We start from the raw sequence: 218,775 nt of genomic DNA, 5'->3' as shown, positions 1-218,775 counted from the left end.
GTATTTGATAATAAATGCATAAAGCCTCCTTTTCTAAAGTGACCTGATACTACTGTCACTTACGAAAAGAAGGCTTTTACTTTTTAGAAATCCCTAACCTAAAATTCGGGATGACTCATGTTTGTATTTTAAAGAACTACCGGCTGTTCTATAGTTCGGTAACCATACTTTTTAATAGCTAAACCGGGTATAAGTAACACCAAAACCTTTCAGGAGTTAGTGCAAGTATAACAGGTATATTTTTTTCGGTCCTTTTAGTAACTGTAACCCCGGTACCATGTGGTTTACCAGATCAGTAGAAGATGTACTCCAGCAATTTAATGTTAACCCGGCAATCGGGCTTTCGGAGGCAGAAGCAAAGCAAAGACTGGCAACCTATGGCCCCAACAGGCTGAAAGGTAAAAAGAAGAAATCCATTTTAGAGCTTTTCGTGGCGCAACTACAGGACTGGCTGATCTATGTGTTGTTTGCTGCCGTGCTCATTACCCTGTTTATGGGTGAGTACATCGATGCCATCATTATACTGGTGGTGATTATCCTGAATGCAGTGCTCGGTGTTGCGCAGGAAATAAAAGCCGGTAACGCCATTGAAGCCCTTCAGAAAATAGCCTCTCCCAAAGCCCTTGTGCGCCGCGACGGGGTGGTAAAAGAAATAGATTCGGAAGTGGTAGTGCCCGGAGATGTACTTATACTGGATACCGGCCGCTACGTGGCCGCAGACCTGCGCCTGGTGGAGACTGCCAACATGCAGGTAGAGGAATCGGCGCTGACCGGTGAATCGGTGCCGAGCAGTAAAGACGCTGGCTGTATCTTAAACGACCCTCAAACTCCGCTTGGCGACCGGACAAATGCTGCTTTTATGTCTACACTGGTTACCTATGGCCGCGGAGAAGGTATTGCAGTAGCCACCGGCATGCAAACGGAAGTCGGTAAAATTGCCAATATTATCGATACGGAAACGGTAACCGCCACCCCCCTGGAGCTGCGTCTGGACGAACTGGGCAAAACCATCGGGAAACTGGCCATAGGCATTTGCTTACTTATATTCGGGGTTACGATGTGGCAGGGGCGCGACCTGGCGCAAATGTTTCTGCTTTCGGTTTCGCTGGCGGTGGCTTCTATACCGGAGGGGCTTGCTGCTATAGTTGCTATTGTTTTATCTATCGGGGTAACCAACATGTCCCGCAGAAATGCCATTATAAGGCGCCTGCCAGCCGTAGAAACGCTTGGCTCGGTTAACATTATCTGCTCCGATAAAACCGGCACGCTTACCCAAAACAAAATGACTGTGCAGAAATACTTTACCCTGGAAGGGGAAGTAGCGGTTGAACGGGAAAAGCAAAACCAGGCTACCGAAACAGGCAAGCTGTTGGCAAAAGCAATGATACTTTGTTCGGATGCGACGCACGAAAACGGGGAAGGAACCGGCGACCCAACCGAGATAGCTCTCTTGCTGTTAGGTGATGATCTGGGCCTGGACAGGAAAGCCATGCAAGCCAACCATAAACGCATCGGGGAATACGCGTTTGACTCAGAGCGCAAACTGATGTCGACGTTGGTAGAAGAAGAAGGCGAGCTGACGGTGTATACCAAAGGTGCTATTGATAACCTGCTGCGCATTGCTACTCACGTGCTGGAAAATGGCCGACCTGTACCCCTGACTGATCATCATAAAAAGCAATTCAGTGAGATAACAGACCACATGTCGGATGAAGCACTGCGCACGCTGGGGATAGCCTACCGGCCAGTGGATGCAGTAATTGATGCTGCAGAAATGGAAAAGGACCTGATTCTGTTGGGGCTCGTAGGTATGATAGACCCGCCACGCCTGGAAGTAAAATCGTCGGTAGAGCTGGCAAAATGTGCTGGCATTACGTCTGTTATGATCACCGGCGACCACAAGCACACCGCCTTTGCCATTGCGCACATGCTGGGCATAGCCGAAACTATAGACCAGGCCATTACCGGCCAGGAAATCGACGAACTGAACGAAGCAGAATTTGCAGCTAAAATAAATGACTACCGGGTATATGCACGTGTTTCGCCGGAGCATAAAGTAAAGATCGTACGCACACTAAAAGCACATGGCAACATTGTATCGATGACCGGCGATGGCGTAAACGATGCCCCATCGTTAAATGCTGCCGATATAGGAGTGGCCATGGGCATAACAGGTACAGATGTGGCCAAAGGCGCTTCGGATATGATCCTGACGGACGACAACTTTGCAACTATAGTTTCGGCGATAGAGCAGGGGCGCAACATTTACAACAACATAAAAAAGGCGGTCATTTTTCTGCTAACCTGTAACCTGGGCGAGGTGATTGCCATGTTCATTACCTTGCTGCTGGGCTGGGAAGCACCACTTATAGCCACGCAACTGCTCTGGATAAACCTGATGACGGACTCTTTGCCTGCTATAGCCCTGGGTATGGACACCGGTGACCCCGACGTGATGAAAGAAAAACCACGCGACCCGAAAGAAAGCTTTTTTGCAAACGGAGCCGGAGGCAGGGCCATAGCCGGCGGCATACTCATCGGGGGCCTGACCATATTTGCGTTCTGGTACGGCTACTACGAGCACGGCTATACTCCTTTTGATAAAAATGTGCCTGCCGAAGTGCTTAAAAATGCCCGCACCCTGGCGTTTATGACACTTGTAGCCTGCCAGTTGTACTATGCGCTAGCTATGCGCAATGCCGTGAAATCTATCTTCCAGGTCGGTTTATTTTCTAATCTGTACCTGATAGGCGCCATAGCGCTGGGCTTGCTGCTGCAACTGGTCATTATTGGGGTTCCGTTTACGCAACAGGCCTTTAACCTGCACATGTTGGACCGAAATGGCTGGCTGATGGTTTTGGTGCTGGGCGTGGTTCCGCTGCTACTGAATGAGCTTTACAAACTATACCTGCGGCTGCGACAGGCATAAAGCTACCACATCCGGTCTGGTGTAAATGACTGGTAAATTCACTGTTCATCGCCTTTATCCTTTGGCCAACTATAAACTATACTTCTGAAGTCGATCCTTGTATGGGTAATGCCGTATTTACCTGAACAACTATAGCCTGGTAGGGGAGCATAACCTGCCAGCAAGAAACGAATTTATAAACTATAGACCGGCAATCCGGTTAACTTATTCAGACATTAAACAGAAACTTATGGCAACCAGCACGCAAATAGACAACCTGCTAAATACAAAACAAAAGAAGCTTTCCTTTTTTCAGAACCTGATTCTGGTAGCAACCGCCGACGGCTATGTAGACGAAATGGAAAGCGATTTCCTGGTGATGATCGGGGACCAGCTGGGCTTAACGGAAGAAGATACTACCCCAATTGCTGATAACCTGGCGACACTTAGTTTTATAGTTCCGGAAGAAGGTTTGCAGCGCACCATGGAACTACAAACACTGGTGATGATGGTGGTGCAGGACGGCAAAGTTGAAGAACGTGAGTATAACCTATGCCTCGACTATACCCGTCGCATTGGCTATAGCAAAGAAATGCTGGACAACCTTATTGCAGAACTGACCAAAAACGAAGCTTAACCCAACCAACTATAAACTATAGTTTTGAGGCTTAGTTTAAGTTAGAGATCCTGCTCAGCATTTTATCCGGAAACTCGGTTTCAGAAAAAGTGCAGGTGTGGTCCAGGGCTTTAAGCGTCAGGGCGGCGCAGGCGTGCGAGTCGGAAGCGGCGCGGTGGTGCAGGAAACTGATGCGGTGCATGTTACAAAGCGTTTTCAGGTCGTAAGCATTCAGGCCTTTCCAGATGTTGCGCGAAAATTTTAAGCTGCAGGCAAAACGGGCCTGTGGCACCGGCAGGTTATAAGTGGCCATGGTTTTGCGGAGCACACTAAAATCGAAGCTCGCATTATGGGCGATCAGTAGCTGGCCCTCCAGGTATGGTTTAATTTCAGGCCAAAGCTGGTCGAAGGTGGGTTGCTGCGCTACATCGGCTGGTTTTATGCCGTGTACTGCTATATTAAAGTGGTTAAAGTTAGGGTAGTATAAGGGTTTTATCAACCACGACTTTGTTTCTACAATCTGCCTGTCGCGAACTATAGTTATGCCTAATTCACAGGGACTATCGCGTTGGGGCGTGGCGGTTTCAAAATCGAGGGAAACAAAATCCATAAGTAAAAGCGAAGTATAGAGGCTGCAAAGATAACAGCAACGTATAGCATTATCCGGAAAATTATTTCCCGGCTATACGTTGCTGTTTGTATTTAAATTACCGCACATCCTGCATCCAGCGGCGGATGAGCGGTACCAATATGATCAACAGAACCCCAATACCAATAGAGTACATGCCTATTTTGCTGATGATGTCGGCATAATAAGGTAACGAGAGTACAGGGTTATCTACCACATTTTCCGGAACACTCATCAACGCACCTATCTTACCTGCCAGAAACTCACCTATGGCGCTGGCAAAAAACCAGATACCCATCATCATGGCTACAATCTTGGCCGGCGATAATTTTGTAACCATCGAGAGGCCAATAGGAGAGATGCACAGTTCGCCCGAGATAATAAAGAAGTAACCCAGTATAAAGTATGGCAGTGAAATTAACCCTGAATCAGCATTAAGGCAGGCAGCATAAAACACCAGGAAACCAATGCCTAATAAAACGAAGGACAAGCCAAATTTTAACGGAGTGGAGGGCTCCATGCCTTTGCGGCTTAGTGCAGGCCACAACCAGGCAAACGGGAAACTAAGTGCAATTACCCAGGCCGGTGGCAGAAAGTTGTTTACCGCCAGGGCTGGTAACTCAAACCCGGCTACGTGCATATCCACGTTGCGCATGGCAAACAGGTTAAGCGAGCCCGCATTCTGCTCGTAAAACGCCCAGAACAGTGTTGAGAAAATGATAAGGATAAGCGCAGAGAATAGTTTATAACGTGCACCGCCATCGAGCTGCGAAGCAATGTAAAGTATATACCCTAAAGAAAGCGCACCCAGGCCGAACATAATAAAATCCATGATCTCATAGCGATGGAACAGGGCAACTATAGCCGGGATAACCAGCAAGGCGGCAGCGTAAATACCTACTTCGGTAGAAATACCGGCAAATATCGGTTTCCGTAAAGCCTCCGGGTTTGGTGGCAAGCCTTCTTTTAACGATTTTTTACCGATGGCAAACACGATCAGGCCCAGGATCATGAAAATACCGGCCAGACCAAAGCCATAGTGCCAGTTTATCTGTTGGCCCACATACCCGCAAAGCAAACCGCCCAGTGCCGCGCCAATGTTTATACCCATGTAAAAAATGGAAAAGCCACTATCTTTACGTGGGTCATTGTCGGCATAAAGTGTACCTACCAGACTGGAGATATTGGGCTTAAAAAATCCGTTACCACAAATGATAAAAGCCATCCCGTAAAAGAAACTCCAGTCTTCGGGCACAGCCAGCACCAAGTGACCAATACTCATCAGAATACCGCCATACATTACAGCCTTGCGGTAGCCTAAAAAGCGGTCGGCCATAACGCCACCAAACAAAGGCATAGTGTATACCAAGGCTGCATACGAGCCAAGTATAGCGTAGCCTTTGGGCTCATCAAATTTGAGCTGTGTTACCATGTAGGCCAATAGCAGCGCTTTCATGCCGTAAAAAGAGAAACGCTCCCACATTTCGGCAAAGAACAACATGTATAGCTGTTTCGGGTGGCCCTTCGGGGCAGGTGCTTCCGGTATTTTAGGTTCGGTTAAGTCCATAATTGTTGGTAAGGTATAGTAGGAGTTTTATCTAGTTATAGGGTTGCCTTACGCTGTTGCAGCATAAAATAACCCACTAATATAACTATAAATATAGGATACAAAAGCGGCTATAGTTTAAATCAGAAAGGTTGTAGGATGCTGTATCTGCTCCTGAGCCAGCTATAGTTTTGCTTTAGTTTGAAGGTTGGGCGTAATGCAACTATAAACCAGCGGTTTAGAAGATGTAACCAGAGGCAGCCAATTAAGGGGTTGTTGCGTAGGAGCCTACTATACAAGAACCTAACCTGCAACCCCATGACCTTTTACTCCACCAATAAAGAACACCTGCTTTTTGACGCAGCTCGTAATGGCGACCTCGATTACCTGAAACAATGTATTGCCGACGGTGCTGATTTGAGTATAAAAAACGGGAGAGGATTTACGCCGCTGATCATAGCCACGTACGACGAGCAGCTGGAAGCCACGCGTTTATTGTTGGAAGCCGGCGCCGACCCAAACGTGCAGGATGCTGCGGGCAACACAGCCCTGATGGGAGTAAGCTTTAAAGGCTACCCGGAAATTGCAAAATTATTGCTGAAATATGGTGCTGACCTGAATCTGCAGAATGGAAATGGCGGCACTGCGCTGATGTTTGCCACGTTGTTTGGTCGTAACCAACTGGTAAAATTACTGACCGAAGCCGGTGCCGATAAAACGATACGTGATGTTCGCGGCCTGACCGCCCTCGACCTGGCTTACCAGCAAGGCAACGCAGAGGCTATTCCTTTTCTACAGTAAGCTGGGTACAACTATAGATACGCTAAAAAATCTTGCTGAAATTACTTCCAGATAAGGATTAGTGTGCCGGCAAGTATCGTTCCCATGCCCAACAGCAGGCGTGGCGTGAGCGGCTCTTTCAATAAGAAATAGGAAAGCAGTACTGTTATAATAATACCGGCCCGGTCTATAGTTGCCACCACAGACACATCGGCAGTTTTAAGGGCTTTAAAGTATAAGATCCAGTAAACGGCGGTGCAGGCTCCGGCAAGTATAAACCAGGTAAGTGTTTTGTTGTCTATAACTTTAAGGCCTTTGAGGGCGCCGGCATACCAGGCGTTGGCTACTACCATGGCAAACAACACGCCGGTGCGTATTACCAGCGCTACGTGCTCGTCGGCACCGCCCATTCCCATTTTTGCAAATACCATCGCCACACCGCCGGTAAACATTGCTATTAACGCATAACTAAGCCAGGGCTCCATTCGCTTTCAAAACCAGTTTAATCATGTTGCAATGTTACAGCTTGTTTTGTTTCGGGCGGCCATTTACCTGTAAAAAAGTTTTGCCAACTACAGGTTTCCGCGACAGGCTTGTTTTTATGATGAAATTTGGTCTTGTTTTGCTGTGTAACAGGGCAGTAACTATAGCTATGCATCGGCTTTAAATCGTATGTAACACAGGAGGGTAGTTACCATCTGAAAACTATAGTTTACAGGGTATAACTGCCACCAAATCATACGAAATTAAACTTAACTATAATTGTATGGAAAGACTGGTTATAGTAATGGTGCTGGCGCTTTATGGCGTCGGGTACCTGATTTACAAGTTGTACGGCAAAGAAGAGCCAAGTCAGAAATTTTACGACCATTACTGGCTGGAGTAAACGATGCTGACTATAGTTCGTTATTTCTGAAGCACGATCAGGTCGGCAGAGGCGCGGTTCAGGGCAATCGGAATGTTGTTGATGACAGCAGTGCGGATAAGCGTCTGGATGTCGTGCTCGTGCCCGTGCGGGGTTTCCACATCAATAAAGAAAATAACCTTTTGTATCTCGCCCTGCAGGATGCGTGCCGCCAGTAATATGTCGCCTCCGCTTGGCCCGTGCCCGAATGGCTCTACGTTCAGGTCCAGCAGGTTATTTATAAGTTTGGCTGTGTTGGTTGTACCGATCATACTATAGCTTCGTAGCGCTTCCTGGTTCTCCTTTACCCAGTTTAGCAGGTCGGTTTTACGGTTGTCGTGGGCAATCAGGGCTATCGTTTTCATTTCTGATCCGGTGTAAAATTATACATCATTTGCTGTTAACAATGTAGGTAATCCTTTTATCGGGAGCAAGCGTAAAGTGCTAAATCAGGCTTGTGTAATCTGTAACCATACAAGCTTTTGCTGCTATGTAATAGCTAGTGCATTTTAGGATGCTAACATAGGCTGACCGGCCATTTTTATTCCGGAAACCGACAACAGCAGCCCCATGTCTCTCGTATTCGCCACAACAGCTTAATAGTAAATTTATGATATCATATGTATTTCAAGATTGGAAAGCCAACAAGCATAACCTGAAAGGCCGGTTAGTGATGGTGCTTTTCCGGTTAGCCCGCCCTGCTTCTTTAAACAATAAGTTTCTCCGGATTTTGTGGTTACCTTATCTGGCCTTTTATAAAGTGTTTGTAGAATGGTTTCTGTGCATAGAATTGCCACATTGGACCACCGTAGGAGAAGGTTTTTACATCGGGCATGGGCAGGCGTTGGTTATAAACGGGTGCAGCATTATAGGTAAAAACTGTTTTGTGAGGCATTGTACTACGCTTGGTAACATCCGTTACGAAGACGGGACTTTCTCCGACTCACCTATACTTGGCGATAACGTAGAACTGGGCTCCAATGTATGTATTATAGGCGGTGTAAGAATCGGTAACAACGTCCGGATTGGGGCAGGCTCGGTGGTAGTAAAAGATATACCTGACAATTGCGTAGCCGTAGGCAACCCGGCCCGCGTTATCAAAACCTTAACCCCGGTTGCTCCCAAAGTACAGTATCAGCAGGAAGAAGAAGAAGCGCTTGTATAGTTGTTTTCTAAAGGTAACTATAGCTATAACACATTGCTTTACGACTTATCACTTCCTTTGCATGGGTTAGGATAGCCGAAGCTATGACCGGTTATTAACTTATACTTACAAACGTATGACCCTAACTGCCACCAACAGTTAACGATAGATTTGTTTTGTATCAATTGCTGCGCTATAGCTGCAACATACTGGTTTAAAATTATGCCTTAACGATAGGTTGTATTTTATACCCAGAAGTATGTTATTGCTCTAGCGCAGCTCTTTTTTACAGCAAGGCCTAAACTTGCTTACACATTGTTGCTTTTGCTAGTCTCACTTCTGCAGATTCACAGATTATTTCCTTTTGCTTACAAACACATTTTAATCAGGTACAACTATAGTTTGGTTTAAATGAGTTAAGCACATTTTGTTATATCTGTCTGGTTTGGTTCTTCAATCCGGCACAAGTGTGTGCAGTGTTTTTTAAGCTCTATAACAACCCGCACACTTTTAAACTAAGCAGATACTCCGCCTATGGATTGCAATAAATTTAGATCAATTAGGGCTGCCTTGTTTGTATAATTATAATTCGTAAAGCATTGTGTTTTAGGTATGTATGAAAAAATGTAATGCAATTTTGCCTGTTTTTGGTAACCTGCCCGGTTGAAATTGTCGGATAAGAAGAATTTTGTGAAAAAACTAAGTTTAAGTGTTTACCAATTGAATTATTGGTTCTACCTTTATGTATCACAATAGCGCAAACATTCAATTTGTGTAAAAAGGCAGACGGTCTTTGATAGGTATTAAATGTTGAATTATAATTGATTAGCAGGCGTATGATTAAACTTCTAGGTTGTAAACTTTTGTAATAATACAATTTAAAACACTTTAAACACTTTTAAATTTTTCAAAAGCAAAATTGCATTTAAGTGATAGAAGATCTTAGTGTAGTCGAGTAATTTTGCTTCCATTTAACTTTTTTAGCCAAAATGAATCTTAACTTTCGTAATATTTTAACGCCCCTAGTACTAGGTGCAGTGCTGGTTTCTTGTGAGAAAAAAGAACTAGAAGAAGTATCACCAAACCAGGCATTATCTTCAGAAGTTACAAGTTTAGCCACGTCTGGCAACTTACTTTTTAACGAAACATTCGAGAATAGCACCGTTTTTTCAGGTGTATACAAGCAGTTCGGTACAGACCACGCTTTTAATGTAGCAGGCAGCCCGGTACTAAACGGAGCCAAGTCTGGCCGATTTGAACTACGTGATACTGACCCTATTACAAGTGGTGGTACCCGTTCCGAGATCCTTTTCCCGTATCAGAGCAACCTGAACAGATGGTATGTGTTCTCGGTTTACCTGCCTTCATCAGACTGGCAGTATGACAGCAAGCAGGATGTAATTAGCCAGTGGCACCAGGGCGGAGGTAAAAACCCGTCATCTTCTTTAAGAATTAAGCGCGACAGGCTTGTGTACGATGTACGTACAGACCCTTCTAACCCAAAAACTATTGATATGGGTGCTGTAATTAAAGATAAGTGGCAGACATTTGTTGTACACATCAAACACTCGCACAACTCTGACGGTTTAGTTGAGATCTGGCAGAATGGTGTGAAAGTAGTTAACTATGCAGGCGGTAACAGCTACGATTCAAGCTTCGACAAGCCACGCTGGAAACTAGGTATCTATAAGTCTGACTGGAACTACGATGAAACTACAGACACCAAGAAGCGCGTACTTTACTATGACGACATCAAACTTGGTAACGAGAATTCAACTATAGCAGACTTTTCGTATACAGCTACTGCGCCGGCACCTGAACCTGCTCCTGCACCAGAGCCAACGCCTGCACCAGCTCCAGAACCTACTCCGGTAGAAGAGCCGGTAAGCACTACTACAAGCAAAATTGTAAGCTTTACGCTGATAAATGCAGATACTGAAAAGGATATCATGACGATCACGAATGGCGCTACTATTAAGTTAAGTTCGTTACCTACCAAGCGATTAACTGTACGTGCCAATACGTATCCTGCATCTGTTGGAAGTGTGCGTTTTAACTTGAGTGGTGCCAGCAGCAAAAATGGTAATGACAACGCCTTCCCTTATGCATTGTTTGGTGATAACGGTAGCGGTAATTACTACTATGGTACCTGGAGCCCACCAAAAACTGGTACTTATACCCTAAAAGCTACACCTTATTCAGGTAAAGACGCAAGCGGTACTGCAGGTACAGCTCAAACGATACAGTTTACTATAGCCAGATAATTGGTTAGGTAATAACCAAGCATATATAAAAAGGGCAGCTTTAAAAGCTGCCCTTTTTTATTTACCATTATGTAGGTTACCGGGCAGTTGATGGCTATAGTTATATTAGTAAAATCCTATAGTTTAAGTTGCTTTTTAAAAGAGATTTGGTAAGTTTGGGTAAAGCCGATGAGCATTAATAATTAGGTATATAGCTATTAATGCCATATAATATATATTGATTTTAGCATTCTTAGGCTACATGTATGATTTTAATATTTATAAGATAATTATAAAATAGAAGCATCTTATTCAGTGAAACTATAGTATACTTATTTGAAAGGTATTATATATATAAAAAATATAAATATATGTAAAATATGATAATCCTTTCACAAACTATATACAAGGCCATACATCAGTAAATCAATTATTTAAATTAACAAGCTATGAGAAAGGTTTGCCGCTATAAAATTTTTTATCGTGCTGTTAATACCGGATAAGCTACGATTAATAAATACCTACTATTTAATAGTTATTCACCCCATAAACTATAGTTAGTTTACGCTCATTACTACCTCAAAAAACAATAGATAGCACAACGGAAAATAACCTACAGTCTTAAAAAGACTGCACTAGTGAATTCCACCTTTTTGTTGTTCTGTCTACTCCGGTATCTCACCCGTACTTACTGCGCATTTACATTCATTCTTATGCTTTAGGAGGGTTTTACCCAGGAAAGCGAAAGTTGAAATGTGCCGCTACGCATTAAATGTAGTTTAATGCGGTTTCTCCCTTTCAGGAGTTAAAAGATAAAGGTTATACACTTAACCTGTTTGCTATAACAATAACTGTTTGATTATGACAAAGCATTGGCAGAGAGTTTCAGTTATACTTATAGGCGGAGAAATCTTATCTCTTAATCTGATTGTATTTTTCGTTATCTATTATGTTAATGAAAATATTCAGAAGTCGAATATCTGGTTACTTTTCATAGGTTTTATCCTGTTCTGGATTCTGTTCAGTTACTGGCGTAAAGTTTCAGCTATAAATTTCCGGGAAGGATCTCCGCTCTCAAACGTCCTGAGCAAAGCGTATATCATACTAATGTGCTTTGCTACCTTTCTGTATCTATTTCATCCTGCTATAGTTCCGCAAATTAACCTTATAATGGCTACTGTGCTGGGGCTACCGGCTATAGCTATACCTGTTAGTTTTTTAGCCATAACAGCTGTAAACTATATTAAGACCTATGAGCCCGAAAAAAAGCATACCCTTATTGCAGGCGTTGGCAACTTAGCTTTAAATGTAGAAAAGAGCTTGAGCAACAGGGAGATACAAGGGTACATTAAGTGTAAAAACGAAGAATGCCAGGTAGGAAAGGATAAAATAGTAGGGGAGCTGGCTGGAATTTATGATTATCTGAAAAAAAACCCTGTAGATGAGATTGTTATAGCTATACCTGTAAAACCTTCCAAAAAGATCCGCAACATTGTAAAAGCAGCCGACTACTATGGCATACGGGTTAAATACGTACCCGATTACCAGAATTTATTTGGTACCAGCGTTAAAACCAAACGCTATGGCAGCATCGAGACGGTAAATGTCAGGCAACTTCCCCTGGATGGCTCCCTGCCTTCGTCACTTAAAAACGGTTTCGACAAGCTATTCGCATTTATTGCCATAATTTTACTGATGCCGCTTTTCCTGGTGCTGGCTATCCTTATAAAAGCAGATTCTCCGGGACCTGTTTTTTATTGCCCAATCCGGATAGGCAAGGCTGGTAAACCATTTCGGGTAATCAAATTCAGAACCATGTCAGTGAGCGATGACCCGGCGGGCGGTACCATGTCCACGCAGAGCAACGACCCGCGTGTTACAAAAATCGGCAAGCTGCTGCGCGCCTATAGTTTAGATGAGCTGCCGCAGTTCTTTAACGTACTGATCGGGAATATGAGCGTAGTTGGCCCCAGACCCCACAGAAGTTACCTGAACGAGCAGTTACAGAAAAGCGAAGAGAAGTACATGATCAGGCATTATTACAAGCCCGGTATAACAGGTTGGGCACAGGTAAACGGCTGGCGCGGACCCACCGAAACAAAAGAGCAAAAAAGCCAGCGCACCCGCCACGACATCTGGTACATGGAAAACTGGTCTTTCTTACTTGATCTGAAAATTATATTGTTAACCATTTTTAGTAGTAAAACCCGCAAAAACGCTTTTTGATTACCCTTTTAGCGTATACTATACTGGCGCTTTTTACTGATTGGTGTTAATGAATAAAGCCCTCTTCATACTTCTGTTATTTTTTTCGTTCTGTTTTTTTCTGGCGACAAGCCAGAAGCGGGAAACCTATGCCTATCATCAAATACCCAATAACCGTCAGCAGAGCCTGGTAAAGCTATCAGATGACGGCAGGTTACACTATGGTTTATATGCCAACGAAGGGGAAGCCGAAGCAATAAACATGGTGCCAGATTTCTCGTTTGCAGGCTATATGGGTGGAGGTGTCGCATTGCCTGATGTAACCGTTAAAATTACGCTAACACCACTACCCGGAGATAACAAACAGCAGCTTCAGAAGGCTATAGATAGCATAAGCAGTTTGGCGCCTGACAAGCATGGCTTAAGGGGGAAGATTTTACTGAAAGCCGGCAGCTATAGTGTAAACGGTAGCTTAAAAATAAGGGCAGGCGGGGTTATACTTTCAGGAGAAGGGCAGGGGGAGAAAGGAACTATACTCAAGGCTGACAAACCATCCAAACATATTTTTATACTTGTCGGAAATACCCCAGAACCAGCAAAGGTTGCAGAAGAAAGCTATGTTACTATTACGTCTGATTTTGTACCAACCGGTGCCGTAAAGTTTACTATAGAAAATGCTGATAATTACCGGGCAGGGGACACCATTGTGGTGCTAAAAACCCCGACCATGGATTGGATTAAAAAGCTGGATATGGCAAAGTATGGCTGGACGCCGGAAGAATACAGAATACCGCATGAGCGTGTAATAACAGCAGTTAACGACAGGCAGCTAACTATAAATATACCAATCGTAGACCCAATCAGTAAAAGCGAAGGAGGAGCCGTGATTTATAAAGCACTTAATCGCGGCCGAATAAAACAAAGCGGCATCGAAAACCTGAGATTAGTATCTGCTTACAAAAATGATGAGGATGAGGCCCATGCCTGGACAGCCATTAAGTTTCAGAACACCGAAAATTGCTGGGTAAAAAACGTTACTGCGCTATACTTCGGGTTTTCGGCGGTAACTATAGATAAGAGCGCCACCTTTAATACCGTGCAGGATTGCGCCATGCTCGACCCCAAGGCTAAAACAGAGGGCAAACGTAAATATTCATTTAATATACAGTCGGGTAGTTTTAATTTAATACAGAGGTGCTATACCAGGGGAGGGCGCCATGACTTTGTGACCGGACCTAAAGTAACTGGCCCCAATGTGTTTTTAGATTGCTATAGTGCCGATGCGAAATCTGATATAGGGCCACACCACAGGTGGGCGACAGGTACTTTGTTTGATAATGTGGCAGGAAGGGAGTTACGAGTAATAAACAGGAAAAGCAGTGGCACAGGGCACGGCTGGGCAGGCGCACAAACAATGTTCTGGAACAGCACCAGTACATCTGGCAAAGGAATATCCGTGGAAAGCCCACCCGGAAGTATAAACTGGTTAATGGGCGGTGAAAGCAGAAATGTAAGTGGAAATGGCTACAATGAAGGTGTAGGGCAAGCGCTTAAACCCAGAAGCTTATACCTGGCGCAACTACAAGACAGGCTTGGCCCCAGCGCGGTAAAAAATGTAACTATAGCTGCCCAGAGAAAAGGCAACCTGGATGCAGAACTAGTAAAGTGGGCTGGTAAGTAAAAACTATAGTTGCGGCTTTCTTAACCGGGTTTCAATCAGCAACTTCTTCACATGCAGTTTCAGGCACATATAGTAAAACGAAAGGCTTAGGTTCATTTTAAACAGCAGGCTATAGTCTATACTTTTCCCACCGTCTACTTTTTCAGTCAGTATTTTATAAATGCGCCTGTTCTGGAAATAACGGATTGCTTTCTTCAGTCTTTTATCAGTAGTGCTTTGCTGTATGTTCTGTATTGAGCTGGAAAAAGAATATGCAACATCCCGTTCAACTGCTTTTGTCACCATATTTACTGAATCCAGGTAATACGATGTCATGGGTTTGGTGATGCGGAGGTTCTTTTTGCTTTGCCATAAACACCTGATCCAGGTGTCCATATCGCCACCTCTTTTAAACCCTGTTTCCGGGAAACCGCCTGCTATAGTTATAAGCTCCTTTTTCATGGAGATACCGCCGGTCCACATGGGTTGCGGGCCGTTAAAAAAGTCTGTTAACGTAAACTGCTTTATTTTTTCATCTTTATATTTCAGCGAATAGGGATCCGGTTTTCGGCTGTTTCCTTTCACCTTTAGCCAACCCCAGCTCAAAATTTCCACTTCTGCATCTTCCTGAACTATCCGGGCCAGCGTTTCCATTACATCGGGTGTCCATTCATCGTCAGCATCCAGAAAACAAACCCACTTTTTAGTAGCGTGTTGTATGCCGGCATTGCGGGCAGCATAGCCACCGGGGCCGGGTGTGTCGCGCCGGAGCAGTTGAATACGGGAGTCGTCGAATTCCAGAAGTTTTTCAGAAGAGCCGTCCGTAGAGGCATCGTCCACCAGTAAAAGCTCGAAATGAGGATACGTCTGGTTTAGTACCGAAAAAACAGACCGTTCGAGATGCGGAAGCTTATTATGAACCGGAATTATTACAGAAAACTCAGGACGCATTATGCTTTATGATGTAGTGATAGAGCGCTTTATAAAACTATAGCGATGGACTGATTATAGTTAAGGTGCAACCGTTTTCTTCCTTAAAAACTTTATACTTCTGAGGTGTTTGAGGAGTTCAGCTTTCATCATCAGCCAGATTACAAGACTATAGCTTACCCCCAGCAATACCGCACATACCACGTAATGAACACCATAACTATAGGCCACAAACGTAACAACATAGGCTACCACACTTGCGGTTAAGGGCGGGCTAATAGCTGAAATGACATCTGAAAACCGGATACCCAGGAATTTCTTTAAATAAAATTGGGCTATGACCACTTCCAGCACTTTATTGATAACATACGCCGAAGCAGCACCTATAATGCCGTACCAGTAAATGCCGAGTGCTATAGTTGGCAAGTATAAAATGGCCTTTAAAAACTGCATGCGCATCTCCAGGTTGGTTTTGCCCAGTCCTCTTATTAAGGTAGAGTGGCTGTTTACCAGCAAGTGAATCATAACAGAGAAGGCCAGGATCTTTAGAGGAATGACTGCTTCCACCCACTTCAGGCCAAAGTAATTGACCACAAAAGGCTCGCCCAGCACGATGAGGAAAACCATAACAGGATAAACGCAGATGCTGTTATACTTTACTACTTTAAAATACACATTCTTTAGTGTGCTTTTTGAGTCCTGGTTTTGCCCGTAAACCGGAAACATTACCCGGTTTATCATTTTGGTAAGCTGCGTCCGGAAGGTATCTGTCAGCACGAAAGCAAGCGTGTATACCCCAAGGGCAGTGGCACTTAACAATTTTCCTATCAGCAGGTAATCAAAGTTCAGCATCAGTGTTGTTAAAAATTCAGTGCCCATGGTATACACCCCGAAGCTAAACACATCATTAAAAGCCTGCTTATCCCAGCTAAATTTGGGAAGCCATTTGGTCGCATTAAAATATAAAGGCACCGCTATAATGGTAGATGCAACCGAATTGAAAACCAATGCCCAAATACCGGCACCCAGTAAAGCCAAAATAACGGCCGCCACCCCCGCAACTATAGACGAAGCATTATTGATGAAAGCCAGCTTTTTAAAGCTCATCTGTTTCGTGAGCTGTGCCCGGTGCACTAGGTTTATAGGATTAAAAAGCACCCCTAAACCCAGCACTGGAATGATGGTACTAAGTTGTGGTTGTTTGTAAAATTGCGCAGCCAACGGAGCTGCCACAAACGCAATGAGCAGGTAAATAACTACAGACCAGGCAATACCAGCCCAGAAAGCAGTGTGATAGTGCAGTTCGGTCAGGTTCTCTTCTTTTTTTTGAACAAGTGCTGCGCCTATTCCCAGGTCGTTTAGTATTTGTATAAAGCTTATGAAAACGGTAGCCATACCAACCAAGCCAAACTGATCCGGGAAAAGTAAGCGGGCAAGTATAAGTTTTATCACAAAGGCAAATACCCTGCTGATCAGGAGCTGAATGGTGCTCCAGAATAACCCGCTGACTATTTTACCTTTTAACTTTCCGGCTTCCATTTATACTTGCATTTACCACTATCCAACTAAGATTTACGTGGCCAGACCTTAGCGCAACTATAATGCACTTACCACTTAATAAGCTTACCAGCATAATCCTTCATAGTTAGGCAGGCACTCAAGTTCTTTCACTCTAACAAGGTCTATAACGGCATGTTTATCTTTTAAGAGCTCGTTGTGTGGCCCGGCATCAAAGTTCCGGTGGTTTATTACTATCACATCGTTGTTGCGGATGGCGGTTTCCAGGTCATCTGTTATTAGTTCTGATAAGTGTGGCAAACGCTCGTTTATAAAAGCTTTGTTAGCCCCGATCAGTTTTGAGAGCCGCACATTTTCATCGTAGATCGTTACATGATACCCTTTGCCAATTAACGTTTCAGCGAGGTCTACAGATGGGCTATACCTGAGGTCGTCTGTGCCTTCTTTAAAGCTCAGGCCTATAAAACATACATTCCGTTTACCGGTTTTTGCCACCAGTTCGTACGCCATTTTTTTCTGATGTTCGTTGGAGTTATCGATGCAGCCAAGTATAGGCGTCTGTATATAGTTATCGTGGCCCAATGTTACAAAACCTTTCAGGTCTTTGGGCAGGCACGAGCCGCCGTAAGCAAAGCCTGGTTTAAAATAGGCCGGCGAAATATTGAGCCGCGTGTCTTTGCAGAACAGCTCCATTACCTTATGCGAGTCGATGGAAAGGGATTTGCATACATTGCCCACTTCGTTGGCAAAAGCGATTTTAAGGGCATGATAGGAATTGTTTACATACTTGATTACCTCCGCAATTTTAACATCTGTAACCTCAATCGGGGCATCCAGGCAACTATAGATAGATACCACTTTTTGGATTGCTCCGTCGTGGTCGCCGCCAATTACAGTTACCGAAGGGTGGTAATAATCTTTTACGGCTGAGCCCTCCCTTAAAAACTCCGGGTTTGATACCACCGAAAAATGCTCGCCACGTTTCTTGCTTGATTTTTCTTCTATAATCTCCCCAAAGCGCTTGTTTGTGCCCGGCAAAACGGTACTCCTGATCACGACAGTATGGAAATCATCTTTCGATTTAAGCGCTTCTCCGATCTGCTCGGCGGTGTTATAGATAAAAGACAGGTTTAAGTGGCCCTGCGGAGAGGAGGGAGTACCGACACATATTATACTTAGCTCTGAGTTATGAACAGCCTCACAGGCACATAAGGTAGCGGCTATTAAGCCTTTATCGTGCCCCTCTTTTATGATAACATCGATGTCTTTCTCTAATATGGTAGGAATACCTTTGTTAATGAGGTCAACTTTGTGTTCGCTCACATCTACGCCAATTACCTGGTGCCCGTTCTTAGCCAGGCACCCCAGACTTACACACCCTACGTATCCTAAGCCAAAAATTGAGATTACCATATTACTGATAGCTATAGTTGTTTATCTGTTCTTTCATAAATACGTTCATGTCATCCCAGTCATGAAGCAATTGGGTACGCACTGCTGTTTGCACTTGCTCGTCAAAAGGGATACTAACCTGTTGATTTATATAATCGATTGCGTTAGCTTCCGGCAAGTGTTTTAGTATACCAAGGTCCATAAGCAGCTCATTGGCTTTCATTTTTCTGATGCCGCAGTAAATGCTTGGCACACCCAGCATGGCGCCTTCCCGGGCCATGCTATCACCTGACGAAACAACCAGTTTGGAGTAGTAGATAAGAGAATGAATATCGCCAACCGGCTCTTGTAAGATAACCCAGTGGGCAGGAAACCGGTGAGCTATAGTTTTATCTTCCAGTGATAATACAACTTTGGCTTTTGGGTCTATCTCTTTACTGAAACTGCAAACGATCGCATCGTCCTGGTTATAGTAGTTAAACGACTTGTTACTAACCTCCCTGATAAAGACATATTCGTGTGGCTGAAGTCCGTATTGCTGCAGTATAGTTGTGTCAGGTTTAAACCGGGCAGGGCTTAAATAACTCCATTCTTTCAGGCAATTGAAGACAGATGTTTTCCTGGTCTTTTTAACTATAGGCGGGAAAAACAGCTGGTTAGAAAAAGTAGCATTCAGGTCTGTTATCCGGCTTCTTTCAGGGTCATCATAAAATTGGATGATCGGGACGTTGGATAGTTTGCAGGCCAACGCTAATGGGATGCTGCTGGCAGCTACACAAATGTTATACCTGTGCTTTTTTATCAGGTCCAGGAACACCAGGGTACGTTTTATATTTCCATCCCAGAGTATAGACCATTTGGTGCCATTGCTGCTTCCGATAGGTATCGTGTTAAAACCAGCGTATTCCGTTTCTATAATCTTAGGCAGCTTTCCACGTTCCAGGTAACAGATCGTCACATCCCAGTCCTCGTCCAGCAGTTCCTTTGATATGCCTTTGAAGAGGTTTAACTGGGCCGGGTGCTTTATATCGAATAGTATCTTTTTCTTACTTTTCATGTGGTTTACCTTTAGCTAAATGCAGGTGATATAGCTTAAAAAAACTGCCTTGGTGTAAGGCCTTAACCTGGTAAAGTACAAGTATGCTTTAAAATAAAATGCGGAAACTATAACTGGTTTGTATACTTTAGCTGGCTGAAGAAGCGCTGTTTCAGAAATTGGCTTACTATCTTTTCTTCTTCTTTGGTAACCAATGGCCGTGTACTTAACTTCAGTTTTAACCCATGCACTAAAAAAGTAATGGCTTCGTAAAATTTCCGTGACCTGGCTAGTTTAATGGCTTTCAGGATGAACATATATACCGGGTAGCTACGGTTGTGGTAGCTGGCTGCTTCGCGCATGATACCGTGCTTTATGCCGCCTTCGGCTGCCCGGGTCTGGGTAGGGTATAAGTGTAAAACAGGTTGCTCAAAAAACTTTTCGGTTATAAAGCCTTTGTGCCTTGCCATAATATCATCTATGCCATCCCAACCTTTAAAGGGTTTGAGCCCGCCAATAGCCTGCAGGCATTCTTTCCTGTAAAATTTGTTAGGCCCCTGGGTATGCCATTTATGTTTCGACTCCACTATTTTTTTGCCATCCTTTAAGATATAGGTGGCACCACTTGCAATACCTAAGGCTGGAAATGCAGCAAACTTCTGAAGTATAAATCCAAGGTAATCATCCCTGTCAATAACCAGGTCAGCGTCCAGTTTAAGCACTACATCCCAGGTTATTTGTAACCCGGCAGCCTTTTCCAGGCCATAGTTAAAAACGTCGATGATGTTTTTTCCAGTGGCCCGGTCGCTGTTATCCGGTTTCAGGCAGTAGTGTATATAGTTTACCTGAGTGCTGTATTGCTTAACTATAGCCGGAGATGTATCTGTTGAATTATCGTCCACCAGTAGCCACGCTTCGGGCTTGGTACCCTGCTTTAATATAGAAGTTATCGTTCGCTCTATTGAGGCTTCTTCATTTTTAAAAGGAGTTATAATCAACAGTCTCATCTTCTCTAGCCCTTAAACAAGCAAAACCAGCAACTATAGGTGCCTTGCCTTTTATATGTTTTATGCCGATAAACCTGCAAAAAATTAATAATGAAGTTGGTAGGTAGCAGTTGTGGCTATTTCTTCTTCGGATTTTACTTTGTGGTATAGCCCCACTACGTAGCCTGCCATCATACCAAGCGGGTACATAAACTGAACCCTGAAAAGCACATCGACCCAGAACATGCCAAACATAAAAATGAAGATCGTACCCAGGAAAACGCGAAGTATAAGTATGTCTCCTGCATTTTGCTGAACCACTTCGTTTTTAAGCAGGCTTCTGGTAATCCGGATCAGTTTCCAGAAAAGGTAGGATAAAAAGCAGATGCCTAAAAGCCCTGTCTCGGTTATAAAAATATCAACGCTATGGCGTAATTTATAGAAATCATAAAACTGTCCGTCGTAGCCAAGGGGGCTTTTGTTTGCGTTGCCAATACCTGTCCCGAACAGCAATGTACCTTTATCGATAAGCAGGTTAAAACTATAGATGATGGAGTCTATTCTTGATAAGCGCCCGGTGCCCGACTTAGTTGCGGCATACTCCATCAGGTATTCTAAATTAATCTCTTTGCCATAGCCATACCCAAGCATAGCATATATATGGATGAACCCAACCAACATGAGCATTGCCAAGCCCCCCAGAAGCATCAGCCTAGAGAAACTGAACTTGAATATAAAGGCCAGGTACACGAAAATAATGGTGAGCACAAACAACATACCTTTTGCCTCTGACAGGATAGGAGGAACCAGCAATAACAGCGCAAGAACCAGGTAAATGAGCTTTTTCTTATCGAAGAGCTGGACAAGGAAATAAAGCAGGCCTATGCCTACAACCAACGACATTACATTTGATGCAAAGCCACCCATGGTACCTGAGATCATATCATAAAGTAATTGCCGGTCTCCCAGGTTCTGAACGCTGGAGGTGTTTAAGAATTGGTACACAGCCACAGGCACCTGTAACAGCGCTAAACCAGTAAGCCAATACATTTCCTGCTTTAGATTATGCCCCTTAGATGCAATTAGATAGCTTACCAGAAAAAGAGGGAAAAAAGAAAAATAGTACCTTATGCCGGAAACCCAAACAAGATAATGGGCTCTCATAGCTTTTATAATCAGAAATTCGAAGAGGCAGAAAGCGACGACTGCAACTATAGCACCAAGTATAAATTTGTTGTCAGGGTAAATTAACAGCAGCCTGATAAGCATGATAACCTGCAAAGCCTCAATGACCATGATAGCAGTTTTAGGTAATAAGCCCAGGTTCATATCAGCCTTGCCCAGAAAGTTATTACCCGCCACCACCCAGTTTAGTGTTAAGGCCAGCAACAAAATAAAAATGATATAATAGTGGTAGAGCTTCATATGTTAAAATGAAACTACAGCTATAGTTGGAGTTTCAGGAAACCGTTAAGCTGGCAAACAGATCGTTATATTTCTGCATGATCAGGTCTACATGGAAATCTTTTGCCCGCTTTATCTGCTTTTCTTTAGCCATCGGGTTATCCAGGGCATGTTCGATCTGGGCGGCCAGGTCCTCTTCACTTCCGACAGCAGCCAGGTAACCAAACTCGCCGTTGTTTATAATTTCGGGAGGGCCAAAGTCGCAGTTAGTAGATACTATAGTTATGCCTGTGGCTAATGCTTCTACAATAACATTCCCGAAGCCTTCGTAATCAGAGGATAAAACAAAGAGGTCAGCCTTAGCTATCCACGAAACCGGGTTTAGTTGGAAGCCCACCAGTTCGATGTGTTCTTGCAGCCCCAGTTGGTTAATCTCTTGCTGCAGCATCTCTTTTAAAGGTCCGTCGCCAACTATAAGCAATTTAATATTCCTGTTTTTTAGCACCCTGGCCACAGCACGGATAAGCAGCAGGTGGTTTTTGGCTTTTGTTAACCGTGCAACATTTACAAGTACCGGTTGCTGCTTAAAAACCAACCACGGATGATCTATGGTATCATGCATGTGCTGTGAAAGGCTATCTGTATAGGCTGGGTTATAAATTGTATTTATCCGTTTTTCCGGGATCAGGGCTATAGTTGCCAGTCGTTGCGAAAGCCCCTTCGAAACAGCTACTATACTATCAGCAAACCTGTAAAAAAGAGGTATACCTAAAAACGTAACCTTCGAGAAAGAGAGCCTGTTGTTGAGGAAAAGCGACAAGGTGTTGTTCCGCTCCGATATTACAATTTTGGTTCTGGTGCCCGTAAGCAGTTTGCAAACTATAGCAAAAATATTGAGGGGTGGAGAGGCGGTAAAAAGTATATCGAATTTATAGTTCTCCAGTATCGCTTTAAATGATTTATAAAGACTGTTTGCTTTAGTGTTACCAAACGTGATCAGCCTCACTTTCGGGTCAAGTATATCCAGGTATTCGCCTTCTTTTTTGATAAGAATTACACTTATGTCGTGACCGTTATGGGCCAGGTACTCAGCACAATTCAGGATCATACGTTGGATGCCACCCTGGTTTAATCTTCTGAAAAAGAAGGCGATCTTCATTTCATTAAGCTGTTAATGACGCAGGCATTTTGGCTATACTTTCTTTACTAATTTCAGCATACAAGGTATAGCCCAGTGAGGGCAGCGCCATACGAACCGTATTGTTCTTAATAGCTACTACGGTACCCTGGTTATCCATCAATGTTCCGGCCGTAATCCTCACCGAATCATGGATGTTTACATTCGTTTTTTCAAGCTGCACATTTGTGTGCTCGTTCAGGAAGCGTTTGATTGTTTCTATTTCTGCATCTTTAATTACAGCTGGTTTGCCCAGCCAGTTAACCAGGTTAAGTATGCCGTTTACTTTGTATAGTTCCTGTACCTGATTTTGGTGGAGATGCACGAATACATAAGACGTAAACAAAGGTACCTGCACTGTCTTTTTTCTGTCGCTCCAGTTTCTGACAACCCTGTTAAGTGGGCAATAGCTCTCTATTTGCAGTTTTGTAAGTTCTTCGGCTACCTTCTTTTCCCAGCGCGGTTTCGTGTAAACTGCAAACCATTTATCTTCTTGTTCCATATCTGCTTCCTGCTATTTTTAAGAATAAACTATGGCTTCGCCTACCTCAGTCACATACAGTAACCGGGACACTCGTTTTTATGATGATAAATACTAAAATACAGGAATGCCGAGGGTGATGATCGGTTGTAAACCTGATGCTGATGTGTGAAAACGGGTAGTTATATTACATTCTGGCGGCTACATTACGCGCTCTGTAGGTTTTATCCTCATACTTGTTTTCGTAACCATAGCCATAGCCATAGCCAAATTGTCCTTTTACAAAGCCTCTCGATTTTACACCGTTAAACACAATGGCAACATTGCTTAAGCACTTAAACTTGCTGCTCTGTGATAAGCGCTGCACTATATTTTTAGGCGTATGCGCGTGCCGTAAAACCAGGAGCGTTATATCAATATATTCTGAAAGCAGGTATACATCTGATACAAGCTCTACAGGTGGCGTATCTATAATGATGTAATCAAACTCTTTTTCAAGGTAAGTAAAGAAGGTATCCAGCTTTTCAGTAACCATCAGGTCGGTGTGGTCGCCGCTGTTTAAACCTGCAGGCACCAGGTACAGGTTCTTAAATGGCGTGGATTTTACGATCTGTTCGGGGCAGATTTCATCGTTCAGGAAATCTATAATACCTGTCTGCTCTCGTAAATCGAACTGAACGGACGTACTGGGGTTACGCAGGTCAAAATCGAGTAATGCTACTTTTTTGCCTGCCGAGGCCAGGCTATAGGCCAGGTTCGCACTCACAAAGCTTTTACCTTCGCCGGGTATACTCGAGGTAACCATGATCTTCTTTTTGAGGGAAGTGCGCCCGTACAGGCCCATAGTTGCTTTCAGTTGCCTGAACTGCTCAACAACACTGATATCGGTAGGCGCCTGAAATAACCTGCCCTGCTGTGGTTTGCCAGCTGATAGTTCGGCAACTATAGGTGCGTTGGTGCATTGCTCAATCTCAGATCTGAAGAGTAATTTGCTGTTCATCAGCTCTTTGCCTATTACAAACAAAAAGCCCAGCCCAGTAGAAACAGTAACCGCAATAAGGTAAACATACAGCGGAATAGGACTGGATGGCACCGGAGACGATTCTGCCATATCTACGATGCGCACTTCGCCGGCACTAGGTGCATTGGATAAAACAGTTTCCTCCCGTTTCTGCAACAGGAAACTATAGGCTTCATTTTTAATGGCCTGCTGCCTGCTGATCTCTAACAGCTCGCGTTCTTTTTGTGGTATATGTTGTAAAGCAGTGCTATAGGAGTTACTGGTTGAAGACAGATTGGAACGACTGGCCATCAGGTTTGCCCGTTGGTTCTGGATATTTTCCAGGATGCCAGGACGTATGCTTTCAATTTCTTTAGACAGTGAAATAAGGATAGGGTTGTTTTCGCCTATAGTTTTGCTAAGCTGCTGATAGCGTATTTCTGAGTCGTATAGTTTCTGCAACATCTGGGTAAGTACAGGGTCGCTGATACCCAGCGTGGATGGCACAATACCAGCCCGGTTGTTTTTAGAAATAATATAACGCTCTACCATATCCAGCACCGCCAGTTGGGTATTTATCTCCGAAATTTTACGGTCGGTTTCGCCTACATTATTTAAAAACAGCTTACTCTGCGAGCTCAGGTCAACGGCCCCGTTATTGGCTTTATACTTTACCACTTCATTCTCTAAATCAAGCAGCTCTTTTTCTACCAGTTTTATGCGGTTCTCTACAAACTGAAGTGTATTGGCCGCCAGTACGTTCTTCTCCGAAACAGCTAACTGCGTGTATGATTTTATCAGCGTGTTAAGTATGTCTTCGCCGCGTTCCGGTACCTGGTCGCTTAGGGTAAGGTCTACTACCGTAGATAGCCTGCTGGAGGCCTGTATGTTAATTCTGCCAAGAAGCGAGCTGGTTATTTTTTTAGGTGAAACGATGGAAAAGAAGAGGGGATTGCTGGGGCTTTCAACCTGTTGTTTGTTTGCTGTAAACCTCATTTTGCCATAGGGCGTTTTTACCCACTTGTCTAAGACATACTGTTTCCCATTTATAGTTACCCTGCGGGTTGCTTTGTTATAGGTAAAATAAACTTTTCCTACCTCTTCGGCTTTATTGGGGTTCTTTAGTTTTATTCTTATCGGGGTTGTACTGTAAGCCGGAATTGCCTTAAATCTGTCTTCTTCATAAATGGGTGCATACAGCCCTAATTTATCTACAACTTCCCGAACCAGTGCATGCGAATGAATTACATTAATTTCGTTTTCTACAATCTTGTTGGTTGTAAAGGCATCAATCGACTCCGTCATTTTGGCATCATTTACGCCCTTGCGTTCGTCTTTAATTAACAGAGAAGCAGTTACTTCGTAGGTTGGTATTTTATAAAAGTTAAGGTAAGCCCATGCACCAGCCAGGGATAAGATGATCAGACCCAAGAAAAGCGGCCAATAAGGAAAATACCTGTAGGTGATCGCGTTAAAAAAGTTATCCTCAGATCTAGACATAATATTGATCCATTTGCTGTAAATAAATTATCGGGTTAGGCGGTCAATGGCGATAACTATAACTGAAACCCCACTGAAAACTACTGGCAACCACTGTCTTGCTAGTCCTGCGTTCTGAATCTTTGTTTTATTAGGTTCTACGTAAATTATGTCATTTGATTTCAAGTAATAGTAGGGAGATTTAAATATTTCATCCGTTGTTAAGTTAATTCTTCGCAGTTGTTTCTTGCCTTCTTCCTCCCGGATGAGTAATATATTTTCGCGGTTGGCGTATATCGTTAAATCGCCGGCCAGGCCAAGCGCTTCCAGTAACGTGATCTTTTCGTTTGGTATAGTTAGTACCGATGGGCGAAGCACCTCGCCTAAGACCGACACTTTATAGTTTAAATAGCGGATATCGATGCTTGGGCTAACTAAAAGCTTGCTGTTGGTAAGTTCATTCCTTAGTTTTTCGGCGAGGGCTTTTTTGGTTAATCCGGCGGCCTTTATCTTACCCAATAACGGAAACTGTATGTATCCGTCCTGGTCTACCAGATAGCCAGCCGCCTGCGATACTGCATTAGTCGTATTGGAACCGCGCGTTGCGTTAGCAGAGGCATCATTAAATAGTTCGCTGGCTTCAGGACTCAGGCTGTTTACTCTTATACTTAGCAGGTCGTTTTTCTGGATAATCGGTTCCAGGTTCTCTACCTGGTCAGGGAAGTCTGTATTCTTGATGTTATCAAAGTAGATCGCATTTTTTGTGCTGGTACAGGAGGCAGTGCTTAAGAGGAGAAACAATACACATAACAACGTAGCGTAGAAGGGTTTCATAAGCATCAGGTTTAGGGCAAAAGCTGTAAATCAGAATATATAGTATTCTATATTTACAATTAGAATATTTAAAAAATATACCAACAAAATAACAGGTTTTAATTACGACGTATAATTTTGAATAGTTACTTTATGATTGATTTAATTTTTTATTAAATCTGGTAACTGATTGCATTTTTAACCAAGGGGTTAGTTAACACTTATAAGATTGTGTTGAGCTGGCTGACAAGAACTGGGAGACATTGCAAGTACAATGGCGTCGTTTTGAATAAATATCCTGAAACAACCCGTATAAGGAAGCTGCGCTAAAAAAACAACATGTTGCTTCTGTTGTTAACATGCAAACTTGTTAACATTCAAACTGCCTTACACACTGTAAAACCATGAAAAGCATTAAAACATTAGCTATCCTGAATGCACTCTTTTTCCTGATACACCTGGTGCCTTCGCAGTTAACGCAGCTTAAACTGCTCAATAACCAGACAATAGGAGAGGTTTCAGATAAATATCCTACCTTGTTTACGCCGGCAGGTATAACGTTTGCTATATGGGGAGTAATTTACCTAGCTTTAACCGGTTTCTGCCTATACCATGTAGTGCGGGCCTTTAAAGCACCACCTTCCGACGAAGCTAATAAAGACCTGCAACGCATAGGCTATTTGTTTATGCTGAACAACCTTGCAACCGGTGCCTGGACTATTGCCTGGGTATATGAATGGCTACTTGTCTCGGTGTTGCTGATGCTGGTGCAGCTTGTTACGCTACTTCTCATACACCTGAGGTTAGGTATTTATGATACTAGCCGGTCAGCTGCTTCGCGTTGGTTTACACAATTCCCGCTCAGTATTTACTTTGGTTGGATATGCATTGCTACTATAGCCAATATTAGTGCTGCGCTGGTTGGCTTAGGCTGGACCGGCTTCGGAATTTCTCCTGAAGTATGGACTATAGCTATGCTAGCTGTAGCTACGCTGCTCACACTTTTTGTAGTGCTAAACCGCCATAATCCGTTTGTAGGTCTGGTAACCACATGGGCTTTTTACGGCATCATTTTAAAGCACCAGGCCTTAAACTTGCCGGCAAGTATGAATATTATTGCTACTGCCTGGGCTGGCCTTATTATAGTTGCTTTAGCTGTGCTGTTTGTCTTTTACCAGAACGCCGTTAAACCTAAAGAACCAGCATTGCTATAGTTGCGGCCTCCTGTTGGTTATAGCTTAAAACAGATCAAGACCCGTACTTTTGAATAACTGTTTCGAGTGCCTGCATAAACAGGTGCATATGGTAACCGTCGGCCAGGGCGTGGTGCAACCCGATGCTTATCGGTAGAATAACTTTGTCTGCTGTTAACTCTAATTGACCGTAACCAATTTTAGGTACGCCCGGGTCTTCCGGTGTCAGGCTGAAGGCGTGTTCCATACCTTTTAACTTAAACCAGGGCAGGGTGGTCATGTGCAGCAGGTCTACACCTTGGTAGCCATTAAACAGTTTTTTACTTTTTTTAACCTCAGCTGTAATGGCAGCAGCCTCCCTGCAAAAGTCCTCCAGCTTTTCGTGATACGGAAAATGGGTAAAGGCAATATTGTGATCGTCTTTCAGTATAGTTGTGGACAGGTCGAGGCCATCGTATTTTACAACTTGCCCGTTTTCGAGACGCAGCAGGAAGTTTTCTACGTTACGGGCAGCCTGCACTGTGGCATGCATGTACGCCAGCGAAACAGATAACCGGTGTTTTTTGCAATAGTGGTAAAGCGGAGTGATATCGGCTTCGGTGTGTACATTAAAAAATGGCTGCGAAAAGGTACTGAAAAACCGGAAAGTCTCTTCACGTTCCCAGCCGGCTATAGGTATTAATTGTTTGCTGTATTTGGTTGTCATATCTTTTTTTCTGCTGTTAGCCAGCTCTGGCTGCAGAACTATAGTTCAGACAAAAGTAGCGGAATTGTGCGTGCAAACCGGCATCAGTGCATCACAAATCTTGTGATGTCCGGCGGTAACTATAGCTGCAAAGGTTACGGGCTTCCTGCATAATACTATCGATGCGGTGCTGTTTTAAACCTGCCTTCACCAATAGTTGCCTGTTGTCCAGCAACTCCCTGCAAAGCACAAATTCATTATTAAGTAACTGCTGTTTTTCGGCGTGGGTCAGGGTTGTAAGGCAGGTAAGCGGGTAAAGGTCATACGAATTTACAAAGTCTTTTAAGCTGCTCTTAGCCGGAAAATCCCAGCCCATCAGGTGCATGCCCATGCAGGTACCATACCGGATGGCATCGTCTGTAAAACGCGTATTGGTTACCACCCAGCTTTTATGAAAACGAGTGGTAAATTCATTCTCAGCTACCTGCACCTGCTCCACATCTTTAAACCGGGAGTGGATGTACATCGGTATTTTTACATCGCTCTTGGTACCGGCCAGGTTATGAAACTTACACTCGATCATGTGGGTGTTCCCGTCTTTTATAGCCATTACATCGATCTCATGCCGCACGCAATGGCCATCTACAAATACCCCGATTTGTGTGGCATAGCCTTGTGTTTTCAGTATTTCGGCTACAAATTTCTCGAACGGGAAACCGCTTGGGCCCAGCTGCATAATACCCTGTTTTAAACTATAGCGTGCGGCAATTGGCCTGGAAAGCTTTTTTAGAATAGAGAAAGCCTTTCTGTAGATCTTTTTAGTTGAGATGCCCTCATAAAGGCTTGGTTCCAGCGCTGCCAACACGTCCTGTACCATACGCGCGTCGGCTCCGGCCCTGCGTAGTGAAGAGCTTAGTTTACGAATAGAAAATGCTGCTTTCTCGCCGGATGATTTGGTTACTGCCAGCTTTTCGCCAGATTGAGCCATAGTTGGGGCATTAATGGGTGTATACTTTACTGCCGTAAAATCAGCTAGATGCTATAGCTGGCTTTTTATGCTCAAGGTAAGTTTGTTGCGGGTGTTATGCAACTGTATTACGCAAAGGGCTGGTGTTAAGTACATTCTGGCTAGTAACGGGCTCGCTGCATTTGTTAGCTGCTGGCTATAGTGGCAGTAAGATCTTGGGCAGTGTTTTTTGTTTTGCCCAAGTATAAGCGGTAACTTAAAAGTAGTGCCTCAGCAACTGCAAACCCAACTATAAACTTAGTTATCAGTGTGTTTAAGTCGGCATAGGTAATGGCAACCATACCCATAAATGGCAGCAGTATCAGCGCTATATCTAGTTTAGTTAGTAACCCGGATCGTAAAATGGTGGTGGCAAAACTCGCAAAAACCAGCAGCGCAGCTATATTGGTGAGTGTTATACTTACAAATGTCATCAGTATAGTAAAAATGCTAAACCCTATACCCAGCCAGCTATAGTTATCTTGGCCGATAGCATCAGTGGTAACAGGTTGAATAAGGTGCTGGTGGTTGGGCTGAAACAGGAAACTGAATTTGCGGTGCTCCAGGCCAAGCAGTACAAGGTTAAGCCCCAGGAAAAACGTATTTACAAACGGGGTACCCACCCATTGCATAGACACCGTAACGGCAAGGATGGCCACGTTCATGGGTACCAGCATAACAGCGCCCAGTAAACTAAAGCGTTGCGACAGCAGCAATGTGCCGCAAATTACCTGGCTTACCGCCACTACCTGCGCAAAAAGCCCCAGCCCATACTTTGCCAATGATTCTTCCAGCCATGGTGGGCCAATCACTTGCCCGAACTCGCCGTGCGTAAGTTTGCATACACCCGCCGAAAAGAAAATATAGCCCAGGGAAAGGCGAATCAGAATTGTGAGGAGGTCTTTATTTTTCAGCATAGTTTGAGGTAGTATAGGTAATGGGAGCGATGAATAACTGTTAATTAAAAAATATCCTGTCGCTTTTAAAAATTAATTATACTAACCCGCTGATTTTCATGCTTAACTGGCGCTGCATTTATACAATGTTTTATCTATCAGCAGTAAGGTTGCTCTTTTAATAGCCCGCTATACTATAGGTTTTATCTTTATAAAACAGGTTGCTGGGGTTTTGTGTAGGGGGTTGGGTTACAGGCAGTTTTTTGGGTTTGCTGAGCTCATCGAGGTTAATGAAAAGCGCCATGCCCGGTGCGTAGGAATTATAAGTTGGAATAAGGGTAAATGGTTTGCGACCCCAACGGTTACGGTGCGACAGATAAGACAAATGCGAAGACAGGATACCCACGCCTGCGCCTACAAATACATCCGATTGCCAGTGTTTGTTTTTCAGCATCCGGATGGCAGCCACGCTGGCGGCAATACCATAGGCTCCAACTCCATACCATTGGCTATGGTGCCTGAGCTCGGTATGAACGATAGAAGCCGCCAGGAAAGCCTGTGCTGTATGCCCCGATGGCATGGCCTTGTTGTCCTCCCCGTTGGGCCGTTCCAGATTGGTAATTTCTTTCAGCCCGAACACCATAACTGCCATTACTGCTTCGGCTTTCAGGGTAACAAGTGCCGTGTTTATCAGGTCGTTGTTAGACCGTACCTGAGCCAGGTTTACAATAGCTAATTCTACGTAAGGCGCAATCAATAAGGGGTTATCAAGCCAGGTATCGAAATTGGGATACCTTTCCAGTATGTCTTCCCGGGCATCGTAACTGGAGTAAATGCCGTTGTCCCGAACCGTGCTAACGCCGTAGCCAATAAGTATAGCAGGAATAATAGTAGCTCTGAAAAGTTTTGATTTGTAAAAAGGTACTCTGAGCGAATCGGGGCGGGGAGTCTGGTATTTTTTTAGGGAGTCTTGTTGTTGTGCCTGTGCGGGCTGGCCGAACATAAAAATACAAAGCACCAGGCTAAGCCAAAAGTGTAGTATGTTCTTCATAGTTACCTTACATTAGGTCATTTCTAGAAATTATAAGTATAGCAGCAACCAGAGTAATTCAGGGTACTCCGGTACCTGGCGGCGTCTTGTGCGAGGTTTAAATCTAACGGTGTACTATTCATCTACATACGTAACAGGCCTGGTAACAACTCATCAAAAAACCATAAATAGATCACCGTTTACCAATTACTGCTGTACTTATCCGGTTTAAACTATAACTGTAGGGTAGAAAAAATGCAAGCGCGTAACAAAAGAAATAGAGTTGAGGTTAATGCTTAGAGTTTTACATAAATGAGATGAATGGATACTACGAGCATAATTGAATGGGGTGGTTTTCTTATTATTACCTTACTGGTATTTGCTGAGACCGGCTTGCTTGTTGGGTTGGTAGTGCCTGGCGGTGAAACGCTGGTATTTACAGCCGGCCTACTTGTAAGTACAGGTACGCTCTCTGTAGCTGTGCCTGTGTTGCTGATTGTGCTGATTGTGGCAGGTATAGCCGGCGACACGTCGGGTTATTTTATAGGCAGGAAATTCGGGAGCAAGCTTTTTGAGAAAGAGGATACCTGGTATTTTAAAAAGAAGTACCTGCACATGGCCGCCGATTATTTCGAAAAGCACCGTAAAGCAGCCCTTATATTTGGTAAATACCTGCCAATCATCCGCCCGTTCGGCCCTGTGTTTTCAGGCACTACCAACATGCAATTGCCTACGTTTATGTCGCTGACGGTGATAGCCGGAGTGTTGTATATGAGCACGTATGTGCTGGCTGGTTACTTTTTGGGCAACCAGTTCCCGGTTATAAAAGATTACCTGGGCTGGATACTGCCTATCAGTATTGTGCTGGCGCTTATACCTGTCTTTAACCAGATCCGGAAAAGTAAAAAGAACAGCGCTGCACACTAATTGTACGTTCAGCAAACCAAGTCAGATAGTAATTAAGAAGCCGCTCCCAGCAATAGGCAGGAGCGGCTTTTATATGTATAAAGTGCATAACTATAGTTACCTGAAACTATAGTTTATCAGGCTACTTTTTTCCGGTTCTTAAGCCAGTTTTTTATGATACCGATAATGGGCGGTGTAAGCGATAAGGCGATAATACCAAGTATAAGCAGCGTAAAGTTTCTTTTTACGGCCGGGATGTTCCCGAAAATATAGCCTACTGTCATAAAAAAGCCGATCCAGATGACAGCCCCGATAACGTTATAAGACAGGAATCGACGGTAGTTCATTTTACCGATACCAGCTACAAAGGGCGCAAACGTTCGCACTATAGGCATAAAACGTGCATAAATAATGGTACGGCCGCCATACTTTTCATAAAACTTCTGGGTCTCGTCTATGTGTTTGCGGCGCATAAACCAGAAGTCGCGCAGGTAAATCCGGTTCCCGATCTTGGTGCCTGTATAGTAGTTAAAAGAGTCGCCCAGAATAGCGGCAATGCAAAGCAAACCCATCAGCAGCCACAAGTGAAGGCCATACTCCGGCACCGCAGCCATAGCACCAAGCGCAAACAGCAGCGAGTCGCCTGGCAGAAAAGGAGTTACCACCAGGCCGGTTTCACAAAATATGATCAGGAACAGGATCAGGTAAATCCAGTTTCGATATTCATGAACCAACTCTACCAGGTGTTGGTCTATATGCAACACAAAATCAATCAGGTATTGAATAAACTCCATTGTTTTAGTAAAAGGATGAACAAAGTGCCTTAGTAGCTTACCGGCAGGCGTTAGAGCTACTATAGTACAAATTAAATCTTAAATTCTGAGAGATGCTAAAACAAACTGTATTGCTATAGTTGCAACTATAGTCCGGACTGACGTGACATAAACTATAGTGGCCTTTCATCCATGACTATACCTTCCAGCATGTGGGCAAGTATAGGGGCGCATTTTTCGAGGCAGGCAGGGTAGTAGTGGCCATGTTTCCAGGTAGCAGACTTAGGTGATAATCCCCACCAGAACTCTGCCATGGCAATTGGTTGTAGCCTGTGCATAAAAGCATACTGCAGCAGTTTGGGAGCAGCACACTCACCGGCTCCGGCGGGTGGGTTGCTATAGTTGGCCTGCAGAAAAAGCTGACGTAATGGTTTTTCTTTTCCGGCCTTGTTTACAAAACGATATTGGTCGAACAGTTTGCCTTGCAGGGCGATGGAGTTTGTTCTGCGCAGTTCCTGAAGTTGTTCAATTTTGGTGGTATCCTCAGTAATATTATTGGCTTTAAGCTGGCTTATCTCTTTATTTATGCGGCTTAGCTCCTGCATACCTTCACTCAAAAAACCGCCTTCTGCCAGGCCATCAAAAACGGGTGGTACAAAATTAGCATGGTGGTTGCTGCCTGCCAGTTTCCCCGAAAAAGCTGCCAGGTAACCCAGTTCGTTTTGTTGGTTCTTTACTACCAGCACTCCAAACATTTTCCCGATCACTTTTCCATCCTGGTTTTCATTAAGCCCAAAATTATGGTCCAGGTCGGTTAGTTGTGCAAGGTATTTCTGGAGCCCGGTAGCAGCCAGCAGGCTAAGCGGGTGTGGCGTATAGTTAAATGGATAGGTGAACCGTTCGGGTAAACTATAACTTTCGGTTGCTTCGCTGAAAGGGATAAAGCAGGTGAGGGGTTGTAAGGTAGAGGGTAACAAACAGATATTTTCCTGAGAAACAGCGGCTACAATGCCCCTGCAAAGGTAACAGGAAGTAACATCACTTTTTTGTTTTTAATGGAAAAGTATAAAAGGGAAAGTACAGCGCAGGGGAAATTTTAAGGTTGCAATCCAGATAGGCTTAACTATAGCCAGGTGTTAAAACTATGCGGCTTCGGTATAAGGCTCTATGGCTTGCTTTAAAACCTGCGGATGCTGTTTCTGCATACAATCTAAAACTAGCTGCATTAAGGTGTTATCCTCTAATTTTCCGTCGTTCTGCTCCATTAACCGGCTAAAGCAGGCAGGGTCATTCTCACGGATGTACGTAGTAAGCTGGTAATATAAAACCAACGCGTCTTTCTTATTCAAGGCTACATTCAGGTATTTGTAAGCTGCTATTTCCATCTTTCTTTCCCTCTACTGTAATTTTAAAAAGTAGCTTCTGCTTCCGAAACTTAAACTAAACTTTATCAGACTGTTATGTTAAATAAAAGACAAGTAATTCAGGTTAAAGGTTCTATAGTTTAGTAAATTATAAAAATTATTATAAATCTTATTTCGCTTTTATGCTGCATTACGGATATGGCATTGGCGGAAGTAGTTAAGAGGTGAACGTAGGTAATTAGATGCTCCAAACTAAAACTATAGGTCTGCCATTAAACCTTTAGGGGCCATCTTATTAATAATTTACACCCGTTCATGTATCTAACAATAGCGCTATATCGTTAGTAAGCTATACTTTAAAAACGGTACGGCTGTGCTTTTCAATATCGGCAGCATTCAAAAATGTACTAAACAACCTTATTTACGTTTTCATAGTATTGCCCAACGGCCTATAAATATAAAATGCATGCTTAAAACAACGTTTTTGAGTACCTTCTATGTAGTGTTGCTTTGCATCATACTAACCCTGTCCGGTTGCTTTAAAAAGCAGTCTGGCACCGAAGAAACAAACCCTGACACCACAACCCCTGCACAAACCGAAAAAACTGAAGCTTCAGCAAAGGCCCCGGAAACTATAGTTCCGGCAGAAACCAAGGCTCCTGCCAAAGTAAATGTGAACGTATACCTTGAGATCTCGAACGGGATGAAAGGCTTTATGCCAACCCCTGCTGCCGGAAAAGAAGCCACTACCTTCCAGAACAACCTCAACAAACTGCTCTCAGAAGTACAGGATGGACGCTACGTTGCTGAGAAAGGATTTTACCTGGCGAAAGAGGATGCCCAAAGCCGTCCAGTGCTGGATAGCGTGTCGTACAATACCATCAAAAGTTACATCGTTAGCGGGATAAAAGATGATGTACGTGGCACCCCGCTGCCGGCTTTACTGAAAACTGCATTACAAAAATCTATAGAGCAGGGGGCAGTAAGCGTTATCATTTCCGATTTTATACACGGCCCGGACCCGCGCGACCAGGGGCAGTTTATATCACTCGACTCAGACATCCGTAGCAGCCTTCGCGAAGCCGAGTACCAGGGGCTGGCCATTGCTATACTTGCTAATGCATCACCATTCTACGGTACATATCACCCGGCCGTAAAAAAACCGGAACTGAGAAGAACTTTGAACGGCGAGGAAATACCGTATTATATCTGGGTAATCGGAAAGCAGGAGGATGTGCAGGTTGTAACCAACAAAGTGCTGCGTAACCTTCCGGCACAACAGGCATACTTTGGCTTTGAGTACAAGTCTATACCATTTTCGGCCTTGCTCAAGGAAAAGCAATTTAAACCGACCGGTGTCGTTTACTGCAGCAGCCGAAATGCCGATCCGTGTACTTCTGTAAATCTTCAGCCAGAGAAAAAAGAACCTGTGGAGTTTACCATTGGCCTGGATTTGAGCCAACTGCCGCTGTCGATGCAAAGTACAGACTACCTGAAAAAGAACCTGAAAATAAGTAGCACGGGCAGCAGGCCAACTATAGTTTCGGTTACCGCTGCCGACGAAAGTATAAAGTCAACACCAGACCTGGCCAAGTATAGCCATTTTGTGCGCCTGCGGGTACCAGAACTAACTGCCAGTTCCGGAACTATAGCTGTGCAACTGCCACAAGTAACGCCAAACTGGATTACAGCCTGGTCAACAGACAACGACAACAACCCGGCTGTGGCTCCCAAAAAGACATACCAGTTAACCAAGATAATAGACGGCGTTCAGGCACTTTACCGCGACCAGAGCGACTTCGTTTTTAATGCAACCATACAATTTAAAAAAGCAGACTAACACCCATGATACAAAAGTTTTTCTCCGGACTCTACGAGCTGTTTTTAGGCCGGCCGATTCCTGCAAACTTCACCAACGATTACCGTGAAGTGGTTTTCCCAAACACCGGGCTGATGCTGTTTCTGATTACGCTGGGCATCGTTATACTTTACTACTATGTACTGAACCGCGCCATGAGCACTGGCCTGTATAAAACCCAGCACTGGGTCATGTTCCTGATCCTGAACGCCATCATCGCTTTCATCATCCCGATAACGCAGGTAACCGGCAACGAGATCGAGACACACTCTTACACGTATATGTTCGCTTTTGTGAACGTGATATACAGTATCATCCTTTTCTTCGTTTTCTCTATACTACTCAAAAGGGGCTCCGTGCAGGCATGGACAACTCCTATGAAATGGCCTAATAAAAAATAACTATGGCAAAGCTTTTTGTATTCGGAATAGGTGGCACCGGTTCCCGCGTGATCCGTTCGCTGGTCATGCTGATGGCTGCAGGTGTCAAAATTCAGAACTGTGATAAAATAGTACCAATCATTATCGACCCCGACACCCAAAACGGCGACATGAACCGTACCGTGGAGCTGCTCAAAACCTACAAGCACATACATGATGCCCTGGGTAACCGCGACGAAGGTTTCTTCCATACCGATATCAGCACGCTGTCAAGTATAGCCGGCGACGGAACAGCCAAGATCCGTGACAGTTTTGTGTATGATTTTGGTGGCATCAACAAGCCGTTTAAAGACCATGTAGGTTACAACCAGCTCGACATTGAAAGCCAGGCATTGATCGACTTACTGTTTACACCTGAGAACCTGAACAACAGCCTGGATGTAGGTTTCCGCGGTAGCCCGAACGTAGGTAGCGTGGTGCTGAACGAGATCATTGATTCTCCGGAAATGCGCTTTTTCGCGTCCAACTTCCAGGCTGGTGACCGTATCTTTTTTGTGAGCTCGATCTTTGGTGGAACTGGCGCTGCCGGTTTCCCGCTTCTACTTAAGAACTTTAAGGATAGCAGAACAACCTTGCCAAACGCGGCTAGTCTGAACTCAGCGCTGACAGGAGCAATGGTGGTTCTTCCATACTTTTCTCTGGAGCAACCGGCCGCCGGGGTAGAGGCAGATTTTATCGATTCTAATACCTTCACCACGAAGGCAAAAGACGCGCTATCTTACTACCAGAATCACCTGAACGGCGTGAATGCTGTATACTATATGGGTGATACGCCGGATAAACCAATGGAAAACAATCCGGGTCGTGCCAGCCAGAAAAACGACGCACATTTAGTAGAACTGCTGAGCGCTTTAGCTATAGTTGACTTCATGGATTACTCGGATAATGAGCTATCTGGCAACGAAGTATACCACGAGTATGGTTTGCGCGAAGATGTAAGCAACGTGCAGTTCTCGCACCTGGACAGCGAAACAAGAGACCGTATCGCTACACAGTTAATCCGTTTCCATTACTTCGAACGCTATTACGCTACCCACCTGCCGGGCGATGCACAGGCCGCTTATGCCAAAGGTGTAGACCTGACAGGGGCTATCCGTAACGAGCTAGTGTTTAAAGAGCTCAACAAGTTTTTAGCAAACCCGGAATTTGGTTACCAGTCGTGGTTGCGTGAATTGGGCCGCAAAGAGAGAACTTTTGCTGCGCTAAACCTGAACGAAACGGACTTTAACCGCATGGTATCGGATAAGCAGATTGAGACCGGTTTCCTGAACAAAGGAATAAGCCAGGGGGCTTTTGTAAAAGAGCTTAACCGCGCTTCCGAATCCATCTCTGACCGCGACGCTTTCAAGGCAACTATAAAAGCTTTTGAAACCGCTACAGAACGGCTGGTGGAGGAGAAACTGAAGTATAGTTAAGGTTGATAATCTTTAGTGAGACTGTCCCCTTGAGGGGACTGCAGGGGTGTAATCGTGCACGAGGTTTAGCTGCTGATAAATGTCCTCGAATCTTAAGCAGTTGTAAACACCCCTATAATCCCCTCAAGGGGATAGTTCTCTTCTGGATTACAAATCCTAAAGAGCAAAATGATAAAAGATAGCCCTCGCTCGCGTCCCGCGAGTGTGTGTTATCCAGTGGTGTCCCGCCACTTGTACCACAGGTACAAATTAAAGCGGCCAGAGTCCGCCAAATAGCTCACACTCGCGGGACGCGAGCGAGGGCAGGTAATCGTACTTAAAACAAAAAACAAACATGCCGAAAGTTCTTCGTCTACATAAAACCGGATCAAACGTGGAAGGCTGGGCTAAGACCAGCCAGATCACAAGCACCGAGATAAAAGATATAACCGATGGCGCTGGTGGCCGCGCTTTGAAGATTAACGCTTCCATACCAACGCCATTTGCCCGCATGCACCTTTTCGAAACCGCTTTCGAATTTGTGAAACGCGGCGTAGCAGGTAATAGCACCAACACCATTTACCACAAATTTGTAACCCATTTCTGGGATCTGTGGGAACTGCTTTACAATCACCAAAGCTATGCGCAGGCTGGTAACAAGATCATCATCCGCCGCTGGAACAAGCACCAGCAGTTGGGTGCGATGCAGGCCAACCCGAACACGAGCTTGCTGGGTCGCACGCTGGAACTGTTCATGAACGACAGCCGCTTCCAGGGAATCGATGACATTTTCCTGATCTTTTTTGAAACAACAACCCCACGCGGCGACAGGCACATGCAGCTGATTGGCGGTACATCGCCGCTGACATTCCTGTTTGTGGCACCAAACGTGCAGCCGCTTAGTATAAACCGTGCCCAGAATATCGGTACTTACTTCGACCATAATTTTGTATCGCTGGAAGATCGTGAGCAGGATTTCAGGGAGTATGTGCACAAGCTATTTGTATCAAACCCAGCCATGATCCAGGCATTTCCGGCGGTGTATAATTCATTGGACGAGAATTTGCTGCGCAAAATTAATATGGCAGGTGAGGTTGGTCAGGGAGCCATAGCTTCGGAGTACCTGCAACTGGTAGATTTTCAGCAAAACCCGGTACACGTGGGCCACATCAACTTCCTGGTGAAAAAGGATCAGACAGCCGTTATCAGTAGCGATCTGTTCATTCGCCCGACACATACCGGTTTTTCAGGCGAGCGACCAATTGTACTGAAGCCCGAACTACGCTTAGCACCAACTATAAAGTATGTAAACAACCTGGCATGGCCGGTTAATACAGTGGTGGGCTATTACGACGAGAAACCGCTGGAGAACCGTTCACTTCCGGGTGTCGGGTTTAACTATCCATACTTAACGATAAACGACCTGTTACAGGAAACGCTGGTGCAGGTTCCTTACGAAGTAAACACGGATCGTTTCTATAGTGGTACCGTAGTGTACCAGCCGGGTGTAACCGATAAAACTTTTAATTACCTGCTGCCGATCACCAGTTTATACTTCCAGTTTTTCACACCAGAAGACCTGGCCAATCACCTGACCTTCCATATCGATGTGAACCATGTGCGGGTAACACTGAACGTGCCGACGGAAAAAGGAAATGTGGTATACGAGCGCAGCTATTACGACAACCCACTGAACTCAAAAGACGCGAACGGCAACGTGATTCCGGAGAAAGGGCATATCCTGAAATCCAGAATTGGGTTGGGTGTATTTCCGTTCTATAAGTTTACCGACGCGGTGCAGTACAACGACTTTTACAAGGTGATGCTGGTAGATGAAGACATTGATCCGTTGTTGGTGAATAAGAACCATTCGCTCAATTTCTATGCAGGTGGCAAGTTACTGGAAGCTGGTGGTGGTATTATTTCAGCTACTGCACACCGCAGAACCAGGAAGAGTAACAGCAGCGCGGGCAGCACTTACTACGAGATCCGTGGCATACACTTCGATGTAGCGGAGTTTACTCATGCCGGGGTAGATTTTGTGGGCAAGGCACTCATCGTTCCTAAATTTGAAGAGAAACAGCAGGGTATTCATAACTTTACTTTTGCTATTGACTTTGGTACCTCGAACACGCATATCGCCTATACTTCAGGCTCGAACCAGCCGCCGCGCGAGTTTTCCATCACAGCTAACGACCAGCAACTGGTTATGCTCAACAAGCCTTCCGATGATCAGTCGCTAACAGATTACCAGCGTTTCCATAAGCGCGGCTTTGGTAGATTGTTTGCCGTAGAGACTTTGCTGAAGCGCGAATTTATACCGTTGATTATCGGCTCCGGTGGCTCGTTGTATAACTTCCCGACACGTACGGCTACCTGCGAGTCTATTGATTTTGAGAACCAGATCACGAACCTGTTTGGCAATATCAACATAGGTTTCTCCATTAATACCGAAGGCACGCACCAGGACCAGTACAAGCAAACCTACCACACCGACCTGAAGTGGAGCGAAACGCTGACCAATGCCGGCAAGCGCCGCATCGAAGCCTTCTTCACCGAAATCATGCTGCTCATCAAGAACAAGGTAGTACTGAACAACGGCAATGTGGCGAGTACCAAAATAGTATGGTTTGCCCCATTGAGCTTTGATGAATATTCCCGCAACATGTTCCAGAACGTGTGGGATACGGTGTACAACAACGTGTTCAAAAATGGCAGGAATACGGTTTGCATTACTGAGTCAGTGGCTCCGTTCTACTTCCTGTCCAGGACAGGGGCTGTAGTGCCGAGCCAGGACGAGAACCTGATCAACGTGGACATTGGTGGTGGTACAACCGATGTGTTACTGTTCACAAACCGCAGGCCTTCGCATAGTTCGTCGTTCCGTTTTGCCGGCAACGATTTGTGGGGTGATGGTTTTGCTACTGTAAAAACAAGTAAAGACAATGGCCTGCTGCAGTATGGCGTGGACCACGTATTGCGTATTCCGCTAACCGAAGAAGGACGCGAGTATCGCAAATTCCTGGAAACAGCTTTGGATAACCCGGACTTTAACTCAGCGGATATAAGTGCATTGCTGTTTAGTTATGATAAGGAACTGAACTATAGTTCGCAGCTACTGCAGGCGCGTCAGTTAAGACTGATGTTCTACCTACACTTCGGCTCGTTGATGTACCACCTGGCACAACTGGTGCAGCAACTGGATGTAAAAGTGCCACGCTACATTTCGTTTAGCGGTCGCGGTAGTTTATACATTAAGTTGCTGAGTGCAGGCAACAACCTGTCGAATGTGGAGCGCTATGCGAAGGCTATTTTCCAGAAGGTAACAGGGCAGGAGCCGCCGGCAAACTTTAAACTGGTACTGGTAGACAATCCGAAGCAGGTAACGGCCAATGGCGGCGCGATGGCACTGGAAGGCACAGACCTGAACGACTTAACGAACATCCCGATACTAAAACCGACTGGTTCTGCCAACGTAACAGATGCCCTGACGCCAGTAACCAAAACACAGATTACCGGTGAGCTACGCCAGGAAGTTATGGATAATGTAATGAACTGCCTGACCATGTTGCTGGATGATCCGGATATTTCGCCGCTGATGCGCTCGATGGGCGTGGAGGTAGACCCGATGCGTGTGCTGGACTTTATGCGCATGAACCTGCAGGACAGCTATACCATGGTGCTGGAAGATACCGTGCGTGGCCTGACAGACCGGGAGCCGCTACATGAGACCATGTTCTTTATGCCGCTAAAGCAGTCGCTGTACTTGCTATCGAAAGAGTTATATAAGCAGCAGTCTCAGGTAAGCGCTATTTCCTAACAAACAGAAAATCAAACTATAAATCAATCATTCTCAACTATAATCAGGGGTGGTTGATTTTATAGTTTGACAGAGTATACTTTCACAAAGACATTATTTCTTCATCAGAATAAAACTACATTGAAAAATGGTTACAATCGCAATTATAATAAGTTTAGTAGCACTGGTTGGGGCAGGTTTTGCTTTTATCAGGGCCAGCAGCTCACATCATATTTTAGGCAAACGCATAGAAGACCTGAAGGAGCGTGTAAAGTACCTGGAAGCAAACCAGAGCAGGTTACAAAGCTCAGCTAACCGGGGAAATAAACCAGCGCCTGAGCTGGAAGAGACTGGGCGTAGAAACCAGCCTAAACAGGAACAACAGAAGCCTGAGAGACAAGAGCCACGTCAGAAACAAAAAGAGCGACAGCCTCAACAGGAACGGCTACCACAGGAAAGACAGCAACCCGAGCGCCAACAGCAGGAGCGACGTCAGCAGGAAAGACCCCAACAACAAGAAAGGCCGCAACAGCAGCAACAGGATACAAGCCAGCAGGAGCAGCAACAGCGTCGCAAAAAAGAGAACCGCAGACGTAACGAGCCAAGAGACCGATCGGGCAACTCGGAAGAACCTGTTAGCGAACAGCCACTGGCAGCTACAGATGGTATAAATTTCGAAATTGTCGGGAGTCATTTGCTGGATGAACTGGAACAGGAAGCAGGATTTAACCAGCCCACAACTATAGCCGAACAAGCGCCCGAAGTGGTAGCCGATTCAGGTATGCGTTTTGCCATTATCCCGGAAGACGGGGTGATACGCCAGCATCATTTACAGCGCCAGCCCGACTCTGATAGTTACATTGAAGTAGATGTACCAGCCGAAGGCAGTAACACAACGCATTACCGTTTTAACCTGAGTGGTAACCATGCCTTTGTTATTTCGCAGGGGATAGACCGCCTGGAGAATGCCTTTGATTTTGAGAAGCCATCGAACCGCATGGTATCCCGGATAGTGCAGCAACAGGACGGCGTGCTGGCTAAAGTAAACAATGGCTGGAGAATACAGGAGAAAGCCAGAATCGATTTCAGATAACCCGCATACATGGAAGGAATATTTATTTTTGAAGCACTTTTAGTACTTGCTATACTTGGTTACCAGTTTTATGTATACCGGAATAACAAGGTCAAAATTGAGCTTATCAAAAACCTGTTTCCTTCCGAAGAGAAGTTATCTGTTACAGAAACCTTACTAGATCACACCGCACCTATAGTTGCCACTGCACCACAAACTATAGAGCAACTATGGGGGGCACTGCTGGCCGGCAAACCCTTCCGGGAGTTTACACCCTCTAACCCGGCTGTAAAACGCATTGTTGCTGTGGAAAATGACCTGCTGCACATCGAAGCAAAAGGTGGCCCGGTGCCGGCATATACTATAGCCCGCGAGAAGTTCGATAAACTGGTAACCGGCCATAACATTTACCTGGTGCAGGGCGACCCGGATGCGCTGGTAAGTTCGGTTTCGTCGGGTGGGAAAGGTGCTGCAACTATAGACTTGATAGAAGTCCGTAATCCCTCAGAGACGTTTAGCCGGATCATCCGGAACACCAACGAGTACCTGAAGCGCAATAAGGGTGCGGCCGCAGATTTCGATATACTGAAAGATGTATCGGAGCGCTACTCTGAAGCTCTGGATGCAGAAGTGCAGTCAACTATAACTACGCCGCTTTATGTAGGTTTACTGGGCACTTTTTCAGGGGTAATAATTGGTTTGTCGAGTTTGATCTGGTCTGGTTTTACGGCAGATGAAAACGGAGCAGCGGCAGGCTCTTTTATAACCGATCAAAACATTCCATCTTTCCTGTTCGGGGTGATGATCGCGATGGCCGGTAGCTTCTGTGGTTTGCTGCTTACCTTGATCGGGAACCATGCCCTGAAAAATGCCCGAAGTATACGGGACAGGCGACAGAACGATTATTATACTTTCCTGCAAACGCACCTGCTGCCCAAGCTGAACTCCGATATGGCGGCCAGCCTAAGCAACCTGAAGTCGGTGCTCGATTCATTCAATAAAGATTTCCTAGATAAGGTACTTGGCTTCCGGCCTATAGTTGACACACTTACGGAGAACATCAGCACCCAAAAGGAATTCATAGAGAAGCTGGACAAGATCGGTTTTACGCAGATGGCGAACGCTAATCTGCAGGTATTTGATAAGATGAAGGAAAGCGAACAGCTATTTAAAAACTTTATGCAGTACCAGGTGGCATTGAACGAATCGGTGCAGAAAGGAGCAGAACTGACGCATACGATAAGCGATGTGTTGGGCCGTTTAACCAGCCTGCAGGAAGGCTTTGACAAAGTGCCGGGCTACCTGCAAAAGCACGATGAGTCCATTCAACGGCAGGTTAACTTTTTTGGGCAGCACGAGCGCGAATTAAATGACATTGGCTCCCGCATAGAACAGTATTTCGATAAAGCCGCCCTTCGCTTAACCGACCTGATGGAAGCCCGCCTGCAGCACCAGGAACGCGATGCACAGAACGCCTACGAAAAGTGGCAGGAACATTTCCGGAACCTCAACGAAGACAACGTTTACCAGCGCATTCTGGATTATATGCAGCCTTTCGAGAACCTGAATCAGCAGCAAAGCGACCTGAACAGAACACAACAACAACTATCCGGAGAGATACAGCAAACCAACGAACGCCTGCTTCAGAAAATAGAGACCGACATGGCCATACAACAGCAGTTATTACAGCAACTACAGGTACTTAACATGCACATGGCGCGAAGCCTGGAGCCGGGCCCAATTAAAGCGGCACTTGATAAGTTATTTGGTGGCGGCAACAGCAGGAGGTAAGGATGAGCAAGGAGAGCAGAGACTTTTTCTGGCCCAGTTACGTCGACCTGATGACGGTGCTTTTTCTGGTGATGCTGGTGCTTTTTGTACTAAGCTATAAAATGTTCCAGGGCAAGGACCGGGAGAACCGCGAGAACATTGCCCGGCTGCAGGTAGAGGTACAGGAAAAGCGCAAACTAGACGAAATCAAAGCCGCCCTTGCCCGCCTGGATGATAAGTATTTCCAGTACAACGAAAAGTATAAACGACACGAATTATTGGTTGATGTACTGTTCGAGCAAAGCAGCGCTGTAATACCGGAACGCTCCAGGGCACCACTGCGCAGAGCCGGGCAGAACCTGAGCCAGGTCATCAATTCCATAGACGAGAAAGATGTAAAATACCTGATAGTGATAGACGGTCGCGCAGCCAGTTTCCCGGCTGGCGATCCGCGCAATGTTACCCAGCGAGAGTATGCCTTGCAGTTAAGTTACCAGCGGGCGTTGGCCCTGCTCAAGTTCTGGCAAAGTGCCGGCATCAAATTCCCCAAAGACCGGATAGAACTGATTGCTGCAGGTAGTGGTTTTGAAGGAGCCGGCCGTAAAGGCGATATCCGGGATCGTAGGTTCGTGATCCAGATTCTGCCAAAAGTTGGAACGCTCGAAAAGGTTAAATAACCAATTACGCAGGTATAGTTTACTCAATTTTAATGTATTGCTCGTTGCTATACTTTGGCGCTGGCGAAGGTTTACCCGGATTTGCAGCTATAGTTGAGCCTGAAACTGTACTCACATAATAGTCCATCTTTTTATTTTTCCCGAATTGCTTTAATGCTTTCTTAAATAGTCTTTCGTGTTGCGCTTCGGCTTTCATAGCATACCTAAACGACTGGGCAGCCTGGCTGGCATTTTCTTGTTCAGCTATTTTCACAAAATCTGGGTACAACGATTCAGTTTCTGTTTTTCTCCTTCAATCGGACCTTTCAGATTTGCCTGGTTGTTTCTACGCTAACGTCCTCATACACTATTTCACCGGGAGTGCCGCCCAGCGCCTCAATGGCCCGTTTGTGGTTTTGCGCATGTATCGCTTCTGATTTAGAAACTGCCTTGAAAAGCTTAGCAATCTGTTCTTGGTTTTCTTCCGATGCTTTCTGGGCAAACATTTCGTAACGGCGGGTAGCATTCGACTCTGCTTGGTACGCTTTTTCGAGGTTAGTGAGTGTTTGGGTGGCTTGCTGACTATAGCAAACTGAGACAAATGTCATTACCACAGATAAAATTAAAAGTATAGTTTTCATAGCTGCTTATAAATGATGGTCTATATCAGAACAACTATAGTTAAAAGATTACTTACTTAAGTCCTGGATATTAGTTAACAGCTTTACTGAATTGGTAAATAAGGAAAACAGGGTGGCAAAAATGAGGTGTAATTTTATAGCTGTAGCTTAACCGCTATACCATGCATAAGTATAACTTTATACTTACTTTGTGATGTCATCAACGCCGCCATATGTCTGAACTGCTTTTAAAATCTATCCGGGAAAAGGTTACCGCCACAGAAGAGGAGCTTCAGATCTGTAAAAGCTATTTCACACAGAAGAAATTAAAGAAGCGCCAGTTTTTGTTGCAGGAAGGTGAAGTTTGCAGCAGGCTGGCATTTGTAGAGAAAGGTGCGCTATATTCTTACACTACGGATGCAAAAGGCGGGCAGCATGTCATACAGTTTGCATTCGAAGGCTGGTGGATATCCGATATGTATAGTTTCTTTACCCAGGAACCATCTAACCTCAACATCGAGGCCCTGGAAAACAGCGAGGTACTATTGATAGACCAGGAACAGCACTACCAACTGTTAGCTGAATTACCCAAATACGAAACCTACATCCGGATACTTTACCAGAACGCCTACATTGCCCTGCAGCGCCGCGTAGAAAGTACCATAGGCCTTACCGCCGAAGAAAAGTATAACCGCCTGCTGGAGCAATATCCTTTTATACTGCAGCGCATACCGCTAAACTTAATTGCCTCTTACCTGGGTGTAACCCCCGAAACCCTGAGCCGCATCCGCAAGCAGATTTCCCGTTAACTGGCTTGATAAATGTCAAGTCCATTTCTTATCATATGTCATTCCGGTAGCTATAGGTAAGCCGTACCTTTGTATTGTAGCGGATAGGTATAGTTTATACTTGCTGCTACTTTAAACGATTGAAAATAGAACTGAAACTATGCAACGCAAACAGTTCCTTAAAACTATGATTACAGGAGTAGTAGGTATGACAACTTTAGGAGCATTTAACAGGTTTACGGATGGCTTAAATGAGCAGGACCAGCTGATGCCGGTTTTATTCATGGGCCATGGTTCCCCGATGAACGGGATAGAAGATAACGAGTTTAGCCAGTACTGGAAAAAACTGGCCAAAGAGATTCCTACGCCTAAAGCCGTGCTGGTAATTTCGGCGCATTGGCTGAGCAAAGGCACCCGCATTACAGCCATGGATTTCCCCCAGACCATACACGATTTTGGAGGTTTCCCGAAGGAGCTTTTTGCGGTACAATATAACGCACCCGGTAACCCCGAACTGGCAAAAGAAACAGCATCTATCATAAAATCAGTAGATGTGGAAATGGACCACGACTGGGGCCTGGACCACGGCGCCTGGACCATTATCCGGCACATGTACCCCGAAGCCAATATACCGGTTCTGCAGCTAAGTATAGATTACACCAAAGGCCCGCAATACCATTACGACCTGGCCAAGGAGCTTTATAGCCTGCGCAAAAAAGGCGTACTTATTATGGGAAGTGGCAACATGGTACACAACCTGCGCATGGTGGCCTGGGATAAAATGAACGAACCCGAATACGGCTACGACTGGGCCAAACAGATTAACTCAACGTTCAAAGACCTGATCAGTAACGGGCAGCATGACAAGCTGATAAAATATGAGCAACTGGGCAAGGAGGCGCTGTTAGCTATACCAACCCCGGAACATTACTGGCCATTGATGTACACCCTTGGCCTAAAAGGCACGAAAGACGACGTTTCGTTTTTTAACGATAAAGCGGTGGGCGGTTCGCTGACCATGACATCGGTACGGATCGGGTAACTATAAAAAAGAACACTATGCAAACTATAGAAACAAACACACCAGAGCTGCAGCAAGGGTTGGCTTTACAATATTTAGTTAGGCCGGCAAGCGCAGCAACTATACAACCAAAGGCAATTATTTTATTGCACGGCGTTGGCAGCAACGAGCAGGACCTGTTTAGCCTGGCGCAGCTGATGCCGGATGATTTTATAGTGATCTCCCCGCGCGGGCCTTATACCCTGGCTGCTAAACGCTACGCCTGGTACGAGGTAGATTTTGCTACTGGTAAACCGTTGATTAATGCAGCACAGGAAGCACAAATCAGGAATACGATAGCCGATTTTATAGCACAGGTAAAAACTACCTATAAAGTGGATGACGTGTACCTGGGCGGCTTTAGCCAGGGCGCTATCATGAGCTATACGATCGGGCTGCTTTTGCCTGCGGCCGTGGCGGGCATCTTAGCATTTAGCGGCAGGATCTTAAGTGAGATCAGGCCGTTAGTGAAACCGGGAGAGGAGTTACAACAGTTAAACGTATTTATATCGCATGGCACTCAGGATGCTACCTTGCCGGTACAGTATGCCCGTGAAGCAAAAACGTATCTGCAGGAACTGGGAGTGGAGCCAACCTATCACGAGTACCCGGCAGGCCACCAGTTAAACAACCAGATGCTGACAGATATGGTTACCTGGCTGCAGCAAAAATAACGATAGGCGCTAGCCCCAGGGGCATGAAACCCTCCGGGGAACTATAGGTATAGCGGCTACCGTGCAAACTATAGTTTATGCTTGTAAGCTGGGCGATGGTTAACTTAGCCGGCACTCAGTATTTTTACGTTTGATGAAGAAATTAAACCTATAGTTGTATGCTGGATATCGTTATCGAAGCCCGTAAAGCCTCTCTTGCTCCGGGCATGGATGTGCGCCGTATTTTGCCTTTCAGGCTTCGCCGGATGGTAGGCCCGTTTATCTTCATGGACCACGCCGGTCCGGTGCATGCTGCCCCTGCTGCGTCTCATACCATGGATGTACTGCCGCATCCGCATATCGGGCTCTCTACAGTAAGCTATTTGTTTGGCGGCCAGGTTACGCACCGCGACAGCCTGGGTGTGGAGCAGATCATCCGGCCGGGCGAAGTAAATTGGATGACAGCCGGTAGCGGCATAGCCCATTCCGAACGGTTCGAAGACCCTGCAGCCCTGGCCGGAGGCACCCTGGAGATGATACAGACCTGGGTAGCATTACCGGAAAAACAGGAAGAAGCTGCTCCGGCTTTTAACAACTATAAACCCGAACAACTGCCTATCGTTACAGATACCGGCGTCTGGATGCGACTGATTGCGGGAGATGCTTACGGATTACGGAATGAGGTAAAAACGCATTCGCCTATGTTTTATTTGCATGCTGTGCTGGAGCAGGGCGCCAAAATTACTTTACCCACTGAACACACCGAACGAGGAGTTTATGTTGCCAAAGGAACTATAGAAGTTGCTGGTCGGAACTATACTTTAGGACAAATGCTGGTATTTGATAAAAATGCGGAACCGGTTATAGTTGCCAAAGAGCCAACAACCTTAATGCTGTTGGGCGGAGAACCATTGGGAGAACGCTACATCTGGTGGAATTTTGTGTCATCCCGGAAAGAACGCATCGAGCAGGCCAAAGCAGACTGGAAAGAAGGCCGCATACTTTTACCACCCACCGATAACCAGGAATTTGTACCCTTGCCGGAAGATAAATCCAAACCAGCCGGTAACCCGTCGCCACAAGCATTGTCTTAAGCTATAGTTGTAATTCCGCTATAGTTGAAACTGTAACTGCTTGATACATAAAAATCAGAAAAGCCTGCTATTATTAACTATAGCAGGCTTTTCTGTATAAATTGTGCGTAAACTACGACTCTACATTTCCTATTACAGTAAGCTGCTCCAGGGTAGGTACTTTGCTACCGCCTACCGGCTCCAGGGTAACTGCAAAAGCCTGAGCAGCGCCAATGTTCTTCATCTGTTGCATGGTGCCCTTATTTCCCGAAATTTCAATCATACCGGCATCTATAGGCTGTCCGTCTTTCAGGGCCCATAGTTGGTATTGTTTACCGGCAGGAGGTGCAGGTAGTTTAACGACATTTACATATACCTGTTGTTGTTGCGGGTTCCAGTATACTTGCAGGCTCGCATCTGGGTGCGCCTCAACTCCCTTCAGTTTTACGGGCTTAAAAGCTGGGTCCTGAAGGATAGCTAACTTCTGTTCCTGTTGCTGAAGTTGAAACGAGGTATTTTTAAAGTTTTGGGCAAGTAACTCCTGATCGGCTGTTACGGTTGCCAGTTTTTGTTCGGCCTGCTGCCACTTCGTATAGAAATGAAAACTCATCCAGCCCGAAAGTAAAAACAGAACTATACTTGCAGCAAACATCCATCTGTACGGAGATGCAGCTTTATCTTCTTCGTAAAGTAATTGCGTTACATTGTTGTGTGCAGTGTCTGGTTCGCTGGTGTGGGTAGGTATAGATGCATTGATCTGGTCCAGTATCCTGTTTTTAAGTTCAGGTCTGGGCTGTACAGCATGGAGCACTGCGTACTCTTCCATCGCCATACAGGCTTCGTCCAGGGCTTTACGTATTTCAGGAGAGGCAGCAGCCCGGCGCTCCACCTCTTCACGTTCTGCCAACGATAAACCGCCCGCAGCATACAGCTCCAGAACTCCGGATGCTATGTAATCTTCGTTATGCACGGCCTTTAAAAAATCTTGCTAATACTTTTACAGCGCTGCGCGCTCTGGTTTTTACAGTTCCTAATGGTATGTCGTAGGCTTCAGCAATTTCGCTCTGGCTCAGCCCTTCAAAATACATCAGGTCTATGACCTGTTTCTGCTCCGGGTTCAGGTTGTCTACTATATCCCGTACGCCAATATATTCAGGCTTAAACTCGGCTGCCGAAAACCCGGAAACCTGTGGACCTTCAATATCTTCTGTCTTGGTATTTACGCGGTGCTGACGCGAACGGATTGCATCGATAGCCTGGTTCCTGCAGATATTTAACATCCAGGTAAAAAGCCTTCCTTTTGAAGCATCGTAGCTTTCGAATGAGTTCCAGATCTTTACAAATGCTTCCTGCAGCACATCTTCCGCGGTCTCCTCAATCTTCACTATCTGTAGAACAACACCATAAAGCGCCGGGCTGTACATATCATATAGTACAGACACTACAGAAGCATCGCGGGCACGCAGGCGCTCCACTAATTCCTCCTCGCTAAGCTTAAGTATAGGTTGTTGTTGATTCGTCAAGTATATAACCTTTATAACTATAAAACTTACAAAGGCTTACCAAAGATAGTAAATATTTAATACATATTCTGTTAAGCCCGTTCCTGAAATTAAATTGAAACTGCTACAGAAGTAAAAAGTTTAGCGCCAAACTAAAATAACTACACCACCACATGCAGTTTCTGACTTTTAATGATGAAAGATTTAAAAGAAAAGAGCCACCAAAGGCAGCTCTTTTCTATCGGGGTCTATGTAGAATTATTGAATGTCTATGTAACATTATTGACTAATAGCAGCCATCAATTATAGTTACTCGAACAAGGAAACGATTGCGGCAACCTGCTCTTTGGTCAGCGGCTCATCAAAAGCACCGGAAGCTATTTCGGCTGAATATCCGGCACCTAGCTTGGTGATATCGTTTATACCACCCTGTGCTACATTTTCTTCGCCGGCGTAAACCGGTTGTGCACCTGCTGGTACATTGCTGTTGGCACCGGCACCAACTATCCAACCCTGGTTGTTGCGCATGCGCCGGATGTGGGCGGCATGTCGGGCTTCTACAGAGTGTATCTGTAATGCTGCTGTCAGCACTGCGTCGTTGCTGATGAGGTTAGCTGCCTGTCCTTTATAAGCGCGTACGCCTGTGTCTTCAAACGCCTGTGCCAACGTTAAAAAGGTCTGGTAGTTCGTGTTCCAGTCCGGGAAGTTCTTACCGAAATTAAAAGTAGGTTCGCTGATAGGTGTGCCATTCAGGCTTTGTATGGTTGTTTTCAGAATTTCGACGTGGGCTGCTTCGTGCATCTGTATTTTCTGGATGGCACCTCTGGCGGCACCTTCAGGTATAAGCCCCGATGAAGCTAATGCCTGCGTATAGAAATTACGCTCCAGGTATTCTAGTTTCAAGGCAAAGTTCAGCACTTCCAGCACGGTGTTGTTCCCTTGCCCGTAAGCTTTCTGGAAAACAGAAGCCAGGGCAAATGGCACCGCAGCCATAGCTGCTTTTTTACCGATTGTGCCTAAGCCTTTGAAAGCGTTACGGCGTGAGTCTAACCTGTTGTATACTTCCGGGTCAACTTTTTCTATGTCTTCTATTATCTTAAATATGTTCATGGCGAGGCTTATTTAGGTAGGTTATTAGCTGAAATCTTTGTCTTGATAAATGGTGCTGCTGCTGCAAGCACATCCGCTGGCATCATGGCTGGGTCCAGGCCCTGGTTGTTAGCCGAATCGGAGAAAGTGCCATTAGAGATCAGGTCGCGGATTACAGCTGCGTGGCGTGCTTCAACAGAAACGATCTTACCAGCCAGTGTCAGGAAACCGGCGTTCTCCAGCAATTTTCCGGCTCCGTTATAGGCGGCTACGCCCAGGTCTTCAAAAGTGCGGGCTGTAGTTAAGATGCTGTTCTTATCGTTAAAATTGATGCTGCTGAAATTTACTTCCAGGTCGCGGATAGCCGAGGTGCCCAGAGCTGCTTTCAGGAAATCGCGGTGGATTCCTTCGTGTCCTTTAATGTCCTGCATGATTTGTTGCTCTGTCTGGCTGAACAGGCCAAGCGATTTTGCTACCACTTCTGCGTAAAAGGCTGCTTCCAATTGCTCCAGTGCGTAGGCATAGTTCAATATACCTGTATCTCCTTTGCCCAGGTCTACTGCAGTTGGGTCCATTGGCATGTCATCGCCGTCTTCGTCGCAGGAGGTGGTAGCAAACAGAAGGGTAGTAAGTGCTGCCGTAGCCCCTGCATAGCGCATAAACATACGACGCTCCATCGGAGCCTTCAATACGCCTGGTTCTTTCTCGGTGGGTTTGTCTTGTAGTTTTTCCATAATTTTAAATCATAAATTAACGAGATGTGAAATGGCCACAGGTTAATAGTGGTAACTGCAGCGTTGCGAGACCTACGAGGCAATAGTGAGTATTGGATTTAGCAACTATAAAAAAAGTTGTAGCGGTGCGCGTTAAGTACCGAACAGGAGACTACGTACAAAAAAACGCCCACCTGGTAGGGTGGGCGTTTTAGCTTTTAAGCTCTGAGTCTGGTTTCTGTTTCTACTGGTTGGGATTCTTCTCTTTCAGTCAGGGATACTTCAATATCCTGTTTGATATCCTTTGAGGCATCTTTAAATTCCCTGATGCCACGGCCCAGCCCTTTAGCCAGTTCCGGAATGCGCTTGGCACCAAAAAATAAAAGTATAGCCAATACGATCAGTACTATTTCTGTACCGCCCAAACCCCCAAGAAATAATAAAATGTTTGCTGCTACCATAGTTTTATACTTTTAAGTGGACCATACAAACGAGCGGGAGAGAAGATCGGATTTAGGAGACGTGATATTTAAATTATAAAAAGCAGAAAGTATAACCTGAATATGTAAATAAAGAAGCCCGGTTGCTCCGCTGAGTGCTAAACGGAACAACCGGGCATTATCAATTTTATAGTTTACCTACATGCGTAATCTAGAGAAGTTTACCAACCTATACCGTAATCCTCGCCGTGGTTACTGGAGCCACCCCAGAAGCTGTTATGTTTCCAGTCGAAGTAAATGGCATTGATGGGGCCGCTGGTTCTGTCATCAAAACTTAATGTATAACCCATTTTTTTAAGCTCGTTTCTTACGGCCTCCGGAGTGCTGTCGTGCAGTAATATGTGCCCCGGTTTTGGTTTTCGGTCGTCTGTTTTGGTACCACCCAGCGATAGCCATAGTTGGTTTGTGTTTATGTTGGCTGCCTCCGCGGCCTGCTGCACATTCATCCCGAATTCCACTACGTTTAAGAAGAACTGTAACAGGTTTTGATCCTGGGTGTCGCCGCCCTGCACTGCGAACGATAAGTATGGTTTTCCATCTTTTAAAGCCATAGAAGGCGTTAAAGTTACCCGTGGCCGTTTGCCCGGTGCCACCACGTTAAATGGGTTCAGTGTTTCATCCAGCACAAAGCTTTGCATGCGCTGGCTCATGCCAACACCTGTGTTGCCGGCTATAGTTGCCGGTAGCCAGCCACCACTTGGCGTAATCGACACTACCCAGCCTTCTTTGTCAGCTGCCTCAACAGTAGTGGTGCCGCGCCATAGTCTGTCCTGGTATTCTACCTGCGACGAGCCGTTTCGGGTGTCGTGGGTAGGGGCGAAGTTGCGTTTGGTCGTATCCATTTCAAAGCCTCTTTTCTTAAGGAGCTTTAGGTAAGGATTCTTTTTGCCTTCAAACAGGTAAGGATCGCCCGGGCCTATCGTGGGATCGTTCTTGTCGAATTGTATAAGGCTGGCCCTTTGTTTGGCATACGCTTTACTCAGCAGTCCTTTGATCGGTTCCTGGGGAGCAGCGTATGGATCGCCGTAGTAAAAATCACGGTCTGCAAAGCTGAGGTTCATGGCCTGGTATAGCGTATGGATGTATTTTGTACTGTTATATCCCATGCTTTTCAGGTCAAAATTTTCCAGGATGTTTAGTGCCTGCAGCATAACCGGGCCTTGCGTCCATTGCTGTAGTTTGTAAACATCAACGCCTTTGTAAGTTGCTTTTAGCGGTTCTTCCTCAATGGGTTTCCAGTTAGCCAGGTCCTGCATCGTAATCAAACCGCCTTGTTCTTTACTGCCCCGTACAAATTCTTTGGCAATGTCGCCTGTATAAAAGCGATCGTAGGCGGCCATAATTGCATCTTTCCTGTTTTTGCCCTTTTTCAGTGCTTCTCTTTCTGCTTCTACCAGTTTGGTAAGGGTTTGCAACAGGTCTTTCTGCACAAAAATCTCACCTGCTTCCGGGGCTTCGCGTTTTTCGCCGGGGTGCGTCAGGAACACTTTCTTGCTGTAAGGCCATTGCTTTATTAGGTCTTTGTTTTTCTCGATGCTGTTGGCGGTCTGGGCTTCTATGGGGTAACCGGCTGCCATTTCCATAGCGGGTGCCAGTACCTGTTCCAGGCTCAGAGTGCCATAGTTGGCCAGCATGTATAAAAGCCCGCCGGGTGTGCCGGGGGTGGTGGCAGCCAATGGCCCGTTCTCCGGCGGAAAGTTATAGCCTTTGCTTTTAAAGAACTTAGGAGTTGCACCGGTTGGGGCTACACCCATGGCATTTATGGCTATCACTTTTTTAGTTTTCGGGTTGTAAATGAGTGCCTGCGTTTCGCCACCCCAGCTTAACACATCCCACATGGTGCAGGTGGCTGCCAGCATCGCACAGGCCGCATCTACGGCATTTCCACCCTTCTGAAACGTCATGGCGCCAGCTGTAGCAGCTAATGGTTTACCGGTAATAGCCATCCAGTTTTTGCCATGCAGCACAGGCTTCTGGGTTTGCTGTGCCGTTGCAGCCAGTGAAAAAGTGATCAGTATAAATAAAGAAAATAGCTGTTTCATACGCTTCATAGTTTACTACCTAAAGATAGGGAAATCAACCTTAAAATAACAGGTGCTATAGTTGTTGTATGCTATAGTTGTACTCCACTTTTAGTGCCTGTATAGTGTTGAACTATAGTTTGTTACGTTGACTTACGGATAGATCATCAGGAAAATAAAGGCGAACAGGTTTACGAGCAACACCACGCCATACACAATGTTTGTTTTGCCGCTGCTCAGCGAAAGCATGACTGTAAAAACGGATAACCCAAGCAGGATAATGGATTTGATGTCCAGGCCTAAGATGATCTTGAAATCATAGATAATGCAAACGATGGCAACACTTGGAATAGTGAGCCCTATACTTGCCAGCGCAGACCCCAACGACAGGTTTATACTTGTTTGTAGCCGGTTGTTTCTGGCCGCAATAATAGCCGCAATGCCCTCCGGTAACAAAATGATAGATGCGATAATTACGCCAACCAGTGTTTTGGGAAGATGATAGTTTGTAATGATACTTTCGATGGTAGGGGAGAGGGTTTTGGCCAGCAACACCACAATGCCCAGGCAGAGAATGAGAAAAACAAGGCTCATAAAAAATACCCTGTTACTGATGGGCATTGGCGCTGCCGTATCATCATCTTCGTCTTCGGTGGCAGACAGGAAGTAATCGCGGTGCCTTTTGGTTTGCGCAAAAAGGAAGAAACCGTAAATAACCAGGCAGGCAGCAGACGCAAATATCAACTGAGGATTAGAGTAATAGGACCCCGAAACGCTTTCGGTAAACGTAGGAAAAACCAGCGTAAAGCCAACTATAGTAACCAGCGACACCAATGCTATAGTTACCGATGGTTTGGAGAAGTTCTGTTCGTAATGTTTTATGCTTCCTATTAGCAGGCAAAGACCAACTATACCATTCAGGATGAGCATGGTGGCAGAATATACGGTGTCGCGGGCCAGCGAAGCAGCCTCTTTGCCTTCGGTTATCATAAGGGAGATGATGATGGAAACTTCGATAACGGTGATGGAAATGGCCAGGATGATGGTGCCGTAAGGTTCGCCTACTTTTTCGGCAATTATTTCAGAGTAATGCACCGCCGACATTACACTAAAAACAAGCAGGATACTGGCAATTAGCTGGAATATACTGCTGTCGTAAATGAGCCCCGAAAAGTATAGTACCCAGGCCAGTATCGGTATAATTACCGTCCATTGTAACAATGATTTCATAGTGAATTTGCAAGTTGAAGGGAGCAACGTTTCTCTCTGGATTACAGGTACAAGGTATTACCAAAAGATGTTTTACTGTACAGCCCATACGGGAAACAAAAACGTTGTATGCCAGCGAACTAGTTAACGCTGAATGAAAGTATAAGGCTGAGTTTGTGGGGATTTATTGTTACAAGTAGAGTAGTATGCAAACTATAGTTTAAGGAACTTTGACCTTGGTGATACCTAAAGATAGTTACCTCAGATCTTGTTTAGCAGAATCGGTTTTGGTGTTGGCCGGTGTAGGAAGGTTCCAGTGAAAACGCAATGCAAAAATGCGGAGCGTAAAACATAAAACCAGCGCAATAACTGCCACCCAGTCATCAGAAAGCCATTGTTGGTAATTACCCAGCACAACAATTACAGCCCCCATCAACGCAGCAGATGCATAGATCTCTTTTTCCAGAATTACCGGAACGCGGGTAAGCAGCACATCTCTGATTACACCCCCGCCAACAGCTGTAGTTATGCCTAACAGGATAGCCACCTCGCCGTTATGCCCATAAGACAAGGTTTTTTCGGCACCCGTTACAGCAAACAAGGCCAAACCCACGGCATCAAAGAAAAGAACGGGACGCTTCAGCCGCTGCACAATCGGATAAAAGCCTACTGTTAAAGCTGCGGCAACTATAGCTACTACCAGGTATGGCCAGTTGGTTAACCCGGCAGGCGGTATTGCCCCAATGCATAAATCCCGGATAATACCGCCCCCGCAGGCAACTGTAAAGGCAATGGCACAGATCCCAAACAGGTCGAGGTTACGTTTTCTGGCAGCAGTAGCGCCGCTTATAGCAAAAGCAAAAGTACCTGCAAGCTCGAGCAGATAATACAAAGAGTGAAGTTCTTCCATGCTGGCGAACGGTGCTATAGTTTTATAGTTGGCTTATGCTGCATCTGTTTAACAAAAGTTAATGCGCAGGTGCAAAGCAAAAGCAAAGTTGCTATAGTAAAGCAAATAAACATAGGTATGGGTATATTTTTATGTTACAGGCTATACTATACAAACTTACCCTGAAGTGGAAAGGATAAGAAAGTAAGGCAAACTGGTATAACTATAGGTATACCAGCTTGCCTTACTTATGCAGTGCTAATTGAGTTATAGTTGTGCGTGTTGTTTACTCCACGCGCTCGGTTTCCTTAGTTGTTTTTTCACCCAGAAACTCTACCCACGCCTTTTTGATGCACGGATAGTGCTTGGAGGCCTCCACCAGGTTCATAAAGCTCACCAGGTTATCTTCAAAGCGTTTGGCCAGCTTTTCATCTGCTATGCTTCCGCTCGTATCAAATGCCTCATGGGCCGTAGCCAGCGAAAACATATCCGGATATACCCTGGTGCCCAAATGTTCTAACGGAATTCTTAAAGACCAAAGCCCCCGGTTACCCCCGGCCATAGAAGGCGATGCAGACATCAGTAAGGCATGGTGCTGGTGAAAAGGTTGCGGGCGATACCGTGAAACCCAGTCAATCATGTTTTTAATGATACCGGGCATGGAACCATTGTACTCTGGTGATGCAATGATAAAGGCATCGTTTGCCAAAATACGTTTCCTGAATTCTTCAGCCCCTTTAGGGTGATAATTATCTACTTCCAGGTCCTGGTTAAAAGATGGGCAATCAAACTCGACCATGCTGGCAAAATCTACTGTTCCACCATTTTTCTGGATAACCTGTGCGGCAAGTTCTGCTAATTTTGTGTTGAGCGATCCGGTTCTGAGCGATGCCGAAAAAACAAGAAAGCTCGTGTGCCCGTGTTGCGTATTCTTTTGCTGTTCTTCCATAAGGTATCTGCCTAAAGTATAGTTAAACGTGACGTTACTATAGCGATACGAAAACAAGCCGTTGGTAGCCAGTTTAGAAGAGCTAAGGATGCTTAAAACCAACTATAGATTGCCTATAGTTAACCATAGAAGCAGTTAGGAACTATAGCGGAAACACAATTTATATCTTTTAAAATTACAAAAGCCGCATCGGAACGAAGCGGCTCTGTAAAGCATAGGTAGTAATTTTAAAGCGGTTGCGAAGCGTGGTTATCGCATTAAGAATTTAAAGTTATCGATGTTGTTGAGTGCAATACCTGTTCCTCTTATCACTGCCAGTAAAGGACCTTCCACAACATGTACCGGTAATTTTGTTTTCTGGGCCAGTCGTCTGTCCAGTCCGCGCAGCAGTGCCCCGCCGCCTGTTAAGTAAATGCCGGATTGGTGTATGTCGGATGAAAGCTCAGGTGGGGTTAGCTCCAATGTCAGCAAGATCGCTTCTTCTATTTTGGTAATAGATTTATCCAGGCAATAGGCAATATCCTGGTAGGTGACTTTTACCTGCTTCGGCAGGCCGGTCATCAGGTCGCGGCCTTTCACTGCAAAATCCTGAGGTGGGTCTTGCAGCTCGTTTATGGCGGCGCCAACTTCCAGTTTTATCTTTTCTGCGGTACTCTGCCCGATCAGTATATTATGCTCCTTGCGCATAAATTGTATAATGTCGTCGTCAAACGTATCGCCGGCCACGCGCACCGATTGTTCACAAACTATCCCACTAAGGGCAATCACGGCAATTTCTGTAATACCGCTGCCTATGTCGATAACCATGTGCCCGGTAGGTTCCTGTACATCCAGGCCAATACCAATGGCGGCTGCAACAGGCTCATGAATCAGGTAAACTTCCTTTGCCCCGGCAATAACTGCCGAATCCCGGATAGCTCTTTTCTCTACTTCGGTAATACCGGCAGGCACACACACCACCATTCGGTAAGATGGGGAGAAGCCCCGTTTAGCAGGGTTTGCCAGCTTTAGCATGCCCTTGATCATGTGTTCTGCTGCATGGAAATCGGCGATCACACCATTTTTGAGGGGCCTGATGGTGCGTATGTTCTCATGTTCTTTTCCTTCCATCTGTTCTGCCTTACTGCCAACAGCCATCACTTCGCCGGTAGCCCTGTTAAAGGCAACTATAGAAGGCTCGTCCAGAATTATTTTGCCTTCCTGCAGAACCAGGAAATTTGCGGTTCCGATGTCGATAGCAATGCCTTGTGTCAGAAAATTGAAGAAGCCCATGATGTTAAGTAAAAAAGTAAAATGCTGTTCGAGTATGCAGCAAAGTTTGTGATCCTGTTATGGTTGATAAATGGTAAATACAGAGTGTACCTTAATGGCTTTTATTTACCTACCTGGTGGCTGCCAGAGAGCAGGCTAGTATAGGTTTGTTTAAGTAAGGTAGCATCTTACTGGTATTGGGAGAGGCCGTAGTTACGGCTTATCTATTAAAGGCTTTGGGCGCCGAAAGAAAGTTTAGGCAATATCCTGTAAGTTTATCGCAAAGCGTTACATGGTGCGATGCTGCCACAAAACCGGTGATCGGCCTCAGGAAAGAAGTATGTAGCGTAACAGGTGGCAGCAAAACAGTATACAATATTTAAGTAGCAAATGTCGCGATAACAACGTTTAATTGCAACTAAAGAGTTTCCAGAGGAGATTGTAGAGATATTGCTATAGTTAGCAAAGAGGCTAGAAAATTATTGTGCTTAGCGCTTATATATTCCAAAGAGTGATAATTTACATTGTAGCGTATAATTTGGAGAAAAAGGGAAAAGCAATCAGAATGATCGTTTTTCCCTTTCAGTAGACCAAAGATTGAAGTATCGGACCATTTTTACAGGGATATGTTTTATTTAAGGATGCTTATGCATCCCTAACCAAAGTTTCAGATTTAAAAAGTTATTGCTTCACCATCCTTCGGAATGATCATATTATCTTTCATGATTTTTAACTCATCAGCTTTCTGACGTAGCGAATTTCTTGTGATGTGGCACCTATTCAGATTAACTAAACCAGGCTGCTGCCGCTGTCATCATTGCCTGAAGGCCGGTCTTTAATGTTGGGTGGATGACAGGTGCAAACTTAGGTGAATGATTACTGGGTATTGAGTTTAGCTGGTTATTCTTTTTAGCTTCCAGGTATACTATAGGATCTGTTCCGCCAACGAACCAGAATACATACGGTACTTGCCAGTTTCGTCCGAAAATACTGAAGTCTTCGCTAGCAGAAGCCGGCTTGGTTTCGAAAGACTTGTTGCCGAATTGCGCATTAAATGCTGCAGCTACTTTTGCCGTAGCAGCGGCATCGTTCTCTGTAAGCGGGTAACTGACAAGTTCTGTAAATTCAGGATCTCTCGGGGCATTGGACGCGGCACATTCCGCACAGCAAATCCGTCTGACAGCTGACAAAATATGGTCTTTTACATCTTCATTAAAGGTGCGGATATTCAGTTTCAGGGTGGCGTCTTCGGGAATGATATTTTCTTTGGTGCCGGCCTGCAGGGCGCCCACGGTAAGTACAGCATTTTCGATCGGGGCTATTTCGCGTGAAATTATAGTTTGCAGGCGCATAGTAGTAGCCGCCGCCATCACTACCGGGTCTATGGAAGTATGCGGCTGCGAGCCATGCGACCCACGCCCAAAGAGTTTTACGTTCAGACTGTTGCCTGCCGATAGAATGGTGCCGCTCCGATGCCCAACTGTACCGGCTTCGCCCACCATTACGTGCTGCCCCAATATAATATCCGGCTTCGGAAAACGCTCTACCATACCATCGTCTATCATACTTTGTGCGCCACGGCCTACTTCTTCGCCCGGCTGGAAAACAGCCATTAATGTTCCTTTCCATAGTTCCCGGTGCTCTGAAAACAGCCGGGCTGCGCCCATCAGCCAGGTTACATGCATGTCGTGCCCGCATACATGCGACACACCAACTTCTGTTCCTTCTTCGTCTCTGGCTATTTTTGTACTGGCATAAGGTAATCCCGTGTCCTCGGCAACCGGAAGCGCATCCATATCTGCCCGAAGCATGACAACAGGCCCGTCTCCGTTTGGTAGGATGCCGACCACACCGGTTACCCCAACACCTGTAGACACTTCAAACTGGTATCGGGTTAAATAATCAGCAGCTATCTGGGCCGTCCGGAATTCCTCCATAGATAACTCCGGATTTTGGTGAATATCTTTATAAATATCTTCCAGTTCAGGCAGCAGCTTATTTATAAAGCTATCCAGCGTATCATTAAAGGCTTTGATTTGAGGAATCTCCATAACTATAGTTTTAAGTCAGGCTAAAGATTAAACTTCTGGGTATTAAATGGCTTCTTTTGGCTTACCCTTCGGTATTGTTTTAAAAATGGCAACGATGGCTACAACAATCATAAATACATTAAACAGCAGTCCGATGCCGGCAGCAAATCGTATGTTTATGTTATCCGTTCTGCCCAAAAAGAGTTCAGCCAAGGGAGTAACACCTTCCATCTCGCTAAGGCCGTAGTAGATGGCTGCTGAAATGGCCACACCAAAAGCAGCACCCAACGACGAAGCCATTTTATAGATACCCGACGCTGAACCTGCTTTATTACCCGGCACATTACTAAGCGCTGCATCTGTAGATGGAGTTGCGTAAAAGCCGAGGCCTATACCAAATAAGGTAAACCCGATAAAGGAAGCGATGATGTATTGTTGGGCCAACAAAAAGGTAAGGCTAGTGAGTAAAATTCCAACCCCTGTAATAAAGCAGCCATATAACATTGGTTTTCGGGGCCCTAGTTTCTGCAGTAATTTCTCGCCAACACGAATAGTGCTCAGTACGGCTATTAAATAACCAACTGTAATTAAACCCGATTGTAACGAAGAAAGGCCTGCTTCTGCCTGAACCAGTGCCAGCGAAACCAACAACGTACCGGCAGCCCCGTTCAGCAGAAAGTTAGATAAAGTAGCTCCCGAAAATGTTTGGTTGTTAAAAAGCGACAGATCTACAAAACCATTTTCGCTCCTTTTTTCTATCCGTAGAAAGATGATAGTGGCAATGATAAAAACAGCTATGCCAATCAGTACAGCAGGACTTAACCAGCCAAGCCCCGAACCTTGCCCGACCACAATATTAATGGCCAGCATGGCAATGATAAAAGCAATAAGTCCCGGCCAGTCAAAAGCTTTATCTTCTGCAGCACTTGATCTACTTTCCGGTGTTCCTCTAATAAGCAGATAACTTATAATAGCGACAACTATAGACATAACAAAGATCCAGCGCCACCCTATAGTTGAGGCAACCAGACCACCAAACAAGGAACAGAGACCAGAACCACCCCAAGAGCCGATAGACCAGAAGCTAAGTGCCCGCTGGCGCGCTTTACCATCGTAATAAGCTTTCATCAGGGCCAGGGTCGATGGCATGATACAGGCTGCGGAAAGCCCCTGCAATATTCGTCCGGTTAATAGAAATACAGCGGTGCCCGAAGGGGAGATTATAATCAGGAAAGATCCGATAACACTAAGCAGCAACCCAACATACGTCAGTTTTACCCTGCCCAGCCGGTCTGCTAATCCACCGGCTACAACTATAAAAATTCCGGAGAACAGCGCGGTGATACTTACAGCAAGATTGTTCAGCTCATGGCTGATGTTCAGGTCTTGCTGCATTACGGGCGCAATGTTCAGGGTTGTTTGAGCAAAGAGCCAGAATGTGATAACAGCCAGAACTATACCTAAAATAAGCATGTCCGTGCCCTGGTAACTGGCAGTAGTAGGCTGTGTTTGGTTTAGAGAAGCCATCGCATGTTATCATTTGTAGTTTAAACGTATTTGGCTTCAAAAAAATAATGATAAGGGAAACTAAATTGCTTGTGCAACTCCACCCGTCCTGTTTCCTTATTGGTCTTTTCTCCCAGGAATGCCACCCACGCCTTTTTGATGCACGGATAATGTTTGGAAGCTTCGACCAGGTTCATAAAGCTAAGCAGGTTGTCTTCAAAGCGTTCTGCCAGTTTTTCATCTGCTATACTTCCGCCCGCATCAAATGCCTCATAGGCCGTAGCCAGCGAAAACGTATCCGGATAAATTCTGGTACCAAAATAAGTTTCCTGAATTCTTCAGCCCCTTCGGGGTGATAGTCGTTTACTTCCAGATGAAAATACTTTTCTAACTATAGATTAAAAGGTTATTGCACAACTCCGATCTGTTTCATCATTGCCAGGTTATCCCAGAACAGGTGTTCTTCTACTATTTTGCCGCCATCCCATTTTGCTACGGTACACATACGAAGTTTAAATTTCTTTCCGGTCGGAGGTATGGTTTTGCCATCCGGCATTTTCATGGGCTTAGTAAAAGTTCCTTCCATTTCTCCTACAACCGTGGTCCAGTCGCCGGTACCAAAACTGATGGGGTGTTCTTTTATTTTGGTATCAGGTGCAAAGGCGAACAAGGGCGTAAGCATGTCGATGTGTTCTGGATATAAGCCTTCTGTAATAGTGCCATCAGGATAAAAAACCTTAATATTATCGGCATGGCTGATGGCAAAAGAATCCCAATCCTGGTTGTTGTAAAACTGAAAGTCAAGTGAGTCAAATCGTCTGAGTCGCTCTTCAACAAGTTGCTGATCATCAGTTGCCATTTCAGTGTTAGCTTCCCCCTGAGTGGTTGTGGTTTGTTGGTTGGCTTGCTCCCCGTTGCAGGAAAGCAGAAGTAATAAGATGAAGGCGGCCAGAGACCATCTGCCTGTAATTAGTTTTTTCATAGTAATTGGTTTTATGTCATTTGCTTTATAGTTTGGGGTGAAGCGGAGGGATTACCTATAGTTAAGTGTGGAAACTTATGCATATACTTTTACGTGTTTGGCATACAGCAAGGTAGCTTGTTGTGAAAGCTGATAGTGCCGCTCACTGTTGAAGCCGGTAGGAAGTTAAAAGAGGGCTTTGGACTTTAAGTAACCAGTAAGTTTACATAGCGCAGTAAAAGAGATAATACATGTACGAATTATTCTTTCAGAAATTTAACGAGAAAGTACCGCTCACTCCGGAAGAGCAGGAGCAGATAAAAGCGTACCTGACTCCAAAAAAACTGCGCAAAAGACAATACCTCTTGCAGGAGGGAGATGTGTGTAAGTCCATTGCTTTCGTAGAAAAAGGGGCCTTACGCTATTGGCTGCAAGCTTAACCGCAATGCCAGTAAGCCGCATAACTTGTATGAAGGTTTCTTGTCTGAACTGGAAGTAGACCCACGTTACCTGCCCAAGCTAGCGGAGATCATGGAAGAGACCTATTATAAGTTAACCGAAGAAAGCCGAGTAGAAGAAAAGCGATTGAACACGCAGCACACGGAGCTGAAAAAGAAGCTGGATACGCTAGAGAGAAGATATGCTTTTGGAGAAATCGAGAAAAATATGTTTACAAAGTACAGCGCTGAGCTGAAGACTGAGCTCCTAGAAATAGAGCAAAATCTGGAAAAGTGCGTGCCAGCGTTATCGAACCCCAAAGAGTTCATTAAAATGGGCTTGCAAAAAGCAGTAACTATCTCACAATCATGGAGTAAAGCAAATGTGCAAGGCCGCAAACAACTGCAAGCGATGATGTTTCAAGATGGGGTGTATTTTGACCGTGAAATGGAAGGTTATCGAACCACAAGAGTAAATGGCTTTTTCGCCCTTTCCAGCCAGATACAGCAGTTTTTAGTGGAAAAAGAAAAAGGGAAAAGCGATCAAAATCATCACTTTTCCCTTTCAGTAGTCCGTAGGGGAATCGAACCCCTGTTACCAGAATGAAAATCTGGTGTCCTAACCCCTAGACGAACGGACCGTGCAATTGCTGTATTGCGGTGCAAATATAATTGGCTGTTTTAAAAAATGCAAACCCAGTTTCTGATTTTCTGAATGAAAATTTCAGAAGAGCAGCTAAGGATGCAGATAGTAATGTACTTTGGGTTTTAACCTATCTATATTTTAAATCGTTAGTGTACTTTTATAAGTCAATAATTAAACGAACAAAACGATATGTCAAGACAAGTGCATTTTACGAGTGTTAGCCCCGAAGCCTTTAATCAGTTAAGAGATAAGTTGAAACAACTGGGACTGACCCTGCAAGGCAATGAAGGAACTATAAGCGAAAAGGGTGTAAATGCAACGTATAACTATAGCCCGGAACAGCAAAGCTTACAGATAAATGACCTGAATGTTGGTTTTCCGGCGAGTATGATGGTGAATACAGATAGCCTGGTGCAGCGCATGACCCAAATGGTAGAAGAATTTGGCGGAAGAACAGCATCATAAGTTATCTGATAGGCTGGTAAACGCCGTATAAAGATTAATTTGAAAACTTACTAAATAGGAGAAGCATCTTAATAACTATGGAAAACGAGACGAAATCAAACAAAAATAACAATACTAAACCGGAAGCAAAGGAAAGTGAATCTGGAGACAGCATCCTGAAACTATTGCACCCGCACGACATGTCTAAAACGGTGGAGTCGGCGATGCATGTGCTGCAAGGCAAACACGAAAAGCTGCCGGATCTTTTACAGGATATTGGCAACATTATAGTGCGTGCGTCCAGAAAGTTTACTACAACCCAGCTTATACTTGCAGCGGGTGCCCTTACCATTGGAGCCGTATTACTGGCACGTCAAAATATGGATGATGACTTTGAATACTCTGTAGATTAAGCATACAACTATACCTGTTAGGCCCTTGCTTCTAAAGCAAGGGCTTTTTTATTTTCTGCATTTAGGATTTGTGGTATAACATTTGATATTCGCAGTTATATAGTAAAATACTATACTTTTGAATATCATTTTTATCTAACTAAAACTATAAACTCATGAAAAAGACATTATTCCTGTTGCTGGCTTTCTGTATAGTTGGTCTTGCGCAGGCACAGCAGCAGATTTTGCCTCCGATGGTAAATGTAAACGGGGTAGGCGAGGTGCGCGTGCAGCCAGACCAGGTTATACTTACTATGGGCGTTGAGGTACGCGAAAAGACATTGGAACAAGCGCGCAAACAAGCCGACTCTAAAGCTGCAGCCATTATTGCCTACCTTAAAAAGCAGGGGGTAAGCGAAAAAGATATTCAGACATCGTACATGAGTATTTACCCGATCTATAACAGTGGCGAATACGGTAAAGCTACCCCTGACTTTTATACTGCCCAGAAAACTATGACCGTGCTGGTAAAAAAACTTAACAAGTTTGATGACCTAATGTCGGGGCTATATGGTGCAGGGGTAAACCGGGTGGATGGTGTTGCTTTCCAGGTGGCGGATATTGAGAAGTATAAAACACAGGCCCGGAAACTGGCAGTAACCAATGCCAAACAAAAAGCTATTGTTTTAACAAATGAGTTAGGTGCCAAAGTTGGGCGTGTTTATGCAATTAACGAAAATACAACAGGTGGCAGGCCAATGCCTATGTATGCCGAAGCGGCAATGATGAAAACGATGGACAGTGCCGGTGGCGAAGGGCCAACTATAGCTGGTGGCGAAGTTATTATCACATCAAACGTAAGCATCAGCTTTGTGATAGAGAATTAAATTATCAGGCAACTATTATTTCGAACTATAGCTATTTTAAAAAAGGCTTCCTGGTTAGCAGGAAGCCTTTACTTTTTATTACCTCTCGAACCGATTTATCGTTTTAAGTTCGCCGTTATCATCTGTCAGGAAGGAGAGCGGCTGTTGGGGATTCTCCAGAATTTCCTTTTCGCGTATACTCCAGGGCTTTAACATTTCCTCCAGCATGTGCGCATACGCCACCTGGTCCCAGGGGTTAAATACTTCGTTGGTGATGTCATCTATCAGTGTGTCCAGCACCAGTTGTTCATCATCTGGCTTACCTGGCCGTACAAAATAATCCGGAACCACATTAAAAATATAGGCTGCATAAAATACGCGCGCTTTAAACTCCGCAATCTGGATAGGGTGCAGCTGCTGGCCTTCGGTTAGTTTATAAAGCCTGTTAAGTACATTTCCTATGATGCCGTTATCTAGCAGTTTGCAAACTATAACCACAGGGCCAAGTTTGATACTGAAAGCCATCGTTGTCAGTTCATCCTGGTACTCGAAAGGCAGTTCATCTTCGGTTGGGTCGGCCTGAACAATAAACAACGAGCAAGGCAGAAAATCAGAGAAAACCATGGGCACGCGCAACGACTGCAACACCTGGAAAAAAGTCTTGAACCTACCCAGCATCTGCGGGTTTTCGCTCACCGGGTTTTCGGGCATCACGAGCGGGTCTTTTTCCCTGATGAGTTCTGTCACCAGCGAGCCGTAATACATTTTGCCTATCCATTGGAATAGTTTTTTCGGGTCGAGGGACTTTATAGCTTCGTAGCCGCCTGCTGCTGCGGTTTCAATTTCCTGTTCCAGTGGCAGGATATGGTTTGCATTGCAGCTGGTGCAGCAGGGGATAGTAAGCTGGCTGAACGTGGTAATGCTTTTATCGAGCATCAACAGCTCTTTGTTCTGCAGGTTATAGTTGCGCTGCATCCACTCTCCGAAAACAGGCGTGCGTTGCGCGGTAGTTATAGTTGTGCCGCACAAAAAGCAGTGTTCATCCGAAAACTGCATGGTGGCAAATGGGTCGTATAGTTGTAAGTCAGGCATGGGGCTTGTCTCAAAAAAAATGCGCTGCAAAGATACGTAGCTTAACAAAAGAACTTAATACAAAATTGAAAGGATTTGAGGAGGGAAACACGTGTGCAAAGGGAACGACAGAAGTTAGTACCAGAGTGTAAAGCAACAGGCAGCAACATGCACAGATCAAAAAAGCCAATTCAACTATAGACTTGAAAAAGCCCGGGGCTCACTCTTTTGTTCTTTGTCAAAAAATATTTTGGTTTGTAAAAAGGCCTGAAAAGGGGGAGGGAACTATAAAAAGAGTAGCAGCAAGCCTGTAAGCCGGGTTCTGTCGCTACGCCCTAAGGCGCGCGTCTTATCATTTATCCAGGCCTGCACTCGCGCACAGGCTCCATCGACCTACCCACCGACATCGGACGAGCAGCCCTTAGTCCCGCCGAAGCGGAGACGCTGCCGGCCTATTTGGTCTTTCAACTCCTGAGGTTTACCCAGCCGGACTGGTCACCCAGCCGCTGGTGCGCTCTTACCGCACCTTTTCACCCTTACCGGACTAATCAATAATGATTAATTAATAATGAATAATTAGTCATTCATCATTCGTCATTAGTAATTAGCCCGGCGGTTATTTTCTGTGGCACTGGCTGTATCTGTTTCGTCTCCAAAACAGACCCTTCCCGTTAGGAAGCAGGATGCTCTGCGTTGCCCGGACTTTCCTCTCCGAATTTCTTCGCAGCGATAAGACGGCTTGCTGTTTTCTCTTTTATAGTTTACAAAGGTAATGCTTTTTTAGTTTAAGAGTTTAGGAGTTTGTGAGTTAAAGAGTTATTATGATTTTGTCATTTCGAGCAAAGCGGGAGATCTTTGAATCTTAAACCTTTAACTCCAGATTTCTCACAGTGTTAAAAATGACATAAAAGGCTATCTCTTAATATTTTAACTTTCTAACTTTCTAACTTTCTAACTTTCTAACTCATCCCTCTCTAACTCCAAACCTCTTACTTCAACCTTACTAAGGTAGCGCCGTAACCGAATTTCTCTTTTTTGGCGTCTTCAAAGAACTTAATGCCAGGTGTGCGGCTCAGTATTTTCTGTATCTCTTTGCGAAGTACACCGTTGCCTGCCCCGTGTATGAAAACGATCTCGTGCATGTTGGCGGCCATGGCACGGTCCAACGCATCCTGAAAAGTCTCTAACTGTAGTTTCAGCATGGCACTGTTGCTCATGCCGGCGTGGTCTTCAGTCAGTTTTTCTATGTGCAGATCTATTTCATGATCAGGGGCCTGAAGCTTATAGTTGGTTTCTTTCTGTTCCGCTGTTTCAGCTAGTTGTTCCTGTAATTTGCTGGTGTCTATAGTTGTAGGCTTGGTATCTAACTGGAATAGGTAAGCTTCTTTGTTGATGACTGGTGCCGTTTTCTTGCTTTTATAAAAAGAGTTAGCCCTGAACTGCACACGTTTCGTAACTGGCTCGAATAAAGCCGGAGCGCCATTGCGGTGTTGCAGAAACTGTACAACCAAACCCGGCCACTTTTCAAAATCTTTCAGGTGATAATGGGAGATGACACGCGTTGCTTTGGGGGCAAGTTTGTCGTTTTGCAGGCCACGGTATTGGTTGTTGCGCTCTTCGCCGGTAGTAAACAGTATATCGTAATCGGTGTTGTTAACTATAGTTGCCGCCAGCAATTCTTCCGATTGGTGTACCATGGCCAGATAAATGCCTTTTTCGGCTAGCACTGGCGCAGGTGGCTGTTTGCGTGTTGGCGCTTCAATAACGTCATCAGAGCGCATGTACTTGTTTTCTTCGGCGGCAATTACCACAACTTCGCGGCGCGACACCGGAATGGTAAAGTCGTTATCGATTGCCACTTCTACTATATTGTTGTCCAGTATCCTGGTTATAATTCCTTCCTCACGACCAGACATCAGTCGCACGCGGTCTCCTACGTTCATAGTTTCAGTTATTTGTTATTTGTTAAATTATGCCCTCGTCCCGAACGCTTTCGGGATGTGAGGTATTTTGTGGCGTCCCGCCACGTCAAAATACGGGTGTTACTATAGTTAAAACTATAAACTATAGTTTAATGCGGCCTGAGTCCGCTGTTAACTCACAATCGCGGGACGCGAGCGAGGGCATGGGCTTCAGCCTTACCCGCCAACTATAGCAAAGATACGATAGCTTTAGAAGTATAGCGCATGAAATTTAAAGCCATCCTTTCGGTTATATTCCAGCGCAGGGGCAGGTACTTTAACTATACTTAGCACATACAAGGCTGTATTCAGAAATTTGCTGCGGCCTTTAAAGTGCAGCAGGTTCAGGTCAGGGCTTAAATAGTATTGCCGGTGCGCATCAAAACCAGAACTATAGTTTGTCGGCTCATGATTAAAAACAACTTCTTCGGCACCGTAACCTACCGCTATACTTAACCACTTCGGGTACCTGCTTTGCTCTGGCAGAAAATCGCCTACATTTACCGATAACCAATAGGTTTGACCGTTATAATCTTTCAGTGCCTGTTCGGCTAAGCTTTTGCCAAGCACGTTTGGCCGTTCTGCTGCGTAGCGGGTTTTATGGAAACTATACTTGGGCATAATTCTTACCTCGCGCCAGGCCAGTTCCTGCGCAACTATAGCTGCAGAGCCGGCGGTATTTGCCACCAAATCTCCAACCGATGCGCCATAGTCTTTCTGGTAACCGTCAAAAATTTCTACAGGTGTTTGTAACACTACACCTAACAAGCCTCCATAAACTATAGCTTTTTTATCCGGTACGCCGGCCCAGCGCAGCATGTCAATGCCGGCGCGGCTCTGGTGAAAAGCTCCCCAGAAATGCCCGGCCTTATCTACTTGTCGCCATTGTTGGTTATCGTTAAAGAAGTGGAAACCGGTGCGTTCCTGCTCTGCATACCAGGCCTTGTTTAACCCAACCAGCATAGCCGTGTAGCCAACCGTAAAGCCAGCACCTAATACCAGTAACTTCTGCCTGTTAACCTGTCCGGAATCCGGGGTGGCGATAGTTGTAGCTTGTGCAGTGGTGAGTTGCAAGAGCAGGCAAAATAGCAGCAGAAAAGTAGCCAGTTGTTTCAGCATGGGTTAAAGATACGGAACACTGTACAAAATCGGGTATCGTTTATAGTTTATCCTGAATATAAAACTGGCAATACCATTGTAACTGCTTGGTTATAAGGCAGTGTTGCCTCTACTTATAATTCCAAAATATAGTGCAAATTGAATTATAACCTTATCTATAAAAATCCTGTATTAACGGGTGCTGAACGGGCAATAAAGTTAGTGCTTTGCCCTCGTTTCAGGTTCAGAAATCACCAGTTAAGTTTAATTGATAAACCGTGCTGCCGGAAGGGGAGCATCCAAACACCTGTAAATACTTTTACATTCATCTCACCTTATATGAACATAAAAAAAGTACTTGTTGCCAATCGTGGCGAGATTGCCATACGTGTGTTGCGTGCCTGCACCGAATTAGGTATAAAAACGGTAGCCATCTATACTTACGAAGACCGTTACTCGCTGCACCGCTACAAAGCCGACGAAGCCTACCAGGTTGGCAAAGACAATCAGCCGCTACAGCCATACCTGGACATTGATGCTATTATTAAAATTGCCAAAGAGAACGGTGTAGATGCCATTCACCCGGGTTATGGTTTCTTGTCAGAGAACCAGCATTTCTCGCAGCGCTGCGCCGATAACGGGATCATTTTTATAGGTCCGAAACCGAAAGTAATGGCCTCGCTGGGCGATAAGATTGCGGCTAAAAAGGTAGCCCTGAGCTGCGAGGTGCCTATTATCCAAAGCAATACCCTCGATCTGAATACCTATGATACGGCATTAGAGGAAGCGCACCGCATTGGGTACCCGCTTATGCTGAAAGCAGCTGCCGGTGGTGGCGGACGTGGTATGCGCGTTATCCGGGATGATGAGCAACTGGAGAAAGGCTTTTTTGAAGCGAAGAACGAAGCCCTGAAAGCATTTGGAGACGACACACTTTTCCTGGAAAAATATGTAGAGAACCCGAAGCATATTGAGGTACAGATTGTAGCTGACAACCACGGCAACATTACGCACCTTTTTGAGCGCGACTGCTCGGTGCAGCGCCGTTTCCAGAAGGTAGTAGAAGTGGCTCCGGCTATTAGTTTAGATGAACCGACCAGACAGAAACTATACGATTATGCTATCAAGATCTGCTCGGCGGTTAACTATAACAACGTAGGCACCGTGGAGTTTTTGGTGGAGCCGCACACCAACAACATCTACTTTATCGAGGTTAACCCGCGCATCCAGGTAGAGCATACCGTAACCGAAATGATCACAGGCATCGACCTGATCAAAACCCAGATATTTATTGCCGACGGTTACCGCTTAGACCACGAAGAAGTACTGTTAGGGCCAAACCATAGCGTACGTGCAAACGGCGTGGCCATTCAGTGCCGTATTACCACCGAAGACCCGGAGCAGGATTTTAAACCAGACTATGGTACCATTATAGCGTACCGTAGCGCCGGTGGTTTCGGTATTCGCCTGGACCAGGGCAGTGTGTACCAGGGCGCCAAAGTAAGCCCGTTCTTCGATTCGCTGCTGGTTAAAGTATCGGCGCAGGCACCAACCCTGAAACATGCGGCCATGAAAATGTCGCGTACCCTGGATGAGTTCCGAATCCGAGGAGTGAAGCATAATATCCCGTTCCTGCAAAACATCATCAACCATCCGGAGTTTATTTCCGGCGATGCTACGGTAGATTTTGTAAAGAACCACCCGGAACTGTTTATCTTTAAAAAGCCGAAAGACAGGGCCACTAAAATGCTTGGTTTTTTAGCTGAAACTATAGTTAACGGCAACCCGGATGTTAAGAAAGTTGACAAAGACCGTGTGCTTACCAAACCGGATTACCACGGCTTTAACCTGAACAAAGAATACCAGCCCGGCACCAAAGATCTGTTAACCCAGCTGGGTCCTGACGAATTTTCGAAATGGCTCCGCAACGATCCGCAGATACACTATACCGATTGTACGTTCCGGGATGCACACCAGTCGTTGCTGGCGACGCGCATGCGTACCTTTGATATGATGAAAGTGGCCGAAGCATTTGCCAAAGATCATCCGCAGACCTTTAGTATGGAAGTGTGGGGCGGTGCGACATTCGACGTTTGCCTGCGCTTTCTGCACGAAGACCCCTGGGACAGACTTGCCCAGATACGAAAAGCGGTACCGAACATTTTATTGCAGATGCTGATCCGGGGCTCGAACGGGGTAGGGTACAAGGCTTACCCGGATAACCTGATCGAGTCATTTGTTGAGAAATCGTGGGAGACGGGGGTGGATGTATTCCGTATTTTTGACTCCCTGAACTGGATGAAGAGTATGGAGCCGTGCATTGACTTTGTACGCAAACGCACCGGCGGCCTGGCCGAAGTGTCGATGTGTTATACCGGCGATATCCTGGACCCATCCAAAACAAAATATACACTGGAGTATTACCTGCAAATGGCCAGGCAGATAGAAGACAGCGGTGCGCACATACTGGCTATAAAAGACATGGCCGGCCTGCTGAAACCGTATGCTGCCAAACTGCTGGTAGAAGCCCTGCGCGACACCGTAAAACTGCCGATACACCTGCACACACACGATACGTCATCTATACAAGCGGCCACTTATTTAAAGGCTATTGAGGCTGGTGTGAATGTGGTGGATGTGGCGCTGGGTTCTATGTCTGGGTTAACGTCGCAGCCTAACTTTAACAGTATGGTAGAGGCCATGCGTTACCAGGAGCGCCACCGCGAGTTTGACCAGCAAAGCCTGAACCGCCACTCCAATTACTGGGAAACCGTGCGCGAATATTACTATCCGTTCGAGTCTGGTCTGAAAGCTGGTACGGCAGAAGTATATCACCACGAAATTCCGGGCGGGCAGTACTCTAACCTGCGCCCGCAGGCCAATGCGCTTGGTTTGGGGGATAAATGGGAAACTATAAAAGAGACTTATGCCGATGTAAATGCCCTGTTTGGAGACCTGGTAAAAGTAACGCCAAGCTCTAAAGTAGTAGGGGATATGGCGCTATACTTAGTGGCCAACAACCTGACCACGGTAGATGTGCTGGAGCGCGGCGAAGAGATCTCGTTCCCGGAATCGGTGCAGTCGTTCTTTAAAGGAGAGCTGGGCCAGCCGGTGGGTGGTTTCCCTAAAAAGCTGCAGAAGATCATCCTGAAAGATACCAAGCCCTTTACCGACCGACCAAACGAGCACCTGGCACCTATAGACCTGGAAGGTGAATTTGCGGAATTCCAGAAGAAGTTTGGTGAACAGACAAAGTATACCGATTTCCTGAGCCACCAGCTATACCCGAAAGTATACGAAGGCTACCACCAGCACCTGGAGCAGTACGGCGAAGTGGCACAAATACCGACCCGCTTGTTCTTTTACGGGCTGCAGCCCGGCGAAGAAGCCATTATCGATATTGCCCGTGGTAAATCTATCGTTATAAAATACCAGTCGTTGGGGCCGGTAGATGAGGATGGCATGCGCACGGTGTTCTTTAAACTGAATGGCCAGACGCGTAACATTGAGGTGCGCGACAAATCGGTGAAGGTGGAGAAGGTGCAGCACCAGAAAGTAGACAAAGCCAACCCAAAACAGATTGGTGCGCCGTTGCAAGGCCTGCTTTCGAAAATACTGGTGGAAAAAGAAAAGCCGGTTAAAAAGAACACGCCGTTGTTTATTATTGAAGCCATGAAAATGGAGACAACTATAACAGCCACAGCCGATACCACTATCTCGGCAATACACTTACCTGAGGGCTCGCTGGTAAATACCGATGACCTGGTGCTGAGCTTAGCGTAATTACCTCCCTCTGGCCCCTCCTGAAAACAGGAGGGGGTAACTATGGAAAGAATTTTTTAACCCTGTCATTCTGTAAAGAGTCCTGGTTTAAGGGAAGTTAAGCCTATGCTACTTCCAACAAGATCCTTACAGGATGACAAAAGAGAGAGTCAGAAAATGCACTCCCAGGAGGGGCAGGGTTGTTTCATTCTGAGGAAATCATATAAAAGAACGCCCTCGCTCGCCTCTGGCGAGTGTGGGCTATTTAGTGGCGTCCCGCCACTTGTGCCTCAGGCACAGTTTTAAGCGGCCAGAGTCCGCAGGTATCACACACTCGCGGGACGCGAGCGAGAGCAAAAACTATAGTAGCAAATATAACTATAGCATAAATTCCCTCTCCTGTTTTTAGGAGAGGGTTAGGGTGAGGTAAATTCCTCCCCAACTATAATTCGTGTTTTGGCTTATTTTCTTTAATTTTAAAGAATTTACACCTTCAAACTACGGCTGTTTGCACCGTCATCAGCTGTTAAAAAATAGAATATGTTTATAGCCCTGAGTACGTTTACCATTGCCAACGATATGGCCGCCGAAGTGAGACAAGCTTTTAAGAACCGCCCGCACATGGTAGATACAGAGAAAGGTTTTTTGAAGCTGGAAGTAATGTACCCGCAGGAAAACGAAAACGAGATCTGGCTGATGACCTACTGGACTGACGAAGAAAGCTACAAAGTATGGTTTGCCAACCACTACAAAGACTCGCACCATGGCATCCCGAAAGGTTTGAAGTTAGTGCCCGGCAGCACCAAGGTCAGGTTTCTGGAGCATGTTTGCGGGTAAACTATAGTTTAAGTATAACAAAAGAGCAGCTGATTAGGGCTGCTCTTTTGGTTTAGCGTGATCAAAAGACCTCACAGCGTCTTCCAGACCTGTGAGCGTCTTGGCAGCTACGAAGCAACCGTCGCAGGGTGCAGACGCTCACAGGTTTTCTAAACGCTGTGAGGTCTTTGGAGTCGGGAGGTCTTTTATAGTTCGGCGGTTGCCAACACTTCTTTGCCTTCCACTATAGCTATTTCTTCGTCGGTGAGGTTGTATAGTTGGTACACCAGCTGGTCTATTTCGGCGTCGGTGGTGGCTATGTTGGTTTTTAGGGCCAGGGCTTTTTCGGCTTCCTGGGTAAAGTAATCTTCCCACTTGGCTTCGTCCGAAAGGCTTAGTTTTACTTTCTTTTTGGCCAGCTCTTTTATAAAGTCGCCATACGAGAGCAGGTACCACTCCTGTAGTTTTTTTGGCAGCTCGGTTAACCCAAATTTACGGCCCAGTGTGCGCTGAAACTTCTGATTTATAGTTTGTAGTTCTTCATTTAACGAAAGCATCGCGTCTGCTTTTTCAATGAAGGGTTGTTGGGCTTCTGGGGAGATTGCTGGAACTGGAAAGTTTTCTAATGTATTGACGTTTATCTTTGGATAAGCTGCTCTGTTAAGATTGATGTTTGAGCTTTTGAAGTATGAAGCACAAAGACCTGATACAATTATTAGATAGAGCACTCTGATATCAATTATACTATCTGACTTAGGTATCAAGTTAAATACATCAGTATTGTTTATAAAAGTTTCTGAAACAAGGACGCCGTCAATCTTTTGGTTTGAAAGTATACGGTTAATCAGAATTCTATCTCCCTGAAATATTTCTGGTTTTCTTGGTGCAGCCAAATTTTTGCCATACTTAATAAATTCATCCGGCTTCTGTAAATTGAAACGTTTAATGTGCTTAGCTCCAAGCAACGGAAAGTAAGTATCGTCGAGTTTCGTGAGGGAATGATAAACTTTGTTATTCATCATTTCCCTTGTTTGTGGAGGAGTCCCTTTTCCTGCTTCGTAAGGCTGCATTCCTTTTTTGAAAACTAAAAAATCTTTTAAAGCTTTTTCTCCTTTTAACTGAAATCCAGTGTAAAAAGATATCAGAACATCATTATCTCTTTCTGAAAATACTTTAAAATCTTCAAAGTCCCACAAACTTAGATTTATAGCATTAAGTCGGTTTTCAATAGTTTTGTGAGAACTTGAAATGCTCAAAACACGAGTAGAATGAGAGTCTAATTTTATTTTTCTTCCAGTAAGTATAAGTGTATCAACAGTTGCGCTTTCAAATACTTCATAAGTATTGACAACTTCTAATGCATGGTTGTTAATAAAAACTTCTCTTCTTAACAATCTATCATACTTTGTAGAAAGCCAGTAATTTGGAATAATCAAACTATACAGCGCATCTGACTTCAGCAGATTTATGAACTTTTCAACAAAGACGCCATAAGTATTTATTTGATATTCAGTGGTCTTATAGTTATCGTAAATGTAGCTTTTATCTTTCTCGCTTAGTGAGTGAGACTGTACATACGGCGGATTACCAATCACCACATCAAAGCCGCCTTTCTCAAACACCTGCGGAAACGCCTGTTGCCAGTTAAAGGCTTTGTCGCCGGCAACTATAGGGTCGTCTATCAGGGAGTTGCCGCATTTAATGTTGTTGTTCAGGTCGTTTAGTTTGCGGTTGGGCTGGGCCGTGCGGAGCCATAAACTGAGCTTGGCAATTTCTACGCTTTCTTCGTTCAGGTCTACGCCAAACAGGTTGTTCTCTAAAATGCTTTTCTCTACATCGCTCAAAACTATAGAGTAGCCCATCAGTTTGGTCTGTAGTTCGTCGAGGTAGCGGTGTTCGGTTATCAGAAAATCGAGGGCCTGGTTCAGGAACGCGCCCGAGCCGCAGGCAGGGTCGCAGATGGTAAGTTGCAGCAGCCACGCGCGGTAGGCTTTCAGTTTGTCGTCTAAGGCTTTGCGGGTTTTAAGCTGGCGTTTTTTGTCGGTGCTATAGTCTTCGTCGTTCAGCTGTAGTTCGGCTTTCTTTTCGGCGCACAGCTTGCCAACGGTGTTCTCAACTATGTATTTGGTGATATACTTTGGAGTATAAAAAACGCCGTCTTTTTTGCGCTTGGTGCTGGCTTTGTCTATGGTCTGGCCGTCCAGCTGGGCTTTTATCTCGTCGAGCTCGTTCAGGGAGTTCTCAAAAATGTGGCCCAATATGTTTACGTCTACTTCGCTGGCAAAATCATACTCCGATAGTTTCAGGGCGTGTTTGTACAGCAGTTCGTCGTCAACTATAATGTTATCCAGTATGTCGTCGGCTTTAAACAAACCGCCGTTGTAGGCAAACACATCGTACTGCTTGCCTTTATGGCCCGTGTTCAGGTAGCCGAAGTATAGTTTAAACCTGTCGTATAGCGGTATTTCCACGTCAAGGTCCTGCAGGGTGCGCCACTGGCTAAGTATAAGCCTTACCGAGTTGGGCGGCAGCAGCTGGCGGTCTTCGGCAAAAAACAAGAACAGGAACCTATCCAGCAGCTTCTGCGATTTTTTAAACAGCTCCAGCGGCTCAAACTGCGGGTTAAGGCTAACCAGGCTCTGGTGCAGTTCGCGCTTAAACAGCGAGTAGTCTTTGTATAGTTGCTTGGTAATTACGTCTTCCTGGCTCACCGATTCGTCTTTCAGCTTTTTGGGCGTGCCCTTGGCAATACTCTCATAGGCCAGGCACAGGTATAAAAGCGCAAATTCCTTTTCGGTTAGCGTAAACAAGTTAAACTCCAGGTGCTCTACGGCATTATCCACATAAAACCGCAGCTTCTCGAAGTTAGACGTAACCACATACACGCAGCCGGGCTGGTTGTTTTTGTAGCCAAAAGCCTGGTCTTCAATTTTGCTTAGGTCGGTAGTGTTGGTGCCTTTCAGTTCTATTACCGCTTTTACGGCATCGTTTATCAGTATGGCGCCGTCGGCTTTCTTGCTGTCCTTTACGTTTTTGTGCTCGGTGGTCAGGTTATAGTTGGGCGTGGGGTTTTTGGTATAGCCCAGCACATTCACAAACAAATCAAGCAGAAACTCGCCCTGGTACTGTTCTTCCTTGCTGTTGCGTATGTTCTCCTGTATGGCGGGGTTATGGAAGTGGCTTTTAAACCGGGCATAAGCCGCCGCTATAGTTGCCTTATCAAGTGTTTTCAGGTATTTGTTAATGACCGAGGTCTGGAAGAATGCCATAATGCTTTTGTCTGAATCAGGATTTGCAGGATTAAAGGATTTTCAGGATGGAATTATATGGTAAAAATAGAGAATTATCAAGTATAGCATTAACTCAATAGTATAAGCTCGTATTGGAATGGATGCAGTCAGATGAAATAACTTTTAAAATAATTGCTTGTGCCATGAAAGTGCACCGTATCTTGGGTAATGGTTTCCAGGAAGTTATCTATCAACGATGCTTGGCTATAGAATTAGGTCTTGCAGGTTTAGGGTATGAACGGGAGATAGAGCAGACGATATTCTACAATGGCATTGAAGTTGGGAGCCGCAGGGCAGATTTTATAGTTGAAAATAATATTGTTGTAGAGCTTAAAGCTTTGACAGACTTAGAAGATGTTCACATATCACAAGCTAAAAACTATGTAGTAGCCTACAACTTACCCAGTGGTCTTCTCATAAACTTTGGTGCTATAAGTCTCCAATACAAAAAGATCTACAACAGTAAACTAAAATCATCCTAAGTCTAACTTTTTATCAGCCCATACTATAATCTCCATCCTGAAAATCCCTTAATCCTGCAAATCCTGATTCAGACAATATTTTGTTTGGAAATATGCTGCATGCATACTATTTTTGGTTCATGCAGCCGGCAGCTTAGTCATCTTCATAATCAAGGCCCATCAGCTTGTTGTACGCCTGCTGCAATTCTGAGAAGGCGTGCAGGTTTCCTTCCTGCCTGCTGATGAGCATTCCTTTTTTATAGATGCGTTCTGCTTCGTCGTTTTGTTCCAACTCTTCGTACAGCTTAGCTGCGTGGTAGTACGTACCCACGTAGCGCTCATGCTCAGAGAGGAGTTGTGTGTAGTAACTTAATGCTTTATCCTTATCTGTAGCCCTGTATTCCATAGCAAGGGCATAGATCGTGAAGGGATCATTCGGGTCTTCTTCCAGGAATTTATGAAGCTGTGTTATTCTATCTTGTGACATTTCGATTTGGCTATATTTTACTAACTTCGCAACAAATTTAACTTTTAATAAGCTAACTATTTTATCATATGAAAATATTAGTTTGCATCAGTAACGTTCCGGATACCACATCCAAAATCAACTTTACAGGCGATAACAAGTCGTTTGATAAGAATGGTGTACAGTTCGTGATCAACCCATGGGATGAATACGCACTTACCCGCGCTATTGAGTTGAAAGAAGCAAAAGGCGGAACTGTTACGGTACTAAACGTAGGTGAAGCAGATGCTGAACCAAACATCCGTAAAGCCCTGGCCATTGGCGCCGACGACGCGATCCGTGTAAATGCTGATCCGAAGGATGCTTTTTTTGTAGCGCAGCAGATCGCGGCTATCGCCAAGCAGAACAACTACGACATGATCCTGATGGGCAAAGAGTCTATTGACTACAACGGCTCGCAGGTGCACAACATGGTAGGCGAAATGCTGGGCATCCCATCTATAGTTCCTGCATCTAAACTTGACCTTATAGATGACAGCACAGCACGACTGGAGCGCGAAATTGAAGGTGGTAAAGAAGTGGTAGAAGTGAAACTGCCATTTGTAGCCAGCGCGCAGCAGCCAATGTCGGAGCCCCGCATCCCGAACATGCGCGGCATCATGACGGCCCGCACCAAGCCATTACAGGTAGTGGAGCCGGTAGCCGGCGAAACGAAAGCTGATTACGTGAGTTTCAGCAAGCCGGAGAAAAAAGGCGGCGTGAAAATGATCGACGCTGAAAATGCCGGTGAATTGATTACATTATTAAGAAACGAAGCTAAAGTACTATAACCATGTCTGTATTAGTATTTGTAGAAGGATTTAACGGAGAGATCAAGAAATCTTCGTTAGAGGCAGCCACTTACGGCTACCAGGTAGCACAGCAACTTGGCACTTCAGCTACCGCAGTAGCTATAGGCGAGGTGCACGAAGAGGCACTGGCAAAATTAGGCGAACAGGGTATCAGCAAAGTATTATATGATGCTGACAGCCGCCTGAACAATTTTGTGGCCGATGCCTATGTAAAAGTAATTGCAAAAGCTGCCCAGCAGGAAAACGCAAAAGTATTAGTGTTCTCTAACTCAAACATTGGTGCGGCCGTGGGTGCTAAGCTGGCGGTGCGCTTAAATGGCTCGCTGGCAACCAACGTAACTACGCTGCCAAAAACAGATGGTGGCTTTATAGTTACACGCAGCGTATTCTCCGGTAAAGCATTTGCCGAAGTAAATCTTACTTCTGATGTGAAGATCATCGCTGTTAAGAAAAATGCGCTTGAGATTGCAAATGCTGGTAGCGGCCCGGCAACCGTAGAGAAATTCTCTGCTGACCTGACTGATGCTGACTTTGCAGCTGCTCCGAAAGAAACCATTATGCAGGATACCAGCGGTGGTGTATTGCTTACTGAAGCTGAGATTGTAGTATCTGGTGGTCGTGGTCTGAAAGGCCCTGAGAACTGGCATTTAGTAGAGGATCTGGCGAAAGCACTTGGTGCTGCAACAGCCTGCTCTAAGCCGGTAGCTGACCTTGACTGGAGACCTCACCACGAGCACGTTGGCCAGACAGGTATCGCTGTGAGCCCTAACCTGTACATTGCTATCGGTATTTCTGGTGCTATTCAGCATTTGGCTGGTGTTAACTCTTCTAAAGTTATTGTCGTTATTAACAAGGATCCGGAAGCTCCGTTCTTTAAAGCTGCTGATTATGGCATCGTTGGAGACGCTTTTGACGTAGTTCCTAAATTAATAGAGGCCGCCAGAGGCCTTGACAAATAGACTAAGAAGGCTTAATTGTGAAAAAAATTCAATTAGAGATACTCGGACTTTCTTCCAGCCAGTCGCAGACGGGTTCGTTTGCGCTTGTGCTCGGTGAGAGAGATGGTAACAGAAGGCTGCCGATCATTATCGGTATGTTCGAAGCACAGTCAATCGCGATTCAGATCGAAAAGATAAACCCTAACCGCCCGCTTACCCACGACCTGTTCAAGTCGTTTGCGGAACAGGTTAATGTCAGTATTACCGAAGTTTTGATTTCGGACCTTAAAGAAGGGGTTTTCTACTCGAAGATCATGTGTACCGACGGCGATAAGGAATTTGAACTGGATGCACGTCCGTCAGATGCCATAGCTATAGGTTTACGTTTTGGTGTGCCGATCTATACGGTAGAAAGTGTGCTATCTGAAGCCGGTATTATACTCAGCGACCTGGAAGAAGAGGAGGAGGAAAGCGAAGAGGCAGCTGCTACCGTAAAAAGTGCAAGCACGGTAAGCAGTTCGTCTAAAGAGCCCCTGAATGAAACCTCGGTTGATGACCTGAACAAAATGCTGAACGATGCTCTTGAAAAAGAGGATTACGAGAAAGCTGCCAAGATTCGGGATGAGCTGAATAAGCGCAATTAAGACAACTATAATATAACATCAAAAGTCCTGCATTTAATAGGTGCAGGACTTTTTGTTTTATGACATTTATGGTTTACTTTTGACAAATTTTTAGCCATCTTATGTTTGATATTTTTAGAGGTTTAATAGGTCTTCTTGTCCTGTTATCTATTGGTTTTTTGTTCTCTACGAGCAGAAAGTCCATCAACTGGAGAATCGTAATCTACGGTGTTTTCCTTCAGTTATTGTTCGGGGTACTGGTAACTAAGGTTCCGTTAGTAGCCGATGGTTTTGCTTTCGTGAGCCGGGCATTTGTTAAACTTTTAGGCTTCTCAAACGAAGGTGCCCGCTTCCTGTTCGGTAACCTGGCCGATCCGTCGCAGAACGCCGGTTTAGGTTTCATCTTTGCTTTTAACGTACTTCCAACTATCATTTTCTTCTCGGCTGTTTCGTCAGGTTTATACTATCTGGGCGTGTTGCAGAAGATTGTGTATGGTATAGCCTGGGTTATGTCGAAAGGTATGCGTTTATCCGGTGCCGAAAGTTTATCAGCAGCAGGTAACATCTTTATGGGCCAGACCGAAGCGCCATTGCTGGTTCGTCCGTTTATTTCGCACATGACGCGCTCAGAGCTGATGTGTTTGATGACAGGCGGTATGGCTACACTGGCCGGTGGTGTACTGGCTGCTTATGTTTCGTTTCTGGGCGGCGACGACCCGGCACAACAGGCCATATTTGCAGCACACTTACTAACAGCTTCTATCATGAACGCACCAGCCGGTATTGTGCTTTCTAAAATGCTGGTTCCGGAAACGGAAGGAGACAAGATCAACACCAGGTTGGAGGTTAACCCGGAACAGATTGGTGCCAACATTATTGATGCTGTATCGAGAGGTGCTGCCGATGGTTTAAGACTTGCTGCCAACGTAGGCGGTATGTTGCTTGCCTTTATTGCTGTAATTGCGCTGCTTAACTATGCCCTGATGAAACTTGGTGCCGTTACAGGTCTTAATGAACTTGTAGTTGCCAGCACAAATGGTCAGTTTGATGGTTTCTCGTTCCAGTATATCCTGGGGCAGATCTTCCGGGTATTCGCCTTTATTATGGGTGTGCCGTGGGTTGATACACTGCAGGTTGGTAGCTTATTAGGTCAGAAAACAGCCATCAACGAGTTCGTTGCTTACCTGGACCTCGCCAACATGAAAGCTGAAGGAACACTTTCTACCAAGTCTGTTATTATGGCTACGTATGCGTTGTGTGGGTTCTCTAACTTCAGCTCTATTGCGATACAGGTAGGAGGTATAGGTGGTATGGCGCCAAACCAGCAGGGTAACACTCGCGTTTAGGTTTCCTTGCCTTGTTAGGTGCTTCTATTGCCTGTATGATGTCAGCTACTGTAGCTGGTATGCTTTACTCGATCTAAACTATAGTTTAAATAAAATAACAAGGCCTTCCGTTAACATCGGAAGGCCTTGTTGGGTTATAACTCTTTTATACCTCACCCTGGCCCTCTCCTTTTAAAGAGGGCCCCTACCCCCAAAACAGGGGAGGGAGTTTTGGCCTTTGCTATAGTTGTGGGCTCTAGTTTTATAGTTGCTGCTGGTCATCCCCCTGCCCCCTTCAAAGGGGGACTTTTCTGCCTTTGCTATAGCTGACTTTATAGTTCTATAGTTACTGGCATAGCACGGACAGGTCGCGACCTGTCCCTACGGAAATACCACCATGATAAAGGTCGAAGCTTATAGGTTCAAACTATAGCTACAGGTTAATTGCAGAAAGATCACAGTCTTTGGGTTGAGCGCCTTGTAGATTTCTGGTGCCGTAAGGCATTTCGAGGAACGAGAAAAAGAAATGTACACCGCGCGATGCCCGAAGACGGGGCCTCCCGGCCGTGAGGGCACCAAAGTATAGTTGAAACGATAGGTGACTAAAGCTCCCAGGAATAAAAGTAGTTTGAAAAGATAACTTAGTTCAATTAATTATAAACTCTAACTATAGGACACATAAGATCCCTCGGCTATGCTCAAAATGACAATTGATCAACTATAGCATCAGACGCTAGCAGGAGCTACGCACGCTGCTAGGTCTTGCAAACTATAGAACCAGGATTTCTCCTGACGGCTAAACAAAAACTGAACTATAGCCAGCTATAAAATATAAACTAACCTTACTTAGATTCGCGGTTTTCCTGGTGTTCTTCGCGCTCCTCTTCTTCCACTTTTTTGGCGTCGCGCATCAGGCGGTTAGCAAATATAAACTCGTTCAGTTCCCTGATGTCGGTATCCATAATCTCGTCGCGGGTGCCTTCCCAAAGCTTTTTGCCTTCGTACAGGAACATGATCTTATCACCGATCTCGATTACAGAGTTCATGTCGTGGGTTACGATGATGGTAGTGATGTTGTATTCCTCCGTAATTTCTTTGATAAGCTCATCTATTTTCAGGGCTGTCAGCGGGTCGAGGCCGGAGTTAGGTTCGTCGCAGAACAGGTAGGTACAGTTTGGGGCAATGGCACGGGCTATACCGACACGTTTCTTCATACCACCGCTCAGTTCCGATGGCATTTTTTTGTTCGAACCTTCTAGGCCCACACGTTTCAGGCAGAAGTTTACGCGATCCATGCGTTCGCTTTTACTCATGTCTGGTGTAAGCATTTTTAAGGGGAATTCCACGTTTTCCTGCACGTTCATGGAGTCGAAGAGGGCAGAGCTTTGGAACAACATGCCTATTTTGCGGCGTATTTCCTGGCGTATGTCCAGCTTGTTGTTAGTAAAGTAGGTACCATCAAAAGTAACGCTGCCAATGTCGGGTTTTACGAGGCCTACGATACATTTTAGCAACACGCTTTTACCGGTACCGCTGGCGCCGAGCAGCAGGTTGGTTTTACCTGTCTCAAAAACACCGCTTACCCCATCCAGCACCTTTTTATCGCCGAAGGTTTTATGTATGTTATGTATTTCTATCATGATGAGTCTGACTATAGAAGCAGTTCGGCGCAAACGTAATCCGCTATCAGTACGGCTATAACACTGTTGGTTACAGCGGTTGTACTGGCAGCTCCTACTTCAAGAGCACCGCCTGCGGTATTGTATCCTCTGAAAGAGGACAGGGAAGAAATCAGGAATGCAAAAACGACAGATTTAATAAGGGCGAATACAATGTTATAAGGAATAAAAGCATCACGGATACCGGTGATATACTCCTGCGCGGTAAGTGCCCCCGTTAACGTGCCTGCCACATAACCGCCTGCTATCGACAAAAACATGGCCAGCGTAACCAGCATCGGGAAAACCAGCAGCGAAGCCAGTATTTTAGGGAGCACCAGGTAACTGGCCGAATTTATACCCATCACTTCCAGTGCATCTACCTGCTCGGTTATCTGCATGGTGCCAAGCCCGCCGGCTATACTGGAGCCTACCTTGCCGGCCAGTACGATGGAAGTTATAGTTGGTGCCAGCTCCAGTATGGTCATTTCGCGTACCATAAAACCTATAGTTGAGCGGGGGATGAGCGCACTGGTAAGGTTATAAGATACCTGCACGCACGTAACAGCACCAATAAACGTAGATACTATAGCCACAATCATAATGGAATTTATACCTATTAGTATGGCTTCATCTATTGTTCTGTTAATGAGAATGCGCGGCGATTCGCCCCGCACTACCAGCGTACTCATGAATAAAAGATATTTTCCGAAATGGTACAGCATAGGGGTGGTTAATCTCTTTTAACGTTTGGGTTTAGATAAGTTTAGGCCAAAAATAGCCTTTTAATCCCTATCTTACGGTTTAATTCAGTAAACATATAAAATTTGACATATACCACATGCAACGATACATTTTAGTTACAGGCGGCACGAAAGGTATTGGAAGAGCGGTAGTAGAACTTTTTGCAAAAGAAGGGTTCCACATCATCACTTGCTCCCGAAACGAAAATGACTTACAAAAGTTGAAGTTAGAGATAGAACAGGCCTATACTTTCTCTAAAGTGTTTTACCAGCAAGCTGACCTAAGCGACCAAAAATCGGTTACTGCATTTATAAAATATGTACAGGGGCTTAAGGTGCAGGTAGATGTGCTGGTGAACAACAGCGGCCTTTTTATACCGGGCAAGGTTACCGAAGAGGATGATAAAGCGCTGCCATTTATGATCAACACCAACCTGTATAGCGCCTATTATATTACGAAAGCGTTTGTAATGGATATGATAAAGCGCCGCACCGGACATATTTTTAACATGTGCTCTACAGCCAGTATTACGCCTTATACAAATGGTGGCTCTTACTGCATTTCTAAATTCGCTTTGTATGGCATGACCAAAGTGCTGCGCGAAGAAACCAAAGAACACAACGTAAAAGTAACGGCTATACTTCCGGGGGCCACGCTAACGGCCAGCTGGGAAGGAGTAGACCTGCCACCGGAACGCTTTATGAAATCAGAAGACGTAGCTAAGGCAATCTGGGGAGCCTACTGCATGTCGGAAAACAGTGTGGTAGAAGAAATACTGATCAGACCGCAGTTGGGAGACATTTAGAGTTAGAAAGTTTGGAAGTTAGAAGGTTAGAAAGGTAACTTAGTTTAGGAGTTTGGGAGTTTGAGAATAGTAGCGGCGCAATATTTTCGTCTTAATTCCAGTAGAACCAACCATACAACCATTTAACCTTCTGCCATTAACCATTTAACAATTTAACTATTCAACAATACAACCATCAACTAATAAAACTATGGAATTACGAGGTAAAATTGCGGTAGTAACCGGCGTTAGTAAAGGCATTGGGTTAGCAACCGTAGAGGCACTTCTAGAAAAAGGTGCTATAGTTGCCGGCTGGGGCAGAACATCCCCTGAACTGCAAAACGATAATTTTCACTTTTTTGAATGCGATGTGCGTTACCCGGAATCGGTACAGCATGCGTTCGATCAAACTATAAGCCGACTGGGTGTACATGTTGCCGTACTGGTAAATAATGCAGGACTGGGAATAGGGGGTAAGCTGGAAGAGATAAGTATAGATGACTGGCACACCATGTTTGAAACCAACGTGAACGGAGTTTTTTACTGCACACGCCTGGTACTGCCTGAAATGAAAGAACAGGGCGAAGGCCATATCATCAATATTTCATCCATAGCAGGCACAACCGGTATCGAAGAAATGTCGGGTTACTGTGGCAGTAAGTTTGCAGTACGTGGCATTTCGCAGGCATTGTATAAAGAAGTGCGTAACTATGGCATTAAGGTTACCTGCATTTACCCGGGCTCTGTTAACACCAACTTCTTCGATAACTTCGAGAACATAACTGCCAAAGAGAACATGATGCGCCCCGAAGACATAGCCTCAACTATAGTTCATGCCCTGGAGTCTCATCCAAACTACCACCACGTAGATATTGAAGTCCGCCCGCTGATGCCTAAAGGCAGAATACAAAAGCAGAAGTAAATTTTTAAGATTAAAGGATAAGCAGGATTTTAGTAATTTTGAAGTAAGATTTACAGAATTAAGTCAGATCACAGAATTGTCAAAAAATAATTAGTCATTACTAATTCGTCATTATTAACTAAACACCTTGTCTGTAGAAGTAAAGAACCTTACCAAGATTTTCGGGTCGCAGCGCGCCGTAGATGATATTTCGTTTACTGTCGAGCAGGGGCAGATACTGGGTTTCCTGGGGCCAAATGGTGCCGGCAAATCTACTACCATGAAGATTGCGACCTGTTACCTGCCACCAACTTCCGGAACTATAGTTGTAAACGGCCATGACGTAGTACAGGACCCGATTGCCGTCCGACGCATGGTTGGCTATTTGCCAGAGCATAACCCCCTGTACCTGGACATGTATGTGCACGAATACCTGGAGTTTGTAGCTTCTATCTATGGCCTGAAAGGGAAACTGGCAAAAGCGCGCGTGCAGGAAATGGTAGAACTATGCGGTTTAACATTAGAGCAAGGTAAAAAAATAGGCGCTTTATCAAAAGGATACCGGCAGCGGGTTGGCCTGGCGCAGGCGCTGGTTCACGACCCGCAGGTACTTATCCTGGATGAACCTACCACTGGCCTCGACCCTAATCAGATCGTAGAGATCCGTTCGCTTATCAAACGCATTGGGCAGGACAAGACAGTTATTTTCTCGACACATATTATGCAGGAGGTCACGGCCATCTGCGACCGTGTGGTGATCATAAACCGGGGCAAACTGGTAGCAAACAGCGATGTAGCAAGCCTGCAGGCTGGTAACGCAAGAGCCAAGGTAACATTAGTAGAGTTTGAACAGCCTATAGCTATTGAGTTGCTACAAACTATAGCTGGCGTAGAAAACGTAGAGCCTGTACAAAACAATACCTACCGCGTAACATCCCGCCAGGATGCTGATATTCGCGCATCGGTTTTCCGGATTGCGGCAGAGCAAAACTGGCCATTGGTTGGGTTACGTCAGGAAGAAAACTCACTCGAACAGATATTCCAACAACTGACAAAAAATGAATAATTAGTAATGATTAATGAGTAATACTTTGCTGAAAATTATTCATTAATCATTCGTCATTACTAATTAAAATGATGCTCGCTATACTTAAAAAAGAATTTAACGGCTTCCTGAACTCGCTGATCGCTTATATGGTGATCACGGTGTTTTTGGTAGCTACTGGTATGTTCATGTGGGTGTTTCCGGAGAGCAGCGTACTGACCTATGGCTTTGCCGATATGCAGACACTTTTCTCGATGGCACCGTGGCTGTTTCTTTTCCTGATTCCGGCCATCACCATGCGTACTTTTGCCGAAGAGAAACGTGAAGGAACAATTGAACTGCTCCTGACCAAACCCATTACAGATCTGCAGCTTATACTAGGGAAATACTTCGCTGCGCTACTACTGGTACTATTTGCTTTGCTGCCAACGTTGCTTTATTATTATACCGTTTATGAGTTGGGTAACCCGGCCGGTAACGTCGATTCTGCCGCAGTGGTAGGCTCGTACCTGGGGCTTGTCTTTCTCGCGGGTGTGTTCTGTGCCATTGGCGTATTTGCTTCTTCCATCTCCAGCAACCAGATCATTTCGTTTATAGTTGCCTTGTTCCTTTGCTACATCATCTATACCGGCTTCGACCTGCTGGCATCTATTCCGGCGCTGGCAAGCTATAGTTATTTTATCAGCCAACTGGGCATTTCCTACCACTACGATGCCATCAGTAAAGGCCTGATCGACTCCCGCGATGTGCTCTACTTTTTAACAGTTATTGCCATCATGATCCTATCTACTAAACTTGTTTTAAGCAGCAGAAAATGGTAACGCAGGAGACGATAAAACCAACTACTAACCGCCGCCGCGACCTTACCCGCTACCTTATAGCTATAGTTGTATTGGTGGTTCTTAATATACTGGTTTACAATTACTTTTTCAGGATAGATCTGACCGAGGACAAACGTTATTCCATATCGCCGGTAACAGAGCAGATGCTGGGTAATTTGCAGGACCAGGTGGTGGTGGAGGTATACCTGGAAGGGGATTTTCCGGCTGGTTTTAAACGCTTGCAGCAATCTGTAAGAGAGACGCTGGATGAGTTCCGGATTTATGCCGATGGCAATGTGCGCTATACTTTCTTTGACCCCAACTCTATAACGGATGAAAAGAAGCGAGCTGAGTATATGCAGCAGTTGGCGCAAAAAGGCATACAGCCAACCAACCTGAAAGCGACCGAAGAAGGCAAACAGGTAGAACGTCTTGTTTTTCCGGGAGCTGTGGTAAAGTATAAGGGCAAAGAATCAGGTGTTAATTTTCTGAAAGGTAACCTGGCAGCCTCGCCCGATGAGCGCCTGAACCAGTCGGTGGAAGGAGTGGAGTACGAACTGGCCACCGCCGTGCGCAAAGTAGCTTTCCAGGGAAATAAGATTATCGGGTACATAACAGGGCAGGGCGAGTTGCCGCAACAACAGGCAACAGACCTGCTTGGCTCGCTACAGGAATATTATCGCGTTGCTTTAGGGGATTTAGATCAGATTCCGTCTTTACAAGGGTTGGATCTGATCATAGTTGCGAAACCAACAACTGCTTATAGTGAAGCGGACAAATTTAAGATTGACCAGTTTATTATGAATGGTGGCAAAGCAGTGTTTTTTGTGGATGCCCTGAATGCCAGTCTCGATAGCCTGGGAACCGGTGGCACCTTTGCCATGCCGTATAACCATAACCTGGACGACCTGTTCTTCAAGTACGGCGTGCGCTTTAACCCGACCCTGATCATGGACCTGAATTCCGGGTTTATACCTTTGGTAACAGGCTACACCGGCGGCAAACCACAGACCGAAATGCTTAACTGGCGCTTTTTCCCGTTACTGAACAAGTATAGCAAGCACCCGATTACCCGGAACCTGGATGCCGTTTATAGCAAATTCATCGGAACGATAGATACCGTAAAAGCGTCTGGTGTTCGCAAAACACCCTTGGTTTATACTTCGCGTTATTCGCGCATCATGCAGGCACCCGTTCCGCTGACGCTGGAAGAAGCTCGTATGGAAGTTAACCCGGAACAATACCAGGCAGGCGAGCAGGCCGTAGGTTATTTGCTGGAAGGTACTTTTACATCACTGTTCCGTAACCGACGTGTTCCGGAAGGTATAACTGCTACAACTATAAAAGAGGACGGAGTACCTACTAAAATTGCTGTATTCTCGGATGGCGACCTGATACGGAATGATGTGAACCCGCGCACCGGACAAGCCTACGAGCTCGGCTTTGACAGGTATAACAACATCAAGTTTGCCAACAAGGAACTGGCCATGAACACCATCCACTACCTGTTGGATTCAGAAGGATTAATTAACGTTCGTAGCAAGGAAATCAAGCTTCGTCCGTTAGATAAAGTACGTGTGCAGGAAGAGAAAACGTATTGGCAATTGCTTAACTTGTTAGCACCAATTGTACTGCTGGCATTGTTTGGGGTAACGCGGTATTACTTGCGCAAGCGGAAGTATGAAAAATTCTGAAATAAAGCTTAAATGCGAGGTAAAACTTCAAAAACCTTTATAACTATACTTAGTATAAATCCGAATTATTTTTAACTTTGCCTAAATAACATTATAGGGATATAGAATGAAATTTATTGTTTCTTCATCTGCGCTGCTTAAGCAGTTAGCCAGCATAAATGGGGTAGTAACCAACAACCCGGTAGTGCCCATCCTTGAGAACTTTTTGTTCGAAATAAGCGACAGCACACTTACTATCACAGCCAGCGACCTGGAAACTTCTATGATAACGGAGTTACCGGTAGAGGCGAAAGAGAATGGCCGTATTGCCGCTCCTGCCAGAATTTTGCTGGATACCCTGAAGAACCTGCCAGACCAGCCGGTAACTTTCACAATCGACGAAGAAACGTATACCATCGAGATCAGCTCCTCAAACGGCCGCTACAAACTGTCTGGCGAGAATGCTACTGATTTCCCGCGTGTACCGGTTGTTAAAGGTGGCAACGCGATCGAGATCCCTTCTAATGTGCTTTCACGCGCCATTAACAAGACCATTTTTGCAGTTAGCAACGATGAGCTTCGCCCGGCCATGACAGGTATTTTTGTACAGCTGCGTTCTGATAACGTTACGTTTGTAGCTACAGACGGTCACCGTTTGCTGCGCTACCGCCGTACTGATATTGCAACAAGCCAGGAAGCATCCCTGATCATTCCTCGTAAGGCTTTCACTTTATTAAAGTCTACATTACCAACGGAAGCTACTTCAGTTCGTGTGGAGTTCAACAACTCAAACGCGTTCTTCAGCTTCGATAATATCCGTATGATCTGCCGTTTGATTGATGAGCGTTACCCGGATTATGAGAATGTTATACCTGTACAGAACCCGAACAAACTGGTAATTGAACGCCAGGCGCTGCTAAGCTCTGTTAAGCGTATCTCTATTTACTCAAACAAAACTACCCACCAAATCCGTCTTAAATTGTCTGGTTCAGAGCTGCAGGTGTCTGCTGAAGACCTTGATTTCTCGAATGAGGCAAATGAGCGTTTAGCCTGCCAGTATGAAGGCGAAGATATGGAGATTGGCTTTAACGCCAAGTTCCTGCTTGAGATGCTGAACAACATGGATTCTGATGAAATAGCATTTGAATTATCTACTCCGAATAGAGCAGGATTACTGATGCCAGTTGCCAACGAAGAAAACGAAAATGTTTTGATGCTGGTAATGCCTGTAATGCTGAACAACTACGTATAAGGAGTATATTTCTCCTAACGCGCAGAAGGCGGGCCCATAAGCCCGCCTTCTGTATTTTATAGCAACCTATAAGGCACAAAAAAAGATGCACGCTGGCATCTTGGACTTATTTTATACTTGCTCTCTTCTCTTACTTTACAACTTTAACTTTTATAAACACCGGGAAGTGATCAGAGAAACCACCCATGTAGGTGGTTCCCGAAAAAGTGGTGCGTGGCGTGTTTTTATACTTTCCAAAAGTATATTTCAGAAATTCCGGGTCATGTATCTCAGCTGAACCCATCACATATTCCAGGCCTTTGCTGTCCAGCATCCCTTTCGATACCATTACCTGATCCAGCATCTTAAAATCGCCCCGCTTAAAATAGCTGCCTAAGCCCTGCACGTAGTTAATATAAAACGTATTGAACAGTTCGTCTTTATAGTATGGGTTTGGCCTGCCGTTGGCTTTCAGGGTTTGCTGTAATACTTTAGACTTTGGCTCTTCGTCAAAATCTCCCATCACTATAATGTTAGCATCGGGGTTGGTTTTTAGTTCGGCATCTATTTGTTGGCGTAGCTTTTTAGCTGCGGCTTGGCGGTTTCGGTTGCCCTGGCGGGTGTTGCCATAGTTTGGTGGCCAGTGGTTCACGTAAATGGTTACCGGTTCCCCAGACATCAAGCCCTTTACCTGTACTATATCTTTGCCTTTAAAATTCTTTTGCGGGTAATTCACTTTCACCAGTTTCTGGTAGGTAGGTTTAAAGCGCTTCGGGTTATAGAGTAAAGCAACATCCAGCCCCAGTGGGTCTTCCGATTCAAAATGGATCACCTTATACTTCTTTTTCTTTAACGGGGGAGTAAGCACCAAATCGTCGAGCACTTTGTGGCTTTCAGCTTCTGTTACACCAAGTATGGCAGGGCCATCTTTACCACCTATAGTTGCTATGGCCTGTGCCATGTTCTTAAGTTTCTGCTGGTAACGGGCATCGGTCCATTTCATGGGGCCGTTAGGTGTATAATCCATGTTGCGGGCATTGGCTTTGCTGTCGTATAGTTTCTCGAGGTTATAAAAGCCAACCGCATATGTTTTGTCAGACCTGGTTAAAATAGCGGAGCAACCGGAAAAGAGCATAAGGGTAAAAAGCGTAAAGAGTGTTTTTATTCCGTGGCGCATCGCGTAACTTTGTAGGTAATATATGTAATCAGGCATATTACGAGATTTAGATACTATAAAGTTTAAAAATTAGTAAAATGAAGAAGTCAGAAATATACTTTAGCATAGCACTGGATGATCAGAAGATACCGGAAGCCATTAGCTGGCGCGCAACTGATGCCGGAGAAAAGATCCATTTTGCAAAAGCCATTAACATTTCGCTTTGGGACAGAGATGAAGCCGGTACCATGAAGATAGACCTATGGACAAAGGACATGCCGGTAGATGAGATGAAATACTTTTACATTGATACTATCGGTGCTATGGCGCAAAGTATAGCTACAGCTACCAGCGACAGCGTAATGGCCCAGAAAATGAAAGCGCTTTGCGAAGACCTGATGAATCATGTAGAAGCAGAACGCCAGAAGAACAATCAATAGTATGTGCTATAATAAAACAAAAGGGCCGCTATAGTTAGCGGCCCTTTTGTTTTATAGATTGGTTATATTTTAGTTTACTGTTACAGCGTCAGTGTTTGCGGCTGCCAGGCTTTTTGTATTATCTATTTCCTGTCCGGCGCTGGCAACAAATTCTTTGTCGTATTTGCTATATACCTTGCGAGAACCGAAGTAGTTGCTGTACTGTGCAGTGCTTAACACGTTCTCCAGTTTCTCATCGCGAACAGAGCAGATAGCTTTGCATTTCTGATCGATTAGTTCCTGGTTGCCTTTAAATTCAGCTTCAACAGCCATCATTTTTGCTACCACATCCAAGTTTATTTCTCTGATCTTGTTTGACTGGTAGTTGTTAAGGCGTAACTCACGGATCATTTGATCTGAAAGATGATTGGCTCTGTTTTCTACAGTTACAGCTTTCTCATTTCCGTTAGCTGATGCTGTAAAGATGAAACCTAAAAGTGCGAATGTTAATACCAATAATCTTTTCATAGTGCTTGTCTTTTCCTGTTTTACTTTATTCCCTGTTGTCTTCTTGTAAACCAATCTGCATCAAAAAAAATTCATTTTAGCAGTTGATTTTTATGGATGGCCAATTGTTTTCTGGTTGACAGGTGTAGTGCAGTTATTATGCCAAAAGAGCCATTCCGGCGTGGAATGGCTCTTTTTATTTCACTATATTAGTGATCTGTTACCAGTTGTTTTTCCACATCATGGATTCAACGGGCGTGATGGTGCGATTGTTATACTTGGCGTTTTCTTTCTTGTTATAGTAGTTTTCGATACCGCCGCTTACTTCAAAATAAATGAGCTGCCCGATCGGCATGCCATAGTAAACACGAACCGGCTGCGTTACCGAAATCTCCAGTGTCCAGGTGTTGCAGAAACCCACATCGCCTTTACCGGCAGTCGCATGTATATCTATACCCAAACGGCCTACACTCGACTTACCCTCCAGAAAAGGTACGTGGGCATGTGTTTCGGTATACTCCAGGGTTACGCCCAGATAGAGCGTTTCCGGGCGTAGTACAATGCCTTCTTCCGGTATCTCAAATACATCAATTTCGTTGTGTTGGCGTGCATCCAGAATTTCATCGCGATAGGTAGCCAGGTAACGACCCAAATGCACGTCGTAAGAGTTTGTGCCCAGGCTTGAACGTTTGAATGGCTCTATCAGGATAGTACCTTTTTCTATTTCTTTTAATATCTGGTTATCGGTTAAGATCATGAGGAATGCACGCTAAAAAGTTGATTGTAAAAGTAATGAATAAACGATATATACACCAAGTATAAACTAAAAAGCGACAGCCCCATTTGCAGGAACTGCCGCTTTTTTATAGTTGTAACTATAGTTCTTAGCCCTGAATGGCCTTTAGCGCTTCAAAGTTAGCTTTGATGTATTCATCTACCAGTTCCGGTGTAATGACCGTAGAAACAAAAAGCGACTCGTACTGAGAAGGAGCGAGGTAAATACCACGCTGTAGCATCTCGTTAAAATAACGGCCAAACAAAGCCGTATCAGAAGTTTTAGCGCTATCGAAATCGTAAACCGGCTGATCAGTAAAGAAGATCGTGAACATAGAGCCAACCTGGTTTATCGTATAGTTCAGGCCAAGTTGCTGCATGTTGTTACGCATTCCCGAAATCATGCGCTCTGTAGTTTCGTTCAATTGGGTATAAACCTGCGGGTTATCTTTCAGATAGTTCAGCATGGCCATACCCGCAGACATCGCAATCGGGTTACCAGATAAGGTACCTGCCTGGTAAACCGGCCCGGCTGGGGCTACGCAATCCATAATTTCTTTTTTACCACCGTAAGCGCCAACAGGCATACCACCACCAATAATTTTGCCCAACGTGGTCATATCCGGCGTAACGCCAAATAACTCCTGCGCACCGCCCGGGGCCAGACGGAAACCGGTCATTACTTCATCAAAAATCAGTACGATGCCTTCTTTGGTACACAGGTCGCGCAGGCCTTGCAGGAATTCCTGTGTTGGCAATACCAGACCCATGTTACCGGCAACCGGCTCCAGTATGATAGCTGCTACCTGGTCTTTGTTTGCATCTACCAATGTCTGTACTGCCTGCAGGTTGTTGTAAGGAGCTGTGAGCGTATCGTTGGCAACGCCTTTTGTTACACCCGGGCTATCTGGCACACCTAGCGTAATAGCACCACTGCCAGCCGCAATCAGAAAAGAATCGCCGTGGCCGTGATAGCAGCCTTCAAATTTGATCATCTTATCACGACCAGTATAGCCACGTGCCACACGTATAGCCGACATTGTAGCTTCGGTGCCAGAGTTTACCATGCGCACCTTTTCTATACTTGGCACCATACTGATGATCAGCTCGGCAATTTCGATCTCTTTGCGGGTTGGGGCACCAAAAGATAAGGAGTTAGGTATAGCCTGCATTACGGCTTCCTGCACAATTTCAGCAGCGTGGCCCAGTATCATCGGCCCCCAAGAGTTGATGAATTCCATGTAGCGGTTGCCGTCCTCGTCAAATAAATATGCGCCTTTGGCTGATTTTATAAAGCGCGGATTGCCACCTACGGCTCTAAAGGCTCTTACTGGGGAGTTTACGCCACCAGGTATAAAGTTTTTAGCTCTCTGAAACAGTTCTTCGCTGATTGGTGCTGTCTTCATTGGGTATAAGTTTTGGATTTATAGTTAGTAAACAGCGTTTACTACCATAAGTTGAAGGTTCTCTAATTTTGTGATCGGTACAAACTGGTTGTCGGAACGCAGTTCATTACGGTTTGTGCGGTTTACATAGCCAACGGCTGGATACAAAGCGCCCGGCTTAATCCCGGTTTCAAGTAAGGCTTGTGCCAGGTTAGGTCCATATTGCTGCAACAGGCTACCATAAAAGTATAGCATCTCGAATCCGGCATAAGCATACACAGATGGGGTCAGGTTATACTTGCTGATATACCGTTCTCTGAATTTCCTGATTTCCGGGTTAGCGGTATTTATAAATTTCGGGCTGATGAAATATACTTCCAGGTTATCGAGCTGCTTTAGGGTTATTTGGTTTATATCCAGCCAGTTGTGGTAAGTTATAAGTGGTAGTTTTGAAGCGCTTGCCTGTAGTTTGCTGGTAGCGTTTACGGCAGCGGTCATTTTCTCAGAGAAAACGGCCATGTGGCCAACATCTGTTAAAACCAGTTTGTTAAAAGTAGAAGCCGTAGCCGACGATTGACTGGAGCTTATCTTTTTGTATGTCTTGATTTTTCCGCCCAGTTTTTTGAATTGCTCTTTATAGAAATAAGCAAAAGTGGTGTCGTCTTTTGTATTCTCGAAAAGTATAACTGCAGTCTTAGGCGAGAAGCTATTGTAAGCGTAAGTTGCAGCTTGTCGTGCCTGGGTCGCTATAGAAGATTCAAACAAGTATACATTACTATTCTGGCCGGCAACATCCAGGTCCTGCGACAAGGGGTTGATAACCGGGATACCTGTAGTGCGTGCAAATCGGTTGGCAATGCGGGCGGCACTTTTATAAACCGGCCCTATTACCAGGTCCATCTGTCTTACTTCAGGTAGTTTTAAAATTCTGCTAACTATAGTTGTATCAGCACCTGCGTCATAAGTATACAGGTTCAGTTTTACGCCTTGTGCTTCCAGCGAGTCCTGGGCCAATTGCATACCGGCATACAGGTCATTTACGAATTGATTTTTGCGGGCATTCTGTCCAAAATCCTGGCTCAGCTGGAAGGGTAGGAGTAAAGCCACATCAAACCCTTGCTGGCGGCGGGCCGCAGCGTTCTGGTACTTGTTTTTATCTAGGTTATGTTTGTTTATAAGCCGCTCTAAGGTATTTTTATCTTCTGCACGATACCAGCCACCTATCAGTTTGTCGGCAAAAACCTGGCCCAGTACGGCATCATTTGGGTAGCGCTGTACCAGTTTCTCGAAAGTAGCCCGGTCGTTTATCTTTTGCAGGTAAAAACGCTCCAGACCGGCTGCATCTTTGGCAATTTCAGAAGAATTTAACTGTTGTACTTGCGTCAGGGCTTCGTCGTAATTGCCACGCTCAAAGTGGATATTTGCTAACAGGTAAGTAGCATCGGCCATCTGCGACCAGCCAGGGTACTGCATTTTCAGCTGCTGCAGCATCTCCTGTGCCTCTTTGTATTTTTTAGCTTTAAATGCCGCTAACGCATAAAAATAGGAAGCTTCCGGCGCATACGTGTTGCCTTGAGATGTAAGTGGCAGGAACTCGGCCATAGCCTGCTCGTAGCGTTGTTGCTGCAGCAGAATTTTACCGTTGCTATAGGTTACATCTTCGTTCTGCTGTGCAAATGCCGGCGTAACCATTGCCAGCATAGACAGCACAAGTATACGCTTACAGAAGTTCTTCATAGTTTAAATTGCTGATGGTTATATTGTTTGACGGTTAAATTGTTACGTGTTAGATTCTTAGCAATTTAACCATCAAACAATTAAACTTATTCCCACTCTATAGTTGCAGGTGGCTTAGAGCTGATGTCGTAAACGACGCGGTTTACGCCCTTTACTTTGTTAATGATCTCATTTGACACATCCGCCAGGAACTCATACGGTAAACGGCTCCAATCGGCGGTCATGCCATCTATACTTGAAACAGCACGCAACGCTACCACGTTTTCGTAAGTACGTTCGTCGCCCATCACACCCACCGATTGCAGCGGCGTAAGTATTGCACCTGCCTGCCACACATCATCATACAAGCCCGATTTCTTCAGGTTGCTGATAAAGATATGATCTACCTGTTGCAGTACGTTTACTTTTTCCGGAGTGATATCGCCCATAATACGGATGGCCAGACCAGGACCCGGGAACGGATGACGGCCAAGGATTGCGTCATCGATGTGTAGTGTTTTACCTACCAGGCGAACCTCGTCTTTAAATAAAGTCTTCAGCGGCTCTACCACTTTTAGTTTCATAAAGTCGGGCAGGCCACCTACGTTGTGGTGCGATTTTATAGTTGCCGAAGGGCCTTTTACGCTCAGCGATTCGATCACATCCGGGTAAATAGTACCCTGTGCCAGCCACTTCACGTCTTCAATCTTATGCGCCTCTTCATCAAACACTTCGATAAACACGCGGCCAATGGCTTTGCGCTTTGCCTCCGGATCGGTTAGTCCAGCCAGCGCTTCGTAGAATTTTGCTTTTGCATCAACGCCTTTCACGTTCAGGCCCATGTGCTTGTACGAGTCCAGCACGTTCTCAAACTCATCTTTACGCAGCAGGCCGTTGTCTACAAATATGCAGAACAGGTTTTTACCGATAGCATGGTGTATCAGCATGGCCGCCACGCTGGAGTCTACACCGCCAGATAAGCCAAGCACTACTTTATCATTGTCCAGTTGCTGTTTCAGATCCGCTACAGTTGCGTCTACAAACTGGTCTGAAGTCCAGTCTTGCTGGCACTCGCAGATGTGTACTACAAAGTTTCTAAGTAAGGTTTTGCCTTCGTCGGAGTGTGTTACTTCCGGATGGAACTGTATGCCGTAAGTTTCCTGGTCGCGCAGCTTATAAGCTGCAACTCGAACCGTTTCGGTACTGGCAATGATCTCAAAGTTATCCGGAACCTCTTTTATCGTATCCCCATGCGACATCCATACTACAGAACCCGGTGTGAGTTCTTTCATCAATCGGTTGGCATTGTGCAGCTCCGAAAGCCTGGCACGGCCATATTCGCGGATAGTTGATGGAGTAACTTCGCCTTTGCTTTCGTGCGCGATCAGTTGTGCCCCATAGCATACACCAAGTACGGGCAGCTTACCAAGGTATTGATCTAAGTTGATTGTTGGGTGTTCGGCATCCCGCACGGAGCAGGGGCTACCTGAAAGTATGACACCTTTTACATCTGCTGTGAGGGCAGGAACATTGTTGTAGGGGTAAATCTCACAGTATACATTAAGCTCGCGAACCCGTCTTGCTATAAGCTGGGTATATTGGGAGCCAAAGTCGAGGATGAGAATTTTTTCTGGCATGCGCAAAGGTAAAGCGCTTTTATAGTAATTGCCAATACTTTTAAAGATATGTGTTAATATAACCCCTTACTACGCTTTTTCTTGAAACATGGGAAGGAGTTTACTTTATCTGTCATAGTTTTAAAGTTAGTGTTTCACCTCATCTAAGCCCTCTCCTAAAAACAGGAGGGGGCCGGCTTTGCTATAGTTAACATTATAGTTCTATAGTTGCGGCCTCCACACTCCTGTAGTCCCCTCAAGGGGACAGTTTTACCTTTGCTATAGTTGCATGAATAGTTATATAGTTACTGAAATAGAAAAGGACAGGTCGCGACCTGTCCCTACGGAACTACAACCACGAGAAAACTGATCTGCTTTAACTAAGTGCAAACAAAAAAACTATAGTTAAGACTATAGCTATCGAATATGATCGCAGTCTTTGGGTTGAGCGCCTTTGACTTGTTGCGGTGCCGCAGGCAATCCGAGGCACGAGGATAGCAAGAAGGCAGCAGCGCGATGCCCAAAGACGAGCCCCCGCGGGCTAGGAGCGAGCCAAAGTAACTATAGAACTATAGGCAAGTAGAGCTACCAGGATTGAAAGTTCTTTGGAAGTATAGCTTGGCTTAAGTTGAAAGGAACGTCAACTATAGTTTGCTAAAGGACAAATAAGACCCTTCGACTGCGCTCAGGATGACATTACCAGGCTATAGTTTAAAACAGATTTCTCACGTTGTTCGAAATGACAAAGAACAAAATTATACTTCCTGAAACCCTGCTATTTACACTATAAACCGGAAATTAATCAGATTTTATATATCTAAAGTTTGCATTGAATAAGAATTTTGCTACTTTTGTAACGGCAAATCGGCACGGCCAGCTCCTGCCAAATCCCCCAGGACCGGAAGGTAGCAAGGGTAGGCGGTCGTAGCGGCGCGATGTTGGTTTGCCACTTTTTTTTGCCCATACCCCAACGGCAACCGCCGTAAAGCTCAAAATTATCCGCTTTCCTTCCGGTTTCAGGATTTATAGTTTAGCTTTGCAACTATAATCATCCCATCTCATATGAAATTCTTTATCGATACTGCAAACCTGCAGGAAATTCAGGAAGCACACGATCTTGGCGTGCTTGACGGTGTTACAACCAACCCATCGTTAATGGCAAAAGAAGGCATCTTCGGTCATGATAACGTAATGGCCCATTACAAGAAAATTTGCGAAATTGTAGATGGCGACATCAGCGCGGAAGTGATTGCCACTGATTATGAAAACATCATTAAAGAAGGCGATTTCCTGGCTGAACTGCACCCGAACATCGTGGTGAAAGTGCCGATGATCCGTGATGGTGTTAAGGCGATCCGCTATTTCAGTGAAAAAGGCATTAAAACAAATTGTACGCTGGTATTCTCTGCTGGTCAGGCTATACTTGCTGCTAAGGCTGGCGCAACGTATGTTTCTCCGTTTGTAGGCCGTTTAGATGACGTTTCTACAGATGGTATGCAGCTGATCGAGCAGATCGTGCAGATTTACAGCAACTATGGTTACCAGACACAAGTATTGGCTGCTTCGGTGCGCCACGTAATGCACCTGGTACAATGTGCCGAAATTGGTGCTGACGTTGTTACCTGCCCGCTAAACGTGATCACAAGCCTACTGAACCACCCACTGACTGACATCGGCCTGGCCAAATTTTTAGCTGACCACGCGAAAGGAAATAAATAATTATTAATGAGTAATGATTAATGAGTAATGGAGCTTACCGGCTTTATTATTCATTAATCATTATTAATTACTCATTCCGACACATGTACATCATCAAAGTTAAAGGCAAGGCTAAAATTCCGGATTATATACAGCTGCGAGACAGCAATTTTGTGCTGATCGCGTATTTCCGTGCCGACCGGCCACTCAAAAACCTGGACCGCTATGGCCTGGAGGGGAAGGAAGATGCGCTGGCCGCTTTGATAGAGTCGTTGGAATTTGGTAAACTGCAGAAATTAGAGATTTAAGTAGCGTAACGTAAAATGAGTTTTTCTTCTTCACCCGTAGTATCCCTTCGCGATGTAGCTGTTTACCAGGACAGCAATACCATACTGAGCGGCGTTAGTTTCGATATTGAGAAAGGGGAGTTTGTGTACCTGGTTGGGCGCACGGGCAGCGGAAAAAGCTCGTTACTTAAAACCTTATATGCCGACCTGCCACTTTTAACAGGATCTGCATCTGTTTCTGATTTTACACTCAGTAAATTAGCTCGCTCAAAAGTACCTTTCCTACGACGCCGCATCGGTATTATTTTCCAGGATTTCCAGTTGCTATTTGATCGCACAGTTGCCGAGAACCTAAGCTTTGTGCTGCGTGCTATCGGCTGGAAAGATAAAAGCAAAATTAAACAGCGTATTTCGGAGGTGCTGATGCGTGTTGGCCTGGATGCTGCTGCTAATAAAATGCCGCACCAATTATCTGGGGGCGAACAGCAGCGTATAGTTGTTGCCAGAGCATTGCTGAACGAGCCGGTTATTCTTATCGCCGATGAGCCAACCGGTAACCTCGACCCGATTGTGGCAGATGGCATCATGCAGCTTTTTATGGAGATCAGTAACAGCGGAACTGCCGTGCTGATGGCCACGCACAACTACGAAATCATTAACCGTTACCCAAAACGTGTATTGAAGTGCGAAAGCGGTAAGATGCTTGACTCGAACAAAGAAAGTTTCGCGTTTACTACCGCCAATTATTAAACTATAGTTTTACTGGGTTTTAATGCTGGCTATACTTTATAGTTGGCGGTTTTGCTGTGCTTATATGCCTGTATAGGTTTTTATGATTTTCCTTGCCCACACATTCATCTCCGGGTAAACTTTAAAGCCGAGCGCCAGTGCTGCGTAAACTATAGTTATAATTGTCGAGCGCACCACCATATCCAGGTACACATTGCCCATGTAAGGCACCAGGTAAGAGGCACCCAAGGCTATTAACGCAATTATAGTTATGCCCAGCGAGCTCCAGGCAAAAGGCTGCATTTTGTAGGCCCACCACACAAAGAACATCCGCAATAAGTTGATAAACACCAACGACAACATGGTGGCAAAGGCAGCGCCATTCATGCCATAAAGCGGAATAAAAATAGAGTTTGTCCAGATGGTGAGGGCGGCCAGAACAATGTTAAACAGCAGGTCCCAGCGGTATTTATCTGAAGTAGCCAGTATAATTCCGTTTATACCTGTAGCCAGATCTACCAGCCTTGCCAATGCTAAAAACAGGAATACATACACCCCGGCACTATACGATTTGGGCATGAAGGCATACAGGTTATCTAAATTTGCCCAGATACCCACAAATAACAGTAGCCCGATGATCAGGTTTATGAGCGTTATCTGCTTGTAAAATTTTGCCAGGCCGGGCATATTCTTGTCTTTCCAGAACTCGGCTACCTGCGGAAAAGCAATTTTAAAAATAGCCAGCGCCGGCGTTACAATTGCACTGGTTATCTGGAACGAAGTCGTATAAATGCCGTTATCTGCCAGGCTAACAGAACTGATCATAACCTGGTCTACAGACTTGATGATGGTAACCGAAATATTACCCATAAACGTGAACAGGCCGAAAAAAAGCATTTCCCGGAACGGAACTATACTTATGGCTTCAGAAATGGCCGGTTTAATGTAAAACTGTTTCAGCCACAAGGTATAACCGATCAGGAACAGCGCAATCGCGGAGTTGGCAGCAACATAAAGTATCACAAACATTCTGAAATCCATCCACCCGAACGTGTAAGCTATCAGCAGGGCCATAATCAGCACCCGCGACAGGAAATCTTTTACAAACGACGAAACGATGGTTTTAAAAAGCGACCGCAGGTAGGCTGTGAACAGGTTAAATAGCAGGGTAAAAAATGCCAGCGGAATAATGTAATAGTAATACTCAAGTATAAGCGATGAATTTTCGCGGTAATAATCTGAAATAACCGGCTGAAAGAGGAGAAACAATACGGTAATAAGCCCGAAACCCAGCATCGGTACTGAAAGCAGCATGAACAGGAAGCCATGGTGTTGTTTTTCTTTGTTGCGGAAGTAGGGGAAATACCGCACGCTCATGTTCACAAAACCCAGGGCTGCAAACTGCGCAAACATCTCAGCTATAGTTAGCAAAAGGCGCGTCAGGCCAACTTGCTCTTCATCCAGAATGTTCGGGAAAAGGTAAAGCACGTTTACGTACCCGATTGCGATGCCGGCATACGAGATAATAGTGTTCCAGATACCTTCGCGCTGTAATTGTCTACTCATTGGCTAAAATCAGGTAGCAAAGGTAAAGTTTTTAAAGAATTGTTGCACACCAGCAGCCTAAGCGTTTACCTGTTGATTACTACCAATAAATTCAGAGATGTATTTTAATGCCAGTTCGCTGCTTTTACCGTCAGAGGTAGTGCCTATGGTAGCGTTATAGTAACTGGCACGCAGGTATACTACAGGCTTTTGCTGCAGGTGTTGTTTCAGAAGCTGTTGTAGGCCAGCGTAATCCATGCAAGCATCAACCAGGCCATGTTTAATATAGCCATAATAGTCCTGCAAATTTTCTTCAGTATTCATGTTGTAGAATATAGACCACACATTTAGCAGTACAGCCTCGAGGTGTATGCCGGAATTTCCGCTTATCTGCACATCCAACTGCTGCAGGTAATCAAAGGTAGCTTCTTTCTTCCCGTCTGAAATAGTGATAACCGGACTTATAGCGGCTATAGTTTTAAAGTTGCGTGTGTCGCGGGGGTGGGGGCGAAGTATAAATTTTAGAGTTGGAAAGTTTGTTGTAAGTTGATGTAGCAGTTTTCCGATCTCTGTAAGGTTGTCCATCAGGTTGCACCCAATACCTATCGTTTTAATTTCGGTGTTCGTGTTTCGGAAAGGCATATACGCATCGGCTTTGGGCATGCCCACCAACTTCACACGACCCTGCACAGGCCCGCATAGTTTATACTTATCCAGCGAGTCCTGTCCTTCCAGCAAATTAAGGTCGAATTGCAAAGCCGGAAAAATAGGAGTGATGCTGGCATGCTGAATGTAGGCGGTTTTTATGCCTATTGTTTTAGCAGCCAGCAACATGGCACGGGCATCGGCATTGTGATCGTTCGCAAACACGATGGCCGTAGGTTTATACTTGCGCAGCTTTTGCAGGTACACTTCATAAAACCCGATAGCATCATACAACAGGTCATAAAACCGCAAGGTACTGTCTTTTTTATACTTCAGAAAAGTAAAGATCAGTGGCAGAAATTTATAGTAGTACAACAGCTTACGGCGTAACGAAATACGCTGCACTGTTTTATGATACTTGCCCAGTTCCTTGCTTTGGCCCGCTACCAGTACCGCATTCGGCAACCCGGCATTTAAAAACGCAAGGCTATCAACATTGTTCTGACTAACTACATACAGCCATACCTTGCCCTGCAGCTTCTCCCCATTTTCTACATCCTTAAAAAGATTGCCAACCAGCCGCACCAAACTATAGCCCATCACTTTCAGGAAACGGGTAAACGGTCTGGTAGGAGATACGGCATTCTTCGCACTTTCCGGGAGCTGATAAAACCCTTCTGAAAAGTGCAGGTGCAGGATATTACTATAGAGGGTGAACCATTTCATCATGGACTATACCATGTCCCAGGTAAGAGGCGTGCCGGCTTTTATGTTTGTAGCTGCGGGCTTGCCTAACAATTCCTCATAATGTTTGGGAGCTAAGCCAAGACCCGGACGAATAACACGGATATTTTCTTTGGTAAAAGGTTCGCCGGCTTTAATGTCTTTGGCAGCATACACCGAGCGTTTGAATAGTCGGCTTTTTTCTTCGGCTTTCTGCACGCCATACTGCACATGCCCCATCGCCAGCCAGGCCCTTTCCGATTCTACAACCAGCATTTTAAGTTCTTCCGGCTCCAGAGAGAAAGCAGAATCCACACCACCATCAGCCCGGCACAAGGTAAAGTGTTTTTCGATAACCGTAGCACCTAAGGCCACGGCCGCCACGGCTGCCCCAACCCCCATCGTATGGTCCGATAAGCCAACCTGCACGTTATATAGTTCGCGCATGTGCGGTATAGTCAGCAGGTTTGTATTTTCGGGGGTAGAAGGGTAGGTGCTGGTACATTTCAACAATATAAGTTCTTTACAACCAGCCTCACGTAATACCTGTACACCTTCGGCTACTTCCTGCACGGTGGCAGCACCGGTACTCATAATAACTGGTTTACCCGTAGCGGCTACTTTACGCAGCAACGGGTGGTCGGTGTTCTCAAAAGAGGCAATCTTGTAAACTGGCGCACCCAACTCTTCCAGAAAATCAACGGCAGTTTCATCAAACGGCGACGAAAAAGCAATCATACCGTGTGTTTTGGCGCGCTCAAAAATGGGCTGGTGCCATTCCCAGGGGGTGTATGCTTCCTTGTATAAGTCGTATAGTTCGCGGCCTTTCCATAACGAGTTTTCATCCTCTATTGTAAAAGCCCCGGGCAGGGTCATGGTATCAGCGGTGTAAGTTTGCAGTTTAATAGCATCGGCGCCAGCTGCTGCAGCGGCATCCACTATAGCCAGTGCCCGCTCCAGCGACTGGTTATGGTTGCCCGACATTTCGGCGATGATAAAGGGCTTATGGCCCGGGCCAACCAAGCGGCCGGCAATAGTTATATCGTTGATCATGATAATTTTAAGCTATACTTTACTGGTGGGTTGCAGCACAAAACGGAACGCTCCCGGATAATTTATAGCAGCCTCGCCATAGGCAAAACCAGCCTTCTCAAATGCTCTAACAGATGCCGGATTGTCTTGCTGCACCAGCCCTTCAATTAATTTTATGCCAGCTACTTCGGATTGTAGCTTCGTTATGCCTTTCAGCAATACCGTATGTCCCAGCCCTTTTCCCCTAAAATCCCTGCTGATGAGGTAGCTTATAGTCGCTGTTTCGTTTTTAAGATCGAACCGGATCTGGGCGGCAGGTTTACCGGCTACTTCTGCAATATAAATTTTACAACCGGCATCGTCAAGTTTAGACTTAAACCAGCGCGTATGATTCTCTAAAAGTATAGGTTCCGGGTTAAAAGACCGCTGGCGAACTTCCGGATCGTTGTTCCAATCAAAAATTAGTTGCAGGTCATCTATCGTTGCGTTTCTTAAAACAAGGCCAGCGCTGAGATCTAACTGCCGAAATACATCCCGTAAACGTGCGTCGCTTTGTCCATCAAAAAACTGCCTTTGTTTGGCTACCTGTTCTGCAAAACTTTGGGTGGTAACTATAGTTTCTGCCTCAGGACTATAGGCTTTTGCAATGGCATTTGACGTCAGGAAATGATAAATGCCAGACTGGTTATCTGCGGTCTGAAGTATAAATAGCGCACCGCCCACGGCTGCGTACTCATAAGCCACCCCACTTGCCGATGTAATGGCCATAGTGCATTGCAGCATCAGCTGGCACATTTGTTCGGCATTCAGGTTTTGGTGTAAACTATAGTTGGGGTATGTTTGTAGCCAATTCTGCAGTTCAGGAAGGTGTTTATAGGCACTGCCAACCACAATTGCGATAGGTGCTTTGTTATTTGATGCCGCCACTTCGCGGGCCAGTTTTAAAGTATAGTTTTCCGGGTCGGCACCGCCCATGTTCAGGAGCACCTGCTGTTCGCCTTCGGGTAGCGTTCTTTTTTGTCTGGAGGCATTTAAAAACGGCTGGCGCAACAAAGCATAACCTGGCCCAAGCAAAAGTTTGGTGTAAGGCGCTGCGCTATAGTTGGCAGCCGCTACGCCACCAGCCTGGTTCAGGACTACATCCGCCACAAACGGGTAGGCATGAATATCATCAATACAAATCAGCTGGGCATTTCTTGATTTTATACTTTGCTGGTAAGCGGTCTTAAAGTTATAGCCATCCAGCACTATAATTTCTTCTTCATAAATATATGCTGTCAGTTCGTAGGTAAATCTGTCTTCAGATGGTGCACAAACGGGTAAAGAGATGATGCCGTGGCAGGTTTCGAGTATCTGCTCTTTCAGGGCTTCCTCTGGTTCCTGAATGGCAAACACGCATTCAAAATCGTCGCGCAGCATAGCCGCCAGTGCCAGCGACCGCACCACATGGCCTAAACCAATGCGGCTGTTGCCATCAGCCCTGAAAATAATGCGACGCCTGTTAGATGCAGTTTTATGCAAGGTTATGGATCAGTTTATACTTTAGCTCAGCCAGTTTCCAGTCGGTCAGGTTATCAATGTCCTGCACTTCCAGTTCTTCTAACGTAACCGCCCCCGAATTTTCTGTAAACAAGGCCTTTTGCGACATAAATTTATCGACTCTGAACCAGTAAAATTGCCCCGCATCGTGAAAGGCAGACGGCAGATCCTGAGATCTACTATTCAGGTTTTCAGGCCAGTTAAGTTTTGCTTTGCCGTCTTGCAGCTTCAGACTTCTCCAGATAGGGTAACTATATTTTTGTACCGGAAAAACCGTGTCAAACTGATTCGTTGTCAGTAATTTAAAGCCCTCGGTTATGGTTGAGATCTTCAGCAACGGAGCAGTAGGGTAAATGCAGCAACCAAAGTCAAACGTTTCACCTTCGGTTTTATAGTTATTCAGCACTTCTTCCAGTACGGCAGCCGTCGTGGCAAAGTCATCAGCGGTAGCCTCGCTTCGCATAAACGGCACCTTTGCACCATACTGGCGTGCTATAGTTGCAATTTCTTCATCATCCGTCGACACCATCACCTCAGCAAACAAACCTGATTTTAGCGCTAACTCAATAGAATAAGCAATAATCGGTTTGCCTAAAAAATTGCTGATGTTTTTGCGCGGGATACGTTTGCTGCCGCCCCTTGCCGGAATGATGGCTATACTTTTCATCCCACAAATTCCTTCACTTTCCCGATCACAAATTCCTGTTCTTCAGCTGTCAGGCTTGGGTACATGGGCAGGCTAAGGCAAGCAGCATAGTAGTTTTCCGACTCCGGGTAATCGCCTTTTTTAAAGCCTAGGCCACGGTAATACGGCATGGTATGCGCCGGAATGTAATGCACCTGGGCAAAAATGTTGTGCTGGCGCAGGAAGTTGTATAATCCTTTACGGTCGGCTACTTTAATAACATACAAATGGTAGGCATGGCCTGTGTCTCCATTTTCAGATAAGGCTTCCGCAGATGTGCCCAATACCTCAATACCGTCTATAGTTGCAAAAGCTTCGTCGTACACTTTGGCAATACCTTTACGACGGGCAAGGCCGGCTTCGGCACGCTGCAGTTGGGTAACACCAAGGGCGCAAAGCATGTCCGGCATTCTATAGTTGTAGCCCAGTTCCTGCATTTCCATATACCAGCCACCGTGGTTTTCTTGCAGCAATTGTGGGTCGCGGGTAATGCCGTGGGTACGGTAAAGCAGAAGTTTCTGGTAAAGTGCTTCGTCGTTGGTAGTAATCATACCACCTTCGCCGGTAGCAATGTGTTTTACCGGGTGGAAAGAGAAGATAGCCATGTCGGCAAATTTACCGTTACCACAAAGCTGTTTTTCGCCCTTGCTATCAGTAAAATAACCGCCCGGTGCGTGGCAGGCATCTTCTATTATCCAAAGCCCAAACTCATCGGCCAGCTTCCTGAACTCCTCCAGGTTTACCGGGTTGCCGGCAAAATCCACAGGTATAATGCCGGTATAGTAGCCTTTGGGTTTGCTCTCCAATATAGCGCGTACTTTAGCAATATCCAGCAGGGCCGTAGTTGGGTCAATGTCTGCGAACTCAACTGTACCGCCACAATAGCGGACACAGTTAGCCGAAGCCACAAATGTGATAGGCGTTGTTATTACCCGCGATTCCTCATTTACACCCAAAGCCATCGCGCATAAATGTAGCGCAGCCGTTCCGTTGCTTACAGCCACAGCATATTTAGCACCTACATAGTTGGCAAAAGCCTGTTCAAACTCAGCCACTTTCGGCCCCTGTGTCAGATAATCAGATTGCAGCGTTTCTACTACCGCATCAATATCTTCCTGGGTGATGTGCTGCCTACCGTAAGGAATTGGCTTCATATTTCTAATGAATAATGTGTAATGAATAATGAGTAATCCGCAATCTGTAATTTATAATAATTGATGATGAGTAAATTATCAGTGATTCATCATTATTCATTACACATTAAAATCTGGATCTACGTGCAAGCGAATCTGGTCGCGAAGTTGCTCTGCATCCAGCCATTCGTCGTTGGTGCCGGAGTTATACTTAAAGCCCAGTGGCACCATTTTGCCATCAAAAGCTTTCAGAAAATCTTCGGTTGTCCAGGTTGGGGTAGACGGAAGTATAACGTAATATTTATCCAGCTCCACGGTGTTAAGCGAGTCGGTTTCGGTGATCATTTCCTCGTGCAGTTTCTCACCCGGACGGATGCCTACAACCTGCTGCTCACAATCTGGTCCAATCGCTTTGGCTAGCTCTGTGATCACGTAAGATGGGATTTTTGGAACGAATATCTCGCCACCCCAGTGTGTTTCCAGGGCATGGAAAACCATTTCCACGCCTTCTTCCAGCGAAATATTAAAGCGTGTCATTTCCGGGTGGGTGATAGGTAAAACACCATCTTCGCGCTTTTTCAGGAAGAAAGGCACCACCGAGCCGCGCGAGCCGATTACGTTGCCATAACGCACCACCGAGAATTTGATGTCGCGCTTGCCTTTCATGTTATTGGCTGCGACAAAAAGTTTATCAGAGCAAAGTTTTGTTGCACCATACAGATTTATAGGGGCTGCCGCTTTGTCCGTAGAAAGCGCAACCACATCTTTTACACCGCTATCCAGGGCTGCATTAATGATGTTTTCGGCACCCAACACATTCGTTTTGATGCACTCCATAGGGTTGTATTCGGCAGCCGGCACCTGTTTCATGGCAGCAGCATGGATGATGATGTCGATGCCTTCGCAGGCACGCTTAAAGCGTTCACCATCACGCACATCGCCAATAAAATACCGGATAGATTTATACTTGCTGTGTGGGAACGTCTGCGACATTTCGAATTGCTTCAGCTCGTCGCGCGAGTAGATGACAAGGCGCTTTACGTCCGGGAAACGGGCGTACACCATTTCTACAAATTTCTTTCCGAACGAGCCCGTGCCGCCCGTTACCAGTATAGACTTATGATTAAGGTCTAATGCCATGCTGTGTTTTAAACTTTATAGATGAGGCAAACTATAGCCAACATTTTGCTGCAAGTTAAATATTTAATTGTGGATTGTTGAATTGCGAAATGGTTAAATTGTAAGTAGCGTATAGTGCAGGTCTCTTGCTGTAATTGCTAAAAGGCGATAACGTCTGTTCTTAACTATAAACTATAATTTGTACCTTTCAGGCCATACTATAACGTTTATGCTTAAGAAGGCTTTCTTCGGGTTGTTACATGCCGCTGGTTATTATTTCCGTTACACGTCGGTGCTGCACCATGCTTCTAAAAAAGTAACAGCACCCACACAGGTTTTATACTTCAACGATCAGGAAAAGACATTTCTGGAGCAGGCAGCTGCCAGCTTTAACTATAGTTTAGATTATAGCCTGGGCTACCGGCAGAAAGAGCAGTATCTGGTTAAGTTGCGTGAGGCTTTAATCTTAGGTAATTCCGGTGCTATAGTTCAGGACGGCAAAGTTATAGTTGAGTCGGTGTTTGATGTAAGCCGCCTGGCAAAGTCTTCGGCCTATAAAACCCCTGCCTTGCTGTTGCCAAGCTACAAACAAGGACTTTATACTTCGGTGCTCCATTTACCCTGGGCCACAAACAATAATTATCATTGGTTCTTCGATTGCCTTCCACGTTTATACTTCGTACTTCAGGAGGTTAAGGAACCCGTGCAGGTAATCATGCGCCGCGACCTGCCGGCTTACATGCTACAGACGTTGCAATTTATACTTCAGGAGTACCCTCAGGCTACAGTTGTATACATTGGCAAGCATGAAAAGTGGCAGCTAGAAGAATTTATACTTCCATCGTTTATGGCCAATACCCAAAGCGGATACTTGCCAAAAGAGGTTGGAGCCTGGTTGCGGAATAAACTATGGAAAGGTTACGGAGTTCAGCCCACAACATTAAAGAAGCGCATTTACATCAGTAGGGCAAATGCCAAGACCCGCCGTGTGCTGAATGAGCAGGAGTTACTGCCTATTTTAGCAAAGCATAATTTTGAAATTGTAAGGGCTGAGGAGTTAAGTTACCAGGAGCAAGTACAGTTGTTTTATACCACTGAAACTATAGTTGCCCCGCACGGTGCCGGACTTACAAACCTTCTATTTTCTGAGAACTGCAAAGTCCTTGAATTTCATCCCTCCAATCTCATCAAGACACATTATTTCCTGTTATGCAAAGGCCTTGGTTTCGAATACTCGGCTATAGTTGGTAGTGTAGGTGATATGCGAGAGAATTATACTATAGATGTGCCGCAAGTAGAGAGATGGTTGAGTAAGCTATAGTTTCTTTTACATAGTTTTACCTCACCCCAGCCCTCTCCTAAAAACAGGAGAGGGAGTTTTTATGGCTATAGCTATGGTTAAAGCTATAGTTTCATAGTTGCTGCTTTAACATCCCCCTGCCCCCTTCAAAGGGGGACTTTATCTGCTACTGCTTATCCAACTGGCCTTTCGATAAAAGGAGAAATCTGAGTTAGTTATAGTAACAGCCTTTGAAGCGGACAGGTCGCGACCTGTCCCTCCGGAATTATAGCCACGATCAATTTCGAAGCGAGCAAGTTCAAACTATAGCTATAGGTCAATAGTAGAAAGATCACAGTCTTTGGGTTGAGCGCCTTTGACTTGTTGCGGTGGCGTGAGCCAACACGAGGCACGAGTGTAGCAAGAAGGCACGAGTGTAGCAAGAAGGCAGCAGCGCGATGCCCGAAGACGGGGCCTCCCGGCCGTGAGGGTACCAAAGTGAACTATAGAACGATGGGTAAGTAAAGCTCCCAGGATTAAAGGAAACTATAAAATGATAGTTTGATACGAATTACAAATTATAGAGCTATAGCCCAGACGCTAGCAGGAACTGCACACGCTGCTAGGTCTTCACCAACTATAGCAAACTATAGCACTTTGATTTTCTAGTTGTTCGAAATGACAAAAGAAAACCATAGACTTGAATTATAGGGTACATAAAATCCCTCGGCTTCGCTCAGAATGACAAAAAGTAATAAAACTAAAAAGCGCTGCCAGTATAAACCTGCAGCGCTTTTCTTATTCATAACGATAACTAAACTTTTACTTCTTCGCTTTTGGCTTAGCTGCCGCTTTTGCTTTGGGTGCAGCTTTTTTAGCTTGTGCCTTTTTTGCAGCCGGTTTCTTTTCTGCTGTCGTAGTTTCAGCTTTCTTCTTAAAACCACCTTTGCCTTTCTTGTCTGGTGTAGCTTCCGCCAAGTCTAAACATTCCTGTAAGGTTAACTCCAGCGGTTCCTTGCCTTTCGGTATCTTTACGTTCTTTTTGCCAACTACAATGTAAGGACCATAACGGCCATTTAGCACCTGTACCTCCGGGTTCTCGTCAAACGATTTGATCAGTTTTTCTGAATCGGCTTTGCGTTTTTGCTCGATCAGTTCAATAGCTTCTTCCGGGGTTACCAGCATTGGGTCCAGGTGTTTTGGCAGCGAGTAAAATTTGCTGTTGTGACTGATATAAGGACCAAAACGACCAATGGCAGCTTTCATTTCCTTATCCTCATAAACACCTACCACACGCGGTAATTTAAACAGTTCCAGCGCATCTTCCAGAGTTATACTTTCCAGGAACTGCCCTTTGCGCAGGCTGGCATAGGTCGGCTTTACACCTGTTTCCGGATCTTCTTCGCCTAGCTGTACAAACGGACCAAAACGACCCAGTTTAGCGATCAGTTTCTTGCCAGTATTTGGGTCAATACCCAGTTCTCTGGCCCCCGATACAGCGGCACGATCTATACTTTCACTGGACTCAATACGCTCATGGAATTTGCCATAGAATTTCTCCAGCATAGCTTTCCATTCTTCATGGCCCTGGGCAATCTCATCAAATTCAGCTTCTACTTTTGCTGTAAAAGAGTAATCAATTACCGTAGGGAAGTGGTCAACCAAAAAGTCATTTACCACCATGGCCATGTCCGTCGGGAAAAGCTTTGCCTTTTCGGCACCGGTTATCTCGGTTTTGGTCTGCGCGCTGATCTCGTCCTTCTTTAAAGTAAGCACTCTGAAAGGCCGTTCTTTCCCTTCGCGGCTATCTTTCTCTACATAACCACGCTTTTGTATTGTTGATATAGTTGGAGCGTAAGTAGATGGCCGGCCAATACCCATTTCTTCCAGTTTCTTTACAAGGCTGGCTTCGGTGTAGCGGGCAGCTGGGCGACTGTAGCGCTGCGTAGCCAACATCTGGCGCAGATCTATAGTTTGACCAACCGAAATAGGTGGCAGCATCCCTTTTACATCTTCATCCGTCGCCTCATCATCGTCTTTCGACTCAATGTATACTTTCAGGAAACCCTCAAATTTGATAACCTCACCGGTAGCGATCAGTTTTTCAGGCTGTGTTGAGATACCTATAGTTGCTGTAGTTTTCTCGATCTCGGCATCAGCCATTTGCGAAGCGATCGCGCGTTTCCAGATTAGTTCGTACAGGCGTTGTTCGTTACGGTCGTCGCTTACCGTCATTTTGGTAAAGTCGGTAGGGCGGATGGCTTCGTGCGCTTCCTGTGCAGAGGCCGATTTGGTCTTAAAGCGGCGGGTCTTTACAAACTTCTCTCCAAAAGAATTCTGAATAGCGTTTGATGCTCCTGCAATGGCCTCGTCCGATAAATTAACGGAGTCAGTACGCATGTAAGATATCTTACCGGCTTCGTACAGGCGCTGTGCCACCGTCATGGTTTGTGCCACCGAAAAGTATAGTTTACGGCTGGCTTCCTGTTGTAACGTAGAGGTCGTAAACGGAGGAGCAGGGCTGCGCTTCAGCGGCTTTTTCTCCAGGTTCTCTATCGTATAAGCAGCACCAATGCATTTCTCTAAAAAGGCCTGCGCTTCGTCTTCGGTTTTATACTTGGTTGGCAGTTCCGCTTCCAGTGTTTTTCCCTGTACATCAAACGTAGCGGTTATTCTGAATGTCGCTTCGGATTTAAATTTCTCAATCTCACGCTCACGCTCTACAACCAGTCGTACGGCCACTGACTGCACTCGTCCAGCAGATAAACCGGTCTTTATTTTCTTCCAGAGCACAGGAGATAGTTCAAAACCAACCAGGCGGTCCAGGATACGGCGGGCCTGTTGTGCGTTAACCAGGTCCATGTCTATAGTTCGCGGCGAATTTATCGCGTTAAGTATAGCGTTCTTGGTAATTTCCCGGAAAACGATGCGGCGAATTTTAGAATCGTTCAGGTTCAGGGCTTCGGTCAGGTGCCACGAAATGGCTTCTCCTTCGCGGTCATCATCGGATGCGAGCCATACGGTTTCTGCTTCTTTTGCCAGTTTACGGAGTTGGGCTACCACATCTTTCTTATCACTACTGATAACATACGTGGGCTTAAATCCATTTTCGATATCGATGGCATTGTTGTCTTTAGGCAGGTCCCGCACATGGCCGAAACTCGACTTTACCACGAAATCCTTCCCTAAATACCCTTCTATCGTTTTGGCCTTGGCAGGCGACTCTACTATGACTAAGTTTTTTATCATCCTTTATAGTTACAACCGGTCGGAGCTCAATTTTGCCCAAAGTTCATGTTTTTTTTCTGACTTTTACAACCTACATCCTATAACATAGGTTTAATACTTCTTAAATTACCCTTTAAAACAAGCAGTATTATTTATTTAGCAGCTATACGGCAACATCTGCAAAACTTATGCAACGATACCTCTTTATCTGCCGCCATGCAGAAACTTATGACCCTTATCCGTTACAACCCGATTTTGAGCGGGAGCTTACCCCAGAAGGTATACGGCAGGCAAACGAAACAGGTAAATGGGTGCGCGAACACTACCAGAAAGTAGATGCCATCCTGTGCAGCCCCGCACGTCGTGCCAGCGCTACTGCCCATATAGTTGCCAACCGCCTATACTTCAACCACGACCATATCCTGTACGACCCTGAAATTTATAATCCGAAAGAAAGCCAGTTGCTTAGAAGTATAAGCCAGTTACCGGACAGCGTAAAAAAAGTCTTGCTTGTATCGCACAACCCGGCGCTTACCCAATTGCTCAGAAACCTGGTAAACAAGAATTTAGCCTACATGGAGCCAGGGCAGGTAGTAGCCGTGTCGCTGCAACTGGAGCAATGGCAGGACATTTACGTTACCACCGGCGAACTTGCCGGAAGCAGTCTTGCACAGGCGCTATAGTATAGGCGCTTTTGGCTTACGCTTATTTTATACTTAGATTAGGGCTGCGGTTTTAAAAACTGCTTATACTTCAACGCAACTATACTATGGCAACAACCACAGTAGCCGTCATAAACCAGAAGGGTGGCACAGGTAAAACGACTACAACTATAAACCTTGGCAGTGCTTTAAGCAAACTGGGCAAACGCGTCCTACTTGTTGACCTCGACCCACAGGGCAATTTATCTTACTCACTAGCTGTAACAGAACCAAAAGCGACCCTTGCCGATGCATTTTTAGGCAACACCACGTTACAGGAAGTGCTGGTCGAAAAAGACGGGCTCTGGATTGCGCCAGGTTCTAACGAGCTGGTAGATATTGAAATATCACTGGTTTCGCAGCCGGAACGTGAGAAATTTCTGTACTCAATGCTGAAAGATCTGAAAGGCTTTGACTATATCCTGATTGATTGCCCGCCATCCTTATCGGTGCTAACATTAAATGCACTTACCGCCTCCGACGAAGTTTTGATACCATTGCAGATGGAAGTGCTAACCCTGCAGGGGCTCGATCAGATCTTAAATACGGTGCAAAAAATAAAAAAAGCGTTTAATCCGAAACTTAAAATAAAAGGCATCGTAGTTGTCATGTTTGATATGCGCAGAAAGCTAAGCCTGGAAGTGTTGGAATACCTGCAACAGAACGTGAAAGAGCATATTTTTAAACAAAGCATACGGTTAAATGTTAAACTCGCCGAAGCTCCCTCATTTGGAAGAAGTATAATGGAATATGATGCCACCTCTAATGGAGCAAAAGATTATATGGCCCTGGCCGAAGAATTTATAACCCGGTAATGCTACCATACCACATTTGAACAAACCATTTAAATTGATTAATTTGCATTGCATATCGTGCGCTCCTGTAATAGGGGGCAGAAAAGGAGATTTTTGTCTTTTCAGTACAATTCAAACAGCAATTCAACAGAACACATATGGCCTTAGGTAAAAACTTGAAGTTGAGCAAGGATAAGCTCATCAGTGATGAAGAGGGCAGTGCAGCAATACCAACGGTGCCTAAAAAAGGTAACGGTAAAAAAGCAACTGCTACAGCTACAACAGATGCTCCGGATGCAACTATAGTATCAGAAGCCGGAACATCAACTGAGAAGCCAGCCAGTTCGCCCGAAAAACCGATTAACGGTGCCGTTAACGGGAACACCAGCATTTCTGATGAAGGATTGTTGCAGAACCCCGACTATATTAACGAGCAACTGAACAAGGTCCTCTACGCACTCGATGCCTTTAAAAAAGGGGATATCTCGGTGCGACTGACCAAACAGAACAACGACATTTTTGCCGAGATAGCAGAAGCTTATAACTCGATGGTGGAGATGATCGGTGGTGTGGGTGGCGAGGTGTCACGTATCTCTAAAGTAGCCGGTGTGGAGGGTAACCTGAAAGCCCGTGCTTCTGCTGAGAACGCTTCCGGTTTCTGGAAGGACATGATCAACAACATCAATGGTCTTGTGGATTCGATTGCGGTACCGGTACTCGAGGTAGGTAAAGTACTTAAGAACATCTCGCGCGGTAACCTGGACGAAACATTCCAGATCCCGGTGTCAGGTGACTTTAAGGTGATGGCGGAAACGATTAACCGTACCATCGACAACCTGAACCTGTTTGCCGGTGAGGTAACCCGTGTGGCCCTTGAAGTGGGTACCGAAGGTAAACTGGGTGGCCAGGCATCAGTACCAAACGTAGCGGGTGTATGGAAAGACCTGACCGATAATGTAAATACCATGGCTGCCAACCTGACCCTTCAGGTACGAGACATTGCCAACGTATCTACAGCGGTTGCGAAAGGTGACCTTACCCAGAAAGTATCGGTGGATGTGCGCGGTGAAATTGCCCAGCTGAAGGACAACGTAAACCAGATGGTGGACTCCCTGAACATCTTTGCGGACGAGGTAACCCGTGTGGCACGTGAAGTGGGTACAGAAGGTAAACTGGGCGGACAAGCAAAAGTGCCTAATGTTGGTGGTGTTTGGAAAGAACTGACCGATAACGTGAACACGATGGCATCCAACCTGACTTCTCAGGTACGTGATATCGCAAACGTATCTACTGCCGTTGCGAAAGGCGACCTGAAGCAGAAGATCACGGTAAATGTTCGCGGTGAAATGGCTGACCTGAAAGAGAACATCAACCAGATGGTGGACTCCCTGAATATCTTCGCTGGTGAGGTAACCCGTGTTGCCCGCGAGGTAGGTACAGAAGGTAAATTGGGTGGCCAGGCAAATGTGCCGAAAGTAGAAGGTACCTGGAAGGAGCTTACAGAAAATGTAAACCTGATGGCTTCTAACCTTACACTTCAGGTACGCGACATCGCTAACGTGGCAACTGCCGTGGCGAAAGGCGACCTGACGCAGAAAGTATCTGTGGATGTGAAAGGTGAGCTGGGTGACCTGAAGGATATATTGAATGAAATGGTGGACAGACTGAATGTGTTTGGCGCGGAAGTATCGCGTGTGGCACGTGAGGTAGGCACCGAAGGTATACTGGGTGGCCAGGCAAATGTACCAAACGTTGGTGGTGTATGGAAAGACCTGACCGACAACGTAAACTACATGGCCAGTAACCTTACCAGCCAGGTACGTGACATTGCCAACGTAGCAACTGCAGTGGCGAAAGGCGACCTGAGCCAGAAGATCACGGTTAATGTAAAAGGCGAGCTTGCTGATCTGAAAGGTAACCTTAACCAGATGGTGGACTCCCTGAACATTTTCGCGGATGAGGTAACCCGTGTGGCACGTGAAGTGGGTACAGAAGGTAAACTGGGCGGACAAGCTATAGTTCCGAACGTGGCCGGTGTTTGGAAGGACCTTACTGACCATGTGAACACCATGGCGGCCAACCTTACCCTGCAGGTTCGTGATATTGCCAACGTATCTACAGCCGTTGCGAAAGGTGACCTTACTCAGAAAATTACAGTGGATGTAAAAGGGGAGATGCTCTCACTAAAAGAGAACATTAACCAGATGGTGGACTCCCTGAACATTTTTGCCGGTGAGGTAACCCGTGTGGCACTTGAAGTAGGTACTGAAGGTAAACTGGGTGGCCAGGCAGTAGTGCCAAACGTTGGCGGAACCTGGAAAGAACTGACCGACAACGTAAACGCGATGGCTGGTAACCTTACCGTTCAGCTTCGCGATGTATCTAAAGTAGCAACTGCTATTGCAAGCGGTGACTTAACGCAGAAAATCACGGTGGATGTGCGTGGAGAGATCCTGCAGATCAAGGATGTGATTAATATAATGGTGGATCAGCTTAGTTCATTTGCCAGTGAGGTAACCCGCGTGGCACGTGAAGTGGGTACGGAAGGTAAACTAGGCGGACAAGCGAAAGTTATAGGCGTAGCCGGTACCTGGAAAGACCTGACAGACAATGTGAATACCATGGCCTCTAACCTGACAACGCAGGTACGTGGTATAGTTAAAGTAGTAACAGCGGTTTCGAAAGGTGACTTAACCCAGAAACTAAGCCTGGAAGCACGTGGTGAAGTAGCTGAGCTTGCTGAAACGATCAACACAATGGTGGTTGACCTTAACAGACTAGCCGGTGAAGTATCTCGTGTGGCAAGAGTTGCGGGTGTGGAAGGTAAACTGACAGAGCGTGCGACACTAAAAGGTGTAGGTGGTAGCTGGAAAGAACTGGTAGATACACTGAATGATCTGCTGGAATCTATAGTTACGCCGGTGCTGGAAGTGTCTCGTGTAGTACGTGCGATCTCTGAAGGTGATCTTACTCAGAAAGCAGAAATACAGACTGCAGGTGATATTCTGGATATGGCGAACGCCCTTAACCTTGCGGTAGATAACCTGAATGCACTACTTGGTGAGATCAATGATTCCTCGCTGGTAGTAGGATCTTCTTCTGAAGAAATGGCTACCAAAGGGCTGGACATGAACAAAGTGACACTAGATGTGGCTTTGGCTATGCAGCAAATGGCAGAAGGTGCACAGAACCAGGCGTTAAAAACAGACCAGGCTTTTAAACTGATCGAGGAGATCATGAAAGGTACAAAAGAGACTGCCAACCGAGCCGAAGTAGTGAACAAAACAGCATTACTTGGTGAAGAAAGCTCTCAGATCGGTCTGAAAACAGTAGCGGAAGTGGTAAAGAACATGGAGGAAATCTCAAGCTCTGCGGCACTTACTGCTAAAACAATTGAAGTATTGAGCACACGCTCTCAGGAAATATCAAAATCACTTGGTGTGATCACAGACATTGCGGCACAAACCAACCTACTTGCACTAAACGCTGCCATTGAGGCGGCCAGAGCAGGCGAAGCAGGACGTGGTTTTGCGGTAGTTGCTGAAGAGATCAGAAAGCTGGCAGAAGGTTCTCGTAAATCAGCAAGTGAGATTGCAACACTTGTAGAGGACGTGAAGAAAGATACAGCCTCTGCTGCAACTGCGATCTCGACCATGGAAGGCCGTGTATTAAAAGGGAAGAATGCAACTTTTGAAGCTTCAAGCGCCTTTAAAAACATTGCGGCATCAAGTGGTGAAACGCTTCGTACGGCACAGGATATCTTAACAGCAACAGAAGTTCAGAAATCATCCATCGGAGACGTTGTGAAGTATGTGGAAGAAGTGGTTGCCATTGCGGAACAGACAGCTTCTGGTACGCAGCAGGTAGCAAGCACAGCCAAGCAGCTTTCAACTTCGATGCAGGAATTAACTTCTTCATCTCAGAACCTGAACGACATTGCGGCTGACCTTCAGATCAGTATCTCTGCCTTCAAGCTTATTGATGGTAACATCATCTTTAACCATAGCAAGCCAAAGCGCCTGACTTCCATACCATCTAACAACGGTGTCGGAAAACAGCGTACCCCTGCCAGAACGCAGGCAACCGGTAGAACCAACAGATTAGGAAACAACTAATTCAGCTATGCCGACAAAGAAAGATAAAGCCCTTGAAACTGCCTTGACCCAGGAGGAAACGGCAGCTTCCTCGGGGAATGGGAAAGAGGAGTCTGCAAAAATTAAGGTAAATGAGCCGTTGCTGCACCTGATCGTTTTTAAGCTTGGTGCTGAATATTATGGTATCAAAATAGAGCAGGTAAAAGAAGTAACAGTAACGCCAAGTATAACCCGCATGCCCCGCACACCCGATTTTATAAAAGGTGTTGCCAACATTCGAGGTGATATTATAGCGATCATGAACCTGGAAGAGCGGTTTGGCATACGGCCGGATACTTCTGTAGCTGCTTCTGACCTGACCTATACGCTGGTAATTGAAGCCAAGGAGTATAGTATCGGGGTTGTAGTTAGGGAAGTGCCGCAGTCACTGAACCTGGCCGTTTCTAAAATGGATAAAACACCTTCGTTTTTGCAGGACATTGCTGTACAGGAAAATTATATAGAAGGTATAGCAAAAGTAGACAACCGCCTTATTATTGTGCTTGATATGTTTAAAATACTGTCGAGCGACGAAATAAAGCAGTTATCAAACTAAAAACCACTCATTAGCAACTTCACAAATTATGAAAAGAATACTGATAGTAGACGACTCCTTCTACATGCGCACCATGCTGAAGAACATGCTGACCGATGCAGGCTACGAAATTGTAGGCGAAGCCCCTAACGGACAGACAGCGCTGGAGTTGGCCAGAGAAACAAAGCCCGACCTGATAACTTTAGACGTTATTTTACCCGATAATACCGGGCTGGATGTGCTGAAAGGTATAAAGGCAGAACAGCCAGACATGAAAGTGGTAATTGTAAGTGCTGTTGGCCAGGAGGTGATCGTGAATGAGGCCCTGGAATATGGCGCTCTTTCTTACATCGTGAAGCCATTCTCTGAAGAAAAAGTGCTGGAAGTAGTAAGCCAGGCATTAAAGGAAGCCTAAAAACTTTTCTTTAACCTTATTTAGTGCAGTTTATTGTTTATGTTGGAGTTGGCAACAGACATTAAAGTTATGATTGCAGATCAGTCCAGCCATAGCCGGCTGGTGCTGGAATCTATCCTTAATGATGCGGAGGGGATATGTGTAGCAGGGTTTGCTGCCGATGGAGATGAGTTACTCAAATCTCTGAAAGAGCAGGAGCCGCATGTAATTCTGGTAAACTATGACCTGCCTAAAAATAACAGGCTGTTTACGTTTAAGCGCATTTTCAGTGAAATACCTACACCTATCGTTTTGATGGTGAAACGGGAACAGCTTACCCTGGACCTGATACAGGAAACTACAGCACTAGGTGTTTTTGCAGTGGTGCTTAAACCAGAAAATAAAAAGTACCCGGATTACAGAAGCATTGCGCTAGAACTGGTAACTAAAGTTAAAGCAGTAAGGCAAACTATAAACTGGGATGTGCAGCAAATGCTGGCGCAACTGCAACAGGAAGTAGAAACAGCAAAAAATAAAGCAGAGTTACCGGCACCCATGGTGGATACGGTAATTGTGATCGGGGCTTCAACAGGAGGCACACAAGCTATTGAACATATAGTAAAACATCTGGCTGACGACTTACAGGCAAGTATACTGGTTGCTGTGCATTTACCGGCTGGTTTTACAAAATCTTTAGCTGAACGTTTGCAGGGCTATACCCGCCTTACCGTTAAAGAGGGCAGGCAGGGGCTGCTTTTAAAACCAAATAAGCTAATTGTAGCGCCGGGCGGGCGCAACATGGTCATTCAACCGGTTATGGGCAATGCGGCCAACTATAAGATCAGTTTTTCTGAAGAGATAGCCCAAACCTATGACAAGCCTTCTGTAGACCTGCTGATGCAGTCAGTGGCGAACAGTAATGTAAAGCAAGTGCTTGGCATCATCCTGACCGGAATGGGCAAAGACGGAACTATAGGTGCCACTACCATACATAAAAGAGGTGGTGTAGTGGTAGCACAAGACGAGGCTTCTTCCGCAATTTTCGGGATGGCTAAGTCTGTAATTGACAGTGGTATATCGCACCATGTGCTTCCATTGTCTGAAATTCCACATTTCATTAACAGTTATGTGGCAAGTCAAAACACCGTTAGCGTGGCTGACGATACTTTATGAAATCAAGAGAAGAGGAATACAAGGAAATATTTATTGCAGAAGCGCTGGAGTATTTTGATGCCCTGAACCGGCACATCAGCGACCTGGAAAAAAGACCGCAGGATGAACAAATCCTTGCGGAAATATTCCGTTTGCTTCATAACCTGAAAGCAAATGCCAAGGCTATTGGCTACCTCAACATCTCTGACGTATCGCACAAACTCGAAACAGCCTTTAGCCTTATCCGCAACAAGGAGCTTAGCTTCAGTGATGAAGTGGTTACTGTGTTGTTTGAAGGAATTGACTTGCTAGGCGAGCTTATCCATAATATCGATAACGCCAGTTACGGCGACCCGGATCCGGTTTTACTCCGCAACCTTGATATTATAGTTGATAACCTGTCAGACAGTACCATAGAACTGGCGAAAGTTCAGCGGTATAATACATCCAAAAATCTATCGCTTTCTGAACTGGTATATATCCAGATTAAAAAGCTTGACCACCTGCTAAACCTGGTAGGGGAACTTGTAATAGACCGCGACCGCATCGTTTCTATCAGCCGCGAGTTGGAGAACGACGAATTAAAAAATGTGAGCTCCCATCTGAACCGCATTACCGAAGACCTGCAATACAGTATTATGGATGCTCGTCTGGTAGGTATCGGCTCGTTGTTCAATAAGTTTCCCCGGATTGTCCGTGATATTGCCACTGCCGAAGGGAAGGATGTGGATCTGACTATGGCCGGACATGATATCCAGATAGACAGGAACATACTTCAGATCATTACCGACTCGTTGTTACATTTGGTTCGGAATGCCATTACCCACGGTATCGAGAAACCGGAAAACCGCCTGAAAAAAGGCAAGCCACGTAACGGAAGCTTATCGCTGATAGCCCGTAACGACCGCGAAAATGTGCAGATACAGTTAACCGACGACGGTAAAGGCATAGACCTGACGCAGGTGCGCAAAGCAATTGTGGAAAGGCAGTTGTTACCAGCCAGCACCGTAGAGCACCTTTCAGACACGGAAGCACTTTCTTATCTTTTTGAACCTGGCTTTTCGCTGGCGAAGGAGGTAACTGAGTTTTCGGGTAGAGGTGTTGGCCTGGACGTGGTAAAAAATGCAGTGGACTCGATTGGTGGCAGAATCAGGATAGAATCGCAGAAGGGGAAAGGAACTACGTTTATACTTCAGTTACCGACCTCTATTGCCGTAAAAGGGGCCTTGTTATTTGAAGTAGACGAGATATTTTACGCTATTCCGTTGATACATACCGAGCAGGTTGTTGCCCTTGAAGTAGAGGAGCTGCACGAAGTAGGCGGGGTTATGGTAGCTGACATTTTTGGCGAAACTATAACCGTAGTTTACCTGCACGAGTTATTAAACGTGAAGGAGCAGGAAATGAACCTGGGAGATAAGACCAAGCTGAAAGGCATGGTGCAGAATATTATCATAGTATCTTACAATAACAGAAAGCTGGGCATAATTGTAGACAAACTGTACAGGCAGCAGGACATTGTAGTGAAGCCACTGAGCAAACCACTGGATGCCGTTGAACTGTATGGAGGTGTTACCCTGCTGGGGTCAGGTAAAGTTTGCCTGGTGCTGGATGTACCAGCAATAACACGTTATTTTATTAGCAGAAAACAAGTATTGGCAGGCGAGCATAATTTTTAGTAGCATGACAAACATAAAGGAACCTAACGTAACGGAACTTGAAAGAGACATCATTAAGGAAATCCTTAATATCGGATTGGCGCGTGCAGCTGACTCTTTTGCAGCTATAGCCAAAGATAAAGTGCTCCTGAAAGTTCCGGATATACAGTTAATAGAAGTAAAAGAACTGATAAAGCTGGTAACCAAATACGAAAGCACTCACTTTATCATTCAGTCCGATATTAAAGGTGACTTTAATGGCGCTACGCTGATGCTTTTTTCAGACGACCACATCTCGCGCTTGTCTGAAGTTTGCCTGAACATGCTGGAGGTGCAGAAAGGGGAAGTAAATGCCATGCAGGAATCGTTGCTACTTGAGATCAGCAACATTATTACCGGCGCTATGGTAACCCAGTTAGCCAACATACTGAAAGCCAATATTTACGGTTCGCCGCCTAAAGCTCCTAAAAGCCACATTGCCGATTCCTTGAAAGATATACTGGTACAACATCCACTTTTTCAGCCGCTTGTTTTTACCGTTATCACGAAGTTTACACATAATTTTAAAAGCGTAGAGCTACCATTACTTTTGTTCTTCGATACCAGCACGTTCCTTAAAATACTGGATATCATTCGTACATTCGATATGGATAAAAAAGCCTGATCGGGTAGCAGTTTTAAAATAGATCTATACCTTCTGCTATTTTAAGATCGGCTATACTTATAGTTTAACTATAGCCTGCATCCTGTAAAGTTATTGTGGGCTACCACTTAGAGCGCTATACTTTGTCTTGCACAAGTATAGGTGCCAATGCCTGATTTATATCCTTCCCGGCTATACTTTACCCTTTGCTCAAACTATAGATTTGAGTTTTACTTCCTTCCTCTGAAATTATTTATTCCATTTGTGGTTCTATAACTTATTGCCTGCCAGCAAGGTATAAGATATGCTATAAGCTATACTTTTGATTATAGCCATAGATTTCGTTTTTTTGCCAGATTATTACTTTACACAATCTTACACGCAATTGATGAACGCATTAGGAAGACACATCCTGGTAGAATTTTACAACTGTTCTCCTGAACTGATGAACGACGTTGTTCATATCGAGAACAGCATGGTGGCTGCAGCCGAAACCGCTGGTGCAACCGTTATTAACAGTACATTTCACCACTTCTCGCCATACGGTGTTTCCGGTGTGGTCGTGATTCAGGAAAGTCACCTGGCAATTCATACGTGGCCGGAGTTTGGCTACGCAGCTGTTGATCTTTTTACCTGCGGCGATTCTGTTGACCCTTGGGTATCTTATAACTACCTGAAAGATGCGTTCGAGGCCAGCCATGGTTCTGCCATGGAGTGCCGCCGTGGCCAGTTAGACCTGTTAAAGCGTAATGATTTCAACCTGGAGTCGCTGAGAGATGTTTCTCCACAGCCACAGGAAAAGCTTGGTACAATAACCCGCGATGTGTGGTTTACAGAGCGTGATGAGAACATTGCCCTTTCGTTAAAACATACCGGCAACCAGCTTTACAAAAAAGATTCGCCTTACCAGCGCGTAGAAGTATATGAAACACTTGCCTATGGTAACCTGCTTACCCTGGATGGTATGGTAATGTGCACTCAGAAAGATGAGTATGTATACCACGAGATGATCACCCATGTGCCGATGTTCAGCAACCCGAAAGCAAAACGTGCGTTGGTAATTGGTGGCGGCGATGGTGGTACCGTGCGTGAGCTATTGCGCTATGAGCAACTGGAAGAAGTTACTCTGGTGGAAATAGATGAACTTGTAATAGAAGCCTGCAAACTACACCTTCCTGAAACAGCTGTTGCTTTTGATAATCCGCGCCTTAACCTGCTGGTTGAAGACGGTATCAAGTATATTAAAGAATGTGCGGATGAGCGCTACGACCTGATTATAGTTGACTCGGCTGATCCGGTTGGCCCGGGCGAAGGCTTGTTTACAGCTGAGTTTTACCAGGAAGTATATCGCTGCCTGACAAAAGATGGTATCATGATCACGCAAAGCGAATCGCCACGCTTTAACAGTGCCGTGTTTGTAGAAATTTATGATACTTATAAGCAGATTTTCGGTGCTGAAAAAGTACATTGCTACCTGGCTGCCATCCCAACATATCCTACTGGTACCTGGAGTTTCTCTTATTCCTCAAAAGGGGAGGCACACCCACTTACGTTTGATGTGAACGGAGCCGCAGCATTCTCGAAAGCGCAGGGTCTGAAATATTATAACGAGGACATTCATATGGCTGCCTTCGCGCTTCCTAACTTTGTGAAAGAACTTTTAAACGCTAAACCGGGCCAGGTAACAAATGAGTACTCCGCAGAACCAACAGCCTAACAGCAAAGCTGAAAAAATAGCAAACTTCGACCCTAATGGCGTTGGGGATATTAACGCCGGACTTTTTGGCCTGCCATTTACGGTGGATGAAGCCGAAGTTGTAGTTATACCTGTGCCCTGGGAAGTTACCGTTTCTTATAGTGCCGGTACAGCAAATGGGCCGCAAGCTATTCTAGATGCTTCGCCACAGATAGACCTGTTTGAGCCAGCCATAAAAGATGCCTGGAAAGCAGGTATAGCTATGGAAGAGATATCGGAGGAGTGGCATGCTGTGAGTGACCAACTGCGCGAGAAAGCCGAAAAGTATATTACCTGGCTGGAGGAAGGGCAGCCTGAAGCTGATGCTGGTGATCTGGAAAGTGTACCGGAAGAGGTTACCGCAAAAGGAGAGGAGCTGTTACAGTGGCTGAAGCAGAAAGCACTTGGTTACATGGATCAGGGCAAAGCAGTATGCGTACTTGGCGGCGACCATAGCACACCGCTAGGTATGATTCATGCGCTGGCCGAAAGACATGACGAATTTGGTATACTACAACTGGATGCCCACGCTGATTTGCGTGTAGCTTACGAAGGTTTTAAGTATTCGCATGCGTCTATCATGTACAATGCCTTACAGGTACCGCAGGTAAAAAAACTGGTGCAGGTAGGTATACGTGACCTTTGCCAGGCCGAAGCAGAAATGGCCGAACAGTCAAATGGCCGCATCACTATTTTCTATGATGCTATACTGAAAGAAAACCTGTATGCCGGCGATAGCTGGAAAAAGGAATGCAAGAAGATAATTGCGCAGTTGCCACAGAAAGTATACCTGAGCTTTGATATTGATGCCCTTGATCCGAAGCTTTGCCCTGGAACAGGTACACCGGTACCAGGGGGCTTAGAGTTTGAAGAAGCTGTGTACCTTATAAAGCAGCTGGTTAAATCAGGGCGTGAGATAATTGGCTGTGACCTGAACGAAGTGGGCCCGGGAGAGACCGAGTGGAATGGGAACGTAGGGGCACGCCTGCTATACAAGATCTGTAACTGGATGGCCGTATCGCAAGGTAAGCTTGAAGTATAGCCTGAACTCAACTATAAAAGTATAACTATACAAACCGACCACCCATGACAGGATTTTTAATTAAAGTACTACTTACAGGTATAGCCGTAATAATAGCTACTTACATCATTCCTGGTGTAACTATAACCGACAGCTTTTTAACAGCTTTTGTGTTTGCCTTTGTGCTGGCCCTGCTCAACACATTCGTAAAGCCGGTACTAACATTTCTTACAATACCGATCACCATCATGACGTTGGGCTTGTTCCTGATCGTGATAAATGTAGGGATGGTTTTACTGGCTGATTACCTGGTAGATGGTATTGATATTGCCGGCTTTTTTACCGCACTTATCTTTGGCGTTGCCATTGCTATACTTACCTGGATACTAAACCTGATCTTTTAGTAAGAGAGCTCACTTTAAAATAGAACGGGGCAGGAGTTAAATCCTGCCCCGTTTTTATTTATATGTAATGTGTTAGCCATTCATCCATTGCGAACAGGCATCGGCGCATTCGCGGCAGGCTTCGGCACATTTCTGGCAATGTTCGTGACTATGTTTAGAGCACTCGTCTGCACACATTTTACAAATTTCAATGCACTCTTTCATAACGTGTTTGGCATGCTCTGAATTACGGGCAACAAAACGGGCCGTAAGCGTACAGATGTCGGCACAATCCCGGTCCAGCATAATGCAGCGGGCCATCATTTTTACATCATCTTCCTGAAGACACATAGTTGCGCAGGTTTCACAGGCTGTGATACACTTTATAAGTACATGCTCCAGGTTGTTTGTTCTCTCAGATTTCATAGTTTTTTATTTTAGAAGTTATCTATCAAACTACGTGTTGATATTCTGAGGGTTATGAAACTATGGTTTAGCCTGCACTGTTCCCATGGCTAAAATAGTCTTATCTTTGGGTAAGGAGAGAAAGTGCTGCAACTATAGTTTGTGGCTCTAAACAGGATTATGATGCAGATCAGGGAGGCGCGTGAGGCGCTAAAATTATACTTTGGTTACGATAATTTCAGACCGATGCAGGAGCAGATCATCTCCCGCGTCCTGAACCGTGAAGATGTGGTAGTGCTGATGCCGACCGGAGGCGGAAAATCTGTCTGCTACCAAGTGCCAGCCGTTGTAATGCCGGGTATAACTATAGTTATTTCGCCGCTTATTGCGTTAATGAAAGACCAGGTAGAGGCCTTGCTTGAAAACGGAATAAAAGCTGCCTTTCTTAATAGTTCTTTATCTGCTGAAGCGCAGTATCAGGTAGAGAATGCCTGCCTGGCCGGTGAACTTAAACTGCTGTATGTTTCTCCTGAAAAGCTGTTGTCATCCGGGTTTCTGAATTTCCTGAAGCGGATACAGGTTTCCCTGTTTGCTGTAGATGAAGCACACTGTATCTCGGCATGGGGACACGATTTCCGACCGGAATATACCCAGCTTAGAATACTGAAACAGCAGTTTCCGCAAACGCCCATGGTAGCGCTTACCGCTACCGCCGACAAACTTACCCAAAAAGATATACAGGACCAGTTATCACTCCGTGACCCACAGGTTTTTGTTGCCTCTTTTGACAGGCCAAACATTAACCTGATGGTAAAGCCTGGGCGTGACAGGCTGAATAAAATTACGGAGTTTTTGGAGCGGCACCACGGGCAACCGGGTATTATTTATTGTTTGAGCCGTAAGGGTACCGAAGCAATTGCGGATAAGCTGAAGAAAAACGGTTTTAAAGCCACCTGTTACCATGCCGGCATGAATGCCCAACAACGTGCCAAAGCACAGGAAGATTTCCTGAAAGATGACGTGCAAATCGTTTGTGCTACAGTAGCATTCGGGATGGGAATTGATAAGTCGAATGTGCGGTGGGTGATACACTATAACCTGCCTAAAAATATAGAAGGCTATTACCAGGAAATTGGCCGTGCCGGTCGTGATGGCGCCGCATCTGATGCATTGCTGTTTTATAGTTATGCCGATGTGATGAGTATGCGCAGCATGCTAACGGAGGGCAGCGAAAAACAACTGGAACTGCAACTGGTAAAACTGGACCGCATGCAACAATATGCCGAAGCCACTATTTGCCGCCGCCGAATACTGCTGCAATACTTCGGCGAAACCATGCACAAAGACTGTGGCAACTGTGATATATGCCGTAATCCGCCAACTTCTTTTGATGGTACGCTACTGGTACAAAAAGCACTTTCGGCTATAGCCCGCACCCAGGAGCAGGTAAACATGGGGTTGCTGATTGATGTGTTGCGGGGTTCCCGAAATGCACAGGTGCTGGAGGGTGGCTATGACAGGATTAAAACCTATGGGGCCGGCCGCGAAATAAGTACAATGGACTGGCAGCGTTACCTGCACCAAATGCTGAATGCCGGCCTGGTTGAACTGGCCTATGATCAGAAGTATGCCCTGAAACTGACAGAGCAAAGCCGTCAGGTTTTATTTGAAGGCAGAAAAGTGCAGCTTGTTAAGTTTGATGAAGTTAAACAGCCTACAGAAGAGGTGCGCAAGGCAAGACCTAAAAAAGAAGTTGTTCAGGATGCGTTGTTTGAAAGGCTTAGAACCTTGCGTAAGAAAATGGCTGATGAGTACGGGGTGCCGCCTTACGTTATTTTTACGGACAGTACCTTGCAGGAAATGTCTGCTGAGAAACCAACTAACCGGATTGCCATGCTGGCTATTTCCGGGGTTGGCTCTCTGAAGTATGAGCGTTATGGCTATGATTTTGTGAATGAGATCATCAGCTTTATGACCGAGGAGCAGGATAAAGGCAATAAACTGAAAGGCGCAACGCACCTGGTAACTTACGAAGCCTACAAAGCCGGCAATAACCCTGAGCAGATAGCCAGGCAACGTAACCTTAATCCGGTAACTATATACTCGCATTTAGCCACTTTATATGAACAAGGTTATGAAGTTGATCTGAACAGGTTTATAACTAAAAAGGAGTTTACTGAGATACGAAAAGCCATCGCCAGTTTAGGCCCCGATGCTAAACTAAAAGACTTGTACGAAGCCCTGGGAGAACAATACGAGTATCATAAAATTCGCTTAGCCATCTCCCTGTTTAAAACAGAAGTATAGAAAGTATTAACTATAAAATAAAAATGCCGGCCTATCAGGGCCGGCATTTTTATTATGCTTTAGTTCTTGTTCTGTTACTATAGTATGGCGATAGCATCCGGGTTAGCATCCACATCGCCGGTAACGGTACCGTTAGTGTTAACTTTGCCTTGCAGTAATAAAATACCTGCTACGTGTGGTGCTGCAAATGAAGTGCCTGTTTCGTACTGGCTGATACCGCCGCCTCTAACTGTGCTGGTTACATTTACACCAGGCGCTGAGAAGTCTACAGGCGTGCCATAGTTTGAGAAGGTTCCAAAACGATCGTAACGGTCCATTGCTGTAACAGTGTAAACGTTTGTTGCATCTACACGGGCAGGAGAGTTGTTTACACAATCTGTTCCGCTGTTACCAGAAGCAATCGCGAACATGATTCCTTTTGCTGCTGCAGTTTTAACGGCATTATCCAGGGTTGAAGATATGCCACCACCAAGGCTCATGTTAACCACATCGCCAGCTGCACCTACATTAATTACATAGTTAACCGCTGATATAGCTCGTGAGATAGTGCCTTTACCAGCATCATCAAAAACGCGCAGGGCAACAACAGTAGCACCTGATGCAACGCCTATCATACCTGTACCGTTATTTTTAGCTGCAATTATACCGGCAACTACTGTTCCGTGGCCATAACCATCTTCAACAGACGTTACACCATAAATAAACGAAGTGCTTCTGGCCAGATCTATATTCAGGTCCGGGTGGTCAGTATCGATACCAGAGTCAATGATCCAGGCAGTTTTGCCGGTACCATCGCCATATCCCACGCGGGCAACATTCCAGGGAACAAGTTCACCTGCAAGCGGAGTAATTGTGTTATAGTTTCTGGTAGTAGGAGTTGGTTCTGTTACAACCGGGGTAGGTTCAGTTGGAACTGGCTCTGTAGGTACCGGTTCGGTTGGGGTTGGCTCAGGAGTTGGTTCCGGGGCTGGCTCAGTTGGCGAAGTGGTTGGCTTCTTTCCACCTTTTGATTTAAAGAGGTTGGTGTCAGTCTTTTTGCTCAAAGCAGATGGCCTGGTAAGCGAAATAATTCTGTCCTGCTCTATATGAGCAACCTCAGGGTTTGACTTTAGCTTTTCAAGTTGCTCTTTCGATAGCTTGGCAGCAAAACCATTAATGGCTCCATCAAAGGTTTCTTTTACTGAAGCAGGTTCAATGCTGATTTCCTCAATCAGTCGCTGACGAATGCTTCTGATGTTCTGACGATCGCGTGCATTGAGGCCGTTGTTTCTGGTAGCTGTAGCGGTGGCACCAGAGTGCTTCATTACTACAATGTACTGTCCTTCAATGGGCTGGCTTTTAATTTCAGAAAAGGTAGCAGTGGCTTGGTCAAACTGCTCTTCCATTAAATCTTCTTTCTGGCAGCTTGTCAGGGTGACAGCAGAAGCCAGAAAAGCCAACGATAAGGCTTTCTTGAATGCGTAATTCATCTTAAACTTGTTTTGGCTAAAAGTTAAAATTCCTATTTGTAACCTTTTGTAATTTGATACGTAACTGCGGCCTTCTTTATAAAGTTCAATACCTGAAGGTTTTTAAAAATTTATATATTCAAACTATAAGAGGTTGTATTTTTCTAAAGTTTTTAATTATGCTTAAAATTTAAATATATGCATTATTTAATATAAAGCAAATTGCATTAAGTTTGTTAATCACTGATTAACAGTGCAGTAATGGGTTTGTTTGAGTTGTAAATATAGGATTGTAGTGAGGTGATTTCAAAATAATAGTTACACACTTTACAAAGAATAAGTATAACAAAATGAAGTAAATGGTTAATTTTGAATAAAATCTTCATAACACCACAACAATTTAAAGAATTGTTATACTTGTAAAAGTGCAGAATTATATATTTGCTAATATTGTTAGTAAATTAAATAAAGTCTTCTTATATTTACTTTTCTTTTGCTCGTATATCTAATATAAGCAGATTTTAAGCTAACAACTTTGGCATAACTACAGACATGGTAACATCTAATTTAAGATATCTCAGAAAACAGGCTGGCTACACACAGGCACAACTTGCCGAGAAGCTTGATATTAAACGGTCGCTGGTGGGGGCTTACGAAGAGGGGAGGGCTGAGCCTAAACTGAGCACTTTGGTAAATATTGCCACGCTGTTCGGTATCACACTTGATGACCTTATAACCATAGACCTTAGTACACAGAAAGCAAAAGGTAATGCAACCAATACTGAAGGCGGTAAACTGCGTGTATTGGCGATTACTGTTGATGGTGATGATAAGGAAAATATCGAATTGGTACCTTTAAAAGCAAGCGCCGGCTACCTGAACGGGTATGCCGACCCTGAATTTATAGAAGAGCTTCCTCGTTTTAAGTTGCCAATGCTGGGTACCAGTGGTACTTTCCGGGCTTTTGAGATTAGCGGCGACTCAATGCTGCCCATTACATCAGGTACTGTTATAGTTGGCCGTTACATTGAGGATTGGAAAACTATAAAGGATGGCACACCTTGTATTATAGTTAGCCAGAAAGAGGGTGTGGTGTTTAAGCGCATTTACAATAAGCTGGAAAATACAGCCGTACTTCGCCTGCACTCCGATAACCCTGTGTATTCCCCGTACGAGCTTCATGTGGAAGATATTCTGGAAATCTGGGAAGCTAAATCATATATCAGTTCTACGTTCCCGATTGCTGACCTTTCGCTTGATAAGTTATCATCTATAGTTTTAGACCTGCAAAAGGAAATGCAAAAGCTAAAGAAGGTAGATTAATATAATCGAACTATTGACTTTTATAAACCCTGCACATGTTTGTGTGCAGGGTTTTTTATTTGCTAAGCATAAGATAACCAAAATAGAGCATTTTTAACAACTAAGTGTAAATATGCGTAAAGGCTAACAGTAAGTAAACAGTGTGTAATATGCTAAACCTATACTTATAGCAGTATCATGATAAGACAGATAAGCGCAACCGAGCGCCACGAAGCTAAAACCGGAGACTGGCTCCGCTCCAATTACCTTTTCTCCTTTGCTGATTACTACGATCCGGGTAATGTGCAGTTTGGTCCGTTGCGGGTATTTAACGATGATTACGTAAGTGCTAACTCTGGCTTCCCGACACACCCGCACACCGAGATGGAAATTGTAACGATAGTGCTGGATGGAGAACTAACACATACCGATAACCTGGGTAACGAACTGGTGATACATGCCGGAGAAGTACAACGCATGACATCGGGCACAGGCATTACACATTCGGAAGCAAACCGGTCTGATGCCGAGGTTCATTTATTGCAACTATGGTTTTTGCCAAATAAGCGTGGCCTTGCACCCTCGTATGAGCACCTTAAGATAGATTTTATGGATACCAAAGATGAGTTGGTACCTTTGGTAACTGGTCAGAAAGTGCTGGAAGATGTGGTGTTCATCAATTCTAATTCTACTATTTTTTACGGTAACTTTAGCCAGGGCAAGGATTTAAATTACCAGACTTTTAAGCTTCGCAAGAATCTGGTGTATGTATTGGATGGTACCCTGCTCGTGAATGGTGTAGAACTGGAACAAAATGACCAGTTAAGATTAGAAGACCAGGAAATGATCACGTTCCATGCAGCATCTAAAGCGTCGTTTATACTAGTGGATGTGCCCGCCGTAGAAGCAAATTATTAGCGAATAGGATAGTGTGTTGCTATCGTACTCCAAGTAAACTATAAAAAAAAGCAGCGACAGAAATCTCCGTCGCTGCTTTTTTCTTTTGCCAAACTATAGTTCATAGTTCAGCATTCATAATTACCTTAAATAGTGTACTTGCGGCCTTTGTTCTGCTGTTTCAGATAATCCATCAATGGCTGGAAGTAGGCCACCATCGCTCTTGCGCTTAGCTCTTCTCCTGTCTTATCCTTCAGCATCTTACGCCAGTCTGCCGAAGCGCCTGGATACATAATATCGTGCAGGAACTTTCCAACTTCTTTGTTCCCATAATAGTTGGTAGCGTGCGGGTCCTGCTTCAGGATGTTTTTGGCAATGTGGTCGTGCAACTGGAACAGAATCACATAAGACAAAGCATAGTCGTAGTACTGCGCTGCGTCGTCGTTAATGTGAGTTTTAGTTGCTGCATCCAGGTAGTTTTCGCCGCGCTCGGTTGGCGGCACCATGCCCTGGTACTTTTTGGCAAGCTCCCACCAGCGTTTGTTCAGTTGGTCAGCAGGCAGGTTTTTAGCATAAAAGTCGTGTTCCCACTCGCTCATTACGCCCGATGCAAACGGTATAAACGTTACGTAGCTCAACGCTTCTTTTAGTAAGGTTTGTACTTCGTCGGTTTGGGTGTTCTTGTCTATCAACTGCAACTCAGCCAGGAATGGTTTCTGCATTGCAGCAAGGCCCATCAAACTACCAATTGCCTCATGGTACGCACGGTTAGCGCCACCGCGAAGCAATACCGGCACATCCGGGTTGGTATAGGTCATGTAATAGTAAATATGGCCCAGTTCGTGGTGCGTGGTTTCGTACCATTCCGAGTTAGGCTCAACACTCATCAGGCTGCGCACGTCTTTATCCAGGTCCATGTGCCAGGCCGAGGCGTGGTTGTTCTTTTTATAGTTGGCATTTGGCGGTAGCGGGTACAAGCTCGATTTCGTGTAAAACGATTCCGGTAACTCATCAAAGCCAAGGCTTACATAAAATCGTTCCGCCTGCTCTACCAGCCACTTGTCGCCTTTGGCTTTCAGAGCACCATCAAGGTCTATGCCTTTTACTTCTACCATCGGGCTCCAGTCCTGTCCCCAGCGGTTAGGAAGCCAGTGGGCAGGCAGGTAATCAGGCACTTGTTTTACACCATACTTTTTAGCAAGCTCGTAACGGGCATAAGTGTGCAACTCGCGGTACAAGGGCATCAGTTCCTGGTTAATTTTCTCCATCATCGCCATCATTTCCGGGCGCGTCATGCCATAGTCAGAGGCCTGGTAGGTAAAATAATCGTCGTAGCCCAGGTTCTGAACAGTTTTGTTTCGCAGGTCGCGCAGCTTCAGCAGGCCGGTTTTAAGGCCGGGACCCACTTCTTTACTCGCGTTCCAGGCGGCAAGGCGTTTCTTAACATCGTTCTCCGTTTTCAGGATGTTGTCGATGTCGTTGGTGGTAACAGATTTGCCATTTAAGCGGTAATCGAAACCATATAGTTTTTCGGTTTGCTCGGTTTCGGCTTTGATTCGGGCTTTTACTACATCAGGCACTGTTTGAGGGTTATTGGCTGCCGCATAAAGTATAGCATCCAGCTGTTTTACCTGTATGTCGGTTAACTTGTCCTTTTGCTCCAGGTATTTTTTAGCTTTCTCTATATTCTCAACGCTACCAGTAAAGGCTGCAAAAGCTTCGTTGGCTTTGCGGGTGGCAACAGCGTTGGTAGAGTCTCCTTCCACAATTTTTGTGTTCGATGCCCATTCCGCTTCCGCCGATTTGGTATACAGGTCCTGGAATGTTTTAGAATATTCGTCCAGGAAAGCCTGGGCCTCCTGTTGCTCCGACGTCAGTTCAGTGGTTGTGGTGTTTTCCGCTGTCTCCGATTTCTGACTAGAGCAGGAGAAGAGTATGGCAGCTGTTAAGCCGGTTAAAATGATTTTTTTCATAAGGTGTGTTGTGGTTATCTTACTAAGATACTTGTTTCGTGATGCATTAGCAATAGCGGAGTTGTAAGGTTGTAGTTGGTATTAAGTTAACCCATCCCTAACCCCTACGAGGAGGGGGATAAGTTTGTAGCTTATAGTTTACGCTCTGGCGCCGTAGTTTATTGCTGAACTATAAGCTATAGTATGAAAGCGTATCTATGGCGCGCGTCTTCGTTCGTGACGAACTATAGTTAGGCCTCTGGCACAGTTGAGTTACAAACTAAACGCCATATCAAACCTCAAGTTTAAAACCTGCGGTAGAGACAAGATAGAATTAATTGGAATCAAACTTCTAGTTAGAGATCTGAAAAGTGGGAAACCTATAGTTTATATGGTTTATATGCTAGCCAAACTAAAAATTATTAGTGCCTGGCTAAACTATAGCTAGAGAATATTCCCCTCAGAGGAGGGGTTAGGGAGTTAACTTAATACCAGAAACTATAGATTTACTTCCTGATTTTCTTCGGTTGCTTGGGCCTCCAGTAACAGGCTTTCGTCTATATTCTTGCTGGTTTTGGCGCCAAGCTCTTTTAGTATTTCAACTCTTCGTATCAGGTTGCCTTTGCCTTCGGTTAGCTTATTCATGGCGGAGTTGTATGCGCTTTGGCTGCTTTCCATATGCTTGCCGATCAGTTTCAGGTCGTCTACGAAGCCTACAAATTTATCGTATAGTTTACCGCTTTCTTCTGCAATTTTCAGCACGTTGCGTTTCTGGTCTTCCTGACGCCACACGCCGGCTACAGTGCGCAATGTTGCCAAAAGGGTAGAGGTAGTTACCAGTACAATGTTCTTTTCAAAGGCATCGGTAAACAGGTCATGGTCGTGTTGCAGGGCCAGGTTAAAAGCAGGCTCAATCGGGATGTACATCATCACAAAATCCGGGGAATTAATGCCGCTCAGCCTGTGGTAATTCTTGCCGCTCAGGTCGCGGAAGTGTGAACGGATTGAGTTAATGTGGCTACGCAGGTATACTTCCAATTGACTATCGTCTTCACAGCTGCAATAGGCCTCATAAGCTACTAGCGAAAGCTTAGAGTCAATAATCAGGTGTTTGCTATCGGGCAGGTGAATAATTACATCCGGACGGTATACTTTGCTTTCGTCGTTCTGGCGTACTTCTTCGCGCTCATAATGCAAACCTTTGCGCAACCCGGATTTCTCCAAAAGGCTTTCCAACAGGTATTCACCCCAGTTACCCTGTGTTTTACTTTCACCTTTCAGAGCTTTGGTCAGGTTCAGGGCATCCTGGCTCATTTGCTGGTTAAGCGAAGCCAGCTGCGTAATCTGCTCTTTCAGGGATACACTTTCTTTCAGCGATTTTTCATAGGTAGCATCTACTTTGGCTTCAAATTCTTTAATGCGCTCTTTTAGCGGCGAGAGAATTTGCTCCAGGTTTTCGGCAGAGGCTTTTTTGAAATGCTCGGCGTTGTTCATCAGCACCTGGTTGGAGATGCTCTGGAACTGCTGCAGGAATTTTTCACGGAGTTGTTCCAGTTCCTTATTTTGCTCCTGCAGGCGCTGGTTCAGGTAATCGTAGTCGGTTTCGGCTTTGGTGAGCGCGTTGGTCAGGTCCAGTATTTCGGTCTGGTTTTCGCGCAGTTGGGCTTTTAATTGCTCCGCTTCATCAGCTTTCAATTTCGCTTGTCCTTCTAAAACACCCTGCGTAACCGCAGACTGATTTATAGTTTGTTGTAAGGCGTTCAGCTTACCTTTCAGGGCCAGAAAAGCAACTATAACTCCGGTTAAAAATGCGGCAAAACCTACCATGATCTCCATAAGAGGTAAAGGTAAACTTTTTTAGCATTTTACGCTATAGTTTTGCTAAGGAAATTAGCTAATTGCGCCTAAGGTAATGGAAATGAAAACTATAATTACTTGACCAGATGCACCCTGAACTTTCGACCTTTTATCTTTCCATTGCTCAGTTTCTCAACTATAGTTTGGGCTTCCGCACTCGGTACGGCTACAAAACTGGCTCTGTCCTGCACTTCAATCTTGCCTATCTGGTCGTGTTTTAACCCGGTTTCGGCAACTATAGCGCCAACAATATCGCGCGGGCTGATCTTGTCTTTTCGGCCGGCATTTATAGTTATAGTTGCAAAAGCAGCTGATGGTGCTATAGTTGGCCCAGATTTTTTCAGGAGCTCTTCTGCTTTAAGCCAGCTGTCCATCCGCACCATATCCCAATCGCGAAGCTTACGTTCGTCGCGTGGCGTTGCTAACGTATAAACCGTTCCTTTTTTGCCGGCCCGACCGGTGCGCCCACTACGGTGCTGGTAAGCGGCTACATCATCGGGCAACTCATAATGCACTATAGTTTCGAGCAGGGCAATGTCCAGGCCGCGTGCGGCAAGGTCGGTGGCTACCAATACCTGTGTCGTACCATTCCGGAAAAGCGTCATCATTTTATCGCGGTCAGGTTGTTCCATGCCGCCATGCAGCGGGCGGGCAGCAATTCCATCAGCTTTTAAGGCATGGGCTAGTTCGTCGGCAGCGGCGCGGGTATTGCAGAACACTACAGTACCTCCGGCTTTTATATTTCTAAGCAGGCTAACTACTGTGTCTTGCTTCTGGGTCTGCTCCACTTTTACCCCAATCAGTGTTAACTGTTCCGGAATGGCGTTAGCTGATGCTTTTACAAACTGCGGATTTTTGAGCGAATCTTTGATCAGGTCCTGCACATCCTGTAGCATGGTTGCCGAGAAAAGTATAACCTGACGTTTAGCTGGTATTGCCTCCATAATCTGGTCAATCTCTTCCTCAAAGCCCATTTCCATCAGTTTATCAGCTTCGTCCAGCACCAGTTGGTTTACCTGGCTTAGGTCTACCGTTTTTCTAAATAAGTGATCGGTAAGGCGGCCGGGCGTGGCTACCAGAATTTGAGGCGGATGTGCCAGCGATGCACGCTCCTGTGAAAAAGAGTGCCCACCGTAAAAAGCACTGATTTTTAAGTTAGAGATGTTTTTGGCATACTGTTTCAGTTCCTGCCTTACCTGTAAAGCTAATTCGCGTGTGGGAACAAGTATAAGCGCCTGTACCTGTTGTTTTTCGGTATTAACCTGCTGAATGATGGGCAAACCAAACGCTGCTGTCTTGCCACTTCCGGTTTCGGCCTGCGCGGCCACATCTTGCCCGCTTAAAAGCAACGGAATAGCGCTTTGTTGAATAGGAGTAGGAGTCGTATAGTTCAGTTCCTGCAGGTTCTGCAGTAGTGTGTTGTTCAGTTTCAGGTCCTGGAAAGTGGCAGCCATAGTATAACGTATAAGCTACAAAGGTACGATGCAGCAAACGCTTTAACTAACTTATAGTTTATAGCAGGTATAATTCCGGGTTAGATGGCGGCAGGTGCTATATTTGCTGATGCAGGCGAACGGTGTTGCAGGTACATTTTCCGGAAAAAGAAAAAGTGCATGGCAAAAGCAAGCGGCACAAGGAATGAGGGCAGAAACACAATCGGGAATTCGGCTACCAGTGTATTAGCCGGCTCATTCATAAACACTCTGAAAGGCACCGGTGCCGAAAGTATAGCTGTAATTACGATGTTAAGTAAAAGTACCAGCCCGGCAATGTTCCAGGCGATTGCCAATTTGTGTAGTCTGCGACCCTGCGCGTAACAGATCCAGGCAAAAACCGGAGCTGTTAAACCGGTCAGCAGGTCAAAGTTTCTGCCTTCAAAAGTCATTTGTACAGGCGTAAGCCCATCTAAAAACTGCCACCACAGAAACAACTCAACCGGCACCCTGAAAACCTGGATGTACATGAGCCACTGTTCCGGAACATGCTTTATAAATTCCCTGAATTTTGGATGAAACGTAACAATAACTATAGTCAGCATCGGAATCAGGATGATGACGAAGAATTTAGGCGGGGTGCCCGAGAAATCCTTTATGACGCCTGTTAGTGAAAGTATACTGGCAGCGGTAAGCCACGTTAAAAGTATTGCGGCAACTATAGCTGTTCGTTTTGTAGCTTTTGCAGAAGTATAGCCTAAGCGCGTAAAGATTTTGTGTGAGCCCCAAAGTATAAACCCCACACAGATTAAAGTTAAAAGTATAAAGCCGACCTGCTCAAAAGGTAAATAGTTGGTATCCATAGTTTTAGTTTGATAGTGAGTGTATTAAAAGAGGGTTTATAGTTGAAATATACTTTAATTATTAAACACTATACTAATTTAAAGAATTAATTGGTTTATAACGCAATAACTTCAACTACATTAAGATAGAAATTAGCCTATAGCTGCCTTTTATAGGTTAAATTATGCTTACTTTGGTTGTTCGCTCCTTAAATCCATGAAAAAGCAGAACAACTATACTTTACCTACCCAGGACCTGCTGTTTGAACGCGAAATAGCCGTTATGCCGCTGCAGGAGTTTAAAAGTGAATTGTCTGCTATTCCGCACCGCCACGATGCCTACCAGCTTATGTTTGTGCAGGAAACCAAAGGCGGCGATAACCTGATTGACTTCCGGAGATACGATATGCTGGCGGGTAGGCTTTTTCTTATCGGGCCGGGGCAGGTGCATCAGCGGTTGTCTTTGCAAGAGCAAGGAGTGATCTTGTTTTTTTCGGAAGCTTTTCTGCAGGCAACCGGGCTAACTGCTCACGATGCGCTGGTACTTTTTGGCGCTGTGTACCAGCACCCGTACCTCGACTTGCCAGAAGATCTGCAACAGTTTTTTCTGAAACTTTCTGAGCTTATAGTTCTGGAATTGAAGCAGGAAACACCCAGCCAGGCTATACTTTCGCGTTATCTGTTTATACTGTTGAGTTACCTGCTCCGTGAATGCCATGTACAAATTGCCCAGCTTACCCCGGCCCGCCACAGCGAGCGCCTTTTTAAACTGAGCACGCTCATAGAAGATCATTACCTGGCACATAAGCCAATCTCGTTTTATGCCGAAGCTCTGCACATTACGCCCAAACACCTCAACAATCTTTGCCGTCAGTACCTGCACACCACTGTTTCCGATATGCAAAACGCACGCCTGCTGCTCGAAAGTAAGCGCCTTTTACATTTCTGTAACTTAACCGTTAAAGAGATTGCCTATAAGCTGGGCTTTGAAGACGATTCCTATTTTGTGCGGTTCTTTAAGCGCATGGCAGGCCTTACACCGATGCAGTTCAGGGCAAGTGGTTCCGAAAGTACCATAGCTGACGTATAAAGTGCCGTGACTTAAACCGGTTTTGCCCGTACTTTTACATTCTTAAACAGGAGAAAGTATGCAGGCAAATCAGAACTTGAAGGCAATTGGTATGGGCGTGGTGGCATCAGTCTTTTTCTGCTCTACTTACGTTTTCAACAGCTTTATTTCGGTAGCGAACGGGCATTGGGCCTGGACGGTATCGTTGCGTACCATTTTCCTGCTTGTGATCTTACTAGGGATATTACAGATTAAAGACCAGTTGAAGCCATTATGGCGCATTTTACTTAAAATGCCCGGCACATGGGTGTTTTGGGGAAGTATCTGGTTTGGGTTGGTATATGTGTTGCTAACGGCTGCTGCCTCCTTCGGGCCAGGTTGGCTGGTTGCAGGTGTTTTCCAGTTTACAATAGTTGCCGGCATTTTGCTTTCGCCCTTTCTGTATAAAGATAGTCGTGCAAAAATACCTGTGCGGGCCCTGCTACTTTCTATACTTATATTAGTCGGTATTGCCCTGATGCAATGGAGCCAGCGTAACGGATCCTATTCCGATGCTCAACTGCTGATTTGTATTGTGCTTGTTTTGCTTGCCGCTGTTATCTGGCCCTTGGCTAACCGCAAAATGCTGCTTTTTGTAGAAGAGCAAGGCTACGAACTTAATGCAATGCAGCGCGTTGCCGGAACAGCCATGGGTAGTTTACCGGCGCTATTTATATTAATGGGTATAGGTTACTACCAGGCTGGCTTACCCGGACAAACCCAACTATGGGCCGTTTTTGTAATTGCCTTAAGTTCCGGGGTAATTGGTACCATTTTGTTTTTTAAAGCCACCCACCTTGCCCGCACCGATAGCGCCGCACTTGCTGCCGTAGAGGCAACCCAATCTATAGAGATACTGGCAACCGTAACAGGAGAGGTGCTGCTGCTGGGAATTGCCTGGCCAAACTTAACCGGTAATGTAGGCATGTTGCTGGTAACCGGCGGCCTGATACTTTATAGTTTACCAGCACGCAAAAAAGTGTTGCGCCCGGCTTAGAGTTAATTTTAAACAGCCACTTAACCAAACTATAAAAAGCTAAAAGCCCTGCCAACTATAAACTGGCAGGGCTTTTTGGTTATGGCAACTATAGCTATAGTTTACTCTTGTGCTTCAGCGGTTGGCACAAAGTCAGAACGTATTTCGGGGTGATTAATTTCGCCGCCAGATGTGCCTACCTGCCGTGCCACAAAAATGGAAACCAGACCTAGTACAATCGTTAAAATGAAAAGGGTTTTGCGCATGGCCATTTGCTTTACATCAGCAAAAAATGAGATGGCCGCCAGCACCCCGACACCAATTATAAGCCAGATGTATAGCTCTGCTTTTTCTTCGTGTTCGTGGATCAGGTCGTGGCTCATGCCCTGCATATGTTCTACGGTTTCTTCGGCTTCTTCTCCGGTCAGGTAAGTGGGGATGGCGGCTATGGCACTAACTATAAGTATAAACAATGCCGTCCGGATGGTGTCGCGGCTTTTAAAGAACATACCTGCCGCCAAAATAATAACACCAATGATGCTTCCTATAATAGGTACATGGTTTAACGTGATATGCAAATGAGCTTCGTTCATGGTTGTGTTGGGGTTATAGTTTATTCTCAATTTCAGAATCATAAAATTAAGAATCAATATAAATTGAGCCGGAACGGAGCAGGCCATAAAAAGCAAAAAAGCCTGCAGTAACTACAGGCTTTTTTTAGTTTGTCCACTAGCTCTAAATGGCTTTCTGTTAATGGCCGCGCATGCCCGGACCCCAGTTTCTGCGCATGTTTTCCTCAGGGGCAGAGCCACTGGCAAACTTCTTCAGGTTGTAAGTAAACGTTACCATAAAGAAGCGCTGCAATACAGTTGACTGCACATCCTCGATGTAGTCTGTTTCTACGTTACGCTGCACACTTACATTCTGACCCAGCACATCGTTCACGCTAAAGCTAAGTTCGCCCTGCTGGTTTTTAAACAGTTTCTTGCCCAGGCTCATGTTCCATAGTATGTAGCTTGGGTCAACGCCACGCGATAAACCTGAATTGTACACATGGTTCAGCTCGGTGCGGTAAACCAGTCCTTTTAACAGAATCCAGTTGTAACGCAGGTTGGTGTTTTGAGTAAAGTAGTTGCTGTTTTGTGTCAGCAGTGTATTTTTAACAATATTATAGTTAGAGTTGGTAGAGATCGTGAAATCTACCTTTTCGCTGATGTTGCTGCTGATGTTTATGCCTGCACCTAAATTGGTAGTGTTGGCATAGTTTACTTTACCATCCAGCATGCCCGGCTCGCGCTCAAAACCTACCATACTAAACAGGTTAAAGTTAGAGCTGATAAAAGTAAGCGGCTGGCCATAGTTCAGGAACGAACGCACGTTGTAATAGCCATCCATGTTTACAGGGCGTGATAAACGGGCACCTGGCTGCGGCGTGTAGCCTTCTGTAAAATCAGCCGGAATATCGCGGGTGTAAACGCTGTTGGCTATGTAATTCTGGGTAATGGTACCAAACATACCTGCAAAGAACACGCGGTTGGTTTCGGCATTAAAGTTACGGTAACGGATGTTGATGCGATTCTGATAATCCTGGTCAAGTTCCGGGTTACCGATGCGTAACTGTGTTGGTCTTGATATATCCAGCACTTCCTGCAGGTTAGTTACTGAAGGCACATTGGTGTTTGAACGGACGTTAATGTTCAGGTTGCTTTGCTCCGAGAATTTGTACTCGTACTCCGCAGAAGGAAGTATGGCATTAAAATCACGCTTGAAAGGATACGGCTCAGGGTACAGGTTTTCGCTTTGCAGCGATGCGATCTGGTAGCGCATGTTGGCCTGGAACCTTACTTTTTCAGAACGGTACTGGTAGCTTGGCCCAAACGTTTGAGAAAGGTAATCGCTCTTGAACGTATTGCTCAGCGGGGCATTCGGGTTACCGTCATACACTCTGTCGCTTGCTATAAAGTCAAAAGTTCTTCTGTCTGAATCGTTTATCTGGTTGCCAATGTTATACTCCAGCTGCAGCCTTGAATTCTCGCCTAAACGCTGCGAATAATCCACGTTACCGCTCCATGTCAGGAAATCCCTGTCCAGGTTTATAAACTGGTTTCTGTTCACATCTTTTGTCGGGTCGGTGTTATTATCAGTGTCTTCCAGCTGGTACGTTTTAGCGTCGGTGCTGCTATAGCTGGTTGTAAAGTTAGTAGTTAGTATGCGTCCAGATTCGCCGAAACGGTGCGAGTAAAGGATGTTGTTATTAAAGTTGATGTTGGCATTGCGGCTATCGCTTTTCGTAAGTGAGCTGGTCAGTGCTTGTGCTTCGGCCGTTTCTGCGTTATCTATAGTTGATGCGTTGATATAGTTTATGGCATCGGTATTTTGTACGCTGATGCTCGGGGTTACCAATAAACGGTTGTTTTCGTTGATGTTGTATTGCAAGCGCAGGTTAAAGCGATGGCTGTTATCCTTTTCATTATCCAGCGTGTTTTCCAGGTAGGTGGTGTCGGTGTTAATGAAATCGCGGAAGCGGTACTGGTTATTTTCGTTATCGCGGTTCGTGAAACTATAGTTTCCGCTTACTTCTATTTTCTTGCCCAGCATATCGTTAAAGTTGATGCTGAACATGTTGGTGTTGCTGATACCGTTTGGAGAACCACCGCCAAAAGGACCACGGCGGCCACGCATGCCACCCCCCGGTGTTTCGCCTACCGAAAAGTCAGACATGTTGATGTTGTTGGTTAAACCGGTAACGGTTACGCGTCTGTTGCCATTATAGTAGTTAACGGCTGCACCCACCATGTAGCGCTCGTCGGTGCCGTAGCCAGCCGATATTTTACCCATATACCCCTGGCGACGATCTTTTTTAGTGGTAAAGTTCAGCGTTTTTACACGGTTACCGTCATCAAAGCCACTAAAGGCGGCGCGGTCGCTCTGTCCGTCAAAAACCTGCACACTTTCAATCATATCCGCAGAGATATTACGTACCGCTGAGCTTACATCTTCGCCGGTGTAGCGCTTGCCATCTATCATAACCTGCTTCACTTCCTCGCCCTGGGCCTGTATTTTACCATCCTGAATGGTGATGCCCGGCATTTTGGTTACCAGTTCTTCGGCACTTGCATCGGGCGCTGTTTTAAATGCTTTGGCATTAAACTGCGAAGTATCGCCTTTCTGCTCGCCAAGCGGCGCGCGGCCTACAACTTCCACTTCGCCTATAGCTGTTGAAGCTTCTTCCAAGATAAGTGCACCCAGGTTAAGAGCTTTGCCTTCCATTTTTATACTCTTGCTAAATGGCTGGAAACCAAGATAGTTGATCTTTATAGTATAATCGCCGGAAGCTACGCGCTCAAACCGGAAATTACCTTCGGTGTCAGTAACAGATGCTACGGTGGCTGCTGTAGTTCCGTTAACCAGCAACACACTGGCGCCAGGCAACGCCGATTTATCCTGGGCACTACGGATGGAACCCGTAATAGAGGCAGTTTGAGCATATGCTCCTACGATGGTAAACAAAAGTACCAGCGCGAGTAAAAACTTTTTCATTTATAAGTTTTGATGTGGGGTTATTGTCTGGTTTAGACCGGGCAATTGGTAAATGGTTTAATGGATAGCAAAATAATTGTTACACCATTAATGTCGATCTTTCTAAAGAAGCCGAATACTGTTCTCTGGTTTAAAATTTATAAGTTAAAATGCACGGTTTTGAGGTTACTTTCCGTTAAATGCCGTATTAAGTGTATACTTTTGCGGGGCAAATTCAGCGCTTATCCGTAGCCCGGGCTTCTGTCAGAACCGCAATTTCAGGAATAAGCTTCTAAAACTATTTAACTGGCAGCAACTGCTTTTTACCGTGAAGGAATTTTTAAGGCGCAGAATTTTACAACCCATCCTTAACCTGATGAAGCAGGGCATGTCGCCGGGTAAGCTGTCTGCAACTATAGCGGTAGGTTCGGTAGTGGGCATAATACCTGCTATTGGTGTGGCCACGTTGCTGAGCACGGCAGTTGCCGCCCGTTTCCGGCTTAATATTGCTGCCACGGTGCTTATTGTATACCTGATGCAACCCCTTCAGATCCTGTTAGCTATTCCTTTTATAAAGCTGGGCATTTACTGGTTTGGTATGTCAGAACTCCGGATGTCGTTTGAGGAAATGATTGCCATGTTCCGGGAAGACTGGCTGCATGCGCTTAAAGAGCTATGGGTAGCTAATCTGGCAGGTATTTCGGCCTGGGCACTTTTAGCCATACCGGCGGGCGTGCTTTTGTATTTAGTTATGCTGCCTGTATTTAAGAGAGTGCTGCCCACAGGTACTATAGTTCCGGAAGTAAGCCCTGAAGTATAGTTTTATAGTTGGTATTTTATCTCAACTCAGTCCTCACCAGAAAGGAGAGAGTTTCTGTCTGAATCAGAATTTAATGGATTTCAGGATTGGCAGGATGAACTATAGTTCTATTGTTTGCGTGATCCAATCATCCCTGCCCCTTAGCGCTACGCTCGCTACCTTTAAATTCTCTTTCTTAGTAGTTCAGGGCAGGGGCTGCTATTGCTATAGTTGGAGCTATAGTTTTATAGTTGCTGACTGTCATCCCCCTGCCCCCTTCAAAGGGGAATTTCCTGTCTTTACCAATTTAACAGCTATAGTTCTATAGTTACAGTCCATGAGGCGGACAGGTCGCGACCTGTCCCTACGAAACTATAGCCACGATAAATTTCGAAGTAAGCAAGATCAAATTATAGTTGGTGGTCAATAGTAGAACGATCCCAGTCTTTGGGTTGAGCGCCTTTGACTTGTTGCGGTGCCGCAGGCAATCCGAGGCACGAGGATAGAAAGAAGGCAGCAGCGCGATGCCCGAAGACGGGGCCTCCCTTAAAGAGGGCCCCTACCCCCGCCGTGAGGGCACCAAAATATAGTTGAAACGATAGGTAAGTAAAGCTCCCAGGAATAAAGAATTTTTGAAAGGACAGCCTAGTTCGAGTAGCAACTATAGTTTCCTAAAAAGCTGTAACAGATATCTCGCTATGTTCGAAATGAAAAATGCAAAACTATAGGACACATAAGTTTCCTCGGCTATGCTCGGAATGACAATTGATCAACTATAGCATTAGCCGCTGGCAGGAACTGCGCACGCTGCCGGGTCTTTAAACTATAAGCTGAGATAGATTTCTCCTGACGTCTAAGTGACAAAATAGTGAAAGACAAATAGGATTTTCAATTAAAACTCGAAATAACAAGCAAGGAAACTATAGCTCCTATCAAGCTATTGCCAGCACATAGAAAAAATCAACCTTAAACTACAAAATGGTTACAGCATCACGACTGATAAGTGTAGTTCCCTGATACCGGTGGTCGGTTGGGCCGTTTTCCAGTTTTAAAACACCCCTTGGGCAAACATGGGCACAAATACCGCAGCCAACACACGATGCGCGGATGATCGGTTCGCCTTGCTGGGCATACCAGCGCACATCAATACCCATTTCGCAGTACGTAGAGCAGTTGCCGCAGGAAATGCACTGGGCCCCGTTGGTTGTGATCCGGAATCGTGAAAAATATTTTTGCAGGATACCCAGGTAAGCAGCCATCGGGCATCCAAAGCGGCACCATACACGGCTCCCCATAACAGGGTAAAACCCTACGCCAACAACACCTGAGAAAATAGAACCGATAAAGAAACCATAGCTTCGGGCAAATCCTCCGGAAAGGTCTCCGAATATGCTACCACCAGACCAGGAATTGATCCAGAGCAGGAGGGTGGTGAGGATGATAAAGCCAAGTATCGGGTAAATAATGGCGACCTCCCATTGCCAGGCCTTCTTACTTTTATCAGATAATTGGCGATAAGGGTCGCCGGCGGTTTCGGCAAGGCCGCCGCAGCCGCAAACCCAGGAACAGTACCAGCGCTTGCCATAAAAATAAGTAAGCACCGGCGTTGCCAGGAACGAAAGTATAGCTCCCCAAAATACCATAAAAAAACCAAGTGCCTGCCCATTCTCCAGCAGATAACTTACCGTGCCCGGGAAGAGGTAATCGTATTTAAGTGGCCAGAAATAACTGAAATAAAACTCTGGTTGGTTAAAGGCCAGCAACAGGCCAGGCAACAGAAATGCAAACCCTAACTGGAAAAAGATGACTGAACACGTGCGGATAAGCTGGTAACGGTTATTACGGTACTTTAACAAGGCCCAGACACCCATCACAAGCACGGCAATAGTATAAAACAACCCGTACAAAAACCACTGGTCTGCGGCCTTGTTCCGTAGTAACCTGCTCAGTGGCTCTACTGCGGTAATCAACCCTTGCAAGGAATCCGGAAACCAGTAAAGCAACACATAAAACCCAGTGAGAGCAATGCCCAGCACCCAGGCTGAAAAGCCCCGCGAAGTTGCACCGTTTTGCCAGATGCCGTTGTTCTGATGCGCAACATGCCGGTTAGCCCGCGTTAAAAAAATAAGTAGCAACCCACCAGCCATCAGCAAACCGATACCGCTTAATCCCCAGGCTATATGGTCTATAGTATTACTGCCAGTTAGCGTTACAAGCAAGCATAAAATGCTGATTGCCAGTAAGGAGTAGCCGAGGTATGTAAAGTAAAAGTATAGCTTGTTTGTAGCCATAGTTAGCAGTTGTCAGGAATAGAAGAGAAGAGGGAGAAGCGCTTGCGAAGTTGCCACCAACTATGTTGTTTTTCAGGTGCATTGCGGTCGGGGAACTGTTGCAGATACTGTTTCAGTAATTCGGGCTCGTAATGCTGGAAAAATTCGGTATCGAAATTAACGGCATGGAGTTCTTCCATCACCTGGTGGATGGTATAGTTTTGCTTCAGCCAATGGTGGCACAGGTCGTGGCGGTAGCGTACACCCAGCAGGTTTATACCTTTCAGCAGGCCGCTTTGCTTTTCGTAAAGTAACCGTATCGCTTTGGTTTTAACAGGATGTTCCCAGTATAGCGAACTATAGCGGGTGTCGTCGCAGTTGCTGGGCACAAAGCCGTAGGTCTGGTACTCGATGTTCAGGAACTTAGCTGAGTTAAACCAAGGGCCACGCACATAAGGTTTTCTATCGTCACAAAGTATTGCTGCCAGTGCCTCGCCATGTTGCCTTCCGGTATACCATAGTTGCTCTATAGCTGCCTGGCCGGGAGTAGGGTCGGTAAATTGCGCACAGTCCCCGATGGCGTATACATCTGTTGCACTTGTCTCGAAGTAATTGTTTATAAGAATGCCTTTATCTGTTTTAATAAGCGTGTTTAATGTTAGGCTAATTTGTGGTTTAACACCGGTTGCTATGCCTACAAACTGGCAGTGTATTTCGATGCCGTTCTTTGTCTTTACTTTCTGTACATACCCGGTTTCATCCCCTGTAATTTCGGTCAGCTCATCTGACAGGTGTAGTTGTATGCCACAATCCCGGATATGTGTTGTAACCAGTTCTGCTTCGGGGGCGGGCAGGTTGTTACGCCAGTACAGGTTATCGCGCACGATCATGTGAACAGGTATGCCTTTGCTTTGCAGCATTTCTGCCATCTCTATCCCGATCAATCCGCCACCAACTATAATGGCCTGTTTTATGTTCTGGGTCTGGGCCTGCATTTGCTCCAGGTCCTGCAACGATATCAGCGCTTGCACTCCCTTCAGGTGTTGGCCGGGCCAGTTGTAATACACAGCTTCGGAGCCGGTTGCCAATACCAGTTTATCATACCGCACCGGTTCTCCGTTTGCTAGTTTCAGTTCTTTTTTTTCGGGATCTATAGTTGTTACCAGTTCATGCAGGCAGGTTATTTGTTTTTTGGTCCAGTACCAGTCGGCATACGGAATGATGTCCTGGTAGCGCATGTGGCCCATGTAAACATACATAAGCGCCGGTCTCGAAAAGTGGGTAGCAGACTCGGCAGAAATAACCGTAATGCGGCAGCTACTACGCGCACGGAGCTGTTTAGCAAGTGTGATACCCGCTATCCCGTTTCCGATAACAACAACATGCTGGCCTGGCTGCATTTTGTCTCTGGTTAACTATAGTTCTGTAAATATTTCCGGGGCTTACACCGCGTTGCAACTTAAAAGCCTATTGTGCGCAACTATAGATCAAATATACTTTAAATATATGTTACGTGTTGATACGTTGGGTAAGCCGATGGCGGTGACTATAGTTGAAAGTGTCGTTTCGATGATAGGCCTGTTTAAATTAGCGTGTAAATTATAGTTCAGTTGCAGCTTAGTGCTTGATAAGCTATAGCTATAGTTGCCATGTCAACAAGAAGGCCGGAATGGATATCCCGGCCTTCTTATCAGTATAATACTTTGTTAATTAATGTTTACCTGCGCTGCTGCCAATATCAGAGCCCCCATCCTGCACATCGGCACTGCCGCGGCTACCGCTTTTCTGCGATGGCACACCGCTTACGTTGCCTTTTAGTGCATTCTTATTGGTTGCATCCTGTTTCTGGCCTGTCGGGTTAATATTGGTTGCTTTGTTATCCTTGTTTCCCGACTTGTTCTGATCCTTATTGTTCTTATTCATAGTTGTTTTCAGTTAAAATGTATAGCCCACTGGTTTAGTAGCGGTCGTAATAACGGTCGTATGCATTACGTTCTCTGTCTCTGTCAATGTCACGGTACTGGCGCTCGTTGTCCTGCTCCGGGTGGCGGCTGGTGTAGTTGCCATGGTAGCTTCGGCGGTGGCCGGTAAGCGGGTTATAGTAGCGGTTTTCGTTCCAGTCCGCATTTCGGTTGCCGTCGTAGCCAACACTTAACGAGCCGGCCATGTTGCCATAGTTCTCGCCGCGCCGTGCATAATAATTGTCAGGCTGGTAGTTACCTTCAAAATTGCCGAACACACTTCTGGAGCGGTACATGCTTTCCGGTTGCTGGGTTTCTTCGTCCATCCAGTAGCCACGTCGGTGGTCTCCGCGGTCACGGTTACGGTCATCGTAACGGGAAGTATTGCGTGACATGTTCTGGTTTTCGTTATAGTTGCCGGAACGGCCTGAACTATAGTTACCCGATGGCTGGTCAAAATTGCGTTGCAGCTCTCTGTTATAAGTAGTTACGTTATGATGCGGGCTTTCCGTATCCAGGCGGTAAGCCCCTCTGAATACACTCTGGTCTATCGGACGATCGTCGCCTCTGAAGTGGTTTCGGTAATCCGTATAGCCTGTACTGTTATACCAATCGTTTCCTTCCATAGCATTATAAAATCATTAGTGATAGCATTTATAACGCGTTAAATCGCCTATGGTTGAGGTATTTATGCAACAGATTGCATTTCGGGTTTTAATCTAAACCGGTGCGGCTACCGTAAACAAAGGCAAACTATTAACTCTAAAGCTATGAGAAACAGACAAGAAAACGATTACCGCGATACCCGCCCGCAGGAAGAACCTCGTTGGTTAAACAGCCACCGGCACGGCGAAAACTCGGACAGGGGAAATTACCGGATAGATTCTCATTTTAACCGTGGAAGGGGAGAGTACGACCAGGATTACCTGGACAATAGCTCGTTTAACACCAACGCCGACCAACGCTATAGTTCTCCGGAAGGACGCTACCAGGTAGGAGGCGCACAATATGCCGGCCAGGACTTTACAAACGCACGCCGCCGCCGCGGATCAGACAACATGTATGGCATGACCTACTTACCAGAAGATGACCGACACTCTGGTCGCCACTACGATCCGAACGCCAAATACCGAAACTCAGACTACAGCAACCTGCGCAACCAGGGTCAGCCCCGCGACCTGAGCCGCGAACGCAACGAACGGTTTGGGCACGAACTAAGCCGCAACAACCGCGGAGAGTTCCTGGGCCATGCCTCTATGGGTGATTATGAATCGTACAGGAGATATGAGCAAAACGACCCGCGATACGACAACGACTACAGTGGTGGCTTTGCAGGCCGAAATTACTCTGAAGGCACAGACCACTATGGCGAAGGCAGCTACTACAGCAACTTAGACCGCTGGAGAAACGAAAGCCAGAACCGGGAGAGCAGCAGCAGAGGAAAACGCAAACGCTAAGTTAACTTGAGATCATTATCAGTGGCCTGGAGATAGAAAAAAAGACAGGCTACCCACTTAAACTATAAAGCTATGAGAAGAGACAGCGATAATATGTTTTACGGAAATTTTGAAGAACGCTATAACCGCGACCGCGACCGTTACAACAACCAAAACAACTACCAGCAAAATACCTATAACAGCAGACAGCACGAACCTGGCGAACAGTACAGGATGCAGCAACATGACCCTTACAGTAGCCGCAACGACAACTACGGAACGCGCGAAGATTATTACAACGAAATGTACGACATAGCCAACTACTCCGGGGTTCCGCGTGAAGATGATTACGGGTTACCGCACGGCCCTGAAAACGACCTGATGAGCATAAAGCCAATGCCGTTACAGGAAGGACCGTACTTTCAGCACCGCCGGTACAACTATAGTTCTGGCTACAACCCCAACTACGATAACCCCGAAGAAGGCGACATGTACCGCAATTTCGACAGCCGTGGCAACCATGGGTACCGCCACGATGCCTCTTATGGCAACGAAGACGAGTTCAGGGATTTTGGCAACGACCATTACGGCAGTCAGGACCACACAAACCGTACTTCCGGAGACCGTTACCGCGGTTATGACAGGTATTAAGTTACCTGACTGCAACCTTAACGTATAAGCAAAAGTACATTAGTATTAAATTTCCATCTGAGAAAAGGCCGCGGCATATGCTGCGGCTTTTTTATTTGCCATGGCAGGGTGTTGCACAAGCAGGTAAGTATATTTATATTTGACTATACACCTTAACACCTTCACTTTATGAAATTATTGAAGAACATCGGCCTTGGCCTGCTCTCGGTGCTGGTTTTGCTGGCCGTTTTTTCATTGTTTATTTCCTCTACGTTGCGTATAGAACGCTCTGTAGAAGTTGCCGCTCCGGCTAATGCAGCCTTTGAGCAGGTAAACACGCTGCGCAACTGGGAACAATGGTCGCCGTGGCATAAAATAGACCCACACATGCTGCTAACCTATAGCGGGCCCGACGGCGGCACAGGCGCAAGTTACAATTGGTTCAGCAAACACCCGGATGTAGGCGATGGCGGATTTAAGATAACCAAATCAGAACCTAACAAACTTATACTTGCTGAAATGGACTTCGGCCCGAATGGTGTTGCCAATGCAACCTATACGTTTAACCAAACCCCAAAAGGCACCCGCATTTCCTGGGTAATGGAGTCGGATCTGGGTATGAACCCGGTAGGCAAATATATGGGTCTGTTTTTGCTGGATGAAATGGTTGGCAAAGACTTTGAGACCGGCCTGAACAACATAAAGCAGATACTGGAAACCAAGCCTGTAGTACAGCAAGCAGACGCACACGCCGGCCACGGACATTAATTTATAGTTTAATTAAACTTATTCTGCATTTGCCCTCGCTCGCGTCCCGCGAGTGTGAACTACATGTGGCGTCACGCCACTTTATACTTGTTATTCATTAAAACAGCCAGAGTCCGTTGGTAACTCACACTCGCGGGACGCGAGCGAGGGTTTTGTATTAAGTAAAACACTTCAAAAAACAGAAAAGCCAGGTTCTTCGCCTGGCTTTTCTGTTTTATAGTTTGTGCTATAGTTTAGATAAGTTTATACAGCCTATCGCGGAGGCCAGCCGATGCTTCTACTAAAGGCAGTCGTACTGCAGGCTCGCAAACACCGAAACGCTCCAGCAACGCTTTAACACCAACCGGGTTACCTTCTTCGTACATCAGCGGGTTAATGTCTATAAAGTCGAACAGCAGTTGGCTGCCTTTGGTATAGTCGCCGTTCAGGGCGCTGCGGGTCATGTTGCTGAATTTTTCCGGGAAGGCATTGGCCAGCACCGAAATAACACCTACTGCACCAAACGCGATCATCGGCACTGTCAGCATATCATCACCAGAGATCAGCATAAAGTCGGCTGGTTTGTGTTTGGCAATGGCCATGCACTGCTCCAGGTTACCGGATGCTTCTTTTATACCGATAATGTTCGGGTGTGCAGCCAGTTTTAGCGTGGTGTCAGCAGTTACGTTGCTGCCTGTGCGGCCCGGCACGTTGTAAAGTATAACCGGCACCGGCGATGCATCGGCCACAGCCACATAATGCTGGTAAATACCCTGCTGCGACGGCTTGTTATAATATGGGCTCACTGAAAGGATTGCGTCAATGCCATCCAGGTCGGTAGTTGCAAAGCTGTTTAGTAACTCTTGTGTATTGTTGCCACCAAGGCCATAAACCAACGGCACACGCCCGTTTACGTGTTGTTTTATAGTTTGCAGCAGCTGCTTCTTTTCTTCGGCAGTTGTAGTAACCGACTCGGCAGTTGTACCATTAATTACGATATAATCTACGCCGCCATCCAGCACAAAGTCCAGCAGCTTTGCAAGGCCGTTATAGTCTACAGCCAGGTCTTTTGTAAAAGGCGTTATCAACGCTACGCCCGTTCCTTTTAATCTTTCCTGAATCATCAATTTAAAATAAGAACTACGAAGTTCTGATTATGTATTGGTTTGTGCAAGTTTTTTGGTTGAGATCAATATTTGTTTACTCTTGTAGAACTGACAATTCTTGTAGTAATTTTATAGTTTGTATTGCCTTCTGTAGGTTTGGATCATTAGAATAACATTTTGCGAAATAACTAGGCGCGTAAAAGTCAGCCCTCTTTATGACTGATTTACTTATAAAATAAAAAGTATTTTCATCTCCATCGTCTATGCCACAAATATCATCTGTATTAACCTTACTTACTTTTATATTCCATAATTGCTTTACCTTTAGTTCCTTCCAATAATCCTGAAGTATCGAAGGTTTAATATAATGTGCAACCAAGTATCGGTTTGTATCTGGTAAAGTTTGATCATACTTAAAATCTTCTTTAGCATAGAGCTTATGCAAGTCACCTGGTAATGAAATGCCTTGAGCTTGACGATATGGATTAGCGTATGTAAAAAAGTAAAGTTGGTTTTTATACTTTGTTACTATGATGTAATTAGGTTGTGAGTTCCAATTTGACCAACGATGGTAAATAATGGTACTATCATAATTGGCCTGGAAGAACTGATGTAAAGGAGTAATCTGCCTGACTTCCTGAGCAAGTGCAAACTGTACTTTCAGTAATAATACAGAAGCGAAGACGACTAAAATAACTATAGTCTTGTTCTTCATAAATAGTAAAAGTAGTTCAATTTATCTGCCAGATATCCTTACTGGAAGGCCATAAACAGGGGCGAGTTTCTCATCATTTAACAGTCATTACTAATTCGTAATTTTAGCCGTTGTTGGTGTTTTCACCAACAACTATACTTCCGCTTGATTTCTTGCTGGTGAAAACACACAGCAAGGGCGTCTTACGCTTCAAGATCAATTATTCATTACTCAAAAGTAATTACTCATTACATTATATTATTCTCTTCCACCCACTTCAGGAACTGGTCTTTGTAAACTTCGCCGATCGGAATTTCTTTCTGGCCGATGCGGATGCGGCTTTTCTCGATGCTGTCGATCTTTTGCAGGGCAACTATAAAGGAGCGGTGCACGCGCAGGAATTTAGACTCCGGTAGTTTCTCCATCATCTTGTTCATCGATAGCAGCGTGATGATCTTCTGGTCTTTTGTCTGGATGATCACATAATCCTTCAGGCCTTCAATCCAGAGTATATCCTTAAAATCAACGCGTATGGTTTTGTAGTCGGCCTTCACGAACATGAATTCCTGCTCGTGTGCGGCGGCCTGTGGGGCTATAGTTTGTTCGCCTTGTTTCGGGTGGCGCTGCTGCATGCGTTCCTGCGCCTTGGTTACTGCCTTCAGGAAACGGTCGTAGGGGATAGGCTTGAGCAGGTAATCTACGGCATCGTGATTAAAACCTTCCATGGCGTACTCGGGGTAAGCCGTTGTGAAAATTACCAGCGGCTGGTGCTTAAGTATGTTCAGGAACTGGATGCCGGTCAGCTCGGGCATTTCAATATCCAGGAACATCAGGTCGATCTGTTCTTCCTGTAGCACCTGCATGGCCTCGGTGGCGCTGGAGCAGGTTTTTACCAATTGTAAATAAGGCAGCTTACTGATGTAGCTTTCCAGGATGTCGAGAGCAAGCGGTTCGTCGTCTACGGCAATGCAGCGGATAATCATAGTTTAGGTGCGTTTGGTGTTTGGAAGTATAGTTTCATGGTGGCGTAAAATACACCGTCCTTGTCTTCAAAAGTAAGCGTGTAGCGGTTTGGGTACAGCAGTTTCAGGCGCTGGCGCAGGTTTTCGAGCCCGATGCCTCCAAAGTCACGTTTTTTATGGGTACTTATGTTGTTTACTGTGCTAAACTGCAGTTCGTTATCTGTAACCTTCAGGTTTATAAGTATACCAATCTCGTTCTTGCTCACCAGGCCATGTTTAAAGGCGTTTTCCACCAGCGTCATCATCAGCATAGGTGCAATCTGTTTGCCTTCTATTGTTCCTTCAATGTTAAACTTTATACTTGTTTGTTCGCGAAGACGCAGCTTTTGCAGGTCTATAAAGTTGTTGATATGGTCTACTTCTTTCTGCAGACTTACCAGCGTATCGTTACTCTCATACAACATGTAGCGCATTAGCAGCGAGAGCTTCATAATGGCGTCGGGTGTATCGGGGTGCTGCTTGTAGGCCAGCGAGTAAATGTTGTTGAGGGTGTTAAACAAAAAGTGGGGATTTACCTGCGATTTCAGGAAGGCCAGCTCTGCCACCAGTTTCTGGTTTTCCAGCTCTTTGTTGCGGCGCTCGTTGCGTATGTAGTTGCCCGTAACTTTTAAGCCAGAACTGATAAAAACCAGCATCAGTCCGCCCAAGCCATACTGCAGCAAACGTTCATAAGTATATACAGCCTTCATGTTCGGGTTAAAATCCCGGAACACGTAATAGTCCATCGGCGATTTTGCAAGGCCATATAGAAGGAGCAGCGCCAGTACGTTTAAAACATACAACATCAGTCGGTTACGGGCAAGGTACCTGGGGATCAGGTAAAACCAGTTGATATAAAAAATAAGGAGCCAAAACACCAGCCCGACCAAAACATCAGCTATACGGTGTGGCGTAAGGGCTTTACTGTCATTTATATAATAAAAAACCCATGCCCCGAAAGCAAGCCACACAAAAATGTGCAGAACGATCTGGTATCGCTTTTTCATGGTAATTTCCGGGAGAACAAAAGGTATTGCTGACAAGGTATACTTCGGTTTCGGGTTAAAAGCAGGTTAAGACAGCGGATGCTTTATTATACTGGATAAAGATAAATAAAATTAATACAGCTTTTGCTATACTTTGTACGCCCTTCTATAGACAGCTGAAAATTGCCTGCCAAGCCGTACTTTTAAAAGATTAACGCGCGCTTTATCACGCTGTTAGCTCTTGCTTACACTTGCAAAGCAGTGTTATTTATCGGCTAATCGGGTATTGTAGCAGATAAGCGCTTGCCCGGCAGTATGCTATAGTTTGTCTATAGTTTTGGGCTGTTGGTATAATGTATTTTGATGGAAAATATAAGATGCTTCCTTTGTATAAAACCAGTTACCTGTATGCATGCTGCAGTGCGTAGGGGTAACAGATTTTGGTCATTAACATTACGTTTGTTGTTTGTTTTTGCAAGTAGCGCCACCTGTTTTACAAGTGGCGCTACTTTTTTAAGGCTAAACTATAGTTTAAGATTACTGGATCATCGCTAAAAACTGATCTTCCGAAAGTATAGTAATGCCAAGTTTGTTGGCTTTCTCGAGTTTGGCAGGTCCCATTTTGTCACCAGCTACCAGGTAAGTTAACTTTGCCGAGATAGAGCTGACCACTTTTCCGCCATGGCTAACTATAAGTTGTTGCAGTTCGTCGCGGCTTATCGTTTCAAAAACCCCGGATATTACAAAGGTTTTGCCTTCCAGCTTATCGCTCTGCATTTCGGGTTGCACTTTCTCTGATTTAAACTCAAGCCCCGCAACCTGTAACCTTTCCAACAGTATCGCATGGCCCGGTTCAGCAAAATACTCCTGAATAGAGTTCGCAATGCGACCACCAATTTCGTTTACAGCAATCAGTTCTTCGTAAGTAGCACCACGTAACGCAGCTATATCCGGAAACTGATCGGCCAGCTTTTTAGCTACCGTGCTGCCTACAAACCGGATGCCCAGCGCAAAAAGTACCCGTTCAAAAGGCGTTTCCTTAGACTTGGCAAGGCTGTTCAGAATATTGTTCGCTGATTTCTCACCCATTCGTTCCAGGTTTGCCAGTTGCTCAAAGGTCAGGTCATACAAGTCGGCTACGTTGCGCACATAACCGGCTTTGTATAGTTGCTCCAGCGTTTTAGGTCCCAGCTCATCCACGTTCATCGCTTTGCGGCTGATAAAATGCTCCAGCTTTGCCAGTATCTGTGGTTCGCAGCCTTTCTCGTTCGGGCAATAAAACTGCGCTTCGCCCTCAACACGCACCAAAGGCGTATGGCAGGCAGGGCATTCGGTCGGGTAAACGATTGGGGTACTGTCAGCCGGGCGTTTGGTTATATCTACCCCGGTAATTTTAGGGATGATCTCGCCGCCTTTCTCTACAAAAACGATATCGCCCAGTCGCAGGTCCAGACGTTGTATTTCGTTGGCGTTATGTACCGATGCACGTTTTACCACCGTTCCGGCCAGCAAAACTGGGTCCAGTAAAGCAACAGGTGTAACGGCCCCAGTTCGTCCTACCTGGTATTGTATGCCCTGTAGTTTGGTAGCGGCGCTCATGGCAGGGTACTTATATGCAATTGCCCATCGCGGACTCTTCGCCGTAAAGCCCAGTTCTTCCTGTAAGGCATAGCTGTTTACTTTTACCACTACACCGTCGGTAGCAATAGGCAATTCGTGACGTTTCTGTTCCCACTCGTTTATATACTCCAGCACTTTATCTATAGAACTGCACTTGCGCCAGGTATCGGATACTTTAAAGCCCCATTTCTGTATTGCTTCCAAACTTTCGGAATGCGTATCGAATGGCATGTTGGAGCTTTGGAAACTATAGGAGTAGCAACCCAGTTTGCGGCTGGCAACTATACTCGAGTCCTGCTGCTTTAGAGTGCCGGAGGCTGCATTTCGGGGGTTAGCGAGCAACTGTTCGCCATTTTCTTCACGTTCCTGGTTCAGCTGCTGAAATACCTGTAGAGGCAAAAATACTTCCCCGCGCACTTCAAATAGGTCCGGGTAACCCTGGCCGTGCGCTTGCAGTGGTATATCGCGTATCGTGCGCACATTGCTGGTTATATCGTCGCCGCGCGTTCCATCGCCGCGGGTAGCGCCCTGTACTAAAATGCCGTTTTCATAGGTTAAACTGATGGCTACCCCGTCAAATTTCTGTTCGCACACATATTCTACTTCGTGTCCGATGGCTTTCTGTACCCGGTTATCAAACTCACGCAGGTCTTCTTCGGAGTAGGTGTTGCTCAGCGAGAGCATCGGGTAGCGGTGGAAAACGGTTTTAAAGCTTTTGGTTATAGTTCCGCCAACACGCTGGGTAGGGGAGTTGGGTAATCTTAGCTCCGGGTGTTGCTCTTCCAGTTCCTGCAAGCGCTTCAGCATCATATCAAACTCAAAGTCTGGTACTTCTGAAATGCTGTTCTGGTAATACTGGTAATTGAGGTAGTTTATGCGTTCGGTCAGCTGTTTTACTTCAGTTGCTACGTCTTGTGGTGTTGCCATAGTTCGGGGTTATACTTCACGTAAAAATATCTAAAACCGCTGTAGCGAACAACGTGAAAGTTAAGGAAGATTGTCAGTGAGTGATATAACTTATAGTTTGATCCCGAGTGTTAGTTGCGAGACCTCATGTGTTTTATAGGTTAAGGCTATGGTTTTTATTTGTGTCATTCCGAGCGAAGCCGAGGAATCTTATGTGTCCTATAGTTAGAGTTTATACTTACTTGAACTAAGTTATCTTTTCAAACTTCTTGTATTCCTGGGAGCTCTACTTACCTATCGTTTCATCTTTAGCATTGGCTCCCTCACGGCCGTGAGGCCCCGTCTTCGGGCATCGCGCTGCTGCCTTCTTGCTATCCTCCTGCGTCGGACTGCCTGACGGCACCGCAACAAGTCAAAGGCGCTCAACCCAAAGACTGCGATCTTTCATCTATTGACAGCTTAGTTATAGTTTGAACTGATAAGCTTCGAAATTTATCATGGTTATACTTTCGTAGGGACAGGTCGCGACCTGCCCGCGCATGGTCTGTAACTATAGAACTATAGTTGTAACTATAGCAGTAGCAGAAAGTCCCCCTTTGAAGGGGGCAGGGGGATGACTAACACTAACTATGAAACTATAAAGCAAACTATAACTAATGCAGCAATTCCCCTCTTGAGAGGGGTTAGGGGTGTGTTAACTCCCTCTCCTGTTTTTAGGAGAGGGCTGGGGTGAGGTAAAACTATAGCTCTCTGAAACAAAAAAGCCACCCGAAGGTGGCTTTAAACTATAGGTTAAGAACCGTTATTTTAACTTAACGCCATCGGCTACAAAGCGCAGTTCTTCTTTAGGGGTTGTGATGGCGGCTATTTCGCGGGCTGTTTTACCGGCATCTTCGGCGTAGTGGCGCTGGTCTTCAACTGAAATAACTTCGCGCTTGGCAGTGCCTGTAAATACAACTGTTTTTCCTTTCAGGTCTTTAACAGGCAAAAAGAAACCGTAATCCCGGAAAGTAACTTTCATGTTGGTGTTGTCAGCCAGTTTTACATCCATCCAGCAACCTTTAGATTGGCAACTCTCTATAATTTCGCCGGAAACAGTAGCCTGCACTGAGTCCTTGTCTGCTACTGCGTCTTGTAACTGCGTAACCGAAAGCAGGTTCTGCTCTTTAAAATCGGTACCAAAAACATTGGTTTCAGTCGGTTTCTGTGCAACCTGAGCGTCTGTCTGTGGCTTGTTGCAGCTAGAAAGCAGTACGCATAGCAACGAAACAGAAAAGAGTATCTTGATCATGGGTGTGTTGTTGTGTTGTGCTGTAAATATAACAGTAGCCGGCAATAAATGCTATACTTACTTATTGCCTATAGTGCTTAACATCCAAATTGCCTGTAGTTTAGTATTGGTCTATCCAGCGGGCATTACTGATGTTGATGAGCAGCCGGCCCGTTAAAACAGGTATGTACCGTACAGGTATACTCGCATCAAAGTTAGAAAGCCGCAGATCGAAGTTAGTGCCAAAGCTAAGCCGGTTGCGGTCGGGGGCAAAAACTATAGGTATGCGGGTCTGGTTCGTGATGCCTTGCAACGTAATGTAGGTGCGTTGGGTCAGGGGTTCGGGGTAAGGTTTGCCGCTACTGATGATCTCCTCGGGCACATCGATCTGGAAAGCAAATTCCGGGAATTTGGCACCGTATAACACTTCATAAGCCATGCTGGCTGGAATGGTATCGCTGGTCGGTGCCAGCGAATTTACCATAACACTGCACTCCAGTTGGTCAGTAAGCCGGTTGTAGCGCACCAGTAAATCCTGCGACTTAAATTCATACCTGCCCTTAGGCCCTTCCAGTACTATGGTTATGTAGTTGTTAGAGGTATAGGCCCGCTGCGCCTGTGCACTTGCAACCGAGTTAAAAGCCAACATAAAAATCAGCAGTAAAGCAATCTGGTAACGTAATGGTGTGGCAGGCATATGCGGCGTGGTTTAGATATTCCTTCTAACGCAAGCCAGTTAAGTTGGATGAACAATCCCGCTTAAATATTTAATCTTCTGAACTGAAGTGCTATATTGTTGCCTCCCAGATGCTTATACCTTAAAGTATATTTATCTGGTAGTATGCTAAACAAACAGAAATCCGTATAGGTATATAAACTGAAAGTGTACAAGCGTTTTGAAGCTGCCGGTGTGCGCCGGTAATCTTTTTTTACTACCAATGGATTCAGATAAAAAAAATAAAGTCGGTTCCAGGCAACTTTCTGCCTTTAAGCAAATAGAACGGATGCACCCTATCCGGATGCTGCTTTACCTGAGTATGGTGGGCATTGGCGTACTGTTCTTTATTTTGCTGGTAGCGTTTATCCGTACAGGCGGTTTCCAGGGCGAAAATGTACAGCTTCCGAAGTTCTTTAGTATCAGTACTGTGTTGTTGCTTTTCAGTAGCTATACTATAAGCCGCGTGCCGGGCATTTACCGCAAAGATAAACTGCATAAAATGACGCGTTACCTGGGCGCAACGCTGGTGCTGGGTTTGCTTTTTATAGGAGCACAGCTGCTGGGCTGGCGCGAAATGACATCGGAGGGTATTAACTTTAGTGGCAAAGCATCCGGAACCTATTTATACCTGATTTCGGCCCTGCACATTCTTCATTTGGCTGGGGGGCTTATTTTCCTGTTTTTCCTGTTCTTTAAAACGGCCCATGTTGCAACCGACAGCGTCCGCAGCCTCATCTACATTCGGGACCCATACCGGCAGTTGCAGTTAGCTATGCTGAGCAGTTACTGGCATTTCCTCGATTTTATGTGGCTTGGGTTGTACCTGGTATTTTTGTTTATGTTTTAGAGCTAGCGAACTATAGTTACACTGCCTTTGTACTGTGTGCTGCCAAAATCAATCACGTAAAAGTATACCCCGTCATTTACGCCTTTGCCGTCCCATTTAAAGTTAGTCTGGTTACTGCGGTAAACTTCATTGCCCCAGCGGTTCATCACTTTTATGCCTGCAAACCTGGCCGAGCAAAAATCTGATGGCAGATCCGGGATTTCGAAAAAGTCGTTCAGTCCGTCGCCGTTTGGGGTAAAGATATTTGCTGGAATAAAATCGCTGAGCAGAGGCACCCGCACTTTAAACTCCAACGTAAGCACAGGCTCCGGTGCCGGATTACAGGTTTGTTCATCCAGTATAAAATTAACTTTTACGGTGCCTTGTGCAGCCATCTGGCAATTGGCTATTAGTTTAAATACCCCCTGGGTGTGGCCGTTGCCGGGCGTAGTTGTAAATTCCATGCCCATATCAGCCAGGTTAAAACCTTCGCCAACGGCCTGCAATTTTAGCGGGTCCAGGTCTATATCATCGCCAAAGAGGTTTGCTTCAAAAGGTTCGTTCAGGTTAAGTTCGTAAAGTATAGGCGCTTTGTCTGAGGTTAAGGTAGGGGCGTTGTTCGGGGCTTTTATCCTGAATTCTATGGTTATAGTTTGGTCCGGAGACGGAAAGCAATTGTCTTCTTTTAACGTAAAAGTTACCCGCCGTACCGCCTGCTCTTCGGAGTTACAGACTACAGGCCAGGTAAATTTGCCGTTTGCTGCACCTTTGCCGCCTGTGCTGCTAAACTGCATGCCGGCCGCTTTCATATCAAATCCTTCGCCTTTGGCACTCAGCGTTAACCCGTCCAGGTCAATATCGCGGCCCAGTACATCCATTTCAAAAAGCTGGCCTCTTTCCAGGGTTATTATGTTGGTAGCAGGGTTAGTAGAGATGGTCGGAATTTTATTTGTGCTTTCCATTTTATAGCTAACCCGGATGGTATCCTGCCGCGGAAGGCTGCAACCATCATCCTGCACGATCAGGTCGAGCATGTAAATTTTGTCTTTCGAGTCAAAGCAATCGGCAAAGCACATGCTGGCTTTTAAGGTGTCTGGAGTGCTGCCTTTGTTTATAGTGCCTTGTAGGGTTCCGGACAAACTATAGTTTGCCGCACTGAAGTTAACCGGTACGGCCTTTAGCGATACAAACTCTGTAAAATCCGGGTCTGTGAAGTAAATTTCTACACATTGTTTGCCGTTCGGAATCACCTGCAGCACTTCGCCTTGCTGGTAAAACGTTTTTTTGTCTTTTTCGCGGGCCAATACTTTTGGGCTCTGGTTTTTAGGGCAGTTCAGGACAAGCACCTGGAAATCGCGGCGCACTTCGCCTATCTTTTTCTTTTTCCTGAACTCCTGCACCCGGATGCCAAACACATAAAGGCCCGTCTGGGTGGGCCGCATGGTAAGCCGCCCGGACCGGCTGTTGATGTTAACGGGTGGGTTGCCGAGCACCTGGTTATTGGTATTGTAGCCTTGCTCCCATTGTATTGTTGGGTAAGGGGCCGGTTTGGGTTGTACCTGTTCAAATCCTCTTGCGCCATAAAAGGGCATGGCTTCGGAGGTAAAACCATTCAAAGGGGTAATCATATCATACACCAGCGAGTCGCCATCCGAGTCTGTGCCGCCAAAGTCGAAATAAAATAGTTCGTTTACGCAGGCATAATCGCTGAGGGGCGGAAATAGCCTCGGAGAAGAATTCTGAAAGAAAACACCGTTTTGCATAACTGCCGGAAACTCCATATAAAAGGTTTGGGCAGCGGCTTCGGGTTTGATGATGTTATTGATCGTATTGTTGCGGCAGCACCGTTCCCAGGTAACATAATACCCGGCCGGGTTATTAAATACAGTAGGGTTTAAATAGATCTGCTCTGAATAAACCAGTTTACTTGTTTTCAGCTCGCCTATAGTACACTCAATATTAGTGTAAGGCACATTAGTTACTGAACGTAGTGGCATAGCTTGTTGCCCTACCCAGCGGTTACTTCCTTTCTCAAAAACATTTACAACTATAACATCATCGCGGGCACCGGGGTCTCCGTTAATTTCGTCGAAGTATAAATTAAGGCTAAGTCTATAGTTGTTTCCGAACAGGTATTGCAGTTCAAATTCGCCGCCTACAATGTGCGTAGCGTTTGCAGTAACAGCGCAAAGCAATACAATAAACCATGAGAGTAAATAATGCTTCATGCAGTTACGTTTTTGAAATGCGAACTATAGAATATGTTACACGTGCGTTTACTGAGACAGTCTACGCCTAAACTAGAACTTAATCTTAGTAAAATTAAAGGAATCTCAACTATATACGTTACCGCTAATTTTCAGTTAGTTGCAGTACGTTTGTTAGCAGGTCTGAGAAGGGAAGGGGAGCGCTGAAATATGTATCAGTAAAGGTATCGGTAATAAACCGTATATACCCCGCGTGTTGGTTTACGCGCGTAAAATCGATAAGGATGTTGCCGTATAGTTGGTTGCAGATAGCGGTGCCCGGCAGGTTTGCCGGTAGCGGTGTAAGCAGATAGGTCTCGGTGTCCTGGGTATAGCGTTCGTGTTTAAGTTTGCGTTTGTCGGTGCTGTGCAGCTGGTAGCCCTGCTGCAGAACCTGGTCTTTCAGGAAATCAAAAAAGTAAGAGAATTCGGTCGCATCTATAGTTGGCGCATAAAATAAAATAACGCCCTGTCGGTTACGTTCCTCTATTAACTGCACGCGGTAGCTGCAGGCAATGCCCGCTTTTTTATAATGGCAGGCTTTATAAAAATTAGTGACCAATTCACCATGCGCACCCTGTTTCAGCCATGCGTTGTATCGGGCCTGGTAACGGTCAGATCGTTGCAAAATAGCGCATTGCGGCTGATTATGAAACAGCCCCAACAATCGTTTAAAAAATCCGTTTAACGACATTTAGAAATTTAAAGCAAAAACACCTGTTGCCCTTAATAGTTTAGTATCTTACACGCGTCAGGTATAGTTTGCAGTTAATTAAGTTTATCAATCAGAATTTGATGTTTCAATTACCATTCCCTTTCGGGACTCTGGTACATAAACCGGATATGGAAGGTATGGTTTAAACTTATACACAGAAGAACATGGTTGCACAGGAATTAGAACTTAAAAAAAGGCTGTTGCAGGAATGCACAAAGGTGCTTAACACCCAGATAAAAGCAGCGAAGGACGCGATGGACGATGCCCAGGAAAGCGCCAACGAACACCAGGGAGCTATTGAGGATAAATTTGAATCGTTCAGGGAGGCTTGCCAGATACAACGCGACATGTATGCCCGCCAGCTGGACGAGCTTATTACGACTATGAGCGTACTGAAACGTATAAATGCTACCAAAGAAACCAAAGAAATAGCTTTTGGTGCCGTAGTGCACACTAACTTACAGAATTATTTTATCGGGGTAAGCCTGGGGCAGATTGAAGTGGATGGGGAAACCTTTTTTGCTATCTCCGGGATGTCGCCGGTATTTAAAGCCATGGCAGGTAAAACCGAGGGCGAAACGTTTGAATTCAGGGACCAGAAGTATAAAATTGAGCATGTAATTTAACGCAGGTTATAACCTTACAACGTAAATTGAAGTACATACTACGGTAAAGGGTTAAAAAGAAAGGCTGGCAAATTTGCCAGCCTTTCTTTTTTATAGTTTGGTTTATTTAACGCGTGTCCAGTTCTGGGTTCTGCCAATCAGCGATATGCCGATGTAACCTTTTACTTCCATTTTGTCTTTACCGGTCATTTTCATGTAGCAAGAGTAAGTCTTTCCGCTTTCCGGGTCGTAAATGGTACCATCATCCCATTTGTTGTCGCCGTCGTACTCAAAACCTTTCATAAATTCTAACCCAAGTAGCGGACGCTTCTGAAGTTTTTTGTCCGGGTTGTTATCATCCATTTTTGGCTTACCGTTACGGAGCGGTTCTTTTAAGGTAACCAGTTTGCCACACAGTTGCTCGCCACATTTATAAATTTCAAAACGGGCTTTGCCTTCTTCGTTTGTCCAGATGCCAATCGGAGATAATTTCTGGGCCCATGCGCAGGTGCTGAACAGCATGAGAACCACTAAAGTAAGAAGATGTTTTTTCATGATCGGTTAGTTGTTTGATTAATGCAACGAAAAATAACAAAAATAATTCATTTAGTATAGCGCTAAGGGCATTTAAGGTATTTTTAATACTTGCGGTCCTTTATTAGCAGCCGTTGTTATAGTGCTTCTGCAAATACTATTCCCTAAATTATAGTTAGTAAATACAAAGCATTATCAGTGCTAAAAGTTATACTTTTGGTAATCAAGTGTTTATGTTTAAAAATGCGTTGTTGCTTGTTTTAAAGTGGTTTTATATGCTGCCTACCGAAATAAATACCTAAAAAAACTTAAAAAAATAAGTACAACCCTTGTGAACTTAATGGCGTTTATTTAGCTTTAGTAATAAGTTATGTAGCGAGTGCTACGGCTCTGGTCTAACAACCTTATCATATTCGGTCGGAGGTTCAGGGTTTATGTTGGACTATAGAGAAAGGAGGTACAAATGTCTAATCCCAAACAAGTTTTATCGAGCCTAAGTAATTGTATTCACGTAATCTGTGAGTCGGCTTCGTAAACGGGATTTTTGCTGTTTGCACAGCTTAATATTACTGAAGGTCTTCGGATGGTAACCTGAACAACAGGAAGCCGCTTGTTAAGACTTTTTAGGATTCTGAAACACCTGGTGTAACTTGACGGGCTACATCAGGTGTTTTGCTTTTATACCCGTCTATAGTTACAGGTCGTCTTTGTAAATGGTGTTGTTGCGCAACCTGCGTTCCCGCATAAAAGTCCCTATAAATACACCCACCGCTACCAGGCAACTTACTCCCATTACAAACAAAAGTATATGTGTCGTGTCCCAGGTTTCGCCGGCGGCATTCAGGCGCATAATTACAATTATAGCTGCCAGCAAGGTAAGGGCAGTTACTGTGTGCGTTACAAAGCGGTTATGCTTGCGCAGATGATAGGTACAGGCCAGCAACATAATACCCAGCCCCGGCGCTACCAAGGCCAGCAAAGGCCTGACAGGTTGAATAAAGTATACAGCGAGCCCGGCAACTATAAGTATAGTTGCGTTGATAGAATTGATGATGTAGGGGTGTAGCATACAAAAAGGGTTTTTCGGGTACAATGCTTTGTACGAGAAAAACCCCTCAGGTTGCGGTAATCGGTTGGTGTATAACTATAATACTCTTCTGACCTGCAGAAAGCGAACATCGTAGCGGGTGCCTTGCACTTTGCTTATTTTTACTCCTCCGTTTGAGGATGAATGTACAAATGAGATCGTGTCACCGGGTTCTGAGATAACGATGCCCACGTGGCCAGGCGTTCTGTCGTTTTCATCTGTTCCGGTAAATATTACGAGGTCGCCGGGAGCGGCTTCCGCCTTAGAAACTGGCACCCCCTCGTTTGCCTGCATATCAGACGAATGCGGGATGTCCATGTTATAGTTGTCGAAGACATGTGTTACAAAGCCAGAGCAATCAAATCCGGCTGGCGTGATGCCGGCATACAGGTAAGGCGACCCGATCAGGCTTTGCGCATACTCCACAATAGCATACGGCTCAGCTTTTGCAAAATTGCCTGCCGATCTGGTGGTCTTATCCATTCGTATCCACTTATCTTCAGTTGCAGGAGTAGCTGCTTTAGTTTCGATTACTTTAACTATAGTTGCCTGCTCAGCAGTATACTTGTTAGTTGTGTTTGTGATGTTATAGCCAAAGAGCAGCAATAAAATCAGCAACACTACAGGAGCAAGCATTAACATTACATTCTTTTTCATAGCCAGTGGGTTAGTTTAGTCAGGTAACTTTCCAATACCATGCCAAAAGGCTAAAGTTGGGCAGTTACAAAATAGGGCATACTTTATTATAAGACGCCTTTACCTTATAAAATGCTTCTTTTACCGCTAAAAGTTCATCTTTTACCACCTTTCAATAATATGTAAGAACAAATACAGCGATAACATAGGTTTAATAAGAATTAATATTATATTTTTGTAACATAAAATTTAAATGTTCTAAGTAATGGTGCTTTTTAAGTCAAGAAATTTTACTGTTGACTTACCTGATGGCAGGCAGTGGGTTTGTGTGAGTTGTAACGCTCTGCCTGACTTTAAAGAATTTAAAGAAGGCTTGATGAATGCATTGGATTACGTTAGAACAGGGCGCTTAAACTTCTGGCTATTTGACCTACGAGCTATAGATGAGTTGAAGGAAGAGGAAGAAACCTGGCTGCAGGTACAGTTCTTTCCGCAATTAATGATGCTTGGCCGCGAAAACTATATAGCCCTGGTAGTTTCAGAAGCCTGTTATGAGAGGATGCTGCAGGAAGTGGGGGCATATGGCCTTAAAAGCTACAATTCATTTATCATTATCGATACGTTCTGCCACGTACCCGAAGCCGAAGCCTGGCTTCGTTTCCACCAGTCAAATCCAGTAGAATAGGGGGCAACTATAGTTCTGTAATTTTGAAAACAAGCATATTTGTTGTAACATGCTTTATAATCAAAATTTAAACTATAACATGTTTCGCACACTAAACCACCCTAAACTTTATCTGCTAATACTTCTATTGTCGTCTGTAAGCCTTGTTTCCCCGGCTTTTGCCGCAAACCTGCGCTATACCTTAGAAATGCCGGAGCCGCATACCCATTATTTCCAGGTATCGGCTGAGGTAGAAGGGGCAAAGAAAAAATACATCGATTTTACAATGCCTGTTTGGGCGCCCGGCTCATACCTGGTGCGCGAGTTTGCCAAAAACGTGGAAGGCTTTACGGCCACTGACGGAAAAGGTAAAACGCTTCGTGCTGAAAAAATCGATAAAAATACCTGGCGCGTTTACAGTAACAGGGCTTCTGAGGTAAAGGTAAACTATAAGGTATATGCTTTTGAGCTTTCAGTTAGAACCAGCTTTCTGGATGCATCGCATGGGTATGTAAATGGTACAAGCATTTTTATGTATCCTGAAGGATTTGAAAAGCAGGCCGGCACCCTGGTTGTAAAACCGCATAGCACGTTCAGCAAAATTTCGACGGGTCTTACAAGTACCGGCAAGTTCACCTATAGTTTCCCTAACTACGACATCCTGGCCGATTCTCCGCTTGAGATCGGAAATCATGAAGTTTATACTTTTGAAGCTGGTGGTGTACCGCACGAAGTAGCCATGTATGGCGAAGGCAACTATGACCCGGAGCGTTTAATGGCCGACATGAAGCGTGTTACCGAAGAAGCGATTTCTGTTTTTGGCGAACTGCCAGTAGACCGTTATGTATTTATTGTGCATAACCTGCAGCGTGGCGGAGGCGGCCTGGAGCACCTTAACTCTACTACCTTACAGACCAGCCGTTTTAACTATGGCACTGACAGCGGTTATACTGGTTTCCTGAGCCTGGTAGCCCACGAGTATTTCCACCTCTGGAACGTAAAGCGTATGCGCCCTGCACCTCTTGGCCCGTTCAACTATAACGAGGAAAACTATACCAAACTGCTTTGGGTATCGGAAGGCATTACAAGTTACTACGATGACCTTATTGTACGCCGCGCCGGCCTTACCTCCGCAGATCGTTACCTGGACGTAGTGGCAGGAAGCATCAACGCAGTTGAGAATGCTCCTGGAAATGCCGTACAACCTGTTAGCGAGTCGAGCTTTGATGCCTGGATTAAATATTACCGCCAGACAGAGAACTCGAATAACGCTGAAGTATCCTACTATACGAAAGGTGGTGTGCTGGGCCATTTGCTCAACATGGAGATCATGAAAAGTACTAACGGAGAGAAGTCGTTGGATGATGTGATGCGTTACATGTACAACCGCTACTATAAGCAGCTTAACCGTGGCTTTACCGAAGCCGAGTTGAAAGAAGCGATAGAGCGTGTTGCCGGGCATAATGTAGATGCTTTTTTCAGGGATTATGTGAACGGCACCAAGTCCCCGGATTACTCTGATTACTTTAAAGCAGCAGGCCTGAAAATGGTAAACCTGAATGCTGGGACAAACATAGGAAGTTGGGGAGCAACCACCTCATTTAACGACGGCCGGGTTACCGTTTCGGGGGTATCTAAAGGTAGCAGCGCCTATGAAGGCGGCCTGAATGTAAAGGATGAAATAATTGCAGTAAATGGCTATCGCGTAGGCAACGACCTGGACCGCTACGTAACTGGCGTTAAGCCTGGCGAAGAACTGGAAGTACTGATTGCCCGTGATGGTATTTTACAGGTACTGCAAATTAAAGTGCTGAAAGATACACGCTCGCGTTTAAAGTTTGAGAAGTTACAAAACCCTACGGCAGAGCAGGTAAAAATATACAATAAATGGTTAGGTATAGCCGGTGCGTAAACCCGTAATTGTGCTATAAAAACAAAAAAGAGAAGTATGGTCGTAAAAAGTCATCCTTCTCTTTTTTGTTTAAAATTGAGCAGGAAACAGATTATAACTCCAGTTGATCAGGTTTGCTTAAAAATGATACTGACTAATACAAAAACGTGTTATATGCTTCAGTAAACTATAGTTTTAGCTTTTATCTCCGTATTTATTGTGATAATGCATGGCCGTTATATACGAACTACTACTTAGCAAATAAGTTTAGTTTAAAGTTTTAAAGGAATAGGTAATATAGTGTTTTGTTTATTCTTCAGGCAATGCAATTAAGCATTTTGTACTATCATTTATAATGTATATATTTCGTGCAAATTGCTTATATTATTGCTCGTGATGGCATGGTAGTACATTCTTCAACATATTCTGACATCATTTTTGACAGTGAATTAGAAATATTGCAGGTTATCTGGAAAGCAAAGCCTACGGACAGCGCTTTTAAAGAAACTTACCTGCAAGGTCTTTCTTTTGTGCAGGAAGTACAGCCAGTAATGTTGTATTGTACTGATCTTACCATAATCGGGCCACTGGAGCGCGAGCAGGAGGCATGGCTTAACAATGTTTTTTATGGCAAATTGCACGATGCTGTAAAACAAGATGTGTTTACTGCTGTTGTTTTTACCGAAGCGCATTTCAAAGCCATCATCACGAACTATGCCGCAACTGAAGCTGTAAACACACAGGACTTCATGCTTTTCAATTACTTTACCGATAGAGCAGAAGCCTTGCATTGGCTTGAGAGCGTAAAAAAAGGCCAGGATGCATCTTTATTCCCGATCTCTTTACATATCTAACTGCTACATCCTTTTTAAGGAAATATACCCAAAGCCTCGTAACTTACCCCGATCTTCTCAATAGCTGTCAGAAACGCAGCCGTCCGCATATCCGGAATTCCCTTCTGTCGCATGGTTTCTCTTATCTCGTGGTAGGCGTTTATCATCGTATCTTCCAATCCGGAGCGTACCAGGTTTACTTCATCTGACCCTTGCGTAAGTATAGCTTTTTCCTGAGCAGTCATGGTTTTGCCTGAAGCAGATTCTATGGCGTTTACCAGGCGTTTATAGCTGGCTTCTTCTGCCCGTTTGCCCATGCGGCCAAAGCGCACATTCGATAGGTTCTTGAGCCACTCAAAATAGGACACTGTAACACCGCCTGCATTTAAATAGAGATCTGGTAATATAACAATGCCGTTTTTCAGGAGAATTTCTTCTGCTTCCTGGGTAACTGGTCCGTTGGCACCTTCGGCTACAATTTTGGCTTTTACTTTTCCGGCATTACCCAGGTGTATCTGGTTTTCTAACGCTGCCGGTATAAGTATGTCGCACTCCATCTCGAGCAAGTCGAGGGTATTTTGTATGTTTTGGCAGTTTTTAAAGTTCAGGATAGAGCCTGTTTCATTGCGGTGTTTGAATACTTCTTCTACATCAAGGCCTTCCGGGTTGTAAATACCACCTTCGCGCTCGGCTATGCCTGTAATAATGGCGCCATCTTTCTGGCAGAACCAGGCTGCGTTATAGCCAACATTGCCCAGTCCCTGCACAATTATGCGCTTGCCCTGCATGGTAGTGCCTTCTAAATTTTTGCCTTTTAAAAGTTCAGTATCGGCCAGTGCTTCCCGTATGCCAAAATATACACCAAGCCCGGTTGCCTCAGCGCGGCCACGTATACCACCTTGCCCTACAGGTTTGCCGGTAACACAACCTAATGCATTGGTTTCGCCATACTTCAGGGCCTGGTAGGTATCGGCAATCCAGGCCATTTCGCGGCTGCCTGTTCCGTAGTCTGGGGCCGGTACATCCATGCCAGGGCCAATAAGGTTTTTCTTTATCAGTTCGGCGGCATAGCGTCTGGTTACTTTCTCCAGGGTTTTAACAGAGCTTGTTCTGGGGTTAATTTTTACGCCGCCCTTAGCTCCACCAAACGGTACATCCACTACTGCACACTTAAACGTCATTAGGGTGGCCAGTGCCTTCACTTCGTCTTCATCTACCTGCATACTAAAGCGAATGCCGCCCTTAGAAGGTAGTTTATGGTGGCTATGCTGCACACGTATGCCTTCTATTACCTCAATCTTACCATCTACTTCAACCGGAAATGAAACTTTGTAAACACTGTTGCAGACTTTTATTTGCTCGAGTATACCCGGAGAGAGTTTAGAATATTTGGCAGCATTATCAAAATACTGATGTACACTGTGAAGGAATTTGGCTCCTTCGTTTTCATTATCAGCCATGTTTATAATGGTTTAGTGGTTCGCATAAGACTGATTTTAGAACGATATAGCAATTGTTTTGTTCTGTTTAACTTTTTATGCCTGTATTTTAATCTTAAGGAATAAAATATTTCGGGGATAAGCTGCGTTATAGGGATGGTAATTAAGTAAGTATTAATTATAAATAATAGTAGTATAAGTTAATATTATCTTGCTTAGTAACTATAGATAGCTTATACTTGTCTACTTATTTATTACCTCTGCTATAGTTTCCTAATCAGTCAGTTAAAACGCGTAGCCAACGTATGTTAAATCAAACTGTATTCCAGTTACGGGGTAGCCAGGTAGTTTCCGGTACCTATTACCCGGACGACGAGCATGTTACAGAAAATCTAAAAGTGTTATATCATCCTGCAACCGGAATATTGCATGTTAAATGGCAGGGACAGGTAGGTACCAAGGAGTTTCGGGAAGGTTATACACACATTTTACGTATGGTCAGAGTGTACAAACCTTCAAAATGGATACTGGACCTGCAAAACAGGGAGTTGATCCACAAAGACGACCAGCTCTGGGTGTTTAAAAATATCTTTCCACAGATATTGCGGATGCTGCAGCAAGATGTGTTTATAGCTGTTATTTTGCCTGTGTATTTATACGAGAGCCTGATACATGACATGGATGGCGATGATTTTATAGATAACGGCAACTTGCTTATCATGAATCATTTCCTGTATTACGAAGAAAGCCTTCGCTGGCTGGAGGAAGTACAGGTATCGAACTGAGGTAATCTATAGTTTAAACTATAACAGAAAAGGCCAGGCTACATAAGCGCCTGGCCTTTTCTGCTTTGCTCCGATAGGTATTAATGCACCGATATCAGCTCTACATCAAAAATAAGTGTAGTGTCCGGACCTATTACGCCACCTGCACCCTGCGAACCATAGGCTAAATCAGATGGAATGTATAGTCTCCACTTGGCACCTTCCTTCATCAACTGTAAGGCTTCTGTCCAGCCGGCAATAACGCCGTTTACCGGGAATGTTGCCGGTTGCCCACGCTCATACGACGAGTCGAACACAGTGCCATCAATCAGGGTGCCGTGGTAATGTGTAGTAACTTTATCAGATGCTGACGGCGACTTGCCTGTACCTTCGTTTATGATCTCGTATTGCAGGCCGCTTGGCAATGTTTTAATACCTGCTTTATTTTTATTCTCAGCTAAGAATGCTTCGCCTGCTTTCTTGTTTTCTGCGCCAGCTGCGCCTTGTTTTGCACCCATTTCATGCTGTAACTCCATCATGGCCTGCTGTATCTCTTCCTGCGACAATGAAGACGGCTTACCTTCCAGCGCTTCTTTCATACCTGTATGAAATGCCTCTGCGCTTACATCTATTCCTTGTTTTGTAAGGTTGCCTGCCATGTCGCGGCCAATAATGTAGCTGATCTTTTCTTGTAATGTCATGTTTTGTTGATATATGATAGAAAGTATAAAATTACCAGTTAAGATGGTTTTTACCTAATGTGCTTATAAACGGTAAAAGCGAACCGTAAGGCTCGCTTTTACTTTAATTTAATATGTGTTAATTTATAAATATAGGTGTACTTCCTCATCCGAAAGGTCTATATGTATATCATGTGGAGTCAGCCAGCTTTTCATAAAAAAGCCGAACGTTGTGCCTATCAGCAGCAACGAAGATATGGTTGAGAGTCGCTTCATGGGAATTGTATTGTAAAGGGTTTGGTACTAGCTATAACGGCAGAATGTGCTCAAGGTTGCTTACCTATATAATTAAACCGTTAAGCTATAGTTATGAATTAGTTACCTGCTGTTATAACAAAAAAGGAGCCAGTGTTAACCAGCTCCTTTGCATTTTAACTATAGTTTAAATTATAGCTTACATATTTCTGCGGTACTGACCACCTACCTCAAACAAGGCGTTGGTAATTTGGCCCAGTGAGCAGAATTTTACGGTTTCCATCATCTCTTCGAAGATGTTACCGTTGTTGATGGCTACCTGTTGTATACGCTTCAGCATTTCGCCAGACTTATCTTCATTGCCTTTTTGCAGCGCCTGTAGCATAGAGATCTGGTATTGCTTTTCTTCTTCAGTAGCACGGATAACTTCCTGCGGAATTACAGTAGGAGAGCCTTGCGAAGAAAGGAACGTATTTACCCCAATGATCGGGTACTCGCCGGTATGCTTCAGGGTCTCGTAGTATAAACTTTCCTCCTGAATCTTGCCTCGCTGGTACATGGTTTCCATTGCACCCAATACACCGCCACGCTCTGTAATTCTGTCAAATTCTAACAACACTGCTTCTTCTACCAAATCAGTCAGTTCTTCGATGATGAACGAACCTTGCAGCGGGTTCTCGTTTTTGGCAAGCCCCAATTCACGGTTGATGATCAGCTGGATCGCCATCGCACGACGAACAGAAGCTTCTGTAGGCGTGGTAATGGCTTCATCGTAAGCGTTTGTGTGCAGGGAGTTACAATTGTCGTAGATTGCGTACAGCGCTTGCAGTGTCGTACGGATATCGTTGAAGTCGATTTCCTGTGCGTGCAGCGAACGGCCGGACGTCTGGATGTGGTATTTCAGCATCTGCGAGCGGGCATCGGCGTTATACTTGTGCTTCATCGCCTTCGCCCAGATTCTGCGTGCTACACGACCGATAACCGCATACTCCGGATCGATACCATTGGAGAAGAAGAAGCTCAGGTTTGGCGCGAATTTGTTGATATCCATGCCGCGGCTCACATAATACTCTACAAACGTAAAGCCGTTTGCCAGCGTAAAGGCCAACTGTGAGATTGGGTTGGCACCAGCCTCTGCAATATGGTAACCGGAGATAGAAACCGAGTAGAAGTTACGTACGTTCTTATCAATAAAATACGACTGTACGTCACCCATCAAACGCAGCGAGAATTCTGTAGAGAAAATACACGTATTCTGCGCCTGATCTTCTTTCAGTATATCGGCCTGTACCGTACCGCGCACTGCTGCCAGTGTACGGGTTTTGATCGGCTCGTATACTTCGGCAGGCAACACCTGGTCACCGGTTACACCCAGCAACATCAAACCTAAGCCATCGTTACCTTTTGGCAGTTCGCCCTGGTATCTCGGACGCTCAACGCCTTTCTCTTTATAGATAGCTTCGATCTTTTTGTTGATCTCATCTTCCAGGCCGTTTTCTTTAATGTAAAGTTCGCATTGCTGGTCGATGGCAGCGTTCATAAAGAAGCCGGTAAGGATAGCCGCCGGACCATTGATGGTCATAGAAACCGACGTCATCGGGTCGGCCAGGTTAAAGCCAGAGTATAGTTTCTTGGCATCATCCAGGCAGCAAATGCTTACGCCTGAGTTACCGATCTTACCGTAAATGTCCGGACGGAAATCCGGGTCTTCGCCGTATAGTGTAACCGAGTCAAAAGCGGTAGAGAGACGCTTGGCAGGCATACCTAAGCTTACATAGTGGAAGCGACGGTTAGTACGCTCTGGTCCGCCTTCGCCGGCAAACATACGGGTAGGGTCTTCGCCTTCGCGCTTGAAAGGGAACACACCCGCTGTGTAAGGGAATTCGCCCGGTACGTTCTCCTGCAGGTTCCACTTCAATAAGTCACCCCATGCTTCGTAGCGCGGCGTAGATACTTTTGGAATCTGTAGGTGAGAAAGAGATTCAGTATGCGTCTTTATCTTCAGTTCTTTATCACGAACCTTGAACACGTAGAACTCATTTTTATAAGCCTGAACTTTGTCTTTCCAGTTTTCAAGTATTTTCTTGTTCTGTCCATCTAAGCTCAGCGCTACTTCGGCATAAGCTTCTTCCAGTTGCTTAACCAAGCGGTCTTTGTCAGCAATTTCTATACTTTGAACTGCTTCGATCGACTTTTTAATGCCGTAAAGTTTCTGCGCTACTTCCGCCTGGTCCTTGCTCCATTTGTCGTAGTTTCGGATGGTCTCTGAAATCTCAGAAAGGTAACGCGTACGGGCAGGAGGGATGATGTATACTTTCTCCGACATCTCCTGCGAAGTGTGCAGGTTAGAGTTGAACTCTACACCGGTTTTCTCCTGTATCTTCGCCATTACCGCACGGTATAGGCGATTCATGCCCGGGTCGTTGAACTGCGACGCTATAGTTCCAAATACCGGAATATCGTCGTCGTTCGTATCCCAAAGCTGATGGTTACGCTTGTATTGCTTCTTCACATCACGTATCGCGTCTAAAGCGCCACGCTTGTCGAATTTGTTCAGGGCAATGACATCGGCAAAGTCCAGCATGTCGATCTTCTCGAGCTGCGTGGCGGCACCGTACTCCGGCGTCATCACATACAAACTCATATCCGAGTGCTCGATGATCTCGGTGTCCGACTGACCGATACCTGAAGTTTCTAGTATAATTAAATCGAAATCAGCAGCTTTTACAATGTCCACGGCGTCCTGTACATACTTGCTCAGGGCCAGATTGCTCTGGCGGGTAGCTAGTGAGCGCATGTAAACTCTGTCATTTGAGATCGAGTTCATGCGGATCCTGTCACCTAGCAAAGCACCACCTGTCTTACGCTTCGATGGGTCTACGGAGATAATAGCAATTTTCTTGTCCGGGAAATCCAGCAGGAAGCGGCGAACCAGTTCATCTACCAGAGATGATTTACCGGCACCACCAGTACCTGTTATACCTAAAACCGGAGTCTTAACTTCTTTGGCCTGCTCTTTAACTTCATCAAGTATAGCTCTGGCTTCTTCCGGGAAGTTCTCAGCAGCTGAAATTAAGCGGGCAATTGATTTGGGGTCTTTGTCGCGCAGGTGCTTTACTTCGCCATTCAGGTTCTGGCCTGTTGGGAAATCGCACTTCTGCAGCATGTCGTTGATCATGCCCTGCAAGCCCATAGCGCGTCCGTCGTCCGGGGAGTAAATTCTGGCTATACCGTAACCGTGTAGTTCTTCAATTTCAGACGGTAGGATAACACCGCCACCGCCACCGAAAATACGGATATGGCCGCAGCCGCGCTCGCTCAGCAGGTCATACATGTACTTAAAGTACTCGATGTGGCCACCCTGGTAAGAGGTAATGGCAATGGCCTGTGCATCTTCCTGAATCGCGCAATCCACGATCTCCTGTACCGAACGGTTGTGACCTAAGTGTATCACTTCTGCGCCCGATGCCTGAATAATACGACGCATGATGTTAATGGCAGCGTCGTGGCCGTCGAACAAAGAAGCAGCTGTAACTATACGGATATGGTTGACAGGCTTATATGGTTCTACTGTAGTAAATGACATACTTTAGTAATACGTTTTATCAAAATATGATGCGAAGATAGGACTAAGATTTATAAGATTAAAGGATGCACAGCATTTGCGATAAATCCCGATACTATAGCTATAGCATAACACTAGTTACACCGCTTATAAAGTAGCTCAGAGCATAAACCAAACTACAATTCCGGACATAGATTTTTTCAGCTAAAACACCCTTGTTAACCATAGTAAGGTATTGTAAATGAGCTGGCGATTACATATTATTGTAGTAATATCCAATTTACGATGCAAGTAGATTACCCTATCTGTACCTCTTTAAGAAGTATAGCAGACCTGTAATTTCTAACCTTTTTAAAATATAATTTATGAGATTTACTGTTTACATTATTGGGGCTATCGTGGCCATGCTTATCATTTTGGCTACACTTTTTAAACAAATGCACTGGGCAGGGGCAGATATGCTGATCGTTCTGGGTTGGTCGCTGGCAGCTTTGTTATTTGTACCTGCTTTCAGCATTTACAAGTATAAAAAAGGCAAAGTAGCTTAAATTAGAGCTAAATTAATGACACAGCGCCGGGCAGAAATACTATTTTGCCCGGCGCTGTTTTTTTAACGGTATTAGCTTTTATAAATAGATAGTAAACTATAAAAGGCAGATTCAGTAATGATTTTGCTTGCAGAAGCAGCAACAAAGCCACTTTCTTCTTAACTTTGTCTTTCGTATAGACATTTATGAAGAACATTCGCAATTTCTGCATCATCGCACACATTGACCATGGTAAGAGTACCCTGGCCGACCGCCTGTTGGAATTTACATCTACAGTTGCGGAGCGCGAGATGCAAAACCAGTTGTTAGATAACATGGACCTGGAGCGCGAGCGCGGCATCACTATCAAGAGCCACGCCATCCAGATGAACTACCATTATAAAGGAGAAGACTATGTGTTGAACCTGATTGACACACCAGGCCACGTAGACTTTTCTTACGAAGTTTCCCGCTCTATTGCAGCCTGCGAAGGCGCTTTGCTTATAGTTGACTCTTCGCAAGGTATAGAAGCCCAGACGATTTCTAACTTATACTTAGCGATAGGCAACGACCTGGAAATTATACCTGTTCTGAATAAGATCGACCTTCCGCACGCAATGCCGGAAGAAGTTTCTGATCAGATCATCGACCTGATCGGTTGTGAAAAAGAAGATATCATTCACGCTTCCGGTAAGTCAGGTATAGGTATAGAAGAGATTCTGGCAGCTATATGTGAGCGTATCCCGGCCCCGAAAGGCGACCCTGCTGCACCGCTTCAGGCGTTGATATTTGACTCTGTTTTTAACTCTTACAGAGGTATAGAAGTATACTTCCGCATCTTTAACGGCACGCTTAAAAAAGGGGAGAAGGTTAAATTTATAAACACCGGAAAAACCTATGAAGCCGATGAAATTGGCGTACTGAAACTGAACCAGGAGCCACGCCAGGAAATGGCTGCCGGTAATGTGGGCTATCTTATTTCAGGTATAAAAAATGCCAAAGAGGTAAAAGTTGGTGATACCATTACACACGTAGATCGTCCGGCGGAAGGCATACAGGGTTTTGAAGATGTGAAGCCAATGGTATTTGCCGGTATTTACCCGGTAGAGACCAGCGAATATGAAGAACTGCGCGCTTCGATGGAGAAGCTACAACTGAACGATGCCTCGCTGGTGTGGGAGCCTGAAACATCGGCTGCACTTGGTTTTGGTTTCCGTTGCGGTTTCTTAGGCATGCTGCACATGGAAATTGTGCAGGAGCGTTTGGAGCGTGAGTTCGATATGACCGTAATCACGACGGTGCCATCGGTACAGTTTCATGTGCATACTACAAAGGGTACTTTATTAAAAGTAAGTGCACCTTCCGAAATGCCGGAGCCAAACTATATCGACCACGTAGAAGAGCCATTCATTAAAGCGCAGATCATTTCGAAGTCTGAGTTTGTGGGTCCGATCATTACCCTGTGTATGGACAAGCGTGGTATCTTGAAGAACCAGACATACCTGACCAGCGACCGTGTGGAGCTTACCTTCGAAATGCCATTAGCTGAGATCGTATTTGACTTCTTTGATAAGCTGAAAACAATTTCCCGTGGTTATGCTTCACTGGACTATGAACTGATCGGTTTCCGCCAGTCTAACATGGTGAAGCTGGATGTGATGCTGAACGGCGAAGCGGTGGATGCATTGTCGGCTATAGTTCACCGGGATAAAGCCTATGACTGGGGAAAGCGCCTTTGCGAGAAGCTAAGGGAGTTGCTGCCACGCCAGATGTTTGAGATTGCAATACAGGCGGCTATTGGCCAGAAGATCATCGCCCGCGAAACAGTAAAAGCCCTGCGCAAAAACGTACTGGCCAAGTGCTACGGCGGTGACATCTCGAGAAAGCGTAAACTACTGGAAAAACAGAAAAAAGGTAAAAAACGCATGCGCCAGGTAGGCAACGTGGAAATTCCGCAAGAAGCCTTCTTAGCTGTGCTTAAACTCGACTAACATACACAAGCCCCGACGTGCTGCCTGCGCGCCGGGGCTTGTCGCTTATATACATTTTGAAATGCTTTGACTATAGACTGTTTGACAAAAGACATAAGACTTCTTCTGAACCAGCTAATTCTTTTGTCCTTTATCAAATAGTCCTTTGTCAAATAGTCTTTTTTCAGATACCATGTACGCCGACATAACTATAAAAGCCCGTTGTTACGACCCTGCTAAAACAGAAGCAATACTTCTGGACCAAGGCGCGGATTATGTTGGGTTAGATGTGCAGACTGACACATACTACGAAACAGATTACGGAAAACTTAAGTACCGACAGGGTACTTTCGAAAATGTGCTGATCCATTATAACCGCAGGTTTAGCGACAATGCGTATCAAACGGAAGTTTTGTTATACCTGAAGAACCCCGGTGAAGAAACTATAGCTCAAATCTGTGGTGGACAAAAGGTGTTAATGCAGGTAAATAAATTGCGCAAGATTTACTTTATAGAGAACGTAAAGTTCCATCTCGATTACCTGGAAGAACTGGGCCATTTTGTAGAAATAGAGGCTATTGATCTGGATGGCTCGCTTGGGACAGTTATGCTACAGCAACAATGCAACTATTATAAAGAGCTACTGCAGATTGAAGAAGACGACCTGGTTACCAGTGCTTACACCGATTTAATACAACATTCATAATTCGAAATTCATCATTCATAATTCAATTAAACTATGATCCTGCTCGACGGTAAAAGAACATCCGAAACTATACAACAAGAAATAGCCGCTGAGGTAGCTGAGATAAAAGCAAATGGCGGAAAAGTACCGCACCTGGCGGCTATACTGGTAGGTAATGATGGAGGCTCGGTTACGTATGTTACCAACAAAGTGCTGGCCTGTGAACGCGTAGGTTTTGGATCCAGCCTTATCCGCTACGAAGATGATGTAAACGAAGAAGAACTACTAAACAAAATTCAGGAGCTGAATGAAAGCGAAGAGGTAGACGGTTTTATAGTGCAGCTTCCGTTGCCAAAGCACATTAATACCCAGAAAGTGCTGGAAGCTGTTGATCCTAAGAAAGACGTAGACGGCTTCCATCCGGCCAATGTGGGGCGTATGGTGGCTGGTTTAACCTCGTTTTTACCTGCTACGCCTGCCGGCATCCTGCAACTGATAGAACGCTATAATATAGAAACGAATGGAAAGCATTGCGTTGTAATTGGTAGAAGCAATATAGTTGGCTCCCCGATGAGTATACTGATGGCTAAAGCTGCTTACCCGGGCAACGCCACCGTTACCTTGTGCCACCGCAATACTGTAGATTTAGCTTACTATACACGTCAGGCAGATATTATTATTGCTGCGGTTGGTTTGCCGGGGTTAGTTACCGCTGATATGGTGAAAGAAGGCGCCGTAGTAATAGATGTTGGTACAACCCGTGTACCAGATGATAGTAAAAAGTCAGGCTACAGGTTAAGAGGCGACGTTGATTTTGATAATGTAGCTCCAAAGTGCAGTTATATTACGCCAGTGCCGGGTGGTGTTGGTCCGTTAACTATAGCCATGTTGCTTAAGAATACTTTAAAAGCCGCTAAGCGCGAAGTGTACGCTTAAGGTAACTTATACTTACACGTTTACAATTAAACATCAGACCTAGCAGTGGGCGCAGCTCCTGCTAGCGTCTCATGTTTTATAGTTTCCGTTTTCTTCAACTCAGAGCAAGCCTTTCTTTCAAACTACTTTTATTCCTGGGAGCTTTACTTAACTATAGTTTTATAGTTCACTTGGCTCGCTCCAAGCCCGCGAGGGTTCGTCTTTGGGCATCGCGCTGCTGCCTTCTTGCTATCCTCCTGCGTCGGATTGCCTAACGGCACCGCAACAAGTCAAAGGCGCTCAACCCAAAGACTGTGATCTTTCTACTATTTACCACTAACTATAGTTTAAACTTGCTCGCTTCGACATTGATCGTGGCAATAGTTTCGTAGGGACAGGTCGCGACCTGTCCGCGCTATAGGCTGTGACTATGAAACTATAGTTTAAAAATTGGTAAGGCAGAAATTCCCCTCTTAAGAGGGGTAGGGGTGTGTTAAAGCAAAGGCTAAATTTCCCTTCTCACAAGATCCTTTTAGGATGACAAAAAAGGGGAAGGAATAGTAGAGAAACTCCCTCTCCTGTTTTTAGGAGAGGGCTGGGGTGAGGTAAAATGCCAACTATAGAACTAGAGCTCCAACTATAGAATTAACAGAATGTCATCCTCTGAAGGGGGCAGGGGATAATTAGTCGCTAACTATAAAACTATAGCTCCAACTATAGCACAAATTCCGGTACATCTATTAAATGTGTTGGAACAGAAGACACTATAAACCTTGTTGCAAATTTAGTTACCTTTGTAAGTTTTATAGGTAGCCGAAGCTCCTGTAGAAATACAAAATAAAATACAAGATCGGCCATAGCGGGCGGTGTAAAAGTAAATTAGTACATTGGAAGTAACTACAAAATACAAAACAGCCTCTATACATCAGGTGCCAAAAGATGGTAGCCGTTTACCTTTAATGGAGGCTTTCTATACCATTCAGGGCGAGGGCGGAAACACGGGGACGGCAGCATATTTTATACGGTTAGGTGGTTGTGATGTAGGCTGTCATTGGTGCGATGTTAAAGAAAGCTGGGATGCTGAACTACACCCTTTAACACCTATAGAAGATATTGTGCAGGCAGCTGCTCCTTTTCCGGGTAAAACAGTGGTGGTTACCGGTGGCGAGCCCTTGTTGTATAATCTTAATCCGCTTACCACACAACTACAGGAGCAGGGCATCCGGACAATGATCGAAACGTCGGGGGCTTACCCTTTAAGTGGAGATTGGGACTGGATATGTCTGTCTCCTAAAAAGTTTAAAGCACCTGATGCATCTGTATATCCGTTTGCCGATGAGCTGAAAGTAATTATCTTTAATAAGAGCGATTTTGCGTGGGCCGAGGAACATGCCGCAAGGGTAGGAGAGAAAACGAAACTTTACCTGCAACCAGAGTGGAGTAAGGCCAACCAATTAATGCCGTTGATAGTAGAATACGTGAAATCAAATCCGAAATGGCGTGTGTCGTTGCAGACACACAAATACATGGACATTCCTTAACGTTTTATGGCGAAGCACCTGCTTGTTTTTATCCTTGGCTTTTTAATTTCTGTAGTTGGTTTCGCGCAAAAGCAAACCCTGAGCACCACCTCCAAAAAAGCCGAAAGTTTATACTTAAAAGCAGATGATTACGCCCGCTCGCGTGACTTTGGTAAAGCGCTGGAACTGCTGGCAGAAGCCGTAGAAAAAGACCCGAATTTTGCTGAAGCCTACCTAAAGGCATCTAATTTAAATAAGATGATGGGCAATAAGGCGGAAGCTTCGGAGCAGTTAAAGCAAGGCTTGAAGTTGATGCCATTTAACCCCGCGTTCGCAAATTATTACATGGACCTGGCAGAGTTCAGCTTTGATAAAGGAGATTACCAGGCAGCTAAATCCAACTACGAAGCTTACCTGAAGGCTAATACCAAGAATCCCAAATTTATAGCTTACGCCAAAAACCAGGTCGAAACCATTAATTATGCCGTAGAAGCCATGAAGCACCCTGTAGCGTTTAACACGGTACAGCTTCCGGCAGCTATTAACAAAAACCCGCTGCAATATTTCCCTTCCACTACTGCTGATCAGCGTTTTCTGATTTTTACGGCACGGCGCGGCAGCCAACCCGACCACGATGAGAACATATTGATAAGTGAAAAGAAAGATGGTCAGTGGCAGGCACCGGTTTCTATCTCCGAAAACATAAACACGCAGGCCAATGAAGGGGCTGCAACTATTTCTGGAGACGGTAAAACATTGGTTTTTACATCGTGCAGCCGCCCCGACAGCTTCGGGGATTGCGATCTGTATATTTCCTTTCGGACCGGTGAGGAGTGGAGTAAGCCAAAAAATATGGGTACTACCGTAAACTCGAAAGCCTGGGATTCGCAGCCAAGCCTCTCTGCCGACGGCCGTACACTATATTTCAGTTCGATGCGCGGCGGCGGTATAGGTAAAGAAGATATCTGGGTAACTAACTTAACAGATGACGGTACATGGGGCCAACCCCGTAACATGGGCGAACCCGTAAACTCGAAAGGTCGGGACCTGGCACCATTTATACATGTAAGCGGCGCTACGTTATACTTTGTAAGCGACGGACATAAAGGTTTGGGTGGCCTAGATGTTTTTATGACGGACCTGACCAGGCAGCAGAAATGGGAAACTCCAAAAAACCTTGGCTACCCACTTAACACACACGCCGACGAAAGTTCGCTTTACATTACTCCCGATAATAAACTTGGCTTTTATGCCCGAACTATAAACACAGCATCCGGTGAAATGGCTGTACAACTTTACGCCCTGGATGTGCCGGCTGCGTGGCAAGCAAAATCCAAAAGCACCTATGCGCAGGGCCGCGTGTTTCATGCCGATACAAAAAAGCCTTTAGCTGCCACCGTGCAACTATACGACATTGCCACAGACTCCTTGGTACAGCAAGTACAATCTGATAAAGTATCCGGGGAGTATACCGTGGTGCTTACTGAGGGTAAACAATACGCTCTGTACGTGAGTGCTCCGCAATATATGATAAACAGCCTGAGTTTCGACTATACATCGCGTAAAAACCTGACTCCGGTTGCGCTGGATGTTTATTTGTCACCTATTAAGTCGGGCTCGGCTGTTGTGCTCAACAACCTGTTTTTCCCCTCAGCTAAGTACACACTCGAGAAGAAATCTGAGACGGAGCTGAATAAGCTTATCAGTTTTATGCGTCAGAATAAGAATCTGAAGATTGAGATAACCGGCCACACAGACGATGTGGGTTCTGATGCTGCGAACCAGGTGTTGTCTGAAAAACGGGCCAAAGCCGTGGTGGAATACCTTGCCTCAAAAGGTGTTCCTGTCAGCCGCATTCAGTACAAAGGTTATGGCGAAGCAAAACCTGTTAAACCTAATACTTCTGAAGAGAATCGTCAGTTGAATAGAAGAATTGAAATGCAGGTATTGTAGGTTTGTTTTTGGAGTTCATTCCGAACTTAGGTGTCTTAATCATCATTTAGTTGAAAGCTACAGGTTTCTTTTTATCATATCGACGTTAGGAGGAATCTGTATCAGCTTATAGTTCCTGTTTTCTCCAATTTAAACTAAGCTATACTTTTAAATTTCCTCTAATCCTGGGAGCTTTACTTGCCTATCGTTTCAATTATACCTTAGCTCCCTCACGGCCGGGAGGCCCCGTCTTCGGGCATCGCGCTGCTTTCGCTTCCTTTGCTCCTAAGGTCGCAATGCCTGACGGCACCGGACCTCTCGAGGCGCTCAACCCAAAGACTGTGATCTTTCTACTATTAACCACCAACTATAGTTTGAACCGATTAGCTTCGAGATTTATCGTGGCTATAGTTCCGTAGGGCCAGGTCTCGACCTGTCCGCATCATGGACTGAAATTATGAAACTATAGCTGAAGCAGAAAATTGCCTTCTTGATAGGGGCAGGGATGTGTTAAAGCTACCAGATTTCTCCAGCTGGTCGAAATGGAAGATAGAAAGTTGTAGCTGTTAACTCCTTCTCCTTCCAGGAGAGGGCTGTGGTGAGGTAAAAGCCACTAACTGGAACCTCAAATGCTATAAGGATTAAACAAAAAAGGCTGGTCGTTAAACCAGCCTTTCTCTGTATTATTCTTGAAGTCAGATTATCTTCCGTTCATCGGAACGTAGTTACGCTCTTTTTCGCCGGTATAAACCTGGCGCGGACGGCCGATTGGCTCTTTCTGCTCACGCATTTCTTTCCACTGCGCTATCCAGCCTGGTAAACGACCTAAGGCAAACATAACTGTAAACATATCCGTCGGGATGCCAAGTGCGCGGTAAATGATACCTGAGTAGAAGTCTACGTTAGGGTATAGTTTACGATCTACAAAGTACTGATCGGTAAGCGCTGCTTCTTCCAGTTCTTTTGCGATATCCAGGATCGGGTCGTTTACACCAAGAGCAGTTAATACTTCGTCGGCTGCTTTTTTGATGATGGTAGCACGTGGGTCGAAGTTTTTGTAAACTCGGTGTCCAAAGCCCATCAATCTGAACGGATCGTCCTTATCTTTTGCTTTCGCGATAAACTTCTTAGAATCGCCACCGTCAGCTTTAATTTGCTCCAGCATTTCGATTACAGCCTGGTTTGCACCACCATGTAGCGGGCCCCAAAGTGCAGAGATACCAGCAGAAACAGAAGAGTATAAGCTTGCATTTGCTGAACCTACTAAGCGCACAGTAGAAGTAGAGCAGTTCTGCTCGTGGTCAGCGTGCAGGATAAGCAGTTTGTTAAGTGCCGTTACAACTACAGGGTCGATCTGGTAATCCTCAGTTGGGTACGCGAACATCATGTGCAGGAAGTTCGAGCAATAGTCCAGCTTGTTTTTAGGGTAGTTTACCGGATGGCCGATTGAGTTTTTATAAGACCAGGCAGCTATAGTAGGCAGTTTTGCCATCAAACGGATGATCGTCAGGTTAACTTCTTCCTTGCTCTGGTTCGGGTTAAGCGACTCAGGGTAGAAAGCAGTCAGGGAGCTGATCAGGGCAGAAAGAATACCCATTGGGTGCGCCGTAGACGGGAAACCATCTAAAATTTTGCGCATATCCTCGTTTACCAGCGTATGGATCTTGATCTCATTTGTGAAAACATCAAGTTCCTGCTGTGTAGGCAGTTTGCCATAGATCAGTAAATAAGCAACCTCAATAAAGCTCGATTGCTCGGCAAGCTGCTCTATCGGGTAACCTCTGTAACGTAGTATACCTTCTTCACCATCCAGGAAAGTAATCGCACTTTCGGTAGCACCTGTATTTTTATAGCCTGAGTCGAGGGTAATGTAACCACTCTCGGAACGCAGGTTATTGATATCGATTGCTTTTTCATCTTCGGTACCTACTACAACTGGCATTTTGTAGGACTTACCGTCTAAAATAATTTCAGCGAAATCTGACATTGTTTCTATTGGTTTATGTCTGTTGTTGTGTCTATTGTGATAAAGGCGAAATTATGGAAAAATGTAATAAAATGAAATCAGGAACGCCCTAAATATCTAAATTTTACAATGTTTAAAGTTGCGGAACAACTATAGCCTAACCTATTAACGGCTGTGCCTGAAAAAGTTTTGTTATCGGGTTTATAATATATGAACATTTGTTGCAAACCTGTAAAAGTATAATTGCCTATGCCCAAACCACAAGTACCAATTACAGTCATAAACTATAACTTTAAAACATAGCGGTTATAGTTTTGTTTTGTAACACTTTCCGGTACTATAAAAGCAAAAGCCGCCCTGGTAGAGCGGCTTTTGTATAAACTAAATTAAAAATCAGACTTGCTACTCTTTTTCTCCTGCTTGGCTGCTTTTTTCTCTTTGGTAGTTTTAGCAGGTTTCTTTTTTACTTCCTTTTTTGCGTCTTGCGATTTTGCCATGGTTGCTATCGTTAAGTTTCTCTAAAGCTATTGAATATTACGCGTATTACGTAACTATCTGTAACTATAGTTTAAAAATTAAGGCCTGTTTAGGTAAAAAATACTGTTGTTTACCAGGTTGCAGGCCGGTCATCGTCCTCCAGGTCACCGCTTGTAAAACCATCGCGGGGGTTGTACGGCGTGCCTTTGCCCTCCAGGTGGTTCCGCATATCGATGTGCAGTTTTATGCTGTCTAGTTTCATAAATTCGTGCCATCGTTCCTGGTCATCTTCTGAAAGCCTGTCGATAAGGTCGTGTAGCTGCAGGCTTTTGTTTTGGTGCAACAGGTCTTTGATATACGGATCAGAATCAACTAATATCTGTATGCGCACCCGGAAGTAGGAGTTCAGTTCCAAGTACCGTTCTTCATCCCAATTGTTTAGTTCTTCCGCATCCATATCCTACATTTACTTATAGCTACTACTACGTGTTCAGCAACTATAGTTTATTACTATAGCTTACTGGCTAAACTATAGCCCTTAGTTATTAAAATGATACAGGAACGTGATGATACCTGTATAAGCCGGTTTTTTGCTGTCTTTTATTTCCAGGGTAACCTCTATACGGGTTTTGGCAATGCCGCGCAGGTCTTTTACAGATAGCATGTTGGCACGTAGGCGCACTTCGCTGTTCACGGTTACGGCCTGGTTAAAGCGCAGATTTTCGATCTCATAGTTTACCTGCATTTTCAGGTTGCTGATCTCTACAATCTGGTGCCATAAATATGGTAGTAGCGATACGGTAAGGTAGCCATGCGCTATAGTTGCGCCAAATGGTGTTTCGGTTTTAGCACGTTCTGCATCCAGGTGTATCCACTGAAAATCGAGGGTGGCTTCGGCAAATTTTGTGATTTGCTCCTGCGTTATGGTATGCCACTCCGATACGCCCATTTCTTTGCCTTCGTACTGCGTAAGTTCTGCCAGGCTCTGTATTGATAATTTGCTCATGTACTTGTTTTGATGTTTTATAGTGTTGTGTACAGGTTGTAGTTTACGTTTGTAGGGTTTGGTACTTACTCGCCGCTTTCTGGGTTTATGCCGGGCGGGTTAAAAAGTCCCCAGTCGTCTATACTATAGTTCCAGGCATCAAAGCCCTTTACCCACTCCCGGAACAAGACCTTATAAGCTTCGATGGCTTCGCGGATAAGTACCAGGTATTGTGTGTCGGTGAAACCATACATTTCTAAAGTAGTGCAATGTGTAAACAGGTCACGGCCGGCTTTCCGGATAATGGCTGCATTCTCCATCCGGATATCGTAAAGGTCGCCAGCTTCAGCCCCTGATACTTTAACCGTAAGCAGAGCTGCGTCTTCCAGCATCATGCCTTTCACATGGCTTAATATTTCGTCATTCTCCGGTATCAGGTCGATGATTTTGGCCGTGATCTCAAAAATTTCCTGGCCTTTCAGGTATATGGGCAGTTGCCTGTGGTGTGCTGGCATCGTAAATAATGTATAGTTTACTGGCTACGGTAAAAGTATAAAATTATTTAATGTGGATAGGCAGGATCAAAGTTAATACCATACGCTATTGCACGCCAAACTATAGTTGTGATAAGGTAATTTTTATAGTTTAAATAATCCGGAGAATGGAAAGTTGCTATACCTTATAAAGTTGTGTTTAACTTTCTAAATAGGCGTTACCCAAAATGAACTTGCAGTTCGTTGTTAGCGAGGCCAAAGGCAATACCGCGAAGTAAAATTTTACTGCTGGGATGGGAGCTGTCGCTCAGTTCGTTTTCGATATCGGAAATAGTGGTCTGCATTGCGTCACCATCAAAAAAGCGGAACCATACTTGTTTGGTACTTACCTCGTCGTCATCTTCTTCCTCATCAGATAAAAGCTGTAGTTCTATTTCGCGCAGTTTTAAAATCAGTGTTTCCAGATCTATGGCTTGATCAAGGTACTGGCTAAAAACCTGCGTAGCAAGCGAAGTATAGTGTGGTTGGTGGGGCATAGGCTGTGGAATATTTAAGAGTAAATCAGAAACTATAGTTTAGCGGTAGCCGCCTTTAAAAACTTCGTTAACGTGCCAGGTAGTAAATTCGGAGTTGGGGTAATAGATTTTCTTTTGTGGTGCTTTTATAGATTTGCCATCATATCGTAGAAGCCACTCGTTTGCGCCGATGCCATTTACCTCATCTGACACGCGCATTTTAAGCTCTTCGGTAACAGTAAAAGCTCCGAGGTCAAATAATTTATGATGCGTAGCACAAAGTGCTAAACCATTAACTTCTACATCTGGTCCGCCTGCCTGGTGCCACATAATATGTGCTGCCTCAAGAGCTAACAACTGATGCCGGAGCCTTACACTAAATCCGCAAACAGCACACTGGTATTCATAAGCTTTCAGAATGCTATCGCGGAACAGCGGGTCGCGTTTTCTTACTGGTTTAGCTACACGTCCTACAGGTGTTATTGCCAGATCAAGGCCAACCGCATTAAGTATATCCTGGTGAAGTGTTTCAGGAAAGTTTTGCTCTAATATAGTTTCGGCTATAGTTTTTAAAAGCTCAGGGTCTTTTTGCAATTGAATGACTACATATTCCGGGAACTTACCAGCTAAATGGTTATCTCGCAGGTATTTAGAACTATAGTCTTGCCTTGTATCAATAAGACTAGGCTCATTGAGTTGCCACAACCCATCATTTGCTAGTTTAGTGAATGGAAAATTGGGGTAATAGCTTTGCCTGTATGGTCCAAAGTCAATCAGTAGATCTTTCAGCTTAGGTTCTATAGTTGTAAAAGGTATAAAACCCGGGTTTCCTCTCTGTATCTCGCCCAAAGCTAAAAGTATGAGCAACGGCTTATGTGGCGCGCGCGTTCCTTTGCTTTTCCAGGTATTGATGTTCTGAAATTGGGAGAGGAGGTCTGCGTTCGTCATTATAGAATTTAAACTGTTATCTACTTTAAGGTATAAGTATAATTCCTGAAACTACTTTCCGATGCAGAACTTAGTGAAAATATTATCCAGCAAGTCATCGGTGGTGATTTCTCCGGTTATCTCGCCTAAACTATAAAGGGCACGGCGGATGTCAGCTGCTACCAGGTCTCCGCTCATGCCCAGCGCCAGGCCGTTGAGCACGTCGTCGAGGGCTGTGTAGGTTTTGTTCAGGCTGTCTACGTGGCGGAGGTTGGTAACTATAGTTTGTTGCTGGGTGTTAAGTTTGCCCAGGTTTACTTTTTCTACCAGCGCATCTTTCAGCGCATCCATATTAGCCCCTGCTACTGCCGAAATTTTAACTATATCCTGTAGGTTATCGAACGCAGAAAGGGTAGCAGGTGAAGCTTCGTCTATTTTATTGGCAACCGGCAGTACAGGTAGTTTTTTAGGGTTGAGCTCCTGCAATTCGGACAGAACTTCTTCAGGAGTAGTAGTAGTTATGTCGAACAGGTAAATGATCAGCGACGACTGGCTCAGCTTCTGCAGGGTACGCTCCACACCAATGGCTTCTACTTTGTCAGTAGTTTCGCGGAGGCCGGCTGTGTCGATAAACCGGAACGTGATACCGCCCAGGCTTATCTCATCCTCAATAAAATCGCGCGTAGTTCCCGGCACATCTGATACAATGGCTTTTTCTTCGTTCAGGAGCTTATTAAGCAGCGTAGATTTACCGGCATTGGGCTTGCCAACTATAACAGTAGGCACACCATTTTTTATAACATTGCCCAGCTCAAACGACTTCAGCAATTCCCGGATAATGCGCTGTATGTTCAGGATAAGATTACGCAGCTGGTCGCGGTCGGCAAACTCCACGTCTTCTTCGCCAAAGTCCAGTTCCAGCTCAATCATCGAGGCAAAATGCACAAGTTCGGCACGCAAGCGTTTTATTTCCTGCGAGAACCCACCGCGCATCTGTTTCATGGCCACTTCATGAGACAGCGCTGAGTCAGAAGCGATCAGGTCGGCCACTGCTTCGGCCTGAGCGAGGTCAAACTGCCCGTTCAGGAAGGCGCGTTTGGTAAACTCGCCGGCATTGGCCAATCGTGCGCCCTGCTTCAGAAGCAGCTTTACAATTTGCTGCACAATATAATCAGAGCCATGGCACGATATCTCTACCACATTTTCTTTGGTATAGGAGTGAGGGGCTTTAAACAACGATACCAGCACTTCATCTACAATCTTGCCTTCGTCGCGGATAGTGCCAAAATGGATAGTATGCGAAGGTTGCTGCTCCAGGTTTTTACCTTTAAACACCCGTTGGGTTATAGTTACAGCATCAGGTCCGGAAAGACGGATAACGGCAATAGCACCTGCTCCAGCTGCAGTGGCTACAGCTACAATGGTATCGTTGGTAAGTATATGCGGGTTCAAATCAGTTCTTTTTATAAGATTACAAATTTAACATTTATCTGCTGATGTAGTTGGATTTGATTTATAGTTGGTTGTTGGAAGTATTATAATAGTTTTTTTATTGTCATTTCTATGGAAGGAGGAATTTGTCTCAGCTTATAGTTGCACGAAGAACTGGCAGCGTGCCCAGCTCCTGCTAGCGTCTAATGGTATAGTTGATTATTTGTCATTCCGAGCGCTAGCCGAGGAATCCTATGTGTCCTATAGTTGACGTTACTTGCTATCTGAGCCAAGCTATCCTTTCAAACTTCCTATCATCCTGGGAGCTCTACTTACTTATAGTTTCAAATCGGCTTGGCTCCCTCCTGGGCCGGGAGGCCCCGTCTTCGGGCATCGCGCTGCTGCCTTCTTGCTATCCTCCTTCGTCGGATTGCCTTCGGCACCGCAACAAGTCAAAGGCGCTCAACCCAAAGACTGAGAAGTTTCTCATAGCTATAGTTCTTCTATAATTTGATTTTAATCGCTTCGACGTTGAGCGTGGCTATAGTTCCGTAGGGACAGGTCGCGACCTGTCCGTGCTATGCCAGTAACTATAGAACTATAAATCAAACTATAGGTAAGGCAGAATTTCCCCTATAGGGAGCAGGGCTGTTTCATTCTGCTGAAATCATTTAATAAAGCGCCCTCGCTCGCGTCCCGCGAGTGTGAGCTACTTAGTGGCGTCCCGCCACTTGTGCCCCAGGCGCAGTTTAAAGTGGCCAGAGTCCACAGGTACCTCACACTCGCGGGACGCGAGCGAGGGCAAAGAATAGAATGAAATGGCCCTGCTATAGGGAGGGGCAGGGGTGTGTAAACGCAACCAGATTTCTCCCACTGGTCGAAATGACAAATGTAGTAGACGAAAAGCTCCTGTCTTAGATAGGATGGATTGGTTGGACAACTACATAACTAAAGACAGCATCCTTGCTATGGGGGTAGTTGGGTCAGGAGACGAAACACGGCAGACAGTTTCGAGCCCAGAGACTCGTGAAATAGGAAGTTGAACGGGCCAATCGTAACTCAGCACTGAAGGAACAAAACTTATTTCTGTTTTTCGTACTCCTGCCAGGTCATGGTTTTGTGATGGTTTTCGCCGAAGTAGCGAATGATTTTTGTGAAGGCTTTTTTATCGAGGTAACCGGCAACTGGGGTCAGCATTTTCATTTCTTCGTCGAGGTAAACAGTGGACGGGTAACTCATCTGGCCATTTAGTAATGCCAGGGCCAGCTCATGCGATTTGTACTCGGGTTTAAATGTATAGGTATGGCCTTTCACAGTGATAGGTTTTTTACCCTCAGCATCCAGTTTTACAGCGTAATAATGTTTATTAATATAAGCTGCAACTTCAGGGTCAGAGAAGGTGGTCTGATCCATTTTTTTGCACCAGCCGCACCAGTCGGTATACACATCGATCAGGATTTTGCGGGGCTGCTTTTTAATTTTCGCCTCTGCTTCCTCTATTGATATCCAGTTTATAGTTTCTGCTTTTCCTTTTTTACCTTCGTCAGGAGTGGTTGAACTGGTAAAAGCCATGATGCCGGAAGCCAAAACGAACAGTAACAACAAGGTATATATCTTTTTCATATCAGAGGCATTTTGAGCGAACTACAAACTATAGCCGGAAACAGTTTCGTAACGATGCAGGTATTTAAACTGGTATAGCCTTTTTGTTTTTAAATAACAGTCCGTGTAAAGGGGAGAACAGGAAGGCCAGACCAAATTGTAGCCCTGTAATAGTTGCGATGGCACCTGCAATAGACCCATCGAGCCAGTAAGCCAGGTAATAGCCAACTATAGCAGCCACCACTCCAATCGCTACCGAAAGTACCAGCATTGTCTTAAAATTATCAGTAAGCAGATAAGCAGTTGCTGGCGGCCCAACCAGGAAAGCCACCACCAATATAGCCCCCACAGACTCAAAAGAGGCGACCGTAGTAAGCGAAACAGCCGTCATTAGCAGGTAATACCAAAGCGTTGTCGAGATGCCGATAACAGCGGCATAGCCGGGATCAAAAGCAGTAAGGAACAGTTCTTTATACCCCACCAAAATAAACCCGATAATCAGCAAGGTTACAAAGCCAAGCGTCCAGATGGTGCGCGGCCCAAAACTCAGTCCAGAATCTGTAAGCCACAGGTCTAAAGGCACATACGCGATCTCTCCGTAAAGTACGCAATCCTGATCCAGGTCTACCTGCCCCGCAAATACCGAGATTAGTATAATACCGATAGCAAAAAGCCAGGTAAACGTAATACCGATAGAAGCATCGGCCTGCACGCGGGCGTACCGGTGAAAAAACTCAATCAGAAATGTAGTAAGCACGCCCAGAAGTCCTGCACCAATTATCATCGGGATAGAGTCCCGGGAGCCGGTAAAAAGGAACGCGATAACGATACCCGGCAGCACCGCATGCGAAATAGCATCGCCCACCATCGCCATCCGGCGAAGTATAAGATAGCAGCCCAGTAAACTACAGCAGGTTGCCACCAATGATCCGGTCAGTATAATCCAGAAAGCGTTCATATATTATTGCTGGTTGTTTATTATTGAATTGCTAAATAATCAGAGGTTGAATTGATGAACCGGCTATAGTTTAACACACGAATTATGGCGCTTTACAATCATCTACACTTTCTAACTTCCAAACTTCCAAACTTTATAACTTCTAAACTAAGGTATCTTGGTTTGATGCGGATCCAGGGCCGGGTAATTCAGTTCTTCCATCAGTTTCTGTTCCAGCTCGGGAGTGATGATGTGTTCTATCGTTTCGGCGTCTTCGTGCACGTGGTCGGAGGCCAGCTGCAGGTATTGCGTTAAATATAGCTCCCATAGGCGATGCAGACGCACAACGCGTTTGCCTCGTGTTTCGCCTTCCTGTGTCAGCGCCCAGCCTTCAGCATGACGTTTAATGTATCCCTGTCTTTTTAACTTGGCCAGGCCTGCTAAAGCTTCCCGCTTTGGTATATTACGGCGCGATAGTATCGTATCCAGAGTCCGGTTGCTGAAATAATCTTCGTGCTGTTCGCCGAGTTGGTAAAGTAACTTCAGCAGGTTTTCTTCCAGTATCTGGGTTTTGTTATGGCGGCGGCGCAACATTCGGGCTACCCAACCGCGTTTCGGGGCAAAGGCAAACGACAAAATGGCGATCATTGATACGATGAGTACGATCCAGGGGCCGGTTGGCATGGCCGGAGCCGTATACGACACAAAAGCACCCGTTATACCCGAAAAAGCACCAATAATAGCAGCCAGTAAAAGCATAACTCCCAAACGTTCGGTCCAGAAGCGGGCAGCTGCGGCGGGCGTAATCAGCATGGCAGCCATCAGCACTACACCAACAGCCTGTATACCAACCACCACAGCAAATACGGTAAGTGTAGTAAGCAGCAACTCCAGCGACCTGACCGGGAAACCTATACTTTTGGCAAAGGTCTCATCGAAACAAAGCAGCTTTAGTTCTTTATAAAAAAGTATAGTTGTAATGAGCAGCAATATAGCCACTGCACTAAAAACAACCAGATCTTCCCCGACAAGCGAGGCCGCTTTCCCGAACAGAAACTTGTCGAGGCCACTTTGGGCTGCGTTGCCTGAATGTTGGATGGACGTAAGTAATAAAATGCCGATACCAAAGAAAACCGACAGCACCAGGCCAATGGCTGTATCTTCCTTAATGCGCGACCGGGAAGTAATGTAATCGATTAGGATAAGGGAGAGCCAGCCGGTCACAAAGGCGCCAAGCAAAAGTATAAAAGGATTTTTGGTACCGGAAAGTATAAAAGCTAAACAAACCCCGGGCAAAACAGCATGTGCCACAGCATCGCCAACCAGTGCTCGTTTCCGGAGCAGCGTAAAGCAACCAACCACCGCCGAACTGCTGGCCAGTAGCACCGAGCCTATCGTTACATAGCGTATGTTGGCATCCCCAAACGAAAAGAACTCTATAAACTCAGACATGGGCTTTTATTGTTGGTTGCTAATTGCTGTTTGTTAGTAGGTAAATTGTTGTTTGTTAAAAATGTCTGAACCAGGATTTTCAGGATGAAAAGGATAGGCAGGATGTTAGCTAACTATAGTCCTATGCGCATCATCAGGATCACTTTCTAACTTCTTTAACTCTTCCTTCCTAAACTCTCTAACTATTTAACTCTCATCTTTCCCTTGCCGGGAATTCCTGTTTGCGGAGCAGATCGCCTACTTTACTGAGCACGGTTAGTTTGCCACCGTAGGTTTGTTCCAGCATTTCCTGTGTCAGCACCTGCTCGGTTGGGCCAGAGGCTACCAGGCGCATGTTAAGCAATACTACCCAGTCAAAATACTCGCTTGCCGATTGCAGGTCGTGGTGCACAACTATAACTGTTTTACCCTGCGCGCGCATCGTTCTGAGTAATTCTATGATTGCCGTTTCGGTGGCAATGTCTACACCGGCAAAAGGCTCATCCATAAAATAGATGTCGGCATTCTGGGCCAGTGCCCGCGCCAGGAACACACGCTGCTGCTGCCCACCCGATAGTTGTGATATCTGGCGATCGGCAAAGGCCTGCATGCCTACTTTTTCGAGCGCCTGCATGGCAGCATCTCTGTCTGCTTTGCGCGGACGGTTAAACAGGCCTAGTTTTCCGTAGCGCCCCATCAGCACCACATCAAACACCGAAGCCGGAAAATCCCAGTCTACAGACTCGCGTTGCGGCACATACGAAATACGATTGCGGACCTGCTTTATAGGTTCATCAAAAATGCGCACATATCCGCTGCTGGCCGGCAACAGGTCCATGATGGCTTTTATCAGCGTAGACTTACCGGCTCCGTTCGGACCGATAACACCAACCAGCGAACCGGCAGGCAAGGTCAGGTCTACGCCCCATAGTACGGGTTTGCGGTCGTAACTCACTGTCAGGTCGTGCACTTCCACTACCGGATTGTCTACTTGAAGTATCATGAGATAAGTATATTATTTTAAAGCAGATACAATACTGTTTACGTTTTGCCTGACCATGCCAGTATAGGTTCCGGCAGGGGTGCCTTTTTCACCGAGCGCATCGGAAAACAATGTGCCGCCAATCTTTATTTCATGCCCTTTTTTACGGCTACCAACCACTACTGCTTCAATGGCTTTCGGGGATACCGACGACTCTACAAAAACAGCTTTTACCTTATGTTGTACTATAAAATTTACGAGGTACGAAACATCCTGCAAGCCAAACTCCGATACCGTAGAAATACCCTGCAAGCCCCGCACATCTATATCGTAAGCATCCCCGAAGTAGCCAAACGCGTCATGCGCAGTAATTAGAATGCGCTGCTGTTTCGGGATGGAAGCAATAGCCTGTTTAGTATAGGAGTGTAGCTGTTCCAGTTGCTGCAAATAAGCCGTGGCATTTTGGGCGTATAGTTTGGCATTCTTAGGGTCTTTGCGCTGTAGTTCGTTAGCCAGGTGCGCTACAACCTTTTTCCATAACGACACATCAAACCAAACATGCGGGTCGTGGCTGTCCTGGAACTGTTCAGACCTACGCAGCATATTTTCAGGAATGCCGTCGGCAGCTGCCACTACAGATTTGAATCGACTTAGTTTAGCTAACACTTCGCCCATCTTACCTTCCAGGTGCAAGCCATTGTAAACTATAAGATCGGCATCGGTCAGTTTCTGAAGGTCGCCCTGGGTTGCTTTGTACAGGTGCGGGTCCACGCCACTGCCCATTATAGCTTCTACGGTAGCAGCATCGCCAACTATATTCGCAACAGCATCGGCTAATATACCGGTGGTAGTTACCACATACATTTTTTTACCTTCGGGTACAGGGCCTTTGTTTATAGTTTGCGAACAGCCCCAGCAGAGCAGGCAAACTATAGTTGAGAGCAGGAGTGAGGTGCGGTACCACATCATACAGCTAGCTTAAGCAGACAGGAAAATATTGCGGGCAACTTCGCTGGATACAATCAGGTTCTTTTTGTTTTCTATGTTGATCTCCAATGAACTATCATAGGGTATTTTATCCAGAACTTTAACTTTAGCTCCCAGGAAAATTCCCATCTTATCGAGGTACTGAAGAAACAAGGGCTGCGAGTCGTTTACGCCAACTACTATACCTGCATCATGTACCTCCATTTCGGCCAGCAGCTTTTGTGGCTTTAGTTTCAGCTCGCCGTTTTCCGACGGAATAGGGTCGCCATGCGGATCGAATTGCGGGTGCCCTAGGAACTCATCGAGGCGGCGGGTGAGCAGTTCGGAGTTTACATGCTCCAGTTCTTCGGCTACTTCGTGTACTTCGTCCCAGTTAAATTTTAGCTTCTCTACCAGAAAAACTTCCCATAGCCTGTGTTTCCGGATTACCTGCAACGCCACGCGTTCACCGGTCTCCGTAAGCGAAACACCCTTATACTTCACATAATCTACCAGGCCTTTGGCGCTCAGCTTTCGCAACATATCCGTAACCGAAGCAGCTTTGGTATCCATGGCATCGGCAATGGCATTGGTATTTACGCCATCTTTGCTGCCACCCGATAACTTATAAATCGCCTTTATGTAATTCTCTTCTGTAAAGCTGTGCACAGGTGTTCAATTAATAATGAATAATGATCAATGAAGAATAGGGCTTACCGGTTATCTTATTAATCATTATTCATTAGCCATTACTCATTATTACCAACGGATTAAAGCAGAGGCCCAGGTAAAGCCGCTTCCAAATGCTGCCAGGCAAACCAGGTCTCCTTCCTTAATGCGTCCTTCCTGCACTGCTTCGCTCAGCGCGATAGGCACCGATGCAGCCGTAGTGTTGCCATACTTATGAATGTTGCTCATCACCTTTTCGGCTGGTAAACCCATTTTCTGTTGTATGTAAGACGTTATGCGCAGGTTAGCCTGGTGTGGTATAAGCATGTCAATATCAGATGCTTTATAGCCGTTTTTGTTAAGTGCTTCTTCAATTACTTCCGGGAAGCGGGTTACCGCATGTTTAAATACTGTGTTACCATTCATGTATGGATAAATGGCTCCGTTATCTATCATTTCATGCGTCAGGCGGTCTTTCTTATTGGTGTCTGGGGCCAATACGGCAAGTTCTTCAGCAAACTCACCATCGGCGTGCAGGTGCGTAGATAGTATGCCTCTATCTGTGCTTTCAGAAGGTGTAAGCACTACCGCGCCGGCACCATCGCCAAAAATAACCGATACATTGCGGCCGCGCGTCGAGAAGTCCAGGCCGCTGGAGTGGATTTCGGAACCAACTACCAGCACATTGTTGTACATGCCTGTTTTAATAAACTGGTCGCCTACAGAAAGTGCGTAAATAAAACCAGAGCATTGGTTTCGCACATCCAGGGCAGGAATTTCTTTCAGGCCAAGTTCACGCTGCAATAACACCCCTGAACCCGGAAAAACATAGTCAGGACTTAGCGTAGCAAAAACAATCAGGTCGAGGTCAGTAGCTTCTAGTCCGGCATTTTTAAGGGCCATGCGTGCCGCATTGGCTCCCATGTTAGCTGTAGTGTCCACGCCTTCTGTAAAGTAGTGCCGTTCAACAATGCCGGTACGCTCCCGGATCCATTCATCCGACGTGTCCATGATCTTTTCCAGGTCTTTGTTTGTAACTACTTTCTCCGGTACGTAATGGCCAACGCCAGCTATTTTTGAATTGCGCATAGTTTAGTTGTTTGATGTTCAAATATACTGTTATTTCTAAAATTTAGATACGTCTAAAAATAAATTTATTTTTATCTTACACATTATTGTCTTGTAAAAGTGGCGTTACTACACTCATCAGCTTTTCCTCTTCCGTTTGCCAGTAAATATCATCGGGTATTCCAGAACTATAAAAATGTGTGTTATAAAGTGTTTGTAATAAGGTAGTAACATTTGGCTCAATAAAGTTTATGTTTAAGCCAACTGTTGCTTTATTTAACAGGTTTTCCCAGATAGGGTTTTGCTGTATAAGTATAGGCAGGCCATAAGCCATATACTCGTATAGTTTTGTAGGGATGCACCTGAAGGTACTTGGGTTTGGCTGATAAGGTAATAGCCCGATATCATGGGTAGCTATGGCCTTGAGAATTTCTGCGTGCGGTACTAGCTTTTCGCCACCTATTAAAGAAATGTAATGCTTATCAGCTATAGTTTGCTTTAGCTTTTGTAAGGTACCTGCATGGGCACAATACCCGATTATAGTTAGTGTTACCAGCGGGTTTATAGTATGTAGCTGTTCTGCAAGTCGCACTGCCTCAAACACACCATAAACACCGGATATTGTGCCAGAGTAAAGCAGCTTTATGCCCTTGCCCTGACTAACCTGCACCGGAGTAGTGGGCTGGCTATAGTTGGCTTCCGGCTTAAACTTGTTCTCTAGAATAGTAAAGCGCTTGTCTATAAAAGGCAGTTCCTGGGCATAGCTTTGCTCAGCCAGTAAAAAGTGATTTATAGTTGGGGCTGTCAGTTGTTCTATTTGTCTTACCCCAGTAGCCAGCACTCTTTTTAGTATAGGGTTGTAACTGTCCTGGGCTGTAAGGTTTAAACTATAGTTTTCCTGTACATCGTAGATCAGGTGGCAGCGGTAACGTTTGCAGTATAGCCAGGCGGTTAACAGCAGCTCATGGGTACAAACTATAAGCAGGTCAGGCTTTATAGTTTGTAACAGTTGCCAGAATTTTTGCTGCGCCGTAAACCTTTGTAAGCTTAACCTGCCAAAAGAGAAAATTGGGTATAACTGCACATTAACCGGAACAGATGCGGGTAGGGGCGCCGAAAAGCCTGCAATATGCACCTGCGTGTTAGGTAACTTGCTGAGCGAAAGCCCGAGTTTGCCATACATACGGGTATCGTTTACGGGTTTTAGCAGTGAGGCAAGCAGAATTCTCTTTTCAGACATCGGTTAAATTTAATACTTTTACGCATTATTCAATATCAACTATATTTTAGATGACGCTTCAGACGATAATAGAGCAAGCCTGGGAGAACCGTGAGCTGTTGCAGGAGCAGGCTACTGTAGAAGCAGTACGTGCTGTAATTGAAGATTTAGATAAGGGCAGACTACGTGTAGCTGAGCCCGTAGGCGACGATTGGAAAGTAAATGAGTGGGTGAAGAAAGCCGTGCTGATGTACTTCCCGATTCAGACCATGAAAACGATAGAAGTAGGTCCTTTTGAGTTTCATGATAAGATTGCACTGAAGACAAACTATGCAGCGCAGGGCGTGCGCGTAGTGCCTCATGCTATTGCGCGTTATGGTGCCTATCTTTCTAAAGGTGTGATCATGATGCCGTCGTATGTAAACATCGGCGCATGGGTTGGCGAAGGTACTATGGTGGATACCTGGGCTACGGTTGGTAGCTGCGCGCAGGTAGGCAAGCATGTGCACCTAAGTGGTGGCGTTGGTCTTGGTGGTGTATTAGAGCCAGTGCAGGCTGCCCCGGTTATCATTGAGGATGGTGCCTTTATAGGATCGAGAAGCATACTGGTGGAAGGTTGCCGCATAGGCAAAGAAGCCGTGATCGGTGCTGGTGTAACTATAACCGGCAGCTCTAAAATTATAGATGTAACTGGCAGCGAGCCGAAAGAATACAAAGGTTATGTGCCACCTCGCGCTGTGGTTATACCGGGTTCGTATACTAAGAAATTCCCTGCCGGCGACTTCCAGGTGCCTTGCGCCCTAATCATTGGACAGCGTAAAGAAAGCACGGACCTGAAAACATCGTTGAACGACGCGCTGCGTGAGAATGCGGTAGCAGTTTAGGTTTTCTAGTTAAATTGTTGGATAGTTAACTTGTTGACCTGAAATCTAAATAGTAATTAACTATATAATTAGAAGAGTCTTTGCCTAAGTGGTGAATGCTCTTCTGTTTTATAGTTACCGTTAGACGCTCACAGGTCTGATAGACACTGTGAGGTCTGCTTGATCCAAAATGACCTCACAGCGTTTTTCAAACCTGTGAGCGTCTGAAATCAAGAAGCCGCTGCAAGTATAACCTGCAGCGGCTTTAATTTTATAGCTGAGAACTATAGCTGAAGGTTAAACCTTCAACAATTTATCAATCAACAATTATTTCTTCTTAAAACGATCGGCAACTACTAGTTCTTTGGTGCCGTGGGTCCAACTATAGAAGCCCTGGCCGGTTTTAGCACCTTTGTGGCCTGCCTGCACCATGTTTACCAGCAGTGGGCAAGGTGCGTATTTCGGGTTACCAAAGCCGTCGTGTAATACATTAAGTATAGATAGGCAAACATCCAGGCCTATAAAGTCAGCTAACTGCAACGGGCCCATCGGGTGTGCCATACCCAACTTCATAATAGTGTCAATCTCACTTACGCCAGCAACGCCTTCATATAAACTATAAATTGCCTCGTTTATCATTGGCATCAGGATGCGGTTTGCCACAAAGCCAGGGTAGTCGTTGCACTCGGTTGGTACTTTGCCCAACTTCAGCGATATGTCCATTACCTGTTGTGTCACTTCATCAGAAGTAGAGTAGCCACGGATGATCTCCACCAGTTTCATTACCGGAACCGGGTTCATAAAGTGCATGCCTATTACTTTGTCCGGACGATCGGTAACCGAGGCTATTTTGGTAATAGAGATGGAGGAGGTGTTACTGGCAAGTATAGCTTCCGGTTTTGTAAAAGCGTTCAGGTCGCGGAAGATCTTCAGTTTCAGGTCTACGTTTTCAGTCGCAGCTTCTACCACAAGTTCTGCGTCTTTTACGCCGTCCTGCATGCTGGTATAAGTCGTAATATTATCTAAAGTATGCTTTTTCTGTTCCTCAGTCAGGTTGCCTTTGGCAATAATACGGTCCAGGTTTTTAGCAATCGTGCCCAGCGCTTTGTTCAGCGCATCTTCCGATATATCAACCAGGGCCACCTGAAAACCATTTTGTGCAAATACGTGCGCAATGCCGTTGCCCATAGTTCCTGAGCCAATAACTGCTACTTTCTTCATAGGTTGTGTAAACGTATAGTTTGGTATTGTATGCAAAGCTAAAATAAAATCTGTTAATCCAGAGATATAATCAAACGTATCTTCTTATACTTCAAAAAGTAGCTAAACCTGCGGAGCAACACATTACCTTTACAAAAATATTATGCAATACTGTTAATGCTTTTTGATCGGGAAATGCAGGTTGTGTTAGGCAGTAGCTAACTTTATTGATGATTAAGTAGTTAGGGGTTTGTTGCAATGGGCATGAAAAGTAATGATATAAGTTGTAACAATATTTTATTTCAGAAAAAAGAACGGTTTAATACATCCTTTATGATATATATGCGTAAAAGCTTAAACAAAAAAGTACAACTGCTGACTCTCACCGGTGTGTAGCCGATACAAACTGGCAGTTGTCGTTAAACTAAAGACTCTTATATAATGGGAAACTTACTTTATATCATTGCTGTGGTGCTGGTAATATTCTGGCTGATCGGCTTTTTAGGATTTCCGGATGCCGTAGGTGGTATCATACATGTGCTACTTGTACTGGCTGTAATTGCAGTTTTGCTGCGATTGGTCCGGGGAGTTTAACTTCATTTCAGAAAACACGTTAATAAACAAACAAACAAACAACGTTGAACCTTCATTAAACAATTAAAACTATGGGAAATTTATTGTATATTATAGCAGTTATACTTGTGATTTTTTGGCTGATTGGTTTCCTGGGCTTCCCGGATGCCGTTGGTGGTCTGATTCACATTCTATTAGTAATCGCCGTTATCATGGTGCTGTTACGCCTTATTAGGGGCTAACCTAACCATTGATCATATGTAAAAATAAAAGGGCTGCCTTACCGGGCAGCCCTTTTATTTTTATAAGCTTGCTAAAATTTAGCGCCTGAATGGTAGATTTATACCAGCCCGTATAACCGGGTTGCTATAGGGGTTTACCGGGTCATCGTTCATGTTATATAGCAATAGCAGGTCGAAAGAAGCTTTTTCGCTGATGCGTTGCCTGTAACCAACCCCGAACATGGGCATTACAAGAGTCTTTCGCAGCTTGTCATACGTATAGTTAGGGTATACCCGTAAATATTGCCGGCTCAGGGCTTCTACTTCGGCATGTGCCAGTAGCGCACCATCCCCGATATTTACAACTTCCAGTTGCGTAAATGCACGCCCGCCATAGTTGTGCAGGCTAACACCGCCATCGCTTATAAAATGGTAAACTATACCTGTACCAACGCTAAACTTGTCTGTAACCCTGTAACCTATAATGGGCAACAAAGTAATGTTGGTGTAGCTCCCGAACTGTAAACCAAAGCTGCCGCCAAAGTATAGCTTATCAATAAATTCCTGCGGCTCCTCTTCTTCCTGCTCATCCTGCGGCTTTACCACTTCCGGTTGTGTTACCGGCGGCTTGGGTTGTGCCTGTGGTTTTGGCTTAACCTGCGCAGGTGCGGGTTGCGGGCTGCCCGGAGGGCCGGCAGGCAAGGTAGGCTTGCGCTTAACGGTGTCCGGTTCAACCTGTGCTACTGCACTTAAACTATAGCACAAAAAAAAGCAAAGTGCCAGCAGGCACTTTGCAAAATGAGGAGTAGGGGTAGCAGACATGTTTAAGTTATACAGTTGCTGTTTCGTACATTTTTTTACGTAGTTCACGGATGTTATCGTCCTGCAGGTATTCTTCGTAGGTCATGCGCTTGTCGATCATGCCGTTTGGTGTCAGCTCTATGATACGGTTGGCGATAGTATCTACAAATTGTAAGTCGTGCGAGGCGAAAAGTACCGTTCCGTCAAAATCTTTCAGGGCATTGTTCAGGGCCGTGATCGATTCCAGGTCCAGGTGGTTGGTCGGGTCATCCATTACCAGGAAGTTACCAGACTGCAGCATCATCTTAGAGAACATGCAGCGTACTTTCTCACCACCCGACAATACGTTAGCTTTTTTCAATGACTCTTCGCCGGAGAACAACATACGACCCAGGAAACCACGGATAAAGCTTTCGTCTTTCTCCACAGAGAACTGACGCAGCCAATCTACCAGGTTAAGGTCGGTGTTAAAGAATTCGGCGTTGTCTTTCGGGAAGAAGGCTGTATTGATCGTTGTGCCCCACTTAAAGTCACCGGAATCGGCAGCCATTTCACCAGCCAGAATTTTAAAGAACACCGTAGCGGCAACGTCATTCCGGCCAAGTATGGCAATCTTATCACCTTTATCAACCATGAAGCTTACATCCGTAAATATCGGCTGCCCTTCAATAGACTTACTCAGGTTCTCTACCTGCAATAACTGGTTACCTGCTTCGCGCTCTGGCTTAAAAGCGATGTAAGGATACTTGCGCGACGATGGCTGTATATCTTCTACGGTCAGTTTTTCGAGCAACTTGGCACGTGAAGTAGCCTGTTTTGATTTGGAAGCGTTGGCGCTGAAACGGCGGATGAATTCTTCCAGTTCTTTACGCTTGTCTTCGGTTTTCTTGTTGGCATCGGAGCGCTGCTTAAGCGCCAGCTGGCTCGACTGGTACCAGAAACTATAGTTACCGGCAAACATTTTTATCTTGCCAAAGTCGATGTCGGCTACGTGTGTACAAACCGCATCCAGGAAGTGGCGGTCGTGCGATACAACTATAACCGTGTTCTGGAAATTGCCCAGGAAGTTCTCCAGCCACATGATCGATTCCGCATCCAGGTTGTTGGTAGGCTCATCCAGTAGCAGGATATCCGGGTTACCGAAAAGGGCCTGTGCCAATAACACACGTACTTTTTCGCTACCGCTCAGGTCGCGCATTAACGAGTAGTGCAGGTTTTCGCTTATACCTAGGCCGCTCAACAACTCAGCTGCTTCATACTCCGCATTCCAGCCTTCCATGTCGGCAAATTCGCCTTCCAGTTCGGCAGCGCGCTCGCCATCTGCATCTGTAAAATCAGCTTTGGCATAAATGGCGTCTTTCTCCTGCATAATATCGAACAGGCGTTTATGGCCCATGATAACCGTTTGAAGTACAGGATACTCGTCGTAAGCAAAGTGGTTCTGCTTTAAAACAGCAAGGCGGGCCTTTGGTGGAATATCAACTGAGCCGGTGTTGGGGTCTATCTCGCCCGACAGAATCTTCAGGAAAGTAGATTTACCGGCACCATTGGCACCGATCAGGCCGTAGCAGTTACCAGGTACAAATTTTATAGTTACATCTTCAAATAATGTGCGCTTACCGTAACGTAAACTTACATTGCTAGTACTGATCATGCGTTTGTGTTAGAGAATTAAAATTGATTCTTATTGCAAAACTACGAAATAAAAGTCGGGAATACTGAAATACGGACTCGGGCATTTAAAGAAATTAACGCCTGCCCCTCTGGTAAATGATTTTGTTACAGTCAGTTCTGCCTTATATAGCAAAAAATTATGCTTCAAATCACAACGCCACCCTTACTTCTATAGTATATTGTTTAAATAATATTCGGTTAGCTGCACTGCAAATAACCTTTTATTTGTGCATTTGCTTGTATTATAACCATTTGCGCAGCTAAACTGTTCATTCATCAGAAACTAATTGATATACCTAGAACAACATTCATATGGCATCCACAAAAGCAGATTATCAGAAAGTATCGATCAAGTATGGCATATTTGTAGGAATAGCACACATCGTTTATTTCCTGCTCATGGGCTTGCTGGGGCTGCACGACGTAGTTGAGCTTTCCTTTTTAAGTGGTTTATTCCTGATCATCGGTATTATTATAGCTATTTCGAAAGTGAAGCGTTTAAACAACGGGAACATCAGGTACTTTGAAGGCCTGGGTATAGGTGCTACGGTTGGGGTGGTGTCTTCGGTCATTCTGGCTATTTTCCTAGGTTTCTACATTGGCTTGTTTAATGCCACTTACTTAGAGAACCTGCAGGCAAGTGCGCTCTTCCCGAAAAGTATTTCCCTGTTATCGTTAATGCTGCTCACCATTATTTACGGCACTATACCGGGCTTCTTTACGGCCTTTATAGCTATGCAGTGGTTTAAGCGCGAAGGCCATACCATGACGGAGCGCATCTAACGCATAACTATAGTTAACCCTTTACAAACTACCTGAACTATGGAAAAGATTGGCCTGAAGTATGGCCTCCTGACTGCCGCCGGACTTATTGGTTATTTTCTGATAATGCGCCTGCTTGGGTTGGTGCACATACTGGAGTTTCGTTTTCTGAACTCGGTAATAATGGCGATAGGTATTGTGTTGGCCTTACGGGCGTTTAAGCGTGCAAAGCATGGCAACATTGGTTACTTAAGTGGCCTTGGCGCCGCGTTTCTGACGGCTTTAGTCGGTACACTCATCTTTTCGGTATTTATGCTGGTGTATATCAAAGCGTTTGACGATGCCTTACTTAAAGTGCTGACCTCAAACCGGATGGTAGGAGAGCAGGTTGCCAACACGCCGGGCCTGGTCATATTTATGGTACTTATGATGGAAGGCGTTATATCGGGTGCGATGATTGGTTTTATTGCCATGCAGTTCTTTAAACGCGAAGACCATACTGTACCAAACAGCCCCTGATTAAAGTATAACTTAACTATAACATAAAGGCCGCAGTGGGTTTACCACTGCGGCCTTTATGTTATATTATGCTCTCCAAAATTCACATTTAAGTTTAATAGTGTTGCTTGCTAAAATACCAAACGCAATTATGGATTATAGTCTATAGTTTAAATTGGTTTGCATTCATTTTGCACCGCTTAATATATGTTATTCTGTATATAGTATTGATGGTATTTGGAATAATCATATTTCTGCTAAATGCGAGGGAGTAAAGGCCAATATGTAGTTTATAAAAAATATACTAAAATAGGCTAACCTGATCCGGGAATTTCCGTTGAAGTAGCTAGTAACATATCCTGTAGCTCAGCAGGTTTTCAAATCAGTGATTTTATGAAAATATATATACTTATACTGGCGCTTGGCCTGGTTTCTTCTTCAGGTTTTTCGCAGCGATTAACAAAAGGAGACGATAGTCTGGATAAAAAAGTATTGGCAGTTGAAGTGGCAGGTCCCGAACTGCTGACCAGAGAAATGGTGCAGGAACTGAAACTGACCGTACCGCAGCAGGAAGAGGTAAAACTGTTAAACGAACAGCGCTATCAGCAGTTATTACAATCAGAACAAACAGCAACTGCCAACGATGCCACCATCCAGAAAGTGCATTTCCAGAATGACAAAGCCCTGACCAAAGTGCTGTCTTCAGAGCAGTTAAAGCGTTTCCTGGAACTGGAAGGCCGTCAAAATGCTTACCAGCTGACCGAATTGTATAACCACTAAGGTTACCGCACAACTATAGTTTTATCAAAGCCCGGGTTTACTCGGGCTTTGTCAGTTCTTCAGGGTTGCTATAGCTGATACCCGATACTTTGCCCAAGGAGTTTATTCGTACTTCCAGGCGGTTGGCTTCAGAAAGTTTGCTGGCGTCCTGGCACTGCGTTCCGGCCTCTAGGTAATAGTAATAAATTCGCTGGCTGCGTTCCAGTAAGTTTTCCTTATCCGGCTTACCCAGTACGTTTCGCACTATAAATTCCTTTTTGCCATACATCTCCTTTCTTATCTTTTCAAACTCGGGAGCTAATTTAGCACGGTCTCCTTTGCAGGCGTTTTTATCCGCTTTCCAGGTATCGCTGTCAAATCCTTTCAGGCTTTCGGGTGTGTAGCACGACCAGGTCATAAAACACAACAATAAGTATAGGAGCTGTTTTAGGTTTTTCATGCTGCAAAAGTAAAGTATAAATAATCAAAATGCCTGTAAAACAATGGGTGAACTATAGTTAATGTTGCGTAAAAACTATACTTTAATTAGGTATAATTATACTATTAAGCGTCTGTGTTGCGTTTATTTTGTTATAGTGCTAGCTTACAGCATTTTGGGTACTACATAAGTGGCATTTTTACCCTGATGGAACAATTTTGAGGGTTTTACCTGTTACAAAACGAACCACGTTAACCAGATATCTTACAAAACCTATGTTGAGAACAGCTATCCTCTTACTAGCCCTGAGCCTAATGTCCTCAAACTCGCCGGAAGCCAACCCTATGGCAGCAAGCCCGGCTGCAACTTCAGCCTTAGTTACAGATAAGGCAACCACTGCCAGCAGCGCCATGTCATACGACCAGAAACAGTTGGCTTTTACAGAACACGTAGAAGATATTTATGATGATGCCGACCTGAAAGGTAAAGGCTTATCGCTGCCCGTTTTCCAGAAAGCCTATATTGGCTTCATGAACCTGAAGCAGCGCCACAAAGTATCTTCTTCCAAAGCTATACTTACCGTTATTGATTTCACAAAGTCGAGCCGCGAGAAGCGTATGTGGGTAATAGACCTGAAAGCTAAAAAGGTATTGTACAACACGTTGGTAGCGCACGGTCGCAATACTGGCAATGTACAGGCTGTTAAGTTCTCGAACCAACCAAACTCTTACATGAGCAGCTTAGGTTTTTATGTTACCGATAACACTTACTTCGGCAAACACGGCTTATCGCTTAAACTGGATGGTTTGGATAAAGGCTTTAATACAAATGCAAGAGAACGTGCTATAGTGGTACATGGTGCCGATTATGCTACCAAGGATTTTATAAAGCAGTATGGCCGATTAGGCAGAAGCCTGGGTTGCCCTGCGTTACCAACCGAGGTATCAAAAGAAGTGATCGAAACTATAAAAAATGAAACGGTAATTTACCTGCACAGCAACGATAAGTCTTACCGCTCAGATTACCTGAACATGAACCTGGCAGTAGAAAGCTTTGCCGCTGAAATACCCGCTTTTGCCCTGAACAGCTAATTCGGAAACAGGTTTACCTGGTATACTATAAAACAAGAAAGCCCCGGCAGTTATGTCGGGGCTTTCTTGTTTTATAATAACTATTGTCAGGTCTGGTCTTTGGTTGTCTTTACAAGGCTTATTCCCGAAAAGAAGAAGATCAACCCGATAACAAACGGAACAGCAGCTGTAAATTTGCCAACTGCCACACCATCACCACCCATCAGGAAAGCATATGCCCCCCAGATAATACCTATGATGCCCAGTATGGTAAGCAGGGCACCAAATGTTCTTTTCATATTCATAGTCTATAGTTTAGGTCTGTATTTTGCGCCCTTACGGGCAGCTTTTGTATACGTAATACGATAAATCTATAGTTAAGTATAGCATTTTTTGCGGTAGCTTTTGTACCGCTTGTTTGCGTTTGGTTATACGTATGCTATGAGCCAACGTGAAGCAAAGCCGTATAAATCCGAAAAGCTACTACACATATAATAAAGTGCACTATATGCAACTATAACCTAACACTATGAGAGGACTGATAAAATTCATAATTGCCATACTAATTGCGGCTGTGTCGCTGGTAACATATTGGTGCAATACCGAACAAAACGAATTTACCGGCGAAGAACAACACGTAGACATGACCGTAGAGCAGGAAATAGCGCTCGGGCTACAGGCTGCACCTGAAATGGCATCGCAGTATGGCGGCCTGCATCCGGACCAGGAAGCGGCCAACCGCATTAAAGAAATTGGCCAGGCTATAGTACAGCAGACCGCCGCAGGTAAATCGCCGTATAAATTCGACTTCCATTTGCTTGCGGATGAACAGACCGTAAACGCTTTTGCTTTGCCGGGTGGCCAGGTATTCATTACCGCAGGTTTGCTGAAACGCTTAAACTCGGAAGGTCAGGTAGCTGGTGTGTTAGGGCATGAAATAGGGCATGTGGTAGCCAGGCATTCGGCGGAGCAACTGGCGAAGGCAAAACTTACGCAGGGGCTTACTGGCGCTGCAGCTATAGCAACTTACGACCCTAGCAACCCGGCCTCACGGACCGGTGCCATTGCTGCCGCCATGATCGGAAAATTGCTGAACATGCGCTACGGGCGCGAGGATGAACTGGAATCAGACAGGCGGCGGTGCGCTTAACTGGTGAAGCTGGTTATGACCCAAGGGCTATGCTGGAAGTAATGCGCATACTGGAAGAAACCAGCGGCGGTGCCAGCGGACCCGAGTTTGCCCAAACCCACCCAAACCCCGGTAACCGGATAGCTAAAATAGAACAAGCCATACAAGAAGAATACCCAAAAGGCCTGCCTGAAGACTTAATTCCGTAAAAAGTGCAAAATAAATAGCAGCATTTACAACCTTACACAGAACTTTATGTATAAATGTATTGCAGTTTACTGCAAATAAGCTCTCGCAACACAGCTGCAGGCTGTGGGTACTTCTGATCTAAAACAAACTTAAACTGAAAGCTAAATTACAATGGCAACTAAAAACGATAACTCAAAAGGTTCTTCGAAGTCAGGATCTTCTTCTTCGTCAACTTCAGGTAAAACAAATGCCGGAAAATCAACAACTTCTAAATCTTCAGGAGGTGCATCTGGTTCTTCATCATCAGGTTCATCTTCAAAATCCGGATCATCAGGTTCTTCTAGCTCATCTGGAGGATCTAAATCAGGAAGCAGATAAGACGTAAACAAAGCCCGTAACGGGCTTGCAGGAAAAAACTAACCTATCGTACAGGTTAGTTTTTTTTGTGCCTTACCTTATCCGTAATTTACCGTATCAGTGGTATCAAAACACGAAATACCTGTTAAGAAGATGGAAAATGAAGTGCCCCATACCATACTGTTCGTCATTAACCCGATAGCCGGTGATATTGATAAGGAAGCGCTGGAAGAAGAGATAGAAACCATTTGCCGGGAGCATAACATAACCCATGTGTTTTATAAAACGACCGGCGAAGAAGACGACGCAGCTATTAAAAAACTGATAGCAGAACATAAACCGGAAGCAGTATTTGCGGTGGGCGGCGACGGAACGGTTAGCCAGGTGGCCGCCTTGCTGATAGATACCTCTACACCGCTTGGTATTATCCCGCTGGGTTCTGGTAATGGTTTATCAAAAGACCTGCACATCCCCCAGGATACCGAAAATGCTCTGGAGCTGATCCATCGCCATGTGGTGCGTAACATTGATACCCTCGATATAAACGGACAGCCTTCCATCCATTTATCTGATCTGGGGTTTAATGCTTTGGTGGTGAAGCGTTTTAGCGAAGGAGAAACGCGTGGTCCAGGTTCTTATGCCTGGATAGCCTTGCAGGAATACCTGAGCTACGAGCCAAAGTTTTATACCATCGAAACCGATACGGAGCGGTTTGAAGGTGAAGCGTTTATGGTAACTATAGCCAACGCCAATGCATTTGGGAGTAACGCTGCCATAAACCCCACAGGTATACTTAACGACGGACGTTTTGAGATTTGCCTGATAGAGCGATTTCCGAAAGCAGCCGGGCTGGGTATCCTATACAAACTATACACCGATAGTATAGATGACTCTGTTTATACCCGTAAACTTACCTGCCGCTCTGCCATTATTCATAACGCGGAGCATGAAGTGATGCACATTGATGGCGAACCTGTAAAACTAAGCGACGAAATACGGGTGAAAATTAAACCTAAAAGCCTGAAAGTAATATTGCCCCAGCCTGAAGCGGAGAATGAATAAAAAAGCAGATTTCTTGATTATGAAGGTATAGTTGAAATACCTCTGGTTTGGTAAAGGCTATTATTAGATTTTGTAGTTAAACACAAAAGTAATCCCCGCGCAAGTATATGGACCTTGCCCGCGTCCCGCGTGTGTGCATTATCAGCAGACTCTGGCCACATCAAACTATAGTTTATAGTTGTCAGAATTTTTAAGAAAATTTTAAAACGTGTCAGGACGCCACAGGTAGCTCACACGCGGGACGCGAGCGGGGGAAATAATTTAATGGGCACGAGACCTTTCGAAAGCAAGTCACTTTTCTAAAACCAGGAGAATTTCTAGGGTAGGACGCTTGTGCCATGCTGAAATAAATTCTCCTACTCGAAGGGGTTAGGGATGGGTTAATTTGTTAACATTACCAGCTTCTCCAAGTATCAAGCAGGCTGTTCGCGGGGTACAGTTATAGTTTGTAGTTTTTTTCGGAAGATGACTTCATCTGGTGCTGTCTCAGGTGTACCTGGTGTGGCAATGTGTATTTCCAGCCAAATGTCGCCGTTGCTATAGTAGTTGAGCGTTACAAAGCCCGGTTGTTCTAACGTAAATGTAGCGCTCCCGCCTTTTTTAACGAACGATGTTTTACTGCCGGAGCCGCTTACCAGGTAATGGTTTCCCCGTTTCTCGAAATGCTGCAGGTTGTGGTCATGTCCGGCTACGTAAACTATGTTCTGGTACCTGTGAAAGATCTGCAACAACCTTTTACGCATGCGTTTATACTTTTTATGCGACATATCCTCATAAGCCCCGAAGAACTTGCGGTAGAACGGGTAAAGCGAACCAAGTATAGGTAACGGTATCAGAAAACGTTTATGAGCCGCCGTTAATGGGAAAAGGTGCTGCCTGATGGTAAACTTACCACCATGCAGGGCGTTGCTGTAAAGCGGGTGATGCGCAGCAATGATGATATGCTGATGCCTGTTTTTGCGGAGCAGGGTATTAAGCTCAATGTAAAATTCTTCTATATCGGTATAAGGGCAATTATACTTGCTGCCTAATGGCTTTTCGCCGCGTTGCACCCACCATTGCGTATTGATCACGACCAGCAACAAGCCTTCTGCCAACTGTATAGTTACCGGACCAGGACAGCCATGCGGGGGCTGGTAACTTTCGGGGTTTTGCAACGCTTCGGTTATGTACTTTTCCTGGCGCAGCATGTACTGGTAACCGTCAGGGCGGCCTTTGTTCCAGTCGTGGTTGCCGCTCAGGAAAACGGAGCGGGTATTATAGTGCTGTAGTTGGTCAAGTATAGTTTGCAGGCGTTTCTCGGCCAGTAAGCGATGACGATGCCCTTCGGGTGGCAAGCCAACAGGGTACAGGTTATCCCCCAGAAAAACAGCGATGCCAGCCTCCTCATTTTGCTGCTGCCATTTTTTGAATTGGTTCAGTACCGGGTCAGTGCCATCGGTTGCCACTGCGCCTACATCGCCGAGCATTGCCAGCGAATAAACTTTCTCATTATCGGATGGGAGTGGGGTTTGCCGCCAGCCTACATCCGCAAGTTTGTAGTATGGTTTGCGCCTATACTTCCATTCCTGCCAGTAACTGAACAGCAGAAACACGATAAAAAGTGTGGGTATGATGATGAGGAAGTAAAGAAGCATGTAGGAGTTTGGGAGTTTAAGAGTTTGGGAGTTAGAAAGTTTATAAGTTAGAAAGTTAGAAAGTGATTTATTGATTGTTAAAACTCGGGTGGTTTTAGGTATTTGAAGTGGCCGTTGAGCTTTACGCGCTCTTTCAGTTTTTCGGTTTCCAGTACAATGGGCAGTATGTTTTCGAGGTGTTGTAAAATGGCTTCCTGGCGGTCGCTTTCGTGTAGCATTTGCAGCAGTGCGTATTCCTGGTCCAGGTTAAGGCCCAGCTGGTGGGCTATATCAAAACTCTTAAAATCCGTTTTCAGGTCCATGGATAGGCTTTTTAAACCGAGGGCCTCGTATAGTTTTTCCATACATTCCCTGATCCTGGTTTTGGTAACGATATCCTCGTCATCTGCATATGTTACCCACTCAACTTCTCCGGCTGCATATAGCCTGCCCGGGGCAGTTCTGTCAAACTTTAGCACTTTAAACACGCGTGTGCCCTTGCTCCGGATATCCATTTCGCCGTTATCATATTTCTTTTCAATACCCAGTATTTCTACTTCGGTACCAAATTGTCCCACACTGTTCTGAATGTAGGTCGGGATGCCGAAATTTTTGCCGCTCATAATGCAGTCGAGCACTAGTTGTTTATACCTTGGCTCAAAAATGTGCAGGTTCAGTTTTTCGCCGGGGTACACCACAATATTCAACGGAAACAAGGGCAGATAGTCTGGCATCGGTCACAACGGGTTTTGTAGTTATAAGCCGGTAAACCGGCTTTTGTTTAAACCATACGTAGCGGCACCGGAAAGCAGATAATTGCATCTCAAAATTTGGCTGAAAAAATCCGGTGAATGCTATACCTTTGCGACCTTAATCTGAAGAGCTTTTATGAGTAAAAAGCGAATTGGCCTGCGCCAGGTAAAGTTAATTTTTGTGAAGTTGGTGCTTACCCTGTTTTTGCTGAGTATAGCCTGGGTATTGCTGTATAAGTGGGTAGACCCGCCGGCTACGCTGCACATGGTAAAACGCCGTGCCGAAGCCGGCAAAGCCGACAAGAGCGACCCAACTATAAAACATACGTTTGTAGACCTTGATGAAATGTCGGAGCAGTTGCCACTGGCTGTAGTTGCCTCCGAAGACCAGCTTTTTCTGCAGCACCACGGCTTCGATGTGGAAGCTATAGTTGATGCCTTTCAGCGGAATCGTAAAGGCACTACCATACGCGGCGGAAGCACGATAAGCCAACAGGTAGCCAAAAACGTTTTTCTGTGGCATGGGCGCAGCTATTTGCGTAAAGCCGTAGAAGCCTATTTTACGGTACTGATTGAACTGATCTGGGGTAAAGCGCGCATAATGGAAGTGTACCTGAACATTGCCGAAATGGGCGATGGCGTATTTGGTGTAGAAGCAGCCAGTTGGCTATACTTTAACAAACCAGCCAAAGATGTAGGCCGAAAACAGGCAGCTTTATTGGCAGCTGTGTTACCAAACCCGATCAAGTACAGCGCTAAAAATCCGTCGGGCTTTGTATTGCGCAAGCGAGGCCGCATTGCCCGCGCTATGGGTCGCCTGGGTGGTACAACATATATCAAATCTATACTTCCCGCTTATGAAAACCAGAAATAGTTTACTACTACTAGTGGCTTTTGGTCTGCAACTTATACTTGGCAGCTGCCAACCTGCCAGGCCAGTTGCAACAGCACAAACACAAACTATAACCCAGCCCGAAAGTATAGAAGCAGTAAAAAAAGTACTGACTGAACAAGCAGCCCATTGGAGCGCCGGCAACCTGGAAGGCTACATGCAGGGCTACTGGAAATCAGACTCGTTGTTGTTTATTGGCAAAAGTGGCTTAACATATGGCTGGCAACAAACCCTGGACAACTATAAACGCAGCTACCCCGACGTATCAGCTATGGGTAAGCTCACTTTCGACCTGAAAGAAGTACGGCCATTGTCAGCAGATAATATACTGGTAGTAGGGAAGTGGCACCTGCAACGCGAAGCTGCCAAAGGAGATCTGCAGGGACATTTTTCAGTGATTTTTCAACGGTTTGCCGATGGCTGGAAAATTGTGGCGGACCATTCAAGTTAATGTTTTAAGTGTGTAGCTAACGGTTAGTACAGGCTGTGAACGAGGCGAAGCCGAGTATGGAGCCTGTGCCGGGTTAGGGTGCGCAATTTCTACAGGAAGGTCAAACCAATTTTCTTATTTAGCCCCTTTTCAAATATCCTGATCA

At 45.2% G+C, this 218,775-nt stretch carries 191 protein-coding genes, 1 tRNA gene, 2 other RNA genes and 3 pseudogenes; 87 read left to right on the top strand and 110 right to left on the bottom strand.

The genetic code is table 11. From position 1 onward, the window contains the following. The first annotated feature begins 277 nt into the window (after positions 1-277). Complete coding sequence (locus GWO68_RS06780) at positions 278-2,929, top strand: cation-translocating P-type ATPase (RefSeq protein ID WP_162345656.1); 2,652 nt, start codon at positions 278-280, stop codon at positions 2,927-2,929. 229 nt (positions 2,930-3,158) lie between these two features. Continuing rightward, complete coding sequence (locus GWO68_RS06775; RefSeq protein ID WP_162345655.1) at positions 3,159-3,545, top strand: TerB family tellurite resistance protein; 387 nt, start codon at positions 3,159-3,161, stop codon at positions 3,543-3,545. 31 nt (positions 3,546-3,576) lie between these two features. On the opposite strand, the gene GWO68_RS06770 is transcribed toward GWO68_RS06775, so the two are convergent. Further along, complete coding sequence (locus GWO68_RS06770) at positions 3,577-4,134, bottom strand: 3'-5' exonuclease (protein ID WP_162345654.1); 558 nt, start codon at positions 4,132-4,134, stop codon at positions 3,577-3,579. A gap of 97 nt (positions 4,135-4,231) precedes the next feature. Further along, positions 4,232-5,719, bottom strand: coding sequence for a peptide MFS transporter (locus GWO68_RS06765; protein WP_162345653.1), 1,488 nt, complete (start codon positions 5,717-5,719; stop codon positions 4,232-4,234). Positions 5,720-6,016: 297 nt separating this feature from the next. Here GWO68_RS06765 and GWO68_RS06760 point away from each other — a divergent pair, with 297 nt between their 5' ends. Beyond that, a complete protein-coding gene (locus GWO68_RS06760) occupies positions 6,017-6,499 on the top strand; it encodes an ankyrin repeat domain-containing protein (protein WP_162345652.1) in 483 nt (160 codons plus the stop codon). A gap of 41 nt (positions 6,500-6,540) precedes the next feature. Here GWO68_RS06760 and GWO68_RS06755 read toward each other — a convergent pair whose 3' ends face one another. Next, the gene (locus GWO68_RS06755) at positions 6,541-6,963 is read right to left on the bottom strand and encodes an EamA family transporter (protein ID WP_162345651.1); all 423 of its coding nucleotides are present in this window, start codon (positions 6,961-6,963) and stop codon (positions 6,541-6,543) included. 421 nt (positions 6,964-7,384) lie between these two features. Then, positions 7,385-7,747 carry a methylglyoxal synthase gene (locus tag GWO68_RS06750; RefSeq protein ID WP_162345650.1) on the bottom strand — a complete coding sequence of 121 codons (363 nt, stop codon included), beginning with the start codon at positions 7,745-7,747 and terminating at the stop codon, positions 7,385-7,387. A gap of 245 nt (positions 7,748-7,992) precedes the next feature. Between GWO68_RS06750 and GWO68_RS06745 the strand changes: the two genes are divergently transcribed. The 4 genes from GWO68_RS06745 to GWO68_RS06730 all read left to right on the top strand — a co-directional run bounded on the left by GWO68_RS06745 (position 7,993) and on the right by GWO68_RS06730 (position 14,655). Further along, positions 7,993-8,547 carry a serine acetyltransferase gene (locus GWO68_RS06745; RefSeq protein ID WP_162345649.1) on the top strand — a complete coding sequence of 185 codons (555 nt, stop codon included), beginning with the start codon at positions 7,993-7,995 and terminating at the stop codon, positions 8,545-8,547. Between the two features lie 968 nt (positions 8,548-9,515). Beyond that, entirely contained in the window at positions 9,516-10,790 is a 1,275-nt protein-coding gene (locus tag GWO68_RS06740) for a polysaccharide lyase (RefSeq protein WP_162345648.1), read from the top strand. An 840-nt stretch (positions 10,791-11,630) separates the two neighbouring features. After that, entirely contained in the window at positions 11,631-12,995 is a 1,365-nt protein-coding gene (locus tag GWO68_RS06735; protein WP_162345647.1) for an exopolysaccharide biosynthesis polyprenyl glycosylphosphotransferase, read from the top strand. 49 nt (positions 12,996-13,044) lie between these two features. Continuing rightward, positions 13,045-14,655, top strand: a complete 1,611-nt coding sequence (locus tag GWO68_RS06730) for a hypothetical protein (protein ID WP_162345646.1) — start codon at positions 13,045-13,047, stop codon at positions 14,653-14,655. A 3-nt stretch (positions 14,656-14,658) separates the two neighbouring features. Here the strand turns inward: GWO68_RS06730 and GWO68_RS06725 are convergent, their stop codons facing one another. The 10 genes from GWO68_RS06725 to GWO68_RS06680 form a co-directional block, all read right to left on the bottom strand. Next, complete coding sequence (locus GWO68_RS06725) at positions 14,659-15,585, bottom strand: glycosyltransferase family 2 protein (protein ID WP_162345645.1); 927 nt, start codon at positions 15,583-15,585, stop codon at positions 14,659-14,661. Positions 15,586-15,645: 60 nt separating this feature from the next. After that, entirely contained in the window at positions 15,646-17,103 is a 1,458-nt protein-coding gene (locus tag GWO68_RS06720) for a lipopolysaccharide biosynthesis protein (protein WP_162345644.1), read from the bottom strand. Between the two features lie 84 nt (positions 17,104-17,187). Beyond that, positions 17,188-18,495 (bottom strand): nucleotide sugar dehydrogenase, encoded by a 1,308-nt coding sequence (locus GWO68_RS06715; protein WP_162345643.1) that lies wholly within the window; start codon positions 18,493-18,495, stop codon positions 17,188-17,190. 1 nt (position 18,496) lies between these two features. Further along, positions 18,497-19,531: a DUF354 domain-containing protein gene (locus tag GWO68_RS06710; RefSeq protein WP_162345642.1), complete on the bottom strand. Its 1,035-nt coding sequence runs from the start codon at positions 19,529-19,531 to the stop codon at positions 18,497-18,499. Between the two features lie 107 nt (positions 19,532-19,638). Then, on the bottom strand, positions 19,639-20,517 hold the full coding sequence (locus GWO68_RS06705) for a glycosyltransferase family 2 protein (protein WP_162345641.1): 879 nt from the start codon (positions 20,515-20,517) through the stop codon (positions 19,639-19,641). An 84-nt stretch (positions 20,518-20,601) separates the two neighbouring features. Beyond that, positions 20,602-21,921, bottom strand: a complete 1,320-nt coding sequence (locus tag GWO68_RS06700; protein WP_162345640.1) for a hypothetical protein — start codon at positions 21,919-21,921, stop codon at positions 20,602-20,604. A 34-nt stretch (positions 21,922-21,955) separates the two neighbouring features. Further along, complete coding sequence (locus GWO68_RS06695) at positions 21,956-23,059, bottom strand: glycosyltransferase (protein ID WP_162345639.1); 1,104 nt, start codon at positions 23,057-23,059, stop codon at positions 21,956-21,958. A 4-nt stretch (positions 23,060-23,063) separates the two neighbouring features. Continuing rightward, on the bottom strand, positions 23,064-23,579 hold the full coding sequence (locus tag GWO68_RS06690; RefSeq protein ID WP_162345638.1) for a UpxY family transcription antiterminator: 516 nt from the start codon (positions 23,577-23,579) through the stop codon (positions 23,064-23,066). Between the two features lie 166 nt (positions 23,580-23,745). Next, positions 23,746-26,058, bottom strand: a complete 2,313-nt coding sequence (locus GWO68_RS06685; RefSeq protein WP_162345637.1) for a GumC family protein — start codon at positions 26,056-26,058, stop codon at positions 23,746-23,748. A gap of 27 nt (positions 26,059-26,085) precedes the next feature. Beyond that, positions 26,086-26,871, bottom strand: coding sequence for a polysaccharide biosynthesis/export family protein (locus tag GWO68_RS06680; RefSeq protein ID WP_162345636.1), 786 nt, complete (start codon positions 26,869-26,871; stop codon positions 26,086-26,088). Positions 26,872-27,254: 383 nt separating this feature from the next. Between GWO68_RS06680 and GWO68_RS06675 the strand changes: the two genes are divergently transcribed. Continuing rightward, a complete protein-coding gene (locus GWO68_RS06675) occupies positions 27,255-28,064 on the top strand; it encodes a hypothetical protein (protein WP_162345635.1) in 810 nt (269 codons plus the stop codon). A gap of 34 nt (positions 28,065-28,098) precedes the next feature. On the opposite strand, the gene GWO68_RS06670 is transcribed toward GWO68_RS06675, so the two are convergent. From GWO68_RS06670 to GWO68_RS06655, 4 genes are all read right to left on the bottom strand, one after another. Further along, entirely contained in the window at positions 28,099-28,749 is a 651-nt protein-coding gene (locus tag GWO68_RS06670; protein WP_162345634.1) for a CatA-like O-acetyltransferase, read from the bottom strand. Positions 28,750-28,840: 91 nt separating this feature from the next. Next, complete coding sequence (locus GWO68_RS06665) at positions 28,841-29,716, bottom strand: restriction endonuclease (RefSeq protein WP_162345633.1); 876 nt, start codon at positions 29,714-29,716, stop codon at positions 28,841-28,843. A 164-nt stretch (positions 29,717-29,880) separates the two neighbouring features. Next, positions 29,881-30,651: a DoxX family membrane protein gene (locus tag GWO68_RS06660; protein ID WP_162345632.1), complete on the bottom strand. Its 771-nt coding sequence runs from the start codon at positions 30,649-30,651 to the stop codon at positions 29,881-29,883. A 157-nt stretch (positions 30,652-30,808) separates the two neighbouring features. After that, positions 30,809-31,681: a phosphatase PAP2 family protein gene (locus GWO68_RS06655; RefSeq protein WP_162345631.1), complete on the bottom strand. Its 873-nt coding sequence runs from the start codon at positions 31,679-31,681 to the stop codon at positions 30,809-30,811. A 300-nt stretch (positions 31,682-31,981) separates the two neighbouring features. Here GWO68_RS06655 and GWO68_RS06650 point away from each other — a divergent pair, with 300 nt between their 5' ends. After that, a complete protein-coding gene (locus tag GWO68_RS06650) occupies positions 31,982-32,587 on the top strand; it encodes a DedA family protein (protein ID WP_162345630.1) in 606 nt (201 codons plus the stop codon). Between the two features lie 116 nt (positions 32,588-32,703). Here the strand turns inward: GWO68_RS06650 and GWO68_RS06645 are convergent, their stop codons facing one another. From GWO68_RS06645 to GWO68_RS06635, 3 genes are all read right to left on the bottom strand, one after another. Then, positions 32,704-33,360 (bottom strand): DedA family protein, encoded by a 657-nt coding sequence (locus GWO68_RS06645; RefSeq protein ID WP_162345629.1) that lies wholly within the window; start codon positions 33,358-33,360, stop codon positions 32,704-32,706. Between the two features lie 152 nt (positions 33,361-33,512). Continuing rightward, positions 33,513-34,316: a pseudouridylate synthase gene (locus tag GWO68_RS06640; RefSeq protein WP_202923690.1), complete on the bottom strand. Its 804-nt coding sequence runs from the start codon at positions 34,314-34,316 to the stop codon at positions 33,513-33,515. A 165-nt stretch (positions 34,317-34,481) separates the two neighbouring features. Further along, positions 34,482-34,724: a hypothetical protein gene (locus GWO68_RS06635; protein WP_162345628.1), complete on the bottom strand. Its 243-nt coding sequence runs from the start codon at positions 34,722-34,724 to the stop codon at positions 34,482-34,484. Between the two features lie 445 nt (positions 34,725-35,169). Between GWO68_RS06635 and GWO68_RS06630 the strand changes: the two genes are divergently transcribed. The 7 genes from GWO68_RS06630 to GWO68_RS06600 all read left to right on the top strand — a co-directional run bounded on the left by GWO68_RS06630 (position 35,170) and on the right by GWO68_RS06600 (position 45,713). Further along, positions 35,170-36,543 (top strand): hypothetical protein, encoded by a 1,374-nt coding sequence (locus tag GWO68_RS06630; RefSeq protein WP_162345627.1) that lies wholly within the window; start codon positions 35,170-35,172, stop codon positions 36,541-36,543. A gap of 5 nt (positions 36,544-36,548) precedes the next feature. Next, on the top strand, positions 36,549-36,962 hold the full coding sequence (locus GWO68_RS06625) for a hypothetical protein (protein ID WP_162345626.1): 414 nt from the start codon (positions 36,549-36,551) through the stop codon (positions 36,960-36,962). Between the two features lie 2 nt (positions 36,963-36,964). Further along, on the top strand, positions 36,965-38,416 hold the full coding sequence (locus GWO68_RS06620; protein WP_162345625.1) for a hypothetical protein: 1,452 nt from the start codon (positions 36,965-36,967) through the stop codon (positions 38,414-38,416). Positions 38,417-38,750: 334 nt separating this feature from the next. Further along, a complete protein-coding gene (locus tag GWO68_RS06615) occupies positions 38,751-42,215 on the top strand; it encodes an acetate and sugar kinases/Hsc70/actin family protein (protein WP_162345624.1) in 3,465 nt (1,154 codons plus the stop codon). A 127-nt stretch (positions 42,216-42,342) separates the two neighbouring features. Then, positions 42,343-43,287: a hypothetical protein gene (locus GWO68_RS06610; RefSeq protein WP_162345623.1), complete on the top strand. Its 945-nt coding sequence runs from the start codon at positions 42,343-42,345 to the stop codon at positions 43,285-43,287. A gap of 9 nt (positions 43,288-43,296) precedes the next feature. Continuing rightward, positions 43,297-45,057, top strand: a complete 1,761-nt coding sequence (locus GWO68_RS06605) for a hypothetical protein (protein WP_162345622.1) — start codon at positions 43,297-43,299, stop codon at positions 45,055-45,057. Between the two features lie 2 nt (positions 45,058-45,059). Further along, a complete protein-coding gene (locus GWO68_RS06600; RefSeq protein ID WP_162345621.1) occupies positions 45,060-45,713 on the top strand; it encodes an OmpA family protein in 654 nt (217 codons plus the stop codon). 19 nt (positions 45,714-45,732) lie between these two features. Here GWO68_RS06600 and GWO68_RS17910 read toward each other — a convergent pair. Further along, a pseudogene (locus GWO68_RS17910) lies at positions 45,733-45,984 on the bottom strand (ferritin family protein); the annotation flags it as partial. Positions 45,985-46,018: 34 nt separating this feature from the next. Further along, entirely contained in the window at positions 46,019-46,333 is a 315-nt protein-coding gene (locus GWO68_RS17905; protein WP_162345619.1) for a ferritin family protein, read from the bottom strand. Between the two features lie 212 nt (positions 46,334-46,545). On the opposite strand from GWO68_RS17905, the gene GWO68_RS06585 reads away from it, so the two are divergent. The 4 genes from GWO68_RS06585 to GWO68_RS06565 all read left to right on the top strand — a co-directional run bounded on the left by GWO68_RS06585 (position 46,546) and on the right by GWO68_RS06565 (position 49,907). Next, positions 46,546-47,121, top strand: coding sequence for a Crp/Fnr family transcriptional regulator (locus GWO68_RS06585; RefSeq protein ID WP_162345618.1), 576 nt, complete (start codon positions 46,546-46,548; stop codon positions 47,119-47,121). A gap of 187 nt (positions 47,122-47,308) precedes the next feature. Further along, a complete protein-coding gene (gene ygiD / locus GWO68_RS06580; RefSeq protein ID WP_162345672.1) occupies positions 47,309-48,142 on the top strand; it encodes a 4,5-DOPA-extradiol-dioxygenase in 834 nt (277 codons plus the stop codon). A 17-nt stretch (positions 48,143-48,159) separates the two neighbouring features. Beyond that, positions 48,160-48,834: an alpha/beta hydrolase gene (locus GWO68_RS06575; RefSeq protein WP_162345617.1), complete on the top strand. Its 675-nt coding sequence runs from the start codon at positions 48,160-48,162 to the stop codon at positions 48,832-48,834. Positions 48,835-48,992: 158 nt separating this feature from the next. After that, complete coding sequence (locus GWO68_RS06565; protein WP_162345615.1) at positions 48,993-49,907, top strand: pirin family protein; 915 nt, start codon at positions 48,993-48,995, stop codon at positions 49,905-49,907. Positions 49,908-50,019: 112 nt separating this feature from the next. On the opposite strand, the gene GWO68_RS06560 is transcribed toward GWO68_RS06565, so the two are convergent. The 13 genes from GWO68_RS06560 to GWO68_RS06500 form a co-directional block, all read right to left on the bottom strand. Next, positions 50,020-50,856: an anti-sigma factor gene (locus GWO68_RS06560; protein WP_162345614.1), complete on the bottom strand. Its 837-nt coding sequence runs from the start codon at positions 50,854-50,856 to the stop codon at positions 50,020-50,022. Beyond that, a complete protein-coding gene (locus GWO68_RS06555; protein WP_235941970.1) occupies positions 50,849-51,409 on the bottom strand; it encodes an RNA polymerase sigma factor in 561 nt (186 codons plus the stop codon). Before GWO68_RS06555 ends, GWO68_RS06560 begins: the two co-directional genes overlap by 8 nt. A 288-nt stretch (positions 51,410-51,697) precedes the next feature. Next, a complete protein-coding gene (locus tag GWO68_RS06550) occupies positions 51,698-52,498 on the bottom strand; it encodes a ferritin-like domain-containing protein (RefSeq protein WP_162345613.1) in 801 nt (266 codons plus the stop codon). A gap of 8 nt (positions 52,499-52,506) precedes the next feature. Next, entirely contained in the window at positions 52,507-53,211 is a 705-nt protein-coding gene (locus GWO68_RS06545) for a ferritin-like domain-containing protein (RefSeq protein WP_235941969.1), read from the bottom strand. Between the two features lie 197 nt (positions 53,212-53,408). After that, positions 53,409-53,651, bottom strand: coding sequence for a Sec-independent protein translocase subunit TatA/TatB (locus tag GWO68_RS06540; RefSeq protein WP_162345612.1), 243 nt, complete (start codon positions 53,649-53,651; stop codon positions 53,409-53,411). 200 nt (positions 53,652-53,851) lie between these two features. Continuing rightward, positions 53,852-55,732: a gamma-glutamyltransferase family protein gene (locus GWO68_RS06535; protein WP_162345611.1), complete on the bottom strand. Its 1,881-nt coding sequence runs from the start codon at positions 55,730-55,732 to the stop codon at positions 53,852-53,854. Positions 55,733-55,864: 132 nt separating this feature from the next. Continuing rightward, positions 55,865-56,941 carry a calcium:proton antiporter gene (locus tag GWO68_RS06530; RefSeq protein ID WP_162345610.1) on the bottom strand — a complete coding sequence of 359 codons (1,077 nt, stop codon included), beginning with the start codon at positions 56,939-56,941 and terminating at the stop codon, positions 55,865-55,867. A gap of 235 nt (positions 56,942-57,176) precedes the next feature. Then, positions 57,177-57,830, bottom strand: a complete 654-nt coding sequence (locus GWO68_RS06525; protein WP_162345609.1) for a trimeric intracellular cation channel family protein — start codon at positions 57,828-57,830, stop codon at positions 57,177-57,179. Between the two features lie 265 nt (positions 57,831-58,095). Further along, complete coding sequence (locus tag GWO68_RS06520) at positions 58,096-58,758, bottom strand: NADPH-dependent FMN reductase (RefSeq protein WP_162345608.1); 663 nt, start codon at positions 58,756-58,758, stop codon at positions 58,096-58,098. A gap of 249 nt (positions 58,759-59,007) precedes the next feature. Next, a complete protein-coding gene (locus GWO68_RS06515) occupies positions 59,008-60,030 on the bottom strand; it encodes a rod shape-determining protein (RefSeq protein ID WP_162345607.1) in 1,023 nt (340 codons plus the stop codon). 764 nt (positions 60,031-60,794) lie between these two features. Then, positions 60,795-62,060 carry an amidohydrolase gene (locus GWO68_RS06510; protein ID WP_162345606.1) on the bottom strand — a complete coding sequence of 422 codons (1,266 nt, stop codon included), beginning with the start codon at positions 62,058-62,060 and terminating at the stop codon, positions 60,795-60,797. 42 nt (positions 62,061-62,102) lie between these two features. Beyond that, positions 62,103-63,566 carry an MFS transporter gene (locus tag GWO68_RS06505; RefSeq protein WP_162345605.1) on the bottom strand — a complete coding sequence of 488 codons (1,464 nt, stop codon included), beginning with the start codon at positions 63,564-63,566 and terminating at the stop codon, positions 62,103-62,105. A 385-nt stretch (positions 63,567-63,951) separates the two neighbouring features. Beyond that, complete coding sequence (locus tag GWO68_RS06500; protein WP_202923689.1) at positions 63,952-64,527, bottom strand: ester cyclase; 576 nt, start codon at positions 64,525-64,527, stop codon at positions 63,952-63,954. Between the two features lie 230 nt (positions 64,528-64,757). On the opposite strand from GWO68_RS06500, the gene GWO68_RS06495 reads away from it, so the two are divergent. Continuing rightward, positions 64,758-64,946, top strand: a complete 189-nt coding sequence (locus GWO68_RS06495; protein ID WP_317164497.1) for a cyclic nucleotide-binding domain-containing protein — start codon at positions 64,758-64,760, stop codon at positions 64,944-64,946. A 566-nt stretch (positions 64,947-65,512) separates the two neighbouring features. On the opposite strand, the gene GWO68_RS06485 is transcribed toward GWO68_RS06495, so the two are convergent. Next, positions 65,513-65,584: transfer RNA gene (locus tag GWO68_RS06485), tRNA-Glu, on the bottom strand. A gap of 194 nt (positions 65,585-65,778) precedes the next feature. Here GWO68_RS06485 and GWO68_RS06480 point away from each other — a divergent pair. From GWO68_RS06480 to GWO68_RS06470, 3 genes are all read left to right on the top strand, one after another. After that, entirely contained in the window at positions 65,779-66,054 is a 276-nt protein-coding gene (locus tag GWO68_RS06480) for a hypothetical protein (RefSeq protein WP_162345604.1), read from the top strand. 77 nt (positions 66,055-66,131) lie between these two features. Further along, positions 66,132-66,446 carry a hypothetical protein gene (locus GWO68_RS06475; RefSeq protein ID WP_162345603.1) on the top strand — a complete coding sequence of 105 codons (315 nt, stop codon included), beginning with the start codon at positions 66,132-66,134 and terminating at the stop codon, positions 66,444-66,446. 155 nt (positions 66,447-66,601) lie between these two features. Then, positions 66,602-67,312, top strand: coding sequence for an SIMPL domain-containing protein (locus tag GWO68_RS06470; protein WP_162345602.1), 711 nt, complete (start codon positions 66,602-66,604; stop codon positions 67,310-67,312). Positions 67,313-67,390: 78 nt separating this feature from the next. Here the strand turns inward: GWO68_RS06470 and GWO68_RS06465 are convergent, their stop codons facing one another. The 3 genes from GWO68_RS06465 to GWO68_RS06455 form a co-directional block, all read right to left on the bottom strand. Next, a complete protein-coding gene (locus GWO68_RS06465) occupies positions 67,391-68,383 on the bottom strand; it encodes a hypothetical protein (RefSeq protein ID WP_162345601.1) in 993 nt (330 codons plus the stop codon). 274 nt (positions 68,384-68,657) lie between these two features. Next, positions 68,658-69,108: RNase P RNA component class A (gene rnpB / locus GWO68_RS06460), an RNA gene on the bottom strand. A gap of 243 nt (positions 69,109-69,351) precedes the next feature. Further along, positions 69,352-70,305: a Smr/MutS family protein gene (locus GWO68_RS06455; RefSeq protein WP_162345600.1), complete on the bottom strand. Its 954-nt coding sequence runs from the start codon at positions 70,303-70,305 to the stop codon at positions 69,352-69,354. 29 nt (positions 70,306-70,334) lie between these two features. Here GWO68_RS06455 and GWO68_RS06450 point away from each other — a divergent pair, with 29 nt between their 5' ends. After that, the gene (locus GWO68_RS06450; RefSeq protein WP_162345599.1) at positions 70,335-70,517 is read left to right on the top strand and encodes a hypothetical protein; all 183 of its coding nucleotides are present in this window, start codon (positions 70,335-70,337) and stop codon (positions 70,515-70,517) included. Between the two features lie 16 nt (positions 70,518-70,533). On the opposite strand, the gene GWO68_RS06445 is transcribed toward GWO68_RS06450, so the two are convergent. Continuing rightward, positions 70,534-71,442, bottom strand: coding sequence for a DUF2279 domain-containing protein (locus GWO68_RS06445; RefSeq protein WP_162345598.1), 909 nt, complete (start codon positions 71,440-71,442; stop codon positions 70,534-70,536). 318 nt (positions 71,443-71,760) lie between these two features. On the opposite strand from GWO68_RS06445, the gene GWO68_RS06440 reads away from it, so the two are divergent. After that, positions 71,761-75,204 (top strand): pyruvate carboxylase, encoded by a 3,444-nt coding sequence (locus tag GWO68_RS06440; protein ID WP_162345597.1) that lies wholly within the window; start codon positions 71,761-71,763, stop codon positions 75,202-75,204. Positions 75,205-75,723: 519 nt separating this feature from the next. Beyond that, on the top strand, positions 75,724-76,020 hold the full coding sequence (locus tag GWO68_RS06435) for an antibiotic biosynthesis monooxygenase family protein (RefSeq protein WP_162345596.1): 297 nt from the start codon (positions 75,724-75,726) through the stop codon (positions 76,018-76,020). A gap of 185 nt (positions 76,021-76,205) precedes the next feature. Here the strand turns inward: GWO68_RS06435 and GWO68_RS06430 are convergent, their stop codons facing one another. Continuing rightward, positions 76,206-79,268 (bottom strand): Eco57I restriction-modification methylase domain-containing protein, encoded by a 3,063-nt coding sequence (locus tag GWO68_RS06430; protein WP_162345595.1) that lies wholly within the window; start codon positions 79,266-79,268, stop codon positions 76,206-76,208. A 122-nt stretch (positions 79,269-79,390) separates the two neighbouring features. On the opposite strand from GWO68_RS06430, the gene GWO68_RS06425 reads away from it, so the two are divergent. Further along, positions 79,391-79,771 (top strand): GxxExxY protein, encoded by a 381-nt coding sequence (locus tag GWO68_RS06425; RefSeq protein ID WP_162345668.1) that lies wholly within the window; start codon positions 79,391-79,393, stop codon positions 79,769-79,771. A 133-nt stretch (positions 79,772-79,904) separates the two neighbouring features. On the opposite strand, the gene GWO68_RS06420 is transcribed toward GWO68_RS06425, so the two are convergent. Continuing rightward, positions 79,905-80,237 carry a tetratricopeptide repeat protein gene (locus GWO68_RS06420; RefSeq protein WP_162345594.1) on the bottom strand — a complete coding sequence of 111 codons (333 nt, stop codon included), beginning with the start codon at positions 80,235-80,237 and terminating at the stop codon, positions 79,905-79,907. Between the two features lie 68 nt (positions 80,238-80,305). Here GWO68_RS06420 and GWO68_RS06415 point away from each other — a divergent pair, with 68 nt between their 5' ends. The 4 genes and pseudogenes from GWO68_RS06415 (at position 80,306) to GWO68_RS06400 (ending at position 84,051) form a co-directional block, all read left to right on the top strand. Continuing rightward, a complete protein-coding gene (locus GWO68_RS06415) occupies positions 80,306-81,046 on the top strand; it encodes an electron transfer flavoprotein subunit beta/FixA family protein (RefSeq protein ID WP_162345593.1) in 741 nt (246 codons plus the stop codon). 2 nt (positions 81,047-81,048) lie between these two features. After that, positions 81,049-82,026, top strand: a complete 978-nt coding sequence (locus GWO68_RS06410) for an electron transfer flavoprotein subunit alpha/FixB family protein (RefSeq protein WP_162345592.1) — start codon at positions 81,049-81,051, stop codon at positions 82,024-82,026. A 17-nt stretch (positions 82,027-82,043) separates the two neighbouring features. After that, entirely contained in the window at positions 82,044-82,649 is a 606-nt protein-coding gene (locus tag GWO68_RS06405; protein ID WP_162345591.1) for a bifunctional nuclease family protein, read from the top strand. Positions 82,650-82,750: 101 nt separating this feature from the next. Next, a pseudogene (locus tag GWO68_RS06400) lies at positions 82,751-84,051 on the top strand (NupC/NupG family nucleoside CNT transporter). A gap of 744 nt (positions 84,052-84,795) precedes the next feature. On the opposite strand, the gene GWO68_RS06395 reads toward GWO68_RS06400, so the two are convergent. Together GWO68_RS06395 and GWO68_RS06390 are read right to left on the bottom strand one after the other, a co-directional pair. Further along, positions 84,796-85,593, bottom strand: a complete 798-nt coding sequence (locus GWO68_RS06395) for an ABC transporter ATP-binding protein (RefSeq protein WP_162345590.1) — start codon at positions 85,591-85,593, stop codon at positions 84,796-84,798. Positions 85,594-85,604: 11 nt separating this feature from the next. Further along, the gene (locus tag GWO68_RS06390; protein WP_202923688.1) at positions 85,605-86,336 is read right to left on the bottom strand and encodes an MlaE family ABC transporter permease; all 732 of its coding nucleotides are present in this window, start codon (positions 86,334-86,336) and stop codon (positions 85,605-85,607) included. Between the two features lie 116 nt (positions 86,337-86,452). Here GWO68_RS06390 and GWO68_RS06385 point away from each other — a divergent pair, with 116 nt between their 5' ends. The 6 genes from GWO68_RS06385 (at position 86,453) to dnaN (ending at position 92,831) form a co-directional block, all read left to right on the top strand. After that, positions 86,453-87,160: an SDR family oxidoreductase gene (locus GWO68_RS06385; protein ID WP_162345589.1), complete on the top strand. Its 708-nt coding sequence runs from the start codon at positions 86,453-86,455 to the stop codon at positions 87,158-87,160. Positions 87,161-87,350: 190 nt separating this feature from the next. Then, complete coding sequence (locus GWO68_RS06380; RefSeq protein ID WP_162345588.1) at positions 87,351-88,061, top strand: SDR family oxidoreductase; 711 nt, start codon at positions 87,351-87,353, stop codon at positions 88,059-88,061. A 127-nt stretch (positions 88,062-88,188) separates the two neighbouring features. Further along, complete coding sequence (gene gldA / locus GWO68_RS06375; RefSeq protein WP_162345587.1) at positions 88,189-89,106, top strand: gliding motility-associated ABC transporter ATP-binding subunit GldA; 918 nt, start codon at positions 88,189-88,191, stop codon at positions 89,104-89,106. 71 nt (positions 89,107-89,177) lie between these two features. Continuing rightward, positions 89,178-89,906 carry a gliding motility-associated ABC transporter permease subunit GldF gene (gene gldF, locus GWO68_RS06370; RefSeq protein ID WP_162345666.1) on the top strand — a complete coding sequence of 243 codons (729 nt, stop codon included), beginning with the start codon at positions 89,178-89,180 and terminating at the stop codon, positions 89,904-89,906. Next, a complete protein-coding gene (gldG, locus tag GWO68_RS06365; protein WP_162345586.1) occupies positions 89,900-91,600 on the top strand; it encodes a gliding motility-associated ABC transporter substrate-binding protein GldG in 1,701 nt (566 codons plus the stop codon). Before gldF ends, gldG begins: the two co-directional genes overlap by 7 nt. A 106-nt stretch (positions 91,601-91,706) precedes the next feature. After that, complete coding sequence (gene dnaN, locus GWO68_RS06360) at positions 91,707-92,831, top strand: DNA polymerase III subunit beta (protein ID WP_162345585.1); 1,125 nt, start codon at positions 91,707-91,709, stop codon at positions 92,829-92,831. 130 nt (positions 92,832-92,961) lie between these two features. Here the strand turns inward: dnaN and GWO68_RS06355 are convergent, their stop codons facing one another. Beyond that, the gene (locus tag GWO68_RS06355) at positions 92,962-94,023 is read right to left on the bottom strand and encodes an endonuclease/exonuclease/phosphatase family protein (RefSeq protein ID WP_162345584.1); all 1,062 of its coding nucleotides are present in this window, start codon (positions 94,021-94,023) and stop codon (positions 92,962-92,964) included. A gap of 41 nt (positions 94,024-94,064) precedes the next feature. Between GWO68_RS06355 and gldC the strand changes: the two genes are divergently transcribed. Continuing rightward, a complete protein-coding gene (gldC, locus tag GWO68_RS06350) occupies positions 94,065-94,406 on the top strand; it encodes a gliding motility protein GldC (RefSeq protein ID WP_162345583.1) in 342 nt (113 codons plus the stop codon). A 69-nt stretch (positions 94,407-94,475) separates the two neighbouring features. On the opposite strand, the gene GWO68_RS06345 is transcribed toward gldC, so the two are convergent. From GWO68_RS06345 to guaA, 5 genes are all read right to left on the bottom strand, one after another. After that, on the bottom strand, positions 94,476-94,913 hold the full coding sequence (locus GWO68_RS06345) for a hypothetical protein (protein ID WP_162345582.1): 438 nt from the start codon (positions 94,911-94,913) through the stop codon (positions 94,476-94,478). Between the two features lie 199 nt (positions 94,914-95,112). After that, complete coding sequence (gene dcd, locus GWO68_RS06340) at positions 95,113-95,649, bottom strand: dCTP deaminase (RefSeq protein WP_162345581.1); 537 nt, start codon at positions 95,647-95,649, stop codon at positions 95,113-95,115. Positions 95,650-95,776: 127 nt separating this feature from the next. Next, positions 95,777-97,072, bottom strand: coding sequence for a glutamate-1-semialdehyde 2,1-aminomutase (hemL, locus tag GWO68_RS06335; RefSeq protein ID WP_162345580.1), 1,296 nt, complete (start codon positions 97,070-97,072; stop codon positions 95,777-95,779). Positions 97,073-97,096: 24 nt separating this feature from the next. Continuing rightward, positions 97,097-98,788 carry an ABC transporter substrate-binding protein gene (locus GWO68_RS06330; protein WP_235941968.1) on the bottom strand — a complete coding sequence of 564 codons (1,692 nt, stop codon included), beginning with the start codon at positions 98,786-98,788 and terminating at the stop codon, positions 97,097-97,099. Positions 98,789-98,874: 86 nt separating this feature from the next. Continuing rightward, entirely contained in the window at positions 98,875-100,404 is a 1,530-nt protein-coding gene (guaA, locus tag GWO68_RS06325; protein ID WP_162345579.1) for a glutamine-hydrolyzing GMP synthase, read from the bottom strand. Between the two features lie 835 nt (positions 100,405-101,239). Here guaA and ffs point away from each other — a divergent pair. The 4 genes from ffs to GWO68_RS06305 all read left to right on the top strand — a co-directional run bounded on the left by ffs (position 101,240) and on the right by GWO68_RS06305 (position 103,118). Further along, positions 101,240-101,336: signal recognition particle sRNA small type (gene ffs / locus GWO68_RS06320), an RNA gene on the top strand. Positions 101,337-101,445: 109 nt separating this feature from the next. Beyond that, positions 101,446-102,102: a fructose-6-phosphate aldolase gene (gene fsa / locus GWO68_RS06315; protein ID WP_162345578.1), complete on the top strand. Its 657-nt coding sequence runs from the start codon at positions 101,446-101,448 to the stop codon at positions 102,100-102,102. Positions 102,103-102,185: 83 nt separating this feature from the next. Then, on the top strand, positions 102,186-102,389 hold the full coding sequence (locus GWO68_RS06310; protein WP_162345577.1) for a fructose-6-phosphate aldolase: 204 nt from the start codon (positions 102,186-102,188) through the stop codon (positions 102,387-102,389). 15 nt (positions 102,390-102,404) lie between these two features. After that, entirely contained in the window at positions 102,405-103,118 is a 714-nt protein-coding gene (locus GWO68_RS06305) for a cell division ATP-binding protein FtsE (protein ID WP_162345576.1), read from the top strand. A 60-nt stretch (positions 103,119-103,178) separates the two neighbouring features. Here GWO68_RS06305 and GWO68_RS06300 read toward each other — a convergent pair whose 3' ends face one another. The 7 genes from GWO68_RS06300 to pseB all read right to left on the bottom strand — a co-directional run bounded on the left by GWO68_RS06300 (position 103,179) and on the right by pseB (position 111,539). Beyond that, positions 103,179-104,663, bottom strand: coding sequence for an oligosaccharide flippase family protein (locus GWO68_RS06300; protein ID WP_162345575.1), 1,485 nt, complete (start codon positions 104,661-104,663; stop codon positions 103,179-103,181). A gap of 57 nt (positions 104,664-104,720) precedes the next feature. After that, entirely contained in the window at positions 104,721-106,016 is a 1,296-nt protein-coding gene (locus GWO68_RS06295; RefSeq protein ID WP_162345574.1) for a glycosyltransferase family protein, read from the bottom strand. Between the two features lie 3 nt (positions 106,017-106,019). Next, entirely contained in the window at positions 106,020-107,063 is a 1,044-nt protein-coding gene (pseI, locus tag GWO68_RS06290; protein WP_162345573.1) for a pseudaminic acid synthase, read from the bottom strand. Positions 107,064-107,075: 12 nt separating this feature from the next. Next, positions 107,076-108,563 carry a UDP-2,4-diacetamido-2,4,6-trideoxy-beta-L-altropyranose hydrolase gene (gene pseG, locus GWO68_RS06285; RefSeq protein ID WP_235941967.1) on the bottom strand — a complete coding sequence of 496 codons (1,488 nt, stop codon included), beginning with the start codon at positions 108,561-108,563 and terminating at the stop codon, positions 107,076-107,078. Then, positions 108,556-109,248: a pseudaminic acid cytidylyltransferase gene (gene pseF, locus GWO68_RS06280; RefSeq protein ID WP_162345572.1), complete on the bottom strand. Its 693-nt coding sequence runs from the start codon at positions 109,246-109,248 to the stop codon at positions 108,556-108,558. The genes pseG and pseF overlap by 8 nt, the downstream gene beginning before the upstream one ends. Next, entirely contained in the window at positions 109,245-110,420 is a 1,176-nt protein-coding gene (gene pseC, locus GWO68_RS06275) for a UDP-4-amino-4,6-dideoxy-N-acetyl-beta-L-altrosamine transaminase (protein ID WP_162345571.1), read from the bottom strand. The genes pseF and pseC overlap by 4 nt, the downstream gene beginning before the upstream one ends. 99 nt (positions 110,421-110,519) lie before the next feature. Further along, on the bottom strand, positions 110,520-111,539 hold the full coding sequence (pseB, locus tag GWO68_RS06270) for a UDP-N-acetylglucosamine 4,6-dehydratase (inverting) (protein ID WP_162345570.1): 1,020 nt from the start codon (positions 111,537-111,539) through the stop codon (positions 110,520-110,522). A 208-nt stretch (positions 111,540-111,747) separates the two neighbouring features. On the opposite strand from pseB, the gene GWO68_RS06265 reads away from it, so the two are divergent. Then, positions 111,748-112,839 (top strand): glycosyltransferase family 61 protein, encoded by a 1,092-nt coding sequence (locus GWO68_RS06265; RefSeq protein WP_162345569.1) that lies wholly within the window; start codon positions 111,748-111,750, stop codon positions 112,837-112,839. Positions 112,840-113,619: 780 nt separating this feature from the next. Here GWO68_RS06265 and topA read toward each other — a convergent pair. Next, entirely contained in the window at positions 113,620-116,046 is a 2,427-nt protein-coding gene (topA, locus tag GWO68_RS06260; protein WP_162345568.1) for a type I DNA topoisomerase, read from the bottom strand. Between the two features lie 167 nt (positions 116,047-116,213). Between topA and GWO68_RS06255 the strand changes: the two genes are divergently transcribed. The 11 genes from GWO68_RS06255 to GWO68_RS06205 all read left to right on the top strand — a co-directional run bounded on the left by GWO68_RS06255 (position 116,214) and on the right by GWO68_RS06205 (position 129,195). Continuing rightward, positions 116,214-116,708, top strand: a complete 495-nt coding sequence (locus GWO68_RS06255) for a SixA phosphatase family protein (RefSeq protein WP_162345567.1) — start codon at positions 116,214-116,216, stop codon at positions 116,706-116,708. Between the two features lie 86 nt (positions 116,709-116,794). Then, entirely contained in the window at positions 116,795-117,541 is a 747-nt protein-coding gene (locus tag GWO68_RS06250; RefSeq protein ID WP_162345566.1) for a ParA family protein, read from the top strand. A gap of 137 nt (positions 117,542-117,678) precedes the next feature. Continuing rightward, positions 117,679-121,635, top strand: coding sequence for a HAMP domain-containing protein (locus GWO68_RS06245; RefSeq protein WP_162345565.1), 3,957 nt, complete (start codon positions 117,679-117,681; stop codon positions 121,633-121,635). A 7-nt stretch (positions 121,636-121,642) separates the two neighbouring features. After that, complete coding sequence (locus GWO68_RS06240; RefSeq protein ID WP_162345564.1) at positions 121,643-122,209, top strand: chemotaxis protein CheW; 567 nt, start codon at positions 121,643-121,645, stop codon at positions 122,207-122,209. Between the two features lie 28 nt (positions 122,210-122,237). Further along, the gene (locus tag GWO68_RS06235) at positions 122,238-122,603 is read left to right on the top strand and encodes a response regulator (protein ID WP_162345563.1); all 366 of its coding nucleotides are present in this window, start codon (positions 122,238-122,240) and stop codon (positions 122,601-122,603) included. A 69-nt stretch (positions 122,604-122,672) separates the two neighbouring features. Then, positions 122,673-123,755, top strand: coding sequence for a chemotaxis protein CheB (locus tag GWO68_RS06230; RefSeq protein ID WP_235941966.1), 1,083 nt, complete (start codon positions 122,673-122,675; stop codon positions 123,753-123,755). Beyond that, positions 123,752-125,413: a chemotaxis protein CheA gene (locus GWO68_RS06225; RefSeq protein ID WP_162345561.1), complete on the top strand. Its 1,662-nt coding sequence runs from the start codon at positions 123,752-123,754 to the stop codon at positions 125,411-125,413. The genes GWO68_RS06230 and GWO68_RS06225 overlap by 4 nt, the downstream gene beginning before the upstream one ends. Before the next feature lie 4 nt (positions 125,414-125,417). After that, the gene (locus GWO68_RS06220; RefSeq protein ID WP_202923687.1) at positions 125,418-126,056 is read left to right on the top strand and encodes a chemotaxis protein CheC; all 639 of its coding nucleotides are present in this window, start codon (positions 125,418-125,420) and stop codon (positions 126,054-126,056) included. 301 nt (positions 126,057-126,357) lie between these two features. Then, positions 126,358-127,752: a polyamine aminopropyltransferase gene (gene speE / locus GWO68_RS06215; protein ID WP_235941965.1), complete on the top strand. Its 1,395-nt coding sequence runs from the start codon at positions 126,358-126,360 to the stop codon at positions 127,750-127,752. Then, positions 127,724-128,812, top strand: a complete 1,089-nt coding sequence (locus tag GWO68_RS06210) for an agmatinase family protein (protein ID WP_162345559.1) — start codon at positions 127,724-127,726, stop codon at positions 128,810-128,812. Before speE ends, GWO68_RS06210 begins: the two co-directional genes overlap by 29 nt. 44 nt (positions 128,813-128,856) lie before the next feature. Beyond that, positions 128,857-129,195, top strand: coding sequence for a phage holin family protein (locus GWO68_RS06205; protein ID WP_162345558.1), 339 nt, complete (start codon positions 128,857-128,859; stop codon positions 129,193-129,195). A gap of 72 nt (positions 129,196-129,267) precedes the next feature. Here GWO68_RS06205 and GWO68_RS06200 read toward each other — a convergent pair whose 3' ends face one another. Then, positions 129,268-129,600: a four-helix bundle copper-binding protein gene (locus tag GWO68_RS06200; RefSeq protein ID WP_162345557.1), complete on the bottom strand. Its 333-nt coding sequence runs from the start codon at positions 129,598-129,600 to the stop codon at positions 129,268-129,270. Between the two features lie 159 nt (positions 129,601-129,759). On the opposite strand from GWO68_RS06200, the gene recQ reads away from it, so the two are divergent. Further along, on the top strand, positions 129,760-131,886 hold the full coding sequence (gene recQ / locus GWO68_RS06195; protein WP_394367160.1) for a DNA helicase RecQ: 2,127 nt from the start codon (positions 129,760-129,762) through the stop codon (positions 131,884-131,886). 77 nt (positions 131,887-131,963) lie between these two features. Here the strand turns inward: recQ and GWO68_RS06190 are convergent, their stop codons facing one another. Continuing rightward, positions 131,964-133,355, bottom strand: a complete 1,392-nt coding sequence (locus GWO68_RS06190) for a S8 family serine peptidase (protein ID WP_235941964.1) — start codon at positions 133,353-133,355, stop codon at positions 131,964-131,966. A gap of 531 nt (positions 133,356-133,886) precedes the next feature. Here GWO68_RS06190 and GWO68_RS06185 point away from each other — a divergent pair. Then, positions 133,887-134,657, top strand: a complete 771-nt coding sequence (locus GWO68_RS06185) for an XRE family transcriptional regulator (protein WP_162345556.1) — start codon at positions 133,887-133,889, stop codon at positions 134,655-134,657. Positions 134,658-134,834: 177 nt separating this feature from the next. Continuing rightward, a complete protein-coding gene (locus tag GWO68_RS06180) occupies positions 134,835-135,554 on the top strand; it encodes a pirin family protein (protein WP_162345555.1) in 720 nt (239 codons plus the stop codon). Between the two features lie 125 nt (positions 135,555-135,679). Here GWO68_RS06180 and GWO68_RS06175 read toward each other — a convergent pair whose 3' ends face one another. From GWO68_RS06175 to GWO68_RS06160, 4 genes are all read right to left on the bottom strand, one after another. Beyond that, positions 135,680-137,506, bottom strand: a complete 1,827-nt coding sequence (locus GWO68_RS06175) for a M2 family metallopeptidase (RefSeq protein ID WP_162345554.1) — start codon at positions 137,504-137,506, stop codon at positions 135,680-135,682. A 477-nt stretch (positions 137,507-137,983) separates the two neighbouring features. Further along, positions 137,984-139,321: a DNA recombination protein RmuC gene (gene rmuC, locus GWO68_RS06170; RefSeq protein ID WP_162345553.1), complete on the bottom strand. Its 1,338-nt coding sequence runs from the start codon at positions 139,319-139,321 to the stop codon at positions 137,984-137,986. Positions 139,322-139,416: 95 nt separating this feature from the next. After that, positions 139,417-140,796 (bottom strand): DEAD/DEAH box helicase, encoded by a 1,380-nt coding sequence (locus GWO68_RS06165; RefSeq protein WP_162345552.1) that lies wholly within the window; start codon positions 140,794-140,796, stop codon positions 139,417-139,419. An 80-nt stretch (positions 140,797-140,876) separates the two neighbouring features. Further along, the gene (locus tag GWO68_RS06160; RefSeq protein WP_162345551.1) at positions 140,877-141,638 is read right to left on the bottom strand and encodes a hypothetical protein; all 762 of its coding nucleotides are present in this window, start codon (positions 141,636-141,638) and stop codon (positions 140,877-140,879) included. Positions 141,639-141,834: 196 nt separating this feature from the next. Between GWO68_RS06160 and GWO68_RS06155 the strand changes: the two genes are divergently transcribed. Next, positions 141,835-142,707: an AraC family transcriptional regulator gene (locus tag GWO68_RS06155; RefSeq protein WP_162345550.1), complete on the top strand. Its 873-nt coding sequence runs from the start codon at positions 141,835-141,837 to the stop codon at positions 142,705-142,707. A 58-nt stretch (positions 142,708-142,765) separates the two neighbouring features. Next, positions 142,766-143,722 carry a DMT family transporter gene (locus tag GWO68_RS06150; protein ID WP_162345549.1) on the top strand — a complete coding sequence of 319 codons (957 nt, stop codon included), beginning with the start codon at positions 142,766-142,768 and terminating at the stop codon, positions 143,720-143,722. Between the two features lie 101 nt (positions 143,723-143,823). Here the strand turns inward: GWO68_RS06150 and GWO68_RS06145 are convergent, their stop codons facing one another. Both GWO68_RS06145 and GWO68_RS06140 read right to left on the bottom strand, forming a co-directional pair. Continuing rightward, the gene (locus GWO68_RS06145; RefSeq protein WP_162345548.1) at positions 143,824-144,336 is read right to left on the bottom strand and encodes a DUF2231 domain-containing protein; all 513 of its coding nucleotides are present in this window, start codon (positions 144,334-144,336) and stop codon (positions 143,824-143,826) included. A gap of 115 nt (positions 144,337-144,451) precedes the next feature. Further along, a complete protein-coding gene (locus GWO68_RS06140) occupies positions 144,452-147,241 on the bottom strand; it encodes a TonB-dependent receptor (protein WP_162345547.1) in 2,790 nt (929 codons plus the stop codon). Between the two features lie 307 nt (positions 147,242-147,548). Between GWO68_RS06140 and GWO68_RS06135 the strand changes: the two genes are divergently transcribed. After that, positions 147,549-148,040: a DUF2062 domain-containing protein gene (locus GWO68_RS06135; RefSeq protein WP_317164496.1), complete on the top strand. Its 492-nt coding sequence runs from the start codon at positions 147,549-147,551 to the stop codon at positions 148,038-148,040. A gap of 950 nt (positions 148,041-148,990) precedes the next feature. Here the strand turns inward: GWO68_RS06135 and GWO68_RS06130 are convergent. From GWO68_RS06130 to GWO68_RS06115, 4 genes are all read right to left on the bottom strand, one after another. Continuing rightward, entirely contained in the window at positions 148,991-150,310 is a 1,320-nt protein-coding gene (locus tag GWO68_RS06130) for a 4Fe-4S binding protein (RefSeq protein ID WP_162345546.1), read from the bottom strand. A gap of 2 nt (positions 150,311-150,312) precedes the next feature. Further along, on the bottom strand, positions 150,313-151,689 hold the full coding sequence (locus tag GWO68_RS06125; RefSeq protein ID WP_162345545.1) for an NAD(P)/FAD-dependent oxidoreductase: 1,377 nt from the start codon (positions 151,687-151,689) through the stop codon (positions 150,313-150,315). Between the two features lie 310 nt (positions 151,690-151,999). Then, positions 152,000-152,212: a hypothetical protein gene (locus GWO68_RS06120; RefSeq protein ID WP_162345544.1), complete on the bottom strand. Its 213-nt coding sequence runs from the start codon at positions 152,210-152,212 to the stop codon at positions 152,000-152,002. Between the two features lie 34 nt (positions 152,213-152,246). After that, positions 152,247-152,876: a hypothetical protein gene (locus GWO68_RS06115; RefSeq protein ID WP_162345543.1), complete on the bottom strand. Its 630-nt coding sequence runs from the start codon at positions 152,874-152,876 to the stop codon at positions 152,247-152,249. A gap of 144 nt (positions 152,877-153,020) precedes the next feature. Between GWO68_RS06115 and GWO68_RS06110 the strand changes: the two genes are divergently transcribed. The 3 genes from GWO68_RS06110 to GWO68_RS06100 all read left to right on the top strand — a co-directional run bounded on the left by GWO68_RS06110 (position 153,021) and on the right by GWO68_RS06100 (position 155,084). Further along, positions 153,021-153,707 (top strand): hypothetical protein, encoded by a 687-nt coding sequence (locus GWO68_RS06110; protein WP_162345542.1) that lies wholly within the window; start codon positions 153,021-153,023, stop codon positions 153,705-153,707. A 72-nt stretch (positions 153,708-153,779) separates the two neighbouring features. Further along, complete coding sequence (locus GWO68_RS06105) at positions 153,780-154,337, top strand: hypothetical protein (protein WP_235941963.1); 558 nt, start codon at positions 153,780-153,782, stop codon at positions 154,335-154,337. 168 nt (positions 154,338-154,505) lie between these two features. Then, positions 154,506-155,084 (top strand): SRPBCC family protein, encoded by a 579-nt coding sequence (locus tag GWO68_RS06100; RefSeq protein ID WP_162345541.1) that lies wholly within the window; start codon positions 154,506-154,508, stop codon positions 155,082-155,084. A gap of 233 nt (positions 155,085-155,317) precedes the next feature. Here the strand turns inward: GWO68_RS06100 and dapA are convergent, their stop codons facing one another. The 7 genes from dapA to GWO68_RS06065 all read right to left on the bottom strand — a co-directional run bounded on the left by dapA (position 155,318) and on the right by GWO68_RS06065 (position 163,343). Beyond that, complete coding sequence (gene dapA, locus GWO68_RS06095; RefSeq protein WP_162345540.1) at positions 155,318-156,187, bottom strand: 4-hydroxy-tetrahydrodipicolinate synthase; 870 nt, start codon at positions 156,185-156,187, stop codon at positions 155,318-155,320. 76 nt (positions 156,188-156,263) lie between these two features. Continuing rightward, positions 156,264-156,884 (bottom strand): hypothetical protein, encoded by a 621-nt coding sequence (locus GWO68_RS06090; RefSeq protein ID WP_162345539.1) that lies wholly within the window; start codon positions 156,882-156,884, stop codon positions 156,264-156,266. Positions 156,885-157,111: 227 nt separating this feature from the next. Next, the gene (locus tag GWO68_RS06085; RefSeq protein WP_162345538.1) at positions 157,112-157,846 is read right to left on the bottom strand and encodes a LytR/AlgR family response regulator transcription factor; all 735 of its coding nucleotides are present in this window, start codon (positions 157,844-157,846) and stop codon (positions 157,112-157,114) included. Beyond that, positions 157,843-158,871: a sensor histidine kinase gene (locus GWO68_RS06080; protein ID WP_162345537.1), complete on the bottom strand. Its 1,029-nt coding sequence runs from the start codon at positions 158,869-158,871 to the stop codon at positions 157,843-157,845. The genes GWO68_RS06085 and GWO68_RS06080 overlap by 4 nt, the downstream gene beginning before the upstream one ends. Before the next feature lie 516 nt (positions 158,872-159,387). After that, on the bottom strand, positions 159,388-161,397 hold the full coding sequence (gene ligA, locus GWO68_RS06075) for an NAD-dependent DNA ligase LigA (protein ID WP_162345536.1): 2,010 nt from the start codon (positions 161,395-161,397) through the stop codon (positions 159,388-159,390). A gap of 781 nt (positions 161,398-162,178) precedes the next feature. Further along, a complete protein-coding gene (locus GWO68_RS06070) occupies positions 162,179-162,667 on the bottom strand; it encodes a DUF4920 domain-containing protein (protein ID WP_162345535.1) in 489 nt (162 codons plus the stop codon). 100 nt (positions 162,668-162,767) lie between these two features. Continuing rightward, positions 162,768-163,343: a hypothetical protein gene (locus GWO68_RS06065; protein WP_162345534.1), complete on the bottom strand. Its 576-nt coding sequence runs from the start codon at positions 163,341-163,343 to the stop codon at positions 162,768-162,770. 241 nt (positions 163,344-163,584) lie between these two features. On the opposite strand from GWO68_RS06065, the gene GWO68_RS06060 reads away from it, so the two are divergent. Next, positions 163,585-164,211 (top strand): cytochrome c oxidase subunit 3, encoded by a 627-nt coding sequence (locus GWO68_RS06060; RefSeq protein WP_162345533.1) that lies wholly within the window; start codon positions 163,585-163,587, stop codon positions 164,209-164,211. Between the two features lie 2 nt (positions 164,212-164,213). On the opposite strand, the gene GWO68_RS06055 is transcribed toward GWO68_RS06060, so the two are convergent. Both GWO68_RS06055 and GWO68_RS06050 read right to left on the bottom strand, forming a co-directional pair. Then, a complete protein-coding gene (locus GWO68_RS06055; RefSeq protein ID WP_162345532.1) occupies positions 164,214-166,418 on the bottom strand; it encodes a gliding motility-associated C-terminal domain-containing protein in 2,205 nt (734 codons plus the stop codon). Positions 166,419-166,542: 124 nt separating this feature from the next. Then, on the bottom strand, positions 166,543-167,064 hold the full coding sequence (locus tag GWO68_RS06050) for a hypothetical protein (RefSeq protein ID WP_162345531.1): 522 nt from the start codon (positions 167,062-167,064) through the stop codon (positions 166,543-166,545). 251 nt (positions 167,065-167,315) lie between these two features. Here GWO68_RS06050 and GWO68_RS06045 point away from each other — a divergent pair, with 251 nt between their 5' ends. After that, entirely contained in the window at positions 167,316-167,777 is a 462-nt protein-coding gene (locus tag GWO68_RS06045; protein WP_162345530.1) for a hypothetical protein, read from the top strand. A 102-nt stretch (positions 167,778-167,879) separates the two neighbouring features. Here GWO68_RS06045 and GWO68_RS06040 read toward each other — a convergent pair whose 3' ends face one another. From GWO68_RS06040 to GWO68_RS06030, 3 genes are all read right to left on the bottom strand, one after another. After that, entirely contained in the window at positions 167,880-168,311 is a 432-nt protein-coding gene (locus tag GWO68_RS06040) for a DUF2147 domain-containing protein (protein WP_162345529.1), read from the bottom strand. A 673-nt stretch (positions 168,312-168,984) separates the two neighbouring features. Then, a complete protein-coding gene (locus GWO68_RS06035; protein WP_162345528.1) occupies positions 168,985-169,359 on the bottom strand; it encodes a hypothetical protein in 375 nt (124 codons plus the stop codon). 75 nt (positions 169,360-169,434) lie between these two features. Next, a complete protein-coding gene (locus tag GWO68_RS06030; RefSeq protein WP_162345527.1) occupies positions 169,435-170,034 on the bottom strand; it encodes a C40 family peptidase in 600 nt (199 codons plus the stop codon). A gap of 244 nt (positions 170,035-170,278) precedes the next feature. On the opposite strand from GWO68_RS06030, the gene GWO68_RS06025 reads away from it, so the two are divergent. The 3 genes from GWO68_RS06025 to GWO68_RS06015 all read left to right on the top strand — a co-directional run bounded on the left by GWO68_RS06025 (position 170,279) and on the right by GWO68_RS06015 (position 173,422). After that, complete coding sequence (locus GWO68_RS06025; RefSeq protein WP_162345526.1) at positions 170,279-170,698, top strand: hypothetical protein; 420 nt, start codon at positions 170,279-170,281, stop codon at positions 170,696-170,698. A 79-nt stretch (positions 170,699-170,777) separates the two neighbouring features. Beyond that, a complete protein-coding gene (locus tag GWO68_RS06020) occupies positions 170,778-172,589 on the top strand; it encodes a M61 family metallopeptidase (protein ID WP_235941962.1) in 1,812 nt (603 codons plus the stop codon). 347 nt (positions 172,590-172,936) lie between these two features. Next, positions 172,937-173,422 (top strand): hypothetical protein, encoded by a 486-nt coding sequence (locus tag GWO68_RS06015; RefSeq protein WP_162345525.1) that lies wholly within the window; start codon positions 172,937-172,939, stop codon positions 173,420-173,422. A 14-nt stretch (positions 173,423-173,436) separates the two neighbouring features. On the opposite strand, the gene GWO68_RS06010 is transcribed toward GWO68_RS06015, so the two are convergent. After that, entirely contained in the window at positions 173,437-174,861 is a 1,425-nt protein-coding gene (locus GWO68_RS06010; RefSeq protein ID WP_162345524.1) for a Glu/Leu/Phe/Val family dehydrogenase, read from the bottom strand. Positions 174,862-175,145: 284 nt separating this feature from the next. On the opposite strand from GWO68_RS06010, the gene GWO68_RS06005 reads away from it, so the two are divergent. After that, positions 175,146-175,625, top strand: a complete 480-nt coding sequence (locus GWO68_RS06005) for a hypothetical protein (protein ID WP_162345523.1) — start codon at positions 175,146-175,148, stop codon at positions 175,623-175,625. Between the two features lie 80 nt (positions 175,626-175,705). Here GWO68_RS06005 and GWO68_RS06000 read toward each other — a convergent pair whose 3' ends face one another. The 3 genes from GWO68_RS06000 to GWO68_RS05995 form a co-directional block, all read right to left on the bottom strand. Next, positions 175,706-176,305, bottom strand: a complete 600-nt coding sequence (locus GWO68_RS06000; RefSeq protein WP_162345522.1) for an FKBP-type peptidyl-prolyl cis-trans isomerase — start codon at positions 176,303-176,305, stop codon at positions 175,706-175,708. A gap of 123 nt (positions 176,306-176,428) precedes the next feature. Continuing rightward, positions 176,429-176,560, bottom strand: a complete 132-nt coding sequence (locus tag GWO68_RS17900; RefSeq protein WP_262887474.1) for a hypothetical protein — start codon at positions 176,558-176,560, stop codon at positions 176,429-176,431. Between the two features lie 178 nt (positions 176,561-176,738). Beyond that, positions 176,739-180,125, bottom strand: a complete 3,387-nt coding sequence (locus tag GWO68_RS05995) for a methylmalonyl-CoA mutase family protein (protein WP_162345521.1) — start codon at positions 180,123-180,125, stop codon at positions 176,739-176,741. 344 nt (positions 180,126-180,469) lie between these two features. On the opposite strand from GWO68_RS05995, the gene GWO68_RS05990 reads away from it, so the two are divergent. From GWO68_RS05990 to GWO68_RS05965, 6 genes are all read left to right on the top strand, one after another. Beyond that, positions 180,470-180,652 carry a hypothetical protein gene (locus GWO68_RS05990; RefSeq protein WP_162345520.1) on the top strand — a complete coding sequence of 61 codons (183 nt, stop codon included), beginning with the start codon at positions 180,470-180,472 and terminating at the stop codon, positions 180,650-180,652. 185 nt (positions 180,653-180,837) lie between these two features. Then, complete coding sequence (gene lepA, locus GWO68_RS05985) at positions 180,838-182,622, top strand: translation elongation factor 4 (protein ID WP_162345519.1); 1,785 nt, start codon at positions 180,838-180,840, stop codon at positions 182,620-182,622. A 172-nt stretch (positions 182,623-182,794) separates the two neighbouring features. Next, on the top strand, positions 182,795-183,307 hold the full coding sequence (locus GWO68_RS05980) for a CYTH domain-containing protein (protein ID WP_162345518.1): 513 nt from the start codon (positions 182,795-182,797) through the stop codon (positions 183,305-183,307). 33 nt (positions 183,308-183,340) lie between these two features. Next, entirely contained in the window at positions 183,341-184,222 is an 882-nt protein-coding gene (locus GWO68_RS05975; RefSeq protein WP_162345517.1) for a bifunctional 5,10-methylenetetrahydrofolate dehydrogenase/5,10-methenyltetrahydrofolate cyclohydrolase, read from the top strand. A gap of 866 nt (positions 184,223-185,088) precedes the next feature. After that, positions 185,089-185,742, top strand: a complete 654-nt coding sequence (locus GWO68_RS05970) for a 7-carboxy-7-deazaguanine synthase QueE (protein WP_162345516.1) — start codon at positions 185,089-185,091, stop codon at positions 185,740-185,742. A 6-nt stretch (positions 185,743-185,748) separates the two neighbouring features. After that, on the top strand, positions 185,749-187,674 hold the full coding sequence (locus GWO68_RS05965) for an OmpA family protein (RefSeq protein WP_162345515.1): 1,926 nt from the start codon (positions 185,749-185,751) through the stop codon (positions 187,672-187,674). Between the two features lie 679 nt (positions 187,675-188,353). Here the strand turns inward: GWO68_RS05965 and GWO68_RS05960 are convergent. The 15 genes from GWO68_RS05960 to GWO68_RS05890 form a co-directional block, all read right to left on the bottom strand. After that, a complete protein-coding gene (locus tag GWO68_RS05960; protein WP_162345514.1) occupies positions 188,354-189,640 on the bottom strand; it encodes a citrate synthase in 1,287 nt (428 codons plus the stop codon). Between the two features lie 586 nt (positions 189,641-190,226). Further along, the gene (locus GWO68_RS05955; protein WP_162345513.1) at positions 190,227-190,553 is read right to left on the bottom strand and encodes a hypothetical protein; all 327 of its coding nucleotides are present in this window, start codon (positions 190,551-190,553) and stop codon (positions 190,227-190,229) included. 81 nt (positions 190,554-190,634) lie between these two features. Continuing rightward, the gene (locus GWO68_RS05950) at positions 190,635-191,102 is read right to left on the bottom strand and encodes a MaoC family dehydratase (RefSeq protein ID WP_162345512.1); all 468 of its coding nucleotides are present in this window, start codon (positions 191,100-191,102) and stop codon (positions 190,635-190,637) included. 65 nt (positions 191,103-191,167) lie between these two features. Continuing rightward, positions 191,168-191,596, bottom strand: a complete 429-nt coding sequence (locus GWO68_RS05945; RefSeq protein ID WP_162345511.1) for a hypothetical protein — start codon at positions 191,594-191,596, stop codon at positions 191,168-191,170. Positions 191,597-191,793: 197 nt separating this feature from the next. Continuing rightward, complete coding sequence (locus tag GWO68_RS05940; protein ID WP_162345510.1) at positions 191,794-192,111, bottom strand: hypothetical protein; 318 nt, start codon at positions 192,109-192,111, stop codon at positions 191,794-191,796. A 39-nt stretch (positions 192,112-192,150) separates the two neighbouring features. After that, on the bottom strand, positions 192,151-193,038 hold the full coding sequence (locus GWO68_RS05935) for a phosphorothioated DNA-binding restriction endonuclease (protein WP_162345509.1): 888 nt from the start codon (positions 193,036-193,038) through the stop codon (positions 192,151-192,153). 51 nt (positions 193,039-193,089) lie between these two features. Further along, positions 193,090-194,469: a tRNA uridine-5-carboxymethylaminomethyl(34) synthesis GTPase MnmE gene (mnmE, locus tag GWO68_RS05930; RefSeq protein WP_162345508.1), complete on the bottom strand. Its 1,380-nt coding sequence runs from the start codon at positions 194,467-194,469 to the stop codon at positions 193,090-193,092. 1,059 nt (positions 194,470-195,528) lie between these two features. Beyond that, entirely contained in the window at positions 195,529-196,071 is a 543-nt protein-coding gene (locus GWO68_RS05925) for a thioredoxin family protein (RefSeq protein ID WP_162345507.1), read from the bottom strand. 64 nt (positions 196,072-196,135) lie between these two features. Continuing rightward, the gene (locus GWO68_RS05920) at positions 196,136-197,008 is read right to left on the bottom strand and encodes a metal ABC transporter permease (RefSeq protein ID WP_162345506.1); all 873 of its coding nucleotides are present in this window, start codon (positions 197,006-197,008) and stop codon (positions 196,136-196,138) included. Positions 197,009-197,155: 147 nt separating this feature from the next. Then, entirely contained in the window at positions 197,156-198,439 is a 1,284-nt protein-coding gene (locus tag GWO68_RS05915) for a metal ABC transporter permease (protein WP_162345505.1), read from the bottom strand. A 193-nt stretch (positions 198,440-198,632) separates the two neighbouring features. Continuing rightward, the gene (locus tag GWO68_RS05910; protein ID WP_162345504.1) at positions 198,633-199,421 is read right to left on the bottom strand and encodes a metal ABC transporter ATP-binding protein; all 789 of its coding nucleotides are present in this window, start codon (positions 199,419-199,421) and stop codon (positions 198,633-198,635) included. 12 nt (positions 199,422-199,433) lie between these two features. Then, the gene (locus GWO68_RS05905) at positions 199,434-200,369 is read right to left on the bottom strand and encodes a metal ABC transporter solute-binding protein, Zn/Mn family (protein ID WP_162345503.1); all 936 of its coding nucleotides are present in this window, start codon (positions 200,367-200,369) and stop codon (positions 199,434-199,436) included. 9 nt (positions 200,370-200,378) lie between these two features. Next, positions 200,379-201,035 (bottom strand): metal-dependent transcriptional regulator, encoded by a 657-nt coding sequence (locus GWO68_RS05900; RefSeq protein ID WP_162345502.1) that lies wholly within the window; start codon positions 201,033-201,035, stop codon positions 200,379-200,381. A 90-nt stretch (positions 201,036-201,125) separates the two neighbouring features. After that, positions 201,126-202,124: a 3-oxoacyl-ACP synthase III family protein gene (locus tag GWO68_RS05895; RefSeq protein WP_162345501.1), complete on the bottom strand. Its 999-nt coding sequence runs from the start codon at positions 202,122-202,124 to the stop codon at positions 201,126-201,128. A 76-nt stretch (positions 202,125-202,200) separates the two neighbouring features. Continuing rightward, positions 202,201-203,343 (bottom strand): glycosyltransferase family protein, encoded by a 1,143-nt coding sequence (locus GWO68_RS05890; protein ID WP_162345500.1) that lies wholly within the window; start codon positions 203,341-203,343, stop codon positions 202,201-202,203. 50 nt (positions 203,344-203,393) lie between these two features. Here GWO68_RS05890 and GWO68_RS05885 point away from each other — a divergent pair, with 50 nt between their 5' ends. Then, positions 203,394-204,206 (top strand): 2,3,4,5-tetrahydropyridine-2,6-dicarboxylate N-succinyltransferase, encoded by an 813-nt coding sequence (locus GWO68_RS05885; RefSeq protein ID WP_162345499.1) that lies wholly within the window; start codon positions 203,394-203,396, stop codon positions 204,204-204,206. Positions 204,207-204,512: 306 nt separating this feature from the next. On the opposite strand, the gene GWO68_RS05880 is transcribed toward GWO68_RS05885, so the two are convergent. Then, the gene (locus GWO68_RS05880; RefSeq protein ID WP_162345498.1) at positions 204,513-205,406 is read right to left on the bottom strand and encodes a 3-hydroxybutyryl-CoA dehydrogenase; all 894 of its coding nucleotides are present in this window, start codon (positions 205,404-205,406) and stop codon (positions 204,513-204,515) included. Positions 205,407-205,826: 420 nt separating this feature from the next. Between GWO68_RS05880 and GWO68_RS05875 the strand changes: the two genes are divergently transcribed. After that, on the top strand, positions 205,827-205,979 hold the full coding sequence (locus tag GWO68_RS05875) for a lmo0937 family membrane protein (RefSeq protein ID WP_162345497.1): 153 nt from the start codon (positions 205,827-205,829) through the stop codon (positions 205,977-205,979). Between the two features lie 71 nt (positions 205,980-206,050). Next, the gene (locus GWO68_RS05870) at positions 206,051-206,200 is read left to right on the top strand and encodes a lmo0937 family membrane protein (RefSeq protein ID WP_162345496.1); all 150 of its coding nucleotides are present in this window, start codon (positions 206,051-206,053) and stop codon (positions 206,198-206,200) included. Positions 206,201-206,278: 78 nt separating this feature from the next. Here the strand turns inward: GWO68_RS05870 and GWO68_RS05865 are convergent, their stop codons facing one another. Both GWO68_RS05865 and GWO68_RS05860 read right to left on the bottom strand, forming a co-directional pair. Next, a complete protein-coding gene (locus GWO68_RS05865; protein WP_235941961.1) occupies positions 206,279-207,001 on the bottom strand; it encodes a hypothetical protein in 723 nt (240 codons plus the stop codon). Between the two features lie 7 nt (positions 207,002-207,008). Further along, on the bottom strand, positions 207,009-208,634 hold the full coding sequence (locus tag GWO68_RS05860; RefSeq protein WP_162345495.1) for an ABC-F family ATP-binding cassette domain-containing protein: 1,626 nt from the start codon (positions 208,632-208,634) through the stop codon (positions 207,009-207,011). A gap of 332 nt (positions 208,635-208,966) precedes the next feature. Between GWO68_RS05860 and GWO68_RS05855 the strand changes: the two genes are divergently transcribed. From GWO68_RS05855 to GWO68_RS05845, 3 genes are all read left to right on the top strand, one after another. Then, positions 208,967-209,437, top strand: a complete 471-nt coding sequence (locus GWO68_RS05855; protein ID WP_162345494.1) for a DUF4199 domain-containing protein — start codon at positions 208,967-208,969, stop codon at positions 209,435-209,437. A gap of 39 nt (positions 209,438-209,476) precedes the next feature. Continuing rightward, positions 209,477-209,935 (top strand): DUF4199 domain-containing protein, encoded by a 459-nt coding sequence (locus GWO68_RS05850; protein WP_162345493.1) that lies wholly within the window; start codon positions 209,477-209,479, stop codon positions 209,933-209,935. A gap of 372 nt (positions 209,936-210,307) precedes the next feature. After that, complete coding sequence (locus tag GWO68_RS05845; protein ID WP_162345492.1) at positions 210,308-210,694, top strand: hypothetical protein; 387 nt, start codon at positions 210,308-210,310, stop codon at positions 210,692-210,694. A 37-nt stretch (positions 210,695-210,731) separates the two neighbouring features. Here the strand turns inward: GWO68_RS05845 and GWO68_RS05840 are convergent, their stop codons facing one another. Next, positions 210,732-211,133, bottom strand: a complete 402-nt coding sequence (locus tag GWO68_RS05840) for a hypothetical protein (RefSeq protein WP_162345491.1) — start codon at positions 211,131-211,133, stop codon at positions 210,732-210,734. A 293-nt stretch (positions 211,134-211,426) separates the two neighbouring features. Here GWO68_RS05840 and GWO68_RS05835 point away from each other — a divergent pair, with 293 nt between their 5' ends. Beyond that, entirely contained in the window at positions 211,427-212,203 is a 777-nt protein-coding gene (locus tag GWO68_RS05835) for a murein L,D-transpeptidase catalytic domain family protein (RefSeq protein WP_235941960.1), read from the top strand. 86 nt (positions 212,204-212,289) lie between these two features. Here the strand turns inward: GWO68_RS05835 and GWO68_RS05830 are convergent, their stop codons facing one another. Further along, positions 212,290-212,481: a hypothetical protein gene (locus GWO68_RS05830; protein ID WP_317164495.1), complete on the bottom strand. Its 192-nt coding sequence runs from the start codon at positions 212,479-212,481 to the stop codon at positions 212,290-212,292. 230 nt (positions 212,482-212,711) lie between these two features. Between GWO68_RS05830 and GWO68_RS05825 the strand changes: the two are divergent. After that, positions 212,712-213,520, top strand: a pseudogene (locus GWO68_RS05825) (M48 family metalloprotease). Between the two features lie 141 nt (positions 213,521-213,661). Here the strand turns inward: GWO68_RS05825 and GWO68_RS05820 are convergent. Further along, positions 213,662-213,889 (bottom strand): hypothetical protein, encoded by a 228-nt coding sequence (locus tag GWO68_RS05820; protein ID WP_162345488.1) that lies wholly within the window; start codon positions 213,887-213,889, stop codon positions 213,662-213,664. An 88-nt stretch (positions 213,890-213,977) separates the two neighbouring features. On the opposite strand from GWO68_RS05820, the gene GWO68_RS05815 reads away from it, so the two are divergent. Continuing rightward, positions 213,978-214,919 carry a diacylglycerol/lipid kinase family protein gene (locus GWO68_RS05815; protein ID WP_317164493.1) on the top strand — a complete coding sequence of 314 codons (942 nt, stop codon included), beginning with the start codon at positions 213,978-213,980 and terminating at the stop codon, positions 214,917-214,919. Between the two features lie 413 nt (positions 214,920-215,332). Here GWO68_RS05815 and GWO68_RS05810 read toward each other — a convergent pair whose 3' ends face one another. Further along, positions 215,333-216,556, bottom strand: coding sequence for a metallophosphoesterase (locus GWO68_RS05810; protein ID WP_162345487.1), 1,224 nt, complete (start codon positions 216,554-216,556; stop codon positions 215,333-215,335). 77 nt (positions 216,557-216,633) lie between these two features. Beyond that, positions 216,634-217,269, bottom strand: coding sequence for an LON peptidase substrate-binding domain-containing protein (locus tag GWO68_RS05805; RefSeq protein ID WP_162345486.1), 636 nt, complete (start codon positions 217,267-217,269; stop codon positions 216,634-216,636). Positions 217,270-217,423: 154 nt separating this feature from the next. Between GWO68_RS05805 and mtgA the strand changes: the two genes are divergently transcribed. Next, on the top strand, positions 217,424-218,161 hold the full coding sequence (gene mtgA, locus GWO68_RS05800) for a monofunctional biosynthetic peptidoglycan transglycosylase (RefSeq protein ID WP_162345485.1): 738 nt from the start codon (positions 217,424-217,426) through the stop codon (positions 218,159-218,161). Continuing rightward, positions 218,145-218,630, top strand: coding sequence for a YybH family protein (locus GWO68_RS05795; RefSeq protein ID WP_162345484.1), 486 nt, complete (start codon positions 218,145-218,147; stop codon positions 218,628-218,630). The genes mtgA and GWO68_RS05795 overlap by 17 nt, the downstream gene beginning before the upstream one ends. Positions 218,631-218,775 lie beyond the last annotated feature (145 nt).

Origin of the sequence: Pontibacter fetidus (genome assembly GCF_010119545.1) — a bacterium.
GTDB lineage: Bacteria > Bacteroidota > Bacteroidia > Cytophagales > Hymenobacteraceae > Pontibacter > Pontibacter fetidus.
Note: the sequence above shows the minus strand (reverse complement) of the source record. Positions and strands in the feature narration are given on the sequence as shown.

What these genes read in the sequence shown, in the direction of transcription:
- GWO68_RS06780 (WP_162345656.1), top strand. Translation starts at nt 278, where the DNA reads ATGTGGTTTACCAGATCAGTAGAAGATGTACTCCAGCAATTTAATGTT.
- GWO68_RS06775 (WP_162345655.1), top strand. Translation starts at nt 3,159, where the DNA reads ATGGCAACCAGCACGCAAATAGACAACCTGCTAAATACAAAACAAAAG.
- GWO68_RS06770 (WP_162345654.1), bottom strand. Translation starts at nt 4,134, where the DNA reads ATGGATTTTGTTTCCCTCGATTTTGAAACCGCCACGCCCCAACGCGAT.
- GWO68_RS06765 (WP_162345653.1), bottom strand. Translation starts at nt 5,719, where the DNA reads ATGGACTTAACCGAACCTAAAATACCGGAAGCACCTGCCCCGAAGGGC.
- GWO68_RS06760 (WP_162345652.1), top strand. Translation starts at nt 6,017, where the DNA reads ATGACCTTTTACTCCACCAATAAAGAACACCTGCTTTTTGACGCAGCT.
- GWO68_RS06755 (WP_162345651.1), bottom strand. Translation starts at nt 6,963, where the DNA reads ATGGAGCCCTGGCTTAGTTATGCGTTAATAGCAATGTTTACCGGCGGT.
- GWO68_RS06750 (WP_162345650.1), bottom strand. Translation starts at nt 7,747, where the DNA reads ATGAAAACGATAGCCCTGATTGCCCACGACAACCGTAAAACCGACCTG.
- GWO68_RS06745 (WP_162345649.1), top strand. Translation starts at nt 7,993, where the DNA reads ATGATATCATATGTATTTCAAGATTGGAAAGCCAACAAGCATAACCTG.
- GWO68_RS06740 (WP_162345648.1), top strand. Translation starts at nt 9,516, where the DNA reads ATGAATCTTAACTTTCGTAATATTTTAACGCCCCTAGTACTAGGTGCA.
- GWO68_RS06735 (WP_162345647.1), top strand. Translation starts at nt 11,631, where the DNA reads ATGACAAAGCATTGGCAGAGAGTTTCAGTTATACTTATAGGCGGAGAA.
- GWO68_RS06730 (WP_162345646.1), top strand. Translation starts at nt 13,045, where the DNA reads ATGAATAAAGCCCTCTTCATACTTCTGTTATTTTTTTCGTTCTGTTTT.
- GWO68_RS06725 (WP_162345645.1), bottom strand. Translation starts at nt 15,585, where the DNA reads ATGCGTCCTGAGTTTTCTGTAATAATTCCGGTTCATAATAAGCTTCCG.
- GWO68_RS06720 (WP_162345644.1), bottom strand. Translation starts at nt 17,103, where the DNA reads ATGGAAGCCGGAAAGTTAAAAGGTAAAATAGTCAGCGGGTTATTCTGG.
- GWO68_RS06715 (WP_162345643.1), bottom strand. Translation starts at nt 18,495, where the DNA reads ATGGTAATCTCAATTTTTGGCTTAGGATACGTAGGGTGTGTAAGTCTG.
- GWO68_RS06710 (WP_162345642.1), bottom strand. Translation starts at nt 19,531, where the DNA reads ATGAAAAGTAAGAAAAAGATACTATTCGATATAAAGCACCCGGCCCAG.
- GWO68_RS06705 (WP_162345641.1), bottom strand. Translation starts at nt 20,517, where the DNA reads ATGAGACTGTTGATTATAACTCCTTTTAAAAATGAAGAAGCCTCAATA.
- GWO68_RS06700 (WP_162345640.1), bottom strand. Translation starts at nt 21,921, where the DNA reads ATGAAGCTCTACCACTATTATATCATTTTTATTTTGTTGCTGGCCTTA.
- GWO68_RS06695 (WP_162345639.1), bottom strand. Translation starts at nt 23,059, where the DNA reads ATGAAGATCGCCTTCTTTTTCAGAAGATTAAACCAGGGTGGCATCCAA.
- GWO68_RS06690 (WP_162345638.1), bottom strand. Translation starts at nt 23,579, where the DNA reads ATGGAACAAGAAGATAAATGGTTTGCAGTTTACACGAAACCGCGCTGG.
- GWO68_RS06685 (WP_162345637.1), bottom strand. Translation starts at nt 26,058, where the DNA reads ATGTCTAGATCTGAGGATAACTTTTTTAACGCGATCACCTACAGGTAT.
- GWO68_RS06680 (WP_162345636.1), bottom strand. Translation starts at nt 26,871, where the DNA reads ATGAAACCCTTCTACGCTACGTTGTTATGTGTATTGTTTCTCCTCTTA.
- GWO68_RS06675 (WP_162345635.1), top strand. Translation starts at nt 27,255, where the DNA reads ATGAAAAGCATTAAAACATTAGCTATCCTGAATGCACTCTTTTTCCTG.
- GWO68_RS06670 (WP_162345634.1), bottom strand. Translation starts at nt 28,749, where the DNA reads ATGACAACCAAATACAGCAAACAATTAATACCTATAGCCGGCTGGGAA.
- GWO68_RS06665 (WP_162345633.1), bottom strand. Translation starts at nt 29,716, where the DNA reads ATGGCTCAATCTGGCGAAAAGCTGGCAGTAACCAAATCATCCGGCGAG.
- GWO68_RS06660 (WP_162345632.1), bottom strand. Translation starts at nt 30,651, where the DNA reads ATGCTGAAAAATAAAGACCTCCTCACAATTCTGATTCGCCTTTCCCTG.
- GWO68_RS06655 (WP_162345631.1), bottom strand. Translation starts at nt 31,681, where the DNA reads ATGAAGAACATACTACACTTTTGGCTTAGCCTGGTGCTTTGTATTTTT.
- GWO68_RS06650 (WP_162345630.1), top strand. Translation starts at nt 31,982, where the DNA reads ATGGATACTACGAGCATAATTGAATGGGGTGGTTTTCTTATTATTACC.
- GWO68_RS06645 (WP_162345629.1), bottom strand. Translation starts at nt 33,360, where the DNA reads ATGGAGTTTATTCAATACCTGATTGATTTTGTGTTGCATATAGACCAA.
- GWO68_RS06635 (WP_162345628.1), bottom strand. Translation starts at nt 34,724, where the DNA reads ATGGAAATAGCAGCTTACAAATACCTGAATGTAGCCTTGAATAAGAAA.
- GWO68_RS06630 (WP_162345627.1), top strand. Translation starts at nt 35,170, where the DNA reads ATGCTTAAAACAACGTTTTTGAGTACCTTCTATGTAGTGTTGCTTTGC.
- GWO68_RS06625 (WP_162345626.1), top strand. Translation starts at nt 36,549, where the DNA reads ATGATACAAAAGTTTTTCTCCGGACTCTACGAGCTGTTTTTAGGCCGG.
- GWO68_RS06620 (WP_162345625.1), top strand. Translation starts at nt 36,965, where the DNA reads ATGGCAAAGCTTTTTGTATTCGGAATAGGTGGCACCGGTTCCCGCGTG.
- GWO68_RS06615 (WP_162345624.1), top strand. Translation starts at nt 38,751, where the DNA reads ATGCCGAAAGTTCTTCGTCTACATAAAACCGGATCAAACGTGGAAGGC.
- GWO68_RS06610 (WP_162345623.1), top strand. Translation starts at nt 42,343, where the DNA reads ATGGTTACAATCGCAATTATAATAAGTTTAGTAGCACTGGTTGGGGCA.
- GWO68_RS06605 (WP_162345622.1), top strand. Translation starts at nt 43,297, where the DNA reads ATGGAAGGAATATTTATTTTTGAAGCACTTTTAGTACTTGCTATACTT.
- GWO68_RS06600 (WP_162345621.1), top strand. Translation starts at nt 45,060, where the DNA reads ATGAGCAAGGAGAGCAGAGACTTTTTCTGGCCCAGTTACGTCGACCTG.
- GWO68_RS17905 (WP_162345619.1), bottom strand. Translation starts at nt 46,333, where the DNA reads ATGAAAACTATACTTTTAATTTTATCTGTGGTAATGACATTTGTCTCA.
- GWO68_RS06585 (WP_162345618.1), top strand. Translation starts at nt 46,546, where the DNA reads ATGTCTGAACTGCTTTTAAAATCTATCCGGGAAAAGGTTACCGCCACA.
- ygiD (WP_162345672.1), top strand. Translation starts at nt 47,309, where the DNA reads ATGACAACTTTAGGAGCATTTAACAGGTTTACGGATGGCTTAAATGAG.
- GWO68_RS06575 (WP_162345617.1), top strand. Translation starts at nt 48,160, where the DNA reads ATGCAAACTATAGAAACAAACACACCAGAGCTGCAGCAAGGGTTGGCT.
- GWO68_RS06565 (WP_162345615.1), top strand. Translation starts at nt 48,993, where the DNA reads ATGCTGGATATCGTTATCGAAGCCCGTAAAGCCTCTCTTGCTCCGGGC.
- GWO68_RS06550 (WP_162345613.1), bottom strand. Translation starts at nt 52,498, where the DNA reads ATGAACATATTTAAGATAATAGAAGACATAGAAAAAGTTGACCCGGAA.
- GWO68_RS06545 (WP_235941969.1), bottom strand. Translation starts at nt 53,211, where the DNA reads ATGGAAAAACTACAAGACAAACCCACCGAGAAAGAACCAGGCGTATTG.
- GWO68_RS06540 (WP_162345612.1), bottom strand. Translation starts at nt 53,651, where the DNA reads ATGGTAGCAGCAAACATTTTATTATTTCTTGGGGGTTTGGGCGGTACA.
- GWO68_RS06535 (WP_162345611.1), bottom strand. Translation starts at nt 55,732, where the DNA reads ATGAAACAGCTATTTTCTTTATTTATACTGATCACTTTTTCACTGGCT.
- GWO68_RS06530 (WP_162345610.1), bottom strand. Translation starts at nt 56,941, where the DNA reads ATGAAATCATTGTTACAATGGACGGTAATTATACCGATACTGGCCTGG.
- GWO68_RS06525 (WP_162345609.1), bottom strand. Translation starts at nt 57,830, where the DNA reads ATGGAAGAACTTCACTCTTTGTATTATCTGCTCGAGCTTGCAGGTACT.
- GWO68_RS06520 (WP_162345608.1), bottom strand. Translation starts at nt 58,758, where the DNA reads ATGGAAGAACAGCAAAAGAATACGCAACACGGGCACACGAGCTTTCTT.
- GWO68_RS06515 (WP_162345607.1), bottom strand. Translation starts at nt 60,030, where the DNA reads ATGGGCTTCTTCAATTTTCTGACACAAGGCATTGCTATCGACATCGGA.
- GWO68_RS06510 (WP_162345606.1), bottom strand. Translation starts at nt 62,060, where the DNA reads ATGGAGATTCCTCAAATCAAAGCCTTTAATGATACGCTGGATAGCTTT.
- GWO68_RS06505 (WP_162345605.1), bottom strand. Translation starts at nt 63,566, where the DNA reads ATGGCTTCTCTAAACCAAACACAGCCTACTACTGCCAGTTACCAGGGC.
- GWO68_RS06500 (WP_202923689.1), bottom strand. Translation starts at nt 64,527, where the DNA reads ATGAAAAAACTAATTACAGGCAGATGGTCTCTGGCCGCCTTCATCTTA.
- GWO68_RS06495 (WP_317164497.1), top strand. Translation starts at nt 64,758, where the DNA reads ATGTACGAATTATTCTTTCAGAAATTTAACGAGAAAGTACCGCTCACT.
- GWO68_RS06480 (WP_162345604.1), top strand. Translation starts at nt 65,779, where the DNA reads ATGTCAAGACAAGTGCATTTTACGAGTGTTAGCCCCGAAGCCTTTAAT.
- GWO68_RS06475 (WP_162345603.1), top strand. Translation starts at nt 66,132, where the DNA reads ATGGAAAACGAGACGAAATCAAACAAAAATAACAATACTAAACCGGAA.
- GWO68_RS06470 (WP_162345602.1), top strand. Translation starts at nt 66,602, where the DNA reads ATGAAAAAGACATTATTCCTGTTGCTGGCTTTCTGTATAGTTGGTCTT.
- GWO68_RS06465 (WP_162345601.1), bottom strand. Translation starts at nt 68,383, where the DNA reads ATGCCTGACTTACAACTATACGACCCATTTGCCACCATGCAGTTTTCG.
- GWO68_RS06455 (WP_162345600.1), bottom strand. Translation starts at nt 70,305, where the DNA reads ATGAACGTAGGAGACCGCGTGCGACTGATGTCTGGTCGTGAGGAAGGA.
- GWO68_RS06450 (WP_162345599.1), top strand. Translation starts at nt 70,335, where the DNA reads ATGCCCTCGTCCCGAACGCTTTCGGGATGTGAGGTATTTTGTGGCGTC.
- GWO68_RS06445 (WP_162345598.1), bottom strand. Translation starts at nt 71,442, where the DNA reads ATGCTGAAACAACTGGCTACTTTTCTGCTGCTATTTTGCCTGCTCTTG.
- GWO68_RS06440 (WP_162345597.1), top strand. Translation starts at nt 71,761, where the DNA reads ATGAACATAAAAAAAGTACTTGTTGCCAATCGTGGCGAGATTGCCATA.
- GWO68_RS06435 (WP_162345596.1), top strand. Translation starts at nt 75,724, where the DNA reads ATGTTTATAGCCCTGAGTACGTTTACCATTGCCAACGATATGGCCGCC.
- GWO68_RS06430 (WP_162345595.1), bottom strand. Translation starts at nt 79,268, where the DNA reads ATGGCATTCTTCCAGACCTCGGTCATTAACAAATACCTGAAAACACTT.
- GWO68_RS06425 (WP_162345668.1), top strand. Translation starts at nt 79,391, where the DNA reads ATGCAGTCAGATGAAATAACTTTTAAAATAATTGCTTGTGCCATGAAA.
- GWO68_RS06420 (WP_162345594.1), bottom strand. Translation starts at nt 80,237, where the DNA reads ATGTCACAAGATAGAATAACACAGCTTCATAAATTCCTGGAAGAAGAC.
- GWO68_RS06415 (WP_162345593.1), top strand. Translation starts at nt 80,306, where the DNA reads ATGAAAATATTAGTTTGCATCAGTAACGTTCCGGATACCACATCCAAA.
- GWO68_RS06410 (WP_162345592.1), top strand. Translation starts at nt 81,049, where the DNA reads ATGTCTGTATTAGTATTTGTAGAAGGATTTAACGGAGAGATCAAGAAA.
- GWO68_RS06395 (WP_162345590.1), bottom strand. Translation starts at nt 85,593, where the DNA reads ATGATAGAAATACATAACATACATAAAACCTTCGGCGATAAAAAGGTG.
- GWO68_RS06390 (WP_202923688.1), bottom strand. Translation starts at nt 86,336, where the DNA reads ATGCTGTACCATTTCGGAAAATATCTTTTATTCATGAGTACGCTGGTA.
- GWO68_RS06385 (WP_162345589.1), top strand. Translation starts at nt 86,453, where the DNA reads ATGCAACGATACATTTTAGTTACAGGCGGCACGAAAGGTATTGGAAGA.
- GWO68_RS06380 (WP_162345588.1), top strand. Translation starts at nt 87,351, where the DNA reads ATGGAATTACGAGGTAAAATTGCGGTAGTAACCGGCGTTAGTAAAGGC.
- gldF (WP_162345666.1), top strand. Translation starts at nt 89,178, where the DNA reads ATGCTCGCTATACTTAAAAAAGAATTTAACGGCTTCCTGAACTCGCTG.
- gldG (WP_162345586.1), top strand. Translation starts at nt 89,900, where the DNA reads ATGGTAACGCAGGAGACGATAAAACCAACTACTAACCGCCGCCGCGAC.
- dnaN (WP_162345585.1), top strand. Translation starts at nt 91,707, where the DNA reads ATGAAATTTATTGTTTCTTCATCTGCGCTGCTTAAGCAGTTAGCCAGC.
- GWO68_RS06355 (WP_162345584.1), bottom strand. Translation starts at nt 94,023, where the DNA reads ATGCCTGATTACATATATTACCTACAAAGTTACGCGATGCGCCACGGA.
- gldC (WP_162345583.1), top strand. Translation starts at nt 94,065, where the DNA reads ATGAAGAAGTCAGAAATATACTTTAGCATAGCACTGGATGATCAGAAG.
- GWO68_RS06345 (WP_162345582.1), bottom strand. Translation starts at nt 94,913, where the DNA reads ATGAAAAGATTATTGGTATTAACATTCGCACTTTTAGGTTTCATCTTT.
- dcd (WP_162345581.1), bottom strand. Translation starts at nt 95,649, where the DNA reads ATGATCTTAACCGATAACCAGATATTAAAAGAAATAGAAAAAGGTACT.
- hemL (WP_162345580.1), bottom strand. Translation starts at nt 97,072, where the DNA reads ATGAAGACAGCACCAATCAGCGAAGAACTGTTTCAGAGAGCTAAAAAC.
- GWO68_RS06330 (WP_235941968.1), bottom strand. Translation starts at nt 98,788, where the DNA reads ATGAAGAACTTCTGTAAGCGTATACTTGTGCTGTCTATGCTGGCAATG.
- guaA (WP_162345579.1), bottom strand. Translation starts at nt 100,404, where the DNA reads ATGCCAGAAAAAATTCTCATCCTCGACTTTGGCTCCCAATATACCCAG.
- fsa (WP_162345578.1), top strand. Translation starts at nt 101,446, where the DNA reads ATGAAATTCTTTATCGATACTGCAAACCTGCAGGAAATTCAGGAAGCA.
- GWO68_RS06310 (WP_162345577.1), top strand. Translation starts at nt 102,186, where the DNA reads ATGTACATCATCAAAGTTAAAGGCAAGGCTAAAATTCCGGATTATATA.
- GWO68_RS06305 (WP_162345576.1), top strand. Translation starts at nt 102,405, where the DNA reads ATGAGTTTTTCTTCTTCACCCGTAGTATCCCTTCGCGATGTAGCTGTT.
- GWO68_RS06300 (WP_162345575.1), bottom strand. Translation starts at nt 104,663, where the DNA reads ATGAGTAGACAATTACAGCGCGAAGGTATCTGGAACACTATTATCTCG.
- GWO68_RS06295 (WP_162345574.1), bottom strand. Translation starts at nt 106,016, where the DNA reads ATGATGAAATGGTTCACCCTCTATAGTAATATCCTGCACCTGCACTTT.
- pseI (WP_162345573.1), bottom strand. Translation starts at nt 107,063, where the DNA reads ATGATCAACGATATAACTATTGCCGGCCGCTTGGTTGGCCCGGGCCAT.
- pseF (WP_162345572.1), bottom strand. Translation starts at nt 109,248, where the DNA reads ATGAAAAGTATAGCCATCATTCCGGCAAGGGGCGGCAGCAAACGTATC.
- pseC (WP_162345571.1), bottom strand. Translation starts at nt 110,420, where the DNA reads ATGAAGCCAATTCCTTACGGTAGGCAGCACATCACCCAGGAAGATATT.
- pseB (WP_162345570.1), bottom strand. Translation starts at nt 111,539, where the DNA reads ATGGCATTAGACCTTAATCATAAGTCTATACTGGTAACGGGCGGCACG.
- GWO68_RS06265 (WP_162345569.1), top strand. Translation starts at nt 111,748, where the DNA reads ATGCTTAAGAAGGCTTTCTTCGGGTTGTTACATGCCGCTGGTTATTAT.
- topA (WP_162345568.1), bottom strand. Translation starts at nt 116,046, where the DNA reads ATGATAAAAAACTTAGTCATAGTAGAGTCGCCTGCCAAGGCCAAAACG.
- GWO68_RS06255 (WP_162345567.1), top strand. Translation starts at nt 116,214, where the DNA reads ATGCAACGATACCTCTTTATCTGCCGCCATGCAGAAACTTATGACCCT.
- GWO68_RS06250 (WP_162345566.1), top strand. Translation starts at nt 116,795, where the DNA reads ATGGCAACAACCACAGTAGCCGTCATAAACCAGAAGGGTGGCACAGGT.
- GWO68_RS06245 (WP_162345565.1), top strand. Translation starts at nt 117,679, where the DNA reads ATGGCCTTAGGTAAAAACTTGAAGTTGAGCAAGGATAAGCTCATCAGT.
- GWO68_RS06240 (WP_162345564.1), top strand. Translation starts at nt 121,643, where the DNA reads ATGCCGACAAAGAAAGATAAAGCCCTTGAAACTGCCTTGACCCAGGAG.
- GWO68_RS06235 (WP_162345563.1), top strand. Translation starts at nt 122,238, where the DNA reads ATGAAAAGAATACTGATAGTAGACGACTCCTTCTACATGCGCACCATG.
- GWO68_RS06230 (WP_235941966.1), top strand. Translation starts at nt 122,673, where the DNA reads ATGATTGCAGATCAGTCCAGCCATAGCCGGCTGGTGCTGGAATCTATC.
- GWO68_RS06225 (WP_162345561.1), top strand. Translation starts at nt 123,752, where the DNA reads ATGAAATCAAGAGAAGAGGAATACAAGGAAATATTTATTGCAGAAGCG.
- GWO68_RS06220 (WP_202923687.1), top strand. Translation starts at nt 125,418, where the DNA reads ATGACAAACATAAAGGAACCTAACGTAACGGAACTTGAAAGAGACATC.
- GWO68_RS06210 (WP_162345559.1), top strand. Translation starts at nt 127,724, where the DNA reads ATGAGTACTCCGCAGAACCAACAGCCTAACAGCAAAGCTGAAAAAATA.
- GWO68_RS06205 (WP_162345558.1), top strand. Translation starts at nt 128,857, where the DNA reads ATGACAGGATTTTTAATTAAAGTACTACTTACAGGTATAGCCGTAATA.
- GWO68_RS06200 (WP_162345557.1), bottom strand. Translation starts at nt 129,600, where the DNA reads ATGAAATCTGAGAGAACAAACAACCTGGAGCATGTACTTATAAAGTGT.
- recQ (WP_394367160.1), top strand. Translation starts at nt 129,760, where the DNA reads ATGATGCAGATCAGGGAGGCGCGTGAGGCGCTAAAATTATACTTTGGT.
- GWO68_RS06190 (WP_235941964.1), bottom strand. Translation starts at nt 133,355, where the DNA reads ATGAATTACGCATTCAAGAAAGCCTTATCGTTGGCTTTTCTGGCTTCT.
- GWO68_RS06185 (WP_162345556.1), top strand. Translation starts at nt 133,887, where the DNA reads ATGGTAACATCTAATTTAAGATATCTCAGAAAACAGGCTGGCTACACA.
- GWO68_RS06180 (WP_162345555.1), top strand. Translation starts at nt 134,835, where the DNA reads ATGATAAGACAGATAAGCGCAACCGAGCGCCACGAAGCTAAAACCGGA.
- GWO68_RS06175 (WP_162345554.1), bottom strand. Translation starts at nt 137,506, where the DNA reads ATGAAAAAAATCATTTTAACCGGCTTAACAGCTGCCATACTCTTCTCC.
- rmuC (WP_162345553.1), bottom strand. Translation starts at nt 139,321, where the DNA reads ATGGAGATCATGGTAGGTTTTGCCGCATTTTTAACCGGAGTTATAGTT.
- GWO68_RS06165 (WP_162345552.1), bottom strand. Translation starts at nt 140,796, where the DNA reads ATGGCTGCCACTTTCCAGGACCTGAAACTGAACAACACACTACTGCAG.
- GWO68_RS06160 (WP_162345551.1), bottom strand. Translation starts at nt 141,638, where the DNA reads ATGGATACCAACTATTTACCTTTTGAGCAGGTCGGCTTTATACTTTTA.
- GWO68_RS06155 (WP_162345550.1), top strand. Translation starts at nt 141,835, where the DNA reads ATGAAAAAGCAGAACAACTATACTTTACCTACCCAGGACCTGCTGTTT.
- GWO68_RS06150 (WP_162345549.1), top strand. Translation starts at nt 142,766, where the DNA reads ATGCAGGCAAATCAGAACTTGAAGGCAATTGGTATGGGCGTGGTGGCA.
- GWO68_RS06145 (WP_162345548.1), bottom strand. Translation starts at nt 144,336, where the DNA reads ATGATTCTGAAATTGAGAATAAACTATAACCCCAACACAACCATGAAC.
- GWO68_RS06140 (WP_162345547.1), bottom strand. Translation starts at nt 147,241, where the DNA reads ATGAAAAAGTTTTTACTCGCGCTGGTACTTTTGTTTACCATCGTAGGA.
- GWO68_RS06130 (WP_162345546.1), bottom strand. Translation starts at nt 150,310, where the DNA reads ATGGCTACAAACAAGCTATACTTTTACTTTACATACCTCGGCTACTCC.
- GWO68_RS06125 (WP_162345545.1), bottom strand. Translation starts at nt 151,689, where the DNA reads ATGCAGCCAGGCCAGCATGTTGTTGTTATCGGAAACGGGATAGCGGGT.
- GWO68_RS06120 (WP_162345544.1), bottom strand. Translation starts at nt 152,212, where the DNA reads ATGAATAAGAACAATAAGGATCAGAACAAGTCGGGAAACAAGGATAAC.
- GWO68_RS06115 (WP_162345543.1), bottom strand. Translation starts at nt 152,876, where the DNA reads ATGGAAGGAAACGATTGGTATAACAGTACAGGCTATACGGATTACCGA.
- GWO68_RS06110 (WP_162345542.1), top strand. Translation starts at nt 153,021, where the DNA reads ATGAGAAACAGACAAGAAAACGATTACCGCGATACCCGCCCGCAGGAA.
- GWO68_RS06105 (WP_235941963.1), top strand. Translation starts at nt 153,780, where the DNA reads ATGAGAAGAGACAGCGATAATATGTTTTACGGAAATTTTGAAGAACGC.
- GWO68_RS06100 (WP_162345541.1), top strand. Translation starts at nt 154,506, where the DNA reads ATGAAATTATTGAAGAACATCGGCCTTGGCCTGCTCTCGGTGCTGGTT.
- dapA (WP_162345540.1), bottom strand. Translation starts at nt 156,187, where the DNA reads ATGATTCAGGAAAGATTAAAAGGAACGGGCGTAGCGTTGATAACGCCT.
- GWO68_RS06090 (WP_162345539.1), bottom strand. Translation starts at nt 156,884, where the DNA reads ATGAAGAACAAGACTATAGTTATTTTAGTCGTCTTCGCTTCTGTATTA.
- GWO68_RS06085 (WP_162345538.1), bottom strand. Translation starts at nt 157,846, where the DNA reads ATGATTATCCGCTGCATTGCCGTAGACGACGAACCGCTTGCTCTCGAC.
- GWO68_RS06080 (WP_162345537.1), bottom strand. Translation starts at nt 158,871, where the DNA reads ATGAAAAAGCGATACCAGATCGTTCTGCACATTTTTGTGTGGCTTGCT.
- ligA (WP_162345536.1), bottom strand. Translation starts at nt 161,397, where the DNA reads ATGGCAACACCACAAGACGTAGCAACTGAAGTAAAACAGCTGACCGAA.
- GWO68_RS06070 (WP_162345535.1), bottom strand. Translation starts at nt 162,667, where the DNA reads ATGATCAAGATACTCTTTTCTGTTTCGTTGCTATGCGTACTGCTTTCT.
- GWO68_RS06065 (WP_162345534.1), bottom strand. Translation starts at nt 163,343, where the DNA reads ATGCCTGCCACACCATTACGTTACCAGATTGCTTTACTGCTGATTTTT.
- GWO68_RS06060 (WP_162345533.1), top strand. Translation starts at nt 163,585, where the DNA reads ATGGATTCAGATAAAAAAAATAAAGTCGGTTCCAGGCAACTTTCTGCC.
- GWO68_RS06055 (WP_162345532.1), bottom strand. Translation starts at nt 166,418, where the DNA reads ATGAAGCATTATTTACTCTCATGGTTTATTGTATTGCTTTGCGCTGTT.
- GWO68_RS06045 (WP_162345530.1), top strand. Translation starts at nt 167,316, where the DNA reads ATGGTTGCACAGGAATTAGAACTTAAAAAAAGGCTGTTGCAGGAATGC.
- GWO68_RS06040 (WP_162345529.1), bottom strand. Translation starts at nt 168,311, where the DNA reads ATGAAAAAACATCTTCTTACTTTAGTGGTTCTCATGCTGTTCAGCACC.
- GWO68_RS06035 (WP_162345528.1), bottom strand. Translation starts at nt 169,359, where the DNA reads ATGCTACACCCCTACATCATCAATTCTATCAACGCAACTATACTTATA.
- GWO68_RS06030 (WP_162345527.1), bottom strand. Translation starts at nt 170,034, where the DNA reads ATGAAAAAGAATGTAATGTTAATGCTTGCTCCTGTAGTGTTGCTGATT.
- GWO68_RS06025 (WP_162345526.1), top strand. Translation starts at nt 170,279, where the DNA reads ATGGTGCTTTTTAAGTCAAGAAATTTTACTGTTGACTTACCTGATGGC.
- GWO68_RS06020 (WP_235941962.1), top strand. Translation starts at nt 170,778, where the DNA reads ATGTTTCGCACACTAAACCACCCTAAACTTTATCTGCTAATACTTCTA.
- GWO68_RS06010 (WP_162345524.1), bottom strand. Translation starts at nt 174,861, where the DNA reads ATGGCTGATAATGAAAACGAAGGAGCCAAATTCCTTCACAGTGTACAT.
- GWO68_RS06005 (WP_162345523.1), top strand. Translation starts at nt 175,146, where the DNA reads ATGTTAAATCAAACTGTATTCCAGTTACGGGGTAGCCAGGTAGTTTCC.
- GWO68_RS06000 (WP_162345522.1), bottom strand. Translation starts at nt 176,305, where the DNA reads ATGACATTACAAGAAAAGATCAGCTACATTATTGGCCGCGACATGGCA.
- GWO68_RS17900 (WP_262887474.1), bottom strand. Translation starts at nt 176,560, where the DNA reads ATGAAGCGACTCTCAACCATATCTTCGTTGCTGCTGATAGGCACAACG.
- GWO68_RS05995 (WP_162345521.1), bottom strand. Translation starts at nt 180,125, where the DNA reads ATGTCATTTACTACAGTAGAACCATATAAGCCTGTCAACCATATCCGT.
- GWO68_RS05990 (WP_162345520.1), top strand. Translation starts at nt 180,470, where the DNA reads ATGAGATTTACTGTTTACATTATTGGGGCTATCGTGGCCATGCTTATC.
- lepA (WP_162345519.1), top strand. Translation starts at nt 180,838, where the DNA reads ATGAAGAACATTCGCAATTTCTGCATCATCGCACACATTGACCATGGT.
- GWO68_RS05980 (WP_162345518.1), top strand. Translation starts at nt 182,795, where the DNA reads ATGTACGCCGACATAACTATAAAAGCCCGTTGTTACGACCCTGCTAAA.
- GWO68_RS05975 (WP_162345517.1), top strand. Translation starts at nt 183,341, where the DNA reads ATGATCCTGCTCGACGGTAAAAGAACATCCGAAACTATACAACAAGAA.
- GWO68_RS05965 (WP_162345515.1), top strand. Translation starts at nt 185,749, where the DNA reads ATGGCGAAGCACCTGCTTGTTTTTATCCTTGGCTTTTTAATTTCTGTA.
- GWO68_RS05960 (WP_162345514.1), bottom strand. Translation starts at nt 189,640, where the DNA reads ATGTCAGATTTCGCTGAAATTATTTTAGACGGTAAGTCCTACAAAATG.
- GWO68_RS05955 (WP_162345513.1), bottom strand. Translation starts at nt 190,553, where the DNA reads ATGGATGCGGAAGAACTAAACAATTGGGATGAAGAACGGTACTTGGAA.
- GWO68_RS05950 (WP_162345512.1), bottom strand. Translation starts at nt 191,102, where the DNA reads ATGAGCAAATTATCAATACAGAGCCTGGCAGAACTTACGCAGTACGAA.
- GWO68_RS05945 (WP_162345511.1), bottom strand. Translation starts at nt 191,596, where the DNA reads ATGCCAGCACACCACAGGCAACTGCCCATATACCTGAAAGGCCAGGAA.
- GWO68_RS05940 (WP_162345510.1), bottom strand. Translation starts at nt 192,111, where the DNA reads ATGCCCCACCAACCACACTATACTTCGCTTGCTACGCAGGTTTTTAGC.
- GWO68_RS05935 (WP_162345509.1), bottom strand. Translation starts at nt 193,038, where the DNA reads ATGACGAACGCAGACCTCCTCTCCCAATTTCAGAACATCAATACCTGG.
- GWO68_RS05925 (WP_162345507.1), bottom strand. Translation starts at nt 196,071, where the DNA reads ATGAAAAAGATATATACCTTGTTGTTACTGTTCGTTTTGGCTTCCGGC.
- GWO68_RS05920 (WP_162345506.1), bottom strand. Translation starts at nt 197,008, where the DNA reads ATGAACGCTTTCTGGATTATACTGACCGGATCATTGGTGGCAACCTGC.
- GWO68_RS05915 (WP_162345505.1), bottom strand. Translation starts at nt 198,439, where the DNA reads ATGTCTGAGTTTATAGAGTTCTTTTCGTTTGGGGATGCCAACATACGC.
- GWO68_RS05910 (WP_162345504.1), bottom strand. Translation starts at nt 199,421, where the DNA reads ATGATACTTCAAGTAGACAATCCGGTAGTGGAAGTGCACGACCTGACA.
- GWO68_RS05905 (WP_162345503.1), bottom strand. Translation starts at nt 200,369, where the DNA reads ATGATGTGGTACCGCACCTCACTCCTGCTCTCAACTATAGTTTGCCTG.
- GWO68_RS05895 (WP_162345501.1), bottom strand. Translation starts at nt 202,124, where the DNA reads ATGCGCAATTCAAAAATAGCTGGCGTTGGCCATTACGTACCGGAGAAA.
- GWO68_RS05890 (WP_162345500.1), bottom strand. Translation starts at nt 203,343, where the DNA reads ATGTCTGAAAAGAGAATTCTGCTTGCCTCACTGCTAAAACCCGTAAAC.
- GWO68_RS05885 (WP_162345499.1), top strand. Translation starts at nt 203,394, where the DNA reads ATGACGCTTCAGACGATAATAGAGCAAGCCTGGGAGAACCGTGAGCTG.
- GWO68_RS05880 (WP_162345498.1), bottom strand. Translation starts at nt 205,406, where the DNA reads ATGAAGAAAGTAGCAGTTATTGGCTCAGGAACTATGGGCAACGGCATT.
- GWO68_RS05875 (WP_162345497.1), top strand. Translation starts at nt 205,827, where the DNA reads ATGGGAAACTTACTTTATATCATTGCTGTGGTGCTGGTAATATTCTGG.
- GWO68_RS05870 (WP_162345496.1), top strand. Translation starts at nt 206,051, where the DNA reads ATGGGAAATTTATTGTATATTATAGCAGTTATACTTGTGATTTTTTGG.
- GWO68_RS05865 (WP_235941961.1), bottom strand. Translation starts at nt 207,001, where the DNA reads ATGTCTGCTACCCCTACTCCTCATTTTGCAAAGTGCCTGCTGGCACTT.
- GWO68_RS05860 (WP_162345495.1), bottom strand. Translation starts at nt 208,634, where the DNA reads ATGATCAGTACTAGCAATGTAAGTTTACGTTACGGTAAGCGCACATTA.
- GWO68_RS05855 (WP_162345494.1), top strand. Translation starts at nt 208,967, where the DNA reads ATGGCATCCACAAAAGCAGATTATCAGAAAGTATCGATCAAGTATGGC.
- GWO68_RS05850 (WP_162345493.1), top strand. Translation starts at nt 209,477, where the DNA reads ATGGAAAAGATTGGCCTGAAGTATGGCCTCCTGACTGCCGCCGGACTT.
- GWO68_RS05845 (WP_162345492.1), top strand. Translation starts at nt 210,308, where the DNA reads ATGAAAATATATATACTTATACTGGCGCTTGGCCTGGTTTCTTCTTCA.
- GWO68_RS05840 (WP_162345491.1), bottom strand. Translation starts at nt 211,133, where the DNA reads ATGAAAAACCTAAAACAGCTCCTATACTTATTGTTGTGTTTTATGACC.
- GWO68_RS05835 (WP_235941960.1), top strand. Translation starts at nt 211,427, where the DNA reads ATGTCCTCAAACTCGCCGGAAGCCAACCCTATGGCAGCAAGCCCGGCT.
- GWO68_RS05830 (WP_317164495.1), bottom strand. Translation starts at nt 212,481, where the DNA reads ATGAAAAGAACATTTGGTGCCCTGCTTACCATACTGGGCATCATAGGT.
- GWO68_RS05810 (WP_162345487.1), bottom strand. Translation starts at nt 216,556, where the DNA reads ATGCTTCTTTACTTCCTCATCATCATACCCACACTTTTTATCGTGTTT.
- GWO68_RS05805 (WP_162345486.1), bottom strand. Translation starts at nt 217,269, where the DNA reads ATGCCAGACTATCTGCCCTTGTTTCCGTTGAATATTGTGGTGTACCCC.
- mtgA (WP_162345485.1), top strand. Translation starts at nt 217,424, where the DNA reads ATGAGTAAAAAGCGAATTGGCCTGCGCCAGGTAAAGTTAATTTTTGTG.
- GWO68_RS05795 (WP_162345484.1), top strand. Translation starts at nt 218,145, where the DNA reads ATGAAAACCAGAAATAGTTTACTACTACTAGTGGCTTTTGGTCTGCAA.